This is a genomic window from Pseudoduganella sp. RAF19, from assembly GCF_052114165.1.
In the GTDB taxonomy this organism is placed as follows: Bacteria; Pseudomonadota; Gammaproteobacteria; order Burkholderiales; family Burkholderiaceae_D; genus Rugamonas.
Map to the genome: position 1 here is coordinate 173,015 of NZ_JBFREF010000003.1, position 226,276 is coordinate 399,290.

Consider the following 226,276-nt stretch of genomic DNA (forward strand, 5'->3'; position numbering starts at 1 on the left):
CAGGCCCATCAGGCCGGTGCCGAAGGCGTAATGGGTGGTCGTGTATTTGCCGGGAGCCAGCTGCTGCATTAGGTAGATCATGAAGCCGACCGAGCCGAAGCCGAAGAAGAATTTTTCGACCGTGACGCCAAGGCTGATCAGCACCAGGCTGCTCGGCTGATAAATCGACATCAGCAGGAAGGTTACGTTCGGAATGTTCACTGCGCAGCACAGCAGGAACAGCGTCGGCTTCAGGCCGCGCCTGGCGACGAAGATGCCGCCCAGCAGGGAGCCAAGCAGCACGGCAGCCAGGCCATAAGTGCCGTAGATGATGCCGAGCAGTTCGTTCGATAAGCCAAGGCCGCCTTTGGCTACCGGGTCCACCATGAAGAAGGGGCCGATTTTTTCCAGCAGCCCGATCGACAGGCGAAACAGGAAGGCGAAGCCCACCATCAGCCATACATCGCGCTTCTGGAAGAAGGTAACGAAGGCGTCCTTCAGGATGTGCCATGCGTCGCCCAGCGAGGCGGGCGCGTCTTCGGCCTTGGCGCCGTCGGGCATGACTTTCCAGTGCCAGGCCGTCATCGCGAGAATGATCACGGCGACCAGTGCGAACACGATTTGCCAGGCCTTCGTCCAGTCGTGCGTGTAGTTGGTGTGCAGCCAGCCGCTCAGGAAGACGAAGCCGCCCGATGCTACGATCGGGCCGATGTTCCAGCTCAGGCTTTGTATGCCGCAGTACAGCGATTGCTTGCGCGAGTCGAGCGAGGTGACGTACACGCCGTCAGCTGCAATGTCCTGCGTGGCGCCGATGAAGGACAGCACCACAAACAGCACCAGCAGCGCAGTCAGGTAGCCAGGCAGGGACATCGCCAGCGCCACAGCGCCGAAGCCCGCGGCCAGTATCAGCTCGGTGATCAGCACGAAGAACTTCTTGGTGCGGTACATTTCGACGATCGGCGCGAACAGCGGCTTGATGGTGTAGGCGAGGATCAGCGAGCTGGCATAGCCGGCCGCCTGCGCATTGTCCATGCCCAGATTCTTGAACATGATGGACGTCACGCTGGACAGCATCACATAGGCCAGCGCCATCGTGAAGTAACCGGTGGGAACCCACAGCAGCGGGCTGCGTCCCATTGGCGGTGCGGGCGCGGGTTCCTGGCCCGCCTGCATGGTGGCTTCCTGCTGCATCTTTGTCTCCTCGCTGTTTTGTTTTTTTTAAGCGGTCTGGTTGTCGATTAAGTCCCGATACCAGTAGCCGCTGTCTTTCATTGTCCGCTGCTGCGTTTCGTAGTCGACGTGGATCATACCGAATCGCTTGGCATAACCGGAATTCCATTCGAAATTATCCAGCAGACTCCAGGCGAAGTAGCCTTGCACGTTGACGCCCTGGTCCATCGCGTCCTTCAATGCGGCCAGGTGGCTTTGCATGAATTCGATGCGCTTGGGGTCGTGCACTTCGCCGTTAATCACTGCGTCCGGATTGGCCATGCCGTTTTCGGTGATGTATATCGGCGGCAGGTCGTAGGCGGCGTTCAGCTTCAGCAGCAGTTCGGTGAAGCCTTCCGGATAAATCTCCCAGCCCATGTCGGTGAAGCCGTGCTTGCCGGGGGCTTTACGCGGCGGGTCTTCGGCGCTGCAATAGGCGCGGAAGTAGTAGTTCACGCCGAGGAAGTCCAGCGGCTGCTGGATGATTTCGAAGTCGCCCCGTTCCACCAGCGGCGCATTCGCTCCGTGGCCTTTCAGCGCAAGCTCAGGGTAGTGGCCTTTGAAGATCGGGTCCATGAACCATTCGACGGAGCGCGAGTATTCCCATGCCGCCAGGTCGCGATCGGCGGCGCTGTCGGTGGCGGGATCGGCGGTCCACTGGTTCAGCACAATGCCCAGCTGGCAGTTCGGCTTTACGGCGCGCATGGCGCTCATGGCCAGGCCGTGCGACAGCAGCAGATGGTGCGATACCTGCACCGATTGTTTGACGTCCGCCACGCCCGGCGCGAACTGGGCGTTGCCGTAGCCAAGATTGGCTGTGCACCACGGTTCGTTGTGCGTTGCAATCGTTTTCACGCGATTGCCAAAGCGGCGCGCCACTTCAGCTGCATAGTCGGCAAAGCGGTAGGCGGTGTCGCGGTTCAGCCAGCCGCCATCGTCCTGCAGGCCTTGCGGCAGGTCCCAGTGGTAGAGGGTGAGGTGGGCTTCGATATTGTGCGCTTCCAGCGCATCCAGCAGATTCGAATAGAAGGCGAAACCGGCTTCATTCCAGGCTCCCTTGCCCGTTGGCTGCACCCGCGACCAGGCAATCGAGAAGCGGTAGGCGCCCACGTGCAGGCCGGCGATCAGGGCCACATCTTCCCGGTAGCGGTAGTAGTGCTCGCAGGCGTGGTCGCCATTGCTGCCGTCGATGATGCGGCCCGGGGTATGGCTGAAGGTGTCCCAGATGGACGGCCCCTTGCCGTCGGCGCTGGCGGCGCCCTCAATCTGAAAGGCGCTGGTGGCGACGCCCCAGGTGAACGAGGGAGGGAATGACTTGATGTCGGTCATAAGATTCCTGAAAACGATTTCATGGCTGTGCAAGCATTAGACCTGATGGGCGGGGCCATGTCAATCATTTACAGGGGAGGGTAGTGCGAGGGCTATGCCTCGCACTGGAGGAAGGGATTAGCGGTACTGCTCGAAATTGGCTTCGTAGTCGGCGAAGTTATCGTCCAACATCTTCTTGAACTGCTCCAGGAAGTATTCCTTGGCTTCGTCCTTTTTCGCCACGAAGGTGTCGCGGTCGGTGTTGGCGCGGGCCAGCAGGTAGGTGTTGTAGCGGGCTGCTGCAAACATCATGCTGGCGCCGACCAGCTGGAAGCTGCCCGGATTGGTTTTTTCCTGCTCGTTTGCCTGGGAGATGAAGTGGTCGGTCGTTTCCCAGAACTTCTGGTCTTCGTTTTGCTTGTCGCTCATGGTCGCTGCAAGAAAGTTACGTTGAAAACCCGAGATAATGCCACGAATAAGGGAAGCCCGTAATAAAAAAACCGGGCGCTGGCCCGGTTTTCATTGTTTAGTTCGCTATGAAGCGCTGGGGGATCTCTATACCGCCGGAGCTGGCCGCCTCCGCATAGGAACGCAACTCGCTGATGGCCGCGTCCAGGTGCTCCTGGCTGGGATTTTCCTGGAAACCTTTGATGCATTCGTTAAGAGACGCTACTTTCCTGCTCCATTCGAGCCGATCAACCTTGCTCATGATTACTACCTCCCTCACAAACATATTCTTGAGGAGATCAGTATCTATCCGCTAGCGCCTGGCGCTCCGTGCGCTAGCGCACATAACGCTGAGCAAGCTCAACGGAGTACGCTGCGCAGGAAAAGGTCGACACCCAGCTCGATCTGCTCGCGGCCGCCGTCCATGCCAATGCCGCAGCGCGATTCAAACAGGAAACGCTTTAGCTGGTCGCCGGTGATGCAATTCAGCAAATGAACGGGCAGCCGCTCCTCTGGAACGTCATCCCGAATCTGGGCGCGGATATCGGGGCGGGAGAAGAAGCGCGCCAGCATTTCGCGCGTCTGGCGCGGACCGGCATCGAAGAAGGCTTCCGCCAGTTCCGGATTGTGATGAGCTTCGGCAATCACGATCTGGTACATGCCGATCGCGCCAGGAGAGGACACCAGCTGGTTAAAGCAGTCGGCAAAATCCACCAGGATGTCGCGGATCGGCTGCTTGCTGTGCTCCATATCTTCCATCTTGGCAAAGTATTCTTCCTTGCGCTGCATGATGAGCGCCTTGAAGAGGCCGGCTTTGCCGCCGAACTTCACATAGATGGTGCGCACGGCGACGCGGGCTTCGCGCGCGATCAGTTCCAGGCTGCACTTGCTGTAGCCCTTTTCATGGAACAAATCACCGGCGGTATTCAGCAAATCCTGCAGACGTGCCTCGGCTTCGCTGGCGCGTGGCCGGCCTGCCTTGACGACTGGTTCGTCTTCGGTGGGTTCTAGTTGCTCGGGAGACATCATTTGGTTCATGGCTTAATACATTCGAGCGTATCAGATGGGGGAACTTTATTCCAATTCAAAATGAAATGCAATCGTTTCATTTCTTGACTTTAGTCAGAGAGTGGCGAATAATGCACATCACCCATTTCATTTCCTGGAGAATGGCATGTCCCAGCACAACCCAGCAGAACAAAAAGTGCTTAGCGCGGTTCCCCCCGCCGCGCCAGCCACCCCGGCTCCGGCCGCAACCCCTCCGAACCGCCGCGTGATCGTGGTGGCGGGCCTGATCGCCCTGGCTGCGCTCGTGGCTGGCGGCCGCATGTGGTATCGCAGCGCTCACTTCGAAGAAACGGACAATGCTTATGTGTCCGGCCACGTGCATCCGGTGTCCACCCGTATTGCCGGTGTGGTATCCAAGGTCCTGATCGACGATAACCAGCTGGTGAAAGAGGGCGACGTGATCGCCGAGCTGGACCCGTTCGACCAGCAAGTGAAAGTGGACCAGATCAAGGCGCAGATCGCCGCGACCGAGCAGCAAGTGGTGCAGGCCGACGCGCAAGTGGCTCAGGCCAATGCCTCGGCCAGCGCCGCCACCGCGCAGATCGCCCAATCGCAGGCCAACCTGCTGCGCGCTTCGCAAGACGCAGAACGTTACAGCCAGCTGTACACCAGCCAGATGAAGGCTGTGTCGAAAGCTGAACTGGATGCCGCTACTGCAGCGCGCACCAGTGCTACCGCCGACGTCACCGCCCGTAAGGACAGCGCCGCCGCCGCCAAGGCGCAGATCGCCGCTGCCGCTTCGGCGCGCGATGTGCTGAAGGCGCAGATCAATGTGCTGAAGGTACAGCTGAAAGACGCCGAACAGCAGCTGGCGTACAACAAGATCCTCGCGCCGGTGACTGGCCGCATCGGCAAGCGCACCCTGGAAGTGGGCCAGCGCGTCCAGCCGGGCCAGCAGCTGACCGCTATCGTGCAGGATGATGTGTGGGTTGTTGCGAACTTCAAGGAAACCCAGCTCTCCACCATGAAGGTCGGTCAGGAAGTGAATCTGTCGGTTGATGCAATTCCGGGCAAGGAACTGGTTGGCCGCGTGGACAGCTTCTCGCCGGCATCCGGCGCGCAGTTCGCGCTGCTGCCGACCGATAATGCGACCGGCAACTTCACCAAGATCGTGCAGCGCGTGCCTGTGAAGATCACGCTGAAGCCGGAAGACATCAAGGCCTATTCGGGCCGCCTGGTGCCGGGGATGTCGGTGGTCGCCGAAGTGTCGATCAAGTCCGCTGAGAAGTTCGCACATTAAAAGGGGCATTGCATGAGCAACCCTACAATGCCGCAGCCGCCCAGCGGCCCGGTCTCGGCCCGCACATGGATTGCGGTTGCCGCGGGCATGCTTGGCGCCTTCATGGCGGTGCTGGACATCCAGATCACCAATGCCTCGCTGAAGGACATCCTGGGCGCGCTGAACGCCACCCAGGAGGAGGGCTCGTGGATTTCCACCGCCTACCTGATCGCCGAGATCATTGTGATTCCGCTGACCGCACTGCTGACGCGCACCTTCTCCATGCGCGGCTACATGATGGGCACCACCGGCCTGTTCCTGCTGTTCTCGACGCTGTGCGGCGCGGCCTGGAACCTGCCAAGCATGATCGCCTTCCGCATGATGCAGGGCTTCACCGGCGGCGCGCTGATTCCGATGGCGATGACCCTGGTGATGGCCAAGCTGCCGCCGTCCAAGCGCGCAGTCGGCATGGCCATCTTCGGCCTGACCGCAACGTTGGCACCCTCCATGGGGCCGACCCTGGGCGGTTATCTGACCGAACTGTATGGCTGGCCGTCGATCTTCTACATCAACTGGGTGCCTGGCATCCTGCTGATTTCCGGCGTGGCCTATGGCCTCGACAAGGAAAAGCGCCAGCTGGACCAGCTGTTCAACTCCGACTGGCTGGGCATCGGCTTCATGGCGCTCGGCCTGGGCAGCCTGACCGTGTTCCTGGAAGAGGGCAATACCAAGGATTGGTTCGACTCGACCTTCATCGTCACCTTCGCCGCCCTGGCCATCGTCGGCTTGCTGGGCTGGGTGGTAACCAGCGCGATGCGCGAGCATCCTTTCGTGAACCTGCGCCTGTACGGCCAGCGTAATTTCCTGGTGGCGACGGCGCTGTCGGCGGTGATGGGCATGGGCCTGTATGGCTCGTCCTTCCTGCTGCCGCTGTACCTGGGCCAGATCGCGGGCTATTCGCCAATGCAGATCGGCGAAGTGATCATGTGGGCGGGCTTGCCGCAACTGTTCATCATGCCGGTGGTGGCGCGCTTGTCGCAGAAGATCGATAACCGCATCCTGTGCTCCTTCGGCCTGCTGCTGTTCGGTGCCTCCTGCATCATGAATGCCTATATGGATGCGAGCACCGGCTACGACCAGCTGCTGTGGTCCCAGGTGGTGCGTGCGCTGGGCCAGCCTTTCGTGATGCTGACACTGTCGAACTTCGCGATGAACGGCATCGATATGAAGGACACGCCTTCCGCTTCGAGCCTGTTCAATATGACGCGTAACCTGGGCGGCTCGATCGGCATCGCTTTGCTGGCAACCGCGCTGACACAGCGTGAACACTTCCACTCGGCCCGTCTGGGCGAGGCAGTGACTGGCTTCTCGCTGGCGACCCAGCAGCGCCTGGACGCGCTGACGCAGTCCTTCATCGGCAAAGGCTTCGATCCACTGACCGCTTCGGACAAGGCGCTGAAGGCAGTCGACAGCATCGTGCGCAGGGAATCGTTTGTGATGGCCTATAACGACGGCTTCTTTATCGTCGGCGGCATCCTGCTGTCCTGCATCCTGATCCTGTGGCTGTCCGACAAAGTGAAGTCGCCTTCGGGTGGCGGCGCTGGCGCTCACTAAGAATAAACGAGGTAAACGATATGAACTTCAAACAGATTGCACTGGCGGCGGCCGTTGGGCTGGCGCTGGCAGGCTGCAGCACGATTGGTCCGGACTTCAATGCGCCGGCCAATGTGAGCGACAGTGGCTTCCGTCACGCACCGGCTGGTGCGTCGGCGGAAAGCGCGCAGTTGCCGCAGCAATGGTGGTCCGTGTTCGGCGACGACACGCTGAACCGGCTTGAACAGCAGGCCTTGCGCGACAGCCCTTCCGTGAAAGCGGCTGCGCAGCGTCTGCTGCAGGCTGAAGCCCAGCTGGGCGTGGTGCGCGCGCAGGAAGGCCCGCAACTGGGCGTGAATGCGGGCGTGTCCAATTCGCGTACTTCCGCGAACACCTCGCAGGGCCTGGCGCTGGGACACCGTTCCATCAGCGGTAACAACTATTCGCTCGGCACCACCTTCTCCTACGAGATCGACTTGCTGGGCCGCGTGCGCCGCGCCGTGGAAGCGGCCGACGCGCAGGCGCTGGCAGCGCAGGCGGACCGCGATGGCGTGCTGCTTCTGCTGTCCTCGCAAGTGGCGCAGACTTACTGGCAGCTGCGCGGCCTGGATGCGGAAATCGGCATCCTGCGCGGTGCATTGGATACGCGCCGCGAGACTGAGGAGCTGGTGAACGCGCGCTTCAACGCCGGCTTGTCCAACGAACTGGATACTTCGCGTGCCCGCATCGAGCGCGCCAATGCGGAAGCGGATCTGGAAGAAGTCCAGCGTCAGCGCAATACGCTGGAGCATGGGCTGGCTGTGCTGCTGGGTGCATCGCCATCCACCACTGTGCTGCCTGCGGTGACTGGCCAGCTGCCGGCGCCGCCTGTGATCCCGGCTGGTCTGCCGGCGAACCTGCTGTCGCATCGTCCTGACCTGGCGGGCAGCGTGGCCACGATCAAGGCGGCCAATGCGAATGTGGGCGTGGCGGAAGGCGCGTTCTATCCTTCCTTCAGCCTGACCGGCAACTTCGGTTTCGCGTCGGAGAACCTGAGCGATATCGCCAAGGGCGGCTCGCGCAATTTCAGCATCGGGCCACTGGCCTTGTCGCTGCCGATCTTTGATGGTGGCCGCAACAAGTCGAATCTGGCGCTGTCGAAGGCGCGCTATGAGGAGGCGGTGGCGAATCACGAAGGCAAGCTGCTGACGGCATTGCGCGAAGTGGAAGATGCACTGTCGGACGTGCAGCAGCGGCAGCAGCAGGGTAAGGTGCAGGCGGTTGGCCGCGAGGCGGCAGCCCGCGCCTACCTGGTGGCGCGTACCCGCTATGAGCGCGGCATCTCGACCTACCTCGACGTGACCGACGCACAGCGCAGCGCGCTGGCTGCGGATCGCGCGGCGGTGCAGATTGATACGCAGCGCCTGCTGGCAGCGGTGTCCGTCGCCCGCGCCCTCGGCGCCGGCTGGCAGCCCGAAGGCGGCCTCGCCAAGCTGGCGCAGAAGTAACGTATTGGCGCGGAGGCAAAGCGTGCTAGGGTCTGACGCGGATGTCGGACATGCGCAGCATGTTCGATGTTCGGGTCTGACCCCTAAGTGTTAGCGGTATGGGGTCAGACCCCAACATCAACAAGGCTGCGCCTTGTCAATGTCGGCGTCAGACCCCCGATGCGCCGCGTGGCGGCCAGGGGGCGTCGGGGCCGAAGCGCTCTATCATGAAGTCCACAAACGACGTCAGCTTCGGCGTCGTGCGCCGGTCGCGCGAGTAGACCAGGTGCATGGGCCGCGCGGTGGGGATGTAATCCTCCAGCAGCCGCACCAGCCGTCCCTCGGCGATATCCTCGGCCAGCGTCATCTCCGCCTGCATGATGATTCCAAACCCCGTCAACGCCGCGCGGCGCAAGGCCTGGCTGCTGTTGGCACGGAAGCGGCTGCGGGGAATTGCGCGGCCATCCTTCTCTCCCTTCAGCCGCCAGCGCAACTGCGGCAGCCATCCCGTAAATTCCAGGCACTCGTGCTGCGCCAGGTCGGAAGGCGTGCGCGGCGTGCCGCGTCTGGCCAGATAGGCAGGAGAGGCGCAGATGGTCATGCCATAGGGCCGCAGCGGACGCGCCACCATTGATGAATCCTCCAGCACGCCAATGCGCACTGCGAGGTCGTAGCCTTCATCGACCAGATCCACGAAACGGTCATTCAGATTCAGCTCGACGCTGACTTCCTTGTGCAGGCTCAGATACTCCGCCACCGCAGGGCTCAGCCAGTCCATGCCGAACGACACCGGCGTGGTCACACGCAGCAGTCCGCGCGGTGAAGCGCGCATGGTTTCGGCCACGGCTTCGGCATCGCTGATTTGCGCAAGGATGGCGCGGCACTGCTCAACGTACTGGCGGCCGATCTCCGTCAGCGACTGTCGCCGCGTGGTGCGGGTGAGCAGGGCGGCGCCCAGGCGCTGCTCCAGTGCGTGCACGTGCTTGCCCACCATGACCGCCGACATGCCGAAGCGCTCCGCGGCGGCGGTGAAGCTGCCCGTGTCGACCGCGGCCACAAAAACCTCCATGCTGCGTAATTTGTCCATTGCAAACAATGAGTTAGGAATTAACTAAATATTAGCGCATTTATTCTTCCGGTGAAGAGGCAGATACTGGCAACACTTTCAAACCTCACCGGAGAACAAACATGAAAAAAGTCATCGTGATCGGCGCAACCGGCGCAGTGGGCAAAGCAGTTGTGGAGGAACTGGGCAAGCGCCACGAAATCATTACCGTTGGCAGCAGCAGCGGCCAGCATCAGGTGAAGATCGAAGACCCGGCTTCGGTACGCGCGCTGTTCGAAAAAGTAGGCAAGGTGGATCACGTGGTCGTCACCGCAGGCAATCTGCACTTCGGACCGCTGAACGAAATGACGCCCGAGCAGTTCCGCGTCGGCCTCGATTCCAAGCTGATGGGCCAGGTGAACGTCGCCTTGGTCGCGCAGCAGTACCTGAACGATGGCGGCTCGATCACCCTGACCAGCGGCATCGTCGCGCAAAACCCGATCCGCTTCGGCGCCAACGCCAGCGCGGTCAACATCGCGGTGGAAGGTTTCGCACAGGGCGCGGCGGTTGAACTGCAGCGTGGCTTGCGCATCAACGTCGTCAGCCCGACGCTGCTGACCGAATCGTTGCCGAACTATGGTCCGTTCTTCATCGGCTTCGAAACAGCGCCTGCATCACGCGTGGCATTGGGCTACGCACGCAGCGTGGACGGCGTCGAAACCGGCAAAACCTACCGGGTTTGGTAATACAATTGGGGCCTCTCTTTCAAAGATAAGAAAGGCCTCATGAAGAACCTCCTGATCCCTCTGGTGCTGGCCGCTGCCGGCACCGCTGCTACCGCAGCACCTGCAAGCGTCGCCGACCTCCAAAAGATGACGAAGCGCTTTGCCCCGGTCGAACTGAAAGCGGATGCTTCCAGGCTTTCGGCCGGCGACAGGAAAGCCATCGCCAAGCTGATTGAAGCAGCGAAGATCGTCGATACCCTGCAGCTGCGCCAGCGCTGGTCCGGCAACGAGGCGCTGTACGCCGCGCTGCAAAAAGACAGCTCCGAGCTGGGCAAAGCGCGCAGCGAATACTTCTGGCTGAACAAAGGCCCCTGGTCGATCATCGACGACCACGAATCCTTCCTGCCGGCGCAGATCGGCAGCATCAGCATTCCTGCCAAGAAGCCTGCCGCCGCCAACTTCTATCCTGATGGCGCAAGCAAGGAAGCGCTGGAAAGCTGGATGAACGGCCTGTCCGCGCAAGACAAGCAGCAGGCGCAATGGTTCTTTACCACCATCCGCAAGCGCAGCGACGGCAAGTTCAAGACCGTCAAATACTCCGAGGAATACAAGCCGGAACTTGAGAAGCTCGCCAGGCTGCTGAAGGAAGCCGCAGCCGCCACCGATAACGCCTCGCTGAAGAAGTTCCTCGACCTGCGCGCGGAAGCCTTCCTGTCCAACGACTATCTGGCCTCCGACTTCGCCTGGATGGATCTGGATTCTCCGGTTGACGTCACCATCGGCCCATACGAAACCTATAACGACGAGCTGTTTGGCTATAAGGCCGCCTTCGAAGCGTATGTGAACATCCGCGACCAGAAGGAAACCGAAAAGCTGAACTTCTTCGCCAAGCACATGCAGGAGCTGGAAGACAACCTGCCGCTGGATAAGCAATACCGCAACCCGAAAGTCGGCGCCGTCGCGCCAATGGTAGTGGTGAACGAAGTGTACGGCGCAGGCGATGGCAATATGGGCGTGCAGACCGCCGCGTATAACCTGCCGAACGACGAGCGCATCATCAGCCAGCGCGGCTCCAAGCGCGTGATGCTGAAGAACGTGCAGGAAGAGAAGTTCAAGGCCACGCTGACGCCGATCGCCAAGCTGGTGCTGCGTCCTGCCGACCAGAAGGACCTCGACTTCAACTCCTTCTTCACCCACATCCTGGCGCACGAAATCACGCACGGCCTGGGCCCGCACATCACGAAGAAGAACGGTGCGGAGTCCACGCCGCGCCAGGACCTGAAGGAAGCTTATTCCACCATCGAAGAAGCGAAGGCTGACGTGACCGGCCTGTACGCCCTGATGTACATGATGGAGAAGGGCCAGCTGAAAGACACGCTGGGCCAGGGCGAAGAGGCGGAGCGCAAGCTGCACACTACCTTCCTCGCGTCCGCCTTCCGCACGCTGCACTTCGGCCTCACCGATTCGCACGCACGCGGCATGGCGATCCAGGTCAACTACATCCTGGATAAAGGCGGCTTCGTATCACACGGCGACGGCACCTTCTCGGTGGACTTCAAGAAGATCAAACAAGCGGTCACGGACCTGGACCGCGAGTTCCTCACCATCGAAGCGACCGGCGACTACGCACGCGCCAAGGACATGATGGCGAAGTATGTGGTGATCCGTCCTGATGTGCAAAAAGCCCTCGACAAGATGAAGGGCGTGCCGAACGACATCCGTCCATCTTTCCCGACTGCTAAGTCTTTGCTGGCCAAATAAGTTTGCTTTTTCCGAAAGCAAATATTTTGTAACAGCCCCGAAACTCCGGTAACAGCTTGCTGCTAGGCATGTATAGTTGAAGCTAGTTACCGGAGTTCGTCATGAATAAGTTCAGCCTTTCTCTTCTGCTCACAATCGCTGCCAGTACCGCGCAGGCGGCCCAGCTGACCGAGATGGAAACACGCTGGCTCACCGCCGGTGCGCCTGTGCTGAATTACGCCAAAGAACTCAAGCTCCCTATCGATATCGTGGTGCAGCCGCAAGCCGGTCCGAACGACGTGCCGCTGGCCATGGGGTTCAAGGACGGCCGCTGCAAGCTGGTGCTGTCCATGCGCGGGAATCCGGATGCGGAAGCTGTGCTCGCCAATGTCCCCGACGAGCGCAAGCCGCTGCTGATTGAAGCGATGACCGCGCACGAAGTCGGCCATTGCTGGCGCTATGCGCAGGGCAGCTGGCATTCGCTGCCGGCAGGCTTCATGGAAGCGGCGCACGAAAAAATCGCCAATCCGGAACTGGAAGCCATCTCCCAGCAGTTGCGCGAAACGCGCCGCGAAGAAGCCTATTCCGATCTGGTGGCACTGGCCTGGATCGAGCAGCGCCATCCGCAGGATTACGGCTATGTGTACAGCTGGCTGAACGAAGTGCGCCAGCCCGTCAGCCATGGTTCGCACAGCACCATCGAATGGCTGAAGCTGGCCAATAATGCCAGTGTGTTCGCTGGCGAACAAAAGCCTTTTGAACAGGCAGCCCAGCTGTGGCAGAAGGGCTTGCCGCAGGAGCAGTAAGAGGCCGGCAGTGTACGGTCGCGCACAGACGCAGTCCCTCGACAGGAATGTAATGCACATGCTAACCATCCTAAAGGGGACTAACCATGAAGAAAATTGTTTTCCTGTCTGCGGCTGCACTCATCAGCACCTGCGCGATGGCGCAAACCGACCGTGCCGCCTACAAGTCGGCTTGGGAAAAGGCAGAGTCCGACTATAAGGTTGCAAAGGACAAATGCAGCAGCCTGAAGGGCAATGCAAAAGACGTTTGCAAGGAAGAGGCCAAGGTTGCACAGGCCAAGTCCGAATTGGATATCACCACGAAGTACAAAAACAATCCCAGCGATGTCACGCGGGCCGAACATCGGGTCGCCGAGGCTGAGTATGATCTCGCCAAGGAAAAGTGCGATGACATGAGCGGTAGCGCCAAATCCACTTGCAAGAGCGACGCCAAGTCTCAGTACGACACTCAGTTGGCTTCGACCAAAACGTCCACCACTGAAAACGTAGCCGACAAGACCCGCGAGAAATCGGCGGATGCTTCGCTTGCCATGTCCGACACCATGATCACCACCAAGGTCAAAGCCGAGATGGCCGCTGACCCGGTTGTGAAAGCCATGGACGTGCACGTGGAAACCCAGGGCGGCGTTGTCATGCTGAGCGGCTTCGTGCCATCCAAGACTGAAGCCGATAAGGCTGTAGAAATTGCTCGCGCCGTCAAAGGCGTGACAGATGTGAAATCTTCCATCCAGGTCAAGAAGTAAGAACTGGGTCGCCGGATTTATGGCCAGGCTTGAACTGGCCATTTTTTTTGGTATGATAGATGATATTCATCATTTAAACGGAGCCTCACTATGCTTGCTCAACCCCTGTCCGGCTGGCTGGAGCGCCGCGGAATCCACTATGCCTGGGTCATCGTTGCGCTGACCTTCCTTACGGGTCTGACTTCCTCGGCCGCGCTGGGGCTGCCCGGTGCGCTGTTGCAACCGCTGAGCAAGGAGTTTGGCTGGAATGTGGACCAGATCTCGTCCGCGCTGGCGGTGCGTTTCGCGCTGTTTGGCCTGATGGGCCCTTTCTCGGCCATCCTGATGGAGCGCTTTGGCCTGCGCAATATTGTGGTGACGGCGCTGTCGCTGGTGTCCGGCGGCATGCTGCTGGCCACCCGGATGAGCGAGTTCTGGCATCTGGTGCTGATGTGGGGCGTGATGCTGGGCGTCGGCTCCGGCATGACGGCGCTGGTGCTGACGGCCGTGGTGTCCAATCGCTGGTTCGAATCGCGGCGCGGCCTGGTGGTCGGCATGCTGACGGCCAGCTCCGCCACGGGCCAGCTGGTATTCCTGCCGGTGGGCGCCTGGCTGGTGGAGCATTTCGGCTGGCGTATGGCCGTGGTGCCGGTGATGCTGGCTTGCGCCGTGGTGGCGGTGCTGGTGTTCTTCCTGATGCGTAACCGCCCGCAGGATCTCGGCCAGCAGCCATTCGGCGCGATCAATCCCGTGCCGGTGCCGCCGGCAATGCAGATCGGCTTCACGACGCCGTTCAAAATTCTGCGCAGCGTTTCGGGCAGCGGCGTGTTCTGGATTCTGTTCGCGACCTTTTTCATCTGCGGCCTGAGCACCAATGGCCTGATCCAGACCCACTTCATTTCGCTGTGCGGCGACCAGGGCATGGGTCCTGTGCCTGCTGCATCCGTGCTGGCAATGATGGGCGCCTTCGACCTGGTGGGCACCATTGGTTCCGGCTGGCTGTCCGACCGCTACGACAACCGCAAGCTGCTGTTCTGGTACTACGCCCTGCGTGGCCTGTCGCTTCTGTGGCTGCCATATTCGGAATTCACGCTGTATGGCCTGTCGCTGTTCGCGATGTTCTATGGTCTGGACTGGATCGCGACCGTGCCGCCGACGGTGCGTCTGGCAGCAACGCATTTCGGCAAAGAGAAGGCCGGGATGGTGTTCGGCTGGGTGTTTGCCGGCCACCAGCTGGGTGCAGCGCTGGCCGCATTTGGAGCAGGGCGCGTGCGCACCCTGATGCTGACTTATAACCCCGCCTTGTTCGCTGCAGGCGCTGCTTGCCTGGTGGCGGCCGGGATGGTGATGGTGATCCGTAAAAATCAGGCGGCCGCTGCACCGGTGGCCGCCCCGGCGAAAGCCGCTTAGGCCATCGCGATCATCGCAACGCAGATACCTACGCCGCTGAACCACACGAGGGTGCGCATTGTGCCTAGATTGGCCAGGTACAGCAGGCTGTAGATGATGCGGATGCCGAGGAAGGCCAGGGCCAGCATATCGATGCGGCCCTGGTCTACATGGGCATTTTGAGCGAGGATGACGGCTGCAATAAACAGCGGCAGGGCTTCAAAGCCGTTCAGCTGCGCCGCAATGGCGCGCTTGCCCCAGCCGGTCTGGCGCTGAGCCCATTCCCGCGGCAGATGGTTGTCGTAGCGGTCTTTGCCTGCCATGGACGCCACCTTCGGCATCAGCGCCACGGCAGCCGGCAGCATGCAGGCCGCTGCGATACACCAGTTTGCAATCGTCATCTTCGTTTTCTCCCTTTTTTTATTTGAGGTACTTGGCGAGCCAGGCCTGCACTTCGCTGTAGAAGTAGCGGCTGTTCTCGCCGTTCAGAATCCAGTGGTTCTCTTCCGGGAAGACCACCAGTTTGCTTGGCACATCGAGACGCTGCTGCGTCGCGAAGTTCATCAGCGCGTTATTGATCGGCACACGGTAATCGCGTTCACCCACGGTGATCAGGATAGGCGATTTGAAGCCCGTTCCTTTCTCGTGGTTCCCCGCCTGCATGATCGGGCTCTGCTCGCGCCACACCGGCAGATCGGCCCATACCGGACCACCGCTGTTCACTTCACGTCCGTACACGCTGTCGCTGGTACCCCACTGCATGACCAGGTCCATCTCGCCCGCGTGGGACACGATGGCCTTGTAGCGCGTGGTGGTAGCCTGCAGCCAGTTGGCCAGGTGGCCGCCGTAGCTGGCGCCGCCCGCAGCGAGCTTGCTGCCGTCGATGAAGCTGTACTTCTTGATGGCTTCATCCACCGCCTGGTTGACTTCGTCGCCCGGGCCTTTCAGCGGATCGTACTGGATCGAGCGCGCGAACTCTTCGCCGTAGCCGGTGGAGCCCTTGTAGTCGGTCAGCAGCACGATATAGCCCGGCTTGGCGAGCAGGTGGTAGTTCCAGCGAATCACGAACTGGTCGCGCCACATATTCGCGGCGCCGCCGTGGATCACGGCGAACAGCGGATACTTCTTGTTCGGATCGAAGCCGGCAGGCTTGACGATCATGTTGTGGATGCTGCGGCCGTCCGGCGTCTTGAACCAAAAGTGCTCAGGCGCTTGCCAGTCGATGGCGGCGGCCTTTTCCACGTTGAAGGAAGTCTGGCGCTTCGGCGTGCCGTTGAAGGTGTACACCTCCGGCGGATTGACCGAGGATTCCCACACGCCCACCAGCGTCTTGCCCGCTGCGTTCAGGGAGTTGATGGAGCCGGTCGGCAGCGAAGGCTCTTCGCGCTGATCACCACCGGCGTAGTTCATCGAATAGATCTTTTCCAGGCCTGCGTGCTCGAAGCTGTAGAACACGCGCTTGCCATCAGCCGGCAGGGCGATGCGCGAGATCGAGCGGTCCAGGTTCGCGGTCAGGATCTTTGGCTGCGGATTGCTGATTGGCCAGGCGAAGCTCGCTACGCGGGTCAGGTCATACACCTTGCCCGGTTCTTCCGCTTCGGTCAGGGCGAACAGCGTGCGGGCATCCGGCGAGAAGCGCAGCGCCTTGTAGCTGTGGCGGTCCTTGGTCAGCTGAACCGGTTCACCGCCGGACAGCGGCAGTTCGAAGATTTGCGTGAAGCTGGAAGCGCGCGCCGCCTCGTTGCGGTTGGTCGACGCAGCGAAGACGATCGATTTGCCTTCCGGCGTCCAGCTCGCGTCCAGCGACTGGCCGTCGTCGCCCTGGCTGCCGCCAAAGCCCGGCAGCTCGGCCAGCCTGGTACCCGTGAACAGGTCGCGCGGCTTGCCGCTGCCGTCGGCGTTTATCACAAACAGGCGGACCTTCTTCTCGTCCAGCCACTTGTCGAAAAAGCGCGGTGGGAAGGATTCGTAGGCGCGGGCGTTGTACTTGCGGTCCTTGCGCTCTTTGGCCGACTTCTTCACCGATTCTTCGTCGATATCGCCTGGGTAGATGTCGCTGATGAAGAGAATCTGCTTGCCGTCCGGGCTGAACTTCGGCGAACGCGCGCCGAGAGTGAGGGTGGTCAGGCGCTGGGCTTCGCCGCCGTGGGCGACGTCGAGGCGATAGATCTGGCTGACTTCATCGCCTTCGCGCTTGGCGGTGAAGAGCAGGAAGCGGCCGTCCGGCGACCAGTTGGCGCCGGCCTCGCCGCCCTTGCTGAAGGTCAGGCGGCGCGGGGCGCTGTCGTCGGTGAGGGACTTGATCCACAAGTCGCTCCACTGTTCCTTGTTGTCGTAGGCGGGATCAGTGACGGAGAACACGGCCCATTTGCCGTCCGGGCTTGGGATGGGGGCGCCGATGCGCTTCATCAGCCACACATCTTCGTGGGTGATGGCGTGCCTGGCAGGCGCGTCGGCCGCGTGGGCAAAGTGGGCGCTGATGCTCAGGATCAGCAGGGCAGTGAGCTTGGAGATTTTAGGTGCGGACATGGCACTGGCTTCGGTGAGTCAATGGAACCTCGCATGGTGGGCAATTCCTTGCTTACTGTCAATCTGCGCCGCAGCACCAACTAGCGGGGCAAACGGCCAATCCAGGGCCGCAGCACCGTGTATTTCGGCACCGCCGTCTGCGCATCGCTCTCCGCGCTGAGCAGGCGCCGCCGCAGCAGCAAAGCCACCGCGCGCTGCGCCGTGATGCGCGACAGGCCGGTGTCCAGTGCGATGGTGGCGTAGCTGGCCTGCACGGAGCGCTTGCCTTCCATGCGCCGCCACAGATAGAGATAGACCAGGAAAGCGGCAGGCGAGTGCTCGTGGCCGACCAGGTCGGGCATCAGCACGTCGATGAAATAAGGGTCGAGTGTAGTCATGATGAGTATAGTCATGATGACTATAGCACGGGCCGGCGCCGTGCCACAATGAGGCATTACCTATGGAGACACCATGATCACCCACATCAAATTTGTCAGCATTCCCACCCGCGACCAGGATGCCGCCCTGGCTTTCTACACCGAAAAGCTGGGCTTCCGCGTCATCACCGACCAGCCTTTCGACGAGAAGCAGCGCTGGATCGAGCTGCGCGTTGGCGCGTCCGACACGCGCTTCGTGCTGTTCACGCCCGATGGGCAGGAGGACCACATCGGCAGCTTCTTTAACGGCTCGCTCGCTTGCGACAATGTGCAGGCTACCTACCGCCAGCTGTCTGAGCGTGGCGTGGAATTCCTGTCGCCGCCTCAAAAGCAGCCCTGGGGCGAGTTCGCCATCATGAAAGACCCGGACGGGAATCAGTTTGTGCTGTCCTCGTCCTGAGGCGCATGCGCAGCGCGGCGGGCGCCATCACAAAGCCCAACAGCTCGCGCGCTTCACCGTCCTTGCCGTAAGCGTCCGCTTCGACGGACACGATATCGAAGCGGCCCAGCAGGCTGGCCATCGCCACTTTGATCTCCAGCAGGGACAGATACCGTCCGGGGCATAGGCGCGGGCCGGAGCCGAAAGGCATCGTCAACTGGCGCGCCGCGCTGCCTTCCAGCCAGCGCTCCGGCTGGAATTCGCTGGCATTCTGTAGCTGGGCTTCGGACACGCTCTCGCGGCGCAGCACGCACCATACCGGCATGTTCCTTGGCACGTGGATATCGCCGATCACCGTGTCGCGATTGGCCTCCAGCGGAATGAAGGGGGCGGGTGGACGCAGGCGCATGGCTTCGTGCGCGCAGGCGTCCACATAGTCCAGCGCATCCATCTGTTCCAGCGTGAAGGCGGCCGGATCGGGCGCCACGCGCAGCACCTCTTCCTGCGCGCGCCGTAGCGCTTGTGGATGGCGGTGCAGCAGCCAAATCAGCCAGGCTAGGGCGCTGGACGTGGTGTCCTCGCCTGCCAGCAGCATGGTGGTCACGTTGCCGATCACGGTGTTGTCGTCGACCGCGCTGCCTTCCTGCGCGGCTGCGGCCAGCATGGCTTCCAGCATATTGCGCGGATGCTGGGCGCGTTCCGGATCGGCTGCCATGCGGACTCGGGCCTGGGCGATGAAGCCATCCACCGCTTCCCGCATCGCCTTCACACTGCGCTCCAGCTGGCGATCCACCGGCAGGCGCACATAGCGCCAGTAAGGAAAAGGCGTGAACGAGCGGCGCCCGGCGCCGGCCATGATGTTTTCCAGATGCTGCTGGATGCGGTCGTCGCCGTTTTCGATGGTGTTTACTTCCGCGCCAAAGGCCAGGCCGGCGACGATGTCGACCGTGTAGCGCTTGAGGTCTGCGCTGAGCGCGATTTCCTGCCCTGCTGCCGCAAGCTTTTCCCAACGGCTCTGCAGACGGCGTCCCGTATTCACCAGAACGGGGAAGTAAGCCTTGATGGCGTGCGGTGCGAAAGCCTGCATCACCATGCGGCGCTGGTTGCGCCACTCCGCGCCTTCGGCCAGGAACAGCCCCGGATGGCCGCCCATCTCGCGCGACACTTCGGCCGTGATGGCCGGCCTTCTGAAGCCATCCGGACGGTCACGCAGGATGGCATTGATGCTGGTGGGATCGGACACCACCAGCACGTCGGTGCGGCCGAAGCGGAAGCGGTAGTAGGGGCCGTATTGCTTCGCCCAGGTTTCCGCCACCAGATGCACGCGCGTCGGGCGCATCTGGAGAATATTGCCTAGCAGCGGCAGGGCGGACGGGCCGGGCAGGTCGGCGACCTGGCGCAGCGCAGCGGTAACGGGGTCGGTGACTGTATTCATGTTGACCATTGTGCGCCCCGTGCGCGCAACCGGTCTTGAATATTTGCGACATGCTTGCAGGATGTCACGCCGCCTGCGCTACAATTGTTGATATGTCAACTGCACCGATAGCCCGCCTGATTCCTCCGCGCCTCTCGCTGGCGTCCTGCGTGCGCGCCCATGTGGTGCGCAGCACGCTCGATGTCGCGCCGCTGCTGGACACGCACCGGCTCAACCGCTATCCGGCCAGTCCCTTCTGCTCACTGTTCTTCCAGCTGTCCGGCGACTCCGTCATGGTGCTGCCGGAGGTTGCCGACCAGCCCCTGCGCGCGGGCGAGGCTTTGTTCTGCGGTCCTCAGTCGGTGCCCACAGCGACCGGCAATGCCGGCGCGGTGCATTTTCTGATGGTGCTGTTCTATCCGGACGCCATGCATCGCCTGACTGGCGTGGACATGACTTCCTGCGTTGATACGCTGCGCCCGTTGTCCGAAGTGTTCGACACTTCATGGCAGGCGATGGCCCGCAATGTGTTCGCCGCTGCCGATGACGACGCGCGCATTGCGGTCCTCGAACAATTCCTGGAGCCGCGCTGGCGTGATGCACGCGGCGGCGCATTCGACGGCGTGATTGGCGACTGGGTACGCAGGCTCGGCGCCCAAGCCGCAGCCGCCGGCATGGGACGCAGCGTGCGCATGGCCGAGCGCCGCGTCCGCGAATGGGCAGGACTGCCACTGCGCACCCTGCGCCGCATGCGCCGCGCGGAAGTGTCCTTCATCGAAGCCCGTGAACAGGCGCTGCGCGGCGAGCTTCTGCTCAGCGACATCGCCCAGCGCGGCGGCTTCTCCGACCAGTCCCACATGATCCGCGAAGCCCGCCAGATCTCCGGCCTCAGCCCCACCGAGCTGCTGAAGGCGGGGCTGGAAGATGAGAGCTATTGGATGTACCGTATCTGGAACTAAAGATGTGGGCGACGCCGTAATTCCGGGAGCGCAACATGAGAGCTGAAAATCGGACGACATACCTGCGAGTCTCGTTGCTTGTCGTCGGCACCGTCTTCCTGTTCGGGGTGTATCCGCTTACAGTGCTCTGGCCCTCGGGATGGGCGTGGCATCATGGGCGGTCGGAGTACCTGGAGATGATCATTGCCATCTATGCGACGTTGGGCGTGTTTCTTTTGCGCGCGGCCGGGAACCCGGAACAACACATCAGCCTTATTTCGTTCACCATCTGGTCCAGTATTGTTCACGGAGGAGTGATGGCGATGCAGGCGATGGCCAATTCAGAGCATGCTGGCCATTTGATCGGCGATGTGCCGGCTTTGTTCATTGTCGCGGCGGTCCTGGGATGGCTCTGTCCTCCGGCATTTAAGGCGCCGTTCAGCCGCTGAAGTTGAGGAGAGATTATGACTGTAAAGCGTATGGATAACGTCGGCATCGTCGTGGAAAACCTCGACGCGGCTGTTGAATTCTTCACTGAACTAGGCCTGACGCTGGAAGGGCGCGCTCCGGTCGAAGGTGATTGGGCTGATGGCGTCACCGGCTTGCGCGGCATGCGCGTTGAGATCGCGATGATGCGTACGCCGGATGGCCACAGCCGGCTCGAGTTGTCCCGCTTTCTGGCGCCGCCGGTGGCAGCCGATCACCGTACCGCGCCAGTGAATGCTCTTGGCTACCTGCGCGTCATGTTCACGGTGGAGGATATCGACGACACGCTGGCCCGGCTTGGCAAGCGCGGCGCGAAGCTCGTCGGCGAAGTGGCCCAATATGAAGATATCTACCGGCTCTGCTACATTCGAGGCCCTGAAGGGATTCTCATTGGGCTCGCCCAAGAGCTCAGACCGAGCTGAATTAATCAAACATAAGCATGCTGATACTTGCATCGACCATACTACTCATCATCGCCTCAGGGTCCGCCGCGTTCGGCTTGCGGTATCTGTTCGCCAAAGAGTATTTGTTCTACCACGCTCAACTGACTGGTTTGGAATGGTCTGAAATTCCGTTGCGATACCAGGCTGTCATTCTGGGGATGCTCAAGATGGTCGGCGCCGGCATGCTCGCATTTGCGGTGGCCTTGGCCTGGCTCGTTCTCCCTCTCAGCCGCGGTGAGCAATGGGCGATATGGGCAATCTTTTCGGTGGTAGCTATCCACGGCTTTATTTCGATCTACGTAACAATCATTTTGCGCCGAGTGAATCCAGGTGCGAAGACAAACGTCGCGTCGGCATGCACAGGCGTGGTTCTTTCGCTTGGTGCGCTTGGATTGGCCTGCATTTCTCATGTGTGATCAGGAAATGGCGCCAGCATCGTATCGATCTGCCGGATTGATAAGCTGGATTAATAGGCCCATTTGGATTTTCGGCTCTAATCAGAAGGAATCAAGGCCGGTAGACTCCAACGTCAACGGGCACGCGCATTGGGCGCGGCCCTTATTGACAAAGGACCGCCTTGATCTCGAAGAATTCCAATTCCTTGCGCGCCGCCACCATGATGGGCGCAATCGCAACGATGTTTGCTGCCGCCTTCGCACAGGCAGCCGCGCCGATGGCTAAATTCCAGGCGCCGGGTTTCTACCGCATGGCGCTGGGTGATTTTGAAGTGACGGTTCTGAACGATGGCACGGTTGACCTGCCTGTCGACAAGCAGCTCAGGCAGCCGGCCGCGAAGAGCATTCAGGCGCTGGACAAGTCCTTCGTCAAAGCGCCGCTGGAAACCTCGGTCAACGCCTTCCTGATCAACACTGGCAGCAAGCTTGTGCTGTTCGACACCGGCGCAGCAAACCTGTTTGGTCCGACGCTGGGCAAACTGGCTGCGAATCTCAAGGCCGCTGGCTATCGGCCGGAGCAGGTTGACGAGATCTACATCACGCACATGCACCCGGACCATGTGGGCGGCCTGATGGCGGGCGGGCAGATCGTGTTCCCGAACGCCACCGTCCACGCGGGCAAAGCCGATGCCGATTTCTGGCTGAATCAGGTCAACATGGACAATGCTTCGGCCGATGACAAGTTCGTGTTCCAGGGCGCCGTGGCGTCGGTATCGCCGTACATCAAGGCAGGCAGGTTCCAGCCGATCGAGGCTAACGGCGAGCTTATGCCGGGCATTAAAGCTTATTTGACGGCGGGCCACACACCGGGCCATGTCACCTATACGGTGGAAAGCAAGGGCCAGAAGCTGCTTCTGCTGGGCGACTTGATGCACGTGGCAGCGGTGCAGTTTGACGATCCATCGGTAACAATCGCTTACGACAGCGATAGCCCTGCCGCCATGACCGCGCGTCAGCAGGCGTTTGCCGATGCGGCAAAAGGAGGCTACCTGATTGGCGCGGCGCACCTGCAATTCCCTGCCATTGGGCATTTGCGTGAAAACGGAAAAGGCTATCAGTACGTGCCAGTCAATTACACTCAGCCGCGCTGAACGCCTGCTATTGCCGCGCTCAGAAATTTTGACTACTCTGGACTGTGCCGATCCTTAACTTCCACGGGAGATTTCAATGGATGCACAGCAGCTTATTTCGGAATTTCTGGCGTCTGATCACGGTGCACAAGCTACCCAGGCACTGGCGGTCCAGGGCATCAGTTCAGACGACGCCCAACAGATGCTAAGCCATGCGATGGATGCGACCCATGCTCACGTCGAAGAGCAGGCCGCAACATCGGGTGCTCATACGGGCCGTAACTTTTTTGCCGCGTTTGCAGCGGGACTGGTGCGGGGCGACGGCTTCTTCCATTCGCTGGTGGAAGGCGGGGAGGGCATCCTGACCGGCAAGGTGACGGCAGCGCTGGCCGAGCGCATGGGCATCGACCCGTCCACGGCTTCGACCGTCGCGGCCGCTGCGACGCCATACATTGCTGCATTTTTGAAGGAAAAGCTCGCCTGAGCGGGCTTTTCCCCGAGCCGGCCAGGCGCTACTTTGCGCAGGCCTTTCCATGGTCGCCTTTGAAGCCCTTGGCTTGCGCGTCGGCTTCGCTCATGTACTCGCCGGTCTTGGTCTTCCCGTAGTAGCGGTTGCCAGGGCAGTGATAGACCTTGGTCGAGGTGTTGACCCATACTTGCCCCGCGCCGCCCCCTGGCGCAGCCGCTTTGGCAGCAGCAGCGGGTTTGGCGGCGGGTGCTGCCGGTGCTGCTGGCGCAGGCGCAGCGGCCGGAGTTGCAGCTGCGGCCGGAGCTGCCGCTGCTGAAGCCGAGGCAGCCGCCGCTTTCTTGTCGACGCCGCCATGCCCGCGGCAAGCACCTTTCAGCGTGGCTCCGCTAAATGGCGTGCCGTCCTTGCAAACCGCTGTGACCGTTGCAGCCTTGGCCGGTGCGCTGCTTGCCGGCGCTGCGGCTGTTTGCGCATAGGCAGAGAAAGAGAAACTGGAAACAAGGACGGCCGAAAGCAGAATCTTATTCATGACGAACTCCCCAGCAGACACGAAAATACGTGCGTACTTTGGATAGTATTTCAAGTCCGAAACTATTGTGGCTAATCGTACCAGCGCGTTGCTTTTTTCGGACAACGATCGTGCGTTACGCGTGCTTGCGCGGCCTCAGATCGCCATCTTCCAGAACACTGCTGCGCGTTTGTAGCGCAGGCTGCCTTCCTTGTAATGATCGAGCCAGCTGTCGTTCTCGCTGAGGAACAGGCTGGCTTTATCGTCTCCGGATGCGTGTTTGCCCAGGCGTTCGCGGACGGAGCGGAGGTAATAGTGGTTGAACAGGCGGTTGAATTCCGTGAAGTAGATGTCGGCCACGCGCAGGCTGCCGCGGATGAAGAGCATGTTCTCGTCGTTCTCGCGCGTGGACGCGCTGGAGAAGTTGGCGGAGCCGGTGACCACGATCGGGTCGGCGCCCAAAGGATCTTTCAGCAGGAACTTGGAATGGATGTAGTTCAGGTGCGAGTTCATGCCCATGGCGGCGTTGGTGGTCTCTTTCGCCCATTGGTAGAGCGGGTCCTTGATGTAGGAGCCGAAGGCTTCGTAGCTGTTGTTGTCGGCCGAGGGGCGAACGAAAGTCTCGCCATTCTTCTGCGCCGGCCTGTCCTCTTTTTCCAGCAGCAGGAAAGTGAGGGCGTTGAAGCGGCCGTTGTCCTGCAGGCGGGATTTAAATTCCTCGTTGACGCCGAAGGCAAGCGTAATGCAGGCAAGGTCTTTGGCGCTGTCCAGCAGTTCGGCGTACATCTTCAGAACGTCCAGCTTTTCGCGCGGGCTGAAGATGGGCGTGGCGCCCTTCGGGAAGTCGCTCCATTTCAGCGGCGCGGAGTCGATGCCTTGAATGGAGGTACGCAGGTCTTCGTTCTTCTTGCGGACATCTACATTGCTGTCGCCGTCGCGGCCACCAGGGTCGCCGGACAGCAGCTCCCAATATTCGGCGAACTTCGCGGCCACGTCGCGGTCGCGCACCCATTGGCCGACGTTGGCGTGTCCGTGGATGGCGCCCATCGACAGGTTGGTGGAACCGGTCCATACCGCGCCAGGCGTTTCGTTATGCCCCTTCAGCAGCACCATGAACTTGTTGTGCTGGATCGCGGTGCGGCGCGCTTCGCGGAGAATGATGTCCGCATGCGGCAGCCCGGCCTTTTCGATGGCATCCAGATTCGCCTTGCGCGGGAAGGCTTTGTCGTTCGCCTTGGCGTCGACAATGATCTGTAGCTTGACGCCTCGCTCTTCGGCCTGGCGCAGCGCGTTCAGCACCGGGAGGTAGTGGAACTCATAGAAGCAGCAGAGCAGCGTATCGCCGTGGCGGGCTTCAGCGATGAACTTCAGCATGGCTTCGTCGAGATCGCGGCTTAGCCAGGCCAGCGCTTCCCGGGCTTTTTTATGTTCGCCATTATGTTCAAGATCGTCCGGACTCTGGTTGCCGAATTTGCGCTGGTAGGCCTGGCTGCTGGCCACACCGCGATTAAAGAAGACGTCGTACTCATGCTTCGAGAATGATGGTTCGGTTTCCACCGCTACCGGTATCGGCTTGGCGTCGCGGTCCAGTGCCTTTGGCGAGCCTTTCAGCGGATGGAAGTAGTAGACGTATTTGTGTCCTGGCTTGGCGGTGAAGTCGTCATAGACAAAGCTTTGCACCGGCTGGTCGTGCGTCGATACTGCGAGATCGGGCGCGGCCTCGGGATAGATTGAAGGAAAGACCTTGAAGCCGTACAGAAAATAGCGCTCGTCCTCGTCGACATCATGGCGCTCGATGGCAAAACCGAGCAATCCCCTGGTATCGGCCTCGCGAAAATCGATGGCGAAGCTGATGGTGTTGGTGCCGGTGACTGCGTAGACCTGGTAGCCGCCGTGTTTGTCCGATCTGAATCGCATGGGACGCTCCTGCCGACGAGAAAGGGACCTCCTGTATATCGCCGTGCAGATATGCCAGTCAACGCCGCACCGCAAAAATATAAAGCTTGAATCTGCGCGGATTTGTGCCGTCGCTGTGAGGCCGGTAACAGAGCTAGCGGTATGGAAGCCGGGCGTTGAGCTATGCCTGTTCAATATGAGTGTGTTTAAAAAAGCCATACGTCATCCAGTCCGCTTCTGCTTATATTGTTATCGATAACTAACGCCACTCAAAAGAGGGGGAGACAGATGAGGCATTGGACCATAGTAGCTATGGCGGCACTCGCTTTGTTCGCGTCACGGCAGGGGATTGCAGCAGACACCATTCAGACGATTGCCACGAGTTACCAGCCGGCGATCACCGAAACCACGGATGCCAGCGGATTCAGACATCCTGGCGTTGGCCTGACCAGGGATGTTCTTGAAAATATGCGCATGCAGGTGCTGGCGCAGAGGGAGCCTTGGAATACCTATTTCAATCAGATGCTGTTGTCTGGTGCGGCGTCAAAGAGCATCAGCTCCAGTAACCAGAGCGGTTCCGATCCCACCAAGCCCGGTACGGTTGCCTTCAACAGCCAGGGCGTGGAGTCGAAGTTCATTGCCGATGCACTGAAGGCCTATACCCAGGCCATTCTCTACTACGTCAGTGGAGATGAAACGTATCGCGCCAATGCCATGCGTCTGATCCGCATCTGGTCGCAGATGGACCCGGCACAATATGCCTACTACACCGACGCGCACATCCACTCGGGTATTCCGCTGAACCGCATGGTGGCGGCAGCGGAGATCATGCGCTACACCAGCTGCCAGACGGCGGCCCTGGAATGGACGGATCAGGACACGGCGGCCTTCACCAGCAATCTGATCACGCCTGTGATCGAAGTCCTGCAGCACAATAACAACTACTTCATGAATCAGCACCTGTATCCGCTGATCGGCGCCATGTCCGGCTACATCTTCACCGGCAACCGGCCGCGCTACAACGAAGGTGTGGAGTGGTTCACCGTGAATAAAACAGCGGTGGATCAAGGGCAGAATGGTGCGATCAAGCAGCTGTTCCGCCTCGTGACCAGGAACGACCTGACCGGCGAAGCGGTGACGCCGGTCGTGCAGCACGTGGAGATGGGGCGCGACCAGGCACACGGCGCGGGAGATGTCACCAATACCGAGATCCTGGCGCGCTTGCTCTTGTCGCAGGGGACCAAGGTCGATCCGGTCGATGGCACCGCCTCCACCGCGGCCAGCGCGGTAGGTCCGTACGAATTTCTGAACGACCGCATCCTGGACGCCGCCGAATATTGGGCGCACTACATGCTGGGCTATGACACGCCATGGGTGCCCACGGCCGCGCACACCGATGCGAATGGCGTTCCCACGATTATCTATAAGGCGCTCGCCAGCGGCTATCGCGGACGCCTGACCCAGAACACCTGGGAACTGTTCTACTACTACAAATACATCCGCGGCATCAATATCGAAGAGCGCGCGCCGAACTTCACGAAAATGTTCGCTGACCGCGTGAGCTACAACTGGGATGGCGTCGACGGCGGCGGCGATTTCTGGATCTTCATTCCCGCTGCGGCCGAAGCGGAGGGCGGCCAGTATCTGCTGCATCCCATCGTAGAGCCTTACCGCGAAATCGAAGACCGCTTTACCTCGCTGGATGGCACCGCCACTGCGATGAGCGACGAAACGGCATCGTTCGTACGCGCTTATGCCACCGGAGCAGGCACCACGATCGCGCTGATCGGTTCCTCCAATGGCACGCGCAATGTCGCGTTCAAGGTCCGCACCAACGGCGTGGCGACGATGGATGCATTTGGCGACACCATTACCCTGCCGGACACCAACAGCCAATGGCGCTATGTGGACTATGCCTTCAACGCCTATCAGGGTCTGGGCGATATGCTCTTCATGACGCTCAAGGGCGCCGGCACCACCGTCGATATTGACCACATCAATGTGCAAGGCGGCACGCTGACGCCCCCGGTCTTCAACTCGGGTGATGCGGACATGGGCATCTTTACCTATGCAGGATCGACCAGCACGATCACATATAACTTTGGCGCCACCGATGCCGGTGCCGGCGATGTACTGAGCTACCAGATCGATGGCCTGCCAGCCGGTGCGAGCTTCGATACGCACACCGGCGCGTTCGCCTGGCTGCCGGCGCAGGCGGGCACTTACAACTTCGTGGTCACTTCGTCGGATGGTACGACAGTGAGTACCAGAACGGTGCAGGTGGTCGTCAGCACCGACCGTCAGTCGGCAATCAACGCGGTAATCGCGCGCTACGTCCCCAGCAAGATCTATATCGGGTCGACCCTGGCCGTCTACAACGCCGCATACGCTGATGTCACGGGCGTCATCGGCAGCGCTACGGATGATGTGTTCACCCAGAAGCTGGCCGCATTGAACACGGCCGTCACCGGCCTGCAGGAACTGACGCCGTTGATGAACGATGGCAGCATGAATTATTCGAACATGTTCGTGTCATCCACCTTCAGCACCTCGATTCCGAATGCGCTGGATGGCACGCCCGACACATTCGTGGTGTACACCCAGGCTCAGGACCTCACGCATTACTTCGACTTTGGCCCAAGCTTCAAGTTCTCCGCCAATTCCTTCCAACTGCAGGTGCGCGCCAGCTTCCCTGAGCGTATCGGCGGTGTCGCAGCTTACGGTTCCAATGACAACGAGAACTGGACGCGCCTGACGCCGGGCCTGACGGCGGTAACGGAAGACATGCAGACCATGCCGGTGCAGGATGATCTGAAGAACCAGCGCTTCCGCTTCCTGAAGCTGCAGATGATTCAGCCTTCCAGCACCTTCTTCGAGCTGTCCGAGTTCCGCATCTTCGGTGCGCGCTATGAGACGGTGAACCAGCTGTCGTCGGTGTCGATCAGTTCCGACCAGGCGCTGAAGAACCGCATCGTGCCGGGCAATACCGTGAAGCTGGCCTTCAAGGCTACGGCGCCGATCAACAACGTCAATGTCACCATCCAGGGCGTGCCTGCGACGGTGAGCAGCAGCGACAATCTGAACTGGACAGCCACGGCGACCATGACGGCCAGCACTGCGCCGGGCAAGGTGAAGTTCGCCTTGAACTACAAGACTGCCGCCGGCGTCGATGCCGAGCCAATCCTGTTCACCACCGACGGCACTTCGCTGCTGTTGTCCGATCAAACTGGTTACATCGGCAATCTGCTGGACATCACTGCGCTCAGCGATTCCAGCGGCCGCAACCAGACCGATTTGCTGGCGACCGCGAACCTGCTGTTCGACAGTAATCTCGGCACGGTGACTGATTTCCGTGTGAGCGGTAGCGGCTACGGCGGCTGGATCACCTTCGACTTCAAGGAAGGCGGCACGGCCACGATCACGCGCGCCGAAGTGTTGGCTCGCCAGGACCAGTATTACACCCGCATCAAAGGCGTTGTGGTGCAGGGATCGAACGACAATGCCAACTGGACGACCATTTCGACTGCCGCCGGTACCTCGATGGATTGGCAGACGCTGGCCGTCGCCACCCCGCAGCCATTCCGCTACATCCGCATCTTCAATGGCAACCAGTGGTTCGGCAATATGTCGGAGCTGCGCCTGTACGGTGCCACCGAATCGTCCAACAAGATTGCGACGGCTTCACTGAGCTCTGTACAAAGCCTGCGCAACCGCGTCGTAGCGGGCAACACCGTGAAGCTGGTCTTTGTGGCGAAGGAGGCGATCAACAACGTCAACGTGAGCATTCAAGGCCAGTCCGCGTCGGTGAGTACGACGGATAACGTCAACTTTACGGCGCAGGCAGTGATGCCTCAAGGCGTTGCAGCCGGCGCGGTGAAGTTCTCCATCAACTACAAGCAGGCGAATGGCAAGGATGGGCTGCCGAATTCTTCTACGACCGACAGCACTTCGCTGTATCTGGTCGACGAGTCGGATGTGGTGAAGAACGTGACCAGCATCGTAACGCTGATCGATTCGACAGCGAATCGCCCGGCTGCGACCACGCTGGCCACCGTGAATTCACTGTTCGATGCAAACCTGGGCACCATCTCCGACTTCCGCATCGGCAGCAATAACTCCGGCGTCGCCAGCTACATCACCTTCGACTTCAAGGCCGGCAATTACGCGGCGTTGACCAGCGTGGAACTGGCGCCGCGCCAGGACAGCAACTACGCCCGCATCAAGGGCACGGTGATCCAGGGCTCCAACGACAATGCCACATGGACCACGCTGACACCGGCGGCTGTGTCCACCATGGACTGGCAAACGCTGTCGGCCGCTGCGGGCGCTTACCGCTATCTCCGCATCTTCAATGGCGGCAGCTGGTTCGGCAATATGTCGGAAGTGCGTTTCCACGGCACGGTGCAGTCCGACGTGAGCGCCAGCGTACAACTCACGCAACAGGGCGCAACGTTGAATCGCGCCACCGGAAAATACGTTGGTGCGGTGACGATCACGAACAACGGCAGCACTGCGCTGAGCGGCCCACTGCGGTTGAAGCTGGGCAGTCTCGCCAGCGGCATCACGCTGGATAACGCCAGTGGCAGCGATGGCGGTGCACCTTATGTGATCCTGTCCGGTCCTATCGTTGCAGGCGCCGCGCTTAATGTGCCGCTGACGTTCACCAACCCCTCGCGCGCGCTGGTCAGCTATGCACCGGCGCTCTACAAAGCCACCTTCTGAGGAATAAGATCATGATGTTCACTTTCCTGCGCCGCCTGGCGTTGGCCGCGGCGCTGGCGGCCGGCAGCGGCTTCGCTTCAGCGGGCATGATTCACGTTGCCATCGATACTTCCGGCTTCGGCGCCGCCAGCGGTTATCTGGACATGCAACTGAGCGCCAGTGCCGGCGTGCCGTTGGCGACCGCGGTGGTCAGTAATATGGTGGGCTTCGACAGCTCGGCCTTCATCGATTCCTGGGGCGTGACGCCGGCCGCTGGTGGATACGCCTTTCGCAACGATACGTCGAATGATTTGTTTCATGCCGTGGCGTTTGGCGGTGTGCTGTCTTTCGATCTGACCTTTGCTGGTGCGTTTGATCCAGTGACCCGCTATGTCTCGCACTTCGTGGTCTCAGCCTTCGACGACAATATTGCGCCGTTAGGCAATTACGATCCGGTCACTGGCGCGCTGCTCGACGTTAGCTGGACGCCGTCGCGTACTGCCGGTACGGAAGGCAGCACGGCGCTGGATATTTCCGACCCTGCCGTGACTGCCGTCCCTGAGCCGGCTGCCTTGCTGTTGCTTGGCGCGGGCTTGCTCGCGCTGTCGGCGGCACGGCGCTATAGTGGCCCGCTTGCCTGATCATGAACCACTTTGCCTTCTGTGCGGACGAATCCTGGGCACGCCCCACATCGACCGCTACCAGCAAGAAGAAGCGCTAGACGCTGCCGGTCAGGCGCTCGGTCCAGTCTTCCACGGCGCCGGTCGCGAGCCTGCGTACGAACAGGTCGCGCCAGCGTGCCGGCAGCGCGGCCAGTTGCGCCAGCTGGGCGAGGGCGTCGCGGTCGCCGGTGCGGTGATACAGGATTTTCAGAATGCTGGCCAGCGTCCATTGCGGATAGGAACGTTCGATCAGCTCCAGCGCGTCGCCCGGACCGGCCATGCCTTCTTCGAGCACGCGGTAGTACCAGCCTGTCTTGCCGCTGCGCTGAACCTGGAGGGCCATGTCCGGCTGGTCGAAGCGCGTGTTCAGCTTCCAGCAGGGCTGGCGCGTTTGCGTTACCTGGACGGTTGCCGAACCGAGCCGGTACACGTCGCCGATGCAGACCGTGTCCTCCGTCATGCCATGCGTGGACAGGTTCTCGCCGAAGGCGCCGGGCCGGCGCAGCACGGTGCGCTCGCCGATCGTTTCGCGCCAATACGGGTAATGCTCGGCCGCGTAGTGGTGCACGGCCTTTTCCGGTCCGCCGTGGCGCGGATCTGCCTGGCCGTCGCCTTCGAAACCATTGACGCCCAGCCGCAACGGGCGCGCGACGGACAGCTTGGCGATGCCGCTGTTGTGGCCAGTTGCGCCCAGCGGCTGCACGGCGCCAACCAGCAGGGTGCCGATCATCATCAGTGATGCAGCTCGGAGTGGGGATTGACCGCGAACACTTTGCCGTCGATGACGAGGCTAGGCAGCACCGTCACACCCGCGAATTCTGCTTCGTCGGTGCGTCCGGGCGCCAGGCCGAGGTTCACGACTTCGGTGGTGTAGAGCGCCGGATCGAGGGCGGTGCCGAAGACTTCGGCCATCGCCAGGCAAAGATTGCAGCCGTCATGGTAGAAAATGGCGGATTTTTTCATTTGTAGGACTCCTAAATATATGAAAGAATGGCATGCTATCATGAATTTGATATGGAGTCCTAAATATGCGAATTCACTTCGTGGTGCACGAGTCGTTCGAGGCGCCGGGCGCCTATGAGCAATGGGTGAGCGAGCGGGGATACGTGGCGACGTACTCGCGCGTTTATCTGCATGAGGCGCTGCCGGAATCTGTCGAAAGCATTGACCTGCTGGCCGTGATGGGCGGTCCGCAGTCGCCAACCACAACGCTAGCGGAATGTCCGCATTTCAATGCGGCGGCTGAATGCGATCTGATTTTACGTTGCGTGGCAGCGCGCATCATTGAATACGGTGACCTCGTGTATGGCTTCCAGTGCCATAAGGAGTTCACGCCTGAGGTGGTGGAATTGCTGATCGCCGCGTCCGCGCGTGAACTGGCAACGCTTACAGCGCACCGCTTCGTGCAGCAGCCGGACGCGCTGCGAGCGAATGACTACGCCGCCATGAACCGGAAGTTGTTCGGCTTCCTCGACCGGCTCATGGCGTCATACGCCGCTTAGGTACGGTTCGGGATCGTCAGGCCGCGCGCCACGGCAGGGCGGGCGAGGAAGGCTTCCAGCACGCGCTGCACGTTCGGGAATGTGTTGATCTCGACCAGCTCGCCGGCTTCATAGAAACCGATCAGGTTGCGCACCCACGGGAAGGTGGCGATGTCGGCGATGGTGTACTCGTCGCCCATGATCCACTTGCGGCCTTGCAGGCGCTGTTCCAATACATTGAGCAGGCGCTTGGACTCGCCGATATAGCGGTCGCGTGGACGCTTGTCTTCGTATTCCTTGCCGGCGAATTTGTGGAAGAAGCCGACCTGGCCGAACATCGGACCAATGCCGCCCATCTGGAACATCAGCCACTGAATGGTTTCATAGCGTCCGGCCGCGTCTTTCGGCATCAGCTGGCCGGTTTTCTCGGCGAGATAAAGCAGAATCGCGCCCGACTCGAACAGGGGCAGCGGCTGTCCATCCGGACCGTTCGGGTCAATGATCGCGGGGATCTTGTTGTTCGGGTTCAGCGACAGGAAAGCTGGCGACATCTGGTCATTGCTGTCGAAGCTGACGAGATGCGGCTCGTACGGCAGCCCGGTCTCCTCCAGCATGATCGACACCTTCACGCCATTCGGCGTCGGCAGCGAATACAGTTGCAGGCGTTCAGGATGTTGCGCCGGCCATTTGGCGGCGATTGGGAGGTCAGTCAGTTTGGTCATCGGATCATCGGTGTGCGTTGACAATGCACGCGATTATGATCGAATCCTGCCGGACTTGCAGGACGGTCCGCAAAAACAAAAAAGCCAACCGTGTACGGTTGGCTTCTCTGATCTATTCGTGGTAGGCCGTGCGGGATTCGAACCTGCGACCAACGGATTAAAAGTCCGCTGCTCTACCAGCTGAGCTAACGACCCGAAAGAGGCCGTATTATATACAAGCCGATTGGCGTCTGCCAAGAGGAATTTGCAAAAATCGTTTATCCCAATGCGGCGGTGACTTTCAGCACTTCTTCCACTGTGGTCACGCCGTCGCGGACTTTGTAGGCGCCGGCGATGCGCAGGGGTTTCATCTGGTCCGCGATGGCCTGCTTGCGCAATGCGGAGATGTCCGTCTCTTCCTGCACCAGATTGTTGAAGGCCTCGGTCACGGTCAGCAGCTCGTAAATGCCGGTACGGCCGCGGTAACCGGTCTGGCGGCATTCGGGGCAGCCGACGGGGCGATAGACCTTGTCCGGCTTGGGGATGTTCCACTGGCCGCCAAGGCCCTGCCAGATATCATCGGCGATCTCGCCGCCTTCCGATGTCTTGCAGTCGGTGCACAGCGTACGCACCAGGCGCTGCGCCATGATGCCGATCAGCGTAGCTTCCAGCAGGTAATAGGGCACGCCCAATTCCAGCAAGCGCATCACGGCGGACGGCGCGTCATTGGTGTGCAAGGTGGACAGCACCAGGTGGCCCGTCAGTGCGGCCTGGATCGCCATCTCGGCGGTGGCCAGGTCGCGGATCTCACCGACCATGATGATGTCCGGGTCCTGACGCATCAGGGCGCGCACGCCATCGGCAAAGGTGAGGTCGATGCTGGGCTGCACCTGCATCTGGTTGAAGGAAGATTCGACCATCTCGATCGGGTCTTCCACGGTACAGACATTGACCTCCGACGTCGCCAGTGCCTTCAGCGTGGTGTACAGCGTGGTGGTCTTGCCCGAGCCGGTCGGCCCGGTGACGAGGATGATGCCGTGCGGACGATTGGTCAACGCATCCCAGCGCGCGGCATCGTCGGCCGGGAAGCCCAGTTCCGGCAGGGTCTTCACCACCACGTCCGGATCGAAGATACGCATCACCAGCTTTTCGCCAAACGCGGTCGGCAGGGTGGACAGACGCAGTTCAACTTCCTGTCCGCCTGCGGTACGGGTCTTGATACGGCCATCCTGCGGACGGCGCTTCTCGATCACGTCCATGCGGCCCAGCAGCTTGATACGCGCCGTCATCGCGATCATCACCACCGCCGGCACCTGATACACCTGATGCAGCACGCCGTCGATACGGAAGCGGATGGTGCCGAGGTCGCGCTTGGGCTCCAGGTGGATATCGGAGGCGCGCTGTTCGAAAGCGTACTGCCACAGCCAGTCCACGATATTGACCACGTGCTGGTCATTGGCGTCGACCTGCTTATTGGTCTTGCCCATCTCGACCAGCTGCTCGAAGTTATTGCGCAGCGCGACGTCCTGGCCGGTGGATTTGTTGGCCTTCTTGATCGACTTGGCCAGCGTGAAGAACTGCGAGGTGTACTGCGCAATGTCGAGCGGATTGGCGATCACGCGCTTGATGGTGCGGCGCGCGATCTTGGCGATCTCCGCCTCCCACTCCAGCGCGAAGGGATCGGCGGTGGCCACCACCAGCGTGTCCAGGTTCATCTCCACCGGCAGGATATTGAAGCGCGCCGCATAGCTGGCGGACATCACATCCGCCACCTTGGTGAAGTCGACCTTGAGCGGATCGATGCGATAGAAGGGCAGCTGGCAGCGGTCGGCCAGCCATTCGCTCAGCCCATCGAGCGTCAGCAGCTTGTGGGATTTTGCGTGGGACAGCTTGCAGTGGGCGACGGCGCTCAGCGGATGCATGGCGCCCGGCGTGTTGCGCAGGATGCCCTGCGCTTGCGTGTAGTGGGCCTTGACTTCGGCTTTCTCGACCATGCCATCGGCCAGCAGCCAGGTGAATATCTGTTGAAGATCGAGTGCCTTGGTCATGTAGGTCCTTTAGCTTTGGCTGGCTTTGATGCCCTTGAGCCAGGATTTGGCGGGCAGCCTGGTGTCGGCCACGATTTGCGCGGCGCGTTCGGCCAGCTCTTTGACGTCGATATCGCGTTTGGTCTTGAAGGCGATGGCGACCACGTTCCCGTCATGCACCTGCGGCAGCGACACCACTTGCGCGAAGGCGAACTTCATCGCTTTCAGATTCTTCGCATAGCTGGGGTGATCGCCGAACAAGTTGACGGTCATGATGCCGTCGTCATTCAGGCAAGCGGCGCAAGCCTGGTAGAACTCCGGCGTATCCAGCACGGGACCGCGCGCAGTGGCGTCGTACAGGTCCACCTGCAGGGCGTCCAGCGCGCCGTGGTTGGCGCGGTCGGTGACGTAATCCATCGCATCTATTTCGATCACTTGCAGGCGCTCGTCGTTGTCCGGCAGCTTGAACATGGAAGCGCAGATCGCGACCACGGAAGGGTTCAGCTCAATGGCCGTGACCGAGGCTTGCGGGAAGTGCTTGTAGCAGAACTTGGTCAGCGCACCGGTGCCCAGGCCCAGCTGGGCGATAGCGCGCGGTTCCTCGATCCACAGCATCCATGCCATCATCTGCTGAGCGTACTCCAGCTCCGGCCAGTCCGGTTTGCGGATGCGCATGGCGCCCTGCACCCATTCGGTGCCGAAATGCAGATAGCGCACGCCATCCATTTCGGACAGGGTAACCGGCGCGAATTTCGGCTTGCGCGGAGCAGGGGCGGAACGCGCAGGGCGGGAGGATTCTTCTTTTTCGATGGATTTACGTTTGATCAGCATAGTGAGGCATTATCCCGCGATGTTTTGCCCGGAAGCAAGCGAACAAATAAAAAACGCCGGCACTGGGCCGGCGTTGTAGCGTAGGGCGGATCATCGATCCGCCGGCTTTTATTGCATCGGTTCCACGGACACGCGCAGGCGAATGCGCTGGCCCGGGTCGTAGCTCATGACGCTGGTGTAATTGCGGCCGCGATAATCGTACTCGACCTGGTAGCCATTGGTGCGCGATTCCCAGTGGTCAACGGTGCGGCACTGCTTGACGGCCTGTTCCTGCACCGGGCCTGGGCCGGCGTCCTGGTTCTGTACGCGATCGCCGACCACGGCGCCGGCGATGGCGCCGGCCGCGGTGGCGGCAGTGCGGCCATTACCACGGCCAACCGTGCTGCCCAGCAGGGCGCCGGCAATACCGCCCACCACGGAACCGCCTACGCCGCGTTCGGCTGGCTGTTGGGTCTGGACATACTCGGTACGGCATTCCTGGCGCGGACGGTTGACCTGTTCAACCTGTGGCGTAACGCGGGTTACGCGGCCGTAATCTTCGAAATCGGTAGCTTGCGCTTGAGCCAGAGGCAAGGCGCCCAGGCTGGCGAGGGAGAGCAGCAGTGTAGAAGTGAGCTTCATATTATTTACCTCATTTGGCGTTTTTGGGCAGTTCACGGAGAAATGGGAATTGCACCCAGATATGGTAACGCTCGAATGTATCGGGAGGTTGTCAGCGATGGCAACAAATTGTAACGTGCCGCTTAAAACTGGCTTATTATGTTCTGTTTTTAACAAATCTTGCGATTGACATCACATTCGAGTTGATTCAGCGGATACAACACGTTACCCTAATACCCGTATGGAATCAGATTGACAGGGAGAAAGCCCGGCGCATTGACCCGCCAGCGGCACTACAAGTACCGTACATCACAAGGTCGATTTGAGGAAAAGATGAGTTTGTTGATCACTGTGCCGCCTAATTTAGTGCAGTCCATCCGCGCCTTTCGCGTGGGCGAGCTGCAGGAAGAGGCAGCCCGCTTGGGGCAGCACTTTTTGTATGCACACTGCCATCATGGGCAGACCAAGCAGCAGGTGTTGGGAATTATCGCCGAATCGTTTTATATGCCGAAACCCTGCGGCAAAAACTTCGACGCTCTGCGTGAAACCCTGACCGAAACGATGAATAAAGCAGGCGAGCAGACCGGTTTCCTGGTCGTGCTGGAACAGCTGCCGAATACCCAGAAATTTGATCGTGAAGCACGTGAGTGCCTGCTGGATGTCTTCCGTGATGCGGCCGATTACTGGGCCGAGAAAAAAGTCCCGTTCCGCGTTTTCTACTCCTTCGAGTAAGCACGCGCCGTCGCATTTCGCTCCCCCTTGCCAGCATTGCTGCGATGCAGCATAATATCGCGCTGCCCGGCCGTAGCAGGTACAATGGCGGCCATGAAAAACATCGTCATCCTCATTTCGGGCCGCGGAAGCAATATGGAAGCTGTGGTCCGTGCCGCGCAGGCCGAACAATGGCCCGCCCGCATCGCCGCCGTCATCAGCAATAAAGCCGACGCCAAAGGACTGGAATTTGCCGCCAGCCATGGCATTCCGACCGCCGTGGTCGCGCACAAGGAATATCCTAGCCGCGAGGCCTTCGACGCCGCTTTGCAAGAGGTAATCGATTCGTATCAGCCCGACCTGGTCGTGCTGGCCGGCTTCATGCGTATCCTGACGCCAGGCTTTGTCGAGCACTACACTGGCCGCATGCTGAATATCCATCCGTCGCTGCTGCCGCACTTCCCGGGCCTGCATACGCACGAACAGGCACTGGCCGCGGGCCACGAGCGCCACGGCGCCACCGTGCACTTCGTGACCGCCGACCTGGATCACGGCCCGATGGTGGACCAGGCCTCCGTGGCTGTGATGCCGGGCGATACGCCTGAACTGCTGGCTTCCCGTGTGCTGGAGCAGGAACATGTGCTGTACCCTCGTGCTATCCGCTGGTTCGTCGAAGACCGCCTGCGGATCGAGGATGGCAAGGTCCACGTGGACCACAACTGAATAAGAAAGATTGTTATGCGTTTGCCCCCGTTTATCCTGACCAGCGCCGAAGATGTGCTGCGCGAAATCCTGCGCTTTGCGGCGCCGGCCGATACCACGCTGTCCCGCTTCTTCAAGGACCACCCGAAGCTGGGCGGCCGCGAGCGCGGCGCCATTGCCGAGTGCATCTACGCCGTACTGCGTAACAAGGCCTTCTTCACCGACCGCGCCGAAGCGGGCGGTGGCGCCACCATGCGCCGCCTGGTCCTGCTGGGCATGGCCGATGCCGTCGGTTTCGACGCGCTGGGCGGCCTGTCGACGGACGAGGCGGAGTGGCTGAAACGCCAGCTGGAAATCGACCGCTCGCTGCTGCATAAGTCCATGCGCGCCAATATGCCGAAATGGCTGTTCGACAAGCTGGTGGCGCAGTACGGCGAAGAAGAAACCCTGGTGCTGGCCGATGCCCTGAACACCCCGGCGCCGCTGGACCTGCGCGTCAACGCCATGAAGGCCAGCCGCGAAGACGTGATCGCCGAACTGGCGCAAGCGCCGATCGCTGCCGACCCGACCCCGTTCGCGCCGCTGGGCGTGCGCGTGCACAAGAAACCTGCGCTGCAGAACCTGCCGCTGTTCAAGAGCGGCGCCATCGAAGTGCAGGACGAGGGCAGCCAGGTGCTGGCCCAGATCCTCGGCGCCAAGCGCGGCGAGATGGTGGTGGATTTCTGCGCCGGTGCCGGCGGCAAGACGCTGGCGCTGGGCGCGCAGATGCGCAATACCGGCCGTTTGTATGCCTTCGACGTATCCGAGAAGCGCCTGGCCAAGCTGAAGCCGCGCCTGGCGCGCTCCGGCTTGTCGAACGTGCATCCGGTGGCGATTGCGCACGAGCGCGATGCCAAGATCAAGCGCCTGGCCGGCAAGATCGACCGCGTGCTGGTGGACGCGCCTTGCTCCGGCATGGGCACGCTGCGCCGCAATCCGGACGTGAAATGGCGTCAGCCGCCGGAAGCCATCACCGAGATGCACGAGAAGCAGATCTCCATTCTGGACGGCGCCGCGCGCCTGGTGAAAAACGGCGGCCGCCTGGTCTACGCCACCTGCTCGCTGCTGAACGAAGAGAACGACGCGGTGGCCGCGCAGTTCCTGGAAACCCATCCGGACTTCGAACTGGTGCCGATGAATAAGGTACTGGCCGAGCAGAAGATCGAGCTGGACATGGGCGATTACCTGAAGCTGCTGCCGCACAAGCACCAGACCGACGGCTTCTTCGCCGCCGTCTTCGAACGCAAACCAATGGCCAAGAAGGCGGACGAATAAACGATGCGCCAGCCGATCCCGCTGACGAACCTCTTCAACGACCTGGTCGGCGACATCCGCGACCCAGGCCTTCTGTGGCAAGTGGCGGCGATTGCGCTGTCGATCTTCTTCGGCTGGACGTTCGCCGGCCTGCTGCGCAAGCAGTTCACGCGGCGCGAGGACCAGACCAATCTGGCGCGCTTCGGCGTGGAGAGCTTCAGCCGCGTGGTCGGTCCGCTGGCCATCGTCTGCCTGCTGGTGGTGTCGAAAGCCGTGCTGGCGCGCTGGCACCATGTCAATCTGATCAAACTGGCGCTGCCGATCTTCGGCTCGCTGGTGGTGATCCGCTTTGCCTTCTACCTGCTGCGCAAGGTGTTTGCGCGCGGCGGTGAAGTCGGCGCCAAGATCCTGGTGTTCGAAAAAGTATTCCAGCTGCTGGTGTGGCTGGGCTTCGTGCTCTACATCACCGGCATCTGGGACGATATCTACGCCTTCCTCGACGATACCTACCTCCCGCTGGGCAAGCACCACGTCTCGATTGCCGCCATCCTGCAAGGCGCGATCTCGGTGGTGGTGCTGCTGATGCTGGCCATGTGGGCCGGTGCGGCGCTGGACGACCGCCTGATGAACATGCAGTCGCTGAATTCCAATCTGCGCGTGGTGTTTGCGCGGGTAGGGCGCGCACTGCTGATCGTGGTGGCAGTGCTGGTCAGCCTGTCGCTGGTGGGCATCGACCTCACCGTGCTGTCGGTGTTCAGCGGCGCGCTGGGCGTTGGCCTCGGCCTGGGCTTGCAGAAGATCGCCAGCAATTACGTGTCCGGCTTCATCATCCTGCTGGACCGCAGCCTGTCGATTGGCGACATGATCACGGTCGACAAGTATTCGGGCCAGGTCACCCACATCAATACCCGCTACACCGTGCTGCAAAGCCTGGACGGTGTGGAATCGATTGTGCCGAACGAGATGCTGGTGTCCGGCGCGGTGCAGAATTCCTCGCTGTCGAACAAGTGGCTGGCGCTGTCGGCCAAGGTATCGGTGGCTTATGACACTGACATCGACGTCGTGCTCAAGCTGCTGGAAGAGGCGGCAGCCTCGATTCCGCGCGTGTCGAAAGAGCGTGCGCCATCCGGCCAGTTGCAGAACTTCGGCGCCGACGGCATCGACCTGGCGGTGGTGTTCTGGATCGAAGATCCGGAGAACGGCAAGGGCGGCGTCACCTCCGATGTCAATCGCGCAATCTGGAAGTCCTTGAAACAAAACGGGATTTCTGTACCGTTCCCGCAACGGGAAGTGAGGCTGTTAGGCCCTCTGCCTGACTCTCTGCCTCAAAAATAATCAGTTACGGGAGGCAATCCCTCCTCAAATCGGGGGCGATTGGTCGTACAATGACGCCTGTTGTCCCACTCACTTTGGAGCAGTAATGGATTTTTCTGCAGTTCTTGATTTTCTGACTCATGGCATTACCGGCCTGTCCGCATGGCAGACCGTCATTGTGACGCTCGTGCTCACGCACATCACGATTGCCAGTGTCACCATCTTCCTGCACCGCCACCAGGCGCACCGCGCGCTGGATCTGCATCCGCTGCCTTCGCACTTCTTCCGCTTCTGGCTGTGGCTGACCACCGGCCAGGTGACCAAAGAGTGGGCCGCCATTCACCGCAAGCACCACGCCAAGTGCGATACCGAAGAAGATCCGCACAGCCCTGTGACCAAAGGCATCAAGAAAGTGTTCTGGGAAGGCGCTGAGCTGTACCGCGCTGAATCGAAAAACAAGGAAACCATGGAGAAGTACGGCCATGGCACGCCGGACGACTGGATCGAACACAATCTGTATTCCAAGTACAGCTGGCAGGGCGTGGCCCTGATGCTGATCCTGGACGTGATGCTGTTCGGCGCCAAAGGCATCTCGGTGTGGGCCGTGCAGATGCTGTGGATTCCTGTGACCGCCGCCGGCATCATCAACGGTATCGGCCACTGGTGGGGCTACCGCAATTACGATTGCTCCGACGCTGCGACCAACATCATCCCTTGGGGCATCATCATCGGCGGCGAAGAGCTGCACAACAACCACCACACTTTCGCGACCTCCGCCAAGCTGTCGTCCAAGTGGTATGAGTTCGACATCGGCTGGGGCTATATCCGCGCCATGGAAATGATCGGCCTGGCCAAAGTGAAGAAGGTGCCGCCTAAGCCGAAGTTCGACAAGGAAAAGGTCAAGGCCGACCTGGAAACGCTGCAGTCCGTGATCGCCAACCGCTACGATGTGATGGCCAAGTACGCCAAGTCCATCAAGCACGCGTGGAAGGAAGAACTGGAACATCTGAAGCAACAGGCCGAGCTGGAATCGCGTTTCCTGAAGTCGTCGCGCAAGCTGATGAAGCAGGACCCGGCCAAGCTGCAGGCACCGCAGAAGCAGCAGCTGGTGGAACTGTTCCAGCATTCCAAGGCCCTGGAAACCATGCACAATATGCGCGTGGAACTGGGCGTGATCTGGGAACGCTCGCACTTCTCGCGCGAAGAGCTGGTGCACAAGCTGCAGGACTGGTGCGAACGCGCCGAGGCGTCGGGCATCAAGGCGCTGCAGGACTTCTCGCTGCGTCTGCGTAGCTACGCTTAAGCCGCGGGTGCGGCGGATCGGATGATCCGCCCTACGCAGGCCAACGGTCCCCACGGGGGCCGTTTTCGTTTCTGGACGGCCCCTTCGCGGGCCGTTTTCTTTTTCAGGCCGCGGTCAGCTCGGGCAGGTAGCGCGCCGTGAACACTTCCAGCGGCAGGGGCGGATCGAACAGATAGCCCTGGTACAAATGGCAGCCCAGCTCGCGCAGGCGCAGCCACTGCGCCTGCGATTCCACGCCTTCCGCCACCAGCCCCAGCGACAGGCTGCGCCCCAGCGTGGTGATCGCTTCGACAATACTGGCCGCATGGTGCGTATTGAGCATGTCGCGCACGAAGCTCTGGTCGATCTTCAGCTGATCCAGCGGCAGCCGTTGCAGGTAGCTGAGCGAGGAGTAGCCGGTGCCGAAATCGTCCAGCGAGAAGCCGATGCCGCGCTGCTTGAGGGCGCTCATCTTGGTGATGATGTCTTCCACATCGGCCAGCAGCATGCTCTCGGTCAGCTCCAGTTTCAGGCGATGCGGCGCGGCGCCGGTGCGCGCCACGATGTCCAGCACGCGCTGCACGAAGTCCGGATGGCGCAGCTGGCGCGCGCTGACGTTGACCGCCATCGTCAGGCTGATGCTGCGCGGATCGCACTGCCAGGCCGCAAGCTGGCGGCAGGCCGTCTCCAGCACCCATTCGCCGATATCGATGATCAGACCCGTCTTCTCGGCCAGTTCGATGAAGGTGAGGGGGCTCACCAGGCCATGCTTGGGATGCTGCCAGCGGATCAGTGCTTCCACGCCGACCGGTGTGCCGTCGCCATTCAATACGGGCTGGTAGTACAGGCGGAACTGCTCGCGCGCCAGCGCTACCCGCAGCTCGCTTTCCAGCGATGCATTCTCGTCCAGCGCCGCCTTCATCGAAGGGTCGAAGAAGCGGAAGGTGGCGCGGCCGGCCGCCTTGGCTTCATACATCGCCATATCGGCCTGGCGCAGCAGGTCGCTGATGGTGTGGTGATGGCCCGCGCCAAACATCACCACGCCGATGCTGGGCGTGCTGCGCAGTTCATTGCCGTCCAGCGTGTAGGGCAGCTTCAGCGTGTTGAGGACTTTGTGGGCCACCATTTCGGCATGGCTGGCCGCTTCTGCCAACGCCGTGCCCAGGTCTTCCAGCAGGATCACGAATTCGTCGCCGCCCAGGCGCGCCACGGTGTCCGATTCGCGCGTGACCTGCTGCAAGCGGTAGGCCACCATCTCCAGCAGGCGGTCGCCCATATCGTGGCCCAGCGTATCGTTGAGGTCCTTGAAGTTGTCGAGGTCCACGAACAGCACGGCGCCATGCGCGCCATTGCGTTCGCTCTTGGCGATGGCGTGGCCGAGACGATCGAGCAGCAGGCGGCGGTTGGGCAGATTGGTCAGGCCGTCGTAGAAGGCGAGGTGGGCGATTTCCGCCTCCGCTTCCTTGCGCGCCGTGATATTGCTGCGGGTGCCCAGCACGCGCAGCGCGTTGCCGCTGGCGTCGCGCGCCACGGCCTTGCCGCGCGATTGCAGCCAGATCCAGTTGCCGTTGCGGTGGCGCAGGCGGAACTCCGCTTCAAAGGCGGGGATCTCGCCGCGCGCATGGCGCTCCATTTCCTGCGTCAGATGCTCCAGATCCTCCGGATGCACTTCGCTAAGCCAGTCATGGTGCTTGCGCTCCTGCTGCTCGGCCGTGTAGCCCAGCATGGCGGAGGCGCGGGCGCAGACGATTACCGTGTCGCGCGCGACGTCGAGGTCCCACAGCCCCAGATCACCGCCATCCAGGGCCAGCTCGACGCGCTCGGCGGCTTCGGCGCGTTCCTGGTCCGCGGCGCGCGTCAACTCATGGATGGCGCGGGTGCGCCGTTGCGCGGCCCACAGACCCAGGCCGCAAACCAGCCAGAAAGCCAGCCATACGCCGCCGCTGGTCAGCGCCAGACGAATCCAGCCTGCATCCACCCGGGCTGCCGTGCGGGTCAGGCTGATCACGAGCTGTTTGTTCATGAACACGTCCTGCAGCGCCATGGTGCGCTGGACCACCAGGCGCGGCACGCCCTCGGCATCCTTCAGGCGCATGACGGAAACGTCATTGCCGGTCTGGCGATGCTGGGACAGGTAATCGCGCCCGCTCTGGTCGCGGAAGTGGGCCGGATCGGGCGGCACGAAGAGCAGGTGGCGGCCGTCGCCATCGGTGATGGCCACGTTCATATCGTCCGCATACAGGGCGGAGCGCATCACGGCGTCGAAGTATTCGGGATTGAGGATCATCACCACCGCGCCGGAACCGCAGCGGTCGTCGCGCCCCAGCGACATGGCCATCTTGATGTTGAAACTGTTTGGTTCGTTTTCATAAGGCTGATAGGCGTACATCATATTGCCGCTGCAGATGCGGGCCAGATCGCGCAGGAAGTTCTGGTCGTCCAGATGGCGGTCGCCCAGATCATCGTCCGACAGCACGATATTGCCATTGGGACGAATCGCCAGCAGGGCGCGTACGCCGGGCATGGAGCGCTTCAGGCCCTGGAACAGGGTATGGCGGCACACCTCGTCGCAATTGGCTTCCACATCGAAGGCGGCGCGGGCGCTGAGCAGGCCGGAACGCACGCCTTCCAGCTGCCGGTGCAGGCTCTGGCTGATGACGATGGCTTGCGAGCGCATGCGCTCGGCCTCGGTGAATTCGGCCATGCGCCTTTCGCTCAGGATCAGGTAGCCAAGCAGCAGGAAGCTCGACAGCAAGCCTGCCGCAAACACGACCCATTCGGTTACCGGCCTGGCCGCCTGGCGTTCGCCCAGCACACGCCACAGGAGTTTAGTGAACACGCTCGCCTCCGCTGATAGGATAGCGTTACGATAGCGGCCGCCCCCGTGTGGCACCATCAGACGAGGGTATGCTCCCTTAAACTTAGGTATGAGACTGATTCGGCACAGAGATATGCAAAAGACAATCATGGCGCTGCTGGCGCTGGCATCCGGACTGGCTTGCGCGCAGGCGCAGGCCGGCAACTGGGTGGTGAGAGTGGACGGTGCCGGTCCGCTGAAAATCGGTATGAAATTCGATACCGTCAACCGCGTGCTGGGCGACCACATGGAACGTACGCCGCCGCCATTGCGCGCCAACGGCAATTGTTTCTACGTTCGCCCGGCGGATGATCCCAGCCTGATGCTGATGTTCGTGGACGATGTGTTGCGCCGCGTTCACGCGGTAGAGGAGGGCAGCGCCTCCGAACGCGGCGTGGCGGTGGGCGATTCCGTGGAAAAAGTGCGACAGATCTACGGCGAAGCCGTCAAGGATGAGCCCAATGCCTACGATGCCTCCGAGCACTATTTGACCGTGCACACGGGCGGCGGGCAGTATGCGCTGCGCTTCGAAACCAGCAAAGGACGCATTTCCGCCCTCTACGCCGGTGACTGGCGCCAGGTGCAGTGGACGGAAGGTTGCTCCTGAAATGTTAGCGTTATTCATTTTGCTCTAGACAACGGAGAAATGCTGCGCCGCAGCTACGGTTTAGAGCGTTGTAGCTATGTAACTCCAAAATGGTTGCGCATAACATTTGTTGTTAGATTTTGTTGACAATAACAATTCGAAGCTCCTAAACTGACATGGTCGCGCAACCACTACGACAAAAATTAAAGGAGACACAGATGTTGATGCAGAAGAAGCCGGGGCTGCACGCCCGTCGGCAAGTTGTGCTCGGCCTGTCCGTCATGGCCAGCCTGATCTCGCAAGCCTATGCACAGGAAGCCGCAGATAGCACGATGCAAACCGTGCAAGTGACCGGCTACCGTAATTCCCTGCTGTCCTCGGCGAAGGACAAGAAGGAAGCCATCGGCTTCCAGGACTCGATCAATGCCGAAGACCTCGGCAAGTTCCCCGACAAGAACATCGCTGAATCGCTGAGCCGCATTCCGGGCGTGGGCGTGTCGCGCGATGTGACCGGCGAAGGCATGAACATTCAGATTCGTGGCCTCGGCTCCAGCTTCACCAAGATCCTGCTGAACGGCTCCTCGATTGCCGTGGCATCGTCCGGCCCGATCGACGGCGCCAACACCAACCGTGAGGTCGACCTCGACCTGCTGCCAACCGACCTGTTCACCAAGCTGACCGTGTCGAAGAGCCCGACCGCCGACATGCTGGAGGGCGGCGCCGCTGGTGTAGTGAATATGCGCAGCGCCCGTCCGTTCGACAAGGAAGGCCGCAACATCGCCGTCAACATCACCGGCACCAAGCAGCAGATCGACAAGGACTACGGCCACCGCGGTTCCGTGCTGGCCAGCCAGACCTTCGGCGACACCTGGGGTGTGCTGGGCGGCATTTCCTGGTCGCGCCAGCAGTCCCGTACCACCGGTTTCGAAACCGTGGGCTGGACCAACGCCAACCTGTCGGCTGCACAGAATCCTTCCTCCACGCGTAACAACACCGGCGGCGGCAACTGGACCATTCCAGGCACCGTACCGGCAGGCGTGGGCAATGGCCTGGTGGCAGGCACCCCGATCGACCAGGCATTCCTGCTGTCGCACAATCCGGGCCTGAACATCACCCAGATCGACAACGCAATTCTGCCGCGTCTGGGCCGTACCATGGATTACTTCGGTACCCGCGACAAGATTTCCGCGATCTTCAGCGCCGAATACCGTCCGACCAAGGACCTGCACTTCTACCTCGACACCATGTACAGCAAGAAGGACGATGACATGCAGCGCATCGCCTACACCTGGGCTGTGCGTAACATGGGCGAAATCCCGCTCAACATGACTGTCGACAAGTCGGACTGCACCAACGGCTGTACCGTGACCGGCGGCACCTTCGCCAATGCCTACAACTTCATCGAGTTCGGCCCACGCCGCGACAAGACGGACCTGAAGGGTATCAACCCGGGCATGGAATGGAAGATCAACGATAAGCTGAAGCTGGACGCACAGGCCAACTACAACAAGTCGAACTTCACCCACGAAGCACCGACCGTGATGCCGTTCTCCTCGGTGAACACCATCACGTACACCAACGGCGGCGACATTCCGACCATCGCTTCCGCGCTGGATCTGAACAACCCGTCCAGCTACAACTGGTCCGGTGGCCGCGTCAACATCCAGAACGAGATCCGGAATACCACCACCAAAGGTGCACACGCCGATCTGACCTGGGGCGACAAGAAGTTCGCCATCAAGGGCGGTCTGGCATACGACGATATCGATCGCCGCATCCGCGCGCAGGACAACTCCGCTGCATGGCAGGCTGCCGTCTGCGGCAACAATCCTAGCGTGTTCCTGCAAGGTCCGAACGGTGCGCCAACCTGTAACGGCGACAGCACCCCAGGCGCCAGCGCTGCTGCCCTGTATCCGGGCTACGGCACCGGCTACACTGCCGGCCAGACTACGCCGCTGGTCTACCAGGGTTCTCTGATCCCGGCCAGCAAGTTCCAGAGCTATCTGGTGCCAGGCCCATACGGTGCTCTGGTAGTGGACTGGAACCGCTTCCGTGCCGATTCGAACTACGACCTGTACAACAGCACCGCGCCTGATTCCGGCGCATCGTCGACCGGCGCCAGCGCTGGCTTCATCCGTGAGAAGTCGAAAGGCATCTACCTGGAAACGAGCGGCGAATACTCGCTGGCTGGCATGCCACTGCGCTACAACGGCGGTATCCGCTACGTTCGTACCAGCCAGTCTGTTGGTTCGCGTAACTCGGTGAGCGATCCACGCAATGCTTCGCTGACCCTGAACGGCAGCAAGTACCCGAACGTTGACCAGTGGGTGTATGTGGACCAGTCCTACGGCAACACCCTGCCGTCCGGTACTCTGGCTCTGAGCATTCGTGACGACATCGTGGCCCGTGCAGCAGCATCGCGCACCATGACCCGTGCTAACCCGAACGATCTGCGTCCTGGTATTAACTTCTCCTCCGTGTCTGCCGACGTTGGTACTATCGGCAATCCGGAACTGAAGCCATACATCTCGGATAACATCGACCTGGGCATCGACTGGTACACCGGCCGCGAAGGCTATGTGAGCCTGACCCTGTTCCAGAAGAAGGTTGCCGGCTTCACCGTGCAGGAAAACATCACGATGCCTTTCAGCGCTCTGGCGCAGTACGGTATCAACTACAACACGCTGATCCCGAACCAGCAGGCGGCAATCAATGCACGCGGCGGTCCTGATGCAGCAACCGTGGTGATGACCCGTTCCCGCAACGCCAGCGGCGAGCTGACCATCCGCGGTCTGGAACTGGGTTGGGTACAGCCTCTGGACAAGATCCTGCCGGTCAAGGGCTTCGGTATCAACGAAACCGCGACGCTGATCAACCAGAGCGCATCGGGTGAAGGTTCGGCGGGCTTCGTGGCACTGGGCGTGCCGCGCAAGACCAACAACTTCGCCATCTACTACGAGAACCACGGCTACATGGCCCGCCTGTCGCACACCTACTCGCAAGGTAGCCAGGTGGCCTACGCTAACCAGAACGGCATCACCGCTGCCGCGCTGTTCGGCGACGCCTACAAGCAGCTGGACTTCTCGTCGAGCGTAGAACTGGACACCGTGTTCAACCGCGATGGCCTGCCAACGCTGACCTTCGACGTGGTGAACCTGGGTGACAACGTACGCCGTTCGTACTTCCAGTTCCCTAACGCGACGATGTCCGAGTACAAGCCAGGCCGTACCTACGCCCTCGGCCTGCGCATGAAGTTCTAAGGTATCTCTCCCGACTGCCAGGTGGGCCCCGGCAGTCCTTTCCCGTCCCGTCGCCGCGCAAGTGGCGACGGGATTTTTTCTTGAGGGTTTGAAATGAAAGCACTACGCAATTCCTTGCGCCTGTCCGCACTCGCCCTGTGCCTGGCCAGCGCTGCCGCGCCCGCGCTGGCCGACGCGCCCATGCCGCTTCTGCGCAAGCAGGGCACGACGTCCCAGCTGATCGTGGACGGCAAGCCTTTCCTCGTGCTGGGCGGCGAACTGCATAACTCCACCGCCTCCAGCCTCGCATACCTGGACAAGAAGTGGCCGCTGCTGAAATCGGCCGAAGTGAATACCATCATCGCGCCGGTCGAGTGGGACCAGATCGAGCCAAGCGAGGGGCACTTCGACTTTACCGTGCTGGATGGCATGCTGCAGCAGGCCCGCGCCAACAATACGCGCATCGTGCTGCTGTGGTTTGGCGCGTGGAAGAATTCCATGTCCAGCTACGCCCCGGCCTGGGTCAAGCACGACTACAACCGCTTCCCGCGTGCGCGCAACCGCGCGGGCGAGCCGCAGGATATTCTCACCCCGTTCAGCGACAAGATGCTGAGCGCCGACCAGGCGGCCTTCTCCGCGCTGATGCATCACCTGAAAGACGTCGATGGCCAGCGTACCGTCATCATGGTGCAGGTCGAAAATGAAATCGGCATGCTGCCGGATGTGCGCGACTTTGGGCCGCTGGCCAATGCGGCGCTGAAGCAGCAGGTGCCGGCGCAATTGATCTCCTACCTGAAGGCACATCGCGAGGGCTTGAATCCATACGTGAAAACGCTGTGGGATGCCAATGGCGCGCGCAGCAGCGGCACCTGGGCCGAGGTGTTCGGCACCTCGATCGAGGCCGAAGAAGTGTTCCAGGCCTGGCATTACGCCGTGTTCACCGATGCGCTTACCAAAGCGGGCAAGGCGGCATATGGCCTGCCGATGTATGTGAACGTGGCGCTGAACCGTCCGGGCAAAAAGCCGGGTGAATATCCGAGCGCGGGTCCGCTGCCGCATCTGTTCGACATCTGGAAGGCGGGTGCGCCGGTAGTGGACTTCATCGGCATCGATACTTACTTCCCGAACTATCTGGACTGGGCGCGCAAGTTCAAGCGTCCGGATAATCCGCTGTTCGTACCGGAAGGGAATTACTCGGGCCGTCCGGAGATCGGCGCCAACGCTTTCTTCTCGATCGGCGAGCTGGATGCGATCGGCTATTCGCCTTTCGCCATCGATGGTCCGAAGGACTACAGCAAGGACACCATGCCGGGCGCCTTCCGCGTGCTGCGCGAACTGACGCCGCAGATCCTGGCGGCGCAGGGCATGGGCAAAATGCGCGGCTTCAAAGCGCCTGCGACCTATGAAGGCAAGGTCGATATGCGCATGCAGACGGCCAGGCTGGGCAAGTACACGCTGGAGGTGAGCTTCAATCCGCCGTGGGAAAAGGAACCGAAGGAAGAAGAAGTCAGCACGCACGGCGGCCTGGTGATCCAGACCGGCGAGAACGACTTCATCGTGGCCGGCAAAGGCATTGTCGTCGTGTTCAAGGACGCTGAAGGCAAGGCTGCGGTGGGCATCGAGAAGCTGGTCGAAGGCATGTCCGGCGATGGACGCTGGCTGAACGGCGACGAAAGCCACCAGGGGCGCCATGTGCAGCTGCCGGCCGGCGAATTCGGCATTCAGCGCGTTACGCTGTACAAGTTCAAGTAAGACTGCGGAACTGCTTCCGGTAGGCCGAGGGCGAAAGCTGCATGGCCGACCGGAAGTGCTGGCGCAGCGACAGTGCGGTGCCAAAGCCCGCTTCCTGCGCGATCATCTCGATCGGCGCTTCGCTGGTTTCCAGCATGCGCTGGGCTTGCGCCAGGCGCTGGTTCAGCAGCCATTGTTTGAATGAGGTGCCGGTCGCTTGGCGGAAGTGGCGCGTGAAATTGCGGCGGCTCATTGCGGCGCGTTCGGCCAGCGCATCCAGGCTGTGTTCATGTTTCAGGTGATGGCTGACCCAGTCCAGCACTTGGGCGAAGCGGCCGTCGCTGCCGGTGACGGGCACGGGACGTTCGATGAACTGTGCCTGTCCGCCCTCGCGATGCGGCGCCACCAGCAGGCGGCGCGCACGGCTGGTCGCCGCTTCCGCGCCGCTCATCTGGCGCAGCAAATGCAGGCAGCAATCCAGTCCGGCTGCCACGCCGCCGGAAGTCAGCACATCTCCCTCATCCACATACAGGACTTCGCGGTTCACCACGACCGCGGGATGGCGGCGCGCCAGTTCGTCCGCGAATTCCCAATGCGTGGTGGCGGTCTTTCCATTCAGCAGCCCTGCTTCGGCCAGCGCGAAGGCGCCCAGGCACAGGCCGACCACGCGCGCGCCGCGCGCATGCGAGCGGCGCAGGGCGTCCAGCAGCACGGGCGGAGTGGGGCGGCAGTCGTCGTGCCAGGACGGCATGATGACCAGGTGGGCCTCGTCCAGCGCGTCCAGGCCGCGCGCGGTGGCGATGGAGAAGCCGGATGTGGTTTGCAGCGGCAGCGGATCGGCGGCGCACACTGTCACCTCATAGACCGGGCCAAACACCAGGCTGGGCACGGAAAGATGGAAGGGATTGATGCCGTCAAAGGCGATGACGGCTATTTTCAGGCCACGGCAGTTAGGGAAGGCGGGAGACATGGCCCGATTATATCGAATATCGTCCTGCGGGCCGCTGTTGGGCTGCCGCGCCCGGCGCGAGAATGCCTTCACTTTAACCACGAAGGAGAACACACATGCCTAAACGCGCCCTGATCGTCATCGACGTCCAAAACGAATACTTCACCGGCAAGATGAAGATCGAGTACCCGCCGGTCGCGCACTCGCTGCCGAATATTCTTGCCGCGATGCGCGCGGCCAAGGCGGCCGGCATTCCGGTCGTGATCGTGCGCCACGATGCGCCGGAGGCGTCGCCGATCTTTGCCAAAGGCTCGCAGACCTGGGAACTGCATCCTGAAATCGCGGCGCTGCCGGCCGATCTGCTGGTGCCGAAGACCAAGGCCAGCGCCTTCGAAGGCACGGAGCTGCGCGCCTGGCTGGCGGCACGCGGCATCGACACGATTACCGTGGTGGGCTATATGACGCACAACTGCTGCGCCGCTGCGATCTATCAGGCGGGCGAACTGAAGGCGGAATTCCTGGCGGATGCGGCAGGTTCGCCGTCGTATGAAAACGCTGCGGGCAAGGTCAGCGCGGAAGAAATCCACCGCACGTACTGCACCATCTTCCACTCGAATTTTGCTGCCGTGGCGAGCACGCATGAGTGGATTGCGGCAGTGGAGGAGGGCCGGGCGCTGGAGACGGACAACATCTTCCTGTCGGTGCAGCGCACCAAGTAAAAAACAAAAAACCCCGCGATTGCGGGGTTTTTTTCAGAAGCGAAGATCGGATTACTTGATCTTGGTTTCTTTGTAGGTCACGTGCTTACGGGCTTTAGGATCGAACTTCATGATCTCCATCTTGCCAGGCATCGTGCGCTTGTTCTTGGTGGTGGTGTAGAAGTGACCAGTACCTGCGGTCGATTCCAGCTTGATTTTGTCGCGGCCAGTTTTTGCCATGATAGCTCCCTATTAAACTTTCTCGCCACGGGCACGCATGTCGGCCAGAACGGCGTCGATGCCGACCTTGTCGATTACGCGCAGACCGGCGTTGGACAGACGCAGGGAGACCCAGCGGTTTTCAGATTCAACAAAAATACGACGATTCTGCAGGTTAGGCAGGAAACGACGTTTGGTTTTGTTGTTTGCGTGGGAAACGTTGTTGCCGACCATCGGCTTCTTCCCGGTAACTTGGCAAACACGTGCCATAGCGCACTCCTTGAGTAACTTCCGAAATTGGAAAAAACAAGAGTATATAGAAAAAACTCAGCTTTTTCAATCACTTGCGAAAAACAATTGTGTCATGTGCAAACGGTGAAATTTAACATTTCAAAAGTTCAGATTTGACCATGTTCGGCGAAGGAATGAACCTGGTGTCCGGCCACGACGAAATGGTCAAGAATCCGTATGTCTACAAGGGCTAGCGCCTGCACCAGAGAGCGCGTCAGCAGCAGGTCGGACTCGCTGGGTTCGGGATTTCCGGAAGGGTGGTTGTGAGCCAGCATGACCGCCGCCGCGTTGCGCGCCAGCGCTTCCCGCACCACTTCGCGCGGATAAACGCTGGCATGGGTGAGCGTGCCGCGAAACAATTCGCGTGCTTCGATCAGGCGGTTGCGCACGTCGAGGAACAGCACGTGGAAAGATTCATAAGGCCGTCCGGCCATGGCCAGCTGAAGGTATTCCTTCACAGCGCCGGGCGAAGTGAAGGCTTGGCCACTTTGCAATTCCTCGCCGATCGCGCGCCGCGCCAGTTCCAGCACGGCCTGCAGTTGCGCGTACTTGGCCGCGCCCAGGCCGGGGATGGCTGAAAACTCCGGCAGTGTGGCGCGAAACAGCCCATGCAGGGAGCCGAAGTGCCGCACCATCTCGCCTGCCAGTTCGATGGCATTTTTGCCGCGCGTGCCGACGCGCAGGAAAATCGCCAGCAATTCCGCATCCGACAACGCCCGCGCGCCATCCCGTATCAAGCGTTCGCGCGGACGCTGTTCTTCCGGCCAGTCGGCAATTCCCATAGTGCCCCCGCTGCGCCGGAAGGCCCGGCATAGAGAGGGATTATTGCCTTTCCTGCAGCGCGCGAGTTTGAGCTAGCTCAGCGTGCTTGCGGCGGACGATAAACCACCGTGGCGTCGACGGCGTACAGATAGCAGTGCTGCTTGTACTCCGCTTCGCAGGCCTTGATCACGCGCTCGGCCGGTTCGCGCGGCGCGGTTTTGTCTTTCGGCGTCAGGCTCCAGGTGAGCCAGGTGTGGCCGTCGTCGCTGATGGCGAAGGCGCGCGGCGTAGGCGCGTTCAGGTAGCGCCGGTAATTCGCTTCGGGACCGTCGCCAGTGACCACGGATTTGAACTTGGCGATGTCGTCGATCGCCGCGAACCCGGAAGCTTGCGGCACCGGCCGAGGGCTGGGGCTCGCGGACAGGGCAGGCGCCGGTGCGGGGGCTGGCGACTGCGAAGTCGACGGTGACGACGATGGTGATGTCGATGGTGATGTTGATGGCGATGGCGCCCGTGCCGTGGCTGGCCCCGCCGCAGCCTTCTTGCGCGCGTCGGCCTGCGCCTGCCACACCGCATGGCGCTCCGGCAAATTCTTGATCAGCTTGATCGGCACCGCAATATTGAGATTCTGCCCGCTGCGCATGGTCGCAGTCGTAATGCCAATCAGCTGTCCGTTTTCGTCGAACACCCCGCCGCCACTGGAGCCCGGCGAAATCGGCGCGCTGATCTGAATCCAGCTCAACGCCTGCTTGCTGTCGCGGCGCAGTGCCGAGATCAGGCCATCGCTCAGCGTAAGTTCCAGCCCCTGCGGATTACCGAGTGCATAAATGCGGCTGCCGACGGCCAGCTTGTCGCTATCGCCAATCTCCACGGCCGGCGCAGGCAGATTGCGCGCGGTGATCTGGCACAGGTCGTCTTCAATATCCACATACTGCAAGGATATGCCGTAAGCGCGATTGTCCTGGCGCACCGCCGCGCTGCGTCCGGTGACGAGCACGTGGCAGTTGGTCAGCAATGTCTCATGGCCGATCACCACCGCGCTGCCGATGCCCACCGGCTTGCCCTGCGCGTCAAAGGCCACCACCTGCCAGACGCTGGGCGCCAGCCTGGTATAAAGCTGATCGGCCGGCAGGGCGTAAGCCGAGCCCGCCAGCAGCAGGCCAGCCAGAGCGGAATACAGACGGGAGCGCGCCATGAATTTCCTTTCGATAAAGTTAGCAAGGAAATAATAAACGGATTCGCTATTACTGAGAAGTCGCCTTTAAAACGGGCAGGGGAGCGGCCAAAGCTTTACAATAGCGGTTTGTCTGCTATACGAATTGCCATGTCTAACGTAGTTACCTCTTCGGCCTATCTGACCCTGCATTACCGTCTCGCCACGCTGGACGGAACCGATATTGTTTCGACCTTCAACGGCAACCCGGCCACGCTGATGCTGGGCCAGGGCCAGTTGGCGCCGCAGCTGGAAGAGCTGCTGATCGGTCTGCCGGAGGGGACGCATAAAGTGTTCGAACTGGCTCCGGAACAGGGTTTCGGCCCACGCAATCCGGAACTGGTGCAAGCTGTAACTCGCGCTACACTAGATGAGAATTCGGTGCCCGGCGCAGAATACAAAGTAGGTGATCTGGTGGACTTCGCGGCGCCTGGTGGCGGCCGTTTTGCCGGCGTTCTGCGCGAATTGCGCGACGATGCGGCAATTTTCGACTTCAATCACCCGCTGGCTGGCCAGCCGGTGAAGTTTGAAGTGAACCTTATCTCTGTGCTGTAAGGAATCATGGAAAAAGAACTTCTTCTCGCTCAGCCCCGCGGCTTCTGTGCCGGCGTGGACCGCGCTATCGAAATCGTCGAGCGCGCGCTGCAGCAGTTTGGCGCGCCAATCTACGTGCGCCACGAGATCGTGCACAACGCCTATGTGGTCGCGGACCTGCGCGCAAAAGGCGCCATCTTCATCGAAGAACTGGAAGACGTCCCGTCCGGCAATACGCTGGTGTTCTCGGCGCACGGCGTGTCCAAGGCGGTGCGGGCGGAAGCTGAAGCACGCGGCCTGTCGATCTTCGACGCCACCTGTCCGCTGGTGACCAAGGTGCACGTGGAAGTGGCCAAGATGCGCAAGCAGGGCTGCGAGATCGTGATGATCGGTCACGACGGCCATCCGGAAGTGGAAGGCACCATGGGCCAGGCCGAGCAGGGCATGTACCTGGTCGAAACCGTGGAAGACGTGCAGAAGCTGGAGGTGAATAATCCTGACCAGCTGGCTTACGTGTCGCAGACCACCCTGTCGGTGGACGACACCGCCGACATCATCGATGCACTGAAACAGCGCTTCCCGAACATTATTGAACCAAAAAAGGGCGACATCTGCTACGCCACCACCAACCGTCAGGAAGCCGTGAAGTTCATGGCGCCGCAGGTGGAAGTGGTGATCGTGGTCGGCAGCCCGAACAGCTCGAACTCCAACCGCCTGCGCGAAGTGGCGGAGAAGAAGGGCACCCCGGCCTATATGGTCGACAACGCCTCCCAGATCAATCCAGCCTGGCTGGATGGCAAGCAGCGCGTTGGCGTAACGGCCGGCGCCTCGGCCCCGGAAGTGCTGGTGGAAGCGGTGATCGCGCGCCTGAAGGAACTGGGCGTGAAGAGCGTGCGTCCGCTGGACGGCGTGCACGAAGCGGTGACCTTCCCCCTGCCAAAAGGCCTGGACGGCAGCAAAACGGCTGTGATGTGAATTAAATTCAGCATTTCCCGCATTTTCAACGTTTAGTTTTTTCAATCCTTCGTTATTATTGCGAAGCTTGTAAAGTTGGATGCATAACGGCACACTTTTTGCGTGCTGGAACAGCGGCGTCAAACGACGGCACCTGCGAGGGTCACCTCGGGTGCCGTTTTTATTACTGAATAAGGCAATCACATCCAATGGATACCTTTATCCAACAAATTCTCAATGGCCTGGTGCTGGGCAGCATGTACGCGCTGATCGCCCTCGGCTACACCATGGTCTACGGTGTCCTGAACCTGATTAACTTCGCCCACGGCGACGTGCTGATGATCGGCGCGATGATCGGCCTCTCCATCCTTAAGCTGCTGGGCGTGTATGCGCCGGGCCTGCCGGGTTATGTGCAGCTGGCGATTGCCATCCTTGGCGCCATCCCGGCCTGCATGCTGGTCAATATCGTCATCGAACGCGTCGCATATCGCCGCCTGCGCAATGCACCACGCCTGGCGCCGCTGATTACGGCGATTGGCGTGTCGTATCTGTTGCAGACGTTTGCCATGATGATCTGGGGCCGCAACCCGTTGCCTTTCCCGCAGCTGCTGCCAAGCGAGCCAATCATGGTGGGCGGCGCGGTGATCAGCGTGACCCAGGTGCTACTGCTGGTACTGGCCGCTGCGTCCATGTTCGGGCTGGTGATGCTGGTTGAGCGCACCCGTATGGGCCGCGCGATGCGCGCCGTGGCCGAGAACCCGCGCGTGGCGGGCCTGATGGGCGTGGATTCTAACAAGATCATCGTCGCCACTTTCGCCATCGGCGCTGCGCTGGCCGCGGTGGCGGGCGTGATGTGGGGCGCGAACTATGCGTCGATCCAGTTTGCGATGGGCTTCGTGCCGGGCCTGAAGGCCTTCTCCGCTGCGGTGCTGGGCGGTATCGGCAATATCTACGGCGCCATGATCGGCGGCATCGTGCTGGGCATTATCGAATCGCTGGGCGCCGGCTATATCGGCGACCTGACCGGCGGCTTCCTCGGCTCGAACTACCAGGATATTTTCGCCTTCATCGTGCTGATCCTGGTGCTGACGGTGCGTCCGTCCGGCATCATGGGCGAGCGTGTCGCGGACCGTGCGTAAAAGGATAAGAACATGGCACTCCTGACTTTCGACACTCAAAAAAATCCGAAGCAAGCCTATGCCAGCATGGCGATCGTGCTGGCGCTGCTGGTGATCTTCCCGTTTGCCGCCGCGCCGTTCGGCAACTCGTGGGTCCGCATCGCCGACCTGGCGCTGCTGTACATCATGCTAGCCGTCGGCCTGAACATCGTGGTCGGTTTCGCCGGCCTGCTGGACCTGGGCTATATCGCTTTCTACGCGCTGGGCGCGTACATGACCGGCTTGCTGGCCTCGCCGCAGTTCGCGACCGTGCTGGAATCGCTGATCAATCTGAATCCGCAGATCGGCGATGCGCTGGCTTCGGTGCTGGGTGAAGACATCCGTACCAATGGCATCCATTTGTCCGTGTGGGCGATCGTGCCGCTGGCTGCCGCGCTGGCCGGCGTGGCCGGTGCGCTGCTCGGCGCGCCGACGCTGAAGCTGCGCGGCGACTACCTGGCCATCGTGACGCTGGGCTTCGGTGAGATCATCCGTATCTTCATGAACAACCTGAACGATCCGATCAACATCACCAACGGTCCGCAAGGTATCAATCTGATCGACCCGATCAAGGTGTTTGGTGTGAACCTGGCCGGTGAGGCGGGTTCGCGTGCGACCGTGATGGTGGGCGGCCTGTCCATGCCGTCCGTGAACGCCTACTACTTCCTGTTCCTGCTGCTGGCGATTGCCACGGTATTCATCACCACCCGCCTGCAGCACTCGCGCCTGGGCCGCGCCTGGGTGGCGATCCGCGAAGACGAAATCGCTGCAAAGGCCATGGGCATCAATACCCGCAACGTGAAGCTGCTGGCGTTCTCGATGGGCGCGACCTTCGGCGGCGTGGCCGGTTCGATGTTCGCAGCCTTCCAGGGCTTCGTATCGCCGGAATCGTTCTCGCTGACCGAATCGATCGCCGTGCTGGCGATGGTGGTGCTGGGCGGTATTGGCCACATCCCTGGCGTGGTGCTGGGCGGCGCGCTGCTGGCGGCCCTGCCGGAAATCCTGCGCCACGTGGTGGAGCCGATGCAGGAAAAGATCTTCGGCCACGTGATCATTGAAGCGGAAGTGCTGCGCCAGCTGCTGTACGGCCTGGCGATGGTGGTGATCATGCTGTATCGCCCGGCCGGTATCTGGCCGTCGCCGAAGCATGAAGACCGGCCGGATGCGTCGTCCGATGCGGACAGCAAAGGCCAGTCGTCCGGCGTGATGGCAGCATGAGGATTGTAGAGATGAGCGAACAAACCATTCTGAACATCGCCGGCGTCAACAAGCGTTTCGGCGGCCTTCAGGCGCTGACCGATGTGGGCATCAAGATCACCAAGGGCCAGATCTATGGCTTGATCGGCCCGAACGGCGCAGGCAAGACCACCTTCTTCAATGTGATTACCGGCCTGTATCAGCCGGACACCGGCACCTTTGAGCTGGCCGGCAAACCTTACTCGCCGTCCGCGCCGCACGCGGTGGCGAAGGCCGGCATCGCGCGTACCTTCCAGAACATCCGCCTGTTCGGCGAAATGACGGCGCTGGAAAACGTGATGGTGGGCCGCCATGTGCGCTCGCACCAGGGCGTGTTCGGCGCTGTGTTCCGCCACAAGGCCGCGCGTGAAGAGGAGGCGGGCATCCAGCGCCGCGCGCAGGAGCTGCTGGACTTCGTCGGCATCGGCCAGTTTGCGTCGCGTACGTCGAAGTACCTCTCCTATGGCGACCAGCGCCGCCTGGAAATCGCGCGCGCACTGGCAACCGATCCGCAACTGCTGGCGCTGGACGAACCAGCGGCGGGCATGAACGCCACCGAGAAGCTGGCCCTGCGCGAGCTGCTGGTGAAGATCAAGGCTGCCGGTATTACCGTGCTGCTGATCGAACACGACGTGAAGCTGATGATGGGCCTGTGCGACCGCATCAGCGTGCTGGAATACGGCAAGCTGATTGCCGAAGGGCTGCCGGCTGAAATTCAAAGCAATCAGGCCGTGATCGAGGCTTATCTGGGAGGTGCGCACTGATGGGTGCCAATGTTCTGAAAATCTCGGGCCTGAAGGTGGCCTACGGCGGCATCAAGGCGGTCAAGGGCATCGACCTGGAAGTGAATGAAGGCGAACTGGTAACACTGATCGGCGCCAACGGCGCGGGCAAGACCACCACGCTGAAGGCAATCACCGGCACGCTGCCGGCCTGCAAGGTCGAAGGCACCATTTCCTACATGGGCAATTCGCTCAAAGGCTCGCAGTCCTTCCACCTGGTCGAAAAGAAGCTGGCCATGGTGCCGGAAGGCCGCGGCGTGTTCACGCGCATGACCATCACCGAGAATCTGATGATGGGCGCTTACACGCGTGACGACAAGGCGGGCATCCAGGCGGACATCGAGAAATGGTTCACGGTATTCCCGCGCCTGAAGGAACGCGCGGCGCAGCTGGCCGGTACGCTGTCCGGTGGCGAGCAGCAGATGCTGGCCATGGCACGTGCGCTGATGTGCCATCCGCATTTGCTGCTGCTGGATGAGCCTTCGATGGGCCTGTCGCCGATCATGGTGGAAAAGATCTTTGAAGTGATCCGCGATGTGCACAAGCAGGGCATCACCGTCCTGCTGGTCGAGCAGAACGCCAAGCTGGCACTGCAGGCCGCCGACCGTGGCTACGTGATGGACTCCGGCGCCATCACCATGACCGGCAATGCGGACGATATGCTGCATGATCCGCGCGTGAAAGCCGCTTACCTGGGCGAGTAATGGATCACACCGGCGCGCTGATTGCGATTGCGCGCCGGACCGCATGGTTCATGGATTATCTGCGCGCGGCACGCGAGCTGCGCTTGCAGTCGTGGTGCGTGGGCGCGGGTGCTGTGCGCACGCTGGTCTGGGATGCGCTGCATGGCGTGCAGAACGCTGATGCGCTGCCGGACATCGATCTCGCTTATTTTGATGCATTCGACCTGCGTCCGGAACGGGACGCAGAGCTGGCACGCGCGCTCGGCCCGCGCTGGGAAGCCGTCAACCAGGCGGCCGTGCACCGCTGGTATCCGGCCGGCGCCGAGTCTGGACTCGTGGCCGTTGCGCCGCTGGCATCGCTGACAGAAGCCATCGCCACCTGGCCGGAGTACGCAACTTGCGTCGGCATCTGGCTGGATTGGAACGATACGCTGCATGTGATTGCGCCGCATGGGCTGGACGACCTGTTCGGCATGGTCATCCGCCACAATCCGGCGCGTGCGACGGCGGAAATGTACCGCGCCCGCGTAGCGCAAAAGCGTTACGCCGAGCGCTGGCTCAAAGTACAAATCATGACGACATGAGCTCAGCGAAGCGCGCGATATCGACGTTGCCGCCGCTGATCAACACGCCCACGCGCTTGCCGCGCAACTGATCCTTCATTGCGCGGGCTGCGGCGAAACCGAGGCAGCCGGTCGGCTCCACAATCATCTTCATGCGCGACGCGAAGAAGCGCATGGCCTCTACCAGTTCCGCATCGCTCGCGGTCAGCACGTCATTCACATCGCTGCGGATGATGGGGAAGGTGTAATTGCCGAGGTGCTGAGTCTGCGCACCGTCAGCGATGGTCTTGGGCGTATCGATATGCACGATCGAGCCGCTGCGGAACGATTGCTGGCCATCGTTGCCCGCTTCAGGTTCCACGCCGAACACCTTGCAGTTCGGCGACAGCGCGCGGATTGCCAGTGCTGAACCCGACAGCAGTCCGCCACCGCCCAGCGGTGCGAAGAAGTAATCCAGCTGGCCCGCTTCCTCGATCAATTCCTTCGCCGCCGTGCCCTGGCCCGCGATGACATCAGGATGGTCATAAGGCGGGATCAGTGTCAGGCCATTCTTCTGTGCCAGATCACGGCCGATCTGCTCGCGGTCTTCCTTGTAGCGGTCATAGATCACGACATTGCCGCCGTAGCCCCTGGTCGCAGCAATCTTCGCGGCTGGTGCATCATGCGGCATGATGATCGTCGCCGGAATGCCCATCAGCTTCGCGGACAGCGCAATCGCCTGCGCGTGATTACCGGACGAGAAAGCCACCACGCCGGCCTTTTTCTGTTCCGGCGTGAACTTCGACAGCGCATTGAAAGCACCGCGGAATTTGAATGCGCCCATGCGCTGCAGGTTCTCTGCCTTGAAGAAAATCTCGGCGCCCAGTTCCTCATTGGCGGTGCGCGAGGTCAGCACCGGCGTGCGGTGCGCGTGTCCTTCGATGCGGCCTGCTGCGGCCACCACATCTGCATAAGTTGGTTCAATCATTGCGTTCTCCTTTTACCAGGGCCAGGCGATGCTGCTGCCGATACCTTCAGCCTGCGCGCGCTGCATCATCATGCGCGCCACGGTGAGGTCCTGCAGGGCAAGGCCCGTCATATCGAAAATAGTGATGTCGTCTGCGGCGCGCTCGCGGCCGCCGCAGTCGATCAGCGTACCAAGTTCTCCGGCTTTCTGCTGCGGCGCCCATTGCAGCTCGCCGATGCGGCGCGCTTGCGGCAGGTCGTCGGTCCAGACGTGAGCGCGCGCCAGCACGCCGTCCGGCAGCTCGCGTTTGCCTTGCGTGTCGGCGCCGACGCAGTTGACGTGGCAGCCGGCTTGCAGGTCGCGCGCATCGAACACCGGGCCGCGGCCGGGCGTGGCAGTGATGACGATGTCTGCCTGCGCGACAGCGTCGCGGCCTGCGGCAGCGATATCGCAGCGGCCGGCAAAGCGCGCTTCAAACGCGGGCTCGACGCGGCCGTCCGACGCGACGTAGCGCACCGTGCGCAGTGAGGGCAGGGCGCGCAGTGCGTAGTCCACATGCGCGGCGGCCTGGATGCCGGTGCCGAACACCACGAGCCGCGTGCTGTCCCGTCGCGCCAGTGCCAGCAGCCCAAGCGCGCCTGCTGCCGCAGTGCGCGCGGTGGTGATGGCATTGCCGTCGATGAGGCATTGCGGGCGTCCCGTTGCGGGATCGACGATCATGATGGTGGCTTGATGCGCTTCCGCACCGAGGCTGCGGTTGGCGGGCCAGAAGCCGGCGGTCTTGAAGCCGAGCAGCGCTTGCTCCGGCACGTCGCCCGCCTTGATGCCCCACACGCCGCCGCTGGGCAGTGCTTCCCGGATCATGGGGAAGACGCGTCCGGCACGCGCGGCATGCAGCATGAAGGATTCACGCACTGCATCCATCACCGCATCAGGCGTCAGCAGGGCGGCGGCCTGATCGCGGTCGATCAGTAGAAGACGTGCATCACTTGGCATAGTTGTAGACCGTGGCGCGCGAAACGCCGAGATGGGAGGCGATGGTTTCCATGGACCGGCGCATGTCCAGCAAGCCTGCCTCCTGTAATTCGCGGATCAGCACACGGCGCTCGTCGGCTTTCAGCGCGCGTGGTGTTGTGGCGTGGCGCGCGGCGAATTGTTCGATGTGGGCGCGGATCGCATCCGCACCGGCCGGCGGCGCCAGCGATTCATGCGGCGCGGCGGCGGCATCCACATTGCCGAACTGGCCGAGCAGGGCATGCAGGCTGCGGAACAGGGTCAGGTCCACATTCAGGCACAGTGCGGCGATGTACTGCTGATGCGCATCTTTGATGCCGATCGATGTGCTCTTGGCCGGACGGCCATCGGGAAACTGGTTCGGGTAATTCGCCAGTACCTGCGCGAAGTCCGGATCGTCAATGCGCGCCAATCCCAGCTCTGTCGCCGGATCGCCAACCTGGCGCCCGGACAGATTGTTATGGATGGCCAGAATCGCATGCTCGGGGTCGAGCAGATCATGCAGCACCACTTCCGTGAAGGGCGCCAGAGTGCGGCCCAGCCCTTCAGCCACTTGGCTCATCTGGTCCAGCAGGTGTTGTTGGTCGGGTGTACGCATTTATACAGATTATCTCGATTTGGATGATTTGTAAACTTAGCCTTTCAAGTTCCCCCAGCTTTGATGCCGCGTTATTAATCATGGGGGAAATGCAATGACTTCGATCAAACCTGTCGTCACGGAAGCGGTGGTCAGTGCCAGCAGCATGAAAAAGCTATCGACCACAGCCGCTGCGGCTGAGAGCGAACTGGCGCGCTACGTCAAGATGACGCCCGCCCAGCGCCTGCGCGAAGACCTGCTGAAAAAGCTCGGCCTGACTGAAGACAATCTGGCCAAGTTGGAACCAAAAGAACGCGCCGGCGTCGAACAGAAAATCACGGAACTGATGCAGGAGCAGTTGCAAAAAACGCCGGAAGCGCAGAAGAAGGGCGCCATTGTCGATACGAGCGCATGAAGGAATTTGGCCAACGTGACAATTAGCGCTTTTCTTTTGACATCCGTTTGCTAACTTAGCTGAACGCGGTTGAAATCCTTGCGAAAAATCAATTCATAGGCCCTTTTTCTGTGCTGGAGAGAGGGCCTTTTTTGCTGTCTTTCTTCGAACACTTTCCTGGAAAAAGGAGGCGGGCTATGGACAGATTCGTTTGGCGCAGCAACCCCAATTCGCTCAGCGTGCGCGATCTATTGGAAGCGCGTGACCACTACCACCTGCACTTCGCCAATCTTCCTACCGTGATTGGCACCGCGATCGGGCGTTACCGTATCCGGCGGGACGACAAGAATTTTGCAAGCGAGGATGCCGAGCGTGGTGGTGCGGACCTGGGGGAGCGCACGCTCGCCAATAGCGATTTCCGCGATTGGTCCCTGCCATGCGTACTGGTATTTGTGAAGGAATGGCTGAGCAGGGAGTTCACCGCACAGCATCCGGAGCTGGCGGTGCCGCCGCTCCTGTATTTGCCGGACGGACGAAAAGTCTTCACCTGTCCCATCCTGGTTGAAAAACGGGAGCACGACCTGCCTTCGGCCGATACGGCGGTCTATGGCGCGAACAAATTTGGCCCCAACTTTCAAGTCTATGTCAGCGACCAGGGCACGTCGCGCATGGGCGTTGCTTCCGCGATTGTGGAAGACGGCGCCTGCGCATACGCACTCATCAGCCGCCACCTGAGTAGCGGGGCGGATGTGGGAACGCCGGTCACTGCGTTGCCGCGTGCCCAGCGCGCCCTCATTGGCCGGGTGACGGCGCGTGCGGTTGATGGCTTGCCTCTTCAGGACATTTATCCGGGGTTCGCTGGACAAGGCGCGCAGCTGACGCTGGATGCCGCCCTGGTCAAGCTCGACAACGTTCCCGCGTGCACTCCGCAATATCTGGGTATCGGCACCATGGGACAGCCCATCGACCTCAGCGCCGAGACGCTCAGTCTGGATCTGATTGGGTGCCCCGTATTCACCGAATTGCCGGGCGGCGTGCGCGTGGAGGGCAGTGTGCACGCGATGTTCTACCGGCATACGACGATCGGCGGGGCAGACTCGCTTGCCGAACTGGTGATCGGCCCGCGCAATGCGCAATCCATGGTGGAGACGCGGCCAGGAGACTCAGGGGCGGTCTGGTTCTGGGATGAGGTGGCGGACCAGCACAGCAACCGAGGAAGCGGCGAAGCGAAAGGTCCGACGGACAGTGGCGGCGCGCCAGCCGTCAGCGAGAACAGGAATCAACATCCTCAACGGCCACTATGTGTGCAGTGGGGCGGACATGGGTTCAACTCAGGGCAGGCAAGTCCGGCGCTGGAGTTTGCGCTGGGCACCAGCCTCAGCGCGATCTGCAAGGCACTTCGGGTCGAGGTCGTGGAGGATTGGGAGAGTGGACAGAGCCGCTACTGGGGCAAGGTAGGCCACTACAACATTGGTTATGCCGCCTGCCTGGCGCTTCAGTCCGAGAAGGCTCAGGCCTTTTTCGAAGCCAACGCAAAGGCGATTGGCGTGACCGACGCGGACATCGTTGCAGGAAAGTTGCCGAGTGCCTCGCATAAGGACAAGTTCATCGCGCTGGCGGATGTGCCCGATCTGGTCTGGCGCAGCACGCGCGGTAAGGACAAGGCCAACCACTTTGCCGATATGGACGAGAAAGGGCAGGGGAAATTCGCAGGAAAGACCTTGATGGAACTTTGGAACAGCGACAAGAAATCCCGTTCGCCGGAAGTCTGGACCGCGTTCTACAGCAGCATCGATCCCAATCGGAAACCGGAGCATCGGGGCGCGTTGCCATTCAGGGTTGCGCAGCTGTTCGACGTCATGGTGGCGGCGGTGCGGGCAAAACATCTGGATGAGTTCCTGTGTGCGGCAGGCGTGCTGGCCCATTATCTGGGTGACGCTTGCCAGCCGCTGCATGTGTCCTATCTGCACCATGGCCAGCCGGACGACCCAGGAGATGACAAAGTGCACTCGGTGTATGAGGACGATATGCTGGACCAGGCTGCCGAAGAAGTCGTGGCTGGGGTCAAGGATGGCGTCGACAAAGCCAAAGTACACAAGATGCATCTGTTCGACACCGGCGCCGAAGCAGCAGATACCTCCGTGAAGCTCATGCAGCGTACCGTCAAAACGCTGCCGCCCGCTGAAGTGCTGGACGTTTATGAACGGGTACGCGGAAGCGGCCAGGCCGCAGCTATGTGGGAGGAGCTCGGTAGCCGCACCATTAAGTGCATGGTGGACGGCGCCTTCACTCTGGCGACGGTCTGGCAATCAGCCTGGGTTGCTGGCGGTGGCGACGAGAGCGGGCATTTCAGTCTGGAAACCTGCCGCAAGCCAGTCGACACGGGGAGCTTGAAGAAACTCTACGACGAAAAAACTTTTGCCGAATCGCGGTGGCTGCATGAAATGAGGCCACTTGACTGACTCCCGGCAACTGCTTCCGTGCAAAAAGAAGCCCCGGTCGAAACCGGGGCCGGGGAAGGACATCCGCTGGAGAGGAAACCACGGATGCCGAGGAGACCTTTGTACAGCGATGCTTCTATTGCCGGCTGCTGGCAGCCGGCGAGGAGGTGATTACTTCTTGGCAGCGGTGCCGGCAGCCGAAGCGAACTGGTTCACAGCGGCGTTCACGTTGGCTTCCAGCGTTTCAGCAGCAGCCTTGGCGCTCTTGGTGAACTGCTCGTAGCCAGCGTTGGCGTTGTTCAGTGCGGACTTGAAGATCGCAACTGCGTTCTCGGTGCCGGCTGGGGCGTTCTTGCTCACTTCGTCAACCAGCGAGATCACTTTACGGTTGGTTTCAGCGATCTGGGCTTCAGCGGCCTTGCTGAACTCAGCGGTGGCGCCGGAAGCGATCGATGCCAGGTGACGGCCGTAAGCGATGGCTTTTTCAGCGGTCGGCTGAGCCTGAGCAGCGCTCAGGGTGAAGAATTCTTGAGGATCTTTCGCCGACAGCAGTTGCTTGGCAGCAGCGGAAGACTCTTCCAGCGAGGCCTTGGCGGCGGTCAGGTTCAGGTCCACGACCTTTTCCACGCCTTCGAAAGCTTTGTTGGTCAGCGAGGAAAACAGCGCGAACTGGCTTTCCAGGTTGGCCTTGGTCGCATTGGAAAATTGCTCAGGAATCGAAAACATGTGGCTCTCCAGTTTAAGAAATAGTCGTTGAAATAGATGCTGCTTTTGGGACTTCACAACATATTGTGCAACGCAACAAAGTCAATTATCCGGGTCTGGAAAACAAAGTCAAGTATTTTTTGTGCGTTGCACAAAGGTATCGACGGCCTTTAGGTAAAGGCTTTCTGCTCAGAAATGGATGTTTAATTGCTGCCTCATGGGCGCTCAGCAGGCTCGACCGCAAAGTGCTAGACTCTTTCACCCATGTAATTTCCGGTCCCCCATGTCCCGCGCTGCAACCTTCCTGTCGCCCGTGCCGCTATTTTTCGTCTTCTTGTGGAGTACGGGCTTCATCGTGGCCAAATTCGGCCTGCCGTTTGCGCCGCCGCTGACTTTTCTGCTGCTGCGTTTTGCCGGCGTGCTGGTGCTGTTGGCGCCAACCGTGCTGCTGCTGAGGGCGCCGTGGCCGGATAAACCGGGCCATGTGGCGGTTGCCGGCATGCTGTTGCAGGCGGGTTACCTGAGCGGTGTGTGGTGCGCTATCAAACTCGGGATGCCGGCCGGATTGTCGGCGCTGATCGTGGGCATGCAGCCCATCATTACCGCTTTCGCTGCGCCGCTGATCGGCGAGAAAGTGCGTCCGCGCCAATGGCTGGGACTGGCATTTGGCCTGGCCGGCGTGGCGCTGGTGGTCTATGCCAAAATCACCCTGGTCGGTCTGACCTGGCAGGCGATTGCCCTGTCCGTGTTTGCGCTGATTAGCATCACTGTCGGGACGTTGTATCAAAAACACTATTGCCCCAGCTTCGACCTGCGCACCGGCACGGTGATCCAGTTCGGCGCTTCCTTGCTACTGGTGCTGCCGTTTGCTTTCCTGCTGGAAGACGTGCATTCGGTACTGTGGACGCCGAGCTTCGTCGTTGCGCTGGCATGGTCGGTGCTGGCGCTGTCAATCGGCGCCATCTTCCTGCTGTTCACGCTGATCCGCCGGGGTAATGCGACCCAGGTCACCAGCTTGCTGTATCTGACGCCGCCGACCACCGCCATCATGGCCTGGCTGGTCTTCGGCGAGGCCTTGAACTGGATGGGCATTGCCGGTATGGTGCTGGCCGTTGTTGGAGTAGTATTTGTTGTCAAGAACCCAAAGTGAGCACTGAATGATTTCGACTTCCGACCAGCAAGCCGTTGATGCCGCCATTACTTCCCGCCGATCGATTCGCGCTTTCCTGCCGAAGCCGGTTGCGCGCGAGGATATCGAAGCCATCCTGCAGGTGGCAGCCCGCGCGCCGTCCGGCACCAATACCCAGCCGTGGAAAGTCTATGTGCTGACGGGCGAAAAGCGCGAGGGGCTGTCGTCCCGCATCTTGGCCGCCTACGCCGATCCGGCACAGAACAAGGAGCACACCGAAGAATACGCCTACTATCCGCGCGAGTGGGTGGCGCCTTATATTGACCGCCGCCGCAAAGTGGGTTGGGATCTGTATGCGCTGCTGGGACTGACGCGCGAGAACAAGGCGGGCATGGCGGCACAGCACAGCCGCAACTACACCTTCTTCGATGCGCCGGTCGGCTTCATTTTTACCATTGACCGCATCATGGAGCAGGGCTCCTGGCTGGACTATGGCATGTTCCTGCAGAACATCATGGTGGCGGCGCGCGGGCGCGGACTGGATACCTGTCCGCAAGCGGCCTTCACACAATTCCATCGGATCATTGCGGACGAGCTGGATCTGCCGGAAAATGAAACTGTGGTGTGCGGTATGTCGCTGGGTTATGCCGATCGTGACAAGATTGAAAACAGCCTGGTGACCGAACGTGAACCCGTTGCCAAATTTGTTAAATTTGTGGAGTGAGCAATCTTCCGTTGCAGTGCTGCCTCATTGTGTGAATTGTGTATTATCACTAGTGAGAGCAGCGTTTGATTTCGCTTGCGTCGCGACGTCGTTTTGCTACACTGCAACAGTAATGGTTCAGTTTCGCATCCGGGGATATTCGCAATGAACAAACTTGCAATCAGCGCTCTCATTTCTTTGCTCTGCACGACCGTGATGGTTGATCCGGCCAGCGCAGCGGTCAAGAAGGCCGGCGTGCGCCGTGCGGCGCCCGTGTCGGCCGAGCGCACGGTCAAGCGCGTCATCTATGTGAATGGCAAACGCAAAGTCGTCTATCAGAAGGTGACGAGTGTTAGCGATACCGGTGGCCGCCCAACGATGGGTGACCTGGCGGGCCTCAACCTGGTGCGCGATCCCCTGGACCTGAAATCGAACGTGGCCCTGATCATGGATCAGGCCAATGACGAAGTGCTGTTCGAAAAGAACGCCGGTGTGGCGCTGCCAATGGCGTCCATCACCAAGATGATGACCGCACTGGTGGTCGTGGAAGCCAATCAGGATATGGATGAAGTCCTGACCGTGACCGACGACGACGTGGATCGCGAAAAATTCAGCAGCTCGCGCCTGCGCGTGGGCGACCGTCTGACTCGCCGCAATATGCTGCACATCGCGCTGATGAGCTCCGAGAACCGCGCCGCTTCCGCGCTGGGCCGCAGTTATCCGGGCGGCTTGCCGGCTTTCGTGCAGGCGATGAATGCCAAGGCGCAGGTGCTCGGCATGAATGACACGCATTATGTGGATTCGAACGGCTTGTCCAAGCTGAACGTGGCCAGTGCGCGCGATCTGGCCAAGCTGGTGCAGGCGGCTTACGAACATCCGATCCTGCGCGAGTTCTCGACCGATCCGAAAGCGGTCGTGGAGAACAATGGCCGTCCGATGCAGTTCGGTACGACCAACCGCCTGGTGGCGCCGAATTCCGGCTGGGAGATTGGTCTGCAGAAGACCGGCTTCATCAACGAGGCTGGCCGCTGCATGATCATGCAGGCTGTGGTGGAAGGGCGCGCCGTGATTATGGTGCTGCTCGACGCCAAGGGTTCGGCAGCGCGCGTGGCGGATGCGACCCGCATGAAGAAATGGCTGGCTGCATTGAAGCCGACTTTCCCCGGTACCCTCAGCGGCAGCAGCAATGCTTCGCCGTATTCGGCGTCCGGTATGTAATCAGGCACGGCGGATCAATGATCCGCCCTACGGCGCCAGCAACGATATCTGATGTAAAATGTTGCGTAGGGCGGGTCATTGACCCGCCGCTGCGCGATCAATCCGCGGCGCTGGCGGTATAACCGAGCGTCGCCGAAATCTGGTTGGCGGTGTTGACCAGATCCTCCAGCCACTCTTCCTGCAAGCGATCCGCCGGCGCCGAAATGGACAGGCCCGCTACCAGCTTGCCCGAATCATCGCGAATGCCTGCGGCCATGCAGCGCACGCCCAGTTCCAGTTCCTCGTTGTCACGCGCATAACCGCGTGCACGCACCAGGCTCAGTTCGCGCTCCAGCAGCGTGAGATCGGTGATGGAATTCTTGTTATGGCCCGCCAGCCCGGTACGGGTAGCGTAGGCGCGGATCGCCTTCGGATCATCCACCGAAAGGAACAGCTTGCCGGTTGAGGTCAGGTGCAGCGGACCACGTCCGCCAATCGCGCGCACCACCTGCATGCCGGAGCGCTCCGAAAAGGCGCGATCGATATAGACAATTTCGTCGCCCTGGCGCACGGACAGGTTGATGGTCTGCTGGGTCTTCTTGTGCAGCGAGCGCATGAAGTCCAGCGCCGCTTCGCGTACGGACAAGCGGCTCTTCACCACATTGCCCAGTTCCAGCAGGCGCATGCCGAGGCGGTAAGTGCCCGGCTCGATGCGGTCCACAAAGCGGGTCAGCACGAGGTCGTTCAAAATGCGGTGAGCGGTGGAAGGGTGCAGGCCTGAGACTTTCGACAGTTCCTTCAGGCTGACCGGATCAGGATACTTCGCAAGAGCGTCCAGCAGGCTCACCATGCGCTCGATCACCTGAATGGTTGTCTTTTGCTCGGGGGCGGGGACAGATTCGATTTTCATGATGTGGTTGGTGCAGTGCGGTATGGCTAACGTATTTATACCATGATGTGAAAAAAATGGGAAATCTGTGTCGTGTGTGGGGCTATAATGTTGCGTTAATTCTTTCCTGCTAGATATCGAATGGAACAGCCAGTCAGCGAATTCAAGAGCAAGAGCGGCCTCAAGCGTGTACTGTCCGCCTTTTTCTACTCGGTCGATGGCTTCAAATCGGCCTGGCGCAACGAGCACGCCTTCCGGCAGGAGATGACGCTGTTCACGCCTGCTGCTGTGGTCGCCATGCTGCTGCCCATCTCGGCCTTTCAGAAGCTGGCGCTGATTGGCGTGCTGGTCCTGGTGCTGATCGTTGAACTTATCAACTCCGCAATCGAGGCTGTGGTTGACCGCGTTTCGCTGGAACGTCACCCGCTTTCCAAAAATGCAAAGGATTTTGGCAGTGCAGCAGTGCTGCTGAGCTGTTTGCTGGCCGGCGCGACCTGGGCTGTGGTGCTGTTCAACCGCTTCTACTGAGTCGCATATAACATCGTGGTATATAAAACTGCGAAAGTATTCGTTCGAAATCTAATGAGAGAAGGTTAATCTGGCGTCTCCAAACCAAAGGGGAACCAGATGCTGACCAAGAAACTCATCGCCGCCGCGCTTTTCGCCACCGCTGCCGTCGCGCACGCGGCCGACATCACTCTGCTCAACGTCTCGTATGACCCGACCCGCGAGCTCTATCAGGACGTGAACGCCGCTTTCGCCAAGGACTGGAAAGCCAAGACCGGCGACAACGTCAAAATCAAGCAATCCCACGGCGGTTCCGGCAAGCAGGCGCGTGCCGTGATCGATGGCCTGGAAGCCGACGTCGTTACGCTGGCGCTGGCCTACGACATCGACGCGATCGCCGACAAAGGCTTGCTGAGCAAGGACTGGCAAAAGCAGCGCGGCCTGAATTCCGCGCCGTACAGCTCGACCATCGTATTCCTGGTCCGCAAGGGCAATCCGAAGGGCATTCATGACTGGGGCGATCTGGTCAAGCCGGGCGTGGCTGTCATTACCCCGAACCCCAAGACTTCCGGCGGCGCGCGCTGGAATCACTTGGCTGCCTATGGCTACGCCCTGCGCCAGCCGGGAGGCAGCGACGCTTCTGCCCGCGAATACCTGAAAAAGCTCTACAAGAACGTGCCGGTGCTGGACTCCGGCGCGCGCGGCGCGACCACGACCTTCGTTGAGCGCGGCATCGGCGACGTGCTGATCGCCTGGGAAAACGAAGCGCTGCTGGCGATCAAGGAACTGGGTCCGGACAAGGTTGAGATCGTGGCGCCATCCGTGTCGATCGTGGCCGAGCCGCCGGTTGCCGTGGTCGACAAGGTGGTGGATAAGCACGGCACCCGCAAGGTGGCCGAGGCTTACCTGAACTTCCTGTACACCGACCAGGCGCAGGAACTGATCGCCAAGAACTACTACCGTCCCGGCGTGGAAAAGGAAGCGAAGAAATACGCCTCCCAATTCCCGAACGTGAAGCTGTTCAAGCTGGCTGATGTGGCGGGCGACTGGACCAAGGCCCAGAAGACGCACTTCGCGGACGGCGGCGTGTTCGACCAGATCTATCAGCCGGGCAGCAGCAAGCTCGCCGGCAAATAATCCACACAGGGGAGGGCGCCATGGCCGCACATCTGCTATCTCAATTCCGCGTACTCGTGGCGCCTGGCCTGCACAACAGCGGCCCGGAGCATTGGCAGACGCGCTGGCAGCGCCTGTATCCGTCCTTCGAGCGCGTCGAGCAGGACCGCTGGGACCAGCCGGTGCTGTCGCGCTGGTCGGCACGCCTGGATGAGGTGCTGGCGGAGGATACGCGTCCGACCCTGATCGTGGCACACAGTTTCGGCAGCCTCACCACGGCGCATAGCCTGTCGCACGACCTCTCCCCCTCCAATGTGGCGGGTGTGCTGCTGGTGGGGCCAGCCGATCCCGACAAGTTCGGCGTGGCCGAACTGCTGCCGCAAGATGAACTGCCGGTGCCGTCTATCATGGTCGCCAGCACCAACGACCCCTGGATGACGGTCGAAAAGGCTGCGCTGTGGGCGCGCCGCTGGGGTAGCGAATTCATCAACGCTGGTGCATTGGGCCATATCAATGCCGAGTCCGGCCTGGGCGACTGGATTTTCGGGCAACGGCTCTTGCACAAGCTGGCAGAACAAGCGCACAATGAGCGCTTGTTGTCTGTTTAACTACTTTGGAGAATTGTAATGACCTTACGCCTTGGCGATACTGCCCCGGATTTCGAACAGGATTCCACCATCGGCCGCATCAAGTTTCATGACTGGGCGGGCGACTCGTGGGTCGTGCTGTTTTCGCATCCGGCGGACTTCACGCCGGTCTGCACCACCGAACTGGGCCTGACTGCCAAGCTGAAGCCGGAATTCGACAAGCGCAATGTGAAAGCGATCGCCCTGTCCGTGGACCCGGCTGACGCGCACAAAGAGTGGATCAAGGATATCGAAGAAACCCAGGACACCGTGGTCGGTTTCCCGATCATCGCCGACGCTGACCGCAAAGTGGCCGAGCTGTACGACATGATCCACCCGAACCAGTCCGCCACTGCCACCGTGCGCTCGCTGTTCGTGATCGACCCGGCCAAGAAAGTGCGCCTGTCCATCACCTACCCGATGAGCACGGGCCGCAACTTCGACGAAGTGCTGCGCGTGATCGACGCTCTGCAGCTGACCGACAAACACACCGTCGCTACCCCAGGCAACTGGAAAGACGGCGACGACGTGATCATCCCGCTGACCGTGCAGGACCCGGAAATCCTGAAAGCCAAATACCCGAAAGGCTTCACGGCGCCGCGCCCATACCTGCGCATCACCCCGCAGCCGAACAAGTAATCAGGTTTTCTATCTCTTCCAGCCCCCGTTCGGGGGCTTTTTTTCGCCTTGACCCGAGCAAAGGGGGATATGATTGCCGCACCGATCTCTCACCGCCGACAGCCATGCTCAAACGCCTTCTCAGCGTCTCCCTGTTCGCAGTTCTCAGTGCCTCCGCCTTCGCTCAACCTGTGCAGCAAGCGGGGGCCACGACCGTGCAATCGAAGATCAACTACTTGCTGTTCAAACCCAAGGCATATTCGGACAAAGGGCAGGCGGTGCCGCTGATTGTGTTCCTGCATGGCTCAGGTGAGAGCGGCAATGATCTTGAACGGGTGAAGAAGTGGGGGCCGCCGGCGATTGCCGAAGCGAATCCGGACTTCCCGTTCATGGTGATATCGCCGCAAGCGCCCGAACCTATCGGTTGGGACGTCGGTCAATTGAAGGGAATGATCGATGACGTGCTGGCCAAGTACAACGTAGACCGTCACCGCGTCTATCTGACCGGACTGAGCATGGGCGGCTACGGCGCCTGGGAGCTGGCCATGCGCCACCCCGATTACTTCGCTGCCGTCGCCCCCATCTGCGGTGGCGGAATGGCCCACTACGCCTTCAAACTGAAGAACATTCCCACCTGGGTCTTCCACGGCGCCAAGGATACCGCCGTTCCCGAATCAGAATCCGCCACGATGGTCCAGGCACTGCGCGCCGCCGGCGGCAACGTCAAATACACCATGCTCCCTGAAGCCGGCCACATCGACGCCTGGGTCTACGCCTACGACGCCAAAACCGGCCTGTTCGACTGGTTCCTCCAGCAGCGCAAACCCTGATTTTTGCTGGAATAACAACAAGCATTAGCAAGGGTATCGCTTTATTGTCGCTTTACATGGCCTACTGTTGCTAACATTGCATTTCATTAATGCAATCAAGGATTCCTGTGATGGGACGGCTGGCTTCGTGTGCGATGGTTGTGGCAGTGGTGGTGATGCTTGCTGGTTGTGCGAGTCCATATGACGTCCTGGTGGCGACCAATGCCGGCGAGGTGAGTCTTGGCGATCAGTCCGTGCGGGTGAGCTGGAAGAACAGCACGACCGGGGTAAAGATTATCAAGCAGGAGAAGACGTCCGGGCCGCAGCAGCCGACCATCACCAGCGCGGAAGAGGATGAGGCGAGCATGATCGGCAGGGCGGTCTTGATCAGCCTGTCGAGTTACCTGGCGAAAGATGTGTCGCAGAAGATGGGCCACTACGTCGCGACGCGCAGGCAGCCGCGCTACGAGCTGGTGCTGGAATTGGCCAGCAATCTGGTGAACACGCAGGGCACGCGGGAAACGGTCGTCATCGCGCATTTGCATGAAGTGTCGCAGCCAAAGGTATTGTGGGCGCGCTCAATCAAGATCACGGCGCCGCGGCGGGAAACGGAAAATGAGCTGGTGCCGAAATTCTCGGGCGCCATCATCGAGCAGATGAAAGCCAGCAAACTGATTATTTAGGCCGTGCGCGGCGAGCACACGGCCTGGAAGGACTCAGTGGGCGATGTAAGTATCGACGTCCAGCGGCATGTCCGGCATGGGGAACTGCGAGCGCTTGAGGTGCTGGCGCAGGGCGGAGATGTCGGTACGGGCGCAGACGATCAATTGCGGATTGGTCTTGCCGTGCGCCGGCGCATAGCCGATCGCGGAGCAGATGGTGGCGCAGATCGCGCGCACCTTCTCGGCCGCCGTCTCATCCAGGGCGCGTTCGCAGGTGGTGAATTCGCCTTCGATGGCCTTGGCGGCAGCGAAAACGGTGGCTTTTTCCAGATGGGTGTGGGCCTGCAGGGCCAGTTCGGTCAGGTCGCACAGGCGGTCGGTCAACAGCAGCGAATCGTTCATTTCAAGTCTCCTCCAAGAGAATCTATAACAACTACGCTTGATAACAATGTAACACGGCACCTTCGTTTTAGCATCTAAGCAAATGACAAAAGGTTAGTTTGGTTTATAACGCTGGAATGCGAATATGCGACCCTATTAGTCGGAAATGTAATAAGAGGGAGCAAGCATGTCAGCAGTAGCGTTGCCGGTGTCTGCGCCGGCGGAGGCGGTGAAAGCCAGGAGGGCGCCCTACAGGGTGATGCCCGGCTTTAAGCTGTCGCTCGGATTCACGATCTTCTATCTCGCGCTGATCGTCCTGATCCCCCTGTCCGCCATTTTCCTGAAGACTTTTACCCTGACCTGGGAAGGCTTCTGGAACGCCGTGACCAATGAGCGCGTGGTCGCGTCTTATCGGTTGACCTTTGGCGCCGCCTTCATTGGCGCTGTGTTCAATGTTTTCTTTGGCGGTGTGGTTGCCTGGGTGCTGGTGCGATACAAGTTCCCTGGCAAACGCATCGTCGACGCGCTGGTCGATTTGCCGTTCGCGCTGCCGACCGCTGTTGCGGGCATCACGCTGACCGCACTGTATTCGTCCAATGGCTGGATCGGGCGCTACCTGGAAGGTGTGCTGGGCGTGAAAGTGGCTTTCACGCCGCTGGGCGTCGTCGTCGCGCTGACTTTCATTGGTCTGCCGTTCGTAGTGCGGACCGTGCAGCCGGTGCTGGAAGACGCCGAGCGCGAACTGGAGGAAGCTGCCGCCAGCCTTGGTGCTTCGGCCTTCCAGACCTTCCGCCGCGTGGTGTTCCCGACCATCATGCCGTCGCTGCTGACCGGCTTCGCACTGGCGTTCGCGCGCGCGACCGGCGAATACGGTTCGGTGATTTTCATCGCCGGTAATATGCCAATGGTTTCCGAGATCACGCCGCTGTTCATCATCACCAAGCTGGAACAGTACGACTACGCGGGCGCCACCGCGATTGCGGTGGTGATGCTGATCGTCTCCTTCCTGCTGCTGCTGGCGATTAACCTGCTGCAGGCATGGGCGCGGAGGTCCGGCAAATGAGTACGCAATCCCGCCGCGGCGAACTGCCAAGCCGCTACGAAGCGATGGAACCGGCGTGGGTGCGCCGCGTCTTGATTTTGGTGGCGCTGACTTTCCTGACCCTGTTCCTCTTCGTACCGCTGGTGGCCGTGTTCACCGAAGCGCTGAAGAAGGGCTGGGACACGTACGCTTCCGCTATCGTGGATGACGATGCGATTTCCGCCATCAAGCTGACGCTGCTGACCGCTGTCATTGCCGTGCCGCTGAATCTCGTGTTCGGCGTGGCCGCGTCCTGGTGCATTACCAAATTCGAATTCCGCGGCAAGAGCCTGCTGCTGACGCTGATCGACCTGCCGTTCTCGGTATCGCCGGTGATCTCGGGCCTGATCTACGTGCTGCTGTTCGGCGCGCAGGGCTGGTTCGGTCCATGGTTGGCGGAGCACGACATCAAGATCCTGTTTGCCGTGCCGGGCATCGTCATCGCCACTATCTTCATTACCTTCCCCTTCGTGGCGCGTGAACTGATTCCACTGATGCAGGCGCAGGGCAGTGAAGAAGAGGAAGCGGCCGTGGTGCTGGGCGCGAACGGCTTGCAAACCTTCTTCCGCGTGACGCTGCCGAATATCAAATGGGGCCTGCTGTATGGCGTGATCCTGTGTAATGCCCGCGCGATGGGCGAGTTCGGCGCGGTGTCGGTGGTGTCGGGCCATATCCGCGGCGAGACCAACACCATGCCGCTGCAGGTCGAGATCCTCTACAACGAATACAACTTCGCGGCCGCTTTTGCCGTGGCCTCCTTGCTGGCGCTGCTCGCGCTGGTCACGCTGGCACTGAAAACCTTTATCGAGTGGCGTCTGCACGAAAACAAGGCCGACGACGCACAGGAGCATTGATATGACAATCGCAGTCAAGAACATCAACAAGCGCTTCGGCGACTTCGTGGCACTGAATAATGTCTCGCTGGACTTCCCATCGGGCGAACTGACCGCGCTGCTCGGTCCATCGGGCTGCGGCAAGACCACGCTGCTGCGCTGCATCGCCGGCCTGGAACATCCGGATTCGGGCCAGGTGCTGCTGGATGGCCAGGATGCTTCCGACCGCCACGTGCGTGAGCGCCAGGTGGGCTTCGTGTTCCAGCACTACGCGTTGTTCAAGCATATGACTGTGTTCGAAAACGTGGCATTCGGCTTGCGCGTGAAGCCGCGCGCCGAGCGTCCGTCGGAAGACCAGATCCGCCGCAAGGTGAAAGAGCTGCTGGAGCTGGTGCAGCTGGACTGGCTGGCTGACCGCTATCCGCCGCAGCTGTCCGGCGGCCAGCGTCAGCGAATCGCACTGGCGCGCGCGCTGGCCGTTGAACCGCGCGTGCTGCTGCTGGACGAACCGTTCGGCGCGCTGGACGCGAAAGTGCGCAAGGAGCTGCGCCGCTGGCTGCGCCGCCTGCACGACGATCTGCACGTGACCTCCATCTTCGTGACCCACGACCAGGAAGAAGCGCTGGAAGTGGCGGACCAGGTGGTGTTGATGAACAAAGGCCGCGTCGAACAGCTGGGCGCACCGAGCCAGGTGTACAACCAGCCCGCATCGCCTTTCGTATATGGCTTCCTGGGCAATGTAAACGTATTCCATGGCCGCGTGCACGAAGGCGTGATGGCCAGCGACGGCATCCAGTTCGACGTGCAGGGCCACGATGAAACCCAGCACGGCAAAGGCACGGCTTATGTGCGTCCGCACGATCTGGAGATCGACCGCTACACGCCGGAATCGGAAGGCATTGTCGTCAAGCTGCGCCGGGCGCATGCGATTGGTCCGCTGGCGCAGCTCGATCTGGAACGCGCCGACAATGCGCAGCTGATCGAGGCAACCATCTCGAATGAACGCTACAGCCAGCTGGGCCTGAAGGATGGCGAAACGCTGGTGGTGCGGCCGAAAAAACTGCACGTGTTCGTCGACGAAGGCGCCGCCATATGAACTTCCAGCAGCTGCGATCGATTCGCGAAGCGGCCCGCCGCAACTACAACCTGACCGAAGTGGCGAATGCGCTGTTCACGTCCCAGCCGGGCGTGAGCCGCCAGATCCGCGAACTGGAGGACGAGCTGGGCGTGATCATCTTCGAACGTAACGGCAAGCGCCTGACTGGCCTGACGGAGCCGGGCAAGGGCATCCTGAAGATCATCGATCGCCTGCTGATCGAAGCGGAAAACCTGCAGCAGGCCAGCCAGGAATTCACTGGCACCAGCAGCGGCACGCTGACTATCGCGGCCACGCACACGCAGGCACGCTATGCGCTGCCGAAGGCGGTGCAGCATTTCCGCAATGAGTTCCCGGAAGTGCGTATCGCACTTCAGCAAAGTGCGCCGGATCATATTGCGGAGTGGGTCCTGTCGGGCAAGGCCGATATCGGCATCGCTACCGAGGGCCTGTCGCAGTTCCCGGATTTGATCTCATTCCCTTGCTACCGCTGGAGCCATCTGATCGTGGTGCCGGATGGCCATCCGCTGCTTACGCGCACGCCGATCCGCCTGGAAGACCTGGCCGAGTTCCCGCTGATTACTTACGATGTGGGCTTCACTGGCCGAGGCCACATTGACGCTGCTTTCGCCAAGGCGGATGTGCGTCCCGACATCGTGCTGACGGCGATGGACTCGGACGTCATCAAGCAGTATGTGTCGCTCGGCCTCGGCGTAGGCCTGGTGGCATCGATGGCCTTCGACCATGGCCGCGACAAGGGCTTGCGCGCCATCGAAGCCTCGCATCTGTTCGCGGTGAATACAACGCGTTTGGCCTTACGCCGCGGGGCTTACTTGCGTTCCTATACCTACGAATTTATCAAACAGTTCGTGCCGGAGCTGAAGCGCAGCGATATCGAACAGGCGCTATCGGGAGATGCCGCCGACTAGCAACAGGTGGCTTTGCTGCATTGCAAAACTTCACCTATACTGGATTCCAGTCCACGGCAATACTTCAAGGGAGCGTCCTATGGGTATCGGCAACTGGAAGATCGGCGTCCGCCTCGCGGCCGGACTGGGTGTGGCGCTGGCGTTCATGGTCGGGATTTCGGCCATCGGCATCGGCAGCCTGGGCAAGCTGAATGACGGCACCGAGGATATCGCCAGCGACAAAGTACCCAAGGTGATCGCAGCCTATGAAGCGATCGGCGGACTCAATGACATCGCCCGCGCCATGCGCAATGCGATGCTCAGCACCGATCCCGAAACGGTGCAGAAAGAGCTGAAGCGCGTCGAGGACCGCAAGGCTGACATCGCGGTCCAGCTGGACAAGCTCCAGAAGCTGATTGAAGACGATGTCGATAACGGCAGCCGCACCCGGTTGAAAACCGTGCTCGAAGCGCGCGAGCGCTATCTGGTGGTGCAATCCACTTTCTTGGATAAATCCGCCGATGCCGGCAAACGCGATGAAGCGGTGGCATACCTGCTGAGCGCCGTGCGCAAGGAGCAGACCGCTTATCTGAATTCACTCACTGACCTCGTGAAGTACCAGGGCGAAGCCGTGGGTATTGCGAGCCAGGAAGCCGAGAAGGCGTACGCCAGCTCGCGCAACAGGATGATCGGCCTGACCGTGGTGGCCACGCTGCTGGCAGCCGGCGTGCTGTGGTGGGTCACGCGCAGCATCACCAGTCCCTTGAGCCGCGCCGTGGGCGTAGCGGAAGCGGTGGCCAGCGGCGATCTCACGCAGCGCATCGAATGCCACACCAGCGACGAAACGGGACAGCTGCTGCGCGCGCTGAAGAATATGAATGAAAGCCTGGTGCGCACGGTGGGCAAGGTGCGTTCGGGATCGGATACCATCACCACGGCATCCAACGAAATCGCCAGCGGCAATCTCGATCTGTCTTCCCGTACTGAGCAGCAGGCATCCAGTCTTGAGGAGACGGCTTCCTCAATGGAGGAGCTGACGTCCACCGTTCAACAGAATGCGCAGAACGCCCAGCAGGCGACACAGCTGGTGGTGGCGGCGTCCGATTTCGCCACCAAGGGCGGGCGCGTGGTGGGCGAAGTGGTCAGCACCATGGGCGCGATCAAGGAAAGCTCGAACCGCATCGTGGACATCATTGGCGTCATCGACGGCATCGCTTTCCAGACCAATATCCTTGCGCTGAATGCCGCCGTTGAAGCGGCACGCGCAGGGGAGCAGGGCAGGGGCTTTGCCGTGGTCGCATCGGAAGTGCGCAATCTGGCGGCGCGCTCCGCATCGGCCGCGAAGGAAATCAAGGAGCTGATCGGTCACTCGGTCGATACGGTGGATGCCGGCGCGCGCCTGGTCGATGAGGCAGGCGTGACGATGGACGGCATCGTCAAGGCGGTGCAGCAGGTGGAAGCGATCATGAAGGAGATCAGCGCCGCCAGCACCGAACAGAGCTCGGGCATCGCGCAAGTCAATCAAGCCATTGTGCAGATTGACGATGTGACGCAGCAGAATGCAGCCTTGGTTGAGGAGGCTGCGGCCGCCGCGCAGTCGATGCGCGATCAGGCCGAAATGCTGGCCGAGGCGGTCAGCGTATTCCAGCTGGCGGATCAGAAAACCGATCCGCAGCGCCTGGCGGCGCGTGCCGTGGTGAAGGCTGCGACGCGGCCTGCGCCGCAGTTGAAAAAGCCCGCCGCGGCGCCGAAGCGTACTCCGGCGCCCGCAGCGGATACTGCTGGTGAATGGGAGGAGTTCTGACGCGTAGCGGCGCGGCTTAGAATTCTTCCCAATCGCCACCGTTGGCGGCACGCGCACCCGTGCGGACCGGGGATGGCTTGGCTGCGGCAATGCGCGGCTGGCTGCGTGGCTGCAGGCGCGTTACCGACGCGCTGTGTGGCGCGGCGCCGCCCTGGTTGTTGAGGCGGAATACGCTGACTGCCTGCTTCAGCGACTCGGCCTGGTCCTGCAGTGCGCCTGCTGCGGCAGCGGCTTCTTCCACCAGCGCTGCGTTCTGCTGCGTCACGGTATCCATCTGCACCACGGCTTCGTTGATCTGTTCGATGCCGGCACTTTGTTCGCCGCTGGCGGCCGAGATTTCGTTGATGATGTCGCTCACGCGCTGCACGCTGCTCACGACTTCCGTCATGGTGCTGCCCGCTTGATCGACCAGGCGGCTACCTTCTTCCACTTGCGACACCGAATTGTCGATCAGGTGCTTGATTTCCTTGGCGGCGCTGGCGGAACGTTGCGCCAGGTTGCGCACCTCGGATGCCACCACGGCAAAGCCGCGGCCTTGTTCGCCCGCACGTGCTGCTTCAACGGCGGCGTTCAGTGCCAGGATATTGGTCTGGAAGGCGATGCCGTCGATCACCCCGATGATTTCGACGATCTTGTAGGCCGATTCATTGATGGCGCCCATCTTGTCGACCACTTGCGCCACCACGGTGCCGCCGCGCTGTGCCACTTCGGAAGCGCTGCCAGCCAGCTGGTTGGCCTGGCGGGCGTTGTCGGCGTTCTGGCGCACGGTGGAAGTCAGTTCTTCCATCGACGATGCGGTTTCTTCGAGCGAGCTGGCTTGCTGCTCGGTGCGCGAGGACAGGTCCATATTGCCGGTGGCGATTTCCGCAGATGCCGTCGCGATCGAATCTGTGGCAACGCGCACATTGCTGACGATGCCGGACAGGCTGTTGTTCATGTCGCGCAATGCAGCCAGCAGCTTGCCGGTTTCGTCGTGCGAATTGACTTCGATGTGCTGCGTCAGGTCGCCGGATGCGACGCTCTCAGCGATAATCACGGCGCGGTTCAGCGGAATGGTGATGCTGCGCACCAGCCACCAGCCAATACCCAGGGCCAGCACCAGGCCACCGGCCAGCAGGCCAATGGTCGCCAGGCGGAAGTTGCTGTAGCTGGCCTGGGAACGGTCGTAGTCCTTTTTCGCTTCGCGCAGCTGCAGTTCCACCAGCTCGTCCAGGATCTCGCGCACGGGGCGGAAGGTTTCGTCCATGCGGCCGTAGACAATTTTCTTCATGGTTTCGATGTCGCCAGTGCGTCCAGCAGCCAATGCCGGCTTCAGGCCTTCATTGACGAAGGCGGAGCGGGCCTGGGCGAATTTCTCGGCCATGGTCTTCTCTTCCTGCGTGATGAAGGTATCGGCATAGTCCGCCCACAGCTTGTTGGCGCGTTCGGTGTTCTGTTCCGATTCCGCAATCGCGGCCGGCAGTTTGGAAGGATCATCGCTGAGGGCCTTCGACAGCAGCAGCTGGTTGCGGATGACGACGCGGATCACGCCATCCAGCTGGCCCAGTGAGACGACGCGTTGTTCATACACGTTTTTCAGCGTCAGGTTGAATTGCGACAGGCTGAAAATGCCAGCAATGCCGATCAGGCACATGATGGCGGAAATAATCGAAAGCACCGCCACCAGGCGGAATTTGATAGTCAGGTTATTAAGCATGTGCGGCTCCGTCCGGCGCGCGAGGGGCGCTGGAACAATGTTGGTTTTTGAGCTGGGAGCCGCGAGGATGGGGCGGCGGGAGGAGGGTTACTGCTTTGGGACCGGCTTAGCGGTCATCCCAATGCTTGAATCGTAGCAATAGTGTTGTTGTATGACAAGTGAATTCATGGTCGCACTGCTGAGCGACCATGATGGTCACTGGCCCGGATTGGTGATGCGCGCGTGGATGGCGTTCACCGCCGCCACCACGTCCGGCGACAAGTGCGTGGTGAAGGCGTCAATGTTTTCCTTCAGCTGCGCCAGCGTGGTCGCGCCGATGATGGTGGAGGCCACGAACCAGCGCGAATAGCACCAGCCCAGCGCGAGCTGCGCCGGCGTAAGGCCGTTGGCGCGCGCCAGTCTGGCGTATTCGCCGACCGCTTCCAGCACGGTGGGACGCAGATAGCGCGGACTCCAGGTGGGCGGGAAAATCGTCAGGCGGCCATGCGCTTTCGGATTGTCGTAATACTTGGCCGTCAGCTGGCCGAAAGCCAGCGGGCTATATGCCATCAGGCTTACTTTCTCGCGGTAGCAGGTTTCGTCCAGCAGGCTGGTTTCGAAACTGCGCGCCGTGAGGTTGTAGAGATTCTGAATTGTCGCAATGCGTGGCAGACCAAGGCTCTCGGCCTGCTTCACGAATTCGCTGACACCCCAGCTGGTTTCATTCGACACGCCGACGTGGCGGATCTTGCCTTCCTTGATCAGCTCACCCAGCGCGGCCAGCGTTTCCTCAATCGCCACCGCCTTGCGCTCGCGCTGCGGATCGAAGCTGTTGTTGCCGAAGATGGGCGCATTGCGGCTTGGCCAGTGCAGCTGATACAGATCGATATAGTCGGTTTGCAGGCGCTCCAGGCTGGCATCGACTGCTGCGCGCAGATTCTTTGCGTCGTGATTCTGGCGGCCGCCGCGCAGCCAGTGGATGTTCGGATTGGGACCCGCGGCCTTGGTCGCGATCACGACTTCCGAACGCTTGCCGGCCTTCTTCAGCCAGGTGCCGATGAAGCGTTCCGTTGCGCCTTGCGTGGCGGCGGACGGCATCACCGGATACAGCTCCGCCGTGTCGATGAAGTTGATGCCGCGTTCCAGCGCGTAATCGATTTGGGCATGCGCCTCGGCCTCGAAATTCTGCTGGCCGAAGGTCATGGTGCCCAGGCAGATCGGGCTGACCTTCAGATCGCTCTGGCCGAGAGTGATCTTATCCATGGCGCAGCGCATCCGCGCAGTCGCGTACCAGGGCGGGACCGGCGTAAATCAGGCCGCTGTAGAGCTGCACCAGTTGCGCACCGGCTGCGATCTTGGCCTTGGCGTCGGAGCCCTGCATGATGCCGCCCACGCCGATGATCGGCAGCGCATCGCCCAGTTCCGCTTTCAGCAGGCGGATCACGTTATTGGACAGCTCGAACACCGGCGCGCCGGACAGGCCGCCCGCTTCCGCGCCGTGCTGCATGCCTTCCACGGCCGTGCGGCTCAGGGTCGTGTTGGTGGCGATCACGCCGTCGATTTTGTGGCGCAGCAGGGCGTCGGCGATGTTCTTGACCTGGTCGGCGTCCATGTCGGGCGCGATCTTCAGCGTCATCGGCACATAGCGCTTGTGCTGGTCGGCCAGGCGCAGCTGGGTGTCCTTCAACTGGGACAGCAGGCCGTCCACTTCGGATGCGCCCTGCAGCTGGCGCAGGTTCTTGGTGTTCGGCGAAGAGATGTTCACCGTCACATAGCTGGCGTATGGGTAGACTTTTTCCAGGCAGTGCAGGTAGTCGTCGGCAGCGCGCTCGATCGGCGTGTCGGCGTTCTTGCCGATGTTCAGACCGAGAATGCCTTCCTTGTTCTGGTAGAAGCGCGAGGACTGCACGTTGGCCACGAAAGCGTCCACGCCGCCGTTATTGAAGCCCATGCGGTTGATGATACCGTGCGCGGCAGGAATGCGGAACATGCGCGGCTTGGCATTGCCCGGCTGCGCACGCGGCGTCACTGTGCCCACTTCGATCGAGCCGAAGCCCAGGTCCGCCAGCGCGTCGATGAAGGCGCCATCCTTGTCCAGACCAGCGGCCAGGCCGACAGGATTCTTGAAGGTCAGGCCCATCACGGTGCGTGGATCGGGCAGGGGCTGGCGCACGAAAGCGCGGGTCAGGCCGAGTTTCGACAGGCGTTTGAGGGCGGGCAGGGTGAAATGGTGGGCTTCCTCCGGGTCCATCGAAAACAGGATGGGACGGGCCAGGGAGTACAAAAATTTGTCGGACATGAGGGATACTTGAATGAAATTTCCGCTATTTTACCTTTAAGATTTGGGTACTAAACCAAAAAGGAGCCCTGGATGAAACGAATGCTGCTGCTGTCTTCCCTGATTCTGCCTCTGGCGGCGGGCGCCGCCGAGAAGGAACTGGCTGACGCCATCGCGCACGATTGGCAGGCAAAACTGTCCCCGCTGTACGACCATCTGCACGCCAACCCTGAACTGTCCTTCATGGAGACCAAGACGGCCGCGCGCATGGCGCAGGAACTGCGCGCCGCCGGTTTCGAAGTCACGGAGGGCGTGGGCAAGACCGGCATCGTGGCCATCATGAAAAACGGCAAAGGTCCGACCGTGATGGTGCGCACCGATCTGGATGCGCTGCCGGTGGAAGAAAAGTCGGGCGCGCCGAACGCCTCCAAAGTGAAGATGAAGGACTGGAATGGCAACCTGGTGCCGGTGATGCACGCTTGCGGCCACGATGTGCACATGACCAGCCTGGTCGGCACTGCACACCAGATGGCCGCCCACCGTAGCGAGTGGTCCGGCACGCTGATGCTGATCGGCCAGCCCGCCGAAGAGCGCACGGGCGGCGCCAAGGCCATGATGGAGGACCATATCTGGCAGCGCTTCGGCAAGCCCGATTACGCGCTGGCCCTGCACGTGGTGGCGGATATGGAAGCAGGCAAGATCGTCGCCGACGAAGCGCCGTACTCCGGTTCGGACGCGCTGGAAATCACCATCCACGGTAAGGGTACCCACGGCGCCAGTCCGCACACCGGTAAAGACCCGGTGGTGCTGGCCGCGCAAATCGTGATGGCGCTGCAGACCGTCGTCACGCGCGACGTCGCGCCGCGTGAACCGGCCGTGATTACGGTGGGCTCGCTGCACGCCGGCACTAAGGGCAATATCATTCCCGATACCGCGAAGATGGAAGTGACCGTGCGTTCCGAAAGCGTGGAAACGCGCGCCAAGCTGCTGGGCGGTATCGAGCGCGTGGTGAAGAATACGGCGCGTGCGGCAGGCATTCCGGAAGACCAGCTGCCTGAAATCCGCACCGTCGACCAGCCGGTGCCGCCGACGCTGAACAATGTGGCGCTGTTGCAGCGCTTGCAGGCAGTATGGACGCAGAAGCTGGGCGCTGACATTTATGACAAGGGCTTCAAGCGCGGTGGCATGGGCGCGGAAGACTTCTCCTACTTCACCCAGTCGCCGGAAATCCCGAGCGTGTATTTCCAGATCGGCGCGGCGCCGGCCGAACGTCTGGCGCAGGCGCGCGCGGGCAAGATTTCCATCGGCTATAACCACAGCCCGGAATTCCGTGTCGAGGCGGACAAGTCGATCCAGACCGGCGTGCTGGCCACCACGGTAGCCTTGCTGGACCTGATGAAGAAGCAGTAATTCAGGAACGGGGCAGCAGGCCCCATGCGCCCTTGATGCGGGCCTGCAGCGGCTGGAACTTGATCTTGTAGTTCATCTTTGGGCTTTCTTCGATCCAGTAGCCCAGATAAACATAGGGCAGGCCGAGTTCGCGGGCCTGTTCGATCTGCCACATCACGTTGTAGGTGCCGAAAGAGGCGCCCGCCATGTCCGGATCGAAGAAGGTGTAGACCGATGACAGGCCATCGGACAGCACGTCGATAATCGACACCATGCGCAGCGTGCCGTCCGGTTCGCGGAACTCGACCAGGCGCGTATTGACCCGGCTTTGCAGCAGGAACTGGGCGTACTGGTCGCGCGAATCCTGGTCCATGCCACCGCCCGCGTGGCGCGTGCTCTGGTAGCGCAGGTAGAGCGCGTAATGCTCGTCCGAGAAGGACAGCGTGGCGACACCGGCCGTCAACTCCTTGTGGCGCAGCCATGCACGGCGCTGGGCACGCGTTGGCGTGTACTCACCCGCCACCACCCGCACGGGAATGCAGGCCTGGCAACCATCACAATAGGGACGGTAGGTGAAAATGCCGCTGCGGCGGAAACCGTTTTTGACCAGCTCCGAGTACACATCCGCATTGATCAGATGCGAAGGCGTGGCCACCTGCGAGCGAGCCTGGCGCGCATCCAGATAGCTGCACGGATACGGCGCAGTCGTGTAGAACTGCAGGGTGGCAAACGGGAGATCGTTAAGCTGGGTCATGGAACATATCATAGCGCGTTCCGGGCGCTCGTACAGGGCTTAGAGACCAGCAGTGTAAGGGTGCGCTGGGTGCCAGTCGCGGATCTGTGGTTTGACGATACATTTTTTTAAATGCTCGACAAACAGGCTGCGCGGAATCGGGTGCGCACCGAGCGAGGCGAGGTGGCCGGTCTCCTGCTGGCAGTCGATCAACTCGACACCGTGCCGGCGCAGGAAATGGACGAGATAGGCGAGGGCGACCTTGGAGCCGTCCGTCACGCGGGCGAACATGGATTCGCCATAAAACATTGTGCCGATTGAAACTCCGTAGGCGCCGCCGGCCAGTTCGCCGTCCAGCCACAACTCGGAAGAATGGGCGTAGCCCAGCTTGTGCAAGCCGGTGTAGCCGTTGATGATGTCTTCGGAAATCCAGGTGCCGGGGCCGTCACGGCGCGGCGCGGCGCAGGCGCGCATCACGTCCTCAAAGGCAGTATCGAAACGCACTTGCCAGCGGCCATCGGTGCGGCTGCTTCTTTCCACCTTTTTGAGCGTCTTCTTCAGACTGTCCGACACTTTGAACTCGGCCGTACGCAGGACCATGCGCGGATCGGTGCTCCACCACAGAATGGGCTGGCCTTCGGAAAACCAGGGGAAAATGCCGCGCTGGTAAGCGGCCAGCAGGCGTTGCGGGGAAAGGTCGGCGCCGGCTGCCAGCAGGCCTGGCGCGTCCGTGGTCAGCGCCTCGGACACATCGGGAAAAGGCGTGTTGGCATCCAGCCAGGGGATCATGGTGCAGTGGCAGTGGGCAGGCGCATCGGCCGCGTGATGTCCATCTCGTGGAAACCATAGTCGCCGCCTTCGCGCACCTGGTCGCGGTCGGAGAAGAAGAATTCCAGTGTAGTGCTAATCGTTGGGAAAGCCAGATCATCCCAGGGAATTTCCTGCTGGGTGAACAGTTTGACTTCCAGGCTTTCCTCGCCGGGGGCGAAATCGAGGTCCTTCAGCTTGGCCAGATAGAACATATGCACCTGGTGCACGTGCGAGACGTTCAACAAGGTAAACAATTTACCCAGTTCGATATTGGCGCCGGCTTCCTCCGCCGTTTCGCGGCGCGCCGCCTCGGAAGTGGTTTCATTGTTCTCCATGAATCCTGCCGGCAGGGTCCAGAAACCCAGGCGCGGTTCGATCGCGCGCTTGCACAGCAGGATCTTCAGCTCGCCATCCTGCTCCCAGACCGGAATCGAGCCGATCACCATCTTGGGATTCTGGTAATGGATCGTTTCGCAGCTGACGCAAACGTAACGCGGGCGGTTGTCGCCGGCCGGAACCATCAGTTCAACGGGGCTGGCGCATTCGGAGCAGAATTTCATTGGATTTGGCATAAGTCCTCTTTCAATGCTTACTTTACACTGATTGAGGAGGCGCCGCGTGACTCGTGTGTGAAAGACACGGGTTTCCTGGCGGATTCGGCAAAATAAATTCGATCTATCGTGCGAACGGCGAGGATTAACATTGCCTAAAGTGGCCGACTGCCCTATAATACTCGCATCAGACGCGGGGTGGAGCAGTCTGGCAGCTCGTCGGGCTCATAACCCGAAGGTCACAGGTTCAAATCCTGTCCCCGCAACCAGAATTCCGATGAAAAACCGTCATTTTGCGCAAGCGATGACGGTTTTTTGTTTTTTAACCCAAGGCTAAGCGCTAGTGGCAGGCACATCGTGCCTGCCACTTGGGTTACGCCCTTGGTTTACATGGCCTGGCGCAGGTAATTCAGCATTTCTTCGGTCATCATGCGGCCGGTTTGCAATTCCGGCTCGGACTCAAGTGCAGCGCGGAAACGATCGCGCGTCTCCGCGGCAGTGCCCAGCATGTCGGTGAGCAACTCGTTCCAGCGGCCGGCCAACGCCTTGGCCGCCGGCGTGGCGGGCGACGGATCGGCCTCCATCTGTGCGCGCACCTCGGCGATCAGGGCCGGCCATTCCGCGCCGCGGGTCCGGAAATGCTTGCGCATGACTTCCATTTCGGCAGGCAGCATGTGCCTGGCGTACAGATTCAGCTTCGATTGCGAGTTGGCGGCCGTGAGGAATTGGCGCATTTCGGCCGTGATGCCGCTATGCGCGCGCACGGCTTGCTCTTTCGTCCACATGACGTCCAGCTTGGCCGCCAGGACGGGATCGTTGCCGGTGTCGTGATGCAAGGCGGCCATCCAGCGTACGGCCAGCTCCTGCGCTTCCGGTGCGGTAGGCGGCATGCCCGATTCGACCATTTGACGCAGTTCGTCGGCGCGCGCCACCCATTCGGCACCGCGGTCAAAGATCTGCATCCGCTGCTGCTCTTCTTTCGTGAAATATTTGTCGTGCATATTCATCAGCTCCAGTGTGTTTAGCCAGGCCGACAATTCCGGTTCCTCGCCACGCAGCAGCTGGCTTTGCAGCGCGCTCAGGTGGCTGCGCAGGCGCGCCGCATCTTCCATTTGGCGGTCGAGAGCGGCGATCTGGCGGCCGATCACGGCCGTCAGCGAGGCGTCGGGACTGTCGAGGAAAGCAGCAATGTCGGCCAGGGCCATGCCGAAGCGGCGCAGGGCCTGGATCTGGTGCAGGCGGGCGATATCGCCCCTGTCGTAGAGCCGGTAGCCGGCATCGCTGCGCGCCGATGGCGTGAGCAGGCCAATGCTGTCGTAATGGTGCAGGGTGCGGACCGTCAGGCCCGAACGGCTGGCGAGTTCTCCTACCTTCAGCATGGTCTGGCTCCTGTCATCGTGCGTGACTTCATGCTGGAGGCTGACGTGAGGTGAGGGTCAAGCACTTTCGTTGGGACGGTCGGACAGGCTGGCCCACAGGTGCGCTGCGGCCATGGTGCGGTGGGGCTGGTATTGCTGGAGGATGCGTTCGGTGCGCGCCATATCCGGCTTGGTTTCCTCGCCCAGCAGGCGTTGCAGGGCGGCGCGGATGGCGACATCGCCGTGCAGCGAGCAGTCGGCGTAGCCATAGCCGCGCAGCAGGCCGTAGTTGACGGTCCAGGGACCGATGCCCTTCACTGCCAGCAAATTGGCGCTGATCTGTTCAATCGAATTTTCCGGGCCGGGCTGCAGATCGAGCGTGCCATCCGCGACCAGGGCCGCAAAGCGCAGCAGGGTTTCCGCTTTGGCGCGCGAGAATTTGCGGGTCAGCAGATCGTCGATGTCCAGCTTTGCCACGTCCTGCGCTTCGGGATAGCACCACAGGCCGCTGCTGTGCTGGCGTCCCGCTTGCAGAATGAAGGTGCGGCGCAGGGAGATCGCGAACTGCAGATTGATTTGCTGGCCTATGATGGCCCAGGTCAGCGCTTCAAACACGGTGGCCGATTGCACAATGCGCAGGCCGGGCTGGCGCTGCACCAGCGCGCCCAGCAGCTTGTCCTCGCGCGCGAAGGCGACAAAGTCGGCGGGATCGATATGCAGGCCGAGGATGTTGCGGGCGGCGTCCTCGATGCGCGCCGCCAGCGCCGCCGGTACGCTTGCGTCCGCAGCCGCACCCGCACCCGCACCCGCACCCGCACCCGCACCCGCAGATGCTTCGCCGGTGCGCGTGCGCGCCGAAGCGGCCGCTGACGTCCGGCGGCGTACGCGCGGCGCGTCGATTTCTGCCTCGCAGGCCGCGCTGCGCTTGCGGCCACTCGGCAGTTCAACACTCAGCACGACGGGGACGCCATCCAGCAGCATGCCCTTGCGGATGCGCTTTTCGCTGACTTCTTCCGCCACGCTTTCCGCGTCGCGGCTGTGAAATTTCAGTACATCCTGCACGCGGTAGTTCGCCGGTAGCGGCAGGGTAAAACTGTGCTTCATGCCGTCTCCGCCGCGCGCGTCCATGGCAGCTTGGGCTTGTAGCCCGTGACCAGCGCCGTGCCGGTAATGACGATGGCGGCGCCCGCGATCGTGTACCAGCCCACCACCTCATGCAGGAACAGGGTTCCCCACAAGATGCCGAACAGCGGATTCAGGAAAGTCACCGTCAGCGCCGACGTCGGCCCCACATCGCGAATGAGTCCGAAATAAATCAGGTAAGCGATGCCGCTGCACAGCACGCCCAACGCAAGCGCCGCGCCCATGATGCCGATGGTCGGCACGCCCGGCTGCGGGAACAGGGCCAGCGAAGGAATCGTCAGCAAGGCCGCAGCCCACATGCTGCCGTGCGCATTGGCGAACGGTTCGACTGCCTTGGCCGACTTGGCGTAAGTGCTGGCGATGCCGTAATTGAAGGAGGCGAACAGGCCGGCGGCAATCGCCAGGCCCGCGCCTTCGCGCGAGCTGACGTTGTCGAAACCGACCAGCAAAGCCACGCCGATGGTGCCCAGCACGAGGCCCAGCATCACGCGCGCGCTGACCATATGGCGCTGCCACACCGCACCGATCAGCGCGCCCCACATCGGCGCCGTCGCGTTCAGCACCGACAGCACGGAAGCGGACAGCGTGCGCGCTGCAAACGCAAACAGCAGGAAGGGCAGGGCGGAGTTGAACAGGCCGAGGATCAGGTAGTGCTTCCAGTGCTGCTTCAGGTCCAGCGGCTTGCGCAGCATCAGCGCAATCGCGGCCAGGAACAGCGCGGCGAACGTCACGCGGTATTCGATCAGCACCGCAGGCCCCAGCACGGGAGCGGCAATGCGCATGAAGAGGAAGGAGCCGCCCCAGATGGCGGCGAGGGTGACGAGTTTGATCAGGTTCGCTGTGTTCATCGGGCGATTGTGAGGCGGACGGTGAGATATTGCTAGCTGTTTCTTGCGCTTGAATTCATGGCGTCGGCGTGATTCAGCTGCATGGTCTGCGGCACGCCGTTTTTAATGGCCGTCATTTCGGCCAGGATCGAGATCGCGATTTCGGACGGTGTCTTGCTGCCGATGTAAAGGCCGATCGGACCGTGCAGCTTGGCCAGCTGCTCCGGCGTCAGGTCAAATTCCACCAGGCGCTCGCGGCGCTTGGCGTTGTTGGCGCGCGAGCCGATGGCGCCGACGTAGAAGGCTTCCGACTTCAGCGCTTCCATAATGGCCAGGTCGTCGAGCTTGGGATCGTGGGTCAGCGCGATGACGGCGCTGCGGCTATCCAGCTTCATATCGGTCACCAGGTCGTCAGGCATGGCGTGCACCAGCCGCACTTCCGGCAAAGTCCAGCCGGAGCGGTACTCTTCGCGCGGGTCGCAGACCGTGACGTGGTAGTCCATGGCAGTGGCGATCTGCGCGACAAAGCGCGACAGCTGGCCGGCGCCAATGATGAGCAGGCGCCAACGCGGGCCGTGCTGGGTGATCAGCTTATCGTCGTGCAGTTCCAGTACGGCGCCCGGCGTCGCGGTTGCCAGCGCAACGGCGCCGGTTTGCAGGTCAACGGTGCGCGCCACCAGTTCGTGCTGCTCCAGGCGGTGCAGCAATTCGTCGATGCGGCTCTCGCTGCTCAGCGGTTCCAGTGCCAGTTCGATGGTGCCGCCGCAGGGCAGGCCGAAACGGTGGGCTTCGTCGGCGGTGATGCCGTAGCTGACGATTTCCGGCAGTTCGCGCGTGATGCCTTCCTTGCGCACGCGGTCGATCAGGTCGTCCTCGATGCAGCCGCCGGAAACGGAACCGACTACGCGGCCGTCGTCGCAAATGGCGAGCGTGGCGCCGACAGGGCGGGGACTGGAGCCCCAGGTCTTGATCACGGTGACGAGCTGGCAGCGGTGTCCCGCCGCGATCCAGGCGGAGCTGGTCTTGAGAACTTCGAGGTCAATACTATCCATGACCGGTACTATAGCAAGGCTTAGCGGCGTTTGCTGGCGGGCTTGCAAACGGCTTTTAAAGCCCCTTCCAGCGGACTTCCCGGCTCGATGTGCTCGGGGTCATAGGACTCGTATTTGTAGCTGCCCAGCGGCTCGCCACGGCCCAGCACTTCGGAGTAGAAGTCCTGCGACAGCAGGGTGGCCGTCGCTTCATCGCAGTTGTACAGGTGCCGGGATTTCACGGACAGATATTGCTTGCCGTCCGGCGCCGACTGCGGCTTGCGAAAGCTCTGCATGGTGAAGGCTTTTTTGCCGCCATCGGCGGCGCGCAGCGAAGCCTTGTCGAGCAGGATAATGCCGTCCTTGTCGCCGCCGACCTTGGTCCAGGTGCCTGCGCTGGCCAGGGCGGGCGCCAGCAGCAGGGGCAGCAACAGGGTGCGCATGGTTCAGGGGACCAGCGGGCGCTTGGCGGCCTGCTTGGCCTTGATCTCGGCCACCGTGCGGTCCATCGCGGCCAGACGGGCCGATACGGACGGGTGGTTGGCCGTATAGCCGTTCAGCACCGTAGCCGGATACTGGGACGACAGGCGCTGCCAGAAGGCCTTGGCGTGATCAACGTTGTAGCCGGCGCGCGCCAGCATGTACAGCGACAGGTTGTCGGCGGCGATATCCATATCCTGCGGCATCGGGCGTACGCCGGCGCTGCCGACCAGCATGGAGAGGTCCGGATGCACCGAGGTCAGATTGTCGATGATGCTGCCGATGGTGGAAGTGTTGCGCAGCGTGGCGGCGTGGCCCAGCACATTGTGGGCGATGTCCTTGGCCATCACGTAGGCGATGGCTTCGTCGGATTGCGCGAAGTTGATCATGCCTCGCGTGAGCATGACGCGGCCGCCGTCGGCGTAGGAATTGATGTTGTCGGCGTTGCCCAGGTCGATGCGGAAGGCGCAGGCGCGTGTTACCGGCACGTTCAGGGTGTGCTGGTTGCTGCCGTTGCGCGCCACGGTCAGGGGCAGGGTGGCTTTGCTGGAGGCCAGCGGACCAAGGACGCCGGCTGCCTTGCTTTCGGCGTCGCGGCCCTTGGGCAGGACTTTGCCGTCGGCGGCAATCAGGTCGTCGCCCTTGCGCAGGCCTGCGCGCTGGGCGCCGCTGCCGGACAACACGTTCTGCACTTGCAGCGTGTCGTCGTAGCCCAGGACGGCCACCGACGCTTCGCTGTAGTCGCCGGGATAGGAGTAGCGGTTCTTTGCCGTGAAGCCGAGCAGGTTGCGCGCGTAGGACTTGCACAGGTCTGCGTTCTGGATCAACAGCGGGCCGCCCACGTGATACAGGCGGTCCTGCAGACTGGACATGGTCTTCAGCGTTTCGCGGGCAGCAAGCTGCTGCTGCGTGACGACCGGTGCCGGTGGCGGCAGGGGCTGCGCCGGCGCTTGCACCGGCGGCGCGGTTGGCGTTGTGGAGCAGGCTGATAGCAGCAGGGCGGCCGCAACGGCGGCCAGTGCGGGGCGCTGGGCCCATTGCGATACGTTGAATTGTTTCCCTGCTGCCATAGTCCTTTCCTTAGTGCTTGCCAGTGCTGCCGAAGCCTCCTTCACCGCGGTCGCTGGCGCCGAATTCTTCGACAACGTTAAATCCGACCTGCAGCACCGGCACGATAATCAGCTGCGCCAGGCGTTCCATCGGATTCAGTGTAAACGTGTTGTGACCCCGGTTCCAGGTCGAGACCATCAGCTGTCCCTGGTAATCCGAGTCAATCAAGCCTACCAGATTCCCCAAAACAATGCCGTTCTTATGGCCCATGCCCGAACGAGGCAGGATCATGGCGGCGTAACCCGGATCGGCGATGTGGATGGCGAGGCCGGTCGGCACCAGCACGGTCCGGCCAGGTTCAATGACCAGCGGCGCGTCGATGCAGGCACGCAGGTCGAGGCCGGCGCTGCCAGGCGTTGCATAGGCCGGCATCTGTTCTTTCATGCGCGGGTCGAGGATTTTGACGTCTACAGTTTTCATTGGAATAGCGAGTTCTTGTCGATGCGTTTGGCGATTTCGGAAACTAACTGGCGCGCCAGGGTGAGCTTGTCGGCGCGCGGCAGGATGGTGTGTCCGTGTTCGTCGAAGAGGATGATGGTGTTGTCGTCCTGGCCGAAGGTGTGGTGGCCGATATTGCCCACCAAAAGCGGGACGCCTTTCTTTTCGCGCTTGGAAGCGCCGTATTCGAGCAGGTTTTCCGATTCGGCAGCGAAGCCCACGCAGTAAGGCCAGCCGGCCAGCGAAGTGCGCGAGGCGACCGAGGCCAGGATGTCCGGATTCTGTTCGAACTTCAGCTGCGGCACGCTGCCGTCGGCGGATTTTTTGACTTTCTGAGTGCTTGGATTGGCCACGCGCCAGTCGGCGACTGCGGCCACGGAGATGAAGACGTGCTGGCCGCCGATGGCATCCATCACCGAGTCGAACATCTGCTGTGCGCTTTGCACATTGCGGCGCTCCACGCCATACGGCGTTTCCAGCGCGGTGGGGCCGGACACCAGCACCACTTCCGCGCCCGCTTCACGTGCAGCGCGGGCCACCGCGTAGCCCATCTTGCCGGAGGAGAGATTGGTGATCCCGCGCACCGGGTCGATCGGTTCGAAAGTCGGGCCGGCCGTCACGAGGATGCGCTTGCCCGCCAGGACCTTGGGCTGGAAGGCCGCGATCATCTCGGACAGCAGCTGTTCGGGTTCCAGCATGCGGCCCATGCCCACTTCGCCGCAGGCCTGGTCGCCCGGCGCCGGGCCGAGGATGCGGACGCCGTCGGCGCGCAGCTGGTCGACATTGCGCTGGGTGGCGGGATTGGTCCACATTTCCACATTCATGGCTGGCGCCACCAGCAGCGGCACGCGGCTTGGGCGCGCCAGGCACGTGGTGGACAGCAGGTCGTCGCACACGCCGTGCGACAGCTTGTAGATAAAGTCGGCAGAGCAGGGCGCGATGATGATGGCGTCCGCATCGCGGGTCACGTCGATGTGGGCCATATTGTTGTTCACGCGCGGGTCCCACTGGCTGGTGAAGACCGGCTTGCCGGACAGGGCTTGCATCGTCACGGCGGTGATGAAGTGCGTGGCCGCATCGGTCATCACAACCTGCACGGAGGCGCCTTCCTTGGTCAGCCCGCGGCACAGCTCCGCCGCCTTGTAGCAGGCGACGCCGCCGGACAGGCCGAGCACGATTTTTTTGCCAGTCAGTTCCATGGTGCTGCTCCTACTTGTTCACGCGGCGCAGTTCGTCGAGCACGAAGAGCGCAGCGCCGATGCAGATCGCCGAATCGGCGACATTGAAAGCGGGGAAGTGGCCGAAGCCTTGCCAGTGGAAGTCGAGGAAGTCCACCACGTGGCCATACATCAGGCGGTCGATCACATTGCCGACGGCGCCGCCCAGAATCAGCGCCAGCGCCCAGCAGAACATGCGCTGGCCGGAGTGCTTGCGCAGCAGCCAGAGGATGTAGGCCGCGGCGGCGATGCCGATGCCGGTGAACATATAGCGCTGCCAGCCGCTTTCGTTGGACAGGAAGCTGAACGCGGCGCCCTTGTTGTAAGCCAGGACCAGGTTGAAGTAGGAGGTGATGACCTTTTCTTCCCCGTACTGGAACATCTTGGTGATCGTGATCTTGGACAGCTGGTCGAGCAGGATGACGATGGCGGCGATGCCCAGCCACGGGGTCATGCTGCCGGAGGAGGAGGACTTGGAGAAGGTCTTTTTGTTGGTGGCCATGTGTCTCTGTAGTTGGATAGAACCCGAGGCGTGAACCTGGTGGCTGCCACGGCGTGGCAGCCACCTGATTTATGCCGTTGGTTTAAGCGTACTTGCGCGGCTCGCCGGCACCGAACAGGTTGCTGTAGCAGCGGCCGCACAGGCCCGGATGGTCGGCGTGGCTGCCCACGTCGGCGCGGTAGTGCCAGCAGCGCTCGCACTTGGCGTTGGCCGATGCCGCAACGTTGACGGCTTCCTCAGCTTCGCCCGGCACTTCCAGCGCCTTGGCCAGCGAGGTGATGAAGACGAACTTCAGGTCGTCGTCCAGGCTGGACAGCACCTTGAACTTGTCGCCGGAAGCCTTGATCTCCAGTTCCGCCTGCAGCGAGGAGCCGATGGCGCCCGAAGTGCGCAGGTCTTCCAGCTGCTTGGTCACCTCGGCGCGTACAGCGCGGATGATGGCGTACTTGGACATCAGCGCTTCCGCATCGGCCAGTTCCGGCAGCTTCCACCAGGTCTGGGTGTAGATGGTTTCATCACTGGCCTTGAACGCTTCGTCGCCGGCGAAGAAGCCCCATGCTTCCTCGGCGGTGAAGCAGAGGATAGGCGCCATCAGGCGCAGCAGCGACTGGGTGATGTGCCACAGCGCGGTTTGCGCCGAACGGCGGGCCTTGGAATCGACGGCGCTGGTGTACAGGCGGTCCTTCAGGATGTCCAGGTAGAAGCCGCCCAGGTCTTCCGAGCAGAAGTTCTGCAGCTTGGAGACGACCGGGTGGAACTCGTAGCGCTCGTAGTGGGCGGTCAGCTCGGCCTGCAGCGCTGCCATATCGGCCAGCGCGTAGCGGTCGATTTCCAGCAGCTCGGCCACCGGCACGGCGTTGGCCTTCGGATCGAAGTCCGAAGTGTTCGCCAGCAGGAAGCGCAGGGTGTTACGGATGCGGCGGTAGGACTCGGTCACGCGCTTCAGGATCTCGTCGGAGATCGACAGCTCGGAGGTGTAGTCGGTCGCAGCCACCCACAGGCGCAGGATGTCGGCGCCCAGCGTGTCGGACACCTTCTGCGGCGCCACGGTATTGCCAATCGACTTGGACATCTTCTTGCCCTCGCCATCCACCACGAAGCCGTGGGTCAGCAGCGCCTTGTAGGGCGGCACGCCGTTCAGCATCGAGGAGGTCAGCAGGGACGAGTGGAACCAGCCGCGGTGCTGGTCCGAGCCTTCCAGGTAGAGGTCAGCCGGGAAGTGCGACTGCTGTTCGTGCGAGCCGCGCAGCACGGTCTGGTGGGTGCAACCGGAGTCGAACCACACGTCCAGCGTGTCCTTGTTCTTCAGGTACATGCCGGCTTCGTCACCCAGCAGCTCTTTCGGATCGAGCGCCTGCCAGGCGTCGATACCGCCTTTGTCGATGCGCTTGGCCACTTCTTCCAGCAGCTCCGCGGTGCGCGGGTGCAGCTCGCCGGTTTCCTTGTGGACGAAGACGGCCATCGGCACGCCCCACTGGCGTTGGCGCGACAGGGTCCAGTCCGGGCGGTTGGCGATCATGCCGTGCAGGCGCGCCTGGCCCCAGTCCGGGAAGAACTGGGTGGCGTCGATGCCTTCCAGCGCGGTTTCGCGCAGGGTCGGGCCGCCGTCGATCGGCTGGATGTCCATGCCGGCGAACCACTGCGAGGTGGCGCGGTAGACGATCGGGGTCTTGTGGCGCCAGCAGTGCATGTAGCTGTGGTCGAACATCTTCAGTTCGAACAGGGCGCCCGCTTCGCGCAGGGCTTCGCAGATCGGCTTGGAGGCTTCCCAGATATTCATGCCGCCGAACAGGGGCAGGGACGGCACGTAATTGCCGTCGCCCATAACCGGCTTCAGGATTTCGTCATCCTTCATGCCGTGCGATTTGCAGGAGATGAAGTCGTCCGCACCGTAGGCAGGCGCGGAGTGCACGATACCGGTACCGCTGTCGGTAGTCACGTAGTCGGCGATGTACACCGGCGACAGGCGGTCGTAGAAGGCGTCGCGCTTGTGCAGCGGGTGCTTGAAGCTGATGCCGCCCAGTTTGTCGCCCATGGCGGTGGCGAGGATGGTGCCTTCCAGCTTGTAGCGCTGCAGGCAGGACTCGACCAGGTCTTTCGCCAGGATCAGCAGCAGCGGCTGGCCATCGCGCTCGGTCTGCACCAGCGCGTATTCCACTTCATGGTTGGCGTTCAGAGCCTGGTTGGACGGGATGGTCCACGGCGTGGTGGTCCAGATCACGATGAAGCCGTTCTCGGTCGGCAGCTTGGCCAGGCCGAAGGCGGCGGCGATCTTGTCGAATTCGTGGAAGGCGAAGCCGACGTCGATGGCCGGGTCGCGCTTGTCCTGGTACTCCACTTCCGCCTCGGCCAGCGCGGACTGGCAGTCGAAGCACCAGTTCACCGGCTTCAGGCCGCGGTAGACATAGCCCTTTTCCAGCAGCTTGCCCAGCGAACGCAGTTCGTCCGCTTCATTGCGGAAGTTCATGGTCAGGTAAGGGTTGTCCCATTCGCCCAGCACGCCGAGACGGATGAAGTCCTTCTTCTGGCGCTCGATTTGTTCGTAGGCGTAGGCACGGGCCTTGGTCAGCACTTCAGCGGTCGGCAGGTTCTTGCCGAACTGTTTTTCGATCTGGATCTCGATCGGCATGCCGTGGCAATCCCAGCCAGGCACATAAGGCGCATCGAAGCCGGCCATGGAGCGCGACTTCACCACCACGTCCTTCAGGATCTTGTTCACGGCGTGGCCGATGTGGATGTCGCCGTTCGCATACGGAGGACCGTCATGCAGGACGAACTTCGGGCGGCCGGCGGAAGCCTTGCGCACGCGCTCGTAAATCTTCTTGTCCTGCCATTGTTTCACCCAGCCCGGTTCGCGCTTGGCGAGGTCGCCGCGCATCGGGAAGGGCGTTTCGGTCATATTGACCGGGTACTTGGATTCAGGCTTCTTTGCTTTGTTGTCGGACATGATGGACGCTTTTAGTTCGTATTTCGGTTGGCGAAGAAGTCGCGCGCTTGTGCGGCATCGCGCTCGATGGCGGTGACCAGCGTAGGCAGGTCAATGAACTTTTCTTCGTCACGTATTTTTTTCAGGAATTCGACGCGCACCACCTTGCCGTAGCAGTTCCGGGCGAAGTCGAAGATGTGCACTTCCAGCAGCACGCGGCCGGCGTCTTCCACGGTGGGACGCACGCCCAGGCTGGCGACGGCGGGCAGCGGCTGCTCGCCCAGGCCGTGCACCTGGACGATGAAGATGCCCGCGAGGGCAGGGCGGTGCGGCACGCGCAGGTTGAGCGTGGGGAAGCCGATATCGCGGCCCAGCTTCTGGCCGTGGATCACGTGGCCGGAAATCGAGTAGGGGTGGCCCAGCAGCGCTTCGGCGTGGGCGAAATCGCCCTCGGCCAGCGCGGCGCGCACGGCGGATGAGGAGATGCGGTGTTCGCCATTGCGCACGGTCGGCAGGATTTCGACTTCGAAACCGTACTGCTTGCCCGCTTCGGCCAGCATGGCGACATTACCGGCGCGCTTGGAGCCGTAGCAGAAATCGTCGCCGACCATCAGCCATTTGACGTGCAGGCCTTCCACCAGCACCTTCTCGACGAAGGTTTGCGGCGACTGGGAAGCGAAGTGCTCGGAGAAGTGCTCGACGATCACGCGGTCGACGCAATTATTGTCCAGGGCTTCCAGCTTGTCGCGCAGATTGGCGATGCGGGGCGGGGCTTTGGACATATCGCCCATTTTCCGGGCAAAGAATTCGCGCGGGTGGGGCTCGAAGGTCATCACGGCCGATTCCAGACCCAGACGGTCGGCGGCCGTACGCACGCGCGCGAGCAGCGCCTGGTGCCCCAGGTGGACACCATCGAAGTTACCGATCGTCAGGGCGCAGGGCGCGCGCGCCGCTGCGTTGGGAAGTCCGCGAAATACCTTCATGCTATTGCCGTGTGGCTCAAATGCTTGATTATACGGTCTGAAAGGCAAAAAGCGCTGCCTGCGGGTGCAGGCAGCGCTTTTCTTGGCTCAGCCCGGCTTTGTTCAGACCGGGTTGTTAATGTACAGCGTCCAGTAGCGGGCCAGATCAGACTCGCCATTGTTGCCCTTCACCGACTTCAGGGTGGAGACGGCCGCCGACTTCTTGCCAGCGATGTACTGCGCCACGCCGTAGTGCAGCTTCATTTCTTCCGGCTTGCGGGCGGTGCCCATCTTGATCGCTTCGTCGATCAGCTTCAGGCCCTGGTCGCCCTTGCCCTGGGAAACCAGTGCGTAGCCCATATTGGCCAGTGCATCAGCATCCTTTTCCTTGATGGCGGTCGCTTCGGCAGTTGCCTGGTTCTTGTCGTTCTCAGCCTGGGTCTTCACCGCCAGATCCTTCAGGCGCTGGTGACGGCCGGCGTCAGGGCCAGTGCCCAGTGCGCCTTTCTTGTAGCCAGCGTCGACGATCTTGGTGGCTTCAGCCGGATTGCCGGCTTGCAGAGCCAGCTGGCCCATTTCCATGAATTCGTTTGGCTTGGACAGCTGGCCCAGGGCCAGTTGCAGGCGCTTCAGGTCCAGGTTCAGGGAGGAGGAGAAGCCAGGCTTGCTCTGCACGCGGTTCAGCAGGTCGGCCCAGTAGGACGCCTTCGGATAGGAAGACGCCAGCTTTTCCAGGGTCTGCACATAGCCAGCCTTGTCGTTCTGCTTCAGCTGGATGTTGGCCAGCATCTGCAGGCTCTGTTCGGACCTGGCGCCCTGCAGTTCTTTGGCCGCTTCAGCGTACTTGCCGCTGCTGTAGTAAGCCTGGGTCAGCAGTTCCTTCATCTGGGAGTTGCCTGGATTGTCCTTCAGCACGCGCTGGATAGCGGTGATGGCTTTCGGGTAATCCTTGGCGCGGTAGTAGATGGAGGCCAGGGCTTCGGCGATCTTCGGTGCCTGGGCAGCCGGCAGCTTGCCGGAGTTCAGCACGTATTCGAAGGCCTTGCCGGCAGTTTCGCTATCGCCTGCGGACAGGGCAGCGGAACCACGGGTGTATTCGATCTGGAAGCGCTCAAGTTCGGACTTGTTGCCGACCGCGTCAGCTTCCTTCAGTTTCGCCAGGGCTTCCTTGGCCTTGCCGGAAGCAGCCAGCTTCTGTGCTTCCTGCAGTGGCTTACCCACTTCAGCGCGGACGGTATCGGCGGCATAGGCAACGGAAGTGAGGCCGGCCAGCGGAGCGGCGGCAGTGAAACCGATTGCGGCCATTACCAGGCCGAGATGTGCGAGACGAAACTTGGTCATGGGGGGATTTTCTTTCTTCAAAATGCGAAATAGGCAGGATAACCTGCCTATTCGGGAAAATAAAGGGTGTTTTAACCGATTATTTACTGGAACTGCTCATTGCCGACCAGACCGATCTTGGTCACGCCAAGACGCTGGGCCGAAGCCATCACGCCAGCCACCACGCTGTAGTTAACCAGCTTGTTGGGGCGCAGGTGCACTTCTGGCTGGTCCGCCTGGGCTGCCACGGTCATCAGTTTTGCTTCCAGGGATGGACGGTCAGGAACGACCTGGTTATCCCACAGAATGGTGCCGTCGAAGTCCACGTCGATGGTGACCACTACTGGTTCCTTAGTCGGTGGCGGCGGGGTGCCGACCGGCATATTCAGGTTCACCGAATGGTTCGCCTTAGGAATAGTAATAATCAGCATGATGATCAGAACCAGCATGACGTCGATCAGCGGCGTCATGTTCATTTCCAGCATCGGTTCCGCGTCACCGCCGGAACTGCCTACACTCATACTCATGAATTGTTTCCTTTTCAGATGGCCGCCCCGGCAAGCCGGGGCGGCTGGTCCTTACATCTTATCAGGCGGTTCGGTGATGAAACCGACCTTCTGGATGCCAGCACGCTGGGTGGTGTAGACCACCTTGCCGATGGACTCGTACTTGGCGTCTTTGTCGCCGCGCACGTGTACTTCAGGCTGAGGGATCTTCACTGCTTCCTCTTTCAGAAAATCGAACAACTCATTGCTGTCGCGCATTTTCTTCTGATTCCAGTAGATGTCGCCATCCTTGTTAACAACGATGTTGACGTTCTCTGGCTTCGTCTGGATCGCCTGGTTGATCTCTTGCGGCAGTTGAATCTTCTGCAGCTTGAGAACCACCGGGCTCGTGATCAGGAAGATGATCAGCAGCACCAACATGATATCCACGAGCGGAGTCGTGTTGATCTCACTGTTGAGTGCGTCTTCTCCGCTTTCGGAGCCTACGGACATAGACATGGTTAATCAGCCTTAAATTAGCCTACTTTTTTGGCAGCGCTGGTAGCGGTGGACATTGCACCGGACAGCAGCACGGAGTGCACGTCAGCGGAGAAGGTGCGCACATCTTCCATTGCGGTCTTGTTACGACGCAGCAGCCAGTTGTAACCCAGAACTGCAGGAACTGCCACCAGCAGACCGAAAGCGGTCATGATCAGCGCTTCACCCACAGGACCTGCCACCTTGTCGATGGAGGCGTTACCGGTCATACCGATGTTGGTCAGTGCACCGTAAATACCCCAAACGGTACCGAACAGACCGATAAACGGAGCGGTCGAACCAACGGTTGCCAGGAAGGACAGGCCATCGGACAGACGGGACTGCACTTTGTCTACAGCGCGCTGGATGGACATGGAAACCCAGGTTGCCAGGTCGATTTGTTCCAGCAGGGCGCCGTCGTGGTGAGCGGTTGCCTTGGTGCCGGATTCAGCGATGAAGCGGAATGGGGAGCCTTCGGTCAGGGTCGAGGTGCCAGCGGCGATCGAGGAAGCTTTCCAGAACTTGGCAGCGGTTTCTTTCTGCTGCTTGAAGATCTTTTGCTGGTCGATGACTTTGGTCACGATGATGTACCAGGAACCGATCGACATGATCGACAGGATGATCAGGGTTGCGCGGGACACGAAGCCGCCGTCCCACACTGCCTGGATACCGAATGGGTTTTCCACTTCTTCCTTGCCTTTAGGGGCAGGAGCGGCAGCGTCAGCGGCCGGAGCCGGAGCGGCTGCATCAGCTGCCGGAGCAGCTGCCGCGTCCGCAGGAGCGGCTGCTGGTGCGGATGCAGCTGCCGAGGCAGGAGCGTCAGCAAAAGCTGGCGCGCTCACCAGAGCGGATGCTGCGGTCACCGAAAACAGCACAGCGGCCAGAACAGCGGACAAACGGGTATTCTTAAACATGCTTCCTCCAAATTATAAAATAATCAGTTCGCTGGCTTAAACGACAACGAAACTACTAAGTTGCGAGACGGTGTTTTGTCTCAGGTTTATTCCAGCGTCCAGACGTATTGCATCTGTTGCCAGCCTTCTTGCGGTTTGCCGTCTACGGTAGCCGGCTTGAATTTGCACTTCGAAATGCCGTTGATGGCAGCCTTGTCCAAATCACGGAAACCAGAAGATTTCACTACTTTCGCATCGCCCACGTGGCCGTCGGTCGCAATCAGGAACGACAGGGTGACGGTGCCGGTTTCTTCGTTACGCAGCGACGATTTCGGCCACTCTGGCTTCGCGCAGGTGCTGAAGTCCACCACTGCTGGGGTGCGGACACCGGTCGCCGGAGGCGCAGCCGGTGCTGGCGCTGCCGGCGGAGCCGGACGTGCCAATTCGTTCGTGGCCGGCTTCACGTTGGTCGCGTTGCTGATCACGTTTTGTGCGGGAGGCGGCTGTTGCACGTTCACTTCAACCGGCGGGATGAATGGAGGCGGCGGGGCCTTCATTTCCGGCGGCGGCGGCGGCGGTGGCAGCTCTTTTGGCGGAGGCGGGGCGACCTCCTCAATGATCTTGGTCTCGACCGGTTCGATCATTTTGCTGACCAAGCGCTTACCCAGGCCGGACACGATGCCGTATCCGCCCAAAAGGTGTAGCACTACAACGAACGCAATGCCCGTATAGTTCTTTTTCCCGGCAATTTTCTCGTTATCGCTGAAATTCATGCCTGCTTTCTCCAATACCAACTCTTGTGTTGCTACTTAAACCCCAAAATGGCGACACAAAGCTACAGCCGCATCCGGGACGTCGGCGAATTATACATACGAATTTTGGATTTTACATAGAATTTTGCACCCCAAAACCGTTTAAATTTCATGCCCTTAGCCCCATCTGGAAGGGCTGACCGGCGCGCTGGTCTGCACCTTCTGGCAGGAAAAGCAAGATAATTCGGCACATTTTTTTAACTGCTAATGACCACTCTGCTCGAAATTTCCCTGTCTCAGCAATAAACGGAATTTTCCATGCTCAACCGGGGTGGGTGGCTGGGGAAAATTCGGGAGTCAGTGTTGCTATGGCGTAACCATGCCAAATTGCGCTATACAAGCAAAGTATAGGAAAAAATCAGCCGGATGAGCGCCCGGCTGCCATTTCCACGCAAGCTTGAAAGAACACTACATATATATAGTGTGTGCGGCCTCAAATGATCCGGTTGCGCTTCTCGCGCTTGCACTCCAGGGTGCTGATGACCTGGCCGTCCGGGGTGACGGTGTCCAGATGGACGTCGAAGCCCCACAGGCGGGCCACGTGCTTGAGCACTTCATTGGCCTGCTGGTTCAGCGGGCGCCGGTTGAACTGGGTATGGCGCAGGGTGAGGGCGCGGTCGTCGCGCGTATTCACCGACCATACCTGGATATTCGGCTCGCGGTTGCCGAGGTTGTACTGGTCGGCCAGCTGCTGGCGCACATAGCGGTAGCCCAGCTCGTCGTGAATGGCGGACACCGACAGCTTCTCGTTCTTGTCGTCGTCCAGCACGGCAAAGAAGTGAAACTCGCGGATCAGGCGCGGCGAAAGGAATTGCGCGATGAAGCTTTCGTCCTTGAAATTGCGCATGGCAAAGTCCAGCGTCTTGCGCCAGTCGCTGCCGGCGATATCGGGGAACCACTCGCGATCTTCATCGGTCGGGTTCTCGCAGATTCGTCTGATGTCAGACATCATGGCGAAGCCGAGCGCATAAGGATTGATGCCGTTGTAGTAAGGGCTGTGCACCGGCGGCTGATAGACCACGTTGGTATGGCTCTTCAGGAATTCCATCATGAAGCCATCGCTGACCACGCCTTCTTCATACAGCTGGTTAAGAATGGTGTAGTGCCAGAAGGTAGCCCAGCCCTCGTTCATCACCTGGGTCTGGCGCTGCGGATAGAAATACTGGCTGATCTTGCGCACGATGCGCACCACCTCGCGCTGCCACGGTTCCAGCAGCGGCGCGTACTTCTCGATAAAGTAGAGCAGGTTCTCTTCCGGCTCGGGCGGGAAGCGGGCGATGGGTTTGTTGACTTCGCCTTCTTCGCGCCGCGGCACGGTGCGCCATAGTTCATTGATCTGCGATTGCAGATAGGCTTCGCGCTCCTTCTGCTTCTGCGCTTCCTGCGCCAGCGACAGCTTGGCCGGACGCTTGTAGCGATCGACGCCATAGTTCTGAATGGCGTGGCAGGAGTCCAGCAGCAGCTCAACCGCTTCAATGCCGTGGCGCTGTTCGCACTCGGTGATGTAATTCTTCGCGAACACCATGTAATCGATGATGGCGTCGGCGTCGGTCCAGGTGCGGAACAGGTAATTCCCTTTGAAAAAGGAGTTGTGGCCGTAGGCCGCGTGCGCGATCACCAGCGCCTGCATGGTCAGGCTGTTCTCCTCCATCAGATAAGCGATGCAAGGATTGGAATTGATCACGATCTCGTAGGCCAGGCCCATCTGTCCGCGTTTATAGCCTTTCTCGGTAGCGAGGAAGTGCTTGCCGAAAGACCAGTGCGCATACGACACCGGCATGCCGACGGACGTGTAGGCGTCCATCATCTGCTCGGCGGTGATGATTTCCAGCTGGTTCGGGTATGTGTCGAGGCCGAAGTTCCTGGCGACGCGCTTGATTTCGTCGTGCGCCTGCTCGATCAGTTCGAAGGTCCATTCCGATTGGTCCGGCAGGGCGTTCGGATGGCGCGGGCGGTGGGTCATCTGATTCATTTTGGCTGCTTCTTGAACAATTCGCGGAACACCGGATAGATGTCAGCCGGCGTGACGATTTTTTGCATGGCAAAGTGCTGGTGGTATTCCGGCACTTGCGCGTATTGCTCCCACAGGTTCTGTGGCGGGCCGTCCGTGATCTCAACGTAAGTGTAATACTGCACCTTGGGCATGATGGTGTTCACCAGCAGCTGGCGGCACAGCACGGAATCGTTGTCCCAGTTGTCGCCATCGGACGCCTGCGCCACGTAGGCATTCCAGCTGCCGCCGCCGTAGCGTTCGTCGATGATCTTGTTCAGCAGGTGCAGGGCGGACGACACCACGGTGCCGCCCGATTCGCGCGAATGGAAGAATTCATTCTCGTCCACTTCCGACGCGGCGGTGTGGTGGCGGATGAAGACGACTTCAATCTTGTCGTACACCCGCTTGAGGAAGAGATACAGCAGGATGAAGAAGCGCTTGGCCGTATCCTTGCGCTGCTCATCCATAGAGCCCGACACGTCCATGATGCAGAACATCACGGCCTGGGTCATCGGCTTCGGCACCTTGATGCGGTTCGAATAGCGCAGGTCGAAGGGATCGATAAACGGAATCGCCAGCAGCCGCGTATGCAAATGGTGGATCAGTTTTTTCAGCTCGATCACGCGCGGATCTTCCAGCGGCGCGCCGGCCAGCAGCAAATCCTCCAGCTCGCGTTCCGCTTCGATGATGCGCTTGCGCGAAGGCCCGCCCACCGCCAGGCGGCGCCCCAGGGCGCCGCGCAGGGAACGCAGCACGTGGATATTGGACGGCGTGCCGGACACGGTATAACCCGCGCGCTGCTGTTTGAATTCGGTGGTGGCGGTCAGCTGCGTCTTGACCATGTGCGGCAATTCCAGATCTTCGAAGAAGTAGTTCATGAATTCTTCGCGCGACAGCTCAAAGATGAAATCATCTTCCGTGGTCTGGTCGCTGTTGCCCGCCTTGCCGCGGCCACTGCCGCCGCCGCCCTTGGGCCGGTTGATCTGGTCGCCTTTCTGGTATTCCTGATTGCCGGGATTCACCACTTCCCACACGCCGCCATGGGCGTGGCCAAAGGAGGGCTCGCTCACGTCCTTGACGGGAATCGAGACTTTCTCGCCATTCTCAATATCGGTAATGGAGCGGCCCTTGATGGCGCGTCCCACCGCATCCTTGATCTGGCCCTTGTAACGCCGCAAAAAACGTTCGCGGTTGATCGCAGATTTATTCTTGCCCTGCAAACGACGGTCGATGAGGTAAGTCATGTGCCTCCTGCTGCTATTCCGTTGCCGTGGCGGTGTGCATATTATCGCACCGTCGGCGGATCAATGATCCGCCCTACGCCAGGCAGCTGTAGGGCGGATCATCGATCCGCCGTCCATGCACTACCGCTTACGACGACTTCCTCACGCGCAGATACCATTCGCACAGCAGGCGTACCTGCTTGGCCGTATAACCCTTCTCGACCATGCGGGCCACGAAGTCGGCGTGCTTGTTGGCATCCTCTGCGCTGGCCTTGGCATTGAAGGAAATCACCGGCAGCAGTTCTTCCGTATTGGAGAACATCTTCTTCTCGATCACTGTGCGGAACTTCTCATAAGAAGTCCATGCCGGGTTCTTGCCGCCGTTATTGGCACGCGCACGCAGGCCGAAGTTGACGATCTCGTTGCGGAAGTCCTTCGGATTCGAAATGCCGGCCGGCTTCTCGATTTTCTCCAGCTCGTTGTTGAGCGATTCGCGGTCGAAGCTTTCGCCGGTATCCGGATCGCGGTATTCCTGGTCCTGAATCCAGAAGTCGGCAAAGGTCACGTAGCGGTCGAAGATGTTCTGGCCGTATTCGGAATAGCTCTCCAGATAAGCGGTCTGGATTTCCTTGCCGATGAACTCGACATAGCGCTGCGCCAGGTGTTCCTTGATATACGAGAAGTAGCGCTGTTCGGTCTCCGGCGGGAACTGCTCGCGTTCGACCTGCTGCTCAAGCACGTAAAGCAGGTGCACCGGATTGGCCGCCACTTCGGTCGAATCGAAGTTGAAGACCTTGGACAGGATCTTGAACGCAAAGCGCGTCGACAGACCGTTCATGCCTTCATCCACGCCCGCGTAATCCACATACTCGTGGATCGACTTGGCTTTCGGATCGGTGTCCTTCAGGTTGTCACCATCGTAGACCAGCATCTTGCTGAAGACGGACGAGTTTTCCGGCTCCTTCAGGCGCGACAGGATGGCGAACTGCGCCATCATGCGCAAGGTTCCGGGCGCGCACGGTGCATGGTCCAGCGAAGAGTTGTGCAGCAGCTTCTCGTAGATCTTGATTTCGTCGGTCACCCGCAGGCAGTAAGGCACTTTGACGATGTAGATACGGTCGAGGAATGCTTCGTTGTTGCGGTTGTTCTTGAAGCTCTTCCACTCCGACTCGTTCGAGTGCGCCAGAATGATGCCGTCAAACGGAATGGCGCCAAAGCCTTCCGTACCCTTGTAATTGCCTTCCTGGGTGGCAGTCAGCAGCGGGTGCAGAACCTTAATGGGGGCCTTGAACATCTCCACGAATTCCATCAAGCCCTGATTGGCCAGGCACAGGCCGCCGGAATAGCTGTAAGCATCCGGATCGTCCTGGGCATAGTCTTCCAGCTTGCGGATATCGACCTTGCCGACCAGGGAAGAGATGTCCTGGTTGTTCTCATCGCCCGGTTCCGTTTTCGAGATCGCCACCTGCTTCAGCACGGAGGGATAGCGCTTGACCACGCGGAACTGGTTGATGTCGCCATTGAATTCATGCAGGCGCTTGACGGCCCATGGCGAAGGGATATTGCGCAGGTAGCGGCGCGGGATGCCGTAATCCTCTTCCAGGATGGTGCCGTCTTCCTGTTCGCTGAACAGGCCAAGCGGCGATTCATTCACTGGCGAACCTTTCAGGCAATAGAAAGGCACTTGTTCCATCAGGGATTTAAGCTTTTCCGCGATCGAAGACTTACCGCCGCCCACCGGTCCCAGCAGGTAGAGAATCTGCTTGCGCTCTTCCAGGCCCTGGGCCGCGTGGCGGAAGTAGGAGACTACCTGCTCGATGACTTCTTCCATGCCGTAGAACTCACGGAAGGCTGGGTAAATCTTGATGACCTTGTTGGCGAAGATGCGCGACAGGCGCGTGTCGTTGCGCGTGTCGACCAGCGTTGGTTCGCCAATCGCCGCCAGCATGCGCTCCGCCGCCGATGCATACGTTAGCCGATCCTTCTTGCAAAGCGCCAGGTATTCTGTGAGGGACATTTCCTCTTCCCTGGTGCGCTCGTACCGTGCTGCGTAGTTGTCAAAAATGGTCATGTGAATGTCCCTTTATGAATTAACTTGCTAGTCATTCGGTCGGCAGTCGTCGCTGGGGGCTGCTGGCCTTATCCTGTGATGTGAACTCCTTGATTTCTTGTTGTTTTATGTCGCCAGCTTGCCTGGTATGCCGGGGATTGCTCCCGGACCGGAACTGGCCTTTTTTTGCCGCGCGGGGGGAGTGCCGGCGCCTGAGTGTGTTCCGTCGAAACGCATCTTACGTTGATGAAATTTATTATTGCTCCATTGCCTCAGGAAGTAAACTTAAAACCCCCTTTTTTGTGTGACAGTAGCACGGCTGCGCACACTCTGCAGGACCGCTGCGAACCGTGTGACAGCGCACGGTATTGCGCTAAGATGCCATATCCCATACGAAAGAATTGAAATGACTACTCAAATGCGTTCCATAGTGCAAAACATGCCGAAGGCAGAACTGCACATCCATATCGAAGGTTCGCTGGAACCAGAACTGATTTTCGCATTGGCCGAACGCAATGGCGTGCAGCTCGCTTATCCCTCCGTTGAAGCGCTGCGTGCTGCTTACGCCTTCACTGATCTGCAATCCTTCCTCGACATCTATTACGCTGGCGCCAGCGTGCTGCTGCAAGAGCAAGACTTCTATGACATGACGGCGGCCTACCTGGCGCGCGCTCACGCCGACCATGTGCGCCACACTGAAATCTTTTTCGATCCACAGACACACACCGCGCGCGGCGTGCCTATCGAATATGTCATAAACGGTATTCACCGCGCTTGCGCTGACAGCCCGGTCAGCGCTTCGCTGATTATGTGCTTCCTGCGCCACTTGAGCGAAGACGATGCGATCGCCACGCTGGAAATGGCTTTGCCGCACCGCGACAAATTTATTGGCGTGGGTCTGGACTCGTCGGAAGTCGGCCATCCGCCGGAAAAATTCGCGCGCGTGTTTTCGCGCTGCCGCGATCTGGGCCTGCACCTGGTTGCCCATGCGGGCGAAGAGGGGCCGCCCTCGTATATCGAAACCGCCATCGACCTGCTGAAAGTAGAGCGCATCGACCATGGCGTGCGCTGCCTGGAAGATCCGGCTCTCACCCGTCGTCTGGCCGAGATGCGCATGCCGCTGACCGTGTGCCCGCTGTCGAACACCAAGCTGCGCGTGTTCGATCAGATGAAGGACCACAATCTGCTGCAATTGCTGGATGCCGGCCTGGTCGCGATGGTCAATTCCGATGACCCGGCTTACTTCGGCGGCTATATGAACGATAACTTCGTGGCCGTGTTCGACGCGCTGCCGCTGGGCTTGCAGCATGCCTACCAGCTGTCGCGCAACAGTTTCGAAGCAGCCTTCCTGCCGGCCGCCGAGAAGCAGCGCTACCTCGATGAGGTGGATGCTTATTTCGCCGCCTTTAACGTCGTGTGACATGCTGCGCCAGGCCCTGAGAATGACGGCGCGCGACTGGCGCGCCGGCCAGCTGCGTTTTCTGCTGATCGCACTGACCGTGGCGGTGGCGGCATTGTCCGCTGCCGGTTTCTTCATCGACCGCCTGCGCGCCGGCCTCGATCGCGACGCCCATCAGCTGCTGGGCGCCGATCTGCTGGTCACGGCGGATAACCCCATGCCGCAGGCCTGGCGCGACGAAGCGCAGCGCCGTGGCTTGCGTATTGCCGAGACGGTAGCCTTCCCCAGCATGACGCAGGCAGGTGAGGGCGATGCCGCACAATCCGTGCTGTCGGCAATCAAGGCTGTCGGCGATGGCTATCCGCTGCGCGGCCGCCTCAAGGTGACTACCAGCGCCGAGCAGGCGGCGGACAGCATCGGTGTCGCTGCTGATGGCATCCCTGCGAGCGGCACGGTGTGGATTGATCCTTCGCTGCTGGCCACCCTGAACGTCAAAGTGGGCGGCGAATTGCGACTTGGCGAAAGCCGGTTCCGCATCGCGCAGCTGATTGCGGCCGAACCTGATCGCGGCTCTGGCTTCATCAACTTCGCGCCGCGCGCCATGATTGCGATGGACGATCTGGCCGCGACCCAGCTGATACAGCCGGGCGCACGCGTCGGCTATCGGCTGCTGGTGGCGGAAGCAGGCAAGGGCGCTCCTGGCGCCACGGTGAAGGACTTCGGCGACTGGCTGAAGAAGACCATCAAGGATGGCAATGTGCGCGGCGTGCGTATCGACTCGCTGCAAAACGGCCGGCCGGAAATGAGCGCCACGCTGGATCGCGCAGACAGCTTCCTGTCCCTGGTCGGCTTGCTATCAGCGATGCTGGCTGCGGTGGCTGTAGCCATGGCTGCGCGCCGCTTCATGACGCGCCATCTGGATTCCTGCGCCATGCTGCGTTGCCTGGGCCTGACGCAAAATCAGGTGACGGTGCTGTATCTCACAGAATTTCTGATCGTCGGATTGGCCGGCAGCCTGCTGGGCGTGGCCGTGGGCTTCGGCGCGCACTATGCGCTGGTGGAGCTGCTTGGATCGCTGGTGGCGACGGATATTCCATCGCCAAGCGTGCTGCCTGCGGTGCAGGGCATCGCGGCGGGCATGCTGCTGCTGGCGGGCTTCGCGCTGCCGCCGATTCTGCAACTGCGCAATGTGCCGCACAACCGCGCGATCCGCCGCGAAGCTGCCGCGCCGAAGCCTGCCGCGCTGGCGACTTACGGCATGGGCATCGCGGCATTCGGCGCGCTGCTGCTGTGGCAGGCGGGCGATGTGAAACTGGCCCTGTTCACGGGCGGCGGCTTCCTCGCTGCTTTCGCGGCCTTTGCACTGATCGGCTGGCTGGGACTGCGCGCGCTTGGCTCCCTGCGTCACGCCGCGGGGTCGCAGGCATGGCGCTTTGCGGTGACGTCGCTGCGCCGCCGTCCGGGTGCGACGGTGGTGCAAGTGGTGTCGCTGGCCCTGGGCCTGATGGCGCTCCTGCTGCTGACCGTGGTGCGCGGCGACTTGATGACAGCATGGCGCAACGCCACGCCGCCGGATGCGCCGAACCGCTTCATCATCAACATCCAGCCGGATCAGAGGGACGAAATCCGCACCAGGCTGGCGGATGCCGGCGTGGCGGAGATTCCGCTGTATCCAATGGTGCGCGGCCGCCTTGTCGCCGTGAATGGCAAGACCATCACGCCGGACACCTATGCCGATGAAGATGGCGCGCGCGGTCTCGCCGAGCGCGAATTTAACCTGTCCACGATGATGGACATGCCGCCGTCTAACCGCATCTCCTCGGGACAGTGGTACACCGACAAGCCCGGCGCAGCGGAGGCCTCGGTGGAGGAGGGCATCGCCAAGACGCTGAAACTGAAACTGGGCGACACCATGCGCTTCGATATCGCCGGCTCGCCGGTCGAAGCGAAGATCACCAGCCTGCGCAAGCTGGAGTGGGGCTCGATGCGTGTGAACTTCTTCGTCATCATCAATCCGTCGGCGATGGCGGACACGCCGCAGACCTGGATCACGGCCTTCCACTTGCCGAAGCAGGCAGCCGGCTTGCCCGCCACGCTCTCGCGCGACTATCCCAACCTGACCATCGTCGATGTGGGCGGCATTCTGCGCCAGGTGCAGTCGGTGCTGGACCAGGTGATACAGGCCGTGGAATTCCTATTCGCTTTCACCCTCGTATCGGGCGTGCTGGTGCTGTACGCGGCGCTCATGGGTTCGCAGGATGAGCGTCGGCGCGAAGCGGGTCTGCTGCGTGCACTGGGCGCCACGCGCAAGCAGCTGTCGCAAGCGCAGATGATCGAGTTCTTGCTGGTGGGCGGACTGGCCGGCCTGCTGGCAGCGACGGGCGCGGGTCTGATGGGCTGGGGACTGGCGACCTATCAGTTCAAATTCGCCTGGACCTTCAGCCCCTGGGTGTGGCTGGCGGGCCTGGTGGCAGGCGCGGTATGCGCCATCATCGGCGGCTGGCTGGGACTGCGCAATGTCCTGAACCACCCGCCGCTGCAAACCCTGCGCGAAGCTTAAGCCGCGAGGGCTGGGCGCTGTGAGCGCTGGAAGGCGTCGAAGCTGGTGTTGACGCCTTCCAGGAAACCGGCCGGCACCTCGAACAGCGCCCAGTAATACGTCTCACGGCCTTCGCAGACTTCAGGCTTGCGGCAGTAGCGATGCCAATGCTCGCCCACGGCGGCCGCGTACATGCCATCGCCTGTGACATGATGGAAAAATGGCAGGATGCGCCGCTCGTCCAGCGCGGCCAGCAGGGAAGGCGGCGCATTGCTGTCGCACGCCATTTCGAACTGTGAGCGCAGACCTTTCTCCGTTTCGATAATCATCAGCGTAGCCTTGCCCGCGCGGTCGAAGAACAGAATGCCGCTCGGGTTGGGGAAGACGTAGTGCTCCACGAAGCCGTGGGCCTGGTACAGCGCCTGCACCACGCCGGCCAGGGCGTCGCAGCTCAGGAAGCTGAAGTCGTGCAGGGCCAGCATGTCGCACACGGTCTTGGACTGCTCCTGGAAGAATTGTTTTTGCAGATCCGCCAGCTCGCGTTCCAGCTGGTCGAGCGCATCGTCGGCGCTCTTGCGGATGTAGCGGTCGATCAGGCCGCGGTTAAAGGCATCCACTGCAATTTTCTCGTCCGCGGCGCCAGTAAACAGGATCTTCTTGCAGGGATGCGTGCGCAGGGCCTGACAGAACGCCAGTCCATCCATCTGCGGCATGGAGTAGTCCACCACCAGCACCGACGGCATGGCGAAGCGCTGCGGCTGCGTGCTGAGGCGCCAGATGCGTTCCAGGTCCACTTCCACATTGCGCCGTTCCGCCGACTGGTGCGGATCGTCGAAATTCACGTGCAGGGGCAGATCGGCACGGCGCGCGCTGCGTCCAAACCAGTCCAGTGCTGCGAGCGTGTCGTAGAAGCTGATATTCGGCTGCGACGGGTCGAGCTGGAAGGACAGGCTGCGCAAAAACGTGTCGCTGTCATCGACCAGCACCGTTGTCGTGGGGTGGAAATAGACGGGCAATTTCATGAGTCACCTGAACGGGGAAAATCAAGAACAAATATAGCGTAAGCGTGCTCGCGTGACACGCAACGCAGCCTGGCTTGCCAGGCGGTGAGGATCTGGCGGCACAGGGCCAGGCCGATGCCGGGGCCGTTATGCGCCGGGAAGGCATAGAAGCGGGAGAAGATCAGCGGCAGGTGATGCGCCGGCACGCCGCAGGCGGTGTCGATGACCAGCAGGCGCGGCGCCTCGCGCGAGCCATCCACCACGATGCGCACCCGGCCCTTGCCGGCGCGCTGAATCGCCTGTAGCGCATTGCGCAGCAGATTGAGCACCACGACTACCGCCAGTTCCTGCTGGCCGCGAAACTGGAAATCGCCGCGCAGCTGCGTGACCACCAGCCCGCGCTGAGTCTCGCTGGTGAAAGGATAACGGCGCAGCGCTTCATCGACGGTATGGTGCATGGAGACTGAGGCATCGGGATCGGGACTGCTGCGCATGGCGCGGGCGCTCAGCAGAAACAGATCGATCATATGATTCATATGCCGTACTTCATGCCGGGCACGGGTAAGTGCCTGGCTGACGTCCGGATTGGGATTGGCGACGCTCTGGTACATGCGCCCCAGTCCTCGCAGATTGGCGTCGATGCTGGTCAACGGCGTGCGCAGCTCATGGGCTACCGCGCCCAGGCCTTCACCCAGGCCGTTCAGCTTCACCTGTTCCAGCGTGCGGCGGCCGACGCGCGCCACGCACAGCACGCCGATCATAAACCAGTGAATCGGCAGCAGCTGGAGTACGGGCTGGGACAGCAGCACGGCGCGCTCGCCTTCAGCCAGGGCAAGCAGGATGGCTGCCGCCGTGCCGATGGCGTAGGCGCGCAGGGCCATGCGGACGGGAAAGTGAAACAGGCCGATCAGCGCCACCAGCAGGGCCTGCGTCCACGTCGCGTTGGCGTGATTCATGAGGAACATGTAGCTCATGAAAAAGGGCAGGCTGAAGACCAGCAGGAGAAAGGTGTAGTGCCGGCGCTGCCGCAGAGGCCAGTGTTTCGCCAGCAGGCCGCCCAGACAGAGCGCAGTGCCCACTGCGCGCACGGCCACATTGTCATATGGCTGCGGGAACACGTAGACGAACAGCACGTAAAAAAAAGGAAAGCAGACGATGCCCATCCAGCTCAAAAGCAGCAGCTGCAGCGTGGCCATGCTTTCGGGGTCATGGCGGCGCAGCAGGCGTCGGATCAGTTTGGCTGGGGAAAATTGCATAGTGAAACGAATTGATTCTAGTCAAGTTCTCATAATGCAAGCAAATAATAGCAAATTGAGCAATATCAGCGGCGAGCTTGATCCATATCAATACTGCGTTGCGCTATGATGGCGTTTATGACTGAAGAATCCCGCACCCTGTATGAAGTGATCGGCGGCGAAACCAAGCTGCGCGAGATGGTGGACCGTTTTTACGATCTGATGGAACTTGAGCCGGATTTCGCCGGCATCCGCAGCTTGCACCCGCCCACCACGGACGGCTCGCGCGACAAGCTGTTCTGGTTTTTGAGCGGCTGGATGGGCGGCCCGGACCACTTTGTCGAACGATTTGGCCACCCGCGCCTGCGCGCGCGGCACCTGCCATTCGCCGTCGGCACCAGCGAACGCGATCAATGGCTGCGCTGCATGGCCTGGGCCATGGAAGATGTGGGCATTGCTGAGGACCTGCGCCTGCGCCTGATGGAATCCTTCTACCAGACCGCTGACTGGATGCGAAACAAGGCCGACTGATATGGAAATCATGATCCTGCTGGGACTTGCCGCGATCATCATCGTGCTGCAAGTGGTATCGCTTATGCGCACGCGCGGCGGCGACATGGCCGAGCGCCTGGACCGTGTCGAACGCGAAGTGCGCCTGCAGCTGCAAGCCACCGCGCAAGCGCAGCGGCAGGAGATGGGCAATACGCTGACGCAATCCCATGCTGCGACGGTGCAGCAGCTCGACAGCATGCGCCGCCAGATCGAGGCGCTGACCGAATCGAACGCGCGACGCCTGCTGGAAGTGCGCGCCACGCTGGAAGTGAAAATCCGCGAGCTGCAAACCGATAATGGCGCGCGCCTGGAAGAGATGCGCAAGACCGTTGACGAGAAGCTGCATGCCACGCTGGAAACGCGTTTGAGCGAATCCTTCCGCCACGTGAGCGAGCGCCTGGAGCGCGTGCATCAGGGACTGGGTGAAATGCAGCAGCTGGCGCTCGGCGTCGGCGATCTGAAACGCGTGCTGACCAATGTCAAAACGCGCGGTACCTGGGGCGAAGTGCAGCTGGAGATGCTGCTGGAGCAGGTGCTCACGCCCGACCAGTATGCCAAGAATGTGGAAACCATCCCCGGCACCAATGCCCGCGTCGAATTCGCACTGAAGCTGCCGGGCCAGAAAGACGACGGCGCCCCGGTGTGGATGCCGATCGACGCCAAATTCCCGAAAGAGCAGTACGAGCGCTTGCTGGAAGCCGCCGAACGTGCGGACGCCGAGTCGGTGGCCGCTGCCGGCCGCGAACTGGAACGCGCGGTGCGCGGCGAAGCGAAGACCATCGCCGAAAAGTATCTGGCGCCGCCACTGACCACCGATTTCGCCATCCTGTTCCTGCCGACCGAAGGCTTGTACGCGGAAGTGATGCGCCGCCCCGGCCTGGCGGACGAGCTGCAGCGCGTGAACCGCATCAGCATTGCCGGACCGTCCACGCTGACGGCACTGCTGAATAGCCTGCAGATGGGTTTCCGCACGCTGGCGCTGGAAAAGCGCTCATCGGAAGTGTGGCAGGTGCTGGGGGCGGTGAAAACCGAGTTCGCGAAATTCGGCGATGTGCTGGCCGCGACCAAGACCACGCTGGAGCGCGCCGCCAAGAATATCGAGAATGCCGAAGTGCGCAGCCGCCAGATGGCGCGCAAGCTGAAGTCGGTGGAGGCGCTGCCCGCCGAAGCGGCGCAGCTGCTGATTGGCGGCGAACTCGATATGGGCGACGCCGACGCGCCTTAAACCAGGCCTTCGAACACGATCACGTCGACCAAATCGCCTTGTGCGACGCTGGCCTGTTCATCATGCAGCACCACCATGCAGTTCGCCTCGGACATCGAGCGCAGAATGCCGGAGCCCTGCGAGCCAGTGATGCTTACCTCGCGCACGCCATCCGGCGCGGTGGACAGAATGCCGCGCTGATACTCCGTGCGGCCCGGTTTCTTGCGAATCGCCGATGTCGAGCGCACGCGCAGCAGCTGGTCGCCCGCCGCTTCGGCGCCCATCATGCGCAGCAGCGCATTGCGGGCGAAGAAGTAGAAGGTCACCATCACTGCCACCGGATTGCCGGGGAGCCCGAACAGGAAGGCGTTATGGCCGTTGGAACTGATGCGTCCAAATGCCATCGGGCGGCCGGGGCGCATGCCGATCTTCCAGAACGTCACGTCGCCCAGTGTGCCCATGATCTGCTTGGTGTAGTCGGCCGCGCCGACCGAGACGCCGCCTGAGGTGATGATGGCGTCCGCGCATTCGGTGGCGGTGCGCAGCGTCTCTTCCAGCGTGGCCGGATCGTCTTTCACGCAGCCCATATCGATGATGTCGCAGCCCAGGCGCGTCAGCATGCCGTACAGGGTGTAGCGGTTGGAATCGTAAACGCAGCCCTCGCCCAGGGTTTCGCCGATCGAACGCAATTCATCGCCGGTAGAGAAAAAAGCCACGCGCAGGCGGCGCTGCACCGGCACTTCGGCCATGCCCAGTGATGCGATCAGGCCCAGATCTGCGGGCCGAATGATCTTGCCTTTCTTTAGCGCCGCGCTGCCCGCGGTGAGGTCTTCACCTTTGAAGCGGCGGTTGTCGCCGGTTCGCACGCTGCCTGGCGGGATGGTGACGCTGGTGTCGCTGATGTCCGCCGCATGTTCCTGGGGCAGCACTGTGTCGCAGCCTTCGGGCATCACACCGCCGGTCATGATGCGCACGCATTCGCTGGGGCCAGGCTTCAGTGGCGAAGTGCGGCCGGCGTAGATCGTTCCCAGGATTTTCAGCGTAAGCGGTGCGCTGCCAAGCTGCTCGCCGGCGAAGGCAAAGCCGTCCATCGCGGAATTGTCGTGGGCCGGCACGTTGATGGGCGAGATCACATCCTCGGCCAGCACCCGATCGAGTGCGCTGCGCAAAGCCACTTTCTCCACGCCGCGCACGGGCTGGATAAATTCGCTGATGATGCGCTGGGCATGGCGCACAGGCAGCGCATCGGGATCGTAATCCGACAGGCAGCTGACCACCTCCTTCAGCGATGGTGCGCCAGTGGCGGCTTCCTCTTTGTGCAGCTCATCCAGCGTGTTGATGTTGCGGAAGGCGGCGGCGTCGTTGAACTGGACCTCAACCACCTTGATCGATTTGTACCAGCCATCCATGCGCCGTGCGCCGGTGGACAGGTAAGCATCCAGCTGGGGCAGGGCGCTCTTGCGAATCAGGCTGAAGACCGGGTGCAGCTGGGTGTGCACATTGCCGGTTTCGTCAGTTTCCAGCGTGGCGGCGACGGCCAGGTCGGCGTCCTTCGCGAGCATGGCCTCGTGCAGGCGCTGCACCAGATCGGCAGGCAGGAAGGGGGAATCGCAAGGCGCAGTGACCATCAACTCGGTGGCGCAGTGGCGCAGGCCAGTCTGCACGCCGGCCAGCGGGCCTTCAAAGCCGGTCAGCTCGTCCGGCAGCACCTGCGCGCCGAGCGCGCTGTAGGCAGGCAGATTGCGGTTGGCATTGATGACGACATTCTCGACTTGCGGAGAAAGGCGCTGCAGCACATGGGAAACCAGCGTGCCGCCGCGGAAGGGTTGCAGGCCTTTGTCCACACGGCCCATGCGGGTGCCGCGGCCACCCGCCAGAATCAGTGCACTGACACTCAAACTATCCTCCGATATAGGACATCTCGACTTTGCGCTCGCCGCCGGTGCGGGAAAGCCCGTCGGTGTTGATGGTTCGAAGCTCGGAATAACGGTCGCTGCGCCCACGCCAGAGCTGGGCGACGGCGCCCGAAATCTCGGCATCGCTGCGCCCTTCGCGCATCAGCTGGCGCAGATCGTGGCCGCGGGTGGCGAACAGGCAGGTGTACAGCTTACCCTCTGTCGACAGGCGCGCACGAGTACAGTCCTTGCAGAATGCGTGGGTTACACTTGAAATCACACCGATCTCGCCGCCGCCGTCCACATAGCGCCAACGCTCCGCCGTCTCGCCGGTGTAATTCGGATTCACCGGCTGCAACGGCATTTCGGCGCTGATGCGGCGCACGATTTCTGCGGAAGGGATCACGTCCTGCATATTCCAGCCGTTGGATGCGCCAACGTCCATGAATTCGATGAAGCGCAGGATATGCGGCGTGTCTTTGAAATGGCGCGCCATTGGCAGGATCTCCTGCTCGTTCATGCCGCGCTTGACCACCATGTTCACTTTGATCGGACCCAGGCCCACGCTGTGCGCGACGTCGATGCCGTGCAGGACTTCGGCCACTTCAAAATCGACATCGTTCATGCGCTTGAAGGTGGCGTCGTCCAGTGCGTCGAGCGACACGGTGACGCGCTGCAGCCCGGCGTCCTTCAGCGACTGGGCTTTGCGGGCCAGCAGGGAAGCATTGGTGGTCAGCGTGAGGTCGAGCGGCTTGCCGGACACGGTGCGCAGGTTCGCCAGCATCTCGATCAGCTTTTCCACATTCTTGCGCAGCAGTGGTTCGCCGCCGGTCAGGCGGATTTTTTCCACGCCGTGCTCGATGAAGAGACGGGCGATGCGCGTGATTTCTTCGAACGTCAGCAGGGAGTTGTGCGGCAGGTATTGGTAATCCTTGTCGAACACTTCCTTCGGCATGCAGTAGACGCAGCGGAAGTTGCAGCGGTCCGTGATCGAGATGCGCAGGTCGTGCAGCGGACGCGCGAGCGTGTCCTGCACGCTGCCGGTCGGTGGTTCCAGCGTGGCCGGGATGGCGGGCGCCTGGCTGCGGCCGTCGTTCAGGATGATGATCTTTTCAGTCATTGATACGTGAGATTCGTCTAACCCAGATACGATAGCACGATGCCAGCAATGGCACAGGCCAGCAATACCTTGATGGGGCCCATTTTAAGACGGAACAAGGCCAGGCAGGCGGCAGCGGCAATGGCGATGGACGTCCAATCCCAGCCTGTGGGCGTGTGGAAGACATGCTGGCCAAAAAACACGGCCAGGCTTGCAATCACGCCAACCACGGCGGCTGAAATGGCGGTCAGCGGTGCAGTCATGCGGATATCGCCACGTGTGGCTTCGACCAGCGGTCCGCCCGACAGCACGAAGATGAACGAAGGCAGGAAAGTGAACCAGGCCGCCACCGCCGCGCCGGCGATGCCGGCGGCGGCCGGATTGCCGAATAAATCGGCCGTCCAGGCGCCGACGAAGCCGATAAAGGCCACGATCATGATCAACGGACCTGGCGTGGTTTCGCCCAGCGCGAGGCCGTCAATCATCTGGGCCGGCGTCAGCCAGTGGAAGGTCTGCACCGCGCCTTGATACACATAAGGCAGCACGGCGTAAGCGCCACCGAAAGTCAGCAGGGACGCCTTACTGAAGAACCATCCCATCTGCGCCAGCGTGCGGTCGGCACCGCTCAGCCAGGCGATCAGCAGCCATGCTCCGGCCATCAGTCCCAGCCCGCCAAGGATATTGCGCAGCAGGCGCGGCCAGCTGAAACGGGCGTGGGCGGGCGTTGGCGTGTCATCGTCGATCAGGGCCGGGCCGTAGCTGGCTTCTGCCGCATGAGGGCCGCCACCGATCTGGAATTTTACCGGCGCCGCACGCCCGCCGATCCAGCCGATGAGGGCTGCGCTGAGCACGATGGCGGGGAAGGGCAGGTGAATGATGCTGATTGCAACAAACGCCGCGGCGGCGATGGCAATCAACAGACCGTTACGCAGCGTCCGGCTGCCGATGCGCCAGGCGGCGGCCAGCACGATCGCCACGACGGCGGGTTTCATGCCGTACAGTACGCCAGCGACAACCGGCAGGCTGCCGAACGCCAGATAAATCCACGACAGGGCCATCAGGATAAGCAGGGAGGGCAGCACGAACAGCGTGCCGGCGACGATAGCGCCGGGCGTACGATGCATCAGCCAGCCGATATAGATGGCCAGCTGGGTCGCTTCGGGGCCGGGCAGCAGCATGCAGTAATTGAGCGCATGCAGGAAGCGGTGTTCGGAAATCCAGCGGCGGCGCTCGACCAGCTCCGCATGCATCATCGCGATCTGCCCGGCGGGACCGCCAAAGCTGACGAAGCCCAGCTTAAGCCAATACCAGAACGCCTCCGCCAGGCGCACCTGCGCCGGCGGGCTCATGTTCACTTTGGGGTCAGGCACTTTTTGGTACATGAGTTCGTTTTTTCGGGGCGAAAAAAAGGGAAGCGCGAGGCTTCCCTTTTTAGCTTGCATGAAGCATGCGTTAGCGGCGGGTGCTCACTTGCACCAGCGGCTCATCCGATACCGGCGGCTGCGGCTTGCGCTCACGCGGGACGCGCACCGGTGCCGGCACGGCAGCGGCGGCTTCCTGGGCTGCGCGCAGCTTGGCAGGATCGGTCGCGGCCATGGTCAGACCGGCGGAAGCCAGCATGTCGTCGAAGTTGGCTGGGGCAGGAGCAGCTGCCGGGGCAGGTGCTGGTGCCGGCGCAGCGGCGACTGGAGCCGGAGCAGCGACTGGCGCTGGCGCGGCTTCCACAGGCTTCTGTTCGAAGGCGTACTCGGCAGCAGGAGCCGGTTCGACCACGGCTGGAGCAGCGTCAGCGGCAGCAACTGCCGGTGCAGGCGCGACCGGGGTCGCGGCAGGCACTGGTGCCTCAACTGGCGCCGGAGCCGGTGCTGGTTCGGCAGCGATTTCGAATGCAACTTCGGCCGCTACTGCCGGAGGTGCAACGATCACTTGCGGCGCAGGTGCTGGCTCGGCAACGGCTGGAATGGCTTCAGCCAGGATGGCCGGAGCTGGTGCGACAGGCGCTTCAGGAGCAGCAGGCGCAGCGACATGCACAGGAGCCTCAGCAATCGGCGCTACAGGTGCAGCGCTGACCGGTGCCGGTGCGGCGGCCTCGGCGGACGCAACTGGTGCAGCGACTGGCGCCGGAGCGGCTTCCATTGCAGGTGCTGCGGCCTCGACAGCAGCAGTCGCCACAGCTGGTGCGGCGGCAACGGCTGGCGCAGCAGTCTCAGCAGCAGCATCAGCAACTTCGGCAGGTGCTGCACCTTCAGCAGCGTCCATGCCCTCAGCGTTCATGCCTTCTGCGTTTTCTGCGCCTTCGCGGTCACGGCGGTTGCGGTTGCGGCCACCACGGCGGCGGCGGCGGCGTGGCTCGTCACCACCTTCGGCGCCCTCGGCTTCTTCGCCTTCCGGACCCACATTCTGTGGCTTGACCAGAACCGGTGTTTCAGGAGCGCCGGTGCCAGTGCCGACCGGGCCGACGCCCGCTGCTGCCAGTGCCAATTCTTCAGCTTTCGCTTCGGCCGGCGCTGCGGATGGTTTCTCGCCGCGTGGTTCACGTGGCGGACGCGGCTGGCGTGGCTCACGCGGCTCGCGTGGTTCACGTTCGGCCTTCTCGCCGCGCTCGGCGCGTGGCTGGGCTACTGCTTCGGCATTTTCACGTGGCTCGCGCGGTTCGCGTGGCTTGCGCTCGCGCTTCTCGCGGGGCTCGCTTGCCGGTTTGGCTTCTTCGGCGCCCGGACGCGCACCTGGTTCGCGGTCTTCGCGTTCGGCACGGCCACCCTTGCCACGGTTGCGGCCGCGTGGGCCGCGTGCGTTGCGGTCGCCGCGCTCGGAAGAGGCTGGCTTGGTAACAATGGCAGGTGCCGGAGCAGCCACCGGCTCTTCTTTCTCGCCGGTGAACAAGGAAATCAGCTTGGCGAAGAAACCCTTCGGTGCCGGAGCGGCGGCCACTACAGGCGCCGGCTTGGCAGCCTCGGCAGCAGCTTTGTGATCGACCATCGGAGCTGGTTGCTCCGGAGTAATGGTCTTGACCACGGCTTCCTGGCGCGGCTTGGATTCTTCCTTTTGACGCTTGCTGAAGGCCATATCGGTCTCAGCTTGCTCAGCCATGGTGTAGCTGGCGGCGTGGTCTTCCAGGCGTGGATCATCGTGCTTGATGCGTTCCAGCTTGTAGTGCGGGGTGTCCAGATGCTTGTTCGGGATCAGGATCACGGTGATACGGTGGCGGTTCTCGATCTTCAGCACTTCACCGCGCTTCTCGTTCAGCAGGAAGGCGGCCACGTCGACCGGCACCTGCACGTGAATCGCGGCGCTGTTTTCCTTCATCGCCTCTTCCTGGATGATGCGCAGCACTTGCAGGGCGGACGATTCGGTATCTCGGATGTGGCCGGTGCCGGAGCAGCGCGGGCAGGTCACGTGCGAACCTTCCGACAGGGAAGGGCGCAGACGCTGGCGCGACAGTTCCATCAGGCCGAAGCGGGAAATCTTGCCCATCTGAACGCGGGCGCGGTCGTGGTGCAGGGCGTCTTTCAGGCGCTGTTCCACTTCACGCTGGTTCTTCGACACTTCCATGTCGATGAAGTCGATCACGATCAGGCCGCCCAGGTCGCGCAGGCGCAGCTGGCGGGCCACTTCGTCGGCCGCTTCGCAGTTGGTGTGGAAGGCGGTGGTTTCGATGTCGGAACCGCGGGTAGCACGGGCCGAGTTCACGTCGACCGACACCAGTGCTTCGGTGTGGTCGATCACGATGGCGCCGCCGGATGGCAGCGGCACGGTGCGCGAGTAGGCGGTTTCGATCTGGTGTTCGATCTGGAAGCGGGAGAACAGCGGCACGTCGTCGCTGTAGCGCTTTACGCGGTGCACCATGTCCGGCATCACGTGGGACATGAACTGGTGCGCTTGTTCGTAGATCTCGTCGGTATCGATCAGGATTTCGCCGATATCCGGCTGGAAGTAATCGCGGATCGCGCGGATCACCAGGGACGATTCCTGGTAAATCAGGAAGGCGCCGGTGGCGGCCTTGGAGGCGCCTTCAATCGCACGCCACAGCTGCATCAGGTAGTTCAAGTCCCACTGCAGCTCTTCCACGGTACGGCCGATGCCGGCGGTACGGGCAATCACCGACATGCCTTGCGGCAGGTCCAGCTTGTCCATGGTTTCGCGCAGTTCCTGGCGCTCTTCGCCTTCCACGCGGCGGGACACACCACCACCACGCGGATTGTTCGGCATCAGCACCAGGTAGCGGCCGGCCAGGGAGATGAAGGAGGTCAGGGCAGCGCCTTTGTTGCCGCGCTCTTCCTTTTCCACCTGCACCATGATTTCCTGGCCCTCGCGCAGGGCTTCCTTGACGGAGGCATTGCGCACGTCCACGCCTTCGCGGAAATAGCTGCGCGCCACTTCCTTGAACGGCAGGAAACCGTGACGGTCTTCGCCGTAGGAAACGAAGCAAGCTTCCAGGGAGGGTTCGATACGGGTGATGACGCCTTTGTAGATATTGGACTTGCGCTGCTCGCGTCCGGCGGTCTCGATGTCGATGTCGATCAATTTCTGACCGTCGACAATCGCTACGCGCAGCTCCTCCTGCTGCGTAGCGTTAAACAACATGCGTTTCATTTTTATAAACTCCGCGACCCTTGGGCCATGTCAAAGCCGCCTCGTGGGAGGCGGCGCAGTACAAGGATATACGCGTGAATTAAGGAGGCTGTGGGGAAAATGCCTCTGCATGCGGCGCAGCTGCGCGTTTTGGCGCTGCCACCGCATTGGGCGCATGAAGTCCGATCGTCATGCCGAGTCTGCGCACTGCCCGCAGCGTGCTCCGGCGGCCCGATCTTTCGGGAGGCGGGAGAGCGTTCAGGCGTGCGCACATCGTCGAGCCAGGGCATCTTGTGTGGTGCCATGGCGAAAACGGCAAGCGTTATCAGCTTCATCAACCAGCGAGCAAACGACTGTCATCTCTGCTCACCGGACTTATCCTAACAATCCAGCCAGTCTAATTCTGCACCCGAGCGCTCTGCCCGATGACAACAATGGTCGTCACCCTGACCGGCGCACGAATGTGCGTATACGTTTTTTCCACTGAATTTGCGATTTAGGCGAGGCCAGTGGATCTGCCCCTGTGTAAAATGTACTTTTATTCTTACACGTGCAGCAGCTATAAACCGCGGCAAAACGATTATATATTCAAAATGAAGGACTTAGAGAGATTTTCTGGGAAGACCGGAGAAAAGAAAGCCCCGGCAACCCACACACAGGTCCTGCCGCAAGCACAATTCGTGACAATTACTGAAGAAGAGGCCGGTCAGCGTATCGACAACTATCTGTTGCGTGTTTGCAAAGGCGTGCCCAAGAGTCATATTTACCGCATCCTTCGCTCGGGCGAAGTGCGGGTTAACAAAGGCCGCATCGACCAGCTTTATCGCCTGAACGAGGGCGACGTGGTGCGGATTCCGCCGGTTCGTGTTGCTGAAAAACAAGAGTCTACTGTTCCGGCCGCCGAATTCCCGATTATTTATGAAGATGCCCACCTGCTTGTGGTCGATAAGCCGGCCGGCGTGGCCGTGCACGGCGGCTCCGGCGTGTCGTTTGGCGTGATCGAACAGCTGCGCGCTTCCCGGCCGGATGCCAAATTCCTGGAACTGGTACACCGTCTGGACCGTGAAACCTCCGGTCTGTTGTTGCTCGCCAAGAAACGGTCGGCCCTGACCAGCCTGCACGACCAGATGCGTGACGGCCTGACCGACAAGCGCTACCTGACTCTGTGCGTAGGCGACTGGAAAAACAAGCGTCAGCACGTAAAGTTGGCATTGCATAAATATACGCTGGCGGATGGCGAGCGCCGCGTCCGCGTGCAAGCGGATGGCCAGGCTTCGCATACGGTATTTACCTTGCTGAAAAAATTTCCGGAATTTGCCCTCTTGGAAGCCGAGCTGAAAACCGGACGCACCCACCAGATTCGCGTTCATCTTGCATCGTCGGGCTTCCCGATTGCAGGTGACGACAAATACGGCGATTTTGCGCTGAACAAGGCGCTGCAAAAAGCCACCGACGCCCGCGGCGCACTAAAACGCATGTTCCTGCACGCCCATCAAATTACGTTTACCCACCCGGAAACCGGCAAGGTGATGACACTTAACGCACCTTTGGCCGCCGAATGCGAAAAATTCTTGGTAAGCTTGGGTAAACCGTTGAATTGAGCACAAGAAAATGGCAAGAAAGCAATTTGACCTGATCGTTTTCGATTGGGACGGCACACTGATGGATAGCACGGCGACCATCGTGAAGTGCATCCAGGCGTCGGCCAAGGATCTGGGCCTGCCCATTCCGAGCCGGGAGTCAGCCTCGCATGTGATCGGGCTGGGCCTGGGCGAGGCGCTACAGCTCGTGTTGCCGGACGTCGATCCGAAATATTATCCACGCATGGTGGAGCGCTATCGCTATCACTATCTGAGCAAGGATCACGAGCTGACCCTGTTCGATGGCGTGCATGAGATGCTGCAGGAACTGTCCCAGCAGGGCTATTTCCTGGCCGTGGCCACCGGCAAGAGCCGGGTTGGTCTGAACCGCTCGCTGAATGCCGCAGGTTTGCTGTCCACCTTTGACGCCACGCGCTGCGCGGATGAGACTTTTTCCAAGCCGCATCCTGCCATGCTGCAAGAACTGACCCGCGAACTGGGTCAGGATCTGAAGCGCACGGTCATGATCGGCGATACGACGCATGATTTGATGATGGCGCAAAATGCAGGATCTGCTGGCATCGCCGTCGAATATGGCGCCCATCCGGTGGATCAGCTGCAAGCCTGCAATCCCGTGTTCAGCGCCCGCTCGGTGCCGCAGCTGCATGAGTGGCTCAACGAGAATGCATGATGAGTGAAGAAATCCTGATCTGTGCGTCGGACGCCATAACGGACGGCGGCAAGGGCGTGCGCTTTCCCGTCACCGCCGGCGGCGAGGACACCACCGGTTTCGTCGTGCGCTATGGCGGCACGGCCTACGCCTATCTGAACCGCTGCGCTCATGTGCCAATCGAGCTGGACTGGGCCGAAGGGGAATTCTTCGAATCATCCAAGCTCTATATCATGTGCTCCACGCACGGTGCGATTTACCTGCCCGATAACGGACAATGCGCCGGTGGGCCATGCCGCGGCGGGCGCCTGCGTCCCATCGCAGTGACCGAGCGCGACCAGAATATTTACTGGCAACCGGACGATTACGTCCAGCCGGCGCGCGCCTGACGCGCCAAGAAAGCAAGGATTATGAGCGACAACCTGAACCAGACTCCGCCGCCACCACCGCCTCAGCCGGCGCAACAGCCGCCCGGCACGCCTCCCATCAACTGGGAGCGCGAAGTGCTCGAAAAGCTGGTGTTTGCCACGCTGAAGGAACAGCGCGCCAACCGCCGCTGGAGCATTTTCTTCAAAGTGTTCGTGCTGGTGATCGTGTTCTTTGCGATTGCCAGCTATTTCGATATTCATTTAGGCGGCGATTCGGAATCGCTGGGCCGTCACACGGCGTTGATCGAAATTGAGGGCAATATCGAAGCAGAAGGCAGCGGTTCGGCAACGGTGGTGATTCCGGCACTGAACAAAGCCTTCGCGGATGCGGGTTCCGTGGCTGTGGTCCTGCACATCAACAGCCCGGGCGGCAGTCCGGTCCAGGCGGGCATGATCGTGGATGAAATCCGCCGCCTGCGCAAAGGCTATCCGAACAAACCTCTATATGTAGTGGTGGATGAGATCTGCGCGTCCGGCGGCTATTACATCGCTTCGGCAGCCGACCGCATTTACGTCAACAAGGCCAGCATCATCGGTTCCATCGGCGTGCTGATGGATGGCTTCGGCTTTACGGGCACCATGGAGAAGCTGGGCGTCGAGCGCCGCTTGCTGACCGCAGGTGAAAACAAGGGCTTCCTCGATCCGTTCAGCCCGCAATCGGAAAAGCACAAGCAGCATGCGCAAACCATGCTGAAAGAGATCCACGAGCAGTTCATCGAAGTGGTCCGCGCTGGCCGTGGCAAGCGCCTGCACGAAACGCCGGAAATGTTCTCCGGCCTGTTCTGGACTGGCGCCAAGGCGATCGACATGGGCTTGGCCGATGACCTTGGTAGCGTGGACAGCGTGGCGCGTGATGTGGTGAAGGCCGAAGACGTCATCGACTACACCCAGCATGAAGGTCTGCCTGAGCGCGTGCTGAAGAAATTTGGCGCAGCGATGGGGGCCGGCGCCATGAAGGCGGCGGTCGAATCCGTCAAGCCGGCACTGCATTAATACAGCAGAGCTGCTCAGCAGGAAACGTTGGCAAACTGCTTTTATTAAGGCTTGTATATTCCCCGAGGTGGACTATAGTAACGATGTAGTTCATTCAAGGGAGGGCTTCACAACTTGAACTTGGGTAAAGACTACTCAGCCGCATCATGGATGCGGATTAGAGTGAATTGAAATTCCTCGTCACTGTCTCTTTGTGAGGCAAGAGAACGGCGGCCCTTGGCCGCTGTTTTCGTCTGTGGAGATGCTGGCGCCATGCCGGAAAATCCCCCCGCTTCCAGCCATTTCTGAAATCCGCATTGAACCGTCGACTGCCATTCATTTTGCGGCATGGCGCTGGCGCCGCCGTGCCAGCGTGCCAGGGCCAGCCGCATTTGCAGGGAAGCGGAGTGGGTGCGTGCCAAAGTGCTGCGGCTTATCGAAAGCTTCATGGCGTTTCTTCCTATTTACGTTCAGCAAATTCCTAACGTGATTTCAGTGTATCAATATGTCTTAGACATCCCTTGATCTGTATCAATGTCCGAGCTTGATCCCGCTTAAAATCCGGTAAAATCCCGCCCCATGAGTAAACTTTCCCTTGATCGCATCCTGCAGTCGCAAGGCTTCGGGACGCGCAAATACTGCCGTGCGCTGATTGAAGATGGCGATGTCGTCATCAATGGCGAAGTGCAGGACAATTACAAGACTACTTTCGAAACGGAAGGCCTGGTTCTCCACGTTTTCGAAGAGGAGTGGGTCTACCGCGAGCACGTCTACATCGCGTTGTACAAACCGGCCGACTACGAATGCTCGCGCAAGCCGAGCCATCATCCCGGCGTGCTGACCTTGCTGCCGGAGCAGTTCACCTGGCGCGAGGTGCAGCCGGTCGGTCGGCTTGATCATGACACGACAGGCATGCTGCTGATGTCCGACGATGGCCCCTTTATACACGCACAATCGTCGCCGAAGCGCCACGTTCCCAAGGTTTATCAAGCCACCACCGATACCCCCGTGACCGACGAGCTGGTGCAGCAGATGCTGAGCGGCGTCCAGCTGCACGACGAACCGGCCCCGCTGGCGGCACTGATTTGCGAAAAGAAGGGCGAAAATCAGCTGGAGATCGTGCTGGAACAAGGCAAATACCACCAGGTTAAGCGCATGCTCGCTGCCGCCGGCAACCATTGCGCGACGCTGCACCGCTCCGCCATTGGCGGCCTGCAGCTGGATGCGCTCGGCCTGAAAGAAGGCGAGTGGTGCTACCTCTCTCCCGAACAACTTGGCCTGTTAGCCTCTATCTGACACATGAAACTCGCAACCCTCAAAGACGGTACCCGCGACGGTCAATTGATCGTCGTCTCGCGTGATCTGAAAACGGCAGTGGTGGCGGACGGTGTCGCGCGATCGATGCAGCGCGCGCTGGACGACTGGTCCTTCATTGCGCCCCAGCTTGACGAACTCTACCGCGCGCTGAACGAAGGCAAGGCCCGCCGCAGCTTCGACTTCGATCCGAAGAACTGCATGGCGCCACTGCCGCGCGCCTTCCAGTGGGCCGATGGCTCGGCCTACGTCAACCACGTCGAGCTGGTGCGCAAGGCGCGCAATGCGGAAATGCCGGCTTCGTTCTGGGAAGATCCGCTGATGTACCAGGGCGGCAGCGACGATTTCATCGGCCCGGCCGACGACATCGAGCTGAAGCACGAAGAGTGGGGCATCGACTTTGAGGCGGAAGTGGCTGTGATCACGGACGACGTGCCGATGGGCGCCACGCCCGATCAGGCTTTCCAGCAAATCCGCCTGCTGATGCTGGTGAATGATGTCTCGCTGCGCAATCTGATTCCGGAAGAGCTGGCCAAGGGCTTCGGCTTTTTCCAGTCCAAACCGGCTTCCAGCTTCTCGCCGGTAGCCGTCACGCCGGACGAACTGGGTGAAGCCTGGAAGGATGCCAAAGTCCACCTGCCGCTGCGCTCGATCTGGAACGGCAAACTGGTTGGCCAGCCGAACGCGGGCGTGGACATGGTCTTCAACTTCGCCCAGCTGATCAGCCACCTGGTCAAAACCCGCAATGCCCGCGCCGGCACCATCGTCGGCTCCGGCACCGTGTCCAACAAGGATGCGAAGAAAGGCTATTCCTGCATCGCCGAAAAGCGCTGCCTGGAAACCATCGCCGATGGCAAGCCGGCGACTGGCTTCATGTCCTTCGGCGACACCATCAAAATCGAGATGCTGGACGCCGACGGCAAGTCGATTTTCGGCGCCATCGACCAGACCGTGCAGCAGCATGGACGTCCAAAACCGAAACCGGAACCCGAGTCCAAGGCTGAAATTTCCACTGAGCAATAATGAAAAGGGGCGGATTTCCGCCCTTTTTCCATAGATGGCCGTGGCGCCACCGCCCTGATAATGGCATGGTCGATAACAGGAGCGGTACATGGCTGAAGAAAGCGAAGCCGAAAAGACAGAACCCGCGTCACCGAGGCGCCTCGAGCAGGCGCGAGAAGAAGGCGACGTTCCCCGATCACGCGAAGTCGCGACGTTTACCGTGCTGATGGCGGCGGGCGCTGGTCTGTGGATGACGGGTTCCAGTCTGGTGCGTGAGCTGAGCCACACCATGGTGTCCGGCCTGCAGATGACGCGCGACCAGGCTTTCGATGCCGACGTGCTGATCCACCGTGTGGCGGTCGACCTGGTGCAGGTGCTGATCGCCTGCCTGCCGCTGGGCGTGGCCGTGATGGTCGTGGCTCTGGCATCGCCGCTGCTGGTGGGCGGCTGGTTGTTCAGCGGCAAAGCCATCACCCCCAATTTCATGAAGCTGAACCCGATCACGGGCATCGGCAATATGTTCTCGACCAACTCTCTGGTGGAGCTGGTCAAAGCCATTATCAAGGCCCTGGTGGTTGGCGCCGTGGCCTGGTTCGTCATCATGCGCCAGAAGGAAGCGGTGCTGGGCCTGGCCAACGAGCCGCTGAATTCCAGCAGCGCCCACGTGATGGACATGTTGGCGATGAGCTTCCTGTTCATCGTCGGCGCGCTGGGTTTCATTGCTGCCATCGATGCGCCGTACCAGATGTGGCACTACGCGAACAAGCTGAAGATGACGCGCCAGGAGCTGATCCAGGAATCCAAGGAATCGGACGGTAACCCTCAGATCAAGGGCAAAATCCGCCAGTTGCAGCGCGAGATGGCCAAGCGCCGCATGATGGCCGAAGTGCCGACCGCCGACGTGGTGGTGACCAACCCGACCCACTACGCGGTCGCGCTGAAATACGGCGCGGGCGAAGCGGGGGCGCCGCGCGTCGTCGCAAAAGGTACGGATGAAGTCGCGGCCAAGATCCGCGAGCTGGCGAAAGAGCACCGCGTTGCGATCCTGGAAGCACCACCGCTGGCGCGTGCGCTGCACAAGCATACCGAGATCGGCGACGAGATTCCGCAGCGCCTGTACGCCGCGGTGGCGGAAGTGCTGGCCTATGTGTACCAGTTGCGCGCGTTCCGTCCGGGCCTGCGCTATCCGGACCGTCCGACCAAGCTCGATGTGCCGGAAGACATGGACCCGGCAGCACCAAAGAAACCAGATAACAACGGAGTATAAGCATGAACAGCGTGAAGCTTCCCGCATGGATGAGTGGAATGGCCGGTGGCAATGCCAAGAGCCTGGCCGCGCCTATCCTGATCATCATGCTGCTGGCGATGATGATTTTGCCGCTGCCGGCCTTCGTCCTCGACCTGTTCTTCAGCTTTAACATCGCGCTGTCCATCATCGTGCTGCTGACCAGTCTTTATACGGTCAAGCCGCTGGACTTCATGGCTTTCCCGACCGTGCTGCTGGTGTCCACCATGCTGCGTTTGTCGTTGAACGTGGCATCTACCCGCGTGGTGCTGACCCAGGGCCATACCGGCGCCGACGCTGCCGGTAAAGTGATTGAAGCCTTCGGCCACTTCCTGATCGGCGGGAACTACACCGTCGGTATCGTGGTGTTCGTGATCCTGACCATCATCAACTTCGTGGTCGTGACCAAGGGCGCGGGCCGTATCGCTGAAGTGGGTGCACGTTTCGCTCTGGACGCAATGCCAGGTAAGCAGATGGCGATTGACGCCGACCTGAACGCAGGCCTGATCGGCGAGAAGGAAGCGCGCGCGCGCCGTAGCGAAGTGGCACAGGAAGCGGAGTTCTACGGCGCGATGGACGGTGCGTCCAAGTACGTGCGTGGTGACGCAGTGGCCGGCATCATGGTCACCGTTATCAACGTGGTCGGCGGCCTGCTGGTGGGCCTGATCCAGCACGATATGGCCTTTGCCGACGCGCTGAAAAACTACACGCTGCTGGCGATTGGTGACGGCTTGGTGGCGCAGATTCCATCGCTGGTGATTTCGATTGCGGCGGGTATTGTGGTGTCGCGCGTGGCGAGCGAATCAGACATCGGCACCCAGGTGATCGGGCAGCTGTTCGCCAAGCCGCAAGTGCTGTACATCACGGCCGGCATCATCGGCGGCATGGGCCTGATCCCTGGCATGCCGAACCTGGTGTTCCTGCTGCTGGCAGGCTTGCTGGGTGGCTCTGCGTACCTGATGTCCAAGCGCGCGAAAGAGCGCGTTGAAATGGGCGGTACGCCGGAAGCGCAGGCCGCAGGCGGTGCTGCCGCGGGCGGCGCCGCTGCGGCAGCCGCGCCGGAACAGGAAGAAGCCAGCTGGCAGGACGTGCTGGCCGTGGATACCCTCGGCCTGGAAGTGGGCTATCGCCTGATTCCGCTGGTGGACAAGAATCAGGGTGGTGAGCTGCTGAAGCGCATCAAAGGCATCCGTAAAAAATTCGCGCAGGAAGTGGGCTTCCTGCCGCCGCCGGTGCACATCCGCGACAACCTGGAGTTGAAGCCATCGGCTTACCGCATCACGCTGAAAGGCGTGGAAGTGGGCGCGGGCGAGGCCTTCAATGGCCAGTTCCTGGCAATTAATCCGGGTATGGCCAGCGGTACGCTGCCGGGTTTGGCCACGACTGATCCGGCCTTTGGTTTGCCGGCCGTGTGGATCGACGCAGGCTTGCGCGATCAGGCGACCGGCATGGGCTATACCGTAGTCGATGCGGGCACCGTGGTCGCAACGCATCTGAATCACCTGATCACGACGCATGCGGCTGAACTGCTGGGCCGCGCGGAAGTGCAGTCGCTGCTGGATCATCTGGGCAAGGAATCGCCGAAGCTGGTGGAAGATCTGGTGCCGAAGATGCTGTCGCTGTCCGCGCTGCAGAAGGTGCTGCAGAATCTGCTGTCGGAAGGCGTGCACATTCGCGACATGCGCACCATCATCGAAACGCTGGCCGAATTCACGCCGCTGACGCAGGACCCGAACGAGCTGACCGCGCAATCGCGTATTGCGCTGGGCCGGGCCATTGTGCAGCAGCTGTTCCCGCAGGGGGGAGAGCTTTCTGTGATGACCCTGGACAATCGTCTGGAACGTTTGCTGATGCAGGCGTTGTCGGCAGGTGGCGGCGACGTCGCGGGCATCGAACCAGGGCTAGCCGACACCATCGCGCAGCAAGCCGCGCAAGCGACGGCGCAGCAGGAAGCGCTGGGCGTGACGCCGGTGCTGCTGGTGCCGGGACCTTTGCGTCCCTTGCTCGCCCGCTTCCTGCGCCGCGCACTGCCGCAGCTGAAAGTGCTGTCGCACGCCGAAATCCCGGAAACCAAAACCATCCGCGTCACCTCCCTCGTCGGCGCCCAATAACACCCAGGGGTCAGATCCGACATTCGGACATTTTTTGAATCGGGCTGCTCTCAGAGCGGCCCGTGCCCGCTACGGCTGGTAAATTTGATGGGCGAACCCACGCATGGTCGAGCTATTCTGGACCCTTGCGCCATAGGGGAATAGGAAAATGTCCGAATGTCGGATCTGACCCCAAGGTTTTGGGATAAGGGGGGATTTTCGGGGTCTTTTCGTTCGATGGTTTCTCCAGTGCATCGTCAATAATTTCACCATCAGAGTGAAAGACTGCAGGAGTTGCAATGAACGTCAAGAAATTCACCGCGCCGACCTCGCGCGAGGCGCTGCGCAAAGTGCGCGAGGCCCTCGGGCCGGATGCTGTGATCCTTTCCAACCGTCCCGTCGATGGCGCGGTGGAGATTCTGGCTCTGGCCAATGACGATGCCGCCTCGCTGGCCATGCCCGCTGCAGATTCCCCAATGGCTGCACCGCAGCCGCAACTGGATCTGGCGCCGCCTGCAATCGACGAGCGCGTCGAGCCGATGCTGCCGCCGGAACCGGAAGCGCCAGCCGTGCGCGCGACGCCGCGTCCGGCGCCGACCGTAGCCCGCGAAACGGCACCAGCCGCGCCGCGCACACCGGCCCCGCGTCCACCAGCACCAGCCCGCCCAATGCCGCCGCGTGCGGCCGCACCGGCCCCAGCTCCCGCCATCGACATGGACCGCATCACCGCCATGGTCGCCGACGCCGTCGCCGGAGCGAAAGCCACCGCCGCCGCTGAAATGAGCACCATGATGAGCGAGTTGCGCGCCATGCGCGGCATGATGGAATCCCAACTGGCCGAGATCGCCTTCAGCAACGGCCAGCAGCGCGAGCCGCACAAGAATGCCGTGCTGCGCGAGCTGCTGTCGGCTGGCTTCTCCGCCCAGCTGTCGCGCTACCTGACTGAAAAGTTGCCGGCCGGTGTCGATGCCCAGCGCTGGATGCGCAACGTCCTGGCGCGCAACCTGAATGCCATGGCGAACGAAGATGCGCTGATCGAGCAGGGCGGCGTGTTCGCCCTGGTTGGCCCGACCGGTGTCGGCAAGACCACCACCACCGCCAAGCTGGCCGCGCGCTGCGTGATGCGCCACGGTCCGGAAAAGCTGGCCCTGATCACCACCGATGCTTATCGTATCGGCGCCCACGAGCAGCTGCGCATTTACGGCAAGATCCTCGGCGTGATGGTGCATTCGGTGAAGGACGAAGCCGACCTGCGCATCGCTCTGAAGGAACTGACCAAGAAGCACACCGTACTGATCGACACCGTCGGCGTCAGCCAGCGCGATCATATGGTGGAAGAGCAGGTCGCCATGCTGCAAGGCGCGGAAGCGAATGTGAAGCGCCTGCTGTGCCTGAACGCCACGTCCACGCAAGAGACTTTGTCCGAGGTCGTACGCGCTTACCAGGGCAGCGGCCTGGCTGGTTCCATCATCACCAAGCTCGATGAAGCCGCGTCCATCGGCTCCGCGCTGGATGTGGTGATCCGCCACAAGCTGAATCTGTTCTACGTGTCCAACGGCCAGCGCGTGCCGGAAGACCTGCACCTGGCCGACCCGGCTGCCCTGATCGAGCGTGCCTTCAGCGGCGCCAAGCCGCAGTTCGTTGACGCCGATCTGCCTCTGGTAATGGCCAATGCCGGCCATGATGCTTCCCTGCGCGAGGTGCACCTTGGCTAATTTCGATTTCGACCAGGCAGAAGGCCTGCGCCGCATGCTGGCGGGGCCGCGGCCCCGTATCGTGACCTTCCTGTCCGCCACGCCGCAGGACGACAAGGGCATGATGATGGTTAACCTGGGCGCCTCGCTGGCCCAGGCCGGCAATGATGTGCTGCTGGTCGATGCCTGTGCCAGCGCGCACGGTGTGGCGTCGCGCCTGGGTGTCGATGGCGGCGCCAGTCTGATCAATGTGGCGCGCCAGCAGTGCGGCCTGAACCAGGTGATTCACGCTGCGCCGCAAGGATTTAATGTGGTGCAAATGACGCGCGGCGAACAGCGCCGCGGTCCCGACGAAGGCCGCCGCCTGGCCAAGGCTTTCGACGTGCTCGTCAAGCAGACCGGCATCACCCTGGTCGATGGCGAGTTCGATGGCGAAGCTTTCCCCGTGCCAGTCATGGCCAGCTCGGAAATTGTCGTGCAAGTTTCCAACAGCGCGGCTTCCATCAAGAATGCTTATCTGATGATCAAGCGCCTGAACCACGAACTGGGCCGCCGCCCGTTCGGAATTCTCGTTACCGGGGCTTCGGAAGCCGAGGCGAGGGTGGTTTACGATAATATGGCGCAGGCGGCAAGCCGTTACCTGGCAGTGAACCTGGTTTCCATGGGTTCCGTTCCAGCCGACGAGTACCTGCATCGTGCAGCACGCTTAGGGCGCGCGGTGGTCGATGCGTTTCCGCTGGCCGGTGCTTCGGTCGCGTTCCGTCAACTGGCCGGACGCTTTGCGCTGGCTGGCTCGGCATCACACTTTGCGGGGAGCAGCAACCATTTTTGAGCATTACAACAACTAGAATTTTATGTACACGGTCAAAGGGAAAGTAGACAAAGACTCTTTGCTGACGGAGCACATGCCGTTGGTTAAGCGGCTTGCCCACCACATGAAGGCCAAGTTGCCCCCGAGTGTGGAAGTGGATGACCTGGTACAGGCCGGGATGATCGGCTTGCTCGATGCTATCAACCGCTACGAAGAAACCCACGGCGCCCAGTTTGAAACCTATGCGGTGATGCGCATCCGCGGAGCCATGCTGGACGAGCTGCGCTCCTCTGACTGGATGCCGCGCTCGCTGCGCCAGGATATGCGCAAGATTGAAAATGCGATGGCCGTGCTGCAGCAGCGCCTGGGCCGTCCGCCCAGCGAATCGGAAGTGGCGAAGTCGCTCAAGCTGTCGCTGTCCGATTACCAGGAAATGCTGTCCGAAGGCGGCGGCCACCAGCTGGTGTATTACGAAGATTTCCACGACGAGGATGGCAATGATTCCTTCCTCGACCGATACGCACATGACGAGGAAGCCGATCCTCTGCGCGCGCTGCTCGATACCGATTTCCGCCAAGCGGTGATCGATGCCATCGATGCCTTGCCGCCGCGCGAGAAAATGTTAATGGGCCTGTATTACGAAGAAGAGCTGAACCTGAAGGAAATCGGGGCCGTGATGGGTGTATCCGAATCGCGGGTCTCGCAATTGCACACCCAGGCCGTGGCCCGCCTGCGTGCATCACTCCGGGAGCAGGCATGGACTGGTCCAGCATAGCCGGCGTACTGCTGGCGCTTGCCGGCATTCTCGTTGGCCAGGGGCTGGAAGGCGGCAAACTCACTTCCCTGCTTCAGCCGGCGGCGTTTGCCATTGTCGTTATCGGTACGTTTGGCGCGGTGATGCTGCAAACGCGCCTGCCCACTTTGCGCCGCGGCCTATCGATGCTGCGCTGGATTTTTCAGCCGCCCGCCGATAACCGCGCCGCGCTGGCGCGCGACATCAATTCCTGGAGCCTGGCCGCACGCCGCGACGGCTTGCTGGCGCTGGAGCGCTACATGCTCGCCTCCAAAGACAAATTCATCGCCAAGGGTCTGCGTATGATCGTGGACGGCATCCAGCCGGACAAAATGCGGCAAATGCTGGACATGGAAATCACCGCCTTCGAAACGGCCGAACGCCAGGCTGTGCGCATCTGGGAATCGGCGGCTGGGTATTCGCCGACCATCGGCATCCTGGGCGCGGTGCTGGGTCTGATTCACGTGATGGAAAACCTCACCGATCCGAGCAAGCTCGGTTCCGGCATCGCGGTGGCTTTCGTGTCCACCATTTATGGCGTGGGCCTGGCCAATCTGTTCTTCTATCCGATCGCGAACAAGCTGAAAAACATCGTCACGCGCCAGGTCTACCAGCAGGAGCTTGCCGCCGCGGTGTTCTACGATATCGCCACCGGTGACTTCACGCGTGTGATCGACGAGCGCATCGCCACGCTGATGCGGGAGCACTGAGATGCAGTACCGCCGCGCACGCAGGAAGTTCGACGATGAACCGGAGAACCATGAGCGCTGGCTGATTTCCTACGCGGATTTCATCACGCTGCTGTTCGCGTTCTTCGTGGTGATGTACGCGATTTCCTCCGTCAATATCGGCAAATACAAAGTCTTCTCCGATGCGCTGGGCGATGCTTTCGGCGGCCAGGGCGCAGCACCCTTGCAGAACACCGAAGTGCAGAATGTGCCGATCCCGAATCCGGCCCAGCGCCGCCGCGCGGAGCAGATCCGCAAGGAGAAGGAGCAGATGACGCACCTGGCCAACGATCTCGCCGCCACGCTGGCGCCGCTGGTCAAGGAGGGCAAGGTGAAGGTCACGCAGAACAGCCGCGGCGTGAGCGTGGAAATCAACGCCAGTGTGCTGTTCAATCCCGGCGATGCGCGCCTGACGCCTGAATCGCGTGAAGCGCTGACCGCCGTGGCTTCGCTGCTGAAGGATGATCCGCACGCGGTGCAGGTGGAAGGGCATACGGACAATCAGCCGATCCGCAATACGGCTTTCCCCTCCAACTGGGAATTGTCGGCCACGCGCGCGGGGACGGTGGTGCGGCTGTTCATCGAGTCGGGCGTTGCCGCCTCGCGCATGACGGCGGTCGGCCACGCCGACAATCATCCGGTCGCATCGAACGATGATCCGGAAGGCCGCGCGCGCAATCGCCGCGTGGCCGTCACCATCCTGTCGGGCATCCCCGACCCCTCAACCGAAATTCCTACGACGATCGCGCCGCAGGCGCCGCGCTGAGTTTGCGGCGGCGCAGCCAGAGACGCAGCCGCCACAGAGCGCTCGCGCCGGCAGCGCCGAGTCCTGCCAGCGTGCCGAGCACGGGCAGCGGCTGCATCGGTGCGTCTTCGGCAGGCGCCGGTCCGTCGCGCAACGCGGCGGGGAAGGGCCGTGCCGGCGTTGGAACGATCTGCCATTTGCTGCGATCGGCCGGCACGCGTTCGCGATATTCCGCAATCGAATATACCGGCGCCGAACCGAAGGCACGGCTGGATGGAATTTGCGGAATGCGCACCAGCACCACCGCTTCCACATCGTCGCGCAGCTGCTGTTCGTAGGCGCTGAGCGTGCGGCCGGCTTGGCCATCCAGCAGCGCCAGGAGGTCGCGGCCGATGGCGTCGAAAGCCACGGCAGGATAAAGGCGGGTCTGTTCTTCCGTGAAGTAGTCGTAGGTCTTCTGGCCGCTTTGCAGACTGCGGTCGCTGGCGGCCATGTAACCGTAGGCCGCGACGGCCGTCACGCGTCCCGTTGGTCCACGCTGCGGCACTTGCCAGCCCAACTTGCGCAGCATATCGATGCTGATGCCGGCGCAGTTGGCGGCGGCGTGCTTGTAGGTGAAGTCGTGTTTATAGAAGTGCGTGAACACGTCCTGGATGCCGCTCTGGTAGGCGGCCGCTGTGCGGGCATCGCGCAGCACGGCCACCAGCATGTAGGACGGGCGGTAGTATTGCTGGCCGCTGTTCAGGTCCATCAGGTAGCTGTCCATTGGCACCATCGATGCGACGATGCCTTTTTCGCTGACGCTGTCCAGGTTGTAGAAGTTGTTGACCAGCCAGTCGGACCATTCGCCTTGCGGGCCGATGCGGCCGGTGGCGATGGCGAAGTGGCCGCCGTAGGCTTCGTCGTCATCGCCTTGTGCGCCGTTCAGCATCACGGCCAAGGCCGGCTTGCCGGCCCACGCAACCTTGCTGCCGGGACGCTGCCAGACCGTGCGCGTGGCGTAAGCGCTGCGCGCGCCGCCATGCTCGGCCTGCACCCAGCCTGCGAGTTCGTCCTGCGACTTCAACGGCGCGGCGAGGGATGGCGCCAGCACGAAATCGCGCGGCCACAAGCTGCGCGCGGTGAAGACGCCGCTGTTCATCGTGCCGCGTGCGCTCACTTCGCGCTGGCGGAAGAAAGCCAGCGAGTGGGCGTCAAACCAGGAACGGTTGCTGGCAATCTTTGGCGCCAGCTGCAGCGGGACCTCGCCAAGCCTGGAGCCATCAGGCGCCAGCATGGCGTCGTCGATGCGGTCGGGCGAGCCCAGCCAGACCAGCGGCGGTTCACCGGCGGCGCGCGGGACGGCGATGGCTTCGTCGCGGAAGTACCAGAGTGCCTGGCGCGGCGTAGGGCAGTCCTGGCATTGTCCGCTGGCGAGGCGGAAGTCGGCGGCGGGGTAGAGGCCTAACTGGCCGCTGGCGAGTGCCGGATGGACGGCGGCGGAAGCATTGCCGGCAAACAGGACCGCACAAGCTGCAGAAAGAAAATAGTTATTTTTTGGCATGTTCGCAGTATGCTAGCACGCCGATGAGCGGGTTTTGCGCCCGCGCAAGAATTCAGCCGGCGATAAAGCCCCGGCTGCGTGAGACGGAGGTGGTGTGGCCGGTCGGGCCGTACACCGGGCCGGCCGTCTGCGGACGCAGGGCTTGCAAGGCGCCCTGAGTCTGGCTCAGATGTTTGTTGATCAGTACGCCATTCAGGCGGTTCAGCTCTTTCGCTTCGCGCGTCTGGCCCAGCACGGTTTGCCACACGGCGGAGGCATCAGCGTCATGCTGCGTTTCCAGCCAGGCTTCCATGCCCGCTTCCTCGGCCAGAAAGCCGAGCGCGGCCAGCGCTTCGTGGCGCTGGGTGGCGAGCGCGCCCATCTGGCTGACCAGGCTGGACTTGTGCGGCGTCAGGGCGGTGAGCTTGTCGATGTCCGCTGCCACCAGATGGGCCTGTTCCTGCTTCAGCACTTCCAGCAGGTCAGTAATCAGCTGCAGTTCCTGGTGCAGGCTGCTCATCGGGGACTCGGACATGGCTCTACCTTATTCCTTAACGTTTGCGCGAATGCAGCAAGTCGCGGACCGTTTCCAGCAGGCCATCCGCCACTTTCTCGGAATTGACCTGGAACTGGCCATCGGCAATCGCCATCTTGATGCGTTCGACTTTCTTGGTGTCGAACACACCGTTGGCGGCGCCTGCGCCACTCGCTGCCAACGCCTGTCCTTGCGCGGACAGGCGCACATTGTCGCCGGCTGGCTGGTTCGTCGCAGGTGCCGCCTTTTCCGCCGTGCGGGCGTTATTGGTGGTGGCAGGCGACGTCGGCAGCCCCGGCGTGCTTTTCATTGAATCATTGATTTTCACAGCATTATCCTCGTCTGGTTGGAGACTTTACTCCGGGATACGAGTCTTATATCGGCCACGGCTAGCAAAACTTTAGCTGGTCGGCGGCGAATACTCGTAACCCTTTGTTAGAACGTCACTTCCACCAGTCCGCCAGCCTTGGCGATGCCGCTTATTTGTTGCCCATTTGCAGTTCTTACCTGTACTACCTGTCCTTCGCCCGCGTTGCCGGCCGCCTTGCCTTCGGCTGATACCGAGAAGCCATTGCCGCGCGAAACCAGCTTGACCGGCTGGCCCAGCAGCACCACCGGCTTGCTCTTCAGCAAATCCACACGCACGGGCGTACCTGCCGAAATGGAAAGATTGCTGGTTCTTCCGACAACTTGCGCTTTGTCCGTTGCGATGCCGGCGGGCAGGGCGGTCAATTCGCCCTGCATTACGGCCAGCTGGCTTTCTTCGATCGGCTGGCCCTGCGCCAGCGGTACTGCGGCGGCAATGTAGTTGCCCAGCACCGATACGTTAGCTTGAATATACACCGTCCAAGCGGTGGGGGCTGCGCACCGTACGCCCACCGTCGTCTTACCCCAGGCCCGTGCGCCCGGCATCATGAACGCTTCCGGCGCCGCGCAGGCTGCCAGAGCCAGGCGCTGGTCTACCGCACCGGCGTGCACCGTGACCTTGCCGGGCAGGCCGGCCGTCTGCACTTGCAGGAACTGCTCGACCGTCTGGCGCAGCACGTTCACGTCCATACGGGTCTGGGCGGAGGCGGCGGAAGCCAGAAAGAGCAGGGCAGTAGTGATGAGTATGCGTTTCATGCCAGCCATCTTAGCCTCGCGTGCACGGGGGAAAGCCGGGAATAGCGTGGAAAACCCCATCCTTCTCTCCCGATCGTTTGACCGTGTTGCTCCGTATCATCGAACCTGTCATCAGAAGAGGGCGACCGCCATGTTAGGGAAACTCGACGATTATTTGCGATTCAATGAAACGGTGCTGAGCTTGCGCTCCCAGCGCCAGACCGTGCTCGCATCGAATATTGCGAATGCCGACACTCCGAACTACAAGGCGCGCGACATCGACTTCACCAGCGCACTGAATAGCGCCATGGCGCGCCAGGGTACACCGGCGCCGCTGAACACCACGGCCCAGAAGCATTTCCCCAACCCTCCGCAAGACGGCAGTGTGCTGCCCGATGGCACGCCGCTGCTGTACCGCGGCGTGGTGCAGGGCGCGGTGGACGGCAATACAGTCGACATGGATGTGGAGCGCAATGCCTTCGCCGACAACGCGGTGCGTTACGAGGCAGGCGTGCAATTTGTCAGCAATCAGATCAAGGGCCTGATGGCCGCACTGCAGGGAGGTCAATAGTGTCTTCACTGTTCAGCATTTTTAATGTGACCGGCTCGGCCATGAGCGCCCAGGCCCAGCGCCTGAACGTGACCGCTTCCAACCTGGCCAACGCGGACAGCGCCACCAGTGCCAGCGGCGAAGCCTACCGCGCCAAGCAGGTGGTGTTCGAAGCCACGCCGTCGACCGCCGACAACACCGCCACCGGCGTACGTGTGCAGCGCGTAATTGAAGATCCGTCGCCGATGAAGCTGGTCTACGACCCGAAGAATCCTCTGGCCGACGAAAAGGGCTATGTGACCATGCCCAATGTGAACGTGGTGGACGAGATGGTGAACATGATGTCCGCCTCGCGCGCTTACCAGAACAACGTAGAAACCATGAATGCAGCCAAGACCATGCTGCTGAAAACCCTGACCATCGGTCAGTAAGCGGAGTAAGTAATGACAACTGTGAATAACACCACGGCGACCGGACCATCCGCCGCACTGCTGAATGCCGTCAACCCGCAGACTGCGGCCACGGATAGCGTCCAGGCGGATCAGGACAAGTTCATGACCCTGCTGGTCACCCAGCTGAAGAACCAGGACCCGCTGAACCCGATGGACAACGCGCAGATGACCAGCCAGCTGGCGCAGCTGAACACGGTCACCGGCATCAACAAGCTGAACGCAACGCTGACCGCGATGCAAGCCGACCAGGCTTCGACCAACAGCATGAGCGCGATCAGCATGATCAACCATGGCGTGCTGGTGCCGGGCAATGCGCTGACGCTCACCGAAGGCAAGAGCCTGTTCGGCGTGGAGGTGGGCAGCCATGCGGACAAGCTGCAGATCGATATCCGCAACTCGTCCGGCAAGGTGGTGCAGTCCTTCTCCATGGACAACGTGGATGCCGGCACGCTGCCGCTGTCCTGGGACGGCAAAACGGCAGATGGCAAGACGTCGCCGGATGGCGCCTACACCATCAAGGTCACGGCCACCAGCGGCACCGACACGCTGAAGGATGCGCAAGCGCTGACCTTCGGCACCGTGGCCAGCGTGTCGACCGGCGCGGCAGGCGTCAAGCTCAATATTCCAGGCATCGGCCAGCTCGGCATGGCTGATGTGAAACAAGTTTTGTAAGTCACACCTGATAGGGGAATACCATGTTCCAGCAAGGACTCAGTGGTCTGAACGGCGCAGCCAAATCTCTGGACGTCATCGGCAATAACATCGCCAATGCCAGCACCGTCGGCTTCAAAGGCTCGCAAGCGCAGTTCGCCGATCTGTACGCGAACTCGCTGAACGGCGTGAGCGGCACCAACGCCGGTATCGGCGTGAACGTCGCCCGCATTGCCCAGCAATTCACGCAGGGTAATATCGAGACCACCAACAATCCGCTCGACGTCTCCATCAACGGTGGCGGCTTCTTCCGCCTGACCCAGAACGGCGTGGTGCAGTACAGCCGCAACGGCCAGTTCCACATGGAGAAGGATGGCACCATCGCCAACTCCACCGGCGCGACCCTGACCGGCTACCTGGCTACCAAGGATGGCGTGATCCTGCAAGGCGCACCAGTGCCGATCAAGATCGACTATTCCGACCTGACTCCGGTCGCCACCACCAAGGCCAACCTGGCGCTGAACCTGAGCTCCACGTCCGAAGTGCCGAAGACCGTGCCTTTCAGCGCCATCGATCCGACTTCGTACAACAAGCAGATGGTGACCACGGTGTACGACAGCCTGGGTAATTCCCACGTGATGTCCACCTACTACGTGAAGACCGACGCCAACAACTGGGACGTGTATGCCGCATCCGACGGCACCGAAGTGGTGGCGCAGGCGGTGGCCGCTTCCATCCTGACGGATCAGGGTGTGAGCGATGCGCGCAATGCCTACCTGGCTGCCGTGCGCGCCACGCCGCCGGTGCAGTCCGACATTGATGCCGCCGCCGCTGCTTACGCACAAGCTGCCGGTCCGGTGATGCTGGCTGCTGCCCAGGCGGCAGGCGCATCGCAGGAGCAGCAGGACAAACTGACTGCCGCCTTCGATCCGACCTCCGGCGTGGGCACGGTTTCCGGCACCAATCCTGACGAGATCAATCTGAAGCTGCAGCAGGCGGTTGCCGTGCCGGCTGTGAAAGTGGCGTCCCTGGTGTTCGACCAGAACGGCCAGCTGAACGCCGCTGCGATGGCCGCGCTGACCCCGCCGCAGACGCTGCCGATCACCATCAGCCTGCCGATCTTCCCGAGCACCGGTTCGGCGCAGCCGCTGACCATCACCACGTCCTTCGATGGACTGACTCAGTACGGCAGCCCGACCAGCGAAAAACCATCGACCCAGAACGGCAATTCCTCCGCCAGCCTGGAGCGTTTCTCGGTGGACGAAAACGGCATGATCATCGGCCAGTACAGCAATGGCGGCTCGCGCAACCTGGGCCAGATCGCCATGGCGAACTTCGCCAGCCCGGACGGCCTGATCCCGCTGGGTAACAACGCCTGGGCCGAAAGCTCGGCGTCCGGCTCGCCGCAGATCGGCGTACCGAACTCCGGCGGCTTTGGCGTGCTGCGCTCGAACTCGGTGGAATCGTCCAACGTCGACCTGACGGAAGAGCTGGTGAACATGATCACCGCCCAGCGCGTCTACCAGGCCAATGCGCAGACGATCAAGACCGAGGACTCGATCCTGCAAACCCTGGTCAACCTGCGTTAATAGGCTGAACCATGGACCGCCTCGTCTACACGGCCATGACTGGCGCCAGGCATATCCTGGACCAGCAGGCCACCACCGCCAACAACCTGGCCAACGCCACCACCACGGGCTTCCGCGCCCAGCTCGACTCGTTCCGGGCCGTGCCGGTGGTGTCGGAGGGCCTGCCCACGCGCACCTTCGTGGTGGACAACACCGTGGGCGCGGACTTCCGCCAGGGCACAATGCAAACCACGGGCCGCGCGCTCGATGTGGCAGTGCGTGGCGATGGCTGGCTGGCCGTGCAGTCGGCGGACGGTTCCGAAGCCTATACCCGTAATGGCAGCCTGAAGGTCAGCGAGAACGGCCTGCTGCAAACCACCAGCGGCCAGACCCTGGTGGGCGAGAATGGTCCGATTGCCATTCCGCCCGATACCGATGTGGCAATTGCCGTCGATGGCACCGTCAGCGGCATTGCGATGAATCAGACCCAGCCGGGTCCGGCGAACATCCTGGGCCGCATCAAGCTGGTCAATCCTGACACCAAGGGCATGGTACGCGGCGACGATGGCCTGTTCCGCAACCAGTCCGGCCTGCCTGCCGATCCCGACCTCAACGTGCGCCTGGCCGATGGCACGCTGGAGGGCAGCAACGTCAATCCGATTGACGCCATGGTCAATATGATCACCTTGGCACGCTCCTTCGACACGCAAATGAGCCTGTTGAAGAATGCCGAAAATAACGCGGCAAAAGCCACCCAGATCCTCGCTTTGAGTTGATCATTCCCACGAGATAATGCTTGCGTAGGAATACCGTTAAGGAGCAAGCAAAATGATTCGATCGTTGTGGATTGCCAAGACTGGCATGGAGGCGCAGCAGACCCAGATGGACGTGACGTCCAACAATCTGGCGAACGTCAGCACCAATGGCTTCAAGAAGTCGCGCGCCGTATTCGAAGACTTGCTCTATCAGAACGTGCGCCAGCCTGGTGCCCAATCCTCCCAGCAAACGCAGCTGCCATCCGGCATGCAAATGGGTACCGGTGTGCGTCCCGTCGCTATCGAGCGCATTCACACCCAGGGCAACCCGACTTCCACCGGCAACGACAAAGACCTGATGGTCAACGGCAATGGCTTCTTCCAGGTGCTGCTGCCGGACGGTACCACCGCGTACACCCGCGACGGCTCCTTCCAGCGCGATAACAATGGCCAGATGGTGACGTCCAGCGGCTACGTGCTGCAGCCAGCCATCACCATCCCGATCAATGCGCAGAGCATCACCGTGGGCCGCGACGGCACCGTGTCCGTGACCTTGCCGGGCCAGGTGGCGGCGCAGCAGATCGGCAATATCCAGCTCGCCACCTTCATCAATCCGACCGGCCTGGAATCGAAGGGCGAGAACCTGTACGTGGAAACCGGCGCTTCCGGCGCGGCAACGGCCAATCAGCCCGGCACCAATGGCACTGGCGTGGTGCTGCAGGGCTATGTGGAATCGTCCAACGTGAACGTGGTCGAGGAAATGGTGAACATGATCCAGACCCAGCGCGCATACGAGATCAACAGCAAGGCCATTACGACTTCGGACCAGATGCTGCAGAAGCTGGGCCAGATGTAAGGAAGTTTGCGATGAAGATTCTGTCCCTCGCCGCTGCTGCCTTGCTGCTGGCTGGCTGCGCCGGCACCACGCCGCCATCCATCGTTTCCGGACCAACGACGGCTCGTCCCTTGCCGCCCGCGTATCCGCGTGTCGCACAGAACAATGGCGCGATCTTCCAGAACAGCACCTTCCGTCCAGCGTTCGAAGACCGCCGCGCGCGTCATGTGGGTGATGTGATCAACGTCGTCATCACCGAAAACACCACCGCCAACAAGGCCGGCGCCAGTTCCGGCAACAAGTCCGGCAGCGTGAACTTCGGCGTGCCGGGGCCGCTGCAAAGCCGCCTGGGCACCAATGTCGCCACCAGCGCCGACAACAAATACGCCGATGCCGACAACCAGTCCGCATCCAACACCTTCCGCGGCACCATTGGCGCGACCGTGGTGGAAGTGCTGGAAAACGGCAACTTGATCATCGCGGGCGAAAAACAGATTGCGATGAACAAGGGCACGGAATTCATCCGCATTTCCGGCATGGTGAATCCGGACTCGATCGCGTCCAACAATAGCGTGGCCTCTACCGCGATTGCCGATGCGCGCGTCGAGTACCGCACGAATTCCCATCTGGACAAGACGGAGCTGCAATCGATGGCTTCGCGCTTCTTCCTCAGCCTGCTGCCATTCTGATGATGAAAACGATCAAGCTCCTGTCCCTCGCTTTCTCGCTGTGCTCGGCGCTGGTGCTGGCGCCGCAGGTGCACGCCGAACGCATCAAGGACCTCGCCAGCATCGCCGGCGTGCGTCAGAACCAGTTGATGGGCTATGGCCTGGTGATCGGCCTCGATGGCACGGGCGACCAGACCACGCAAACGCCATTCACCGTGCAGAGCGTGGCGTCCATGCTGCAATCGCTGGGCGTGACACTGCCGGCCGGCACCAACCTGCAGCTGAAGAATGTGGCGGCCGTGATGGTCACCGCTTCGCTGCCGCCGTTCGCACAGCCCGGCCAGTTGCTGGACGTGACCGTATCCTCCATGGGTAACGCGAAAAGCTTGCGCGGCGGTACGCTGGTGATGACCCCGCTGAAAGGTGCGGACGGCCAGGTGTACGGTATGGCGCAGGGCAATATCCTGGTGGGCGGCGTTGGTGCGCAAGCGCCGGGCGGCGGCACGCAGGTCGTGGTGAATCACCTGTCTGTCGGCCGCATCAGCGGTGGCGCGACGGTGGAACGCGCCGTGCCGAGCAATGTGGGCGAGGGCGGCCAGATCCGCCTGGAACTGAACAACACCGATTTCGCCACCGCCAGCCGCGTGGTGGAAGCGATCAACAACAAATACGGCGCGGGCGTGGCGTACGCGCTGGATGGCCGCACCATTCGCGTGACCGCGCCATCGTCCAGCGACCAGCGCGTGGCCTTCATCGGCCAGCTGGAAGCGATGGATGTGAGTCCGGCACGCCAGGCTGCCAAGGTGATCATGAATGCGCGTACCGGTTCCGTCGTGATGAACCAGGAAGTGACGCTGGAAACCTGCGCCATCTCGCACGGCAACCTGACCGTGTCGATCAGCAGCGAGCCGCAGGTGAGCCAGCCGAATCCCTTGTCCGGTGGCCAGACGGTGGTGACCCAGGCCAGCCAGATCGATATCAACAAGGCGCCGGGCAAGGTGCTGATGCTGAAGGGCGGCGCCAATCTGGCGGAAGTGGTGAAGGCATTGAACGCCATCGGCGCATCGCCGCAGGATTTGCTGGCCATCCTGCAAGCCATGAAGGCTGCGGGTTCGCTGCGCGCTGAACTGGAAATCATCTGAGGCCATCATGATCCGCCAGAACACGCCAACCGACCTCAGCAGCAATTTCGCGCTCGACAACAAGGGCCTGAGCGAGCTGCGCCAGGGCGCGCGCGCCGGTTCGGCCGACGCCACCCGGGCGGCAGCCCAGCAGTTCGAGTCCATGTTCGTCAACATGATGATGAAGAGCATGCGCGACGCCACGCCGCAGGACGGCATGATGGACAGCCAGCAAACCAAGATGTTCACGTCCATGCTCGACCAGCAGACCAGCCAGACCATCGCCAAGCGCGGCCTGGGCCTGGCCGATGTGCTGGTGCGCCAGTTGAGCAAGGCACAAAGCGCGGTGCCCGATGCAGCGACCGGCACGGACGATGCGTTCTCGCGCACCATGCTGGATGCGGCCAAGCTGCAGAAGTCGATCGAGGCCGCTGGCGGCGCCGCCGGCACCAGCAGCGCAAGCAGCAGCGACAGTTCCAAGCCGGCCCACGTCAAAGCCTTCCAGGACAAGCTCGGCAGCCACGCCGAAGAAGCCAGCCGCGCCACCGGCATCCCGGCCAAGTTCATGCTGGGCCAGGCCGCGCTGGAATCGGGCTGGGGCCGCCGCGAGATCAAGGGCCGCGACGGTACCAACAGCCACAACCTGTTCGGCATCAAGGCTGGCGCGGACTGGAAGGGCAAAGTAGTCGAAACGACCACAACGGAATACGTCAACGGCAAGGCGCAGAGCAAGGTTGAGCGTTTCCGCGCTTACGACAGCTATGCGGACAGTTTCAAGGATTACGCCAAGCTGATTGCAAGTAACCCACGCTACGAAAAAGCCCTTGCCAGTGCCAGCAGCGGCGATGCCGCCGGTTTCGCCAAAGGCTTGCAGCGCGCAGGCTACGCCACCGATCCGAACTACGCAGTGAAGCTGGCCAGCATTATCAAGAAAACACTGGCCTGATGTTACGCACGGTTGCAAAGGGCTATTTCAAGTTTCGGGTATTCTGGCCGTAAACTGTCCATATCGAGTTAAGGTAATCAGTCAATGTCTCTTCTCAGCATCGGCAAGAGCGGTTTGTTGGCAGCCCAGGCGGGCCTGTCCACCACTGGACACAACATCACGAATGCCAACGTGCCGGGCTACAGCCGCCAGACCGCCATCCAGAGCACCACGCCGCCGGTAAACACGGGCGTGGGCTTCATCGGCACGGGTACAGAAGTGTCGTCCATCCGCCGTTCCTACGACGATTTCCTGACCAAGCAGGTGTGGGGCGCGGAGGCGAATCAATCGCAAGTCGATACTTACCTGACCCAGATTAGCCAGATCGACAACTTGTTGGCCGACAGCACGGCCGGCCTGTCGCCTGCGCTGCAGGATTTCTTCAAAGGCGTGCAGGACGCCAACTCGAACCCGTCGTCGGTTGCATCGCGTGAATCGATGCTGTCCTCGGCCAATACGCTGGCCGCGCGCTTCCAGAGCCTGAACGATCGCTTCCAGGAAATCAGCGATGGCGCGACGACCCAGATCAACTCGACCATTGGCCAGATCAATTCCTATGCGACCCAGATCGCCAAGCTGAACCAGGATATTGCCCGCCTGACCAACGATCCGAACAATCCGCCCAACGACCTGCTGGACCAGCGCGACCAGCTGATCACCGAGCTGAACAAGAACGTCAAGCTGACGGTGGTGCAGGGCGACAACAATATGCTGAACGTGTCCTTCGGTACGGGACAACCGCTGGTGGTCGGCGCCAACACCTATCAGCTGGCGGCCAGCAGCTCGCCGACCGATCCGAGCCGCATTTCCGTCGGCTATCAGACGGGCAGCAAAGTTTCGCCGCTGCCGGATGATGTGTTCAACGGCGGCTCCATGGCCGGCCTGCTGCAATTCCGTAATACCGTGCTGGACAAGGCTCAGAACCAGCTGGGCCAGATCGCGGCTGGCCTGGCCACTTCCTTCAATGCGCAGCACAAGCTGGGCCAGGACCAGAACGGCGATCCGGGCCAGAACTTCTTTGGCGACATCACCGGTTTCGTCGGCTACGATTCGCGCAACTCGCCGACCAGCACGCTGAATGTGGTGGCCACGATCAAGGACGCGTCGGCCCTGACCAGCAGCGACTACGACCTGAATTTCGACGGCACGAATATGGTGCTGACGCGCGCCTCCGATGGCCAGAAGACCACCATCACGACCAATCCGCAGATTGTGGATGGCGTGGAATACAACATCAGCGGCGTACCGGCCAGCGGTGACCACGCGCTGGTGCGTCCGACCTATCAGGCAGCGCAGCAGCTGAAGGTGGTGCTGACCGACGCGTCCAAGATTGCACTGGCGGCGCCGATCTCGACGTCGGCGCCGACCACCAACAAAGGCACCGGCAAGATCGATGCGGGCAGTGTGGACCAGATCTATCTGCAGCCGGGTAACGCGCTGACGTCGCCGATTACTCTGGACTATGACCTGGCTGGCAACACCATCAACGGTTTCCCGGGCACCCAGCAGATCGACGTGACCGTGAACGGCACGACCACCAGCTATCCGGCTGGCACCACCTCGATTCCTTACACCGACGGCGCCAAGATCACCTTCGGCGGCATCAGCGTGACGCTGAGCGGCAAGCCGGCCGATAACGACACCTTTACGATTGGTCCGAATACCTCGGGTGTGGGCGACAACCGCAACGGCGTACTGCTGGCGGGCCTGCAATCGAAAAACATCCTGGACAAGGGCACCGCCACCTTCCAGGGCTCGTATGCCCAGATGGTGAACTTCGTCGGCAACCGCGCGCGCGAGGCGCAGATCGGCAGCGATGCGGCGCAGACCGCGGTGGAACAAGCCACGACCCAACAACAGAATGTATCCGGCGTGAACCTGGATGAAGAAGCTGCCAATCTCTTGCGATATCAGCAAGCCTACCAGGCGGCTGGCAAGGTGATGCAGATTGCCAGCACGCTGTTCGATACGCTGCTGCAGCTGGGCGGCTAAATATCGTCGGGCAACTGCCGTTAATAAGGCAGTGGTCCGGAAAGGAATAGAAGCATTATGGTAATGCGCATCAGCTCCAAAGCAATTTTTGATAGCGGCGTGACTCAGCTGAGCAGGCTGCAGACCTCGCTCGCCAAGACGCAGAACCAGCTGTCTTCCGGCTTGCGCGTGCTGACTCCGGCAGACGATCCGATTGCCAGCGCACGCGCGCTGGAAGTGACCCAGTCGCAGTCGATGAACGCGCAGTTCCAGACCAACCGCGACAATGCGCGCAGCTCTCTGTCCCAGGTGGACCAGGCGCTCGGTTCGGGCACCAGCCTGCTGCAGGACATCAAGACCCTGATCGTGAACGCCGGTAACGGCAGTCTGAGCCAGACCGACCGCGAAGCGCTGGCAACGGAACTGGATGGCCGTCTGGCCGACTTGATGGGCGTGGCCAACACGGCCGATGGTGCGGGCGGGTATCTGTTCGCCGGCTATCGTTCGTCCACGCTGCCATTCACGCCTACCGCAAGCGGCGCCGCCTATCAGGGCGATTCCGGCCAGCGTGAGCTGCAAGTGGGCTCCTCGCGCCAGCTACCGATCAGCGCATCCGGTGCGTCCATTTTTGAGAACAATGTCACCGGCAACGGCACTTTCCAGACCGCGGCCGACCCAGCCAATTACGGCCGTGGCGGCACCGGCGTGATCTCGCCCGGTTCGGTGAAGGACGCCAGCCAGCTGACCGGCCACCAGTATTCGATTGCCTTCACCGTGACGCCAGCAACACCCGGCACACCGGCTACTTACGCCTACAGCGTGACCGATGTGACCACGGGCAATCTGGTGACGCCAACGCCTGTGCCTTACAAGGAAGGCGAGAGTATTGCCTTTGACGGCATGCAAATGTCCGTCAGCGGCGCGCCGGCCAACGGCGATGTGTTCACGGTGGACCCAAGCCAGAACCAGTCCATTTTCAAAACCGTGAAAGACCTGATCGGTGCACTGCGCGCCGGCGGCAGCGGTCCGGCCGGACAGGCACAGCTGACCAATGCGCTGAATATCGCCAACTCGAACGTCGATTCGGCAACGGACAATATGCTGTCGGTGCGCGCAACCGTGGGCGCCAATCTGAAAGAGCTGGACTACCTGGACAGTTCCGGTGACGACTTGAAACTGCAATACGCGACGACGCTGTCGAATCTGACGGAAGTGGACCCGGTGGTTGCCATTTCCCAGTTCACGCAGCAGCAGATCAATCTGGAAGCGGCGCAGAAGTCGTACAAAGAAATCACCAGCTTGTCGCTGTTCAACTTCATCTAAGCGCTTAGCGTCAATAAAAAAAGCCGGTCGCGTGACCGGCTTTTTTTTCGCCTGGGCGGGCCGGGTTGCCCCGGCCCTTCAGCTTATTTCGCCGCCAGGATGCCGTGCAGGGCAGGGCTCTTGCGGAACCAGTCAGTGTCCGCATGCGCCAAGCCCGAAGCAGCAGCACCGCCCGCGTTCTGGAAGTGCTCGATCTGCTGTGTCAGCGAAGCGACGCTGGTGGCCAGTGTGCCGGCAGCGTTGCCCGCTGCCGCATCTGCCGGGTTCAGCATCGGCAGACTGTTTGCGGCGGTGCTGGCCGACTCCGTGTTGCCTGTGAACTCGCCAATCGCATTGCTCAGGGAATTCACTTTCGCGCGCATCGAGGTCTGGAACCACACGTCGGCCACTTCATGCTGGCTGCCGTCCGTGCTGGTGTAGCTGGACTGCTGGCCGATCCAGTTGCCGTTATCGAGCGCACTGGTGGCCTGGCCTTTCGCCGACAAGCTGGCGATGTGGAGTTCGTCCAGCGTCTTCAGCTCGCCGGATTCGCTGATGCCATCCGCATTCGCATCCACCCACACGCGCAGGTCGGCGAACGCCGCGTCCTTGCTGTCGATGACGCCATCCTTGTTGGTATCGAGGTCGCCAAGCGCATTGAAGCCATCGCTCGCCTTGCCACCACTGGACAGCGGCGACGCCGTGCCGAACAGCTCGCTGCCATCGTTGATGACCCCATCGTGGTTGCGGTCCAGTGCCAGCAAGCCGTCGCCGGAACCAACCCAGCCGGTGCTTGCCTTGTCGCCGCTGGCCGCAATGTCGAATTTCACACCCGCCGCCAACGACAGAGTGCGGATACCATTGCCATCCAGGTCCAGCACCAGCGGGCTGACCAGACCGGCAGCGTCGCGCTGGTCCGGCGTCATGGCTGCCAGCTGCGCCGTCGTCAGCGCAGCCGCCTGGGCCGAGCTGAAGGCAGCAAACTCGGTCACCGACATCGACACCAGCTGATCGCTGGTCAGCGCCTTGATCTGCGGCGACTTCAGCGCGCGCACCTGTGCGGTCGACAGGATGCTGACCTGATTGGTGGACAGGAACGTAATCTGCGTGGTCGACAGCGCACCTATCTGCGCTGTCATCAGCGAACCGATTTCGTCGGCGCTCAGGGCCTGCAGCTGGTCGGAATTCAGTGCTACCAGTGCCCGCGTGGCCAGCGTGGCAATCTGGTCGCTGGTCATGGTCGCCAGTTGCTGGGTGCCGAAACCGGTTGCCTGGGCGCCGTTAAGCTGCGACATCTGTGCCGTCGTCAGCGTATTGGCCAGCGTTGGGTCCATCGCTGCGAATTGGGCCGACGACAAGCCGCCAATCTGGCCGGTTGTGAAGACAGACAGCGTCCCTATGCTCAGCAATTGATCGGCCGTGAGGCCCTTGATCTGTGCGCTGGCCAGCGCCTGCAATGTCTTCGTGCTCAGCTGGCTGATCTGATCGGTACTCAGTTCACCGATCTGGTCGGTACGCAGCGAAGTCAGCTGAGTCGTGCTCAAGGCCTGGATCTCGCCAACAGTCAGAGCGGCCAGCTGGTCGCTGCTCAGTCCGCGCAGCGCCCCAGTGCTGAGAGCGCGTACCTGGGCGGTACTCAGCTGGTTGATCTGGTCCGTATTCAGCCAGCCAATCTGGCGGCTGCTGAGGCCGCTGACCTGCAAGGTGGTCAGCGTACTCATCTGCGGCTGATCGAAGGACGCCAGCTGGGTAGAATTCAGCGCGCCGATCTGCAGCGAGGTCAGAGGTTTCAGCGTGCTCAATGCGTCCAGCTGGGTGGCGCTGAGGGCGCCGATCTGCAGTGTGTTCAGCGCGGCGAGTTCGGTTGTCGTCAGCGCACCGATTTGCTCGCTGCTCATTATCGCAATCTGGGCGGTTTTGAGCGTGCTCAGCTGGGCCGTGGTCATCACTGCCAGGTCGCCGGCATCGATTGCCAGGATCTGGTCAGTGCTCAGCGTGCCGATCACGGACGCGGTGATCGCCTTCATTTGCTGGCCGGTCAGCGCGGTGATCTGGCTCGGACTCAGGTAGCCGAACTGCTTGCTGTTCAAGCCGGCGATCTGGGCCGTGCGCAGGGTCTGCAGGTGGCCGTCATCGAGCGACATGAACTGGTCGCTGGTCAGCGCCGCGATCTGGCTGGTGCCGAAACTGCCGAGATTGCCCATGTAGCCGAGCTGGTCGGAGGTCAGGGCACGTACTTGTACGCTGGTCATGGCATTTAGTTCGGCCGTGGACAGCGACTGCATTTGGTCGGAACCGAAGACGCTCAGCTGGTCCGTTGTCAGCGAAACGAATTGCTGCGTGGTCAGCGAAGCCAGGTCGCCGAGCTCCATCGCCAGCAGCTGGTCGCTGTTCAGGGCGCGCAGGGCGGAAGTGCTGAGCGCGCGCATTTGCTGCGAGCTCAGCGCAATGATCTGGTCGGTGGTCAGGGCCTGGCTCTGGCGGCTGGTAATGCCAGCAATCTGGGACGTGCTCAGCCCCGCGATCTGGTTGGCATCCAGCTGCGAGATGCGGTCGGTTGGCAGGGCAGCGATCTGGGTCGAGGTAAGACCCTTCAATGGGCCGAGCAGCAGGAACTGGTCAGGCGTCAGGAAGGACAACTGCAGCGTGCTCAGGGCCGCGACCTGCTTGGACGTTAATGCCATGACCTGATCGCTGCTCAGCACTGCCAATTGGTCCGAGTTCAGAGCACGGATCTCGTCGGTACGCATGGCTGCCAGATCGCCCAGTTCCAGATACTGAATCTGGGTCTGCGTCAGCGCATTGACAGCACGCGTGGACAGCGATGCCACCTGGCGTGAGCTGAGATTTGCAATCTGGTCTGGCGTCAGGTTCTGCACCTGGCCTGGACTCAAGGCGGCGATGCCCGCGGTACTCAGAGCGCTGATCTGGTCGGTTGTGATCGCCAGCAGCTGGTCAGTGGTCAGTGCTGCCACCTGAGACGATTTCAGCGCCGCCAGGTCCTGGTACTCGATCCACGGAATCTGGTCGGTAGTCAGTGCCTGGATGGTGCGGGTTGCTAGGGCGCCATACTGGGAAGTGGTAAGCGCAATCACCTGATCGCTGTTCAGGAAGCCGATCTGGGTTTGCGACAGGCCGGCGATCTGGTTGGTTTTCAGCGAGCCGATCTTGTATGGATCGAGCATGACGATCTGGTCACTGGTCAGCGCATGCATTTGCGCGCTGGTCAGGCTGATCAGGGTGGGCAATGCAGCGATCTGGTCTGTGCTTAGCAGGTTAATCTGATTGGTGCGCAGGGCAGCGATCTCAACGGATGTCAGCGAACTGATCTGATCGGTGCTGAGGGTCAACAATTGGTCGCTGGTCAGCGACGCCACCTGCGCCGTCTTCAGAGCAGCCAGGTCGCCGAACTCGATAAATGGAATCTGATCCGTGGTCAGGGCTGCAATGGTGCGCGTGGATAGCGCACCGTACTGCGTCGCGGTCATGGCGATAATCTGGTCGCTGGTCATCACCGCGATCTGGACCGGCGTCAGCGCGGCGATCTGCTTCGTGCTCAGCGCCACCAGGTCGTCGGTGGTCAGTGCCAGGATGCGGTCGGTGCTGAGAGCGGCAATCTGCTGGGTCGTGTAATCGATGACATTGCCCAGTGCAGCCAGCTGGGCCGGCGTCAGCGCCGCCAGCTGGGTTGGCGACAGCACGGCGATTTCCTGGCTGGTCATCGCGCGCAGCTGGTCCGTGGTCAGCGCCTGCATCTGGTCGGTGGTGAAGGCGGTGATCTGCAGCGTATTCATGGCCTTCAGATCCGGCAATTCGATGGCCTGGATCTGGTCGGTAGTCAGTCCGCGAATCGTGAACAGGTTCAGAGCGCGGATCTGCGCCGAGTTCATCAATGCGATTTGCGCTGTGCTGAGGCCGCTGATCTGGGCGCTGCTTAGGCCTGCAATCTGGTTGGTCTTGAGCGCCATGAAATCCGGAACGGATAACGACAACAACTGGTCCGTGCTCAGCGCGGCGATCTGGGCCGAGCCCATTGAGGCCAGCGTAGACAGCGCATCTATCTGGTTGGTGCTCAGCAGATTGAGGTAGCGGGTCGGCAGCGCAGCGATTTCCTGCGTTGTCAGCATTAGCATTTGAGTCGGCGTCAACGCCGTCAGCTGGTCGCTGCCGAGGTTGATGATCTGGGCTGTGGTGAGCGCGGCGACATCCGGCAACGACAGCGCCTGCACCTGGTCGCTGTTGAGCGCGTTCAGCACCGGCGAGGAAATGGCGCGGATCTGCGTGCTGGTCAGCGAGAAGATCTGGTCGGTACTGAAGAACGGAATCTGGGCCGAGGTGAACGCGGCAATCTGGTTGGTCTTCAGTGCCGCGACCTTGGCCGGCGTCAGGGCTGCGATCTGGTCACTGTTCATGCCGCGAATCTGGGCCGTGCCCAGCGCTGCCAGGGAATTGAGCGCGCCCAGCTGTGCCGAGCTGAGTGCCCCCAGCTGGCGCGACGTCAATGCCGCCACTTCCGTAGAAGTCAGTACGGAGAGCTGCAGTGTGGTCAGTGCTGCGATCTGGTCCGTGTTCAGGGTCTGAATCTGGCGCGAGTTCAGGACAATGATGTCGCCCAATTCGATCGCCGCAATCTGGTCGGTATTCAGGCCTGCCAGCGCTTGCGTCGTGAGACTCTTCACTTGCTGGGTCGTCAGCGCCACGATCTCGTCGGTGGTCAGCGCGCCAATTTGAACGCTGTTCAGACCGGCCAACTGGTTTGTCTTGAAGGTCGGAATGGCCGACGGATTCAGGCTGGCAATCTGGTCTGTCGTCAAGCCGGCAATCTGACGGCTGTTGAGCGGTGCCAGCGTGGCGAGCCAGCCGATCTGCTGGGTAGTCAGCGATGCAATTTGCTGCGTAGTCAGGGCACCGATGTCCGCCGTTGGCAGAGCCGCGAACTGGGCACTGGTGAAGGCCGCCAACTGATCGGTCGACATCGCGGCAATCTGATTGCTGCGCAGCGCTTGCAGGTCAACGATTTCGATGGCGGCGACCTGGTCGCTGGTCAGCGCATTGAGTGCCGACGTGCTGAGCGAGCGCACCTGGGCCGTATTCAACGCGACGATGCCATCAGTGGTGATGGCACGGATCTGATCGGACGTCAGCACGGCGATCTGATTGGTTTTGAGACTCCCCAGCGCGCCCAGACTCAGGGCAGCGATCTGGTCGGTAGTCAGCGCGGCGATGGCAGCCGTGCTGAACGATGCCAGCGAGGGCAGGGCGTTCAGCTGCTGGCTGGTCAGGGCGCTTTTCTGAGTCGGCGTCAGCGCGGCAATCTGCTGCGTGGACATGGCGGCAATCTGCTGGGTGCTCAGCGCGCGGATCTGGTCCGTGTTCAGCGTGTTCAGCTGGTTAGAGCGCATCGCCTGCAAGTCGTTAAGGGCGATGGCGCCGATCTGGTCGGTGTTCCAGCCTTGCAGGCCAGCCGTGGACAGGGCGCGGATCTGGGCCGTGGTCAATGCAATGATCTGATCAGTGGTCAGTGCAGCCAGTTGCTCGGAGCGCAGGAAACCGACCTGGCTGGTCTTCAGCATGGTCAGGTCGGCAGTGGTCAGCGTCGCGATCTGGTCGCTGTTCAGCACGGCGATCTGCGTGGTGCGCAGGGCGCCCAGGTCACGTAGAGCATCCAGCTGGGTGCTGCTCAGGGCCGCCACTTGGGTGAGCGTCAGCGAGGCGATATCGGCGGTGCTCAGGTTGAAGAGCTGATAGGTGTTCAGCGCTGCCAACTGCTCGGTACCCAATGCCTGGATCTGGCGCGTCGTTAATGCTTGCAGGTCGACGATCTGCATGGCGCCCAGCTGGTCGCTGTTCAGGCCCGCCAGCGCGGACGTCGTCAGCGCGCGCACCTGGCCGGTGCTCAGGGCGACGATCTGGTCAGTCGTAAGCGCCACGAGCTGGTCGCTGCGCAGTCCAACGACCTGGCCGGTGCTCAGTTTGGCCAGGTTCTGCGTCGCCAGTGTGGCCAGCTGGTCGGTGGTCAGGAAACCGATCTGCTTGCTGCTCAGACCCGCGTAATTGGAGAAGGCGCCCAACTGGTCGCTGTTCAGCGCCGCCAGCTGATCGCTGTTCAGCACGCGGATGTCGGCGGTGGTCAGGGCTTTGATTTGCGCGGTGGTCAGTGCAGCAATCTGTGCGGTGTTCAGCGATGCCAGCTGGCTGGTCTTGATGCCGGGCACGTCGCGGGTTTCGATGGCGCCAAGCGCATCGGTCCCAAGCGCCGCCAGCGCCGCCGTGCTCATGGCGGCCAGTTGCGCGCTGTTGAGCGCGACCAGCTGGTCCGTGGTCAGGGCGTGGGCCTGATCGCTGTTGAGCGCGGCCATCTGCTTGGTGGCCAATCCAGCGATGATGGCCGTCGTCAGATTGGCGATCTGATCGGTGGTCAATGCGCCGATCTGGCGGCTGTTCAACGCACTGAAATTCTTCAGCGCGTCCAGTTGATCGGTGGTCAGAGCCGGCAGCTGGTCGGTGGTCAGAGCCGCAGTTTCCGCCGAAGTCAGCGCCCTGATCTGATCCGTGTTGAGTGCCAGCAGCTGGTCTGTGCTGAGCAGTGCGATTTGCGAGGTCAGCAAGGCCGCAATGTCGCGGGTTTCGATAGCAGCCATCTGGTCGCTGTTGAGCGCGGCCAAAGTCTGGCTGCTCAGCTGTTGGAACTGAGCGGTGGTGAGAGCGACGATCTGATCGGTATTGAGTGCGGCGGCCTGGTCGCTGCTGAGCAGGTTAAGCTGGCTCGGTGCGAGCGTGGCCAGCAAGCGCGTGCTGAGCGCGGCAATTTGAATCGTGGTCAGGCTGCCCACCTGCGTGCTGCTGAGCCCCGCCAGCGATTTGAGCACAGCGATCTGATCGGTGCTCAGCATCTGAATCTGGTCGGTGGTGAGCGCCCGGACTTCCTGCGTGGTCAATGCACCGAACTGGTCCGTGGTCAACGCTTGCAGGTGAGACGAATCGAGGGCTGCGATCTGGCGCGTGGAGAGGGCAGCGATATCGCGGGTTTCCAGGGCGGCAATCTGCTGCGTAAACAGCATGTTCAGCACGGCCGTCGGCAGGCTGCCCAACTGAGCACCCGTCATGGCGATCAGCTGGTCAGAGGTCATGGCCTGCCATTGCAAGTCATAGAGCCCGGTCAGTTGTGATGAACTGAGCGTGGCGACGTCCTGCGTGCCCAGAGTGGCAATCTGGTCTGTTGTCAGGCCATTGATTTGCAGCGTCGTCAGCGGCAGCAGAGATTGCAAGGCGTTCAGCTGGGTGCTGGTCAGCGCAGCGATCTGGTCCGGACGCAGAGTAGCCAGCGCGCTCGAATTCAGCACCAGCAATTGGGAAGTGGTCAATGCGCGGACCTGGTCGCTATTCAGACCCAGCAGTTGATTGCCGCTCATGAAGCGGAAGTCATTCGTTTCGATGTAGCCGATCTGGTCAGTCGTCAGATTGCCCAGCGCGCCCGAACTTAGGCCCGTCACCTGGGCGGTGGACAGGGCAATGATCTGATCGCTGTTCAATGCCTGCAGCTGGAAGTCGAGCAGAGAACTGAGCTGACCTGCATTCAGGGTCGCGATGTCGCGTGTCTCCAGCACGGACACCTGCAGCGAGGACAGCGCTTGCAACTGGGCGGAGCTGAATGGGGCAAGCGTGGACAGTGCTTGTATCTGATCGGTGGTCAACGCCCCAATCTGGTCGCTGTTCAGAGCTGCGAGTTGCTGAGTACGCAGTGCATTCACTTGCGTGGTGCCCATTGCCTGCACCTGGGCCGCCCATAAGCTGTTGATCTGAGAACTGCTCAGGGCAACGAGATCGCGCGTTTCCATTGCTGCGATCTGGTCGGTGTTCAGCACGCTCAGGCTGGCTGTTGACAGGTTGGCAAACTGCGTCGTGTTCAGGGCTACGATCTGGTCGGTGGTCAGGGCCGCCAGCTGATTCCCATTGAAAGCATTGACCTGGCTGGTCGTGAGATAGTCCAGCGTTACCGTGGCAAGGGCGCCAACTTGCTGGCTGGACAGACCAAAAATCGCGCTGGTATTCAGTGCACGGATCTGGGCGGAAACGAGCACATTCAGCTGATCAGAGTACAGACCGCCTGTCTGGCGCGAGTTGAGCGTCGCAAACTGCTGGGTTTGCAGGACGCGGACATCGTCGGTGTTGAACGCGGCTAGCTGGTCCGAGGTCAGACCGGCAAACTGGCGGGTCGACAGGCCGCCCAATTGGCTCGTGGTCATCACGGCAATATCTTCCGTGACGATGGCAGCAATCTGCCAGCTATCGAGCGCAGCGAGCTGTACATTGCTCAGCAGGACAATTTGATCGGTGTCAAATGCCGCAATGAAATCCGTGGGCAGACCGGCCATCTGCTGGGTAGTGAAGACCGGGATCTGATCGGTGCTGTACGGTATGCTCATAAACTGCGCTCTCCAAAGGCCTCCCCATGATATGACGGGGATTGCCGTACGGAAATCAAAAAAATGTAAAAGTCTGTCGGCTGGCGACAGGCTCCCTATGACGCGGGACGCGGTTGCACCAACTTGGTGCGTTGCTCTGCCGCATCACGGGGCAGTTGGCGGCTCTTTTCGACGCCTTGATTGAACAGCGCTTGCAGGGGGCCGGACAAATAGGGCAGGGTCATCACCACCACCAGCATGCCTGCGCCGAGGGTGATGGGGAAACCGATGCCGAACAGGTTCAGCTGGGGCGCTGCTCTTGTCAAAATGCCTAGTGCCACATTGGTAATCAGCAGCGCCGCCACAATAGGTAACGACAGCTGAAGGCCTGCGCTGAAGATCTTGGCGCCCCAATCTGCTAAATGTTTGAAGCTGGCGACGCCCATTGGCAAGGCGCTAATTGGCGCCGTGATAAAACTTTCGGCCAGCGCTTCGATCAATACCAGGTGGCCATTCACGGCCAGGAACAGCATGGTCCCGACCAGCGACAGGTACTGGCTGATGGCCGAAGAGCGGCCCTGGGAATTGGGGTCAAAGAAGGTCGCAAAGCCGAGACCCATGGTCAGGCTGCTGATCTCGCCGGCGAACTCCACCGCGCCGAATACGATGCGCATGGAAAAGCCCATGGCGATGCCGATCAGCGTTTCCTGCGCCAGGATCAGGAAGCCGGCCAGCGACGCCGGATCGGCGGCGGGACCGGCCGGCACGACGGGCGCGATCACGATGGCCAGGCTAAGACCCAGCAGCAGCTTCACGGTAATCGGCACGCGGGTGTGGCCGAACACCGGCGAGGCCGTGATCAGGCCGAGGATGCGGGCAAGCGGCCACATCAGGCCGGCCACCCAGGTGCTCATCTCGGCGGAGGTGAGGGTCAGCATGCCCGGCTTAGTTGACCAGGCCCGGGATGCCCGTGAGGATCTGGCGCATGTAGTCGGTCATGATGGACAGCATCCATGGACCGGCCACCACGAGGGCGACAAACACGCCCACCAGCTTGGGAATGAAGGACAGCGTGGCTTCGTTGATCTGGGTCGCGGCCTGGAAGATCGACACGATCAGACCGATCACCAGCGCCACCAGCAGCAGCGGCGCGGCCACCATCAGGGTGACTTCCATCGCCTGGCGCGCCATGGTCATAACGGTTTCCGGGGTCATGGCGCCTCCTTAGTAGAAACTCTGGGCGAGTGAGCCGATCAGCAGCTGCCAGCCGTCCACCAGCACGAACAGCATGAGCTTGAAGGGCAGGGAAATTACCGCGGGCGACATCATCATCATACCCATCGACATCAGCACCGAAGCCACCACCATATCGATGATGAGGAAGGGGATGAAGATGGCAAAGCCGATCTGGAAAGCCGTCTTCAGCTCGCTGGTAATGAAGGCCGGCACCAGGATGCGCAGCGGCACATCTTCCGGACCTTGCAGGGCAGGGCTGCGCGAAATCTTGACGAACAGCGCGAGGTCGGACTGGCGCGTCTGCTTCAGCATGAAGGTCTTCAGCGGCGCCGCGCCGCGTTCCAGCGCCTGCGTCATGGAGATCTTGTTTTCTTCCAGCGGCACATAGGCCTCCGTGTAGATGCGCTCGAACACCGGACCCATCACGAAGAAGGTAAGGAACAATGCCAGACCGACCACCACCTGGTTGGGTGGCGCCGACTGCGTGCCCAGTGCCTGGCGCAGCAGGGACAGCACGATGATGATGCGCGTGAAGCCCGTCATCATCAGCAGCGCGGCCGGGATGAAGGTCAGCGCCGTCATCAGGATCAGGGTCTGCAGCGTCAGGCCATAGCTGACGCCGCCGCCCGGTGCCGGCGTGCTGGAGAAGGCGGGGATAGTCGGTTCGGCGGCCGCGATCAGCGGCATGCTCATGGCCAGGAAGGTCCCCAGCCAGCGCGCAACCTGCAGATGCTTATTTGCCATTGCGCTTTTCGATTGTCTGTTTGAACCACTCGGCGAAATTCGCGCCGGGCAGCGGCGTGGCGCTGGCCAGATCGGCTTCGCTCATTTCCTGGCGCTGCATGGTGGCCAGCGCGTTCATGCGGCCGGGCGAGGCGCCCACCACGATCCATTGATCACCTACTTCAACCACCAGGATGCGTTCGCGGGCACCGACGCTCAGCGCGCCCACCAGCTTGACCGTGGTGCCGCCGGTGACCGTCTTTGGACCGAAGCGCTTCAGCAGCCAGGCCAGACCGACCAGCAGGGCGATCACCAGGGCCAGCGAGAAGATGGTCTGCATCAGGCTGCCCACCGCCGATGGCGCGGGTGGCAGGGCCGAGCCAACCTGGGCTGCCGGACGCGCGCCGGCCAATGCCGCTTGCTGCTCGGGTGTGGCTGGGGCCGCCGCAGCGGGCGCAGCCGGGGCCGCCGGCACAGCGTCGCTGGCCTGGGCTGCCGCTGCATCGGCCGGACCGGCGGAGGTCGCAGCCGGCTTGGCGCTGGTGGAAATGGTATCGGGAGCTTTGGCGCCTTGCTGGGCCAGTGCTGGGCCAGCGGCCACGAGGGCCGCGACCAGGGTGACAGACAATAAACCTTGCTTCATTTATTCAGTTTTCGGATACGTTCGGAAGGCGTGATGATGTCCGTCAGGCGGATACCGAACTTGTCGTTCACCACCACCACCTCGCCCTGTGCAATCAGGCAGCCATTGACCAGCACGTCCATAGGTTCACCAGCCAGGCCGTCCAGTTCCACCACCGAGCCCTGCGCCAGTTGCAGCAGGTTCTTGATGGCGATCTTGGTGCGGCCCAGTTCCACCGTCAGCTGGACCGGGATGTCGAGAATGAAATCGATATCGTTATGCGTTTCGGTCTTGCTGGCAGTCTTGGAAAAATCCTTGAAGACGGCGGCAGTGGCGGCCTGGTTCTGCATCGCGGCAGCTTCGGCAGCGGCCTGCTCGGCGATCGCGGCACCCCAATCGTCGTCCAGGTTCTGATCGTCTTGATTGTCAGACATGTTTCTCTCCTAAATTCCTTACTTGCCGAGGTTATCGGCATTGGACAGCAATTTCTCCACTAAAAGTGCGTATTGTCCGTTCATGACGCCATAAGTGCAGTCGAGCACGGGCACACCGTCCACAGTCGCTTCGATGGTTTCCGGAATCGTGATCGGAATGACATCTCCGACCTTCATGTTCAGGATTTCATCGAAATTGACCTTGGCCGTGCCGAGGCGCGCCACCAGCTCGACTTCAGCGATCTGGATCTGCTGCGTCATCAGGCGAATCCAGCGCTTGTCCACTTCCAGCGCCTCGCCTTGCAGCGAGGAGGTCAGCGCATCGCGGATCGGCTCGATCATCGAATACGGCATGCAGAAGTGGATCTGGCCGGACACCGAACCCAGTTCAACGGTAAATGTGGAGGCCACCACCACCTCGTTCGGCGTGGCGATGTTGGCGAACTGCGTATTCATTTCGGAACGGATGTACTCGAACTCGACGGGGTACACCGGCTCCCAGGATTTGGTATAAGCCTCGAACACGATATCGAGGATGCGCAGAATGATGCGCTGCTCGGTCTGGGTAAAGTCGCGGCCTTCCACGCGGGTGTGGAAGCGGCCGTCGCCACCGAACAGGTTATCGACCAGCAGGAACACCAGGCCCGGATCGAACACCATCAGGGCCGTGCCGCGCAGCGGCTTCATGTGCACCAGGTTCAGATTGGTCGGCACCACCAGGTTGCGGATGAACTCGGAATACTTCGACACGCGTACCGAACCGACCGACACTTCCGCGCTGCGGCGCAAGAAGTTGAACAGGCCGACACGCAGCAAACGGGCAAAGCGTTCATTGATAATTTCCAGGGTCGGCATACGGCCCCGGACGATACGTTCCTGAGTGGCCAGGTTGTATGTCCGGACGCCCGCCACCTCTTCAGGCGCGGCGACGTCATCCTGATCGCCGTTGACGCCCTTCAGAAGGGCATCAACTTCTTCCTGTGAGAGAAAATTATCCGCCATGATGCTTGAACGACTTTACTGAATGATAAAGGACGTGAACAGCACTTCGGTCACATCCTGCTCGGCGCCGCCGGCTTCAAACGGCTGCTTCACGGCCTGCATGATTTCCTGGCTCAGCTGCTGCTTGCCTTCTGGCGTGTTGATCTCGGACGCATGCTTGCTCGACAACAGCAACAGGATGCGGCTGCGCACCTTCGGCATATTGGTCTTGATCAGCTCCACCTCTTCCAGCGTACCGACTTGCAGGGTGAAGGTCAGCTGCAGATACTGCTCGCCGTTTTCCGGCTGCAGGTTGACGGTGAAGGGCTCGACCGGCACGTACACCGGCGGCCCGGAATTCTTGGCTTTCTTGGTCTTCTTGGCTTTGGGCGCATCTTCTTCCGCATGGTCGGCGCTGCCCTTCAGCATGAACCAGGCCGCGCCACCGCCGCCGGCCAGGACCAGGACGAGCACAGCGACAATGATAATGATGAGTTTCTTTTTCGAGCCACCGCCAACCGGGGCTGCTTCTGGCTTCGCCTCAGCCTTCATTTTTGGATTCGCTTTCAAATTCGCCCTTGCATGCTATCGAAGTGGATCATGACGCCATTATGTCATTATCGGGAAGGTGGAAGGAGTGAGATACGCCGAAAAGAAGGGCTAAGAAGCCGCTAATCTCCCTTTCCGTGGCGAAACAGGCAATGGCGGATCGATGATCCGCCGTCTTCGATCAGGCGAAAGTGTCGACCGCGCCCAGGACGCTGGTGCGGCGCGGGGTGGCGGTGGCTTGGACGTTGCTGACGCCGCTATCGTTGCCGCCGCCCTGGCCGGCACCGCCACCATTGCCGCGTCCACCGCGTCCGGATGTTGACGCTTCGGCAAATGCCTGCTGCTGCCCCGGATCGCCGGCCGAGACACTGGTCTGGCCCAGCTGAATGCCGGCCTCGCTCATCATTTCGCGCAGTTTCGGCATGGCGTTTTCAATCGCCTGGCGGACTTCAGGCTGGGCGGCCGTAAAACTGGCGCTGGCCTGGTCGTTGGACACGTTCAGCACCACGTGCAGTGGTCCCAGATCCGGCGGATTCAGGGTCAGCGAAGCGCTCTGGTCGCCGCCAGCCACCATCCAGACCACTTTCTGGCCCAGTTGCTGGTCCCAGCCCTGGCTGCCCACGCGGGCTTGCAGCTGGTTGCTGGCGACGGCGTTCGCGGCCTGAGCAGACGCGGCCGCATTGGTGGCGATCGGCGCAGCGACCGCGACCGGCTGCGGTGCCGGTTCGGGAAGCTTGACTTGGGCTTCGGCCTTCAGCTCTTGCGGCTTCAGCTCGGCGCGCGGGGCGGCGCCTTCCACTTTGGCTTGCTGGGTTTGCAGAGCGGTGGTGTCGGATTTCGATTCGGTGACTGGCTTGTCGCTCGGCAGTGCGTCGGTCGTTGGCTTGGCCGCGGAAGCGGTAGCGTCCGGCTTGACTGCCGAACGGGTTGCGGCGGCGAGCGCGGCGGCCGTATCGGCGGCATCGCTGATGGCTGGCGCGGCGGCAGCCGGTGCATCAGCCGGTGCGGCGTCGGCCTTGCTGCCTTTGGCCGCAGCGGCTTTGGCCAGCGCGGCAGCGAAGTCGGCCGGTGTGGCGGTCTGAACGGATTGTTCGGTTGCTGCGGCAGCGGCGGCATCAGCTGGCGCCGTGGCAACGGCCTTGGCGGCGGCAGCATCGGCTGCGGCGTCAGCTGCCAAAGCCGCGGCATCGGCAGCGCTGGCGGCCGCAGCTGCAGCGGCGGACGAGGCGGCATCGGCAACGCCGCTCACGCCAGTGCCGGCGGCGGCCGCGTCGGTGGTGGCGGCGCTGGTCGTAGGCGCGGCCTGAGCCGCGGTTGCGCCATAGCCCATCATGGCCAGCAGGGCAGCGGTCGAATCGGCCGTCGCAGCTGCGGCCTGGCTGGCGTCATCGGCGGCAGGCGCGGCCTCGGCGCTGGTGTCCGCGGACGTATCGGATTTCTGGCCGGCCGGTGCGGACGCGTCGGCCTTGGCCGGCTCATTCGCCTGGCTGGCTGGCGCCTTATCGGCCTCGGCTGGTTTGGACTGTTGCTGCGCTGCGGGCTTGGCTTGCTGGGCAGGCGCGCTCGATTGCTGCTTTGGCGCAGGCGCGGCCTGGCGCGTTGGCGCTGGCGTCGGCGCGGCCGGCTCTGGCTGTTTTGCCATCTCGCGCGACAGTGCCTGCTGGAATTGCTGGCCTTCATCCGCCGAAGTGAATGCAGCGCGCGTCGTCGGCAATGCGTTATTGCCGAGAGGGGAATTCTGAACAGTCTGAGTCTGCATAGCGGTTAGCCGTACTTAGCGTTTGAAAAATGCCTGCCGAGAGGCGTGCTCGTCCATGGCTTTCTGGTCGCGCTTGGCTTCCACCTTGAGCGCCTGGGCTTCAGCCCGCTCGCGCAAAGTCGAAAACGACATGCGCTTGCGCTCGGCATTCTGCCACTTGCTCTTTTCCTGCTCGCCACGCGCCTGGCTGTGCTTGACCACCTCCTCTTGGCCCTTGATCGCGCTGTCCAGTTTTTCCATGAAAGCCTGGAAGTTGCGATAAGCCATGGGGGTGATGCCTGCCTGCTGGGATGCGTCGAAGCGGCGACCGTATTCGTCGCGGTAGCCGATCAGCATATTCAGCTTCTCTTCTGCGTCACTGACAGCCTTGAGCGCCGCGCCGAGCCGCTTTGCGCAGTCGTCGGTCTCACGCTGAGCCAGATCAATCAGGGTTTCCAGTTGCTGTGTCGAGGCCATGATGGTCAATTATAGGCACGGCAGAGTCAGTCAATCAGTCGAATAACGAGGATAATTGCCCCAAGCTCTCGCCCATGTCTACTCGTTCAGTGATTTGCTGTTGCAGAAAATGCTCAATTTTTTCATGCAAGCTAATCGCCTGGTCCAGCACAGGGTCGGTGCCTGGCGTGTAAGCGCCCACGGCAATCAGGTCGCGGCTGCGTTCATATCGGGAAAACAACTGTTTCAGCCGGCGTGCGGAATTCTGGTGATTGTGCGAGGTGATCGAGTGCATCGCGCGGCTGATTGACTGTTCGATATCGATGGCCGGATAGTGGCCCGCTTCGGCCAGGCGGCGGTTCAGCACAATGTGGCCGTCCAGGATCGCGCGGGCGGAGTCGGCGATCGGGTCCTGCTGGTCGTCGCCCTCGGTCAGCACAGTGTAGAAGGCGGTAATTGAACCGCCGCCCAGTTCGCCATTACCGGCGCGCTCGACCAGCACCGGCAGCTTGGCGAACACCGATGGCGGATAGCCTTTGGTTGCAGGCGGCTCGCCGATGGCCAGCGCAATCTCACGCTGCGCCATGGCGTAGCGGGTCAGCGAGTCCATGATCAGCAGCACGTTCATGCCCTTGTCGCGGAAGTGCTCCGCAATTGCGGTGGAATAGGCGGCGCCCTGCATGCGCATCAGCGGCGGCGTATCGGCCGGAGCGGCCACCACCACCGAGCGGCGCAAGCCTTCCTCGCCCAGGATCTGTTCGATGAATTCCTTCACCTCACGGCCCCGTTCGCCGATCAGGCCAACGACGATAATGTCGGCTTCCGTGTAGCGCGCCATCATGCCCAGCAGCACCGACTTGCCGACACCGGAACCTGCGAACAGGCCCATGCGCTGACCACGCCCCACGGTCAGCATGGCGTTAATGCAGCGCACGCCAACGTCCAGCGTTTCCACAATCGGTGCGCGGCCCAGCGGATTGGCAGGACGCACATTGATCGGCGCCGAATCGGTGGTTTGAATAGGCCCCAGCCCATCCAGCGGACGGCCGGCGCCATCGACCACGCGACCCAGCAGCTCTTCGCCAACCGGCAGGTGGCGCGCACGGTCGCTGGGGCGGCGGCGCGGGTGGGTCACGGAGCCTGGCTTCGGTACGCTCTGTTCAACCGGGAATACGCGCGTGCCGGGAATAATGCCTTCCACATCGCTCTGCGGCATCAGGAATAACTTGTCGCCTTCGAAGCCGACCACTTCCGCTTCCACACGGCCGCCGGACGGCAGGGGTACGGTGCAGGCAGCGCCGACAGCCAGGCGCAGGCCGACCGCTTCCATCACCAGGCCCGCCACGCGCGTGACGCGGCCCGAGATCTGCATCGGTTCGACGAAATCGATCAGCGTGGCGCAATCGTTCAGATAAGCGCGCCAGCGTCCGGCGTGTGGAGCAGTGAGGTCGGCAGCGCCCATCTCAGGCCATCCAATCCAGGTCCTTGCCCAGCGCGTGGGTCATGCGCTGCCAGCGCGCCTGTACGGTGGCGTCGATCTGGTTGCTGGCGGTATCGACCTTGCAACCGCCGCGCGCAATGGTGGGATCTTCGATCACGCGCCAGCCGCCTTTATCCAGTTCCTCGGCAATGCCTTCGCGCACTACCGGCGCATCTTCCGGATTCAGAATCAGCAGGGCAGGCTGCTGCAACACCGGCAGGTATTCGATGGCTTCGCGCACGATGGGCAGGATCAGCTCCGGCTTCACCTGCAGCGCATTCTTCAGCATGCCTTTCGCCAGATGCAGGGCCAGTTCCATGACGTCGTTGGCAATCAGCTGGTCGGCGTTGCGCAGCGATTCGGTGAAATTGTCGGCCAGGGTGCGCAGCGGATCGAGCAACTGGTCGGTGGCGACACGGCCCGCTTCCAGCGCTTCCGCGGCACCGGCTTCGTGGCCGGCCGCATAGCCGTCTTCATAGCCTTGCTGGCGCGCTTCTTCGCGGATTGCTGCGAGCTCTTCTTCGGTTGGATATTCGGGTGGGGGAGGGGCTTCTTCGTATGCTGCGTACTCAGCCTCGCGCGCAGCCGCTTCTTCGGCCGCCTGGGCTTCGGCAGCGGCGCGTGATGCTGCCTCTTCGCGTTCGCGCTGAGCCACGGCGCTCGGGCGCATGTCGCCAAAGGATCTGAGTTCCCAGCGCTGGAATGCTGTCTGCTGTTCTTTTGGGATTGTTGCCATTAAATGAAGCTATCCTCGCCCTTACCGCCCAGCACGATCTGACCTTCGTCCGCCAGACGGCGCACGATTTGCAGGATCTGTTTCTGCTGGGTTTCCACTTCAGACAGGCGCACAGGGCCTTTCGATTCGAGGTCTTCGCGCATCATCTCGGCAGCACGCGCCGACATGTTCTTGAACACCTTGTCGCGCAAGTCCTGCGACGCGCCTTTCAGCGCGATGATCAGCATTTCGGACTGCACTTCGCGCAGCAGCAGCTGGATGCCGCGGTCGTCGACATCGATCAGGTTGTCGAACACGAACATCTCGTCCATGATCTTCTGCGCCATATCGTTGTCGTAGTTCTTGATGTTGTCCATTACGCTCTGTTCCTGCTCGCCGGACATGAAGTTCAGAATCTCGGCCGCGGCACGAATACCGCCCAGCGTGGATTTCTTGATGTTCTCGTTGCCGGACAGGAGCTTGGTCAGCACGTCGTTCAGTTCGCGCAGTGCGGCCGGCTGCACACCGTCCAGGGTGGCGATACGCAGCACCACGTCGTTGCGCAGACGGTCGGTGAAATGGCCCAGAATTTCGCAAGCCTGGTCGCGTTCCAGGTGCACCAGGATGGTGGCAATGATCTGCGGGTGTTCGTTGCGAATCAGCTCGGCCACTGAATTGGAATCCATCCACTTCAGCGACTCGATGCCGGAGGCGTCCTTGCCACCCAGGATGCGGGACAGCAGCACGGAAGCCTTGTCGTCGCCCAGCGCCTTGGTCAGCACCTGACGGATGTACTCGTCCGAATCCAGGCCCACAGTGGAGGCGGCCGCGTACTGGTCGCGGAAGTCGTCCAGCGTGTTGACCACCACCTCGTGCGGCACGTTTTTCATGGTCGCCATTGCGGCACCCAGCTTCAGCACTTCACGCGGGCCGAGGAATTTCATCACTTCGGCCGCTTCGCCTTCGCCCATGGCCAGCATCAGGATGGCGGCCTTTTGCAGTCCGGTGTTATCAGTCATTGTTGCCTATCCATTCCTTGATGACGTTGGCGACGATGCGCGGATCGTCCATCGCGAGTTTCTTGGCCAGCGCCAGGTTGTCGCGGTAGGTGCGCGCAGTGTTCTCTTCCATTTCCGCGATTTCCTGTGCCAGCATTTCTTCCGGCGTCGGTCCCGTCGGTTCCTCGATGATTTCCTCTTCCGGTTCCGGCTCCGGCGCATTGATTTCGTCGATCTTCTTGAAGACCGGACGCATCATCGGGCGCACGATACGCAGCAGGATGTACAGCAGGATCAGGGCCGTGATCAGGAACTTCGCCAGCTCCTTGGCCAACGGCAGGTTGGCCGGGTCACGCCACCATTCCAGCGGCGGCGGGGCTTCCTTGTCCACGCCATCGAACGGCGCATTGGCCACGCTGACCGAGTCGCCGCGATCCTGGTTGTAGCCCATGGCTTCTTTCACCAGGTTATTGATCTTGGCCATCTCATCAGCGCTCAGCGGGCGCACGGTGATCTTGCCATCCTTGCCGACGATACGGCGATAGTTTACTACGACGCCCACTGTCATGCGTTTCAGACCGGCGATGGCCTTCTGTTCATAACGCACGGTCTTGTCGACTTCGTAATTGGTGGTCGATTCCTTATGGCTTGGGCCTGCATTGGCTGCCGTCGTACCAGTACCCGGCTGACCCGGCGCCGGCGCGGTGCCTGGCGGATTGGTAGTCAGCGGTGCAGTGGCGGTGCCCGGCGGCTGGTTGGACAGGGCGCCCGGCACGCCATTCGGATTTGCGTTCGGATTGCCCGTGGTTTCGCTGCTCTGCTGGCTGCGGATAGCGGACGCGGCAGGCGGCGAATTCGGCTTGTAGGACTCGGCGGCCTGCTCGACAGCCGAGAAGTCCACGTCGGCGACCGCCTCGGCGCGTACATTGCCTTCGCCAACGATCGGCGTGACGATGGATTCCACCTGCTTGATGACCTGCTTCTGCAGTTCCTGCACGTATTTGAGCTGGCTGGCGTCCAGATTCTTGGCATTGGCGCCCGCGCTGCCGTTCTTGTTCAGGTCGGACACCAGATTGCCTTGCTGGTCCACCACGGTCACATTCGCCGGGCTCAGTTCCGGCACGGAAGAGGCCACCAGGTGTACGATGGCGCTGACCTGGGCCGGATCGATCACCCGGTTCGGGTGCAGGTTCAGGATGACGGACGCGGTCGGTTTCTGCTGCTCGCGCACGAACACGGAAGGCTTCGGCAGGGCCAGGTGCACGCGTGCGGATTGCACGGCGGACAGCGATTCGATCGAACGCGCCAGTTCGCCTTCCAGGGCGCGCTGGTAATTGACCTGTTCCAGGAACTGGGACACGCCCAGCTTCTGGTTTTCCATCAGCTCGAAGCCGACATTGCCGCCCTTTGGCAGGCCCTGTGCAGCGAGGCGCAGGCGCACGTCATGCACCTGCTCGGCGGGCACCAGGATGGCCTGGCCGCCTTCGGAAAACTTGTGCTTGACCTGCATCTGGTCCAGCGCGGCCGTGATGGCGCCGCCGTCGCGGTCGCTGAAGTTGGAGAACAGGACTTTGTAGTCCGGCTCCTTGTTCCACAGCCACAGAATCAGAACCAGCGCCAGAATGCCCGCCACAGCGCCGCCACGCATGAGGTTGCGGCCCATCGGGGTCTGGAAGAAGGCAAAACGCCCGGCCGGTTGTTCGGCGGCGGTGTCTGGTGCGTCGATGTCGAGTTGTTCGGCGGCTGCAGCCATGGGGTATCTGTGTAGGGGTTATGGGCCTGTTGCACATTATCAGGCGCTGTTGCGCGCTTTAAAGGCCTGAACAGAAGCCCGTTTCCCGTCCTGCTTATAGCCAGCGCCTTGCGCCGGCTACCGTATTCTGGAAGCCTGACAGTAGGCATATATTGTAGCGTGGCAACAGGGGCAGGACCTGACTTTGTTCCGCTGCAGCAACAGATTGGAGCACAAGATGAGAACAGGCGGCATCGACAACAGCCAGATTCAGGCCATGATTGCCCAGCTGAAAGCGGCGGCGACGCGTCCGCAGGCCACGCCGCCCGCGATCCAGACCGAAAAGCCGGCCACCCAGGTCGACTTTTCGCAAGCGCTGAAAGGCGCCCTGGACACCGTGGCGATCAGCCAGAACAAGGCGGAAGACATGAGCAAGCGCTTCCAGATGGGCGACGACTCCGTCAACCTGTCGGACGTGATGATTGCCCAGCAAAAAGCCAGCATCAACTTTCAGGCCACATTGCAAGTTCGCAACAAACTGGTACAGTCCTACCACGACATAATGAACATGCAAGTGTGACCAATGCTAAAACAGCTGATCGCCGCCATCTCGCTGATGGGACTGGGCGCCGCACACGCGGCCGGGCTCGAATTCCGTTTTGACGATTCTTCCGCACGCCTGTACAGCGCTGCAGTGCAGAAGGGCGAGATCGACGCCGCCACGGCGGAAGCGATCAGGCGCTTGCCGGAAACCGGAGCAATGGTGCGCAAGATGCGCCTGAAGGATGCGGATGCCTTCCTCGATTATCTACGCCGCATCGGCAAAGATCCCAAGCAGGCCGCGCTCGCCGCGCAGGTGCAGGCGGAGTTTGCGCGCGGGGATAAATTCACGTCAGCGGCCACGGAGGTGAGGCGCCAGCTGAAGGCGTATCTGCCGCCGGACTTCGCGGCCAAGTTCACCGTGCATTTCATTTTCGGCGGCGGCGCCACCGGTTTCGCCTTCGACGATGTGCACGATGATGTGTACGTCAACCTTGCCCGCTTCACCCAGGCGACCGCCGAGGAGCTGGCGGAGGTGGTGTCGCATGAGCTGTTCCATGCGGTGCAGGCCCATGCGATGAGCGCGCCGCCGCGTCCACCGGCCGGTATGCCGCAAGCCGCGACCGGCAAAATCTGGATGAACCGCCTGCTGTACGACCTGGTGCAGGAGGCGACGGCCGAGATCTTCACGCATCCGATTGCCGATCGCCCGGCGACACCATTCTCGGCGCCACACAAGGAGAGCATTGCCCGCAACGGCAAGCGCATGAAGTCCATCGCGGGCCTGCTCGAAACGTCGGCCCTGCGTCTGTTGCTGGCGCCGCCTGCTGATGAGGATCATTACGATCCGATTTACGGCATCCTGTTCTACGGGGATTTCGATGAGCTGGGTTACGACATGGGCTGGATCATGGCCAATGCCATCGAGCGCAAGGACGGCAAGGATGCCATCTACCGCATCCTGCAAGGCGAGCCGAAGCAGTTCGTGCTGCGCTACCAACAGATCGCCGAAAGCGATCCTTCCCTGTTCAAATTCAACGAGGATTTCCTGCGCGCCGTGCGCGCACTCTAGTTCAGGCCGGCGATACGGGCGTTGCGCTCGCGTTCGAGCTTGGTGATGTAGCGCTGAACGGCGTTCAGCGCGGAGCGGGGAATGTCGACGAACTGGCAGCCAAGGCGGCGGTTCGATTTGTTGTTCAAAAGCGTCAATTCGATCGAATTGCGGATCTGCAGGCCGCAAACGATGGGGCCGATTTCCGGTAATTCGATGCGGCAGTCGTTGTACATCTTGCCGATCGTGTCGCCCAAAATGAGGCGGTTGTCCAGGATGGCGATGCCGCCGCAACTGATGTCGGCCAGCGGGAAATGGTTGGCGCCGCCGCCCATTTCCGGTGGCAGGGGAATCTGCACGCGTACCGGATTGCTGACTGGCGTGGCCATGCGATAGAACTCGCGGCGCTGCAGGCGGATCAGGCTCAGTGGTACGGAAATTTTCAGCGCGGGACCGCCTTCGAAAGTGGCCGATTGCACGCGCTCGCTACCGAACATGATGCGGATCTTGTCCAGCGAGGTTTCATAGGAAACGGCTTTAGCTGCAAGGATGCGGCGGTTCTGGTCGGGGTTGACGGAGCAGTCGAGAATGACCGCGTCATTGTCCGGATCGACTTCCAGAATCGAGGTCACGCACACGTCCGATTCACCGTGTACCAGCATACGGATCAGCTGCTTTTTCTCACTGATGCTGCGTAAGAGGGCGACAATCTCGCGGCGGGATTCCACCTCAAAATCATGCCAATTCTCCAGGTCCGCATCCGAAATATAAGTGTGCATCAAAGTCCGTTGTCTGGGGATTCGATCGGTGTGCTCAAGTCCGGTGCCGGGGGCGGGGGCTGTCCAGACTTTTGCGCTGCTTCAATATGATAAAGCCAGGCCAACAGTTCCGCAATTGTACGGTAGAGCACTGGCGGGATCTGTGCATCCAGATCCACTTCCATCAGCAGCGACACCAATTCCTTCGACTCATGGATGTGCACGCCATGTTCGGCGGCGACGGCAATGATCTGCTCGGCCACCAATCCGCGTCCTTTGGCGACGACTTTTGGTGCCGCCTGGCCGGATTTGTAGGCGAGGGCGACCGCACTTTGCAGCGGGCGGCGTGGCTGGTCAGGATTGTCCATCGCCAGCCTCCGCGCTGATGGTCAATGAAGCCAATGGCGCACCAGCCGCGTCCATGGCGCCTTGCAGCATGCTGGCCCAGGCACGCAAGGTGGCAGCTGTGTCTTCGCTGCCGGACTCGACCTGGATGTGGACTTGCTCGCCCACCATGGTGACCTTGGCGCCCACCTTGCCGAGCATGGGGAAACGGAAGCGTACGCCGCTGCGCCAGACCGGTTCGCTTTCGCGTTCGCCGCCGCGCTCTTGCTGCTTGCCACCATCGCGGCGGTCACGTTCGATTTCCCATTGCATGGGCTGGCCGGGCCAGGCCTGGCCTTGCCAGATCACCTTGCCCTGTTCCTGGGTGTGCAGCTGCTGGTTGATCATTTGCGCAGCGGACAGATCGGGGCCGTTCAGCAGCTTGTTCGCGGCTTCGGCCGGCGTCTGCGCGGCGGCTTGCGCCATGCGCTGCATTTGCGGCTCGCGCTGCAAGTCCTGCAAGGGTCGCTTGCCTTCGGCCCATTCGGCCACGTGCGACTCGTAAAACAGGCCGCTGTCGCCCAGGGCTTGTTTCAGGTTCTGGTCCAGCTTGGCGGTGTCGGGTGGGCCACCATCGGACAGCGGCGTTTTGCCATTGATCGTGACCGGCACACCGGGCGTGGTGTAGGCCGCGCTCAGCGCCGTGGAGATGGCGCGCGCAGCGGGGCTCAGCGTGGGTTGCGGCGTGTTCTTGTCGAGCGGTGGAAGCTGCTCGGATGGCGTCAGCGGGGCTTTGCTGAGCAGCGTCGCCGCCGCGCTTTGCGGGCGCGTTCCCGCAGCCTGCGCGCCGGCTTGAGCGCCCGTGCCGGACGCTTGCGCAGCGGCTTCGGCATCAGCACCCGCGGGCAAGCCTGCTTGCGCGGCGCCTTGCTGACCGGCTTGTGCGAGCTGGGCCGCTTGCGGCGGCACGCCCGGCTGGCCAGCGGCGCCGGGCTGCCCCGGCGTCTGGCCTTGCGCAGCTTGCTGCGCGGCCTGGCGGCCTGCCTGGCTGAGCGTGCTGGTGTCCTGCGACGGCAGGCGTGCCGTGTCCTCGGCCATGGGCGGCAGCGGCTTGCCTTCCGTGTAGAGCACGGCCGCTTCGCCCGCGTTGGGATTGCCGGCGCCGATCTGCAAGGTAGGGCGTGGATCGGCCGCGACCACGGTCAAGGGCAGCGAAGTGCCTGCCTGCACATTGGACGGCAGCAGCATGCGCGCGTTGGTATCCGCCACGCGCACCAGGTAGCTGCCATCGTTGAATTTGGAAAGGACCTGGGCCGACACGGTCTGGCCCACCAGGTTTTGCAGGGCGCGCTGAAACGCCTGCTGGCGCGCGTCGCCGACCGGTGCGGTTGCAACGCGCCCATCGACAGCGGGAAGAGGGCGCACGCCCGGCGCGTCAAGCCGCGTCGCCATCGCGTGCGGGCAGCTTAGACGCTGCCGTAGGCATTCACCAGGCGGCGCTCAGTACCGGTGCTGTTGATCAGGGCGGAGAGTTGCGCCATCCAGGGCATGGCCAGGTCGCGGATTTCGCGGTCGGCAATCAGCATACGCCGGATCAGGGCGACTTTGCGCTCGCGCTGTTCGCCTTGCAGGGCTTCGGCCGGTTCTTGCTGCTGCAGGCGGCGGGCCTGGGCGGCCACTTGCTGCTCCAGCATGACCAATTGGTCCCAATCGCCAGTCTTGGCGGCGGCCAGCATGCGCTCGGTCAGTTCCGCCATACGGGCGTAGGTGTTCACGACTTCCAGTGGGCTCATCGTCATTATCAAACGCTCGCGAAATTCGGGGTTTTCTGGGGAGCCTGAGGATTTGCGGCCGGGGTATTGCCGATGGCATTCCAGGCATCGCGCAATTCGCCCAGCAGGCGTTGCACTTCTTCCAGAATCTCGGGCTTGTTCTCCAGATTTGCCTGCAGCAGGCGATTGCTCATGTATTCGTACAGCGCGTCGAGGCCTTCGGCAATCTCGCCACCTGCCTTCTTGTCCAGCGCAGCGCGCAAACCGCTGTCGATGATCATGATGGCTTTGGAGATCGCCTTGCCTTTCTCGCCGATATTACCTGCTCGCATGTTGGTCAGCCCGCTGGCGATCGCCGTCATGGCGCCGTCGAACAGCATCACGATCAGCTGGTGCGGACTGGCGGCAACAACCCCGGTTTCCATGCCTACTTTGGCGTAGGCATTGACGCCGGTTTGCCTGGTTCCAAACATTGTGAATCTCCTCTAAATCGATTTAGCTGGCCGAAGGAAGCTTGGCCAGTTGCTGCGTCAGGAAGGTCGCAGTCGAGTTCATGCTGGCTACCGCCGTATCAAGTGCAGTGTACTGCTTGCGGTATCGGGCTTCAATATCCGCGAGTTTGGCATTGAAGGCATCTTTCTGCTTCTGAATATCCTTGACGCTATTATTCAAACCTGTCGTGCGGCCATTCAGAATGCCGGTGCTGCCGAGGTAGCCGCTGGCCAGCGTGTTGAGCTGGTAAGCGTAACCTTGCGAGAAGCCGATGTCACCGCGGAGGCCTGTGCTGGTACCTTGTACCAGCATTTTCAGTCCTTCCACCGGGGCTCCTGGCGCGCCGGTCAGGGACTGCCCGTCTCCAGTGGCCGAATAGCCGCCAATTGTGCCGGCAACGTCAACGCCATTCGAAGCTGTCGCACCACCGAAAATGGATGCAACACTCGAGCCGTTCAGATCGCTGATACTGATGTTCGATTTGCTGCCGTACTTGTTCGACAGAATTTGCAGCGTGCCATCGGTATTCACGGTTACAGCCACGGTCGAGCCAGCAGTCGAGAAATTGCTCGCGCCGTTAATGGCGGACTGCATCATCGTCGCCAGCTGCTGCGGCGTGTAGCTGCCTGCAGCTAGAGTGACGGTGGCCGAATTGCTGGCGTTGGATGGCGAAGTATCGTTCAGCGTAAAGGTCCACTGGGTATTGTCGTCGATCGTGATCTCGGCGGGCAGGGCGCTGCCGCTTGTCATCTTGGCTTGGGTTGCCAGCTGAGTAATGTTGATGGCGTAGTCGCCTGCCTGGGTAGCCGAGGTGGAGCTGGTGAAGCTGATGTCGCTGTCGCTGGTCTTACCGATCGCGGCAAACACACCGGCGATATCGTTGAAATTGCCGGCCAGCGCCTTGTTCAGCTTGCTGCTATCAACGCTCAACGTACCGTCTTTTTGGAAAGAAATACCCACCTGGCCAAGTGAGGTCAGGCTGCCTTTCAAACCGGTCAACTGGGTCGACATTTGACGACGCAGGCTGGCTTGCAGGCTTTGCACAGTGGAATCACCCAACAGCGGACCACCGGTCTGCGTATCCTGGTCATAAGCCGTCAGGGACTTGATCTGGCTGTTGAGGTCGTTGTACGCCTTGACGAAGTCATTGACGGCACTGGTGACCTTGCTGTTATCGCGAGAGACATTTACGGTGGAGCTGCCAGTACCCACGATATCAAACGTCATTCCTTCTACTGCATCGCTGATGCTGGTGCTGGAGCTGGTGACGTTAATGCCGTTGATAGTTGCAATAGTGTCCAGCGCAGCCGACTTCTGGCTCATGTTCTGCGCGCCAGCTGGATCATAGGCCAGCAGCGAAACCAGGTCAGCATCGGGCGGGTTGCCGCCGGAACCAGCGAGCGAGATCTTCATCGTTGACGAGGCACCAGTCGCGGTCGAGGTGAGCACCAGGTGCTGCGGCGTGTTCTCGCTGCCGTCCGATACGATGCTAGCAGTCACGCCGAAATTGCCTTTGTTGATGGCGTCACGGATGCCTGCCAGGGTGTTATTCGTGCTGTCGATCGTGATCGTGCCGGAAGTGCGGTCGCCGTCCACCGCAAAGCTTGCGCCGGTGCTGTAGCTGCCACCGGTGCCTGCGGTCAGGCCAGCGGCGGATGGATTGCTGCCGCCCACCGAGATCTGGCTGCCGTCATTCGATTGCAGAACGATATTGCTGGTCGCGGTCGCCGTCGAACCTGCGTTGGCGGTTGCCGAGGTCTTGCCTAAGCCACCGTTCACGGCGCCTGTGACCGTTTCCGTAATGGCGATATTGGCGCCGTCCGGATTGGTGAATTGCAGAGTACCGTCAGCAGCGCTGCCGGTAAATGTGATATTGGCATTGGCCAACGCCTGGGATACGGCACTGCCTGGAACCAGCGCTGCGTCAATAGCTGCCGCGTCAACGCCCGAACCAGCGGCGACGCCGGCCGCCTGGGTGGCGATCTGCACGCCGCCAATGCTCAGGGAATAGGTGCCGCCGCCGCTGGTGTCCACCGCGCCGAAGGTGGTTGCACCACCGCTACCGAACAGGGTAGCCGAAGTCAAGGTTGGTGATGCCTTGGCGCTCACCCCCGTGGTGGATTCCTTGGCATTGATGGCATCCGCCAGCGCGCGCGCGCTACGGGTGCTGGAATCGGTTGCGATCGAAGTGCCATTGATAGTCAGGCCACCGGGCGTGATGCCGCCGGTAACCACGCCAGCACCCAGTGCCGCGCCAGTGACGCCGAATACGCCGCCAGTCACGGTGCCGAGTTGGAAAGTGATGTTGGTCTTCTGTCCCGTACCGATGGCGGTCGAGGTCGTCTTGTAGCCAACCGTGGACGCCAGCGTGTGCGCCTGGGCTACCTGGGTGACATTGATCTTGTAGTTGCCAGTCGCTGCCTTGGCGGTCGCGCTAGCGGTAAGCACCGATTCCGCGCTGGACTTGGTCGTCATGGCCTGGAACGCCGAGACGCTGCTCAGGCCGGACAAGGTGCCCTGGAAAGTCGACAGTGCGCCGGACAGGTTGCCAAACGCGCTGACCTTGGCCAGGTAGCTGGCGGACTTCTTGTCGAGGTCAGCCAACGGCGCCGACTCTGCGGCCATCAGCTTGCTGACGATGGTGTTGACGTCGATGCCGGAACCAATGCCGGGAGAAGAAATGCCCACTTGTTGCTCCTGATGAAAACGCTACCAATATAGGGGATTATCGGCAGCAATAAACAGGACTTGAGAGAGGGAATTGTTGTCCTGTTCTGCGGACTGGACCGTGATGTCGCCCTAGCACCATCATGCCACAGTGGAAAAAAAACGGCGCGCCGTGGCGCGCCGTATCAGGCAGTTTCTTTAAGTATAAGGCTGCGTGCCGAATCGATCGATTTGGCAATTTCCAGCGCCTCTGGTGTAGGCATCTGGCGCAGCACTTCCTTGGTGGACTGATCGACCACCTTGATTACCGTGAGCTTGGTATCGCCGTCGATGGAAAACTCGACGCCCTGGGCTTTTTCCTGAGCTGCTTTATTCAGCTTAGATACGGCCTGTGAGACTTGTTCCAGCGTCGGTGCCGGGGCGCTTGCCGTAACAGCGGCTGCCGTTTCAGTGGCAGTGGCTGGCGCGCGGCCGGTGCCTTGCAGGACGGCCGATTCGGCTGCGGCAAGCGGCCGTTCCAGGGAACGGTTCGTGCCGGCTGTAGCGATTGAATCGATAGTCATGATGCTTCCTTTGTGCAAAACCCCGGCAGGCTAAAAGCCGGCCGGGGTGGCGGTTATAAGCGATGGAAGTCCATCACATTATAAAAGCTTGCTCACGCGGGGAATTAACCACGCAGCAGGGACAGCACGCCGTTCGGCAGCGAGTTAGCTTGCGCCAGCATCGCGGTACCAGCTTGCTGCAGGATCTGGCCACGGGTCAGGTTAGCCGTTTCAGCAGCGAAGTCGGTATCCTGAATACGGCTCTGGGAAGCCGACAGGTTTTCCGAGGTGGTCTGCAGGTTCGAGATGGTCGAAGCGAAACGGTTCTGAATCGCACCCAGGGAAGCGCGGTTGCTGTTGATTGCGTTCAGTGCCGAGTCGATGGTCTTCAGAGCAGCGTTAGCACCGTCAACGGTGGACACGTCGATCTTGGCCACGGACTGCAGGTCGGAACCGGTGGTGCCGTTCACGATCGTGGTCGAGTTGTTGGTCGAAGCCAGGCTGAAGCCGCTGTCCGAGGAGAAGTCCAGATGGCCACCCACGGTAACGCTTTGGCCGCTCGCGCCGATTGCAGGCGAGGTGAATGCCGATACTGCAGCTTGCGAGCCGACGGCTGGCTTGTCGGTACCGCGCATGGTGGCAGCAGCCAGCAGGTCGTCCGAAGCGCCATTGGTGTTGGTGATCTGGATGTCAGCACCGGAGCTGTTCACCAGCTGGATTTCTTTGCTGCCATTGGTCGGGTTCGACTTGATGGATGCGGAAATACCGGTGGTGTTGGTTTGTGCGTTGATTGCCTGAGCCAGAGCCGACAGGTCGCCGCCTTTTACCTTAGCCGAGATGGTCACGGCGGTAGAGTTGGCATCCGATTCGATCGAGTTGTCGCCACGCAGAGAGAACTGAACCGAGCCGTCGGTGCCGGTGACCAGACCTTGCAGGGTTGCAGTGGTCTTGGCGCTGGCGGTCACACCGGAGGCGCTGGTGTTGGCGTTCACTGCAGCTGCAATCTTCTTCGCGCTGTCGCCTGCGGCGGTGGTCACCGTGGTGGTGGTGCCGGAGCCGGAGGTGAAGGTCAGCGTGTCAGCAACCTGGTTGTTGGCAGTGCCGGCGATCGCGTCGGACAGGGAACCGCCACCAGCGTTGAAGTAGCCGGACAGGGTGTTGTTGCCGATGTCGGTAGCTTTAGCCGATTGCACGCCGATGTTAATGGTCTGGCCGGAGTTCGCGCCAACCTGGAACTGAGCGGAGGTCAGGGAACCGTCCAGCACGTTCTGGCCGTTGAACTGGGTGGTGTTGGCCACGCGGTCCAGTTCTTTTGCCAGGGACGAAACTTCGTTCTGGATCGATTTGCGGTCGGAATCGGAGTTGGTGCCGTTAGCGGACTGCACGGACAGTTCGCGAATACGCTGCAGCAGGTCACCTGCGGTGCTCAGGCCACCTTCAGCCGTCTGAGCCAGCGAAATACCGTCGTTTGCGTTGCGGGCAGCTTGGTTGTTACCACGAATCTGGGAAGAGAAACGTGCGGAAATTGCCAGGCCAGCGGCGTCGTCTTTGGCGCTGTTGATGCGCAGGCCGGAGGACAGGCGCTGCAGCGAGGTCGACAGGGCGGATTGCGACGAGTTCAGGTTACGCTGTGCGTTCAGGGAGGCAACGTTGGTGTTGATGGTCTGAGCCATGATGTAAATCTCCAGTGGTACTTCTAAGTTGGGCTATTTGCTCATTCACTTTGGCCCGTCACGCTGTTCTATGACGATCAAGCCGCTGTTGAGACAGGTAACGGTTGCCCTACGGGAACCTTTAGGGGGATTTACGAGCGGAAATTGCGTGTTTTCGCTCTAAAGTCGAGGTCCCGATACCCGCTAAGACGGCGGGATTTTGGAGAACTTTAGGGGTAAAAATAATTTTTTTAGGCAAAAAAAAACCTGCCGCGCGGCAGGTTTTTTGACAAGTAATTTGTTTATTCGGCAACAATGACCCGATTTTTTCCGGTACGCTTGGCCTGATACATTGCCGAGTCGGCACGTTTGACCAGTTCGGTCTGGCCTTCGTTGGGGCGGCGCAGAGCGACACCGGCGGAGAAGGTGATCAGAACCTTTTCATTTTCGTGCATGAAGAAGTGGCGGGTCAGCTCGCGCTGCAGACGGGTCATGGTGGCGACCGCAGCCTCGATGGTGGTTTCCGGCAGCATGATCAGGAATTCCTCGCCGCCGAAGCGGGCGATCACGTCCATCGAGCGCAGGGTTTCCTTGACCACCTTGACCAGGTGTTTCAGCGCGTTGTCGCCGGCGATGTGGCCCAGCGAGTCGTTGAGCTTCTTGAAATCGTCCAGATCCAGCACGGCGATGCAGAGCGGCGTGCCGCGGCGGTCGGCGCGTGCCGTCTCGCGTTCGAACACGTCATCCAGGCCGCGGCGGTTGAGGGAGCCGGTCAGCTGGTCTTCACGCACCAGCTCGCTCATATGCTGCAGCTTGGCTTCCAGGGCGTGGATGCGGGCTTCGGCGTCCTGCACCTCCTGCTGGGCGGTGACCATGCGGTCGCGCGCTTTCAGGGCCTCGTCCTGCACCAGTCGGGTTTCCTTCAGCACGTCGTCGAGGATCTGGTTCAGCTCGGAGATGTCCTTGGCCTGGCTGATCTTGGCAGAGTAGCCGCCGATCTTCTCGTGGAAGTCGCCGGTGGAAACGGCCACAGCGCCCAGGCGGTCGATGAAGGTCATCATCATATTCTTGACCGTGGACTTCACGTCGGCCAGGCTGTGCTTGAGCTGGCTCTGCTTATAAATGACGTCCTTCAGGCTGCGCGTGGCTTCCTCCAGCGCGCGCTGGTCGATCGGGCCGGAAATCAGATTCTGTACTGCGTCGATCTGGCCACGCAGCCAGGAATCGTCGTCCAGCAGCTCGGACACGTTCTCCAGCAGCAGGCGGAACAGGCGCAGCAAGAGTTCCTGCTGTTCGGCCGTGTCGCCACTGCGAATTTCGATCTGGTAGCACAGCTGTTTCAGGCGCGTGCCGATCTCGGCCAGTGCCGCTTCGGTGTGCGCTTCCTTGGTGGCCGCGCCCAGAGCTTCGGCCTCGGCCACCAGCGCTGGTGTGCCGCTCAGCAGCGAAGCAACGGCAAAGGTCAGCGTGCGGCTGAGCAGGTCGCGCAGCTGTTTGGCTTGTTCGCCTTCCGTATTTGGGGCCAGTTCGATGCCACCGCCGGGGCGGGTGGGTGCAGGGCGCTCGGCCAGAGCGGACAGGGTGCGCGCATAGGCCTCCCAGTCACGCGATTTGACCGCGCGATTGAAGCGGCGGCCAAAATCGGCGAGTTCGCCCGGCTGATCGGTCAGGCGGGCGGCAAACTGGGTAAGAACGTTTTCGGGGCCGGGATCGGCGGCGGGCGCTGCGGTTGCCGGGGCGCCGGTAATTTCGTTGTAGATGTCGCGATAGGCGTCGGGCGTAGGAGCGATCCGGCGCAGCGCGAGACGGCGGAAAGCCTCGCGGGCAACATCAGCCGGGTTCATGTCCGCGCCGGCTGGGTTGGTGGGTTTGCTAGACATCTGACGTACAGCCTTTACAAAGGTTTACCGATTGTCAGCATCTTAAGCCACTGTCCAGTATGCCCATCGTTCAATTAGCAGGGAGAAATTTGCCTTAATTCCCGGCATCAATCGATTAACTGGTTTTTAATGGCGTAATGCGTCAGCTCGGCGCTGTTCTTCAGGTTCATCTTGGCCAGCAGGCGGGCGCGGTACTCGCTGACGGTCTTGACCGACAGCGACAGCTCCTTGGCAATCGCACCCACGGTTTTGCCGGAAGCGATCATGGTCAAGGTCTGGAATTCCCGGTCGGACAGCATTTCATGCGGCGCTGCCTGATGGTCCTCGCCGACATGGTTTGCCAATTCCTGGGCCAGTGCCGGACTAATGTATTTTAATCCGCTAGCGACCTGCCGGATCGCATTGACCAGTTCTTTTGGTGCACTTTGTTTGGTCAGATAGCCTGCCGCACCCGCTTTTAGCGAGCGGATGGCGTATTGGTCCTCGCGATGCATGGACAGCATCAGCACAGCCAGTTCCGGCTTTTCCTTCTTGATCTGTTTGAGCACCTCGATGCCGCTGCGGTCGGGCAGGGTAATGTCGAGCAGGATGACGTGGCAGCCGGACTTGCGGAACAGCTTGACCGCGTCCAGCCCGTTTTCGGCCTCGCCGGCGACAACGATATCCTTGGTCTCGGCCAGGATCTGCTTCAGTCCTTCGCGGACGATGGCGTGATCGTCGGCAATGAAGACCTTGATGGTGGCTTTTTCGCTCATGCTATGTTATTTCGTTGAGGCAACTTCTCTGGGCGCTATTGTAACGTCCGCCGCCTCGGCTGGCAGCCTGATTTTGATCGCCACGACAGTACCGCCGCCGGGTGCATGACTCAAGGTCAAGGTTCCGCCCAGCGCTGCGGCGCGCTCGGCCATGCCACGCAGGCCGAAAGAGTCCGTTTTAGAGCGGTCAGTCGGGGCAATACCCTTGCCGTCGTCCGTGATTTTCAAGCTGAGCTGGCCGCGCGCACGTTGCAGGCGCACGCTGACGGAACGCGCGCGGGCGTGCTTGGCAATATTGGTCAGCGCTTCCTGTGCGATACGGAACAGGGCAGCGGCCTGATCGGGCGCGAGGTCGAGGTCCTTCACGTTCGACTGGAAACGGCAGACGATACCGGCTTGCGTCGAGAATTCCTTGACCTGCCATTCCAGCGCGGCGGGAAGGCCGAAGTCCAGCACGGATGGGCGCAGATCGAGCGTGATGCGGTGCACGGCATCGATAGTGCGGTCGACCAGCGAATCAACGTAGGCCGCTTTTTGCTGCAGGTGCTCGTCGCCTTCCGGCAGGCGGGCGGCCAGCATGGTCAGCGCCATCTTGATGGCGGTCAGATTGCCACCCAGATCATCGTGGATTTCGCGGGCGATGCGTTCGCGCTCCTGCTCCTTTACCTTTTCAATGTGGGCGGTCAGCTCCGCCAGGCGCGCCCGGCTGGCACGCACTTCGAGCTGCTCCAGCTTGCTCTCCGTGATATTGCTCATGATGCCTTCCCACTGCACCGTGCCATCGTCCAGGCGGTGCGGGGTACTGCGCAGGTTAATCCACTTCACGTCTTTCCACGCTTCGACCCAGATGCGGCCTTCCCAGTTCCAGCTCCACAGCGAGCCGGCGGAAGCATCCATCGATTCCTGGTAAGAAGAGCGGTCGTCGTGCAGGATCAACTCCAGAAAGCGCTGCGGCTCGGCTTGCAGCTCGGCGGCGCTGAGGCCCAGCAGTGCCTGGCAGCCATCGCTGAGGTAGGGAAATTCCACACGGCCATCCGGCAGGCGGCTGAATTGATAAACCAGACCTGGGGTGTGGGCGGCAATTGCGTCTAAAGCGGAGAGCTGGCTGGGGTGCATGACGTTAGTGTAACGTCAACGGCGCCGTGCGCGCCAGAAGGCGCTGAAGCGGCGCAGCACTCTCAACGGCCGCATGTCGAAACGGCCGCCGCGCCCACGGCGCAGACGACGCAGCCAGTCGCGGCAGGCGCGCAGCGCGTCGCGGCATTCCTGCCAGGCGGCGGTGGCTTTCAGGCGCGCAATCCAGCGGTCTTTCAGTTCGATGAAGCGGTTGTGAATCCGTGCGAACCAGGCCAGTTGCAACAGGGCAGGGCGCGTCAACGCATACAGCCGCGCCACCGCGGCTGCACCCGCCACTTTGGCGATCACAAAAACGCTGAGGCCCATCATGGCATGCCCTTTCGCCATGGCAAACAGGGCCAGCAGCTTTACCGGGAACAGCAGCAGGGCCGGCAAAGTGAACAGCGCCAGGGCGGCCAGCGGTCCGAGCCGGCTGATGAAGCGCTCCAGCGCATGCAGCGGCGGAAACTGCGCCAGCCTCTCCATCAGGCGCGCACCAACATCCCACAGCCATTCTTCAAAGATGAGGAAGAGAGCTGCGAGGTAGACGAGAGGAGCAAACAGCCGGCGTCTGAATGTGTACAATCGCTTCATGTGGGTGCCATTATTGCACCATTAGACTTAAGCAGATATGAACAAGGCATTCGTAAAAGAGAGCGAGCAGGACGACGATGATGATGCTGTCCCTGCCGCGTTGGCGATTCCGGCGGGATCGAAAAACTACATCACGCCTGCGGGCTACCAGCGCATCAAGGATGAGCTGCTGCAGCTGATTGATGTGGAACGGCCGGAGGTCGTGAAGGTGGTGCACTGGGCGGCGTCGAATGGCGACCGTTCGGAGAATGGCGACTATATTTACGGCAAGCGCCGGCTGCGCGAAATCGACCGACGCATTCGTTTCCTCACCAAACGTATGGACCTGGCCGCTGTGGTTGACCCGAGCGTGCACCATGGCAGCGACCAGGTTTTTTTCGGCGCTACGGTAACTTACGCCAAGCGCTCGGGCGAAGAGCAAACCATCACTATTGTTGGCATCGACGAATTCGACCCCCTGAAAGGTAAGATCAGCTGGATCTCACCCGTCGCCCGCACCTTGACGAAGGCTCGAGAAGGCGACACTGTCACGCTGCACACGCCAACCGGCGTAGAAGAACTCGACATCCTCGAAGTCAGCTATCCCGCACCCGGCGAGGATTGAGCTGACGCAAAGCGCGCTGGCTGCATTTCACTATCCTTAACCCTAAAGTCGGGGTCAGACCCTGAGGGTCTGACCCTGGGGTTAGGGTCAAGGAGATACCATGCCGCGTCAACCGCGCCATTTCCCGGCAGGCAGTTGCATGCACATTGTGCAGCGTGGTGACAATCGCCGCACCTGCTTTCATTCGGAAAATGATCGGCGCCACTACGTAAGCTTGCTCGACAAGTACAGCAAGGCCAGCGGCTGCTTGATCCATGCTTACGTGCTGATGTCGAATCACGTGCACCTGCTTGTGACGGTGCAGGAACTTAACGCGCAGTCGTGGATGATGAAGGCCATCTCGCAATGCGCAGCGCACAGACTGCATTGCCTGCGCGGTGAATCCGGAACCATGTGGGATGGCCGTTATAAGGCCGCAAGGGTTGAGGCTGAGGATTATTTGCTGTTGTGCCAGCGGTATATTGAGCTAAATCCTGTACGAGCGGGCATGGTGCAGTATCCCGGGCATTATCGGTGGTCGAGTTATAACTGCAATGCTGAAGGGCGGCGTAACGACGTGATCACGCCGCATGAGGTTTATCTTCGATTGGGGCGGGAGGCGCGACAGCGGCAGATGGCTTATCAGGCGCTGTTTGATATCCCGTATTCCGAGTCCGATCTGGAGCGGATTCGCGGGGCAACGCATTTTCAGAGCGTCATTCGGAAACCCTAAGATCTGGGTCAGACCCTTGGGTCTGACCCTCGCTTATGCGCGCTCGCGAGAGACGCGGTTGACGCCGGCGACTTTGCGGACGTTGCGCAGCAGCGCCGCTAAATGCACGCGGTCTTTCACCTGAATAGTGAAGCGCAGCTGGTGGAGGATATGTTCGCGGTCTTCGTCCATGCCGACGAAGGTGATGTTGCCGTCGGATTCGCCGATCTCGGCCGCCACGCGCGCGAGAATGCCTTTCTCGTTGTTGATCAGCAGGCGGATGCGCGAGTCGAAGCGGCGGTTCAGTTCCGTGCCCCATTTCACTGCGATCCAGCGGTCCGGCTCTTTTTGCTTGAGGCGCTTGGCGACGGTGCAGTCGGCCGTGTGAACCTGGAGGCCCTGGTCGCGGCGCAGCTGGCCGACGATGTGGTCGCCCGGGATTGGCAGACAGCACGCCGCCAGTTGCACCGACACGCCTTCGCTGCCGTAAATCGTGACCGGGTCCAGGTCGGCGGCGCTGTTGTGGTCAATCGGCATGGAAGCCGACTCGCCGCCCATCAGGCCGAAGATATGGCGCGCCACCAGCGGCGCCATGCGCTTGCCGATGCCGATATCCGCATACAGTTCTTCGGCCGACTTGGCCGACGATTCGTTCAGCAGGCGCTCCATCAGCGGCCCTGGCAGGTCCGGATCGATATTGATTGCATTCAGTGCCTGCGTCAGCAGCTGCTGGCCGAGGCGGATCGACTCCGGCAGGTTAATCGTGCGCAGATGATGGCGAATCGCCGAACGCGCCTTACCGGTGCGGACAAATGACAGCCAGCTTGGCGACGGACGCGAATTCGGGTCCGTCTTGATCTCGACGATATCGCCATTGCGCAGTTCCGTGCGCAGTTGTCCCGGTTCGCTGTTGATGTTCACGGCCACCGTGTGGTCGCCGATGCCAGTGTGGATCGCATAGGCGAAATCGATGGCGGTCGCGCCGCGGGGCAGGGCGATGATCTTGGACTTCGGTGTGAACACGTAGACGGAGTCGGGGAACAAGTCCACCTTCACGTGTTCCAGGAACTCGGCCGAATCGCCGGTCTGCTGCTGGATATCGAGCAGGGACTGCAGCCAGGCGTGGGTGCGCTGCTGCATGTCCGACATATTGGCGTCGTTGTTCTTGTACAGCCAGTGCGCCGCCACACCCGATTCGGCAGTGCGGTGCATTTCCTGGGTGCGGATCTGGAACTCGACCGGCGTGCCGTACGGACCAATCAGCGTGGTGTGCAGCGACTGGTAGCCATTCAGTTTGCGGATCGCGATGTAATCCTTGAACTTGCCCGGCATGGGCTTGTACAGCGAGTGCAGGGTGCCCAGCGCCACATAGCAGTTCGAGAAGCTGTCGACCACCACCCGGAAGCCATACACGTCCAGCACCTGCGAGAAGGTCAGGTGCTTGGCGCGCATCTTCTTGTAGATGCCGTACAGCGTTTTTTCGCGGCCATAGACTTCGGCGTGGATGCCGGCCATGCCCAGCGTATTCTTCACCGCTTCCATGATCTTGCCCACCACCTCGCGCCGGTTGCCGCGCGCCGCTTTCACGGCTTTGGACAGCACGTGATAGCGCAACGGATACAGGTGGGCGAAGGCGAGATCCTGCAGCTCGCGGTAGATGTTGTTCAGGCCCAGGCGATGCGCGATGGGCACATACACTTCCATCGTTTCGGCCGCGATGCGGCGCTTCTTGGCCGGCGCCATCACGTCCAGCGTGCGCATATTGTGCAGGCGGTCGGCCAGCTTGATCAGAATCACGCGCACGTCCGAAGCCATGGCCAGCAGCATCTTGCGGAAGTTTTCCGCCTGCGCTTCGATCTGGCTCTGGAACTCGATTTTTTCCAGTTTCGACAGGCCGTCCACCAGATGGGCGACCGGCGCGCCGAAGCGCTCGATCAGCTCATCTTTTTTGACGTCCTGGTCTTCCATCACATCGTGCAGCAGGGCTGCCATGATGGCTTGTGCATCCAGCTTCCAGTCCGCGCAGATTTCCGCCACCGCGATCGGGTGCGAAATGTATGGCTCGCCCGACTTGCGGACCTGGCCCAGATGCATCTCGTCCGAGAAGCGATACGCTTCCTTGACCTTTTTCAGGTCCGCCTCGTTCATGTACTCGGCGAGTTTTTCTGTCAGATGGCTGATGGTGGCCACACCGGTGGCAACCGTGGGGGCGGCAAGCGGGGAAGAGGAAATCGGTGCTGTAGAAATGTCAACGCCCGGCGTTGGTTTAGCCGGGCGCTTTGCCCGGCGGGCGGGCTGTTCGGACACACTGGAATCGGTGCTGGTCAGGTTCATATCGGGTCAGTGATGGAATCCTACTGTAAGAACCTGGGACATCGTATTCGGGAACCAAGTTCCCAGATTACATAGGGACCTTTTTCAGCATTTCCAGACCCACTTTACCTGCGGCGATTTCGCGCAGGGCGACAACGGTTGGCTTGTCCTTGGCTTCGACCTTAGGGGTGTGGCCTTGCAGCAGCTGGCGGGCGCGGTAGGTCGCGGCCAGGGTCAGCTGGAAACGGTTAGGTACGTTCTTCAGGCAATCTTCAATAGTGATACGGGCCATTCTTTAACTCCTGGGTAGTCTGTATTTATGCTGCGTGGTCGGCGTGGATGCCCAGTTCGGACATCAACTTGGCATTGCGGGCGGCTTGTTGCGCAAAACGGCAACGGGCGGATCGGACGATCGCGCTCAGCTCCGACAAGGCGACCGGGAACTCTTCGTTGATAATAACATACTCGAACTCGGGCGCGTGGGCGATTTCCCCGCCTGCAGCCAGCAGGCGACGGTTGATCACGTGGACCTCGTCCTGGCCGCGTTTGTGCAGGCGTTCTTCCAGCGCCGCGAAGGAGGGCGGCAGGATGAAGATGCCGGCCGCTTGCGGGAACTGCTTCTTGACCTGGCGCGCGCCCTGCCAATCGATTTCCAGCAGGATGTCGGTGCCGGCCTTCATCTGCTCTTCCACGAAGATGCGCGAGGTGCCGTAGTAATTGCCGTGCACTTCGGCCCACTCCAGGAATTCACCCTCGTCGGCGCGCTTGCGGAAGTCTTCCGCCGTGGTGAAGAAGTATTCGCGGCCATGCTGCTCGCCCGGACGCGGCTGGCGCGTGGTGGTCGAAATGGACAGCTTGATGGCCGGTTCCTGTGCCAGCAGGGCATTGACCAGCGTCGATTTGCCGGCGCCGGACGGGGCCGCAACCATGAACAGGCTGCCGGAAAAATGTTGGCTCATTTGCAATTCTCGCGAAGCGGGGCGATCGCCCAAAGAGCTATTTTACCAAGGGCAACGGGCACAAACCAGCATTGCGGAACAAAGCTTGCTCCGGATATATTTCCGCGCATGAATACGAACTTCGATCCTCGCTACGTCGCGCTGGTGGAGCATTTAGCCAGCGTCCGTCACAACGCCAATATTACACAAGCCGAACTGGCCGACGCGTTCGATCAGGGGCCATCCTGGGTGGCCGACGCCGAATCGCTGCAGCGTCCGCTGGAAGTGGTGGAGCTGTTCGACTGGCTGTCTGCCCTCGGTTATTGCCACAAGACTTTCTTCACCGAGCTGGGCTGGTTCACGCCGGAGGACGACAGCCCGGCGCTGCCGATCCGCGGCGAGGCGATTCCGGACGCGCGCGGCGTGCGCGTGCCGATGGTGTGGCAGGGACGGATCAAGGAAGTGTTGTTGGAAGGCATCACTCGCGAAGGTTATTTGTGGCTGGAGACGGAAATTTCGGCCCTGTACGCTCAACTCAATCAGCCGCGCAGCAAGCTGAAGAACCGCGACGCCATCGCCCGTGCGCTGGAGCTGGCCATCAATAAATTCCCGCGCGTGAATGCCAGCGATGTGTTTCACCACGTAGTGCACCGCCTCTATCTGCGCGAATACACCCGCACCCAGGCCGATCGCAGCTGGCAGCGCGCGGGCAGCGAGGCGCTGGAGCAGTTCATCGAAACCCGCTACGGCCAGCGCCTGGCCAAACGGAATATCACCCTGCGCTGGCTAGCCAGGCCGGCCGACCGCGCGGCGGCGTTTGGCGCGCTGGACCTGCCGCCCAAGGCGGGCCGTCCGCCGCTGGCGCTGTACGGCACGGCCAACGGCGGCCAGCACCTGTTCGGCGCCATTTTCCTGCGGACCGAGGATGCGGCCGCCAGCCGGGCGCTGCGGGAGCAGGGCCTGTCCAGCTACCTGCTGACGCTGGACGCACGCTCGGCGCCGTTGCCGCTGGGCGATCTGGTCAACCGCGGCGAGCTGGGTACGGCGACGGAGCCAACCGACAGCCGTCTGGCTGCCGCAAGCGGCTTCACGGCGTCCTACTCCTACAACAGCCGCACCCATACAGGTGACGGCATCGCTGAAGCGACCTTCGACCCGAAATGGGACCCGTTCCCGCAGGATGTCGAAAAAGCCTGGGCCAAATTCCGCCAGGAACGCGAGCTTTAAACCCACAGCAAAACCTGGTGGCAGGCACGACGTGCCTGCCACCTGTCTCTGCCTCGGGTTTGAAAATTAGAAGACCTCCTCGGCGCGCTATCCTTGCTACTGGACCGACCGGTCTATAGAATTCATGGCATGGAGACGACAACCCCCACCACCCGCGAGCGTCTGATCACCGCCATGGTCACCACACTCCAGCATCGCGGCCTGCACGGCGCCGGCTTGAGCGAGATCCTGGCCGTGGCCAAGGCGCCGAAAGGCGTGCTCTACCATCACTTTCCCGGCGGCAAAGATGCGCTGGCTGTGGCCGCCATCGAAGCGACCATCAGCTACCTGTGCCACAAGCTGGAGACTTATGTGGCCCGCGAGCCGGACCTGATCGCCGCGCTGCAAGCCTGGATTCTGCGCGCCATGCGCGGCCTGGACGATTCCGAATTCGAGCTGGGTTGCCCGCTGGCCGCTGTAGCGCTGGAATCGACGGCCGCCGACGTCGAACTGCGCGCCGCCCTGGCCGACGGCTTCGCCACCCTGCGCGCCCGCATCGCCGACGTGCTGGTCGAAGCCGGCCACGCGCCGCCGCGCGCCGCCGCCATTGCCGCCCTGTGTATCGCCGCTTACGAAGGCGGCCTGCTGCAAGCGCGCGTCGCCAACGACACCGCGCCCATGGTGCAGGCCATGGACGCCCTGATGCCAATGCTGAAAGTGGAGAGGAAGCCATGAGCCAGATGCCACCGGGCGAACGCCCGCAGCGCTTCATCATTCCGGCCGCCGACGGCTATGCGCTGGCGGCCACCAGCTACCCCGCCATCGGCATCGAACGCGCGCGCCTGATCGTGGCCGGCGCCACGGGTGTGCCGCAAGGCTTCTACCGCCGCTTCGCCGAATTCGCCTCGGCGCGCGGCTACTCGGTGCTGACCTTCGACTATCGCGGCGTGGGCAAGTCGGCCCCGGCCAGCCTGCGTGGCTTCGAAGCCAGCTTCCTCGACTGGGCGCACCTTGATCTGAGCGCGGTGGTCGATTCCCTCGCTGACGGAAAAACGCCGCTGTTCATGGTCGGCCATTCCTACGGCGGCCACGCGCTTGGTCTGCTGCCCAACCACGATCGCATCGATGGCATGTACGTATTCGGCACCGGCGCGGGCTGGCACGGCTGGATGCCGCGGCTGGAGCGCGTGAAAGTGCTGGCGATGTGGCGCGTATTCGCTCCGCTCATCACGCGCTGGAAAGGCCGCCTGGCCTGGAGCATGCTGGGGATGGGCGAAGATCTGCCGATGGGCGTTTATCGCCAATGGAAACGCTGGTGCAGCTTCCCGCATTACTTCTTCGACGATCCCAAAGTGCCCGAGATCGCCGAGAACTTTGCGCGTGTGCGTACGCCCATCCTGGCGCTGAACGCCACCGACGATCCGTGGGCGCCGCCCCGTTCGCGCGATGCCTTCATGACGGGTTACCGCAACGCGCCATGGCATGGCATCGACATCGATCCCGTTGAGCGCGGACTTGGCAAGCTGGGTCATATGGGCTATTTCCGTCCGCATGCCGAGCCGCTGTGGCAAGGCGCATTGGATTGGTTTGAGGGCGTGGTATAGTCGGGCGCATGAACCGACTACTCCTCGCTACCTTCCTGTCGCTCGCCGCAGCCTCAGCATCGGCGCAGCAGTATTGCACCTTCTATCCATCCAGCGGTGGCGCCCTGGCGCGTCCCGCCGAACTGGCGCCCGAGCTGAAGGCCGACGCGGAAAGCGCCATCGGCGCGCTGACCGTAGCCCAGGTGACGGCGCCCGAAGCGCAGCGCATCGAGCAGGGCAGCGTGCTGCTGGAGATGAATGAATCCGGCATGTGGCAGCTGCGTCCCCGCAAGGACGATAGCGACGACAGCCTGGCCGCGACCAGCACGCTGAGCGCACGCCGCACGCAGTTGAAATCGGCGCAGAAGCCGATGCTGTTGAGCGCCGTGCGCATGATGCTGCGCCAAAGCTTGTCCAGCGGCCACCAGTTCAACGTGGTGGCGCAGGGACCCTGCTGGAATTAAGGGTTGAGGATGCCCAGCAAAGTCTGGGCAGCAGCGGGCGCACGCTCCTTGGCGCCGTTGATGAAGTAGATGAACACATCGCGCTCGCCTTCGCCCCATTTCTTTGCTTGCGTGGCCCACTTCTTCAGAGCGGGCTTGGTGTAGCCCGTTTCGATCTCGCTTTGCGCATCCATCAGCCGCGCGTACACGAAGTCGCCCGTGATCTCGGTAATGTTCGGGAATTTCGGCGAATCGGTGATGACGGTGGCGACCTTGTGGCGCCTGGCGAGCTTGTAGTATTCCTCGCACATGAAGGTTTCGTGGCGCGCATCCAGCACGTGCTGCAGCTTGTGCTTGCCCAGCTTTTTCGGCAGCAGCTTGAAGAAGGCTTCCAGATCGTCCGGATCGAACTTCTTGGTGTGCGCCAGCTGCCACAGGATGGGACCGAGCTTGTTATCCAGTTCGGATAAACCGCTGTTGATGAAGCGCTCAATCGATTCGCCCGCTTCGCCCAGCACCTTGCGGTTGGTGGCGAAGCGGTTGGCTTTCACGGAAAACTTGAAGTCGTCCGGCGTGGTTGCGGCCCAGTTGGCGAACGTCTCCGGCTTGAAGGTGCTGTAGAAAGTGCCGTTGACTTCGATGCTGGTGACCTGACGGCTGGCGTATTCAAGCTGGCGCTTCTTCGATACGTCGGCTGGATAGAAGGTTTCACGCCAGGGCTCAAAGTCCCAGCCGCCGATGCCCACACGAATGCCTGCCGTCATACGCTTTCTCCTTGTTAGTCCACCGCCTTCACCATTTCCTCGATCGCTTTTTTGGCATCGCCAAAGACCATCATTGTATTCGATTGGTAGAAAAGTTCATTGTCCAGTCCCGCGTAGCCGGACGCCATGGAACGCTTGTTGACGATGATGCTTTTGGCCTTGTAAGCCTCCAGAATCGGCATGCCCGCGATGGGCGATTTCGGATCTTTCGCTGCCGGATTGACCACGTCGTTCGCGCCCAGCACCAGCACCACATCGGTCTGGCCGAATTCGCCGTTGATGTCTTCCATTTCGAACACCTGATCGTAAGGCACTTCGGCTTCGGCCAGCAGCACATTCATGTGGCCGGGCATACGGCCCGCTACCGGATGAATTGCATAGCGCACGTTCACACCCTTGTGGGTCAGCTTTTCCACCAGCTCCTTCAGCGCATGCTGGGCGCGCGCCACGGCCAGGCCGTAGCCGGGAACGATGATCACGGATTCCGCGTTGGCCATGATGAAAGAGGCGTCGTCCGCCGAGCCGGATTTCACCGGCCTTGCCGGCGCCGCTGCGCCGCCTGTGCTGGTGGACGCTTCCCCGCCGAAGCCACCCAGGATCACGTTGAAGAAGGAGCGGTTCATTGCCTTGCACATGATGTAGGAGAGGATGGCGCCCGACGACCCTACCAGCGATCCCGCAATAATCAGCATGGCATTATTCAGCGAGAAGCCAATGCCCGCGGCCGCCCAGCCGGAGTAGGAGTTCAGCATCGACACCACCACCGGCATATCCGCACCGCCGATGGGGATGATGATGAGCACACCCAGCACAAAGGCGATGGCCGTCATGATGAGGAAGGGCGTCCATGCCGGTTCCAGGCCGCTGTCGAACACGAAGGCCAGGCCCAGCGCCACCATCACCAGCGCCAGCGCAAGGTTCAGAAAATGCTGGCCGGAGAACACTACCGGCGCACCCTGGAAAAGGCGGAACTTGTACTTGCCCGCCAATTTGCCGAAGGCGATCACGGAACCGGAGAAGGTAATCGCGCCAACAAATGTGCCGATAAACAGCTCGATTCGATTGCCCACCGGGAGGGGCTCGCCAGCTGCGGCGATGCCAAATGCGTGCGGCTCCGACACTGCCGCGATGGCGATGCACACGGCAGCCAAACCAATTAGCGAGTGCATGGCAGCTACCAGTTCCGGCATCTTGGTCATCTCGACGCGTTTCGCCAGTGTGGCGCCGATGCCGCCACCGGCCACTACGCCCAGCAGCACGAGCGACAATCCGTTGCCGCCGCTCGCGCCCTCGGCCAGCGCATCCGCCCGCAGTTTGAGAATCAGCGCCACGGTCGTCACCGCCGCGATGGCCATGCCGGACATGCCGAATGCGTTGCCGGTACGCGCGCTGGCAGGCGAAGAGAGTCCTTTGAGCGCCTGGATGAAGCACACCGAGGCGATCAGGTACAGCATCGTTACCAGATTGAGCGAAACCCAGTTCATCGCTTGGACTCCTTCTTCTTGAACATCTCCAGCATGCGCTGGGTAACGAGGAAGCCGCCGAATACATTGACGGCCGCCAGCGCAACGGCGATGGTGCCCATGACCTGCCCGGTCATGCCTTCGGTCAGGCCGGCCGCCAGCATGGCGCCGACAATAATGATGGCCGATACGGCATTGGTGACTGCCATCAGCGGCGTGTGCAGCGCGGGCGTGACGTTCCACACCACGTGGTAGCCGACATAAATGGCCAGCACGAAGATGATCAGATTGATGATGGTATGACTGACTTCCATTTCATGTCTCCTTATTTGCGCAGTACCGCACCGTCGGCGCACACCAGGGTGGCCTTCAGGATGTCGTCTTCGCGATCGATGGCCAGCTTGTCGTCCTTGTCGATGATCAGCTTGAGGAAGTCGAGCACATTGCGGGCGTACAGTGCCGACGCATCGGCCGCCACATGGCAGGCCAGGTCAGGCTCCCCGACAATGTGCACGCCGTGTTTGGTCACGGTTTTTCCCAGCTCGGATAGCGGGCAGTTACCGCCTTGCGCCACCGCCAGGTCCACGATCACGGAACCGGGCTTCATGGCCTTTACGGTTTCTTCGCCGATCAGCGTTGGCGCGGCGCGGCCCGGAATCAGAGCGGTGGTGATGACGATATCCGCCAGCTTTGCGCGTTCGTGCACGAGCTCCGCCTGCCGTTTCAACCACTCCGGCGGCATGGGACGCGCGTAGCCGCCGACGCCTTGCGCGATCTCTTTTTCCTCGTCGGTCAGGTAGGGCACGTCGATGAACTTGGCGCCCAACGATTCCACCTGTTCCTTCACCGGCGGCCGCACATCGGATGCTTCGATTACCGCGCCGAGGCGCTTAGCCGTCGCAATTGCCTGCAAGCCTGCCACGCCAACACCCATGATCAGCACGCGCGCGGCTTTGACCGTGCCTGCCGCCGTCATCAGCATCGGCATGAAGCGCTGGTAGGTGTTGGCGCCAACCATCACGGCTTTATAGCCCGCGATATTGGCTTGCGAGGACAGCACGTCCATCGACTGCGCACGGGTGATGCGCGGCACGGCTTCCAGCGCGAAGGCTTGCAATCCAGCGCTTGCCATGGCTGCGATATTCCCGGCGTCGAAAGGATTCAGCATGCCAATCAGCACGACGCCTGGTTTCATCAGCGTACGCTCATCCGCGTTGGGCGCGCGCACTTTGAGCACGATGTCGGCGCTAAACGCCTCGGCTGCGGAGCTTATCGTTGCGCCCGCAGCGGCATAAGCTTCATCGGTGACCGAGGCCTGGATGCCTGCGCCCGACTGCACGATCACCTGATGTTTCGCCGCGAGCTTCCTGACCGTTTCCGGCGTTGCGGCGACGCGAGTTTCCCCCGCCCGCGTCTCGGCGGGAATCCCGATTCTCATTTGCAGACTCCTGTCAGGCCGGCGTGAAGGCGGCCGCGTGCCGGGCGATGAATTCCTTTACGCTGGTGGCTTGTTGGCCAGTCAGCGTCATCACGTCCTCGCTCTGGCGATCGTAGCGGCCCGCGCGGTGCAGGTCGGCCATCACGGACAGGTGATTGACCAGGTGGATGGGCAGGCCCATTTCGATCAGCGCTTCGCGCCACGGCGCCAGCGGGATGTCCTGGTAGCTGATGTCGCGGCCCAGTGCCTCCCCGTACTCCCTTGCGTAGTCATGCATGTTCACGGAGCGCGGTCCGGTCAGGTGATAGGTCTTGCCGATATGGCCTTCCGGTGCAGACAGGATGGCCGCTACCGCGCGCGCCACATCGTCCGCCGCGATCGGCGAAGTCTTGCCGTCGCCGAAGGGCAGGCGGATCTGGTTGTCTTTCTTGACCGACGCCGCCGAGAAGCGCAGGAAGAAGCCTTCCAGGAAGACAGTCGGGCGTACCGTCACCACCGGCAGGCCCGACCACTCCAGGGCCTGTTCCGCCAGCCAGTGCAGCTTGTGCTGCGGGCTGTCGGTCGTCTCAGTGATGCTCATCTGCGACAGCGTCATCTGCGACATGTTCACGAACGTCTTGACGCCGCAATGTCTGGCCACGGCGGCCACGTTGACGGTGGCGGCCAGATAGGTGTCCGAAACGGACATGCCGAAGTAGATCGACTCGCAGCCCTTGATAATGCGGTGCATGTCTTCAAGGCTGAGCAGATTGCCGACGACGACTTCCGCACCCATATCGCGCAAGGCTTGCGACCGTTCATCTTCCTTGCGCACCATGGCGCGTACGCTGTGGCCGCGGTCGAGCAATAGCTGGGTCAGGGTACGGCCGATAGCGCCCACGCGGCCTGCCGCGCCGGTAACGAGGATAGGAGATTTGCTGGTCATGATGAGTCCTTTCAGGCCGCCAGTTTCAGGATGTCGATAACGTCGGCGGGCGAGCGTACCGGGCGGGGATTGGTATAGATGAAGAATTCTTCGCGCATGGTGGTTTCGCCGATCAGCTGGAACTGATCGGGACCGACACCAACTTCGGACAGGCTGGTAGGCAGGCCAAGCGAGATGCAGAACTCGCGGAAGGCTTCCGATGCACTCAACTCAGGCCTACCCAGTGCTGCCGCCAGCTCCTTCTGGGCTTCTTCAGCATTTGGGCGGTTGTAATCGAGGATGGCGGGCATCATCACTGGCGTGCACAGGAAATGCGGCACATGGCAGGTGCCACCCAGCACGTGGCCGATGGCGTGGCTGGCGCCCATCGGCACACGCGATTGCAGGCCGAAAGAGCACAGCCAGGACGCTGTCTGGCACTGGCGCGCGGCTTCCACATCATCGCGGTCGGCGCGTGCGCGCGGCAGCCATTTCGCCATCAGCGCCAGGCCACGCAGGACCACGGAGTCGGTGAGCGGCGTGCCGCGCGGAGAGCATAGGGCTTCGATCGCGTGGTCCATGGCGCGCGTACCGGAACCCAGCAGCAGATCATCCGGTGCGTGGCGCAGCAGGGCAGGGTCCAGGATGATCGTGATCGGCATCATCATGCGGTGGAAGAAGGTCTGCTTCAGGTTACGGCGTGGATCGGTGACCAGGCAACCTGCATTGTATTCACCGCCGGACAGCGTGCTGGGAATGGCAATCATGCGCACGGTTGGGCCGCGGAAGTTTTTCAGACTCACACGTCCGGCGCTGTCGAACTTCACTTCGAAGCCATCCAGGCCGTCCGGATCGACGATGCCATGCTCCATGCACAAGGTTGCAATCTTTGCAGCGTCAACTACCGAGCCGCCGCCGACCGCAACCAGCAAGTCGGCTTTTGCTTCCAGCGCGGCGCGCGCGATCGCCACCGAGCTTTCGCGGGTGGTGTGCTGCGGCACTCCGTCATAAACGCCGGCGCAGCGCTCACCCAGTGCTTCGCGCAGCTTCACTATCTCATCAGTGCGTGTATTCAGGCTGCGGCTGACGATGAGGAAGACGCGCTGGCTGCCGAGGCGCTCGGCTTCAGCGGCCAGCGACTGCGCGGCGGGCCTGCCGAAATCCACGCGTTCCATGGCGGGGAAGAGGTGCGTGCCTTTTTCATGCATGGTGATATCTCCTGTCGATTTTATTTCCGAATTCGAGCTTGCGTGATGCAGTATGTGCGAGTAACATGACAGTGTCAAGTTTAAATTCTGAGCTAAAGGAACGCCTTCATGCCATCTTACACAGCACCTTTGCGCGACGTGCGCTTCCTGCTGGAGCAGGTACTAGATTACGAAGCCACGCTCGCCAGCCTCGATGGTTATGAAGATGCTGGCCCCGACGTCATCATGGCGGTGCTGGATAGCGCCGCGACCTTTGCGCGTGACGTCGTCCTGCCGATCAATCTGCCCGGCGATGATGTGGGCTGCACATATGAAGGCGGTGCCGTGCGCACGCCTCCCGGCTATCGAGAGGCATATCGTCAATATTGCGAAGCTGGATGGACGGCGCTGGCGGCCGATCCGAAGTACGGCGGCCAGGGCCTGCCTGCTTCGCTGGGGCTGATGGTGCGCGAGTTCGTGGCTTCGGGTTCCATGTCTTTCGGGATGTATGCAGGCCTGTCGATGGGCGCCTACCGCGCGATCTCGGCCCACGGCAGTGAGGAGCTGAAGGAGCGCTATCTGTCGCAGCTTGCGTCGGGCATCTGGACCGGCACCATGTGCATGACCGAGCCGCAGGCCGGCTCCGACCTGTCGCTGCTGCGCACTCGCGCAACGCCAGCCAGTGATGGCTCGTTCCGTATCACCGGCACCAAGATCTTCATTTCGGCCGGCGAGCATGATCTATCCGAAAACATTGTCCATCTGGTGCTGGCGCGCTTGCCTGATGCACCGGCCGGTACACGCGGCATCAGCCTGTTCGTGGTGCTCAAGCTGTTGCCTGGCACGGGCGAAGAAAATGGCGTGAGCTGCGGCTCCATCGAACACAAGATGGGTATCCGCGCTTCCGCCACTGCCGTGCTGAACTTCGACGAAGCGCAAGGCTGGCTGCTGGGTAAGGAGAACGGCGGCATGCAGGCCATGTTTACCATGATGAATTCCTCGCGCGTGGGTGTGGCGGTGCAAAGCCTGGGCGCGGCGGAACTCAGCTACCAGAATGCGCTGGCTTACGCGAAGGATCGCCGCCAGGGCCGCGCTACTAATGGCAATGGTGCAGGCCCGGACAGCATCATCCAGCACCCGGACGTACGCAAGGCGCTGTTGACCATGAAAGCGCTGGTTGAAGGCGCGCGTGCACTGTACATCGACGCTGCCATTGGCCTGGACGTGCGCGCCCGTCATCCCGATGCCGCCACGCGCGATCAGGCCGAAGAAGAACTGGCGCTGCTCACGCCAGTCCTGAAAGCCTTCATCAGCGAGTGCGCGCTGGAAGTGACGTCGCTGGGTATCCAGATTTTTGGCGGCCACGGCTATGTGCACGAGCACGGCATGGAGCATCTGTACCGGGATGCGCGCATTGTGCCGCTGTACGAAGGTACCAATGCCATTCAGGCGCTGGACCTGGTGCATCGCAAGATTGGCCAGAACGAGGGCAAGGCGCTGCAGCGCTACCTGAGCCGCATCGACAGCGAGCTGGCGGCAGCCGCCGGCCAGCCGCAACTGGCAGGGCTCCATTGCGCACTGTCTTCGGCCCAGTGCCTGCTGCGTACCGCCAGCGAAAACATGCGGACATGGAGCGCAGCGGGTGATGCGCCGCGCATGGCCGCCACCGCATCCGACTATCTGCGCCTGTTCGGCCTTGTCGCAACGGGCGGCATGTGGCTGCGCATGGCGCGTGTGGCGCTGGACGCCAGCGAAGATCCCGATTACCTCCAGGGCAAAGTCAAGACAGCTGCCTACTTCGGCGCCAACCTGCTGCCGGAGACGGCGCTGCTGGCGAAACGTATCGAACAGGGTGGCGCCACGCTGGCTGCACTCGCCGAGGAGGAGTTCTGATGAGCGCCGACAAGAAGCCTGGCAATGGCCCGCTGTCCGGCGTACGCATCCTCGATCTCTCGTCCATTGTGCTTGGTCCGCTGGCGACACTGACGCTGGCCGGCCTTGGTGCGGACGTCATCAAGATCGAATCGCCGGAGGGCGACAATGTGCGCGAAGCGGGCGTAATGCGCAAGGAAGGCGAGGGCATGGGCCATGTGTTCATGCACAACAACCGCGGAAAGCGCAGCGTGGTGCTGGACCTGAAACAACAAGCGGCGCGCGAGGTGCTGCTGCGCCTTGCGCAGGATGCGGACGTGCTGCTGTCGAATATTCGTCCTGCTGCCATGAAGCGTCTTGGGCTGGATTACGCCGCCATGCAGACGGTGAATCCGCGCCTGATCTATGTGAACGCCTGCGGCTTCAGCGCCAAAGGCCCTTATGCGGACCGTCCTGCTTACGACGATCTGATTCAGGGCGCAACCGCGCTGCCTTGGCTGATGCAGCAATACGGCAGCACGCGTCCGGCCTATGCGCCGGTTTCGCTGGCCGACCGCGTCACCGGTCTTCATGTTGCGTATGCGATCACGGCCGCGTTGTACGCGCGTGAGCGCAGCGGCGTGGGGCAGGAAGTGGAGGTGGCGATGTTCGAAAGTGTCGCACACTTCGTGCTGGCAGACCATATGGCGGGCCGCAGTTTCGTGCCGGACGAAAGCGAGTCGGGCTATGACCGGCTGCTGTCGCACGACCGCGCGCCGTATCGCACCAAGGACGGCTATCTCTGTGTGCTGATCTACAACGACAAGCACTGGCGCAATTTCTTCAACGCGATTGGCCGTCCCGAGATGTTCAGTGATCCGCGCTTCATCACGCAGCGTGCCCGCTCGCGCAATATCCGTGCTGTGTATGCCTGGGTGGCGTCTGTCATGCCCGAACGTACTACCGCCGAATGGCAATGGCTGCTGGACGAAGCGGACATTCCGCACCAGACCATCAATTCCATCGACGACCTGCTGGACGATCCTCACCTGCGCGCGACTGGCTTCATCGGCGAAGACGAACAGCCAGGCCAGGGCCGCGTGCGCACGGTGGGCAATCCGACCAGCTGGTCCGGTACGCCTTTGGGTGCGCTGCGTCCCGCACCGGGACTGGGACAGCACAGCGCCGAAGTCCTGCACGAAGCGGGCTACACCGATTCCGATATCTCCCACCTGGCCGGCAGCGGTGCCGTTGTTCTTGGCCGTACTTACACCTCTTCCAATTAAAAGGAACCACCATGTTTACGAAAGATCTGATGAAGGGCAAGCGCATTCTGGTTACCGGCGGCGGCTCAGGCCTGGGCAAGGAAATCGCAGCCAAGTATCTCGAACTGGGCGCAGACATCTATATCTGCGGCCGCCGTGAGAGTGTGCTAGAGGAGACTGCCCGCGAGCTGATGGACCGCTTCGGCGGCAAAGTCAAAGGCATCGCCGTCGATATCCGCAATGCCGAGGCGGTGGATGCGATGGTGGAGGAAATCTGGAAGGAAGGTCCGCTGACTGGTCTGGTCAACAACGCGGCAGGTAATTTCGTCAGCCGCACCGAAGACCTGTCCAGCCGCGGCTTCGATGCGATTGCCAACATCGTCCTGCACGGCACTTTCTACGTGACGCACGCGATTGGCCGCCGCTGGATCGAGCAGAACCTGCGCGGTAGCGTGGTATCCATCCTGGTCACCTGGGTCAATAACGGCGGGCCTTTTGTGGTGCCTTCCGCGATGTCCAAGGCAGGTGTGAACGTGATGACCAAGTCGCTGGCGGTGGAGTGGGGGCGCTACGGGATTCGCCTGAATGCGATTGCGCCGGGAGCGTTCCCGACCGACGGCATGAGCAAGCGCCTGTATCCGGGCCGCGAAGACTCCGGCCGGGATGAGGGTAGCCCGATGGGCCGCGTGGGCGAGATGTCGGAGCTGCAGAACCTGGCCACCTTCCTGATGGCGGATGGCGTGGAGTGGCTGACTGGCCAGACGCTGACCATCGACGGCGCCAATTCGCTGGCCACCGGCGGTAACTTCTACCACTTCAAGGATTGGTCGGATCAGGATTGGGCCAATGCGAAGACGTCGATCAAGGCCCTGAACGATAAAGACCGCGCAGCGCGCACGGCCGCGTGACGGCATAGACGGCGGATCAATGATCCGCCCTACGCGAAATTGCGGTGCGGCGGGACACTGGCGCCGCCGGATTCACCCGGCATCGTAGGGCGGGTCATTGACCCGCCGTAGCGGGCGCTTAGCCGGCTTTCGCGGTCTTGCGCGCGCGAGGCGCCGGCTTCTCTGCTGGCGCAGCTTCGCCGGATTCACGCACCTGCGCCGCCTTCAAACCATCCAGCAGCACGGTGGTAACACTGTCACACACCTGATCAATCTTCGCATCCGGCACCTGGAACAAGCCGCTGTCGCGGTCCGCCAGCAGTGTGGCAAGTCCGTGCATGCCCGACCAAACCGCCAGCGCCGAATAGCGCGGCGGGCGATCGCTATTGCTGTCGGCCGCCATGAATTCGGCGATGGAATTGCTGAGGAACTGGAAGGAACCTGCGCTGGCCTCCATCAGTTCCGCATGTTTGCGCTTGTCCGGGATGCGCGTGCCGAACATCAGGTGGAACAGCTCCGGATGGCGCAGCGCGAAGGACACGTACACGCGCATCACCACGCGCAGGCGCTGCTCCTTGGTCATGCCATCCTTGAGTGCGGCCAGGCGTTCGCCCATCAGCACGCGGAAACCTTCGGACGCAATGGCGGCCAGCAGGCCTTCCTTGTCGCCGAAGTGGTGAGTCGGCGCAGTCTGCGACACGCCAACCATGCGCGCCACCTCGCGCAGCGACAGCTCGGCTGCGCCGCGCAATTCAATCAGTTCCACGCCGCGTTTGACCATCTCCTCGCGCAGGTTCCCGTGGTGCCATGCGCCTTTCTTGCCCGTTTTGCCGCTGGCGGCTGGTGCGGCGTTCTCGTCTTTATCTGTCTGCATAATCTTTGCGTTGAAAGGATTCCGTACTGTCCAAGCCCGCACAATAGCATAAGCTGTTGCATCAAGCCTCACTTAAGTCTCCGAATAACACTGTTAACTTGACAGTGTCATATTAGCAGCCAATACTGGATTGGTCGAGATCGACATTCCATAAAAATCACGGAGACTAAAGTATGAGCAAGAAGATTTTTGCGTCCGCGGCGCTGGGGGCTTGTGCCAGCCTGGCCTCGGCCCAAAGCAACGTCACCATCTACGGCACCATCGATGGCGGCGTGCGCTATCAGACCAACACGGATGCAAACGGAGGCAGCATGGTGACCCAGACTTCCGGCCACTACCTCGCCAATCGGCTTGGATTCAAAGGCGAAGAAGACCTGGGCGGGGGACTGAAGGCGACGTTCACCCTGGAGAGCGGCTACTTTGTGGATACTGGCGCGCAGGACGTTGCGGGTTCGCTGTTCAACCGTACCGCCGCTGTGGGCCTGAGCAGCAATACCTATGGTTCGATTCTATTCGGTCGCCAGTACACCATCGCCTACCGCATCATCGGCACCTACGATCCTTTCAGCTTCCGCTTCCCAACCCTGGCGCCCTTGATCAGCGGTGCGGGCACCAGCCTGCCCGCAGCGGCGGTGACTGCGGGCCTGGGCGCTTCAGCCACTTCGGGTACGCGCTTCAATAACGACATTCAGTACACCGGCACGTTCGGCGGCCTGACTGCGCGCGCGGAGTATGCAGCGGGCGAGCAGTCCGGCAATAACCGCTCCGGCTCTGCGCGTGCGATCGGCGGCACCTATACCTGGAATGGCTTTGCTGGCGGTGGCGCCATCACGCAGAAATACAATGCGCTGGGGTTCCGCAATGTGTCGCGCACCTTTGGCGCAGCGTGGAGTGGGGAGCAGTTGCGGCTCACCGCCGGCTATGTGCGCGAAACGCAGGATGCGCCAGCGCGCGGGTTTGGCAATCGTATCTACTGGGCTGGCGTCGGCTACAAATTCACGCCGCAGATTTCGGTTACCGGCGCCTACTACCGTACCGATTCGCTGAGCGCGGGACTGGATGGCCGCCGTGAACTGGCGATCATCGGCGCCAGCTATGCCTTCAGCAAACGCACCCTGATCTACGGCGGCCTGGATAAGAACCGCTATCAGGGGGCGCTGATTCCGACTACCCGGCAGACGGGCCAATTCGGCGCCGCTACCGGGATTCAGACGAGCTTCTGACGATCAGAAGATCTCGAACAGGCCGGCGGCTCCCATGCCGCCGGCAATGCACATGGTCACCACGGCGTATTTGGCGCCACGTCGACGGCCTTCAATCAGCACATGGCCTGCCAGGCGCGCGCCCGTCATGCCGAATGGATGGCCGATCGAGATCGCGCCGCCATTCACGTTCAGGCGATCCGTTGGCAGACCGAGGCGATCGATGACGTACAGCGACTGCGAGGCAAAGGCTTCGTTCAGTTCCCACAGATCGATGTCTTCGATCTTCAGGCCGAAGCGGTTCAGCAGCTTGGGTACGGCGAAGACGGGAGCGATGCCCATTTCATCCGGCTCATTGCCCGCTACCGCTAGTCCGCGAAAAGCACCGAATGGACGCAGATTGGCGCGTTCGGCTTCGCGCGCGTCCATCAGCACGCAGGCCGAGGCGCCGTCCGACAGTTGGGAGGAATTGCCTGCCGTGACAAATTGATCCGGGCCGCGCACGGGCTCCAGTTTTGCCAGCGCAGCGTAGGTGGTGCCGGGACGATTGCAGTTGTCGGCGTCCACCGTTACCTCGCGGTGCGTGACTTCGCCTGTTTCCTTATTCTTGACCGCCATGGTGGTGGTGCAGGCGATGATCTCGTCGCGGTAACGGCCCGCAAGCTGGGCTTCCTCGGTGCGGCGTTGGCTCTCGGCCGAGAACACGTCCTGCGCTTCCCGGCTGATGCCGTAGCGTGCTGCGACGATGTCGCCGGTGTCGATCATGGGAAGATAGATGTCCGGCTTGTGTTCCACCAGCCACGGATCGGTGCCTGCGCCTTTCTCGCGTGTGACGATGTGGGAAATGCTTTCCACGCCGCCTGCAATCATTGCCGGAACGCCGTCAGCCACAATGCGGCCTGCCGCCATGGCAATTGCCTGCAGGCCGGACGCACAGAAGCGGTTCACCGTGGTGCCGGCGATGCTCAGCGGCAGACCAGCACGCACCACCGCCTGGCGCGCAACATTGCGTCCGGTCGTACCTTCCGGGTAACCGCAGCCAATGATGGCGTCTTCGATCTGTTCAGGATCGATACCGGCTCGCTCAACGGCAGCGCGCACGGCGAAAGAGGCCAGGGTAGGGCCGGGGGTGATATTGAATTCGCCCCGGTGTGCCTTGGTCAGCGGCGTACGGGCGGTAGAAACGATGACTGCTTCGCGCATGATGGATTCCTCTTCCTGTGGACTGATCTGAATTTATATCTTAACGCTGTAAAGTTTAACTTGCAAAGGGAAATTTCGGCGCGTAATCTTGACGATGTAAATCAATTCCAATACAGGAGACAAAACATGCAGCACAAACCAAGCCTGACCGCTCAGCTGAGCGCCATTCTTGCGCGGCGCGAAACAGGCGGTACGCCGTTCAATATCAACGCCCACTTGAACGCTGTGCTGGAAGGGATCGGCATTCGCCCCGAAAGCACGGGCGGTGCGATCACCTTCAGCGGCGCCGATCCCATCGTGCCCAGCGTGTTTCGCCTGGGCTCAGCGGCAGGTACGGCGCTGATGGCGAAATCGGCGGCCATGGCTTCGCTGTGGGCCATGCGCACGGGGGAGGGGCAGAATATTTCGCTCGACATCCGCAAGGCGCCGCGCCGCCTGTGTCCTTTCTTCGAGCGGCGCTGGGAGAAGTTGAACGGTTACCCGATCCGCAACAATGCCGATCCTGACAATCCCTTCATGCGCGCTTTCTTCGAAGCCCGCGACGGCCGCTGGGTGATGCCCTTCAACCTCTATCCGCGCATGCGTTCGGAAACCATCCGCATGCTGGGCTGCTCGGACGATTACAACGCCATCGCCGCCGCTATTGCGAAGCGGGATGCGCACGAACTCGAACTCGAAGGCGCAGAGCGCAAGGTAGTGATGCCGGTGGTACGCACGCTGGAAGAATTCATGGCAGAAGAACAGTACCGTGACCATCTGTCGGCGCTGCCGCTGATTCAGATCGAAAAAATTGGCGAGTCGGAACCGGAGCCGTTTTCGGCCAATCCGTCATCGCCGCTGGAAGGCATCCGCGCACTGGGTCTGGCGCGTGTGATTGCTGGCGCCTCGATTGGACGCGCCATGGCCTTGCACGGCGCGGACGTGCTGAATATCTGGCGTCCCACCGATCATGAGATCGACACCATGTACGCCACCGCCAACGTAGGCGTGCGCTCGTCGCTGCTGGATATCGCCGAGCCGGAGGGCAGGGCGCGCATGGCTTACCTGCTGAAGGATGCGGACGTGTTCTATTCCAACCGCCGCCACGGCTTCCTGGAGCGGCATGGCCTGACGGCGCGGGAAGCGGCGGAAATCCGTCCCGGCATCGTGCACGTCTCCATCAGCCTGCACGGTGAAACGGGACCGTGGGCCAATCGCGCAGGCTTCGACCAGACGGCTGGCGCAGTCACCGGCGTGATGTCGCTGGAGGGCCGCACCGATGCGCCCCAGCTGCCGCCGGTCATGGTCGTCAATGACAATATTGTCGGATGGCTGTGCACCGCGGGCGCGGTAGCGGCCCTGATGCGCCGCGCAAAAGAAGGCGGCAGCTACCGCGTCCACGTCTCTCTGACACGGGTGTCGCTGTGGCTTTACTCGATGGGCATCTTCGACAAGGAATACGCCCACGGCATCGCGGGTAAGGGGGGAGATCACATGCAGCTGGAGCCGGAGCTGTTCAGCGCCGACACGCCGGCAGGCCACTACCAGGGCGTGACGGACCAGGTGGTGATGTCGCGCACGCCGGGCGCCTATCGTACCGTGTTTGTACCGCGCGGCTCCTGCAAACCGGAGTGGCTGGCGTAATCCATTTTTTCTCTTGCATTGCTTAAAGAATGGGTCTAATCTTTTCAATGTCAAGTTTTGATCTAAACTTATAACGGAGACACCTGATGCAAAAACTTTATGGACTTGCCGCCGCCGTCGCCCTGGCGTGCGCGCTGCCTGCCTACGCCCAGCAGCCTACCTTCAAGGTGATGCTGATCGATCCGCTGTCCGGCCCTCAATCGGCCACACTGGAGCGCACACTGCCCAATTTCAAATGGGCAGTGAAGCGCGACAATGATGCGGGCGGCATGGCAGGCGCCAAGGCGGAGCTGGTGACTTGCGACAGCAAGTTTAACCCCAAGGACGGCAAGAATTGCCTGGATCGCGCTATTGGCGAGGATATCCACTTCATCATCCAGGGCATTGGCTCCAACATCACTCTGACCCTGCTGGACGCGATCGAGAAGTACAACGCGCGCAATCCCGGCAAGGAGATCATCCTGATGAACTGGGCGGGCCTGGATGAGGAAATGACCAACAAATACTGCTCCTACTGGCAATTCCGCACCGATGGCCATATCGGCATGAAGGCGAAGGGCATGATCACCTATCTGGCCGAGGACCCCAGCATCAAGAAGGTCTACCTGATGAATATGGATTACCAGATGGGCCAGAATGCGGAAACCGCCATGCGCCGCTTCCTGAAGCAGCTGCGTCCGGACATCCAGATCGTCGGCTCCCAGCTGCACCCGCCGAGCCGCGTGCAGGACTTCACGCCTTACGTCGCCAAGATCAAGGCCGCCAATCCGGACGTCGTCATTACCGCCAATATTGGCACCGACCTGAATCGCCTGATCCGCGCGGGCAATGATATCGGCCTGAACGCGAAATGGATGACCACCTTCGCTTCGCAGCACGGCCAGGTGACGGCCATCGGCGAGAAGGGAGTCAACAAGGTGTACCAGTCTTCAGATGCGGTCATGAGCATGGACGATCCGGCCATGGACAAGCTGCAGGACGATTCGCATGCCGACGGCTTCGGCGACATGGAGAGCTACCGCGCCTACCGCAGCTGGGCCTTCCTGGCGGGCGCCATCCGCAAGGCCAATTCGCTGCAGCCGCTGAAAGTGGCAAAGGCGATGGAAGGGCTGACGGTTGGCGTGGGCGGTTACCAGGCGACCATTCGTCCTACCGACCACCAGGCGCAGCTGCCCATCGTGATCTCTGCGTTGACGGCCGATGCCAAGTACAAGCAGGAAGGCACGCCCTGGGGTTTTAAACTGATCAAGAGCTATAAGGCCGACACCATGAGCGAGCCGACTTCCTGCAAGATGAAGCGCCCGGCAGGCGCCTGACGCTTCACTTCTTCCTGCCGCCGTTCAGTGTTGCCAGAACATTGACGGCGGCCAGCACGAACATCCCCAAGCCCACCGAAGCAAACAGCCAGTGCACGCTGGCGCCGAGGCGCTGTGCAATCCAGCAGCCACCGAGTGCCGCTACCATGCGCAGCGCGGCGCCAAACGCTGGTACGGCGACCTGGCCGCGGCCCTGGGCCGCGAAGTAGAAGGCCTGTCCGAGGCCGAAGAAGCCGTAGCAGGGGCCTGCGATGTGCAAGTAAGCGACGCCCGTGCTGATCATGTGCGGATCTGCGCCGAAGGTCCCGATCCAGGCTTCCGGCCACAGCGCGGCGACCAGGCCAATCACTTCACAGATGACGAAGGCCACCGCTGCGCCCGTCCAGGTGACGCGCGCCGCACGAGCGAGGTCGCCAGCACCCAGACTGGTCGCAATCAGCACGCTGATGGGGATGCCTAGGCCGAAGGTCAGCGGGATCACCATGTATTCGAGCCGGTTGCCCGCACCGTAGCCGGCGACGGCCGATACGCCATGTAAAGCCACGAAGCCAGTCACGCCTGCAATGGTCAGGTTGGCGCTGGTGCCGACAATGGAAGACCACGCGCCCACACGCAGCAGGTCGCGCAGCGGCATCCAGTGCAGGCGGGGCGGTCTTGCCGCGGGCCGAACGAGGCACTTGCCGCGCCACAGGTGCCAGATGAAGATGATGCATCCGGCCAGATAGTACAGCACGATCGCCGCGGCGCCGCCCGCCACGCCCAAACGCGGCAATGGTCCGAAACCGAAGATCAGGGCAGGCGACAGGGGTAGCAGGGCGACCGCGCCGCCGACAACGACCAGTGTGGGCAAGGTCATCGCGCCGGTGCCGCGTATGACGGCAGCAAGCAGATTGAAGATCCAGATCAGCATTGCGCCGCCAAATACGATGTGCGAGTAGCTGAGTGCCGCGCGCAGCACCTCGCCTTCGCCTCCCATCAGACGGTACAACGCGGCGCCACCAGTGAGCAGGAGCACGGTGGTGAAGGTGCCGAAGGCCAGCGCCGCCGCCAGTGCGTACCAGGCCAGATCCGCTGCGCGCTCGCGCCGGCCCTGTCCGAGCGCACGCGCGACCGCGCTGATGATGGCGCCGCCCATCGCACCGCTGGACATGGTCTGCACCAGGATCAGCACAGGGAACACCATCGACAGCCCGGCCAGAGCATCGATGCCGAGACGGGAAACGAAATAGGTTTCGATCAGTCCCACCGAGGACTGCGCCAGCATCACCAGCATATTGGGTGCGGCCAGGCGCAGCAGAGTAGGCAGGACGGGCGCCGTCAGCAGGCGCTGTGTGCGGGCGTCGAGCGGCGCCCGGGGACCGGGTGTGGACCCGGCCGCATGGGTATTGTCAGGCATAAGGAGGCACTAGCGGAACAGGCGTCGCATCAGGCGCAGTCCAGCAGCGCCGGCAAGCAGTGAAATCAGCGCCACCGCCCAGTGCACGGGCTGGTGTGGCGATACGTCGAAAGCCAGCGCGCCAGTAAGCAGTTTGACCGGCTCGGTCTGATCTGCGGACCATGCCTGCGTCATTTCAACCATCATGACGAAGCCCGCCACCGTCAGCAGAGTAAGCAGGATGGCCACAATGCAGCTGAATACCACATGGCCAAGGCCCTTGCTGGCATGCAGGCGCACCAGCGTCGTACGTCCACTGGACAATGCGCCGACCAGCCCATGCTGCGAGAAGACGATAACGATCAGCAGGAAGGCACCCTGGTACAGCGGCCATGCTTCGGTCAGCGACGACAGGTGGGCCGACGTCACCGTGATCAGCAGCGCACCGAGTACCGGACCGGCGAAGGTAGTAATGCCGCCGATATAGGTGTGCAGCATGACGGATGCGGTCTGCGTCAGGCCGAAGGTGTCGGTGGTGACCACCTGCAAAGCCAGTGCATACAGCGAACCCGCAATGCCGGCAAAGCCGCCGGACAACGTCAGCGCGATACCGCGCACGGTCACAGGACTGAAGCCGACGAAGGAGATGCGGTGCGAGTTGTCGCGGGTGGCATTCATCAGGCGTCCCAGCGGCGTGCGGGTGATGGCAAACATGGCCAGCGCCGCAATCCAGGTCCAGCCCGCGACCAGGAAATACATGGCGCGTGGATCGCCAAAGTCCACGCCCCAGCCATTGCCGGTGGCGGGATCGAGTCGAATGCCCGAATCGCCGCCCGACCACGACACCATGATGATGGAGGCCGAGAAGACCAGCTGCCCGATCGCCAGCGAAATCATGGCGTAAGTCGTGCGGTCATGACGCACCGTGAAGGTGGCCAGCACGGCGCCCACCAGCAGGGCTGCACCGCCGCCCGCCAGCGGTAGCAACACGACAGGCGCAGCTGCCCCGTAGTTGTTCAGCAGATGGCCCGTGACGTAGGCGCCGACACCGAAATAGAGCGCGTGGCCGAAGGACAGCAGGCCCGTACCACCCAGCAGCATATTGTAGGCCAGCGCGAAGGTGATCGCGATGCAGGATTGGGTCAGGATCGAGAGGCCCAGCATGCCGGAGAATGCGAAAGGCAGCGCGGCCATAATCAGGAATACGGCCGCCCAAGGCGCGGCGCGTTGCGCCAGCGGACGTTGCTTGGGCAGGTAGGCCGCATAACGCGCGGCCGGCGTTGGTGTCATCATGTCCATCATTCTTTCTGCCCCATCAAGCCGCGCGGACGGAACAGGAGAACCGCGAGGACCATTGCGAAAGGAATCAGCGGCGCGAAACGGCTGACAGGTTCTGCCAGCGCGTCAACGCCGGCGGCCCAGTGCTGCATCGGGCCAAGCAGTTCGGCCCAGCTCAGGCCCGTGGAAATCGCCAGCGTCTGCAGCACACCAAGCAGGATCGACGCAATGAAGGCGCCAGCCAGCGACCCCAGGCCGCCGACCACGATAATGATGAACAGCTGCGTACCCAGCTGGTTGGCCATGCCCGGCTCGGTGCCGAGGATATTGCCGGCCAGCGCACCGGCCAGTCCCGCCAGCGCGGCGCCCAGCACGAACACGCCGGCGCGCAGGGCAGGCAGGTTATGGCCAAGCGAGTTGACCACGTCCGGATGGGACAGGGAAGCGCGCACCGTCACACCGATACGCGTCGTCTTCAACATCACGAACAGGCCGGCCAGCACCACCAGCGACATGCTGAGTGCAAAGAAGCGGTAGGCGGAATACTCGATGCCGTTAATGGTGAGCAGGGCGAAGTCCAGCGAAGCTGGAACCTGGTATGCGACGGGCTGTTTACCCCACACCAGCGTGACCACTTCCACCAGAACGAAGTCCAGCGCAAAGGTGAACAGCAGGGGGCCAAGCAGGCCATAGCGCATCACGTGGCGCAAACCGTAGCGCTCGACCAGTGCGCCCAGCAATGCGCAGCATAGGGGCGCTGCCACCAGGCCAGCCCAGAAGCCAAGACCGAACAGCTGGGCAAAGGTGTAGCTGAAGTAAGCGCCCAGCATATAGAAGGCGGTGTGGGCGAAGTTCAAAACGCGCAGCATGCTGAAGACGAGCGTCAGGCCGGCAGCCATCAGGAACATCAGCATGCCGTAGGTGACGCCATTGAACAGGCCAAGTGCCAGTGTTTCCATGTTCAGACCTCCAGCCAGTTGGCGCGCACGCGCGGATCGGATTCGAATTGCCCCACCGTGCCGTCGAATACGATGCGGCCATGGCCCATCACGTTCACACGGTCGCACAGCTGCAGCGCAATGGTCAGCTTTTGCTCGACCAGCAGGATGGCCACGCCTCGCCGGGCCACTTCTCGCAGCAGGGTTGCCACCTGGTCGACCATGGACAGGCTGAGCCCTTCGGTCGGCTCATCGACCAGGATCAGGCGCGGTTGCCCCATCAGCGCGCGGCAGATGGTCAGCATCTGCTGCTCACCGCCGGACAGTACGCCGCCGTGGGTATTGGCGCGGCGCTTCAGGTTGGGGAACATTTCAAGGAATTCATCTTCGCTCCAGGCCGGGCCTGCGCAGTCTTCGTAGCCGTGGAAATTGCGTCCGCGCTTGCCGACGGCAAGGTTTTCGCGCACCGTCAGGTCGGGGAAGATGCCCCGGTCTTCCGGCACGTAAGCGATGCCGCAGCGCGTGATGGTGTGCGTGGGGGCCTTGCCGATTTCGCTGCCCGCCATGGTCACGCTGCCGCTGCCGCGCACCAGGCGCATGATGGCCTTCAGAAGAGTGGAGCGTCCGGCGCCATTGCGGCCCAGCAGGCCGACGGTTTCGCCGGTCCCCACATTCAGATCGACGCCGTGCAGCACCTGGCCCTGGCCATAACCCGCCGTGACGTCGTGGGTGCGTAGCAATTCTGCGTGAGTCATACTGCCTCCATGGCAGCGGACTGCTGCAGTGTGGCGGGAACGCCGAGATAGGCTTCCTGCACTTTACGGTTGGCGCGGATATTGGAGGGCGTGTCGGTGGCAATCATTTCACCGTACACCAGTACCGAAATGCGGTCGGCCAATTCGAACACCACATTCATATCGTGCTCGATGATGACGATAGTGCGCCGGGAGTCCGCGCTGCGCAGGCGCTGCAACAGGCTGATGACGCGCGAGGTTTCTTCGCGGTTCATGCCGGCCGTGGGTTCATCGAACAGCAGCACCTGCTGGCCGCCTGCGATGGCCATGGCGATTTCCAGGGCGCGCTGGTCGGCATAGGACAGGAGGCTGGTCATGGTGTGGGCCTTGTCGAGCAAGCCCACTTCGTCCAGCACTTCCAGCGCACGCATGTCGGCGGGACCGCCATGCTGCAGGCCGCGCCAGAAAGAGGGGCCGTGACCGACAGCACGCAAGGCGCCAATGCGGGCGTTCTCGAAAGCGCTCATGCGGCCGAACAGGTTATTGGTCTGGAAGCTGCGCCCCAAACCGCTGCGGCTTATTTTGCTGGCGCTCATGCCTGAGATCTGCTGGCCGTTCAGCGCGATGGTCCCGCTGCTAACGCGCAGGTTGCCGCTGATGAGTCCAAAAAGGGTGGATTTGCCGGCGCCATTGGGGCCGATCAGCACATGGCATTCGCCCTGCGCGACCTCCCAATTCACACCGCGGATGATCTCCGTGGCGCCGAACGCTTTCTTTACTGCTGCAAGGCGCAGCGCTGGTGCGGCGCCTTGTGTCTCCGTTATATCGTTCATTTATGATCCAAACATTACAATGTAAAGATGCGAATTCATAATAGCAGCTGACTTTGCGGATGACAAATTGAATTTTGGCGCGTCAGCGAGATTGACTTCTAAACTTGACACTGTCAAAATGAATTCACCAGAACCTCAGCGGAGACGACGATGCATCCAGCAAGCGATTACCCAGTTCAGGACGGTGTAGCCATCCTTTCCCTCGACAATCCCCCAGTGAACAGTCTCTCCGGCGCCCAGCGCGGACGGCTTGGCGCCATGCTGAACGACGCTGCCCAGCGCAGCGACGTGCAGGCCATCGTCATCACCGGCAAGGGACATATTTTTTGTGGCGGCGCGGATGTACGCGAGTTCAATACACCAGCCCAGAAAATGAGCCCCATCATGCCGGAGCTGATCGAAGGCTGTGACAGGATCGATAAGGTTGTCGTGGCTGCAATCGAAGGTTTCGCTTATGGCGCCGGGCTCGAGCTGGCGCTGGCCCTGCATTACCGCGTGGCTGGCAGCGGCGCCAAACTGGGGCTGCCGGAAGTGAAATTCGGCTTCCTGCCGGGGGCGGGCGGCACCCAGCGCCTGCCACGCCTGGTGCCCATGGATAAAGCTGCGGACATGATGCTCAACGGTTCTGCCATTGACGCCGGCGAAGCGCATCAGCTTGGCCTGGTCGATGCCGTATTTGAAGGGGAACTGCTGGCAGCGGCGGTGGATTTCGCCCGTAGCAAAACAGGTGCGCTGCGCCGCACGCGCGACCTGCCGGCGCGCATGGAGACGCTGGCGCCGGGTTACCTGAACCGTTTGCGCGAAAAGGTGGAAGCCAGCGCACAAGGCAATATCGCCAAGCTGCATATCGTGGACTGTTGTGTCGCCGCGGCCGAGCAAGCATTCGATCAGGGCCTGGCGTACGAGCGTGAACGCTTCCTCGCCATGCTGGGTACCAGGCGCGTCCCGTCAATAGTGCGGCAGTGATCGGTGCGGGCACCATGGGCTCGGGCATCGCGATCTGCTTTGCCGATGCGGGCATTCCTGTGACGCTGATCGATGTCAAACCGGAGTCGCTTGAGCGCGGCCGCGCGCACATCGCCAAAGTGTACGAGGCCAAGGTCGCCAAAGGGCGCATGAGCGCCGCCGAGCGCGATGCGGTGCTGGGATTGATCACGCCCGCTGCCACGCTGGATGCTGCGGCGAGCGTGGACATCGTGGTCGAAGCGGTATTCGAAGACTTCGACCTGAAATGCCGCATCTTTCGCGAGCTGGCCGAGATCACCAAGCCGGGTTCCATCCTCGCCACCAATACCTCCATGCTGGATGTGAACGCGATTGCCGCCAGCACCAATCGTCCGCGCGACGTGATCGGCATGCACTTCTTCTCGCCGGCGAACATCATGCGCCTGCTGGAAGTGGTCGATTGCGAATGTACTGCGGACGATGTGCTGCTGACGGTGATGAATCTTTCCCGGCGCCTCGGCAAAGTGCCGGTAGCCTCGGGTGTGTGCGATGGCTTTATCGGCAACCGCATGTTGCAGAAGTATTTGCAGCAGGCCTTGTTCCTGCTGGACGAAGGCTGCTCGCCGCAGCAGATCGACGGCGCCATGCAGAAGTGGGGCATGGCCATGGGGCCGCTGGCGGTGGGTGATCTGAGTGGCCTGGATATCGGCTGGTCGATCCGCAAGCGCCGCTACATCGAGCGGCCGGACATGGTCTACTCGCGCATTGGCGATCGTATCTGCGAAGCGGGCCGCCTGGGTCAGAAGACGGGCAAGGGCTGGTATCGCTATGAGCCGGGCCAGCGCAAGCCGCTGCCGGACCCGGAAGCGGAAGCCATCCTGGCCGCGTATCGCAAAGAGCACAATATTCCCCAGCGCGAAGTGAGCGATGAGGAAATCGTGCAGCGCCTGCTGGTCGCGCTGGCGAACGAGGGCGCCGCCATTCTGCGCGAAGGAATCGCGCAACGTGCATCGGATATCGACGTGGTCTACCTCACCGGCTATGGCTTCCCCGCCACACGTGGTGGCCCGATGTTCTTCGCCAGCGAATTCGGCCTGGACAAGGTGCTCGCCACCATCCGTGAATTCCAGAAGGGCTACCAGGGCAGCCAGTGGCAGCCGGACCCATTGCTGGTCGAACTCGCGTACGAAGGTAAGTCTTTTGGAGGATAGCCATGGCGAACCGTTATCTGGAAGATCTGCAAGTAGGTGAAAAATGGGCCAGCCAGCCCTTCACCATCGCGCAGCAGGACGTGATCGATTTCGGCAAGGGCTTCGATCCGCAGCCGATGCACACCGACCCTGAAGCCGCGGCCAATGGCCCCTTCGGCGGCCTGATTGCCAGCGGCTGGCAACTGGCTTCGCTGGCGATGCGCAAATGCGTGGAAGCGCGCCTGTTCGGTGACTTGCCGGTGGTCGGCGTGGGCATTGATGAACTGCGCTGGCTGCAGCCGGTGCGGCCGGGCGATGTGCTGCACGTAGACCGCGAGCTGGTGGAAGTCATCACCTTGCCGGATAAGCCAAAGCGCGGCATCGCCAAAGCCCGCGTCGAACTGAAAAATCAGAACGGCGACGTGGTGATGCGCATGTATGGCTTGTCCAGCGTGCCCAAGCGGCCGACTGCATAATACGATTGAGGAGACAGCATGATGACAGAGAATATCCCGCTCCAGGCGCCGTTCCGCGACGTGGGCTTCCGGCCTCCGACGGCTTCCGTGCAACGCAGGCCGGACGGCGTGCTGCTGCTGGGTTCCGGCCACGAGCTGCCGAAGCCTGCGGCCTGCACTACGGACTGGCTGGCGCACTGGGTACGCATCCGGCCGGATAATCCGATGCTGGTGCAGCGCGGCGCCGATGACCAGTGGGTCAAGTGGTCGGTGCAGCAGGTGTGGGATGCGATCCGCTCGGTGGCCTCTTCGTTACTGTCGGCGGGCGCTTCGGCTGAGCGGCCGCTGGCGATCCTGTCCGAGAACTCCGCAGAGCAGGCGCTGATGATGTGGGGCGCGCTGTATGCGGGCGTGCCGGTGGCGCCTGTGTCGCCGGCCTACTCGGCGCTCGGCGGCGAGTGCACGCGCCTGCGTGCGGCGGTGGCGGTTGTGAATCCTCACCTGATTTTCGTGCAGGATGCCGAAAAATACGCGAATGCACTCAGGGCGCTGGATATGCCGCCGGAACGCGTAATCAGCGTGGATGCCGGCTGGCCCGGCATGCAGGCTTTCGCCGCCTGGGCGGCCGCGCCACACGCGCCAGGCCTGGAACTGCATCACGCCGCGCTGCAAGGCGAGCAGCCCGCGAAATACATGTTCACTTCCGGCTCTACCGGCGTGCCGAAAGCCGTGGTGCAGACGCGTTCCATGGTGGCCGCCGCGCAGGAAATGGCGGCGCGCGTTTTCAAGGAAGACCCGGTAGAGCAGCCGGTCTATCTGGAATGGCTGCCATGGCATCACGTCATGGGCGGCAATATCGTCATGAACCGCATCCTGCGTTTCGGCGCCACCTTGTATATCGACGACGGCCGACCGATGCCGGGCCGCTTCGATACGACGCTGAAGAATCTGCGCGAAGTGGCGCCGTCGCTGTACTTCAATGTGCCCATCGGCCTGAATATGCTGATCGGCGAACTGGAACGCGATCCGGCGTTTGCGCAGCACTTCTTCTCGCGCCTCAAATACGTGTACTACGGCGGCGCGGTGCTGTCGCGTGATGTGTACGACCGCTTCCAGCGCCTGGCGGTGGCGACGACGGGCGAACGCATTGTGCTGACCTCCGTGTTCGGGGCCACTGAATCGTCCGGTCCTGCGGTCACGCAGTATTGGGCGGTGGACGATGTGGGCTGTATCGGTCTGCCCGTATCCGGCGTGGAGCTCAAGCTGCTGGAAGATCCGAATCTGCCGGGCCGCTACGAGATGCGCATCCGTGGTCCGAATATCTTCCGCGAATACCTGAATGCGCCGGAGCTCAGCGCCAATGCCTTCGACGAAGAGGGCTATTACCTGCTGGGCGATGCGGTGCGCTTCGTGAATCCGCAAGATCCCCTGGCAGGGCTGCGTTTCGCGGGCCGCTTTGCCGAGGACTTCAAACTGATGAACGGCACCTGGGTGCGCACCGCGGCCTTGCGTACACGCTTGCTGGAAGCCTGTAGTCCGCTGCTGAAGGATGCAGTGCTGACCAGCGATGGCGCAGACACGGTTGGTGCGCTGGCCTGGCCCGATGCCGCAGCCTGTGCGAAGGCTTTGCCTGAACTGGCAGGGCTCAGCGCACAGGCCTTGCGCGGCCATCCACAGTTGCAGGCGGAACTGCAACGCCGCCTGTCCGCCATGAATGCCGGTGTGCGAGCGGCATCAATGCGCATAGACCGTCTTGGCGTGTTGGCCGAACCGGCTTCGATGCAGCACTACGAAGTCACCGACAAAGGCAGCATCAACCAGCGCGCTGTGATCGAGCGCCGCGCCGACGATGTGAAAGCGCTGTTCCTGCAGCCTTGCCACGAGTCGGTGGTGCAGTCGGGACGTGATTGAGATCCGGCGCTACCGGGGCGGCTTTCGCCGCCTCGCCCTGACCGAGTTGGGGAACGAGCAGCAGTGCCGCCGTTGCGGCGAGCTGTGGCCGGCCGACGAAGAGTTCTACGTCGTGCGTAATAACAGCCTCGGATATGAGTGCAAGGCCTGCATCAGCGAGCGCCGGCGGAAGTCCGTACAATGCCACTAATCATGCATCTTGATCCCCTCGTTATTTGTGTCGCCATGATGGCTGTCATGGTCATCGGCTTCATGAAGGGTGCTTTTGGCGGCGGCTTTGCGATCATCGGCATTCCCGTCCTGGCACTGGTCATGGACCCCATCAAGGCGGGCAGCCTGCTGGCGCCTATCTTCGTTGCGACAGACCTCTTTGCGCTGCGCTTCTGGCGCCCACACACCTGGTCGAAACCTGATCTGAAGCTGCTGCTTCCCGGACTGGTTGTCGGCATTGGCGCCGGCTACGCGCTGCTGGAACATCTGGATCGCCACATCATCGAAATCATCATGGCGGTAACGACGCTGCTTATCGCCTACCTGTGGTGGATCAGGAAAGGCGTTGTTGCGACGGGCGAGCGCTCCAACGGCAAGGCGATCCTTGCCGGGACCGCATCCGGCGTGACGACCATGGTGGCGCATTCGGGCGGACCGCCGCTGGCGATGTACCTGCTGCCGCTTGGCTTGTCGAAGGAAGTCTATGCCGGCACCACCAGCATGTTCTTCACCATCGGTAATCTGCTGAAGGCCGGACCCTGGCTGGCGGTCGGTAATTTGTCGGCCGAATTCTGGGCCACGGCCGGTATCTGCGCACCAGCGGGCCTGTTTGGTGTCTGGGCGGGCTGGAAGCTGCATGGCCGCCTGAATCAGGAACAGCTTTACCGCATCTGCTACGGTTTGCTGGTTGTCACGGCGCTGAAGCTGCTGTGGGACGGTGTGGTTGGATTTGTGCACTAGCCATAGTACAGTTGGCACCTCTATCACTTCCGGAGGATGTCAGCATGAAGCGCGCTACCCGTTTGCTTGTTCCGCTGTTTGCCGCAGGTTTGATGGGAGGGGCAGCCGCGCAATCGCTGTCGCCGGAAGAGCAGCGCATCGTGGCCGCGGTGAAGGCGCATTCGGCGGAGGCGCTGGTCCTGCTGGAGAAAACCGTCAACATCAATAGCGGCACCATGAACCATGCCGGCGTGCGCGCCGTGGGCGATGTGTTCCGCGCCGAGTTCGATAAGCTGGGATTCAAAACGCAGTGGATCGATATGCCGCCCGAAGTGAAGCGTGCCGGCCATCTGGTTGCCACGCGCGAGGGCAAGCAGGGCAAGCGGGTGCTGATGATTGGCCATCTCGATACCGTGTTCGAACCGGACAGCCCGGTGCAGAAATGGGACCGCCAGGGCGACCGCGTGCGCGGTCAAGGCGTCAATGATATGAAGGGCGGCGATGTCATCGTGATCGAGGCGCTGCGGGCGCTGCACGCTGCAGGCGCGCTCAATAACACGACTATCAGCGTGATCTTTACCGGCGATGAAGAAAACGCCGGCAGCCCGAAATCCATCTCGCGCCGCGACATGGTGGCCATGGCCAAACGCAGCGATGTGGCGCTGGCCTTCGAGGCCACGGTGCTCGACAAGGATGGCAAGGCCACCGGCACTATCGGCCGCCGTGCGGCGACCAGCTGGCAGCTGGAGGTGAAGGGCAAGCAGGGACACTCGTCCGGCGTGTTCACGCAGGGCGCGGGCTACGGCGCTGTGTACGAAACGGCGCGCATTCTCGACGCTTTCCGGCAACAGCTGATCGAGCCGAATCTGACCTTCAATCCGGGTGTCATCGTGGGCGGCACCGAAGTCGCTTACGACGATGCGGCAGCCAAGGGCACGGCATTCGGCAAAACCAATGTCATTGCCAACAGCGCCTTCGTTAAAGGCGATCTGCGCTTCCTGACGCCGGAGCAGGGCGAGCTGACGCACGCAAAAATGCGCGCCATTGTGGCGCAGAACCTGCCAGGCACCAGCGCGTCCATCAAGTTCATGGACGGCTATCCGCCGATGGCGCCGACAGCGGGCAATCTGAAGCTGCTGGTGGTGTATTCGCGCGCCAGTGCGGACGCCGGGCTGGGGCCGATTGCGGCGTTGCCGCCGGGTGAGCGTGGTGCGGGGGATGTGCAGTTTGCTGCGCCGTATGTGGACAGCCTGGATGGTCTTGGCGCGACCGGCCGTGGTGCGCATTCGCCGGAGGAGGATCTGGATCTGAAGTCGATCGAGCAGGGCGCGATTCGCACGGCATTGCTGCTGTATCGCCTGACCCGCTGAACCCTAACACCTGGGTCAGACCCAAGGGTCTGACCCGGTTCTAGGGTTTTTATTCGAGGTTCTGCACCTGCTCGCGCATCTGCTCGATGAGCAGCTTCAGTTCCATCGACGCGTCGGCCAGTTCCTTGACCGAAGCCTTGGCGCCCAGCGTATTCGCTTCGCGGTTCAGTTCCTGCATCATGAAGTCCAGGCGCTTACCGACCTGTCCGCCTTTTTTCAGGATGTGACGGGTTTCGGTCAGGTGGGCAGACAAACGGCCCAGTTCCTCAGCCACGTCGATACGGATACCGTACAGGATCACCTCCTGGCGGATGCGCTCCATCGCATCCTGGCGCGACAGCGAAGTGTTGGAACCCTGGCAAGCGAGGCCCAGTGCTTCCTGCATGCGTTCCACGGCTTTCTGTTGGAATTGCGCAACGACTTGTGGAATCAGTGGCGTGATCCGCTTAACAATTCCTTCCATCGATTCGATGCGGGAAACCAGCATCGCTTCCAGCGCCGCGCCTTCGCGCTGACGGCTCTGGACGAAGGCTTCAACCGTGCGCGTCATCAGGGCTGCCACGTCCTGTTGCAGCGATTCCTGGCCGATCTGGGCTTCTTCCACCACACCCGGCCAGCGAAGTAGTTCCGCTACGGACATCTGCGTTGCGCCCGCGAAATGCTGACCGACTTCGCCCTGAAGGCGCGCCAGCTCATTGAGCAGAGTTACATTCAAGGCCTGAGTGCCCGCCGCCGCGGCCTTGCGGCCGAAGCTCAGGCGCAGCTCAACCTTGCCGCGAGTGATCGCCCCCATGATGGCGGAGCGTAAATCGGGTTCGAGCGCGCGCAGATCGTCGTTGATTCGGAATTGCAGATCAAGGAAGCGCGAATTGACGCTTTTGATCTCAATTGTCAGAGTTCCGGCTGCGCTTTCGCTGGTGGCAACCGCGTAGCCTGTCATGCTGGAAATGCTCAAAGGATATCCCCGATTTTGTCTTTATCTTTACAATACATTGATTTGTCCACACAATCCGGTTTGTTGAAGCGAGGAAACTTATGGCTGCACAAAACAACGCTCCGCTACCAGATGGTCTGGAAATTGCTGGATACCGCATTGTAAAGAAAATTGCGTCAGGTGGGTTCAGTATTGTGTACTTGGCCTACGACGCTGAAGGCAATGCGGTTGCCATTAAAGAATATTTACCAAGCACCCTTGCATTACGTCAAGAGGGTGAATTGGTGCCGGACGTCTCCAAAGCGAACCTGGCGGTCTTCCGTATAGGGCTGAAATGCTTCTTTGAGGAGGGTCGCGCGCTTGCAAGAATTTCACATCCAAATGTTGTAAGAGTGTTGAATTTCTTCCGCGCAAATGAAACTGTTTATATGGTTATGCATTACGAGTCCGGTCATTCGCTGCAGGAACACATCCAGCGTCAGCGTGCCAAAGGCCGGAATTCGGGCGAGGCTTTTATCCGGACTATTTTTACGCAAGTGATCAAAGGTTTGCGTGAAGTGCATACCAATAAACTGCTGCATCTGGACCTGAAACCGGCCAATATCTATCTGCGCACGGACGGCACGCCCATGCTGCTGGACTTTGGTGCAGCGCGTCAGACGGTGAACACGGACAGCCCCAAGCTGATGCCGATGTACACGCCTGGCTTCGCCGGTCCCGAGCTGTACTCCAAGACCGAGACTCTGGGGCCGTGGACGGACGTCTACAGCATTGGCGCCTCCATGTTCGCCTGCATGGTGGGCCAGCCGCCGCAGCCGGCCGACCAGCGCCGCAAGGAAGACAAGATGGATGCCCACTTCGCCAAGCTCGATAGCGCCTACTCGCCTGAGCTGGTGAGGCTGGTCCGCTGGGCGCTGCAGATGGACCCGTTGGCCCGTCCGCAAAGCCTGTTCGAGTTCCAGAAGCTGCTGCAGCAGCCTGTCGCCGCGCCACCCAAGCCGCAGCCCGATGCGGGCACGCTGGGCAAACTGGGTGGCCATGTGCGCGGCCTGGCCGAGCGCATTGGCCTGGGACGTAAAAAAGAAGTTTCGCCGCGCACGCAAGATTAAGGGAGGCCGGCCATGCAATTTTCCGTTTATCAGCAGACCCATATCGGCGGCCGCAAGGTCAACCAGGACCGTATGGGCTACAGCTTCACGCGCGAGGCCCTGCTGCTCGTGCTGGCCGACGGCATGGGCGGACACGCCCGCGGCGAAATCGCCGCCGCCATCGCCACCCAGACGCTGTCGACCATGTTCCAGGAACAGGCCACGCCGTATGTGAAAGGGCCGGAGCGCTTCCTGGAGGACGCCTTCCACGCCGCGCATCGCGAAATCCACCGCTACACCGAGGAGCACAAGATGCCGGAATCGCCACGTACCACCATCGTGGCTTGCCTGGTGCAGCACAACACGGCCACCTGGGCGCACTGCGGCGATTCGCGCCTGTACTGGATGCGCAACGGTAAGGTCCACGGCCGCACGCGCGACCACTCGCATGTGGAGAACATGATCGAGAAGGGCCAGATTCCGGCGTCGGCGCGCGCGACGCATCCGGACCGCAATAAGCTCTACAACTGCCTGGGCGCCAACAGCGTGCCGCGCATCGACATCTCGGGCCGCGCCAGCCTGCTGCCGGGCGATACCCTGCTATTGTGCTCGGACGGCCTGTGGTCCATGATGACGGACGAAGAGATGGTGCAGTCCATGTCGACCCAGACCGTGGTGCGCGCCGTGCCGGACATGCTGTCCACTGCATTGCGCCGCGCCGGCGAGGGCAGTGATAATGTGACGGCGCTGGCCATCATGTGGCAGGGCCGTCTGGTGACGGACAGCACGCCAACGTCGACCCAGATGTCGTCCACCATGATCTCGACCGAGGGACTGCCGGACGATCTGGTGAGCACCACCATCCACGGCAAGTCGGAGATCGATGCGTTCGACGACGACGAAATTGAAAAAGCGATCGCGGAAATCCGCGGCGCTATCGAGAAATCTTCCCAAATACTGAAATAGGAATTCCATGACTTCTGTAACCCGCCCAAGCGGCCGTCCGGTTGATGCACTGCGCGCCATCCGCATCACGCGCGACTACAC

The 226,276-nt window shown here is 61.5% G+C and carries 209 protein-coding genes, 2 tRNA genes and 1 pseudogene (2 of these 212 cut by a window edge); 102 read left to right on the plus strand and 110 right to left on the minus strand.

The genetic code is table 11. The features are described from left to right. The 5 genes from AB4Z19_RS08645 to AB4Z19_RS08665 form a co-directional block, all read right to left on the minus strand. Window positions 1-1,116 carry the 5' portion of an MFS transporter gene (locus tag AB4Z19_RS08645; protein WP_442035265.1) on the minus strand. It extends 147 nt beyond the left edge of the window, so 1,116 of the gene's 1,263 nt are visible here — the first part of the coding sequence; the start codon lies at window positions 1,114-1,116; its stop codon lies beyond the left edge, outside the window. A gap of 81 nt (window positions 1,117-1,197) precedes the next feature. Further along, window positions 1,198-2,517, minus strand: a complete 1,320-nt coding sequence (locus tag AB4Z19_RS08650; RefSeq protein ID WP_442035005.1) for a GH1 family beta-glucosidase — start codon at window positions 2,515-2,517, stop codon at window positions 1,198-1,200. A gap of 117 nt (window positions 2,518-2,634) precedes the next feature. Then, window positions 2,635-2,925 carry a DUF3144 domain-containing protein gene (locus AB4Z19_RS08655; RefSeq protein ID WP_442028530.1) on the minus strand — a complete coding sequence of 97 codons (291 nt, stop codon included), beginning with the start codon at window positions 2,923-2,925 and terminating at the stop codon, window positions 2,635-2,637. Window positions 2,926-3,022: 97 nt separating this feature from the next. Next, window positions 3,023-3,205: a hypothetical protein gene (locus AB4Z19_RS08660; RefSeq protein ID WP_442028531.1), complete on the minus strand. Its 183-nt coding sequence runs from the start codon at window positions 3,203-3,205 to the stop codon at window positions 3,023-3,025. A 98-nt stretch (window positions 3,206-3,303) separates the two neighbouring features. Next, window positions 3,304-3,981 carry a TetR/AcrR family transcriptional regulator gene (locus tag AB4Z19_RS08665; protein ID WP_442028532.1) on the minus strand — a complete coding sequence of 226 codons (678 nt, stop codon included), beginning with the start codon at window positions 3,979-3,981 and terminating at the stop codon, window positions 3,304-3,306. A gap of 136 nt (window positions 3,982-4,117) precedes the next feature. On the opposite strand from AB4Z19_RS08665, the gene AB4Z19_RS08670 reads away from it, so the two are divergent. Genes AB4Z19_RS08670 through AB4Z19_RS08680 form a run of 3 tightly spaced genes read left to right on the plus strand, consistent with a single transcriptional unit; the run spans window position 4,118 to window position 8,310 of the window. Continuing rightward, on the plus strand, window positions 4,118-5,251 hold the full coding sequence (locus AB4Z19_RS08670; protein WP_442028533.1) for an HlyD family secretion protein: 1,134 nt from the start codon (window positions 4,118-4,120) through the stop codon (window positions 5,249-5,251). A gap of 12 nt (window positions 5,252-5,263) precedes the next feature. After that, on the plus strand, window positions 5,264-6,844 hold the full coding sequence (locus AB4Z19_RS08675) for a DHA2 family efflux MFS transporter permease subunit (protein WP_442035007.1): 1,581 nt from the start codon (window positions 5,264-5,266) through the stop codon (window positions 6,842-6,844). Between the two features lie 20 nt (window positions 6,845-6,864). Then, window positions 6,865-8,310: an efflux transporter outer membrane subunit gene (locus AB4Z19_RS08680; protein WP_442029576.1), complete on the plus strand. Its 1,446-nt coding sequence runs from the start codon at window positions 6,865-6,867 to the stop codon at window positions 8,308-8,310. Window positions 8,311-8,458: 148 nt separating this feature from the next. On the opposite strand, the gene AB4Z19_RS08685 is transcribed toward AB4Z19_RS08680, so the two are convergent. Beyond that, window positions 8,459-9,376: a LysR family transcriptional regulator gene (locus AB4Z19_RS08685; RefSeq protein ID WP_442035009.1), complete on the minus strand. Its 918-nt coding sequence runs from the start codon at window positions 9,374-9,376 to the stop codon at window positions 8,459-8,461. Window positions 9,377-9,477: 101 nt separating this feature from the next. Here AB4Z19_RS08685 and AB4Z19_RS08690 point away from each other — a divergent pair, with 101 nt between their 5' ends. The 5 genes from AB4Z19_RS08690 to AB4Z19_RS08710 all read left to right on the plus strand — a co-directional run bounded on the left by AB4Z19_RS08690 (window position 9,478) and on the right by AB4Z19_RS08710 (window position 14,737). Further along, complete coding sequence (locus AB4Z19_RS08690; protein ID WP_442030190.1) at window positions 9,478-10,080, plus strand: short chain dehydrogenase; 603 nt, start codon at window positions 9,478-9,480, stop codon at window positions 10,078-10,080. A gap of 39 nt (window positions 10,081-10,119) precedes the next feature. Then, a complete protein-coding gene (locus AB4Z19_RS08695; protein WP_442035011.1) occupies window positions 10,120-11,820 on the plus strand; it encodes a dipeptidyl-peptidase 3 family protein in 1,701 nt (566 codons plus the stop codon). Between the two features lie 101 nt (window positions 11,821-11,921). After that, window positions 11,922-12,605, plus strand: a complete 684-nt coding sequence (locus AB4Z19_RS08700) for a hypothetical protein (RefSeq protein WP_442025324.1) — start codon at window positions 11,922-11,924, stop codon at window positions 12,603-12,605. A gap of 86 nt (window positions 12,606-12,691) precedes the next feature. Then, window positions 12,692-13,348, plus strand: coding sequence for a BON domain-containing protein (locus AB4Z19_RS08705; protein WP_442025323.1), 657 nt, complete (start codon window positions 12,692-12,694; stop codon window positions 13,346-13,348). A 90-nt stretch (window positions 13,349-13,438) separates the two neighbouring features. Next, entirely contained in the window at window positions 13,439-14,737 is a 1,299-nt protein-coding gene (locus AB4Z19_RS08710; RefSeq protein ID WP_442025322.1) for an MFS transporter, read from the plus strand. Here the strand turns inward: AB4Z19_RS08710 and AB4Z19_RS08715 are convergent. The 3 genes from AB4Z19_RS08715 to AB4Z19_RS08725 form a co-directional block, all read right to left on the minus strand. Continuing rightward, window positions 14,734-15,117 (minus strand): MAPEG family protein, encoded by a 384-nt coding sequence (locus AB4Z19_RS08715; protein ID WP_442025321.1) that lies wholly within the window; start codon window positions 15,115-15,117, stop codon window positions 14,734-14,736. The genes AB4Z19_RS08710 and AB4Z19_RS08715 overlap by 4 nt on opposite strands. A 19-nt stretch (window positions 15,118-15,136) precedes the next feature. Next, window positions 15,137-17,245 carry a prolyl oligopeptidase family serine peptidase gene (locus AB4Z19_RS08720; RefSeq protein WP_442035013.1) on the minus strand — a complete coding sequence of 703 codons (2,109 nt, stop codon included), beginning with the start codon at window positions 17,243-17,245 and terminating at the stop codon, window positions 15,137-15,139. 80 nt (window positions 17,246-17,325) lie between these two features. Continuing rightward, window positions 17,326-17,622 carry a helix-turn-helix domain-containing protein gene (locus AB4Z19_RS08725; RefSeq protein WP_442025319.1) on the minus strand — a complete coding sequence of 99 codons (297 nt, stop codon included), beginning with the start codon at window positions 17,620-17,622 and terminating at the stop codon, window positions 17,326-17,328. A gap of 73 nt (window positions 17,623-17,695) precedes the next feature. On the opposite strand from AB4Z19_RS08725, the gene AB4Z19_RS08730 reads away from it, so the two are divergent. After that, window positions 17,696-18,061: a VOC family protein gene (locus AB4Z19_RS08730; RefSeq protein ID WP_442025318.1), complete on the plus strand. Its 366-nt coding sequence runs from the start codon at window positions 17,696-17,698 to the stop codon at window positions 18,059-18,061. Here the strand turns inward: AB4Z19_RS08730 and AB4Z19_RS08735 are convergent. Next, window positions 18,015-19,475 carry a cytochrome P450 gene (locus tag AB4Z19_RS08735; RefSeq protein ID WP_442025317.1) on the minus strand — a complete coding sequence of 487 codons (1,461 nt, stop codon included), beginning with the start codon at window positions 19,473-19,475 and terminating at the stop codon, window positions 18,015-18,017. The two genes, AB4Z19_RS08730 and AB4Z19_RS08735, sit on opposite strands and share 47 nt — an antisense overlap. Before the next feature lie 92 nt (window positions 19,476-19,567). On the opposite strand from AB4Z19_RS08735, the gene AB4Z19_RS08740 reads away from it, so the two are divergent. The 6 genes from AB4Z19_RS08740 (at window position 19,568) to AB4Z19_RS08765 (ending at window position 23,330) form a co-directional block, all read left to right on the plus strand. Beyond that, window positions 19,568-20,413 carry a helix-turn-helix domain-containing protein gene (locus AB4Z19_RS08740; protein WP_442025316.1) on the plus strand — a complete coding sequence of 282 codons (846 nt, stop codon included), beginning with the start codon at window positions 19,568-19,570 and terminating at the stop codon, window positions 20,411-20,413. A gap of 35 nt (window positions 20,414-20,448) precedes the next feature. Further along, window positions 20,449-20,841 (plus strand): DUF6632 domain-containing protein, encoded by a 393-nt coding sequence (locus AB4Z19_RS08745; protein WP_442025315.1) that lies wholly within the window; start codon window positions 20,449-20,451, stop codon window positions 20,839-20,841. Window positions 20,842-20,856: 15 nt separating this feature from the next. Further along, window positions 20,857-21,300 (plus strand): VOC family protein, encoded by a 444-nt coding sequence (locus AB4Z19_RS08750; protein WP_442025314.1) that lies wholly within the window; start codon window positions 20,857-20,859, stop codon window positions 21,298-21,300. 17 nt (window positions 21,301-21,317) lie between these two features. Next, entirely contained in the window at window positions 21,318-21,737 is a 420-nt protein-coding gene (locus tag AB4Z19_RS08755) for a hypothetical protein (RefSeq protein ID WP_442035015.1), read from the plus strand. A gap of 200 nt (window positions 21,738-21,937) precedes the next feature. After that, on the plus strand, window positions 21,938-22,867 hold the full coding sequence (locus tag AB4Z19_RS08760) for an MBL fold metallo-hydrolase (RefSeq protein ID WP_442035266.1): 930 nt from the start codon (window positions 21,938-21,940) through the stop codon (window positions 22,865-22,867). 76 nt (window positions 22,868-22,943) lie between these two features. Then, window positions 22,944-23,330 carry a hypothetical protein gene (locus AB4Z19_RS08765; RefSeq protein ID WP_442029627.1) on the plus strand — a complete coding sequence of 129 codons (387 nt, stop codon included), beginning with the start codon at window positions 22,944-22,946 and terminating at the stop codon, window positions 23,328-23,330. A gap of 28 nt (window positions 23,331-23,358) precedes the next feature. On the opposite strand, the gene AB4Z19_RS08770 is transcribed toward AB4Z19_RS08765, so the two are convergent. Together AB4Z19_RS08770 and AB4Z19_RS08775 are read right to left on the minus strand one after the other, a co-directional pair. After that, a complete protein-coding gene (locus tag AB4Z19_RS08770; RefSeq protein ID WP_442029631.1) occupies window positions 23,359-23,835 on the minus strand; it encodes a signal peptide protein in 477 nt (158 codons plus the stop codon). Between the two features lie 144 nt (window positions 23,836-23,979). Beyond that, entirely contained in the window at window positions 23,980-25,740 is a 1,761-nt protein-coding gene (locus AB4Z19_RS08775) for a phospholipase D-like domain-containing protein (RefSeq protein ID WP_442035017.1), read from the minus strand. 291 nt (window positions 25,741-26,031) lie between these two features. Here AB4Z19_RS08775 and AB4Z19_RS08780 point away from each other — a divergent pair, with 291 nt between their 5' ends. Continuing rightward, the gene (locus AB4Z19_RS08780; RefSeq protein WP_442035019.1) at window positions 26,032-30,441 is read left to right on the plus strand and encodes a discoidin domain-containing protein; all 4,410 of its coding nucleotides are present in this window, start codon (window positions 26,032-26,034) and stop codon (window positions 30,439-30,441) included. A gap of 11 nt (window positions 30,442-30,452) precedes the next feature. Further along, the gene (locus tag AB4Z19_RS08785) at window positions 30,453-31,061 is read left to right on the plus strand and encodes an NF038129 family PEP-CTERM protein (protein WP_442035020.1); all 609 of its coding nucleotides are present in this window, start codon (window positions 30,453-30,455) and stop codon (window positions 31,059-31,061) included. A gap of 76 nt (window positions 31,062-31,137) precedes the next feature. Here AB4Z19_RS08785 and AB4Z19_RS08790 read toward each other — a convergent pair whose 3' ends face one another. Continuing rightward, window positions 31,138-31,815, minus strand: a complete 678-nt coding sequence (locus AB4Z19_RS08790) for an MOSC domain-containing protein (protein ID WP_442029388.1) — start codon at window positions 31,813-31,815, stop codon at window positions 31,138-31,140. Continuing rightward, window positions 31,815-32,045, minus strand: a complete 231-nt coding sequence (locus AB4Z19_RS08795) for a hypothetical protein (protein ID WP_442029390.1) — start codon at window positions 32,043-32,045, stop codon at window positions 31,815-31,817. The genes AB4Z19_RS08790 and AB4Z19_RS08795 overlap by 1 nt, the downstream gene beginning before the upstream one ends. 65 nt (window positions 32,046-32,110) lie before the next feature. Here AB4Z19_RS08795 and AB4Z19_RS08800 point away from each other — a divergent pair, with 65 nt between their 5' ends. Further along, a complete protein-coding gene (locus AB4Z19_RS08800; RefSeq protein WP_442029392.1) occupies window positions 32,111-32,584 on the plus strand; it encodes a hypothetical protein in 474 nt (157 codons plus the stop codon). Here AB4Z19_RS08800 and AB4Z19_RS08805 read toward each other — a convergent pair. The 5 genes from AB4Z19_RS08805 to AB4Z19_RS08825 all read right to left on the minus strand — a co-directional run bounded on the left by AB4Z19_RS08805 (window position 32,581) and on the right by AB4Z19_RS08825 (window position 36,743). Continuing rightward, window positions 32,581-33,285 (minus strand): glutathione S-transferase N-terminal domain-containing protein, encoded by a 705-nt coding sequence (locus tag AB4Z19_RS08805; protein ID WP_442029394.1) that lies wholly within the window; start codon window positions 33,283-33,285, stop codon window positions 32,581-32,583. The two genes, AB4Z19_RS08800 and AB4Z19_RS08805, sit on opposite strands and share 4 nt — an antisense overlap. 119 nt (window positions 33,286-33,404) lie before the next feature. Next, window positions 33,405-33,480: transfer RNA gene (locus AB4Z19_RS08810), tRNA-Lys, on the minus strand. Between the two features lie 62 nt (window positions 33,481-33,542). Next, window positions 33,543-35,312: a GspE/PulE family protein gene (locus tag AB4Z19_RS08815; protein WP_442027687.1), complete on the minus strand. Its 1,770-nt coding sequence runs from the start codon at window positions 35,310-35,312 to the stop codon at window positions 33,543-33,545. A 9-nt stretch (window positions 35,313-35,321) separates the two neighbouring features. Next, window positions 35,322-36,122 (minus strand): spermidine synthase, encoded by an 801-nt coding sequence (locus tag AB4Z19_RS08820; RefSeq protein WP_442027688.1) that lies wholly within the window; start codon window positions 36,120-36,122, stop codon window positions 35,322-35,324. 108 nt (window positions 36,123-36,230) lie between these two features. Next, window positions 36,231-36,743 (minus strand): glycine zipper 2TM domain-containing protein, encoded by a 513-nt coding sequence (locus AB4Z19_RS08825; protein ID WP_442035022.1) that lies wholly within the window; start codon window positions 36,741-36,743, stop codon window positions 36,231-36,233. Window positions 36,744-37,055: 312 nt separating this feature from the next. Between AB4Z19_RS08825 and AB4Z19_RS08830 the strand changes: the two genes are divergently transcribed. The 5 genes from AB4Z19_RS08830 to AB4Z19_RS08850 all read left to right on the plus strand — a co-directional run bounded on the left by AB4Z19_RS08830 (window position 37,056) and on the right by AB4Z19_RS08850 (window position 42,045). Next, window positions 37,056-37,454, plus strand: a complete 399-nt coding sequence (locus AB4Z19_RS08830) for a barstar family protein (protein ID WP_442027690.1) — start codon at window positions 37,056-37,058, stop codon at window positions 37,452-37,454. Between the two features lie 93 nt (window positions 37,455-37,547). Continuing rightward, window positions 37,548-38,156 carry a phosphoribosylglycinamide formyltransferase gene (gene purN, locus AB4Z19_RS08835; RefSeq protein WP_442027692.1) on the plus strand — a complete coding sequence of 203 codons (609 nt, stop codon included), beginning with the start codon at window positions 37,548-37,550 and terminating at the stop codon, window positions 38,154-38,156. A 15-nt stretch (window positions 38,157-38,171) separates the two neighbouring features. Then, window positions 38,172-39,449, plus strand: coding sequence for an RsmB/NOP family class I SAM-dependent RNA methyltransferase (locus tag AB4Z19_RS08840; RefSeq protein WP_442035024.1), 1,278 nt, complete (start codon window positions 38,172-38,174; stop codon window positions 39,447-39,449). Between the two features lie 3 nt (window positions 39,450-39,452). Continuing rightward, the gene (locus tag AB4Z19_RS08845; RefSeq protein WP_442035026.1) at window positions 39,453-40,763 is read left to right on the plus strand and encodes a mechanosensitive ion channel family protein; all 1,311 of its coding nucleotides are present in this window, start codon (window positions 39,453-39,455) and stop codon (window positions 40,761-40,763) included. 85 nt (window positions 40,764-40,848) lie between these two features. After that, window positions 40,849-42,045: a DesA family fatty acid desaturase gene (locus AB4Z19_RS08850; RefSeq protein WP_442027575.1), complete on the plus strand. Its 1,197-nt coding sequence runs from the start codon at window positions 40,849-40,851 to the stop codon at window positions 42,043-42,045. A gap of 103 nt (window positions 42,046-42,148) precedes the next feature. On the opposite strand, the gene AB4Z19_RS08855 is transcribed toward AB4Z19_RS08850, so the two are convergent. Further along, on the minus strand, window positions 42,149-44,863 hold the full coding sequence (locus AB4Z19_RS08855; protein ID WP_442035027.1) for an EAL domain-containing protein: 2,715 nt from the start codon (window positions 44,861-44,863) through the stop codon (window positions 42,149-42,151). A 112-nt stretch (window positions 44,864-44,975) separates the two neighbouring features. Between AB4Z19_RS08855 and AB4Z19_RS08860 the strand changes: the two genes are divergently transcribed. From AB4Z19_RS08860 to AB4Z19_RS08870, 3 genes are all read left to right on the plus strand, one after another. Further along, on the plus strand, window positions 44,976-45,488 hold the full coding sequence (locus AB4Z19_RS08860; protein ID WP_442022549.1) for a hypothetical protein: 513 nt from the start codon (window positions 44,976-44,978) through the stop codon (window positions 45,486-45,488). 197 nt (window positions 45,489-45,685) lie between these two features. Then, window positions 45,686-48,727, plus strand: coding sequence for a TonB-dependent receptor (locus tag AB4Z19_RS08865; protein WP_442035028.1), 3,042 nt, complete (start codon window positions 45,686-45,688; stop codon window positions 48,725-48,727). A 93-nt stretch (window positions 48,728-48,820) separates the two neighbouring features. Further along, window positions 48,821-50,458: a GH35 family beta-galactosidase gene (locus tag AB4Z19_RS08870; RefSeq protein WP_442035029.1), complete on the plus strand. Its 1,638-nt coding sequence runs from the start codon at window positions 48,821-48,823 to the stop codon at window positions 50,456-50,458. Here AB4Z19_RS08870 and AB4Z19_RS08875 read toward each other — a convergent pair. Beyond that, window positions 50,451-51,407 (minus strand): GlxA family transcriptional regulator, encoded by a 957-nt coding sequence (locus AB4Z19_RS08875; protein WP_442022555.1) that lies wholly within the window; start codon window positions 51,405-51,407, stop codon window positions 50,451-50,453. The two genes, AB4Z19_RS08870 and AB4Z19_RS08875, sit on opposite strands and share 8 nt — an antisense overlap. Window positions 51,408-51,502: 95 nt before the next feature. Between AB4Z19_RS08875 and AB4Z19_RS08880 the strand changes: the two genes are divergently transcribed. Next, a complete protein-coding gene (locus tag AB4Z19_RS08880; protein ID WP_442022557.1) occupies window positions 51,503-52,105 on the plus strand; it encodes a cysteine hydrolase family protein in 603 nt (200 codons plus the stop codon). Between the two features lie 51 nt (window positions 52,106-52,156). Here the strand turns inward: AB4Z19_RS08880 and rpmG are convergent, their stop codons facing one another. From rpmG to AB4Z19_RS08900, 4 genes are all read right to left on the minus strand, one after another. Continuing rightward, window positions 52,157-52,324, minus strand: a complete 168-nt coding sequence (gene rpmG / locus AB4Z19_RS08885; protein ID WP_050411857.1) for a 50S ribosomal protein L33 — start codon at window positions 52,322-52,324, stop codon at window positions 52,157-52,159. A 12-nt stretch (window positions 52,325-52,336) separates the two neighbouring features. Continuing rightward, window positions 52,337-52,573: a 50S ribosomal protein L28 gene (gene rpmB, locus AB4Z19_RS08890; protein WP_008451488.1), complete on the minus strand. Its 237-nt coding sequence runs from the start codon at window positions 52,571-52,573 to the stop codon at window positions 52,337-52,339. 128 nt (window positions 52,574-52,701) lie between these two features. Beyond that, complete coding sequence (gene radC / locus AB4Z19_RS08895; RefSeq protein WP_442035032.1) at window positions 52,702-53,376, minus strand: RadC family protein; 675 nt, start codon at window positions 53,374-53,376, stop codon at window positions 52,702-52,704. 77 nt (window positions 53,377-53,453) lie between these two features. Beyond that, complete coding sequence (locus tag AB4Z19_RS08900) at window positions 53,454-54,551, minus strand: S1C family serine protease (RefSeq protein WP_442022562.1); 1,098 nt, start codon at window positions 54,549-54,551, stop codon at window positions 53,454-53,456. A 129-nt stretch (window positions 54,552-54,680) separates the two neighbouring features. Between AB4Z19_RS08900 and AB4Z19_RS08905 the strand changes: the two genes are divergently transcribed. From AB4Z19_RS08905 to AB4Z19_RS08935, 7 genes are all read left to right on the plus strand, one after another. Then, the gene (locus AB4Z19_RS08905; RefSeq protein WP_442022564.1) at window positions 54,681-55,124 is read left to right on the plus strand and encodes an FKBP-type peptidyl-prolyl cis-trans isomerase; all 444 of its coding nucleotides are present in this window, start codon (window positions 54,681-54,683) and stop codon (window positions 55,122-55,124) included. A gap of 6 nt (window positions 55,125-55,130) precedes the next feature. After that, complete coding sequence (gene ispH / locus AB4Z19_RS08910) at window positions 55,131-56,078, plus strand: 4-hydroxy-3-methylbut-2-enyl diphosphate reductase (RefSeq protein WP_442022566.1); 948 nt, start codon at window positions 55,131-55,133, stop codon at window positions 56,076-56,078. A gap of 188 nt (window positions 56,079-56,266) precedes the next feature. Beyond that, window positions 56,267-57,196, plus strand: a complete 930-nt coding sequence (locus AB4Z19_RS08915) for a branched-chain amino acid ABC transporter permease (protein ID WP_442022568.1) — start codon at window positions 56,267-56,269, stop codon at window positions 57,194-57,196. A 12-nt stretch (window positions 57,197-57,208) separates the two neighbouring features. After that, entirely contained in the window at window positions 57,209-58,432 is a 1,224-nt protein-coding gene (locus tag AB4Z19_RS08920; protein ID WP_442022570.1) for an ABC transporter permease subunit, read from the plus strand. A gap of 11 nt (window positions 58,433-58,443) precedes the next feature. After that, entirely contained in the window at window positions 58,444-59,214 is a 771-nt protein-coding gene (locus AB4Z19_RS08925; RefSeq protein ID WP_442022572.1) for an ABC transporter ATP-binding protein, read from the plus strand. Then, window positions 59,214-59,936 (plus strand): ABC transporter ATP-binding protein, encoded by a 723-nt coding sequence (locus AB4Z19_RS08930; protein ID WP_442022574.1) that lies wholly within the window; start codon window positions 59,214-59,216, stop codon window positions 59,934-59,936. Before AB4Z19_RS08925 ends, AB4Z19_RS08930 begins: the two co-directional genes overlap by 1 nt. After that, window positions 59,936-60,499 carry a nucleotidyltransferase family protein gene (locus AB4Z19_RS08935; RefSeq protein ID WP_442022576.1) on the plus strand — a complete coding sequence of 188 codons (564 nt, stop codon included), beginning with the start codon at window positions 59,936-59,938 and terminating at the stop codon, window positions 60,497-60,499. The genes AB4Z19_RS08930 and AB4Z19_RS08935 overlap by 1 nt, the downstream gene beginning before the upstream one ends. Here the strand turns inward: AB4Z19_RS08935 and AB4Z19_RS08940 are convergent. From AB4Z19_RS08940 to AB4Z19_RS08950, 3 genes are read right to left on the minus strand one after another with little or no spacing between them, the layout of a single operon-like run. After that, window positions 60,486-61,445 (minus strand): threo-3-hydroxy-L-aspartate ammonia-lyase, encoded by a 960-nt coding sequence (locus AB4Z19_RS08940; protein ID WP_442035033.1) that lies wholly within the window; start codon window positions 61,443-61,445, stop codon window positions 60,486-60,488. The genes AB4Z19_RS08935 and AB4Z19_RS08940 overlap by 14 nt on opposite strands. 12 nt (window positions 61,446-61,457) lie before the next feature. Then, complete coding sequence (locus tag AB4Z19_RS08945) at window positions 61,458-62,420, minus strand: ornithine cyclodeaminase family protein (protein WP_442035035.1); 963 nt, start codon at window positions 62,418-62,420, stop codon at window positions 61,458-61,460. Beyond that, window positions 62,410-63,036, minus strand: a complete 627-nt coding sequence (locus tag AB4Z19_RS08950) for a helix-turn-helix transcriptional regulator (RefSeq protein WP_442022582.1) — start codon at window positions 63,034-63,036, stop codon at window positions 62,410-62,412. The genes AB4Z19_RS08945 and AB4Z19_RS08950 overlap by 11 nt, the downstream gene beginning before the upstream one ends. A gap of 94 nt (window positions 63,037-63,130) precedes the next feature. On the opposite strand from AB4Z19_RS08950, the gene AB4Z19_RS08955 reads away from it, so the two are divergent. Together AB4Z19_RS08955 and AB4Z19_RS08960 are read left to right on the plus strand one after the other, a co-directional pair. Continuing rightward, entirely contained in the window at window positions 63,131-63,430 is a 300-nt protein-coding gene (locus AB4Z19_RS08955; protein ID WP_442022584.1) for a hypothetical protein, read from the plus strand. A 176-nt stretch (window positions 63,431-63,606) separates the two neighbouring features. Further along, window positions 63,607-65,871, plus strand: a complete 2,265-nt coding sequence (locus AB4Z19_RS08960) for a hypothetical protein (RefSeq protein ID WP_442035036.1) — start codon at window positions 63,607-63,609, stop codon at window positions 65,869-65,871. A gap of 150 nt (window positions 65,872-66,021) precedes the next feature. Here AB4Z19_RS08960 and phaP read toward each other — a convergent pair whose 3' ends face one another. Continuing rightward, on the minus strand, window positions 66,022-66,576 hold the full coding sequence (gene phaP / locus AB4Z19_RS08965) for a TIGR01841 family phasin (protein ID WP_442022587.1): 555 nt from the start codon (window positions 66,574-66,576) through the stop codon (window positions 66,022-66,024). Window positions 66,577-66,838: 262 nt separating this feature from the next. Here phaP and AB4Z19_RS08970 point away from each other — a divergent pair, with 262 nt between their 5' ends. From AB4Z19_RS08970 to AB4Z19_RS08980, 3 genes are all read left to right on the plus strand, one after another. Next, on the plus strand, window positions 66,839-67,705 hold the full coding sequence (locus tag AB4Z19_RS08970; protein ID WP_442022589.1) for a DMT family transporter: 867 nt from the start codon (window positions 66,839-66,841) through the stop codon (window positions 67,703-67,705). A gap of 7 nt (window positions 67,706-67,712) precedes the next feature. Beyond that, window positions 67,713-68,408 carry a nitroreductase gene (locus AB4Z19_RS08975; protein ID WP_442022591.1) on the plus strand — a complete coding sequence of 232 codons (696 nt, stop codon included), beginning with the start codon at window positions 67,713-67,715 and terminating at the stop codon, window positions 68,406-68,408. A 144-nt stretch (window positions 68,409-68,552) separates the two neighbouring features. Further along, complete coding sequence (locus AB4Z19_RS08980) at window positions 68,553-69,605, plus strand: serine hydrolase (RefSeq protein ID WP_442022593.1); 1,053 nt, start codon at window positions 68,553-68,555, stop codon at window positions 69,603-69,605. A 97-nt stretch (window positions 69,606-69,702) separates the two neighbouring features. Here the strand turns inward: AB4Z19_RS08980 and AB4Z19_RS08985 are convergent, their stop codons facing one another. Further along, the gene (locus AB4Z19_RS08985) at window positions 69,703-70,494 is read right to left on the minus strand and encodes an IclR family transcriptional regulator (protein WP_442022595.1); all 792 of its coding nucleotides are present in this window, start codon (window positions 70,492-70,494) and stop codon (window positions 69,703-69,705) included. Window positions 70,495-70,614: 120 nt separating this feature from the next. Between AB4Z19_RS08985 and AB4Z19_RS08990 the strand changes: the two genes are divergently transcribed. From AB4Z19_RS08990 to AB4Z19_RS09015, 6 genes are all read left to right on the plus strand, one after another. After that, entirely contained in the window at window positions 70,615-71,001 is a 387-nt protein-coding gene (locus AB4Z19_RS08990) for a diacylglycerol kinase (RefSeq protein ID WP_442022597.1), read from the plus strand. Window positions 71,002-71,100: 99 nt separating this feature from the next. Then, a complete protein-coding gene (locus AB4Z19_RS08995) occupies window positions 71,101-72,117 on the plus strand; it encodes a sulfate ABC transporter substrate-binding protein (RefSeq protein WP_442035038.1) in 1,017 nt (338 codons plus the stop codon). Window positions 72,118-72,137: 20 nt separating this feature from the next. Then, a complete protein-coding gene (locus AB4Z19_RS09000) occupies window positions 72,138-72,704 on the plus strand; it encodes an RBBP9/YdeN family alpha/beta hydrolase (protein WP_442022601.1) in 567 nt (188 codons plus the stop codon). A gap of 18 nt (window positions 72,705-72,722) precedes the next feature. After that, window positions 72,723-73,361 carry a peroxiredoxin gene (locus AB4Z19_RS09005; RefSeq protein WP_442022603.1) on the plus strand — a complete coding sequence of 213 codons (639 nt, stop codon included), beginning with the start codon at window positions 72,723-72,725 and terminating at the stop codon, window positions 73,359-73,361. 104 nt (window positions 73,362-73,465) lie between these two features. Then, complete coding sequence (locus tag AB4Z19_RS09010; protein WP_442028417.1) at window positions 73,466-74,170, plus strand: prolyl oligopeptidase family serine peptidase; 705 nt, start codon at window positions 73,466-73,468, stop codon at window positions 74,168-74,170. Between the two features lie 110 nt (window positions 74,171-74,280). Then, window positions 74,281-74,832 carry a hypothetical protein gene (locus AB4Z19_RS09015; protein WP_442028416.1) on the plus strand — a complete coding sequence of 184 codons (552 nt, stop codon included), beginning with the start codon at window positions 74,281-74,283 and terminating at the stop codon, window positions 74,830-74,832. Window positions 74,833-74,865: 33 nt separating this feature from the next. On the opposite strand, the gene AB4Z19_RS09020 is transcribed toward AB4Z19_RS09015, so the two are convergent. Further along, window positions 74,866-75,213: a hypothetical protein gene (locus AB4Z19_RS09020; RefSeq protein ID WP_442028415.1), complete on the minus strand. Its 348-nt coding sequence runs from the start codon at window positions 75,211-75,213 to the stop codon at window positions 74,866-74,868. 166 nt (window positions 75,214-75,379) lie between these two features. On the opposite strand from AB4Z19_RS09020, the gene cysT reads away from it, so the two are divergent. The 5 genes from cysT (at window position 75,380) to AB4Z19_RS09045 (ending at window position 80,914) form a co-directional block, all read left to right on the plus strand. Beyond that, window positions 75,380-76,255 carry a sulfate ABC transporter permease subunit CysT gene (gene cysT / locus AB4Z19_RS09025; RefSeq protein ID WP_442028414.1) on the plus strand — a complete coding sequence of 292 codons (876 nt, stop codon included), beginning with the start codon at window positions 75,380-75,382 and terminating at the stop codon, window positions 76,253-76,255. Then, on the plus strand, window positions 76,252-77,127 hold the full coding sequence (gene cysW, locus AB4Z19_RS09030; protein WP_442035040.1) for a sulfate ABC transporter permease subunit CysW: 876 nt from the start codon (window positions 76,252-76,254) through the stop codon (window positions 77,125-77,127). The genes cysT and cysW overlap by 4 nt, the downstream gene beginning before the upstream one ends. A 1-nt stretch (window position 77,128) precedes the next feature. Further along, on the plus strand, window positions 77,129-78,202 hold the full coding sequence (locus AB4Z19_RS09035) for a sulfate/molybdate ABC transporter ATP-binding protein (protein ID WP_442035042.1): 1,074 nt from the start codon (window positions 77,129-77,131) through the stop codon (window positions 78,200-78,202). Beyond that, window positions 78,199-79,131, plus strand: a complete 933-nt coding sequence (locus AB4Z19_RS09040) for a CysB family HTH-type transcriptional regulator (protein ID WP_442035044.1) — start codon at window positions 78,199-78,201, stop codon at window positions 79,129-79,131. The genes AB4Z19_RS09035 and AB4Z19_RS09040 overlap by 4 nt, the downstream gene beginning before the upstream one ends. A 79-nt stretch (window positions 79,132-79,210) precedes the next feature. After that, the gene (locus AB4Z19_RS09045; protein WP_442029667.1) at window positions 79,211-80,914 is read left to right on the plus strand and encodes a methyl-accepting chemotaxis protein; all 1,704 of its coding nucleotides are present in this window, start codon (window positions 79,211-79,213) and stop codon (window positions 80,912-80,914) included. A gap of 16 nt (window positions 80,915-80,930) precedes the next feature. On the opposite strand, the gene AB4Z19_RS09050 is transcribed toward AB4Z19_RS09045, so the two are convergent. The 3 genes from AB4Z19_RS09050 to AB4Z19_RS09060 all read right to left on the minus strand — a co-directional run bounded on the left by AB4Z19_RS09050 (window position 80,931) and on the right by AB4Z19_RS09060 (window position 84,888). Beyond that, complete coding sequence (locus tag AB4Z19_RS09050) at window positions 80,931-82,610, minus strand: methyl-accepting chemotaxis protein (protein ID WP_442035046.1); 1,680 nt, start codon at window positions 82,608-82,610, stop codon at window positions 80,931-80,933. A 195-nt stretch (window positions 82,611-82,805) separates the two neighbouring features. After that, on the minus strand, window positions 82,806-83,852 hold the full coding sequence (locus AB4Z19_RS09055; protein WP_442029798.1) for an aldo/keto reductase: 1,047 nt from the start codon (window positions 83,850-83,852) through the stop codon (window positions 82,806-82,808). Then, window positions 83,845-84,888: a quinone-dependent dihydroorotate dehydrogenase gene (locus AB4Z19_RS09060; RefSeq protein ID WP_442035047.1), complete on the minus strand. Its 1,044-nt coding sequence runs from the start codon at window positions 84,886-84,888 to the stop codon at window positions 83,845-83,847. The genes AB4Z19_RS09055 and AB4Z19_RS09060 overlap by 8 nt, the downstream gene beginning before the upstream one ends. A 72-nt stretch (window positions 84,889-84,960) precedes the next feature. Between AB4Z19_RS09060 and AB4Z19_RS09065 the strand changes: the two genes are divergently transcribed. Beyond that, window positions 84,961-86,277 carry an amidohydrolase gene (locus AB4Z19_RS09065; RefSeq protein WP_442022394.1) on the plus strand — a complete coding sequence of 439 codons (1,317 nt, stop codon included), beginning with the start codon at window positions 84,961-84,963 and terminating at the stop codon, window positions 86,275-86,277. 1 nt (window position 86,278) lies between these two features. Here the strand turns inward: AB4Z19_RS09065 and AB4Z19_RS09070 are convergent, their stop codons facing one another. From AB4Z19_RS09070 to AB4Z19_RS09080, 3 genes are read right to left on the minus strand one after another with little or no spacing between them, the layout of a single operon-like run. Continuing rightward, window positions 86,279-87,010 (minus strand): arginyltransferase, encoded by a 732-nt coding sequence (locus AB4Z19_RS09070; protein WP_442022392.1) that lies wholly within the window; start codon window positions 87,008-87,010, stop codon window positions 86,279-86,281. A 39-nt stretch (window positions 87,011-87,049) separates the two neighbouring features. Further along, the gene (gene aat, locus AB4Z19_RS09075; protein ID WP_442022390.1) at window positions 87,050-87,778 is read right to left on the minus strand and encodes a leucyl/phenylalanyl-tRNA--protein transferase; all 729 of its coding nucleotides are present in this window, start codon (window positions 87,776-87,778) and stop codon (window positions 87,050-87,052) included. Next, on the minus strand, window positions 87,775-88,359 hold the full coding sequence (locus AB4Z19_RS09080) for an NUDIX hydrolase (RefSeq protein ID WP_442022396.1): 585 nt from the start codon (window positions 88,357-88,359) through the stop codon (window positions 87,775-87,777). The genes aat and AB4Z19_RS09080 overlap by 4 nt, the downstream gene beginning before the upstream one ends. Window positions 88,360-88,542: 183 nt before the next feature. Here AB4Z19_RS09080 and AB4Z19_RS09085 point away from each other — a divergent pair. After that, window positions 88,543-88,619, plus strand: a tRNA-Met gene (locus AB4Z19_RS09085). Between the two features lie 117 nt (window positions 88,620-88,736). Here the strand turns inward: AB4Z19_RS09085 and AB4Z19_RS09090 are convergent. From AB4Z19_RS09090 to AB4Z19_RS09180, 19 genes are all read right to left on the minus strand, one after another. Further along, window positions 88,737-89,729 (minus strand): MerR family transcriptional regulator, encoded by a 993-nt coding sequence (locus AB4Z19_RS09090; RefSeq protein WP_442022388.1) that lies wholly within the window; start codon window positions 89,727-89,729, stop codon window positions 88,737-88,739. Window positions 89,730-89,786: 57 nt separating this feature from the next. Further along, the gene (locus AB4Z19_RS09095; RefSeq protein ID WP_442035049.1) at window positions 89,787-90,812 is read right to left on the minus strand and encodes a DNA-3-methyladenine glycosylase 2; all 1,026 of its coding nucleotides are present in this window, start codon (window positions 90,810-90,812) and stop codon (window positions 89,787-89,789) included. Then, window positions 90,809-91,699, minus strand: coding sequence for a DMT family transporter (locus AB4Z19_RS09100; protein ID WP_442022384.1), 891 nt, complete (start codon window positions 91,697-91,699; stop codon window positions 90,809-90,811). Before AB4Z19_RS09100 ends, AB4Z19_RS09095 begins: the two co-directional genes overlap by 4 nt. Window positions 91,700-91,731: 32 nt before the next feature. Continuing rightward, on the minus strand, window positions 91,732-92,730 hold the full coding sequence (locus AB4Z19_RS09105) for an XdhC family protein (RefSeq protein ID WP_442022382.1): 999 nt from the start codon (window positions 92,728-92,730) through the stop codon (window positions 91,732-91,734). A 20-nt stretch (window positions 92,731-92,750) separates the two neighbouring features. Next, on the minus strand, window positions 92,751-93,152 hold the full coding sequence (locus AB4Z19_RS09110; protein WP_442022380.1) for a surface-adhesin E family protein: 402 nt from the start codon (window positions 93,150-93,152) through the stop codon (window positions 92,751-92,753). Between the two features lie 3 nt (window positions 93,153-93,155). Beyond that, window positions 93,156-94,259, minus strand: coding sequence for a M48 family metalloprotease (locus AB4Z19_RS09115; RefSeq protein ID WP_442022378.1), 1,104 nt, complete (start codon window positions 94,257-94,259; stop codon window positions 93,156-93,158). A gap of 10 nt (window positions 94,260-94,269) precedes the next feature. Continuing rightward, a complete protein-coding gene (dut, locus tag AB4Z19_RS09120; RefSeq protein WP_442022376.1) occupies window positions 94,270-94,719 on the minus strand; it encodes a dUTP diphosphatase in 450 nt (149 codons plus the stop codon). After that, window positions 94,716-95,936, minus strand: coding sequence for a bifunctional phosphopantothenoylcysteine decarboxylase/phosphopantothenate--cysteine ligase CoaBC (coaBC, locus tag AB4Z19_RS09125; RefSeq protein WP_442022374.1), 1,221 nt, complete (start codon window positions 95,934-95,936; stop codon window positions 94,716-94,718). The genes dut and coaBC overlap by 4 nt, the downstream gene beginning before the upstream one ends. Before the next feature lie 10 nt (window positions 95,937-95,946). Continuing rightward, window positions 95,947-96,456, minus strand: a complete 510-nt coding sequence (gene lspA / locus AB4Z19_RS09130; RefSeq protein WP_442022372.1) for a signal peptidase II — start codon at window positions 96,454-96,456, stop codon at window positions 95,947-95,949. 82 nt (window positions 96,457-96,538) lie between these two features. Then, window positions 96,539-99,403, minus strand: a complete 2,865-nt coding sequence (ileS, locus tag AB4Z19_RS09135; RefSeq protein WP_442035051.1) for an isoleucine--tRNA ligase — start codon at window positions 99,401-99,403, stop codon at window positions 96,539-96,541. Between the two features lie 11 nt (window positions 99,404-99,414). Continuing rightward, window positions 99,415-100,365: a bifunctional riboflavin kinase/FAD synthetase gene (locus tag AB4Z19_RS09140; protein ID WP_442035053.1), complete on the minus strand. Its 951-nt coding sequence runs from the start codon at window positions 100,363-100,365 to the stop codon at window positions 99,415-99,417. 102 nt (window positions 100,366-100,467) lie between these two features. Then, window positions 100,468-101,685, minus strand: coding sequence for a tetratricopeptide repeat protein (locus tag AB4Z19_RS09145; RefSeq protein WP_442022366.1), 1,218 nt, complete (start codon window positions 101,683-101,685; stop codon window positions 100,468-100,470). Between the two features lie 83 nt (window positions 101,686-101,768). Then, on the minus strand, window positions 101,769-102,191 hold the full coding sequence (locus AB4Z19_RS09150; RefSeq protein ID WP_442022364.1) for an ExbD/TolR family protein: 423 nt from the start codon (window positions 102,189-102,191) through the stop codon (window positions 101,769-101,771). A gap of 51 nt (window positions 102,192-102,242) precedes the next feature. Beyond that, entirely contained in the window at window positions 102,243-102,668 is a 426-nt protein-coding gene (locus tag AB4Z19_RS09155) for an ExbD/TolR family protein (RefSeq protein WP_442022362.1), read from the minus strand. Between the two features lie 17 nt (window positions 102,669-102,685). Continuing rightward, a complete protein-coding gene (locus AB4Z19_RS09160) occupies window positions 102,686-103,600 on the minus strand; it encodes a MotA/TolQ/ExbB proton channel family protein (protein ID WP_442022360.1) in 915 nt (304 codons plus the stop codon). An 86-nt stretch (window positions 103,601-103,686) separates the two neighbouring features. Continuing rightward, on the minus strand, window positions 103,687-104,352 hold the full coding sequence (locus AB4Z19_RS09165) for an energy transducer TonB (protein ID WP_442022358.1): 666 nt from the start codon (window positions 104,350-104,352) through the stop codon (window positions 103,687-103,689). A gap of 472 nt (window positions 104,353-104,824) precedes the next feature. Beyond that, on the minus strand, window positions 104,825-106,363 hold the full coding sequence (locus tag AB4Z19_RS09170) for a SpoVR family protein (RefSeq protein WP_442035055.1): 1,539 nt from the start codon (window positions 106,361-106,363) through the stop codon (window positions 104,825-104,827). Beyond that, window positions 106,360-107,628, minus strand: a complete 1,269-nt coding sequence (locus tag AB4Z19_RS09175; RefSeq protein ID WP_442035057.1) for a YeaH/YhbH family protein — start codon at window positions 107,626-107,628, stop codon at window positions 106,360-106,362. Before AB4Z19_RS09175 ends, AB4Z19_RS09170 begins: the two co-directional genes overlap by 4 nt. A 127-nt stretch (window positions 107,629-107,755) precedes the next feature. Beyond that, window positions 107,756-109,678, minus strand: coding sequence for a PrkA family serine protein kinase (locus AB4Z19_RS09180; protein WP_442035059.1), 1,923 nt, complete (start codon window positions 109,676-109,678; stop codon window positions 107,756-107,758). A 385-nt stretch (window positions 109,679-110,063) separates the two neighbouring features. Here AB4Z19_RS09180 and AB4Z19_RS09185 point away from each other — a divergent pair, with 385 nt between their 5' ends. Further along, complete coding sequence (locus AB4Z19_RS09185; protein ID WP_442029733.1) at window positions 110,064-111,077, plus strand: adenosine deaminase; 1,014 nt, start codon at window positions 110,064-110,066, stop codon at window positions 111,075-111,077. A gap of 1 nt (window position 111,078) precedes the next feature. Then, window positions 111,079-113,616, plus strand: coding sequence for an ABC transporter permease (locus tag AB4Z19_RS09190; RefSeq protein ID WP_442035061.1), 2,538 nt, complete (start codon window positions 111,079-111,081; stop codon window positions 113,614-113,616). Here AB4Z19_RS09190 and AB4Z19_RS09195 read toward each other — a convergent pair. Beyond that, window positions 113,613-114,617, minus strand: coding sequence for a response regulator (locus AB4Z19_RS09195; RefSeq protein ID WP_442028970.1), 1,005 nt, complete (start codon window positions 114,615-114,617; stop codon window positions 113,613-113,615). The genes AB4Z19_RS09190 and AB4Z19_RS09195 overlap by 4 nt on opposite strands. After that, entirely contained in the window at window positions 114,614-115,852 is a 1,239-nt protein-coding gene (locus tag AB4Z19_RS09200; protein WP_442035063.1) for an ATP-binding protein, read from the minus strand. The genes AB4Z19_RS09195 and AB4Z19_RS09200 overlap by 4 nt, the downstream gene beginning before the upstream one ends. 108 nt (window positions 115,853-115,960) lie before the next feature. On the opposite strand from AB4Z19_RS09200, the gene AB4Z19_RS09205 reads away from it, so the two are divergent. Both AB4Z19_RS09205 and AB4Z19_RS09210 read left to right on the plus strand, forming a co-directional pair. After that, entirely contained in the window at window positions 115,961-116,362 is a 402-nt protein-coding gene (locus AB4Z19_RS09205) for a group II truncated hemoglobin (protein WP_442035267.1), read from the plus strand. Between the two features lies 1 nt (window position 116,363). Then, the gene (locus AB4Z19_RS09210) at window positions 116,364-117,608 is read left to right on the plus strand and encodes a DNA recombination protein RmuC (protein ID WP_442029541.1); all 1,245 of its coding nucleotides are present in this window, start codon (window positions 116,364-116,366) and stop codon (window positions 117,606-117,608) included. On the opposite strand, the gene moeA is transcribed toward AB4Z19_RS09210, so the two are convergent. The 4 genes from moeA to AB4Z19_RS09230 form a co-directional block, all read right to left on the minus strand. Then, the gene (gene moeA / locus AB4Z19_RS09215) at window positions 117,605-119,485 is read right to left on the minus strand and encodes a molybdopterin molybdotransferase MoeA (RefSeq protein WP_442035065.1); all 1,881 of its coding nucleotides are present in this window, start codon (window positions 119,483-119,485) and stop codon (window positions 117,605-117,607) included. The two genes, AB4Z19_RS09210 and moeA, sit on opposite strands and share 4 nt — an antisense overlap. Window position 119,486: 1 nt before the next feature. Beyond that, complete coding sequence (gene moaA, locus AB4Z19_RS09220; RefSeq protein WP_442035067.1) at window positions 119,487-120,602, minus strand: GTP 3',8-cyclase MoaA; 1,116 nt, start codon at window positions 120,600-120,602, stop codon at window positions 119,487-119,489. Between the two features lie 17 nt (window positions 120,603-120,619). After that, a complete protein-coding gene (chrA, locus tag AB4Z19_RS09225; RefSeq protein WP_442035068.1) occupies window positions 120,620-121,963 on the minus strand; it encodes a chromate efflux transporter in 1,344 nt (447 codons plus the stop codon). 70 nt (window positions 121,964-122,033) lie between these two features. Beyond that, window positions 122,034-125,174: an Rne/Rng family ribonuclease gene (locus tag AB4Z19_RS09230; RefSeq protein ID WP_442035070.1), complete on the minus strand. Its 3,141-nt coding sequence runs from the start codon at window positions 125,172-125,174 to the stop codon at window positions 122,034-122,036. Between the two features lie 572 nt (window positions 125,175-125,746). Here AB4Z19_RS09230 and rluC point away from each other — a divergent pair. The 4 genes from rluC to AB4Z19_RS09250 are packed head-to-tail and all read left to right on the plus strand — an operon-like array spanning window position 125,747 to window position 128,824. Then, a complete protein-coding gene (gene rluC, locus AB4Z19_RS09235; RefSeq protein WP_442028502.1) occupies window positions 125,747-126,754 on the plus strand; it encodes a 23S rRNA pseudouridine(955/2504/2580) synthase RluC in 1,008 nt (335 codons plus the stop codon). Between the two features lie 10 nt (window positions 126,755-126,764). Continuing rightward, window positions 126,765-127,424: an HAD-IIIA family hydrolase gene (locus AB4Z19_RS09240; RefSeq protein WP_442028500.1), complete on the plus strand. Its 660-nt coding sequence runs from the start codon at window positions 126,765-126,767 to the stop codon at window positions 127,422-127,424. Next, complete coding sequence (locus AB4Z19_RS09245; RefSeq protein ID WP_442035072.1) at window positions 127,421-127,792, plus strand: Rieske (2Fe-2S) protein; 372 nt, start codon at window positions 127,421-127,423, stop codon at window positions 127,790-127,792. Before AB4Z19_RS09240 ends, AB4Z19_RS09245 begins: the two co-directional genes overlap by 4 nt. A 21-nt stretch (window positions 127,793-127,813) precedes the next feature. Continuing rightward, window positions 127,814-128,824, plus strand: a complete 1,011-nt coding sequence (locus AB4Z19_RS09250; RefSeq protein WP_442029751.1) for a S49 family peptidase — start codon at window positions 127,814-127,816, stop codon at window positions 128,822-128,824. A gap of 131 nt (window positions 128,825-128,955) precedes the next feature. Here AB4Z19_RS09250 and AB4Z19_RS09255 read toward each other — a convergent pair whose 3' ends face one another. Beyond that, window positions 128,956-129,252, minus strand: a complete 297-nt coding sequence (locus AB4Z19_RS09255) for a hypothetical protein (protein WP_442029753.1) — start codon at window positions 129,250-129,252, stop codon at window positions 128,956-128,958. A 130-nt stretch (window positions 129,253-129,382) separates the two neighbouring features. Between AB4Z19_RS09255 and AB4Z19_RS09260 the strand changes: the two genes are divergently transcribed. From AB4Z19_RS09260 to motD, 9 genes are all read left to right on the plus strand, one after another. Then, complete coding sequence (locus AB4Z19_RS09260) at window positions 129,383-130,099, plus strand: pseudouridine synthase (protein ID WP_442035074.1); 717 nt, start codon at window positions 129,383-129,385, stop codon at window positions 130,097-130,099. 3 nt (window positions 130,100-130,102) lie between these two features. Next, a complete protein-coding gene (locus AB4Z19_RS09265) occupies window positions 130,103-131,140 on the plus strand; it encodes a fumarylacetoacetate hydrolase family protein (RefSeq protein ID WP_442035076.1) in 1,038 nt (345 codons plus the stop codon). 88 nt (window positions 131,141-131,228) lie between these two features. Next, window positions 131,229-132,386, plus strand: a complete 1,158-nt coding sequence (gene flhB, locus AB4Z19_RS09270) for a flagellar biosynthesis protein FlhB (protein WP_442035078.1) — start codon at window positions 131,229-131,231, stop codon at window positions 132,384-132,386. A 2-nt stretch (window positions 132,387-132,388) separates the two neighbouring features. Continuing rightward, window positions 132,389-134,515 (plus strand): flagellar biosynthesis protein FlhA, encoded by a 2,127-nt coding sequence (gene flhA / locus AB4Z19_RS09275; RefSeq protein ID WP_442035079.1) that lies wholly within the window; start codon window positions 132,389-132,391, stop codon window positions 134,513-134,515. Between the two features lie 278 nt (window positions 134,516-134,793). After that, window positions 134,794-136,209 carry a flagellar biosynthesis protein FlhF gene (gene flhF, locus AB4Z19_RS09280; RefSeq protein WP_442022171.1) on the plus strand — a complete coding sequence of 472 codons (1,416 nt, stop codon included), beginning with the start codon at window positions 134,794-134,796 and terminating at the stop codon, window positions 136,207-136,209. Further along, on the plus strand, window positions 136,202-137,020 hold the full coding sequence (locus AB4Z19_RS09285) for a MinD/ParA family ATP-binding protein (protein WP_442022173.1): 819 nt from the start codon (window positions 136,202-136,204) through the stop codon (window positions 137,018-137,020). Before flhF ends, AB4Z19_RS09285 begins: the two co-directional genes overlap by 8 nt. 22 nt (window positions 137,021-137,042) lie before the next feature. Continuing rightward, complete coding sequence (locus AB4Z19_RS09290; RefSeq protein ID WP_442022175.1) at window positions 137,043-137,774, plus strand: RNA polymerase sigma factor FliA; 732 nt, start codon at window positions 137,043-137,045, stop codon at window positions 137,772-137,774. Next, window positions 137,756-138,502: a flagellar motor protein gene (locus tag AB4Z19_RS09295; RefSeq protein ID WP_442022177.1), complete on the plus strand. Its 747-nt coding sequence runs from the start codon at window positions 137,756-137,758 to the stop codon at window positions 138,500-138,502. Before AB4Z19_RS09290 ends, AB4Z19_RS09295 begins: the two co-directional genes overlap by 19 nt. A gap of 1 nt (window position 138,503) precedes the next feature. After that, window positions 138,504-139,286 carry a flagellar motor protein MotD gene (gene motD, locus AB4Z19_RS09300; RefSeq protein ID WP_442022179.1) on the plus strand — a complete coding sequence of 261 codons (783 nt, stop codon included), beginning with the start codon at window positions 138,504-138,506 and terminating at the stop codon, window positions 139,284-139,286. On the opposite strand, the gene AB4Z19_RS09305 is transcribed toward motD, so the two are convergent. The 4 genes from AB4Z19_RS09305 to flgA form a co-directional block, all read right to left on the minus strand. Continuing rightward, on the minus strand, window positions 139,255-140,808 hold the full coding sequence (locus AB4Z19_RS09305; RefSeq protein WP_442035081.1) for a hypothetical protein: 1,554 nt from the start codon (window positions 140,806-140,808) through the stop codon (window positions 139,255-139,257). The genes motD and AB4Z19_RS09305 overlap by 32 nt on opposite strands. Before the next feature lie 52 nt (window positions 140,809-140,860). Then, window positions 140,861-141,322, minus strand: a complete 462-nt coding sequence (locus AB4Z19_RS09310; RefSeq protein WP_442022183.1) for a flagella synthesis protein FlgN — start codon at window positions 141,320-141,322, stop codon at window positions 140,861-140,863. Window positions 141,323-141,338: 16 nt separating this feature from the next. Beyond that, window positions 141,339-141,650, minus strand: coding sequence for a flagellar biosynthesis anti-sigma factor FlgM (gene flgM, locus AB4Z19_RS09315; RefSeq protein WP_442035083.1), 312 nt, complete (start codon window positions 141,648-141,650; stop codon window positions 141,339-141,341). 107 nt (window positions 141,651-141,757) lie between these two features. Continuing rightward, complete coding sequence (flgA, locus tag AB4Z19_RS09320; RefSeq protein WP_442022187.1) at window positions 141,758-142,444, minus strand: flagellar basal body P-ring formation chaperone FlgA; 687 nt, start codon at window positions 142,442-142,444, stop codon at window positions 141,758-141,760. A 130-nt stretch (window positions 142,445-142,574) separates the two neighbouring features. On the opposite strand from flgA, the gene flgB reads away from it, so the two are divergent. From flgB to flgL, 11 genes are all read left to right on the plus strand, one after another. Further along, window positions 142,575-142,994 carry a flagellar basal body rod protein FlgB gene (gene flgB, locus AB4Z19_RS09325; RefSeq protein ID WP_442022189.1) on the plus strand — a complete coding sequence of 140 codons (420 nt, stop codon included), beginning with the start codon at window positions 142,575-142,577 and terminating at the stop codon, window positions 142,992-142,994. Beyond that, the gene (gene flgC / locus AB4Z19_RS09330) at window positions 142,994-143,404 is read left to right on the plus strand and encodes a flagellar basal body rod protein FlgC (RefSeq protein WP_442035085.1); all 411 of its coding nucleotides are present in this window, start codon (window positions 142,994-142,996) and stop codon (window positions 143,402-143,404) included. The genes flgB and flgC overlap by 1 nt, the downstream gene beginning before the upstream one ends. Before the next feature lie 12 nt (window positions 143,405-143,416). Further along, window positions 143,417-144,097, plus strand: coding sequence for a flagellar hook assembly protein FlgD (locus AB4Z19_RS09335; protein ID WP_442035087.1), 681 nt, complete (start codon window positions 143,417-143,419; stop codon window positions 144,095-144,097). 23 nt (window positions 144,098-144,120) lie between these two features. Beyond that, a complete protein-coding gene (locus AB4Z19_RS09340) occupies window positions 144,121-145,665 on the plus strand; it encodes a flagellar hook protein FlgE (protein ID WP_442022195.1) in 1,545 nt (514 codons plus the stop codon). Window positions 145,666-145,676: 11 nt separating this feature from the next. After that, the gene (gene flgF, locus AB4Z19_RS09345; RefSeq protein WP_442035089.1) at window positions 145,677-146,420 is read left to right on the plus strand and encodes a flagellar basal-body rod protein FlgF; all 744 of its coding nucleotides are present in this window, start codon (window positions 145,677-145,679) and stop codon (window positions 146,418-146,420) included. A gap of 52 nt (window positions 146,421-146,472) precedes the next feature. Further along, entirely contained in the window at window positions 146,473-147,255 is a 783-nt protein-coding gene (gene flgG / locus AB4Z19_RS09350; RefSeq protein WP_442022199.1) for a flagellar basal-body rod protein FlgG, read from the plus strand. An 11-nt stretch (window positions 147,256-147,266) separates the two neighbouring features. Beyond that, the gene (locus AB4Z19_RS09355) at window positions 147,267-147,923 is read left to right on the plus strand and encodes a flagellar basal body L-ring protein FlgH (RefSeq protein ID WP_442022201.1); all 657 of its coding nucleotides are present in this window, start codon (window positions 147,267-147,269) and stop codon (window positions 147,921-147,923) included. 2 nt (window positions 147,924-147,925) lie between these two features. After that, window positions 147,926-149,044 (plus strand): flagellar basal body P-ring protein FlgI, encoded by a 1,119-nt coding sequence (locus AB4Z19_RS09360; protein ID WP_442035268.1) that lies wholly within the window; start codon window positions 147,926-147,928, stop codon window positions 149,042-149,044. Window positions 149,045-149,051: 7 nt separating this feature from the next. Further along, the gene (gene flgJ, locus AB4Z19_RS09365) at window positions 149,052-149,969 is read left to right on the plus strand and encodes a flagellar assembly peptidoglycan hydrolase FlgJ (RefSeq protein WP_442022203.1); all 918 of its coding nucleotides are present in this window, start codon (window positions 149,052-149,054) and stop codon (window positions 149,967-149,969) included. A gap of 84 nt (window positions 149,970-150,053) precedes the next feature. Further along, the gene (gene flgK / locus AB4Z19_RS09370) at window positions 150,054-152,000 is read left to right on the plus strand and encodes a flagellar hook-associated protein FlgK (RefSeq protein WP_442022205.1); all 1,947 of its coding nucleotides are present in this window, start codon (window positions 150,054-150,056) and stop codon (window positions 151,998-152,000) included. A 63-nt stretch (window positions 152,001-152,063) separates the two neighbouring features. After that, complete coding sequence (gene flgL / locus AB4Z19_RS09375) at window positions 152,064-153,302, plus strand: flagellar hook-associated protein FlgL (RefSeq protein ID WP_442022207.1); 1,239 nt, start codon at window positions 152,064-152,066, stop codon at window positions 153,300-153,302. A gap of 83 nt (window positions 153,303-153,385) precedes the next feature. Here flgL and AB4Z19_RS09380 read toward each other — a convergent pair whose 3' ends face one another. From AB4Z19_RS09380 to fliF, 14 genes are all read right to left on the minus strand, one after another. Beyond that, window positions 153,386-161,707 carry an iron-regulated protein frpC gene (locus AB4Z19_RS09380; RefSeq protein ID WP_442035091.1) on the minus strand — a complete coding sequence of 2,774 codons (8,322 nt, stop codon included), beginning with the start codon at window positions 161,705-161,707 and terminating at the stop codon, window positions 153,386-153,388. A 95-nt stretch (window positions 161,708-161,802) separates the two neighbouring features. Further along, window positions 161,803-162,624 carry a flagellar biosynthetic protein FliR gene (gene fliR, locus AB4Z19_RS09385; RefSeq protein WP_442027229.1) on the minus strand — a complete coding sequence of 274 codons (822 nt, stop codon included), beginning with the start codon at window positions 162,622-162,624 and terminating at the stop codon, window positions 161,803-161,805. A gap of 7 nt (window positions 162,625-162,631) precedes the next feature. Continuing rightward, a complete protein-coding gene (gene fliQ, locus AB4Z19_RS09390; protein ID WP_442027231.1) occupies window positions 162,632-162,901 on the minus strand; it encodes a flagellar biosynthesis protein FliQ in 270 nt (89 codons plus the stop codon). Window positions 162,902-162,910: 9 nt separating this feature from the next. Then, the gene (gene fliP / locus AB4Z19_RS09395) at window positions 162,911-163,666 is read right to left on the minus strand and encodes a flagellar type III secretion system pore protein FliP (protein WP_442035093.1); all 756 of its coding nucleotides are present in this window, start codon (window positions 163,664-163,666) and stop codon (window positions 162,911-162,913) included. Beyond that, window positions 163,656-164,288: a flagellar biosynthetic protein FliO gene (fliO, locus tag AB4Z19_RS09400; protein WP_442025464.1), complete on the minus strand. Its 633-nt coding sequence runs from the start codon at window positions 164,286-164,288 to the stop codon at window positions 163,656-163,658. Before fliO ends, fliP begins: the two co-directional genes overlap by 11 nt. Next, window positions 164,285-164,701 (minus strand): flagellar motor switch protein FliN, encoded by a 417-nt coding sequence (gene fliN, locus AB4Z19_RS09405; RefSeq protein ID WP_442025463.1) that lies wholly within the window; start codon window positions 164,699-164,701, stop codon window positions 164,285-164,287. Before fliN ends, fliO begins: the two co-directional genes overlap by 4 nt. An 18-nt stretch (window positions 164,702-164,719) precedes the next feature. Beyond that, window positions 164,720-165,703, minus strand: coding sequence for a flagellar motor switch protein FliM (gene fliM / locus AB4Z19_RS09410; RefSeq protein ID WP_442025462.1), 984 nt, complete (start codon window positions 165,701-165,703; stop codon window positions 164,720-164,722). A gap of 15 nt (window positions 165,704-165,718) precedes the next feature. Beyond that, window positions 165,719-166,234, minus strand: a complete 516-nt coding sequence (gene fliL / locus AB4Z19_RS09415) for a flagellar basal body-associated protein FliL (protein ID WP_442025461.1) — start codon at window positions 166,232-166,234, stop codon at window positions 165,719-165,721. Window positions 166,235-166,412: 178 nt separating this feature from the next. Further along, window positions 166,413-167,990 carry a flagellar hook-length control protein FliK gene (locus tag AB4Z19_RS09420; protein ID WP_442035095.1) on the minus strand — a complete coding sequence of 526 codons (1,578 nt, stop codon included), beginning with the start codon at window positions 167,988-167,990 and terminating at the stop codon, window positions 166,413-166,415. A 15-nt stretch (window positions 167,991-168,005) separates the two neighbouring features. Then, window positions 168,006-168,446, minus strand: a complete 441-nt coding sequence (gene fliJ, locus AB4Z19_RS09425) for a flagellar export protein FliJ (protein ID WP_442025466.1) — start codon at window positions 168,444-168,446, stop codon at window positions 168,006-168,008. 34 nt (window positions 168,447-168,480) lie between these two features. Then, window positions 168,481-169,887 (minus strand): flagellar protein export ATPase FliI, encoded by a 1,407-nt coding sequence (gene fliI / locus AB4Z19_RS09430; protein ID WP_442035097.1) that lies wholly within the window; start codon window positions 169,885-169,887, stop codon window positions 168,481-168,483. A 1-nt stretch (window position 169,888) separates the two neighbouring features. Next, complete coding sequence (locus AB4Z19_RS09435; RefSeq protein ID WP_442025458.1) at window positions 169,889-170,641, minus strand: flagellar assembly protein FliH; 753 nt, start codon at window positions 170,639-170,641, stop codon at window positions 169,889-169,891. Continuing rightward, on the minus strand, window positions 170,641-171,639 hold the full coding sequence (fliG, locus tag AB4Z19_RS09440; RefSeq protein WP_442025457.1) for a flagellar motor switch protein FliG: 999 nt from the start codon (window positions 171,637-171,639) through the stop codon (window positions 170,641-170,643). The genes AB4Z19_RS09435 and fliG overlap by 1 nt, the downstream gene beginning before the upstream one ends. Further along, on the minus strand, window positions 171,632-173,371 hold the full coding sequence (gene fliF / locus AB4Z19_RS09445; protein WP_442025465.1) for a flagellar basal-body MS-ring/collar protein FliF: 1,740 nt from the start codon (window positions 173,369-173,371) through the stop codon (window positions 171,632-171,634). Before fliF ends, fliG begins: the two co-directional genes overlap by 8 nt. Before the next feature lie 217 nt (window positions 173,372-173,588). On the opposite strand from fliF, the gene fliE reads away from it, so the two are divergent. Continuing rightward, entirely contained in the window at window positions 173,589-173,930 is a 342-nt protein-coding gene (fliE, locus tag AB4Z19_RS09450) for a flagellar hook-basal body complex protein FliE (protein ID WP_442029868.1), read from the plus strand. A gap of 3 nt (window positions 173,931-173,933) precedes the next feature. Then, window positions 173,934-174,962, plus strand: coding sequence for a DUF5700 domain-containing putative Zn-dependent protease (locus AB4Z19_RS09455; RefSeq protein ID WP_442035099.1), 1,029 nt, complete (start codon window positions 173,934-173,936; stop codon window positions 174,960-174,962). Here AB4Z19_RS09455 and AB4Z19_RS09460 read toward each other — a convergent pair. The 12 genes from AB4Z19_RS09460 to AB4Z19_RS09515 all read right to left on the minus strand — a co-directional run bounded on the left by AB4Z19_RS09460 (window position 174,959) and on the right by AB4Z19_RS09515 (window position 187,493). Continuing rightward, entirely contained in the window at window positions 174,959-175,720 is a 762-nt protein-coding gene (locus AB4Z19_RS09460) for a flagellar brake protein (RefSeq protein WP_442035101.1), read from the minus strand. The genes AB4Z19_RS09455 and AB4Z19_RS09460 overlap by 4 nt on opposite strands. After that, entirely contained in the window at window positions 175,720-176,067 is a 348-nt protein-coding gene (locus AB4Z19_RS09465) for an EscU/YscU/HrcU family type III secretion system export apparatus switch protein (protein ID WP_442026313.1), read from the minus strand. The genes AB4Z19_RS09460 and AB4Z19_RS09465 overlap by 1 nt, the downstream gene beginning before the upstream one ends. Then, window positions 176,054-177,475 (minus strand): flagellar hook-length control protein FliK, encoded by a 1,422-nt coding sequence (fliK, locus tag AB4Z19_RS09470; protein WP_442035103.1) that lies wholly within the window; start codon window positions 177,473-177,475, stop codon window positions 176,054-176,056. Before fliK ends, AB4Z19_RS09465 begins: the two co-directional genes overlap by 14 nt. A 14-nt stretch (window positions 177,476-177,489) precedes the next feature. Then, window positions 177,490-177,816: a flagellar protein FliT gene (locus AB4Z19_RS09475; RefSeq protein WP_442026315.1), complete on the minus strand. Its 327-nt coding sequence runs from the start codon at window positions 177,814-177,816 to the stop codon at window positions 177,490-177,492. Between the two features lie 8 nt (window positions 177,817-177,824). Continuing rightward, window positions 177,825-178,268 carry a flagellar export chaperone FliS gene (gene fliS, locus AB4Z19_RS09480; protein ID WP_442026316.1) on the minus strand — a complete coding sequence of 148 codons (444 nt, stop codon included), beginning with the start codon at window positions 178,266-178,268 and terminating at the stop codon, window positions 177,825-177,827. 22 nt (window positions 178,269-178,290) lie between these two features. Continuing rightward, complete coding sequence (gene fliD / locus AB4Z19_RS09485) at window positions 178,291-180,975, minus strand: flagellar filament capping protein FliD (RefSeq protein WP_442026317.1); 2,685 nt, start codon at window positions 180,973-180,975, stop codon at window positions 178,291-178,293. 164 nt (window positions 180,976-181,139) lie between these two features. Then, window positions 181,140-181,517, minus strand: a complete 378-nt coding sequence (locus tag AB4Z19_RS09490; RefSeq protein ID WP_442026318.1) for a flagellar protein FlaG — start codon at window positions 181,515-181,517, stop codon at window positions 181,140-181,142. 104 nt (window positions 181,518-181,621) lie between these two features. After that, window positions 181,622-183,169, minus strand: a complete 1,548-nt coding sequence (locus AB4Z19_RS09495) for a flagellin N-terminal helical domain-containing protein (protein ID WP_442035105.1) — start codon at window positions 183,167-183,169, stop codon at window positions 181,622-181,624. A gap of 281 nt (window positions 183,170-183,450) precedes the next feature. After that, on the minus strand, window positions 183,451-185,028 hold the full coding sequence (locus AB4Z19_RS09500; protein ID WP_442035107.1) for a GGDEF domain-containing protein: 1,578 nt from the start codon (window positions 185,026-185,028) through the stop codon (window positions 183,451-183,453). A gap of 107 nt (window positions 185,029-185,135) precedes the next feature. Further along, window positions 185,136-185,783: a response regulator gene (locus AB4Z19_RS09505; RefSeq protein WP_442026394.1), complete on the minus strand. Its 648-nt coding sequence runs from the start codon at window positions 185,781-185,783 to the stop codon at window positions 185,136-185,138. A gap of 6 nt (window positions 185,784-185,789) precedes the next feature. Next, on the minus strand, window positions 185,790-186,899 hold the full coding sequence (locus tag AB4Z19_RS09510) for a histidine kinase (RefSeq protein ID WP_442026395.1): 1,110 nt from the start codon (window positions 186,897-186,899) through the stop codon (window positions 185,790-185,792). A 15-nt stretch (window positions 186,900-186,914) separates the two neighbouring features. Beyond that, on the minus strand, window positions 186,915-187,493 hold the full coding sequence (locus AB4Z19_RS09515; RefSeq protein ID WP_442026396.1) for a hypothetical protein: 579 nt from the start codon (window positions 187,491-187,493) through the stop codon (window positions 186,915-186,917). Between the two features lie 37 nt (window positions 187,494-187,530). Between AB4Z19_RS09515 and greB the strand changes: the two genes are divergently transcribed. Continuing rightward, complete coding sequence (gene greB / locus AB4Z19_RS09520) at window positions 187,531-188,097, plus strand: transcription elongation factor GreB (protein WP_442026397.1); 567 nt, start codon at window positions 187,531-187,533, stop codon at window positions 188,095-188,097. Between the two features lie 100 nt (window positions 188,098-188,197). Beyond that, entirely contained in the window at window positions 188,198-188,809 is a 612-nt protein-coding gene (locus AB4Z19_RS09525) for a transposase (protein WP_442026398.1), read from the plus strand. A gap of 33 nt (window positions 188,810-188,842) precedes the next feature. On the opposite strand, the gene AB4Z19_RS09530 is transcribed toward AB4Z19_RS09525, so the two are convergent. The 3 genes from AB4Z19_RS09530 to gmk form a co-directional block, all read right to left on the minus strand. Then, window positions 188,843-191,122, minus strand: coding sequence for a RelA/SpoT family protein (locus tag AB4Z19_RS09530; RefSeq protein WP_442026399.1), 2,280 nt, complete (start codon window positions 191,120-191,122; stop codon window positions 188,843-188,845). Window positions 191,123-191,189: 67 nt separating this feature from the next. Beyond that, on the minus strand, window positions 191,190-191,393 hold the full coding sequence (gene rpoZ, locus AB4Z19_RS09535) for a DNA-directed RNA polymerase subunit omega (protein ID WP_005665923.1): 204 nt from the start codon (window positions 191,391-191,393) through the stop codon (window positions 191,190-191,192). A gap of 25 nt (window positions 191,394-191,418) precedes the next feature. Further along, on the minus strand, window positions 191,419-192,060 hold the full coding sequence (gmk, locus tag AB4Z19_RS09540) for a guanylate kinase (RefSeq protein ID WP_442035109.1): 642 nt from the start codon (window positions 192,058-192,060) through the stop codon (window positions 191,419-191,421). A 108-nt stretch (window positions 192,061-192,168) separates the two neighbouring features. Between gmk and AB4Z19_RS09545 the strand changes: the two genes are divergently transcribed. The 4 genes from AB4Z19_RS09545 (at window position 192,169) to AB4Z19_RS09560 (ending at window position 195,292) form a co-directional block, all read left to right on the plus strand. Beyond that, entirely contained in the window at window positions 192,169-193,266 is a 1,098-nt protein-coding gene (locus AB4Z19_RS09545) for a hypothetical protein (RefSeq protein ID WP_442035110.1), read from the plus strand. 129 nt (window positions 193,267-193,395) lie between these two features. After that, entirely contained in the window at window positions 193,396-193,980 is a 585-nt protein-coding gene (locus AB4Z19_RS09550) for a TetR/AcrR family transcriptional regulator (protein ID WP_442035112.1), read from the plus strand. Continuing rightward, the gene (locus AB4Z19_RS09555) at window positions 193,977-194,849 is read left to right on the plus strand and encodes an alpha/beta hydrolase family protein (RefSeq protein ID WP_442035114.1); all 873 of its coding nucleotides are present in this window, start codon (window positions 193,977-193,979) and stop codon (window positions 194,847-194,849) included. Before AB4Z19_RS09550 ends, AB4Z19_RS09555 begins: the two co-directional genes overlap by 4 nt. A gap of 8 nt (window positions 194,850-194,857) precedes the next feature. Next, window positions 194,858-195,292, plus strand: coding sequence for a hypothetical protein (locus tag AB4Z19_RS09560; RefSeq protein WP_442029022.1), 435 nt, complete (start codon window positions 194,858-194,860; stop codon window positions 195,290-195,292). Here the strand turns inward: AB4Z19_RS09560 and AB4Z19_RS09565 are convergent. From AB4Z19_RS09565 to AB4Z19_RS09590, 6 genes are read right to left on the minus strand one after another with little or no spacing between them, the layout of a single operon-like run. Then, window positions 195,289-196,035: a DUF72 domain-containing protein gene (locus AB4Z19_RS09565; RefSeq protein WP_442035116.1), complete on the minus strand. Its 747-nt coding sequence runs from the start codon at window positions 196,033-196,035 to the stop codon at window positions 195,289-195,291. The two genes, AB4Z19_RS09560 and AB4Z19_RS09565, sit on opposite strands and share 4 nt — an antisense overlap. 14 nt (window positions 196,036-196,049) lie before the next feature. Then, on the minus strand, window positions 196,050-197,519 hold the full coding sequence (locus AB4Z19_RS09570) for an NAD(P)(+) transhydrogenase (Re/Si-specific) subunit beta (RefSeq protein ID WP_442035118.1): 1,470 nt from the start codon (window positions 197,517-197,519) through the stop codon (window positions 196,050-196,052). Further along, window positions 197,516-197,812 carry an NAD(P) transhydrogenase subunit alpha gene (locus tag AB4Z19_RS09575; RefSeq protein ID WP_442035120.1) on the minus strand — a complete coding sequence of 99 codons (297 nt, stop codon included), beginning with the start codon at window positions 197,810-197,812 and terminating at the stop codon, window positions 197,516-197,518. The genes AB4Z19_RS09570 and AB4Z19_RS09575 overlap by 4 nt, the downstream gene beginning before the upstream one ends. Window positions 197,813-197,823: 11 nt before the next feature. Next, window positions 197,824-198,936, minus strand: a complete 1,113-nt coding sequence (locus tag AB4Z19_RS09580) for a Re/Si-specific NAD(P)(+) transhydrogenase subunit alpha (RefSeq protein ID WP_442035122.1) — start codon at window positions 198,934-198,936, stop codon at window positions 197,824-197,826. A gap of 13 nt (window positions 198,937-198,949) precedes the next feature. Continuing rightward, window positions 198,950-199,861 (minus strand): NmrA family NAD(P)-binding protein, encoded by a 912-nt coding sequence (locus AB4Z19_RS09585; RefSeq protein ID WP_442035124.1) that lies wholly within the window; start codon window positions 199,859-199,861, stop codon window positions 198,950-198,952. Between the two features lie 11 nt (window positions 199,862-199,872). Further along, window positions 199,873-201,048 (minus strand): iron-containing alcohol dehydrogenase, encoded by a 1,176-nt coding sequence (locus AB4Z19_RS09590; protein WP_442035126.1) that lies wholly within the window; start codon window positions 201,046-201,048, stop codon window positions 199,873-199,875. 108 nt (window positions 201,049-201,156) lie between these two features. Between AB4Z19_RS09590 and AB4Z19_RS09595 the strand changes: the two genes are divergently transcribed. From AB4Z19_RS09595 to AB4Z19_RS09605, 3 genes are read left to right on the plus strand one after another with little or no spacing between them, the layout of a single operon-like run. After that, window positions 201,157-202,920 carry an acyl-CoA dehydrogenase family protein gene (locus AB4Z19_RS09595; protein WP_442022872.1) on the plus strand — a complete coding sequence of 588 codons (1,764 nt, stop codon included), beginning with the start codon at window positions 201,157-201,159 and terminating at the stop codon, window positions 202,918-202,920. Next, window positions 202,920-204,164, plus strand: coding sequence for a CaiB/BaiF CoA transferase family protein (locus tag AB4Z19_RS09600; protein WP_442022873.1), 1,245 nt, complete (start codon window positions 202,920-202,922; stop codon window positions 204,162-204,164). The genes AB4Z19_RS09595 and AB4Z19_RS09600 overlap by 1 nt, the downstream gene beginning before the upstream one ends. Window positions 204,165-204,175: 11 nt before the next feature. Continuing rightward, entirely contained in the window at window positions 204,176-205,051 is an 876-nt protein-coding gene (locus AB4Z19_RS09605; RefSeq protein WP_442022874.1) for an SDR family oxidoreductase, read from the plus strand. Between the two features lie 118 nt (window positions 205,052-205,169). Here AB4Z19_RS09605 and AB4Z19_RS09610 read toward each other — a convergent pair whose 3' ends face one another. Beyond that, window positions 205,170-205,904 carry a TetR/AcrR family transcriptional regulator gene (locus AB4Z19_RS09610; protein WP_442022875.1) on the minus strand — a complete coding sequence of 245 codons (735 nt, stop codon included), beginning with the start codon at window positions 205,902-205,904 and terminating at the stop codon, window positions 205,170-205,172. 173 nt (window positions 205,905-206,077) lie between these two features. Here AB4Z19_RS09610 and AB4Z19_RS09615 point away from each other — a divergent pair, with 173 nt between their 5' ends. After that, window positions 206,078-207,127 carry a porin gene (locus AB4Z19_RS09615; protein WP_442022876.1) on the plus strand — a complete coding sequence of 350 codons (1,050 nt, stop codon included), beginning with the start codon at window positions 206,078-206,080 and terminating at the stop codon, window positions 207,125-207,127. A gap of 3 nt (window positions 207,128-207,130) precedes the next feature. Here the strand turns inward: AB4Z19_RS09615 and AB4Z19_RS09620 are convergent, their stop codons facing one another. Further along, window positions 207,131-208,309, minus strand: coding sequence for an acetyl-CoA C-acyltransferase (locus AB4Z19_RS09620; RefSeq protein WP_442022877.1), 1,179 nt, complete (start codon window positions 208,307-208,309; stop codon window positions 207,131-207,133). A 126-nt stretch (window positions 208,310-208,435) separates the two neighbouring features. Here AB4Z19_RS09620 and AB4Z19_RS09625 point away from each other — a divergent pair, with 126 nt between their 5' ends. Then, window positions 208,436-209,932, plus strand: a complete 1,497-nt coding sequence (locus AB4Z19_RS09625) for a CoA transferase (protein ID WP_442022878.1) — start codon at window positions 208,436-208,438, stop codon at window positions 209,930-209,932. A gap of 86 nt (window positions 209,933-210,018) precedes the next feature. Beyond that, the gene (locus tag AB4Z19_RS09630) at window positions 210,019-211,248 is read left to right on the plus strand and encodes a branched-chain amino acid ABC transporter substrate-binding protein (protein ID WP_442022879.1); all 1,230 of its coding nucleotides are present in this window, start codon (window positions 210,019-210,021) and stop codon (window positions 211,246-211,248) included. A gap of 4 nt (window positions 211,249-211,252) precedes the next feature. Here the strand turns inward: AB4Z19_RS09630 and AB4Z19_RS09635 are convergent, their stop codons facing one another. The 5 genes from AB4Z19_RS09635 to AB4Z19_RS09655 are packed head-to-tail and all read right to left on the minus strand — an operon-like array spanning window position 211,253 to window position 216,406. Further along, a complete protein-coding gene (locus AB4Z19_RS09635) occupies window positions 211,253-212,644 on the minus strand; it encodes an MATE family efflux transporter (RefSeq protein ID WP_442022880.1) in 1,392 nt (463 codons plus the stop codon). Window positions 212,645-212,653: 9 nt separating this feature from the next. Further along, entirely contained in the window at window positions 212,654-213,925 is a 1,272-nt protein-coding gene (locus AB4Z19_RS09640) for a branched-chain amino acid ABC transporter permease (RefSeq protein WP_442022881.1), read from the minus strand. Next, a complete protein-coding gene (locus AB4Z19_RS09645; protein WP_442022882.1) occupies window positions 213,922-214,860 on the minus strand; it encodes a branched-chain amino acid ABC transporter permease in 939 nt (312 codons plus the stop codon). The genes AB4Z19_RS09640 and AB4Z19_RS09645 overlap by 4 nt, the downstream gene beginning before the upstream one ends. A gap of 2 nt (window positions 214,861-214,862) precedes the next feature. Beyond that, window positions 214,863-215,594 carry an ABC transporter ATP-binding protein gene (locus AB4Z19_RS09650; RefSeq protein ID WP_442022883.1) on the minus strand — a complete coding sequence of 244 codons (732 nt, stop codon included), beginning with the start codon at window positions 215,592-215,594 and terminating at the stop codon, window positions 214,863-214,865. Then, the gene (locus tag AB4Z19_RS09655; RefSeq protein WP_442035128.1) at window positions 215,591-216,406 is read right to left on the minus strand and encodes an ABC transporter ATP-binding protein; all 816 of its coding nucleotides are present in this window, start codon (window positions 216,404-216,406) and stop codon (window positions 215,591-215,593) included. Before AB4Z19_RS09655 ends, AB4Z19_RS09650 begins: the two co-directional genes overlap by 4 nt. A 150-nt stretch (window positions 216,407-216,556) precedes the next feature. Between AB4Z19_RS09655 and AB4Z19_RS09660 the strand changes: the two are divergent. The 5 genes and pseudogenes from AB4Z19_RS09660 (at window position 216,557) to AB4Z19_RS09680 (ending at window position 223,207) form a co-directional block, all read left to right on the plus strand. Further along, a pseudogene (locus AB4Z19_RS09660) lies at window positions 216,557-218,562 on the plus strand (3-hydroxyacyl-CoA dehydrogenase NAD-binding domain-containing protein). Window positions 218,563-218,564: 2 nt separating this feature from the next. Beyond that, entirely contained in the window at window positions 218,565-219,017 is a 453-nt protein-coding gene (locus AB4Z19_RS09665) for a MaoC family dehydratase (RefSeq protein ID WP_442025904.1), read from the plus strand. An 18-nt stretch (window positions 219,018-219,035) separates the two neighbouring features. Then, a complete protein-coding gene (locus tag AB4Z19_RS09670; protein WP_442025905.1) occupies window positions 219,036-220,907 on the plus strand; it encodes an AMP-binding protein in 1,872 nt (623 codons plus the stop codon). Window positions 220,908-221,132: 225 nt separating this feature from the next. Continuing rightward, complete coding sequence (locus tag AB4Z19_RS09675) at window positions 221,133-221,858, plus strand: sulfite exporter TauE/SafE family protein (protein WP_442035130.1); 726 nt, start codon at window positions 221,133-221,135, stop codon at window positions 221,856-221,858. Window positions 221,859-221,902: 44 nt separating this feature from the next. Beyond that, a complete protein-coding gene (locus tag AB4Z19_RS09680; protein WP_442025907.1) occupies window positions 221,903-223,207 on the plus strand; it encodes a M20/M25/M40 family metallo-hydrolase in 1,305 nt (434 codons plus the stop codon). Between the two features lie 49 nt (window positions 223,208-223,256). Here the strand turns inward: AB4Z19_RS09680 and AB4Z19_RS09685 are convergent, their stop codons facing one another. Next, entirely contained in the window at window positions 223,257-224,147 is an 891-nt protein-coding gene (locus tag AB4Z19_RS09685; protein ID WP_442025909.1) for a YicC/YloC family endoribonuclease, read from the minus strand. A 95-nt stretch (window positions 224,148-224,242) separates the two neighbouring features. Between AB4Z19_RS09685 and AB4Z19_RS09690 the strand changes: the two genes are divergently transcribed. The 3 genes in view from AB4Z19_RS09690 to rph are tightly spaced (at most 12 nt apart) and all read left to right on the plus strand, a layout consistent with a single transcriptional unit that may run on beyond the window. Then, complete coding sequence (locus AB4Z19_RS09690; RefSeq protein ID WP_442035132.1) at window positions 224,243-225,250, plus strand: serine/threonine protein kinase; 1,008 nt, start codon at window positions 224,243-224,245, stop codon at window positions 225,248-225,250. Window positions 225,251-225,262: 12 nt separating this feature from the next. After that, window positions 225,263-226,195 (plus strand): PP2C family protein-serine/threonine phosphatase, encoded by a 933-nt coding sequence (locus AB4Z19_RS09695; protein ID WP_442028528.1) that lies wholly within the window; start codon window positions 225,263-225,265, stop codon window positions 226,193-226,195. A gap of 7 nt (window positions 226,196-226,202) precedes the next feature. Then, window positions 226,203-226,276 carry the 5' portion of a ribonuclease PH gene (rph, locus tag AB4Z19_RS09700; protein WP_442028527.1) on the plus strand. It continues 661 nt past the right edge of the window, so the window shows 74 of its 735 coding nt (coding positions 1-74); the start codon lies at window positions 226,203-226,205; its stop codon lies off the right edge, out of view.

Coding starts and splice junctions, on each gene's coding strand:
- AB4Z19_RS08650 (WP_442035005.1), bottom strand. CDS start 2,517: ATGACCGACATCAAGTCATTCCCTCCCTCGTTCACCTGGGGCGTCGCC.
- AB4Z19_RS08655 (WP_442028530.1), bottom strand. CDS start 2,925: ATGAGCGACAAGCAAAACGAAGACCAGAAGTTCTGGGAAACGACCGAC.
- AB4Z19_RS08660 (WP_442028531.1), bottom strand. CDS start 3,205: ATGAGCAAGGTTGATCGGCTCGAATGGAGCAGGAAAGTAGCGTCTCTT.
- AB4Z19_RS08665 (WP_442028532.1), bottom strand. CDS start 3,981: ATGAACCAAATGATGTCTCCCGAGCAACTAGAACCCACCGAAGACGAA.
- AB4Z19_RS08670 (WP_442028533.1), top strand. CDS start 4,118: ATGTCCCAGCACAACCCAGCAGAACAAAAAGTGCTTAGCGCGGTTCCC.
- AB4Z19_RS08675 (WP_442035007.1), top strand. CDS start 5,264: ATGAGCAACCCTACAATGCCGCAGCCGCCCAGCGGCCCGGTCTCGGCC.
- AB4Z19_RS08680 (WP_442029576.1), top strand. CDS start 6,865: ATGAACTTCAAACAGATTGCACTGGCGGCGGCCGTTGGGCTGGCGCTG.
- AB4Z19_RS08685 (WP_442035009.1), bottom strand. CDS start 9,376: ATGGACAAATTACGCAGCATGGAGGTTTTTGTGGCCGCGGTCGACACG.
- AB4Z19_RS08690 (WP_442030190.1), top strand. CDS start 9,478: ATGAAAAAAGTCATCGTGATCGGCGCAACCGGCGCAGTGGGCAAAGCA.
- AB4Z19_RS08695 (WP_442035011.1), top strand. CDS start 10,120: ATGAAGAACCTCCTGATCCCTCTGGTGCTGGCCGCTGCCGGCACCGCT.
- AB4Z19_RS08700 (WP_442025324.1), top strand. CDS start 11,922: ATGAATAAGTTCAGCCTTTCTCTTCTGCTCACAATCGCTGCCAGTACC.
- AB4Z19_RS08705 (WP_442025323.1), top strand. CDS start 12,692: ATGAAGAAAATTGTTTTCCTGTCTGCGGCTGCACTCATCAGCACCTGC.
- AB4Z19_RS08710 (WP_442025322.1), top strand. CDS start 13,439: ATGCTTGCTCAACCCCTGTCCGGCTGGCTGGAGCGCCGCGGAATCCAC.
- AB4Z19_RS08715 (WP_442025321.1), bottom strand. CDS start 15,117: ATGACGATTGCAAACTGGTGTATCGCAGCGGCCTGCATGCTGCCGGCT.
- AB4Z19_RS08720 (WP_442035013.1), bottom strand. CDS start 17,245: ATGTCCGCACCTAAAATCTCCAAGCTCACTGCCCTGCTGATCCTGAGC.
- AB4Z19_RS08725 (WP_442025319.1), bottom strand. CDS start 17,622: ATGACTACACTCGACCCTTATTTCATCGACGTGCTGATGCCCGACCTG.
- AB4Z19_RS08730 (WP_442025318.1), top strand. CDS start 17,696: ATGATCACCCACATCAAATTTGTCAGCATTCCCACCCGCGACCAGGAT.
- AB4Z19_RS08735 (WP_442025317.1), bottom strand. CDS start 19,475: ATGAATACAGTCACCGACCCCGTTACCGCTGCGCTGCGCCAGGTCGCC.
- AB4Z19_RS08740 (WP_442025316.1), top strand. CDS start 19,568: ATGTCAACTGCACCGATAGCCCGCCTGATTCCTCCGCGCCTCTCGCTG.
- AB4Z19_RS08745 (WP_442025315.1), top strand. CDS start 20,449: ATGAGAGCTGAAAATCGGACGACATACCTGCGAGTCTCGTTGCTTGTC.
- AB4Z19_RS08750 (WP_442025314.1), top strand. CDS start 20,857: ATGACTGTAAAGCGTATGGATAACGTCGGCATCGTCGTGGAAAACCTC.
- AB4Z19_RS08755 (WP_442035015.1), top strand. CDS start 21,318: ATGCTGATACTTGCATCGACCATACTACTCATCATCGCCTCAGGGTCC.
- AB4Z19_RS08760 (WP_442035266.1), top strand. CDS start 21,938: ATGATGGGCGCAATCGCAACGATGTTTGCTGCCGCCTTCGCACAGGCA.
- AB4Z19_RS08765 (WP_442029627.1), top strand. CDS start 22,944: ATGGATGCACAGCAGCTTATTTCGGAATTTCTGGCGTCTGATCACGGT.
- AB4Z19_RS08775 (WP_442035017.1), bottom strand. CDS start 25,740: ATGCGATTCAGATCGGACAAACACGGCGGCTACCAGGTCTACGCAGTC.
- AB4Z19_RS08780 (WP_442035019.1), top strand. CDS start 26,032: ATGGCGGCACTCGCTTTGTTCGCGTCACGGCAGGGGATTGCAGCAGAC.
- AB4Z19_RS08785 (WP_442035020.1), top strand. CDS start 30,453: ATGATGTTCACTTTCCTGCGCCGCCTGGCGTTGGCCGCGGCGCTGGCG.
- AB4Z19_RS08790 (WP_442029388.1), bottom strand. CDS start 31,815: ATGATGATCGGCACCCTGCTGGTTGGCGCCGTGCAGCCGCTGGGCGCA.
- AB4Z19_RS08795 (WP_442029390.1), bottom strand. CDS start 32,045: ATGAAAAAATCCGCCATTTTCTACCATGACGGCTGCAATCTTTGCCTG.
- AB4Z19_RS08800 (WP_442029392.1), top strand. CDS start 32,111: ATGCGAATTCACTTCGTGGTGCACGAGTCGTTCGAGGCGCCGGGCGCC.
- AB4Z19_RS08805 (WP_442029394.1), bottom strand. CDS start 33,285: ATGACCAAACTGACTGACCTCCCAATCGCCGCCAAATGGCCGGCGCAA.
- AB4Z19_RS08815 (WP_442027687.1), bottom strand. CDS start 35,312: ATGACCAAGGCACTCGATCTTCAACAGATATTCACCTGGCTGCTGGCC.
- AB4Z19_RS08820 (WP_442027688.1), bottom strand. CDS start 36,122: ATGCTGATCAAACGTAAATCCATCGAAAAAGAAGAATCCTCCCGCCCT.
- AB4Z19_RS08825 (WP_442035022.1), bottom strand. CDS start 36,743: ATGAAGCTCACTTCTACACTGCTGCTCTCCCTCGCCAGCCTGGGCGCC.
- AB4Z19_RS08830 (WP_442027690.1), top strand. CDS start 37,056: ATGAGTTTGTTGATCACTGTGCCGCCTAATTTAGTGCAGTCCATCCGC.
- purN (WP_442027692.1), top strand. CDS start 37,548: ATGAAAAACATCGTCATCCTCATTTCGGGCCGCGGAAGCAATATGGAA.
- AB4Z19_RS08840 (WP_442035024.1), top strand. CDS start 38,172: ATGCGTTTGCCCCCGTTTATCCTGACCAGCGCCGAAGATGTGCTGCGC.
- AB4Z19_RS08845 (WP_442035026.1), top strand. CDS start 39,453: ATGCGCCAGCCGATCCCGCTGACGAACCTCTTCAACGACCTGGTCGGC.
- AB4Z19_RS08850 (WP_442027575.1), top strand. CDS start 40,849: ATGGATTTTTCTGCAGTTCTTGATTTTCTGACTCATGGCATTACCGGC.
- AB4Z19_RS08860 (WP_442022549.1), top strand. CDS start 44,976: ATGCAAAAGACAATCATGGCGCTGCTGGCGCTGGCATCCGGACTGGCT.
- AB4Z19_RS08865 (WP_442035028.1), top strand. CDS start 45,686: ATGTTGATGCAGAAGAAGCCGGGGCTGCACGCCCGTCGGCAAGTTGTG.
- AB4Z19_RS08870 (WP_442035029.1), top strand. CDS start 48,821: ATGAAAGCACTACGCAATTCCTTGCGCCTGTCCGCACTCGCCCTGTGC.
- AB4Z19_RS08875 (WP_442022555.1), bottom strand. CDS start 51,407: ATGTCTCCCGCCTTCCCTAACTGCCGTGGCCTGAAAATAGCCGTCATC.
- AB4Z19_RS08880 (WP_442022557.1), top strand. CDS start 51,503: ATGCCTAAACGCGCCCTGATCGTCATCGACGTCCAAAACGAATACTTC.
- rpmG (WP_050411857.1), bottom strand. CDS start 52,324: ATGGCAAAAACTGGCCGCGACAAAATCAAGCTGGAATCGACCGCAGGT.
- rpmB (WP_008451488.1), bottom strand. CDS start 52,573: ATGGCACGTGTTTGCCAAGTTACCGGGAAGAAGCCGATGGTCGGCAAC.
- radC (WP_442035032.1), bottom strand. CDS start 53,376: ATGGGAATTGCCGACTGGCCGGAAGAACAGCGTCCGCGCGAACGCTTG.
- AB4Z19_RS08900 (WP_442022562.1), bottom strand. CDS start 54,551: ATGGCGCGCTCCCGTCTGTATTCCGCTCTGGCTGGCCTGCTGCTGGCG.
- AB4Z19_RS08905 (WP_442022564.1), top strand. CDS start 54,681: ATGTCTAACGTAGTTACCTCTTCGGCCTATCTGACCCTGCATTACCGT.
- ispH (WP_442022566.1), top strand. CDS start 55,131: ATGGAAAAAGAACTTCTTCTCGCTCAGCCCCGCGGCTTCTGTGCCGGC.
- AB4Z19_RS08915 (WP_442022568.1), top strand. CDS start 56,267: ATGGATACCTTTATCCAACAAATTCTCAATGGCCTGGTGCTGGGCAGC.
- AB4Z19_RS08920 (WP_442022570.1), top strand. CDS start 57,209: ATGGCACTCCTGACTTTCGACACTCAAAAAAATCCGAAGCAAGCCTAT.
- AB4Z19_RS08925 (WP_442022572.1), top strand. CDS start 58,444: ATGAGCGAACAAACCATTCTGAACATCGCCGGCGTCAACAAGCGTTTC.
- AB4Z19_RS08930 (WP_442022574.1), top strand. CDS start 59,214: ATGGGTGCCAATGTTCTGAAAATCTCGGGCCTGAAGGTGGCCTACGGC.
- AB4Z19_RS08935 (WP_442022576.1), top strand. CDS start 59,936: ATGGATCACACCGGCGCGCTGATTGCGATTGCGCGCCGGACCGCATGG.
- AB4Z19_RS08940 (WP_442035033.1), bottom strand. CDS start 61,445: ATGATTGAACCAACTTATGCAGATGTGGTGGCCGCAGCAGGCCGCATC.
- AB4Z19_RS08945 (WP_442035035.1), bottom strand. CDS start 62,420: ATGCCAAGTGATGCACGTCTTCTACTGATCGACCGCGATCAGGCCGCC.
- AB4Z19_RS08950 (WP_442022582.1), bottom strand. CDS start 63,036: ATGCGTACACCCGACCAACAACACCTGCTGGACCAGATGAGCCAAGTG.
- AB4Z19_RS08955 (WP_442022584.1), top strand. CDS start 63,131: ATGACTTCGATCAAACCTGTCGTCACGGAAGCGGTGGTCAGTGCCAGC.
- AB4Z19_RS08960 (WP_442035036.1), top strand. CDS start 63,607: ATGGACAGATTCGTTTGGCGCAGCAACCCCAATTCGCTCAGCGTGCGC.
- phaP (WP_442022587.1), bottom strand. CDS start 66,576: ATGTTTTCGATTCCTGAGCAATTTTCCAATGCGACCAAGGCCAACCTG.
- AB4Z19_RS08970 (WP_442022589.1), top strand. CDS start 66,839: ATGTCCCGCGCTGCAACCTTCCTGTCGCCCGTGCCGCTATTTTTCGTC.
- AB4Z19_RS08975 (WP_442022591.1), top strand. CDS start 67,713: ATGATTTCGACTTCCGACCAGCAAGCCGTTGATGCCGCCATTACTTCC.
- AB4Z19_RS08980 (WP_442022593.1), top strand. CDS start 68,553: ATGAACAAACTTGCAATCAGCGCTCTCATTTCTTTGCTCTGCACGACC.
- AB4Z19_RS08985 (WP_442022595.1), bottom strand. CDS start 70,494: ATGAAAATCGAATCTGTCCCCGCCCCCGAGCAAAAGACAACCATTCAG.
- AB4Z19_RS08990 (WP_442022597.1), top strand. CDS start 70,615: ATGGAACAGCCAGTCAGCGAATTCAAGAGCAAGAGCGGCCTCAAGCGT.
- AB4Z19_RS08995 (WP_442035038.1), top strand. CDS start 71,101: ATGCTGACCAAGAAACTCATCGCCGCCGCGCTTTTCGCCACCGCTGCC.
- AB4Z19_RS09000 (WP_442022601.1), top strand. CDS start 72,138: ATGGCCGCACATCTGCTATCTCAATTCCGCGTACTCGTGGCGCCTGGC.
- AB4Z19_RS09005 (WP_442022603.1), top strand. CDS start 72,723: ATGACCTTACGCCTTGGCGATACTGCCCCGGATTTCGAACAGGATTCC.
- AB4Z19_RS09010 (WP_442028417.1), top strand. CDS start 73,466: ATGCTCAAACGCCTTCTCAGCGTCTCCCTGTTCGCAGTTCTCAGTGCC.
- AB4Z19_RS09015 (WP_442028416.1), top strand. CDS start 74,281: ATGGGACGGCTGGCTTCGTGTGCGATGGTTGTGGCAGTGGTGGTGATG.
- AB4Z19_RS09020 (WP_442028415.1), bottom strand. CDS start 75,213: ATGAACGATTCGCTGCTGTTGACCGACCGCCTGTGCGACCTGACCGAA.
- cysT (WP_442028414.1), top strand. CDS start 75,380: ATGTCAGCAGTAGCGTTGCCGGTGTCTGCGCCGGCGGAGGCGGTGAAA.
- cysW (WP_442035040.1), top strand. CDS start 76,252: ATGAGTACGCAATCCCGCCGCGGCGAACTGCCAAGCCGCTACGAAGCG.
- AB4Z19_RS09035 (WP_442035042.1), top strand. CDS start 77,129: ATGACAATCGCAGTCAAGAACATCAACAAGCGCTTCGGCGACTTCGTG.
- AB4Z19_RS09040 (WP_442035044.1), top strand. CDS start 78,199: ATGAACTTCCAGCAGCTGCGATCGATTCGCGAAGCGGCCCGCCGCAAC.
- AB4Z19_RS09045 (WP_442029667.1), top strand. CDS start 79,211: ATGGGTATCGGCAACTGGAAGATCGGCGTCCGCCTCGCGGCCGGACTG.
- AB4Z19_RS09050 (WP_442035046.1), bottom strand. CDS start 82,610: ATGCTTAATAACCTGACTATCAAATTCCGCCTGGTGGCGGTGCTTTCG.
- AB4Z19_RS09055 (WP_442029798.1), bottom strand. CDS start 83,852: ATGGATAAGATCACTCTCGGCCAGAGCGATCTGAAGGTCAGCCCGATC.
- AB4Z19_RS09060 (WP_442035047.1), bottom strand. CDS start 84,888: ATGTCCGACAAATTTTTGTACTCCCTGGCCCGTCCCATCCTGTTTTCG.
- AB4Z19_RS09065 (WP_442022394.1), top strand. CDS start 84,961: ATGAAACGAATGCTGCTGCTGTCTTCCCTGATTCTGCCTCTGGCGGCG.
- AB4Z19_RS09070 (WP_442022392.1), bottom strand. CDS start 87,010: ATGACCCAGCTTAACGATCTCCCGTTTGCCACCCTGCAGTTCTACACG.
- aat (WP_442022390.1), bottom strand. CDS start 87,778: ATGATCCCCTGGCTGGATGCCAACACGCCTTTTCCCGATGTGTCCGAG.
- AB4Z19_RS09080 (WP_442022396.1), bottom strand. CDS start 88,359: ATGAAATTCTGCTCCGAATGCGCCAGCCCCGTTGAACTGATGGTTCCG.
- AB4Z19_RS09090 (WP_442022388.1), bottom strand. CDS start 89,729: ATGCTGAAGGTAGGAGAACTCGCCAGCCGTTCGGGCCTGACGGTCCGC.
- AB4Z19_RS09095 (WP_442035049.1), bottom strand. CDS start 90,812: ATGAAGCACAGTTTTACCCTGCCGCTACCGGCGAACTACCGCGTGCAG.
- AB4Z19_RS09100 (WP_442022384.1), bottom strand. CDS start 91,699: ATGAACACAGCGAACCTGATCAAACTCGTCACCCTCGCCGCCATCTGG.
- AB4Z19_RS09105 (WP_442022382.1), bottom strand. CDS start 92,730: ATGGATAGTATTGACCTCGAAGTTCTCAAGACCAGCTCCGCCTGGATC.
- AB4Z19_RS09110 (WP_442022380.1), bottom strand. CDS start 93,152: ATGCGCACCCTGTTGCTGCCCCTGCTGCTGGCGCCCGCCCTGGCCAGC.
- AB4Z19_RS09115 (WP_442022378.1), bottom strand. CDS start 94,259: ATGGCAGCAGGGAAACAATTCAACGTATCGCAATGGGCCCAGCGCCCC.
- dut (WP_442022376.1), bottom strand. CDS start 94,719: ATGAAAACTGTAGACGTCAAAATCCTCGACCCGCGCATGAAAGAACAG.
- coaBC (WP_442022374.1), bottom strand. CDS start 95,936: ATGGAACTGACTGGCAAAAAAATCGTGCTCGGCCTGTCCGGCGGCGTC.
- lspA (WP_442022372.1), bottom strand. CDS start 96,456: ATGGCCACCAACAAAAAGACCTTCTCCAAGTCCTCCTCCTCCGGCAGC.
- ileS (WP_442035051.1), bottom strand. CDS start 99,403: ATGTCCGACAACAAAGCAAAGAAGCCTGAATCCAAGTACCCGGTCAAT.
- AB4Z19_RS09140 (WP_442035053.1), bottom strand. CDS start 100,365: ATGAAGGTATTTCGCGGACTTCCCAACGCAGCGGCGCGCGCGCCCTGC.
- AB4Z19_RS09145 (WP_442022366.1), bottom strand. CDS start 101,685: ATGACCAAGTTTCGTCTCGCACATCTCGGCCTGGTAATGGCCGCAATC.
- AB4Z19_RS09150 (WP_442022364.1), bottom strand. CDS start 102,191: ATGAGTATGAGTGTAGGCAGTTCCGGCGGTGACGCGGAACCGATGCTG.
- AB4Z19_RS09155 (WP_442022362.1), bottom strand. CDS start 102,668: ATGTCTATGTCCGTAGGCTCCGAAAGCGGAGAAGACGCACTCAACAGT.
- AB4Z19_RS09160 (WP_442022360.1), bottom strand. CDS start 103,600: ATGTTTAAGAATACCCGTTTGTCCGCTGTTCTGGCCGCTGTGCTGTTT.
- AB4Z19_RS09165 (WP_442022358.1), bottom strand. CDS start 104,352: ATGAATTTCAGCGATAACGAGAAAATTGCCGGGAAAAAGAACTATACG.
- AB4Z19_RS09170 (WP_442035055.1), bottom strand. CDS start 106,363: ATGAATCAGATGACCCACCGCCCGCGCCATCCGAACGCCCTGCCGGAC.
- AB4Z19_RS09175 (WP_442035057.1), bottom strand. CDS start 107,628: ATGACTTACCTCATCGACCGTCGTTTGCAGGGCAAGAATAAATCTGCG.
- AB4Z19_RS09180 (WP_442035059.1), bottom strand. CDS start 109,678: ATGACCATTTTTGACAACTACGCAGCACGGTACGAGCGCACCAGGGAA.
- AB4Z19_RS09185 (WP_442029733.1), top strand. CDS start 110,064: ATGACTACTCAAATGCGTTCCATAGTGCAAAACATGCCGAAGGCAGAA.
- AB4Z19_RS09190 (WP_442035061.1), top strand. CDS start 111,079: ATGCTGCGCCAGGCCCTGAGAATGACGGCGCGCGACTGGCGCGCCGGC.
- AB4Z19_RS09195 (WP_442028970.1), bottom strand. CDS start 114,617: ATGAAATTGCCCGTCTATTTCCACCCCACGACAACGGTGCTGGTCGAT.
- AB4Z19_RS09200 (WP_442035063.1), bottom strand. CDS start 115,852: ATGCAATTTTCCCCAGCCAAACTGATCCGACGCCTGCTGCGCCGCCAT.
- AB4Z19_RS09205 (WP_442035267.1), top strand. CDS start 115,961: ATGGCGTTTATGACTGAAGAATCCCGCACCCTGTATGAAGTGATCGGC.
- AB4Z19_RS09210 (WP_442029541.1), top strand. CDS start 116,364: ATGGAAATCATGATCCTGCTGGGACTTGCCGCGATCATCATCGTGCTG.
- moaA (WP_442035067.1), bottom strand. CDS start 120,602: ATGACTGAAAAGATCATCATCCTGAACGACGGCCGCAGCCAGGCGCCC.
- chrA (WP_442035068.1), bottom strand. CDS start 121,963: ATGTACCAAAAAGTGCCTGACCCCAAAGTGAACATGAGCCCGCCGGCG.
- AB4Z19_RS09230 (WP_442035070.1), bottom strand. CDS start 125,174: ATGAAACGCATGTTGTTTAACGCTACGCAGCAGGAGGAGCTGCGCGTA.
- rluC (WP_442028502.1), top strand. CDS start 125,747: ATGAAGGACTTAGAGAGATTTTCTGGGAAGACCGGAGAAAAGAAAGCC.
- AB4Z19_RS09240 (WP_442028500.1), top strand. CDS start 126,765: ATGGCAAGAAAGCAATTTGACCTGATCGTTTTCGATTGGGACGGCACA.
- AB4Z19_RS09245 (WP_442035072.1), top strand. CDS start 127,421: ATGATGAGTGAAGAAATCCTGATCTGTGCGTCGGACGCCATAACGGAC.
- AB4Z19_RS09250 (WP_442029751.1), top strand. CDS start 127,814: ATGAGCGACAACCTGAACCAGACTCCGCCGCCACCACCGCCTCAGCCG.
- AB4Z19_RS09255 (WP_442029753.1), bottom strand. CDS start 129,252: ATGAAGCTTTCGATAAGCCGCAGCACTTTGGCACGCACCCACTCCGCT.
- AB4Z19_RS09260 (WP_442035074.1), top strand. CDS start 129,383: ATGAGTAAACTTTCCCTTGATCGCATCCTGCAGTCGCAAGGCTTCGGG.
- AB4Z19_RS09265 (WP_442035076.1), top strand. CDS start 130,103: ATGAAACTCGCAACCCTCAAAGACGGTACCCGCGACGGTCAATTGATC.
- flhB (WP_442035078.1), top strand. CDS start 131,229: ATGGCTGAAGAAAGCGAAGCCGAAAAGACAGAACCCGCGTCACCGAGG.
- flhA (WP_442035079.1), top strand. CDS start 132,389: ATGAACAGCGTGAAGCTTCCCGCATGGATGAGTGGAATGGCCGGTGGC.
- flhF (WP_442022171.1), top strand. CDS start 134,794: ATGAACGTCAAGAAATTCACCGCGCCGACCTCGCGCGAGGCGCTGCGC.
- AB4Z19_RS09290 (WP_442022175.1), top strand. CDS start 137,043: ATGTACACGGTCAAAGGGAAAGTAGACAAAGACTCTTTGCTGACGGAG.
- AB4Z19_RS09295 (WP_442022177.1), top strand. CDS start 137,756: ATGGACTGGTCCAGCATAGCCGGCGTACTGCTGGCGCTTGCCGGCATT.
- motD (WP_442022179.1), top strand. CDS start 138,504: ATGCAGTACCGCCGCGCACGCAGGAAGTTCGACGATGAACCGGAGAAC.
- AB4Z19_RS09305 (WP_442035081.1), bottom strand. CDS start 140,808: ATGCCAAAAAATAACTATTTTCTTTCTGCAGCTTGTGCGGTCCTGTTT.
- AB4Z19_RS09310 (WP_442022183.1), bottom strand. CDS start 141,322: ATGTCCGAGTCCCCGATGAGCAGCCTGCACCAGGAACTGCAGCTGATT.
- flgA (WP_442022187.1), bottom strand. CDS start 142,444: ATGAAACGCATACTCATCACTACTGCCCTGCTCTTTCTGGCTTCCGCC.
- flgB (WP_442022189.1), top strand. CDS start 142,575: ATGTTAGGGAAACTCGACGATTATTTGCGATTCAATGAAACGGTGCTG.
- AB4Z19_RS09335 (WP_442035087.1), top strand. CDS start 143,417: ATGACAACTGTGAATAACACCACGGCGACCGGACCATCCGCCGCACTG.
- AB4Z19_RS09340 (WP_442022195.1), top strand. CDS start 144,121: ATGTTCCAGCAAGGACTCAGTGGTCTGAACGGCGCAGCCAAATCTCTG.
- flgF (WP_442035089.1), top strand. CDS start 145,677: ATGGACCGCCTCGTCTACACGGCCATGACTGGCGCCAGGCATATCCTG.
- flgG (WP_442022199.1), top strand. CDS start 146,473: ATGATTCGATCGTTGTGGATTGCCAAGACTGGCATGGAGGCGCAGCAG.
- AB4Z19_RS09355 (WP_442022201.1), top strand. CDS start 147,267: ATGAAGATTCTGTCCCTCGCCGCTGCTGCCTTGCTGCTGGCTGGCTGC.
- AB4Z19_RS09360 (WP_442035268.1), top strand. CDS start 147,926: ATGAAAACGATCAAGCTCCTGTCCCTCGCTTTCTCGCTGTGCTCGGCG.
- flgJ (WP_442022203.1), top strand. CDS start 149,052: ATGATCCGCCAGAACACGCCAACCGACCTCAGCAGCAATTTCGCGCTC.
- flgK (WP_442022205.1), top strand. CDS start 150,054: ATGTCTCTTCTCAGCATCGGCAAGAGCGGTTTGTTGGCAGCCCAGGCG.
- flgL (WP_442022207.1), top strand. CDS start 152,064: ATGCGCATCAGCTCCAAAGCAATTTTTGATAGCGGCGTGACTCAGCTG.
- AB4Z19_RS09380 (WP_442035091.1), bottom strand. CDS start 161,707: ATGAGCATACCGTACAGCACCGATCAGATCCCGGTCTTCACTACCCAG.
- fliR (WP_442027229.1), bottom strand. CDS start 162,624: ATGCTGACCCTCACCTCCGCCGAGATGAGCACCTGGGTGGCCGGCCTG.
- fliQ (WP_442027231.1), bottom strand. CDS start 162,901: ATGACCCCGGAAACCGTTATGACCATGGCGCGCCAGGCGATGGAAGTC.
- fliP (WP_442035093.1), bottom strand. CDS start 163,666: ATGGCAAATAAGCATCTGCAGGTTGCGCGCTGGCTGGGGACCTTCCTG.
- fliO (WP_442025464.1), bottom strand. CDS start 164,288: ATGAAGCAAGGTTTATTGTCTGTCACCCTGGTCGCGGCCCTCGTGGCC.
- fliN (WP_442025463.1), bottom strand. CDS start 164,701: ATGTCTGACAATCAAGACGATCAGAACCTGGACGACGATTGGGGTGCC.
- fliM (WP_442025462.1), bottom strand. CDS start 165,703: ATGGCGGATAATTTTCTCTCACAGGAAGAAGTTGATGCCCTTCTGAAG.
- fliL (WP_442025461.1), bottom strand. CDS start 166,234: ATGAAGGCTGAGGCGAAGCCAGAAGCAGCCCCGGTTGGCGGTGGCTCG.
- AB4Z19_RS09420 (WP_442035095.1), bottom strand. CDS start 167,990: ATGCAGACTCAGACTGTTCAGAATTCCCCTCTCGGCAATAACGCATTG.
- fliJ (WP_442025466.1), bottom strand. CDS start 168,446: ATGGCCTCGACACAGCAACTGGAAACCCTGATTGATCTGGCTCAGCGT.
- fliI (WP_442035097.1), bottom strand. CDS start 169,887: ATGGGCGCTGCCGACCTCACTGCTCCACACGCCGGACGCTGGCGCGCT.
- AB4Z19_RS09435 (WP_442025458.1), bottom strand. CDS start 170,641: ATGGCAACAATCCCAAAAGAACAGCAGACAGCATTCCAGCGCTGGGAA.
- fliG (WP_442025457.1), bottom strand. CDS start 171,639: ATGACTGATAACACCGGACTGCAAAAGGCCGCCATCCTGATGCTGGCC.
- fliF (WP_442025465.1), bottom strand. CDS start 173,371: ATGGCTGCAGCCGCCGAACAACTCGACATCGACGCACCAGACACCGCC.
- fliE (WP_442029868.1), top strand. CDS start 173,589: ATGAGAACAGGCGGCATCGACAACAGCCAGATTCAGGCCATGATTGCC.
- AB4Z19_RS09455 (WP_442035099.1), top strand. CDS start 173,934: ATGCTAAAACAGCTGATCGCCGCCATCTCGCTGATGGGACTGGGCGCC.
- AB4Z19_RS09460 (WP_442035101.1), bottom strand. CDS start 175,720: ATGCACACTTATATTTCGGATGCGGACCTGGAGAATTGGCATGATTTT.
- AB4Z19_RS09465 (WP_442026313.1), bottom strand. CDS start 176,067: ATGGACAATCCTGACCAGCCACGCCGCCCGCTGCAAAGTGCGGTCGCC.
- fliK (WP_442035103.1), bottom strand. CDS start 177,475: ATGGCGACGCGGCTTGACGCGCCGGGCGTGCGCCCTCTTCCCGCTGTC.
- AB4Z19_RS09475 (WP_442026315.1), bottom strand. CDS start 177,816: ATGAGCCCACTGGAAGTCGTGAACACCTACGCCCGTATGGCGGAACTG.
- fliS (WP_442026316.1), bottom strand. CDS start 178,268: ATGTTTGGAACCAGGCAAACCGGCGTCAATGCCTACGCCAAAGTAGGC.
- AB4Z19_RS09490 (WP_442026318.1), bottom strand. CDS start 181,517: ATGACTATCGATTCAATCGCTACAGCCGGCACGAACCGTTCCCTGGAA.
- AB4Z19_RS09495 (WP_442035105.1), bottom strand. CDS start 183,169: ATGGCTCAGACCATCAACACCAACGTTGCCTCCCTGAACGCACAGCGT.
- AB4Z19_RS09500 (WP_442035107.1), bottom strand. CDS start 185,028: ATGTCTAGCAAACCCACCAACCCAGCCGGCGCGGACATGAACCCGGCT.
- AB4Z19_RS09505 (WP_442026394.1), bottom strand. CDS start 185,783: ATGAGCGAAAAAGCCACCATCAAGGTCTTCATTGCCGACGATCACGCC.
- AB4Z19_RS09510 (WP_442026395.1), bottom strand. CDS start 186,899: ATGCACCCCAGCCAGCTCTCCGCTTTAGACGCAATTGCCGCCCACACC.
- AB4Z19_RS09515 (WP_442026396.1), bottom strand. CDS start 187,493: ATGAAGCGATTGTACACATTCAGACGCCGGCTGTTTGCTCCTCTCGTC.
- greB (WP_442026397.1), top strand. CDS start 187,531: ATGAACAAGGCATTCGTAAAAGAGAGCGAGCAGGACGACGATGATGAT.
- AB4Z19_RS09525 (WP_442026398.1), top strand. CDS start 188,198: ATGCCGCGTCAACCGCGCCATTTCCCGGCAGGCAGTTGCATGCACATT.
- AB4Z19_RS09530 (WP_442026399.1), bottom strand. CDS start 191,122: ATGAACCTGACCAGCACCGATTCCAGTGTGTCCGAACAGCCCGCCCGC.
- rpoZ (WP_005665923.1), bottom strand. CDS start 191,393: ATGGCCCGTATCACTATTGAAGATTGCCTGAAGAACGTACCTAACCGT.
- gmk (WP_442035109.1), bottom strand. CDS start 192,060: ATGAGCCAACATTTTTCCGGCAGCCTGTTCATGGTTGCGGCCCCGTCC.
- AB4Z19_RS09545 (WP_442035110.1), top strand. CDS start 192,169: ATGAATACGAACTTCGATCCTCGCTACGTCGCGCTGGTGGAGCATTTA.
- AB4Z19_RS09550 (WP_442035112.1), top strand. CDS start 193,396: ATGGAGACGACAACCCCCACCACCCGCGAGCGTCTGATCACCGCCATG.
- AB4Z19_RS09555 (WP_442035114.1), top strand. CDS start 193,977: ATGAGCCAGATGCCACCGGGCGAACGCCCGCAGCGCTTCATCATTCCG.
- AB4Z19_RS09560 (WP_442029022.1), top strand. CDS start 194,858: ATGAACCGACTACTCCTCGCTACCTTCCTGTCGCTCGCCGCAGCCTCA.
- AB4Z19_RS09565 (WP_442035116.1), bottom strand. CDS start 196,035: ATGACGGCAGGCATTCGTGTGGGCATCGGCGGCTGGGACTTTGAGCCC.
- AB4Z19_RS09570 (WP_442035118.1), bottom strand. CDS start 197,519: ATGAACTGGGTTTCGCTCAATCTGGTAACGATGCTGTACCTGATCGCC.
- AB4Z19_RS09575 (WP_442035120.1), bottom strand. CDS start 197,812: ATGGAAGTCAGTCATACCATCATCAATCTGATCATCTTCGTGCTGGCC.
- AB4Z19_RS09580 (WP_442035122.1), bottom strand. CDS start 198,936: ATGAGAATCGGGATTCCCGCCGAGACGCGGGCGGGGGAAACTCGCGTC.
- AB4Z19_RS09585 (WP_442035124.1), bottom strand. CDS start 199,861: ATGACCAGCAAATCTCCTATCCTCGTTACCGGCGCGGCAGGCCGCGTG.
- AB4Z19_RS09590 (WP_442035126.1), bottom strand. CDS start 201,048: ATGCATGAAAAAGGCACGCACCTCTTCCCCGCCATGGAACGCGTGGAT.
- AB4Z19_RS09595 (WP_442022872.1), top strand. CDS start 201,157: ATGCCATCTTACACAGCACCTTTGCGCGACGTGCGCTTCCTGCTGGAG.
- AB4Z19_RS09600 (WP_442022873.1), top strand. CDS start 202,920: ATGAGCGCCGACAAGAAGCCTGGCAATGGCCCGCTGTCCGGCGTACGC.
- AB4Z19_RS09605 (WP_442022874.1), top strand. CDS start 204,176: ATGTTTACGAAAGATCTGATGAAGGGCAAGCGCATTCTGGTTACCGGC.
- AB4Z19_RS09610 (WP_442022875.1), bottom strand. CDS start 205,904: ATGCAGACAGATAAAGACGAGAACGCCGCACCAGCCGCCAGCGGCAAA.
- AB4Z19_RS09615 (WP_442022876.1), top strand. CDS start 206,078: ATGAGCAAGAAGATTTTTGCGTCCGCGGCGCTGGGGGCTTGTGCCAGC.
- AB4Z19_RS09620 (WP_442022877.1), bottom strand. CDS start 208,309: ATGCGCGAAGCAGTCATCGTTTCTACCGCCCGTACGCCGCTGACCAAG.
- AB4Z19_RS09625 (WP_442022878.1), top strand. CDS start 208,436: ATGCAGCACAAACCAAGCCTGACCGCTCAGCTGAGCGCCATTCTTGCG.
- AB4Z19_RS09630 (WP_442022879.1), top strand. CDS start 210,019: ATGCAAAAACTTTATGGACTTGCCGCCGCCGTCGCCCTGGCGTGCGCG.
- AB4Z19_RS09635 (WP_442022880.1), bottom strand. CDS start 212,644: ATGCCTGACAATACCCATGCGGCCGGGTCCACACCCGGTCCCCGGGCG.
- AB4Z19_RS09640 (WP_442022881.1), bottom strand. CDS start 213,925: ATGATGGACATGATGACACCAACGCCGGCCGCGCGTTATGCGGCCTAC.
- AB4Z19_RS09645 (WP_442022882.1), bottom strand. CDS start 214,860: ATGGAAACACTGGCACTTGGCCTGTTCAATGGCGTCACCTACGGCATG.
- AB4Z19_RS09650 (WP_442022883.1), bottom strand. CDS start 215,594: ATGACTCACGCAGAATTGCTACGCACCCACGACGTCACGGCGGGTTAT.
- AB4Z19_RS09655 (WP_442035128.1), bottom strand. CDS start 216,406: ATGAACGATATAACGGAGACACAAGGCGCCGCACCAGCGCTGCGCCTT.
- AB4Z19_RS09665 (WP_442025904.1), top strand. CDS start 218,565: ATGGCGAACCGTTATCTGGAAGATCTGCAAGTAGGTGAAAAATGGGCC.
- AB4Z19_RS09670 (WP_442025905.1), top strand. CDS start 219,036: ATGATGACAGAGAATATCCCGCTCCAGGCGCCGTTCCGCGACGTGGGC.
- AB4Z19_RS09675 (WP_442035130.1), top strand. CDS start 221,133: ATGATGGCTGTCATGGTCATCGGCTTCATGAAGGGTGCTTTTGGCGGC.
- AB4Z19_RS09680 (WP_442025907.1), top strand. CDS start 221,903: ATGAAGCGCGCTACCCGTTTGCTTGTTCCGCTGTTTGCCGCAGGTTTG.
- AB4Z19_RS09685 (WP_442025909.1), bottom strand. CDS start 224,147: ATGACAGGCTACGCGGTTGCCACCAGCGAAAGCGCAGCCGGAACTCTG.
- AB4Z19_RS09690 (WP_442035132.1), top strand. CDS start 224,243: ATGGCTGCACAAAACAACGCTCCGCTACCAGATGGTCTGGAAATTGCT.
- AB4Z19_RS09695 (WP_442028528.1), top strand. CDS start 225,263: ATGCAATTTTCCGTTTATCAGCAGACCCATATCGGCGGCCGCAAGGTC.